At 71.0% G+C, this 223,942-nt stretch carries 211 protein-coding genes, 5 tRNA genes, 3 rRNA genes, 5 pseudogenes and 1 riboswitch (2 of these 225 cut by a window edge); of the genes and pseudogenes, 87 read left to right on the plus strand and 137 right to left on the minus strand.

Annotation, left to right across the window (positions count from 1 at the left end):
- The 10 genes from ACE4Q9_RS13675 to ACE4Q9_RS13720 all read right to left on the minus strand — a co-directional run.
- A protein-coding gene (locus tag ACE4Q9_RS13675; RefSeq protein ID WP_397984507.1) for a DNA-directed RNA polymerase subunit beta' crosses the window boundary here: on the minus strand, window positions 1-1,613 show its beginning. 2,287 nt of this gene lie to the left of the window's left edge; only the first 1,613 of its 3,900 coding nucleotides appear in the window; the start codon lies at window positions 1,611-1,613; the stop codon falls past the left edge of the window.
- Window positions 1,614-1,711: 98 nt separating this feature from the next.
- Entirely contained in the window at window positions 1,712-5,197 is a 3,486-nt protein-coding gene (gene rpoB / locus ACE4Q9_RS13680) for a DNA-directed RNA polymerase subunit beta (RefSeq protein ID WP_397984508.1), read from the minus strand.
- Window positions 5,198-5,764: 567 nt separating this feature from the next.
- Complete coding sequence (rplL, locus tag ACE4Q9_RS13685) at window positions 5,765-6,148, minus strand: 50S ribosomal protein L7/L12 (RefSeq protein ID WP_397984509.1); 384 nt, start codon at window positions 6,146-6,148, stop codon at window positions 5,765-5,767.
- A 111-nt stretch (window positions 6,149-6,259) separates the two neighbouring features.
- On the minus strand, window positions 6,260-6,790 hold the full coding sequence (gene rplJ, locus ACE4Q9_RS13690; RefSeq protein WP_037657529.1) for a 50S ribosomal protein L10: 531 nt from the start codon (window positions 6,788-6,790) through the stop codon (window positions 6,260-6,262).
- A gap of 297 nt (window positions 6,791-7,087) precedes the next feature.
- Window positions 7,088-8,026 carry a hypothetical protein gene (locus tag ACE4Q9_RS13695; RefSeq protein ID WP_397984510.1) on the minus strand — a complete coding sequence of 313 codons (939 nt, stop codon included), beginning with the start codon at window positions 8,024-8,026 and terminating at the stop codon, window positions 7,088-7,090.
- A gap of 136 nt (window positions 8,027-8,162) precedes the next feature.
- Complete coding sequence (gene rplA, locus ACE4Q9_RS13700; protein ID WP_145482786.1) at window positions 8,163-8,888, minus strand: 50S ribosomal protein L1; 726 nt, start codon at window positions 8,886-8,888, stop codon at window positions 8,163-8,165.
- A 98-nt stretch (window positions 8,889-8,986) separates the two neighbouring features.
- Window positions 8,987-9,421 carry a 50S ribosomal protein L11 gene (rplK, locus tag ACE4Q9_RS13705; protein ID WP_046419431.1) on the minus strand — a complete coding sequence of 145 codons (435 nt, stop codon included), beginning with the start codon at window positions 9,419-9,421 and terminating at the stop codon, window positions 8,987-8,989.
- Between the two features lie 167 nt (window positions 9,422-9,588).
- Window positions 9,589-10,491: a transcription termination/antitermination protein NusG gene (gene nusG / locus ACE4Q9_RS13710; protein WP_397984511.1), complete on the minus strand. Its 903-nt coding sequence runs from the start codon at window positions 10,489-10,491 to the stop codon at window positions 9,589-9,591.
- Window positions 10,492-10,571: 80 nt separating this feature from the next.
- Window positions 10,572-10,859 (minus strand): preprotein translocase subunit SecE, encoded by a 288-nt coding sequence (secE, locus tag ACE4Q9_RS13715; protein ID WP_397984512.1) that lies wholly within the window; start codon window positions 10,857-10,859, stop codon window positions 10,572-10,574.
- Between the two features lie 106 nt (window positions 10,860-10,965).
- Window positions 10,966-11,038 (minus strand) — tRNA-Trp (locus ACE4Q9_RS13720).
- 258 nt (window positions 11,039-11,296) lie between these two features.
- On the opposite strand from ACE4Q9_RS13720, the gene ACE4Q9_RS13725 reads away from it, so the two are divergent.
- Window positions 11,297-12,523: a pyridoxal phosphate-dependent aminotransferase gene (locus ACE4Q9_RS13725; protein ID WP_397984513.1), complete on the plus strand. Its 1,227-nt coding sequence runs from the start codon at window positions 11,297-11,299 to the stop codon at window positions 12,521-12,523.
- 124 nt (window positions 12,524-12,647) lie between these two features.
- Entirely contained in the window at window positions 12,648-13,679 is a 1,032-nt protein-coding gene (locus tag ACE4Q9_RS13730) for an adenosine deaminase (RefSeq protein ID WP_397984514.1), read from the plus strand.
- A gap of 18 nt (window positions 13,680-13,697) precedes the next feature.
- Here the strand turns inward: ACE4Q9_RS13730 and ACE4Q9_RS13735 are convergent, their stop codons facing one another.
- The 4 genes from ACE4Q9_RS13735 to ACE4Q9_RS13750 form a co-directional block, all read right to left on the minus strand.
- Window positions 13,698-14,753, minus strand: coding sequence for a UDP-N-acetylmuramate dehydrogenase (locus ACE4Q9_RS13735; protein ID WP_397984515.1), 1,056 nt, complete (start codon window positions 14,751-14,753; stop codon window positions 13,698-13,700).
- Window positions 14,754-14,795: 42 nt separating this feature from the next.
- Window positions 14,796-15,134, minus strand: a complete 339-nt coding sequence (locus tag ACE4Q9_RS13740; RefSeq protein WP_397984516.1) for a hypothetical protein — start codon at window positions 15,132-15,134, stop codon at window positions 14,796-14,798.
- 72 nt (window positions 15,135-15,206) lie between these two features.
- On the minus strand, window positions 15,207-15,416 hold the full coding sequence (locus ACE4Q9_RS13745) for a DUF397 domain-containing protein (RefSeq protein ID WP_397984517.1): 210 nt from the start codon (window positions 15,414-15,416) through the stop codon (window positions 15,207-15,209).
- On the minus strand, window positions 15,413-16,189 hold the full coding sequence (locus ACE4Q9_RS13750; RefSeq protein WP_397984518.1) for a helix-turn-helix domain-containing protein: 777 nt from the start codon (window positions 16,187-16,189) through the stop codon (window positions 15,413-15,415). The genes ACE4Q9_RS13745 and ACE4Q9_RS13750 overlap by 4 nt, the downstream gene beginning before the upstream one ends.
- Window positions 16,190-16,345: 156 nt before the next feature.
- On the opposite strand from ACE4Q9_RS13750, the gene ACE4Q9_RS13755 reads away from it, so the two are divergent.
- Complete coding sequence (locus ACE4Q9_RS13755; RefSeq protein ID WP_397984519.1) at window positions 16,346-16,771, plus strand: ATP-binding protein; 426 nt, start codon at window positions 16,346-16,348, stop codon at window positions 16,769-16,771.
- Here ACE4Q9_RS13755 and ACE4Q9_RS13760 read toward each other — a convergent pair whose 3' ends face one another.
- From ACE4Q9_RS13760 to ACE4Q9_RS13790, 7 genes are all read right to left on the minus strand, one after another.
- Window positions 16,772-18,235, minus strand: a complete 1,464-nt coding sequence (locus tag ACE4Q9_RS13760; protein ID WP_397984520.1) for an MFS transporter — start codon at window positions 18,233-18,235, stop codon at window positions 16,772-16,774.
- Between the two features lie 116 nt (window positions 18,236-18,351).
- A complete protein-coding gene (locus ACE4Q9_RS13765) occupies window positions 18,352-18,927 on the minus strand; it encodes a TetR/AcrR family transcriptional regulator (RefSeq protein ID WP_397984521.1) in 576 nt (191 codons plus the stop codon).
- Between the two features lie 141 nt (window positions 18,928-19,068).
- Window positions 19,069-19,497: a MaoC family dehydratase gene (locus tag ACE4Q9_RS13770; RefSeq protein ID WP_397984522.1), complete on the minus strand. Its 429-nt coding sequence runs from the start codon at window positions 19,495-19,497 to the stop codon at window positions 19,069-19,071.
- Between the two features lie 7 nt (window positions 19,498-19,504).
- Complete coding sequence (locus ACE4Q9_RS13775) at window positions 19,505-19,957, minus strand: MaoC family dehydratase N-terminal domain-containing protein (RefSeq protein ID WP_397984523.1); 453 nt, start codon at window positions 19,955-19,957, stop codon at window positions 19,505-19,507.
- 132 nt (window positions 19,958-20,089) lie between these two features.
- The gene (gene rpmG / locus ACE4Q9_RS13780) at window positions 20,090-20,254 is read right to left on the minus strand and encodes a 50S ribosomal protein L33 (RefSeq protein WP_003948671.1); all 165 of its coding nucleotides are present in this window, start codon (window positions 20,252-20,254) and stop codon (window positions 20,090-20,092) included.
- Window positions 20,255-20,345: 91 nt separating this feature from the next.
- A tRNA-Met gene (locus tag ACE4Q9_RS13785) sits at window positions 20,346-20,418 on the minus strand.
- Between the two features lie 46 nt (window positions 20,419-20,464).
- A tRNA-Thr gene (locus ACE4Q9_RS13790) sits at window positions 20,465-20,537 on the minus strand.
- Window positions 20,538-21,239: 702 nt separating this feature from the next.
- Here ACE4Q9_RS13790 and ACE4Q9_RS13795 point away from each other — a divergent pair.
- Together ACE4Q9_RS13795 and ACE4Q9_RS13800 are read left to right on the plus strand one after the other, a co-directional pair.
- A complete protein-coding gene (locus tag ACE4Q9_RS13795; protein ID WP_397984525.1) occupies window positions 21,240-22,490 on the plus strand; it encodes a hydrolase in 1,251 nt (416 codons plus the stop codon).
- Between the two features lie 74 nt (window positions 22,491-22,564).
- Window positions 22,565-23,221 (plus strand): SDR family oxidoreductase, encoded by a 657-nt coding sequence (locus tag ACE4Q9_RS13800; RefSeq protein WP_397984527.1) that lies wholly within the window; start codon window positions 22,565-22,567, stop codon window positions 23,219-23,221.
- Between the two features lie 28 nt (window positions 23,222-23,249).
- On the opposite strand, the gene ACE4Q9_RS13805 is transcribed toward ACE4Q9_RS13800, so the two are convergent.
- The 5 genes from ACE4Q9_RS13805 to ACE4Q9_RS13825 all read right to left on the minus strand — a co-directional run bounded on the left by ACE4Q9_RS13805 (window position 23,250) and on the right by ACE4Q9_RS13825 (window position 26,485).
- Window positions 23,250-23,465 (minus strand): hypothetical protein, encoded by a 216-nt coding sequence (locus ACE4Q9_RS13805; RefSeq protein ID WP_397984528.1) that lies wholly within the window; start codon window positions 23,463-23,465, stop codon window positions 23,250-23,252.
- Window positions 23,466-23,886: 421 nt separating this feature from the next.
- A complete protein-coding gene (locus ACE4Q9_RS13810) occupies window positions 23,887-24,111 on the minus strand; it encodes a hypothetical protein (protein WP_397984529.1) in 225 nt (74 codons plus the stop codon).
- Window positions 24,112-24,290: 179 nt separating this feature from the next.
- A tRNA-OTHER gene (locus ACE4Q9_RS13815) sits at window positions 24,291-24,389 on the minus strand.
- A gap of 768 nt (window positions 24,390-25,157) precedes the next feature.
- Window positions 25,158-25,721, minus strand: coding sequence for a GNAT family N-acetyltransferase (locus tag ACE4Q9_RS13820; RefSeq protein WP_397984530.1), 564 nt, complete (start codon window positions 25,719-25,721; stop codon window positions 25,158-25,160).
- Window positions 25,718-26,485: a GntR family transcriptional regulator gene (locus tag ACE4Q9_RS13825; protein WP_397984531.1), complete on the minus strand. Its 768-nt coding sequence runs from the start codon at window positions 26,483-26,485 to the stop codon at window positions 25,718-25,720. Before ACE4Q9_RS13825 ends, ACE4Q9_RS13820 begins: the two co-directional genes overlap by 4 nt.
- 742 nt (window positions 26,486-27,227) lie before the next feature.
- On the opposite strand from ACE4Q9_RS13825, the gene ACE4Q9_RS13830 reads away from it, so the two are divergent.
- The 17 genes and pseudogenes from ACE4Q9_RS13830 (at window position 27,228) to ACE4Q9_RS13910 (ending at window position 38,047) form a co-directional block, all read left to right on the plus strand.
- Window positions 27,228-27,386 (plus strand): hypothetical protein, encoded by a 159-nt coding sequence (locus tag ACE4Q9_RS13830; RefSeq protein ID WP_397984532.1) that lies wholly within the window; start codon window positions 27,228-27,230, stop codon window positions 27,384-27,386.
- A gap of 97 nt (window positions 27,387-27,483) precedes the next feature.
- Window positions 27,484-27,756, plus strand: a complete 273-nt coding sequence (locus tag ACE4Q9_RS13835; RefSeq protein ID WP_397984533.1) for a DUF6284 family protein — start codon at window positions 27,484-27,486, stop codon at window positions 27,754-27,756.
- Window positions 27,753-28,202: a Pycsar system effector family protein gene (locus ACE4Q9_RS13840; protein WP_397984534.1), complete on the plus strand. Its 450-nt coding sequence runs from the start codon at window positions 27,753-27,755 to the stop codon at window positions 28,200-28,202. Before ACE4Q9_RS13835 ends, ACE4Q9_RS13840 begins: the two co-directional genes overlap by 4 nt.
- Entirely contained in the window at window positions 28,199-28,483 is a 285-nt protein-coding gene (locus tag ACE4Q9_RS13845) for a hypothetical protein (RefSeq protein WP_397984535.1), read from the plus strand. Before ACE4Q9_RS13840 ends, ACE4Q9_RS13845 begins: the two co-directional genes overlap by 4 nt.
- Window positions 28,480-29,154: pseudogene (locus ACE4Q9_RS13850) on the plus strand (hypothetical protein); the annotation flags it as partial. The gene ACE4Q9_RS13845 and the pseudogene ACE4Q9_RS13850, both read left to right, overlap by 4 nt.
- Window positions 29,155-29,576: 422 nt before the next feature.
- Complete coding sequence (locus tag ACE4Q9_RS13855) at window positions 29,577-29,924, plus strand: RRQRL motif-containing zinc-binding protein (protein ID WP_397984536.1); 348 nt, start codon at window positions 29,577-29,579, stop codon at window positions 29,922-29,924.
- A 1-nt stretch (window position 29,925) separates the two neighbouring features.
- Entirely contained in the window at window positions 29,926-30,243 is a 318-nt protein-coding gene (locus ACE4Q9_RS13860) for a hypothetical protein (protein WP_397984537.1), read from the plus strand.
- Window positions 30,244-30,245: 2 nt separating this feature from the next.
- Window positions 30,246-30,419: a pRL2-8 gene (locus tag ACE4Q9_RS13865; protein WP_397984538.1), complete on the plus strand. Its 174-nt coding sequence runs from the start codon at window positions 30,246-30,248 to the stop codon at window positions 30,417-30,419.
- A gap of 2 nt (window positions 30,420-30,421) precedes the next feature.
- Window positions 30,422-30,724 carry a hypothetical protein gene (locus tag ACE4Q9_RS13870; protein WP_397984539.1) on the plus strand — a complete coding sequence of 101 codons (303 nt, stop codon included), beginning with the start codon at window positions 30,422-30,424 and terminating at the stop codon, window positions 30,722-30,724.
- A 95-nt stretch (window positions 30,725-30,819) separates the two neighbouring features.
- Window positions 30,820-32,952 carry an FtsK/SpoIIIE domain-containing protein gene (locus ACE4Q9_RS13875; RefSeq protein WP_397984540.1) on the plus strand — a complete coding sequence of 711 codons (2,133 nt, stop codon included), beginning with the start codon at window positions 30,820-30,822 and terminating at the stop codon, window positions 32,950-32,952.
- 207 nt (window positions 32,953-33,159) lie between these two features.
- A complete protein-coding gene (locus ACE4Q9_RS13880) occupies window positions 33,160-33,636 on the plus strand; it encodes a hypothetical protein (protein WP_397984541.1) in 477 nt (158 codons plus the stop codon).
- A gap of 89 nt (window positions 33,637-33,725) precedes the next feature.
- Window positions 33,726-33,848, plus strand: coding sequence for a hypothetical protein (locus tag ACE4Q9_RS13885; RefSeq protein ID WP_397984542.1), 123 nt, complete (start codon window positions 33,726-33,728; stop codon window positions 33,846-33,848).
- Window positions 33,845-34,747 (plus strand): bifunctional DNA primase/polymerase, encoded by a 903-nt coding sequence (locus tag ACE4Q9_RS13890; protein WP_397984543.1) that lies wholly within the window; start codon window positions 33,845-33,847, stop codon window positions 34,745-34,747. Before ACE4Q9_RS13885 ends, ACE4Q9_RS13890 begins: the two co-directional genes overlap by 4 nt.
- Complete coding sequence (locus ACE4Q9_RS13895; RefSeq protein WP_397984544.1) at window positions 34,744-35,100, plus strand: hypothetical protein; 357 nt, start codon at window positions 34,744-34,746, stop codon at window positions 35,098-35,100. Before ACE4Q9_RS13890 ends, ACE4Q9_RS13895 begins: the two co-directional genes overlap by 4 nt.
- Window positions 35,097-36,245, plus strand: a complete 1,149-nt coding sequence (locus tag ACE4Q9_RS13900) for a DUF3631 domain-containing protein (protein ID WP_397984545.1) — start codon at window positions 35,097-35,099, stop codon at window positions 36,243-36,245. The genes ACE4Q9_RS13895 and ACE4Q9_RS13900 overlap by 4 nt, the downstream gene beginning before the upstream one ends.
- A 182-nt stretch (window positions 36,246-36,427) precedes the next feature.
- Entirely contained in the window at window positions 36,428-36,616 is a 189-nt protein-coding gene (locus ACE4Q9_RS13905) for a helix-turn-helix transcriptional regulator (protein WP_397984546.1), read from the plus strand.
- A gap of 60 nt (window positions 36,617-36,676) precedes the next feature.
- On the plus strand, window positions 36,677-38,047 hold the full coding sequence (locus ACE4Q9_RS13910) for a tyrosine-type recombinase/integrase (RefSeq protein ID WP_397984547.1): 1,371 nt from the start codon (window positions 36,677-36,679) through the stop codon (window positions 38,045-38,047).
- 177 nt (window positions 38,048-38,224) lie between these two features.
- On the opposite strand, the gene ACE4Q9_RS13915 is transcribed toward ACE4Q9_RS13910, so the two are convergent.
- Window positions 38,225-38,306: transfer RNA gene (locus ACE4Q9_RS13915), tRNA-Tyr, on the minus strand.
- Between the two features lie 225 nt (window positions 38,307-38,531).
- On the opposite strand from ACE4Q9_RS13915, the gene ACE4Q9_RS13920 reads away from it, so the two are divergent.
- From ACE4Q9_RS13920 to ACE4Q9_RS13930, 3 genes are all read left to right on the plus strand, one after another.
- Window positions 38,532-39,020 carry a YajQ family cyclic di-GMP-binding protein gene (locus ACE4Q9_RS13920; protein ID WP_397984548.1) on the plus strand — a complete coding sequence of 163 codons (489 nt, stop codon included), beginning with the start codon at window positions 38,532-38,534 and terminating at the stop codon, window positions 39,018-39,020.
- A gap of 276 nt (window positions 39,021-39,296) precedes the next feature.
- Window positions 39,297-39,710, plus strand: a complete 414-nt coding sequence (locus ACE4Q9_RS13925; RefSeq protein WP_397984549.1) for a hypothetical protein — start codon at window positions 39,297-39,299, stop codon at window positions 39,708-39,710.
- Window positions 39,707-43,450, plus strand: a complete 3,744-nt coding sequence (locus tag ACE4Q9_RS13930) for an AAA domain-containing protein (protein WP_397984550.1) — start codon at window positions 39,707-39,709, stop codon at window positions 43,448-43,450. Before ACE4Q9_RS13925 ends, ACE4Q9_RS13930 begins: the two co-directional genes overlap by 4 nt.
- Window positions 43,451-43,665: 215 nt before the next feature.
- Here the strand turns inward: ACE4Q9_RS13930 and ACE4Q9_RS13935 are convergent, their stop codons facing one another.
- Entirely contained in the window at window positions 43,666-43,935 is a 270-nt protein-coding gene (locus ACE4Q9_RS13935; protein WP_397984551.1) for a GlsB/YeaQ/YmgE family stress response membrane protein, read from the minus strand.
- Between the two features lie 270 nt (window positions 43,936-44,205).
- Here ACE4Q9_RS13935 and ACE4Q9_RS13940 point away from each other — a divergent pair, with 270 nt between their 5' ends.
- Complete coding sequence (locus ACE4Q9_RS13940) at window positions 44,206-44,607, plus strand: YccF domain-containing protein (RefSeq protein ID WP_397984552.1); 402 nt, start codon at window positions 44,206-44,208, stop codon at window positions 44,605-44,607.
- Window positions 44,608-44,724: 117 nt separating this feature from the next.
- Window positions 44,725-45,282 carry a DoxX family protein gene (locus ACE4Q9_RS13945; RefSeq protein ID WP_397984553.1) on the plus strand — a complete coding sequence of 186 codons (558 nt, stop codon included), beginning with the start codon at window positions 44,725-44,727 and terminating at the stop codon, window positions 45,280-45,282.
- A gap of 60 nt (window positions 45,283-45,342) precedes the next feature.
- Here the strand turns inward: ACE4Q9_RS13945 and htpX are convergent, their stop codons facing one another.
- From htpX to ACE4Q9_RS14000, 11 genes are all read right to left on the minus strand, one after another.
- Window positions 45,343-46,206 (minus strand): zinc metalloprotease HtpX, encoded by an 864-nt coding sequence (gene htpX, locus ACE4Q9_RS13950; protein WP_397984554.1) that lies wholly within the window; start codon window positions 46,204-46,206, stop codon window positions 45,343-45,345.
- Window positions 46,207-46,508: 302 nt separating this feature from the next.
- The gene (locus ACE4Q9_RS13955; protein ID WP_397984555.1) at window positions 46,509-48,080 is read right to left on the minus strand and encodes an NADH-quinone oxidoreductase subunit N; all 1,572 of its coding nucleotides are present in this window, start codon (window positions 48,078-48,080) and stop codon (window positions 46,509-46,511) included.
- Window positions 48,077-49,648 carry an NADH-quinone oxidoreductase subunit M gene (locus tag ACE4Q9_RS13960; RefSeq protein WP_397984556.1) on the minus strand — a complete coding sequence of 524 codons (1,572 nt, stop codon included), beginning with the start codon at window positions 49,646-49,648 and terminating at the stop codon, window positions 48,077-48,079. The genes ACE4Q9_RS13955 and ACE4Q9_RS13960 overlap by 4 nt, the downstream gene beginning before the upstream one ends.
- 6 nt (window positions 49,649-49,654) lie before the next feature.
- Complete coding sequence (locus ACE4Q9_RS13965; protein ID WP_397984557.1) at window positions 49,655-51,649, minus strand: NADH-quinone oxidoreductase subunit L; 1,995 nt, start codon at window positions 51,647-51,649, stop codon at window positions 49,655-49,657.
- Window positions 51,646-52,020 carry an NADH-quinone oxidoreductase subunit NuoK gene (gene nuoK, locus ACE4Q9_RS13970; protein ID WP_397984558.1) on the minus strand — a complete coding sequence of 125 codons (375 nt, stop codon included), beginning with the start codon at window positions 52,018-52,020 and terminating at the stop codon, window positions 51,646-51,648. The genes ACE4Q9_RS13965 and nuoK (ACE4Q9_RS13970) overlap by 4 nt, the downstream gene beginning before the upstream one ends.
- A complete protein-coding gene (locus ACE4Q9_RS13975) occupies window positions 52,020-52,649 on the minus strand; it encodes an NADH-quinone oxidoreductase subunit J (protein WP_397984559.1) in 630 nt (209 codons plus the stop codon). Before ACE4Q9_RS13975 ends, nuoK (ACE4Q9_RS13970) begins: the two co-directional genes overlap by 1 nt.
- Window positions 52,646-53,236, minus strand: coding sequence for a NuoI/complex I 23 kDa subunit family protein (locus tag ACE4Q9_RS13980; protein WP_397984560.1), 591 nt, complete (start codon window positions 53,234-53,236; stop codon window positions 52,646-52,648). The genes ACE4Q9_RS13975 and ACE4Q9_RS13980 overlap by 4 nt, the downstream gene beginning before the upstream one ends.
- On the minus strand, window positions 53,236-54,204 hold the full coding sequence (locus tag ACE4Q9_RS13985; RefSeq protein WP_397984561.1) for an NADH-quinone oxidoreductase subunit H: 969 nt from the start codon (window positions 54,202-54,204) through the stop codon (window positions 53,236-53,238). The genes ACE4Q9_RS13980 and ACE4Q9_RS13985 overlap by 1 nt, the downstream gene beginning before the upstream one ends.
- Window positions 54,201-56,057: an NADH-quinone oxidoreductase subunit C gene (locus ACE4Q9_RS13990; RefSeq protein WP_397984562.1), complete on the minus strand. Its 1,857-nt coding sequence runs from the start codon at window positions 56,055-56,057 to the stop codon at window positions 54,201-54,203. Before ACE4Q9_RS13990 ends, ACE4Q9_RS13985 begins: the two co-directional genes overlap by 4 nt.
- Window positions 56,057-56,656 carry an NADH-quinone oxidoreductase subunit B gene (locus tag ACE4Q9_RS13995; protein WP_397984563.1) on the minus strand — a complete coding sequence of 200 codons (600 nt, stop codon included), beginning with the start codon at window positions 56,654-56,656 and terminating at the stop codon, window positions 56,057-56,059. The genes ACE4Q9_RS13990 and ACE4Q9_RS13995 overlap by 1 nt, the downstream gene beginning before the upstream one ends.
- On the minus strand, window positions 56,647-57,069 hold the full coding sequence (locus tag ACE4Q9_RS14000; RefSeq protein ID WP_397984564.1) for an NADH-quinone oxidoreductase subunit A: 423 nt from the start codon (window positions 57,067-57,069) through the stop codon (window positions 56,647-56,649). Before ACE4Q9_RS14000 ends, ACE4Q9_RS13995 begins: the two co-directional genes overlap by 10 nt.
- A 187-nt stretch (window positions 57,070-57,256) precedes the next feature.
- Between ACE4Q9_RS14000 and ACE4Q9_RS14005 the strand changes: the two genes are divergently transcribed.
- From ACE4Q9_RS14005 to rarD, 7 genes are all read left to right on the plus strand, one after another.
- Window positions 57,257-58,492, plus strand: a complete 1,236-nt coding sequence (locus ACE4Q9_RS14005; RefSeq protein WP_397984565.1) for a sensor histidine kinase — start codon at window positions 57,257-57,259, stop codon at window positions 58,490-58,492.
- 158 nt (window positions 58,493-58,650) lie between these two features.
- Window positions 58,651-60,039, plus strand: a complete 1,389-nt coding sequence (locus ACE4Q9_RS14010) for a sensor histidine kinase (RefSeq protein WP_397984566.1) — start codon at window positions 58,651-58,653, stop codon at window positions 60,037-60,039.
- Window positions 60,040-60,169: 130 nt separating this feature from the next.
- Window positions 60,170-60,859, plus strand: a complete 690-nt coding sequence (locus tag ACE4Q9_RS14015; protein ID WP_397984567.1) for a LuxR C-terminal-related transcriptional regulator — start codon at window positions 60,170-60,172, stop codon at window positions 60,857-60,859.
- A 303-nt stretch (window positions 60,860-61,162) separates the two neighbouring features.
- Window positions 61,163-63,091, plus strand: coding sequence for a 2-oxoacid:acceptor oxidoreductase subunit alpha (locus tag ACE4Q9_RS14020; protein ID WP_397984568.1), 1,929 nt, complete (start codon window positions 61,163-61,165; stop codon window positions 63,089-63,091).
- Window positions 63,084-64,145 carry a 2-oxoacid:ferredoxin oxidoreductase subunit beta gene (locus ACE4Q9_RS14025; RefSeq protein WP_397984569.1) on the plus strand — a complete coding sequence of 354 codons (1,062 nt, stop codon included), beginning with the start codon at window positions 63,084-63,086 and terminating at the stop codon, window positions 64,143-64,145. Before ACE4Q9_RS14020 ends, ACE4Q9_RS14025 begins: the two co-directional genes overlap by 8 nt.
- 171 nt (window positions 64,146-64,316) lie before the next feature.
- A complete protein-coding gene (locus ACE4Q9_RS14030) occupies window positions 64,317-65,171 on the plus strand; it encodes an SDR family oxidoreductase (RefSeq protein ID WP_397984570.1) in 855 nt (284 codons plus the stop codon).
- A gap of 152 nt (window positions 65,172-65,323) precedes the next feature.
- Window positions 65,324-66,310: an EamA family transporter RarD gene (rarD, locus tag ACE4Q9_RS14035; protein WP_397984571.1), complete on the plus strand. Its 987-nt coding sequence runs from the start codon at window positions 65,324-65,326 to the stop codon at window positions 66,308-66,310.
- Between the two features lie 27 nt (window positions 66,311-66,337).
- On the opposite strand, the gene ACE4Q9_RS14040 is transcribed toward rarD, so the two are convergent.
- Window positions 66,338-67,777: a tetratricopeptide repeat protein gene (locus ACE4Q9_RS14040; RefSeq protein ID WP_397984572.1), complete on the minus strand. Its 1,440-nt coding sequence runs from the start codon at window positions 67,775-67,777 to the stop codon at window positions 66,338-66,340.
- A 205-nt stretch (window positions 67,778-67,982) separates the two neighbouring features.
- Between ACE4Q9_RS14040 and ACE4Q9_RS14045 the strand changes: the two genes are divergently transcribed.
- Together ACE4Q9_RS14045 and ACE4Q9_RS14050 are read left to right on the plus strand one after the other, a co-directional pair.
- Window positions 67,983-69,137, plus strand: a complete 1,155-nt coding sequence (locus ACE4Q9_RS14045) for an amidase (RefSeq protein ID WP_397984573.1) — start codon at window positions 67,983-67,985, stop codon at window positions 69,135-69,137.
- Between the two features lie 19 nt (window positions 69,138-69,156).
- The gene (locus ACE4Q9_RS14050; protein WP_397984574.1) at window positions 69,157-70,326 is read left to right on the plus strand and encodes a hypothetical protein; all 1,170 of its coding nucleotides are present in this window, start codon (window positions 69,157-69,159) and stop codon (window positions 70,324-70,326) included.
- A 152-nt stretch (window positions 70,327-70,478) separates the two neighbouring features.
- On the opposite strand, the gene ACE4Q9_RS14055 is transcribed toward ACE4Q9_RS14050, so the two are convergent.
- Both ACE4Q9_RS14055 and ACE4Q9_RS14060 read right to left on the minus strand, forming a co-directional pair.
- Window positions 70,479-71,711 (minus strand): outer membrane lipoprotein carrier protein LolA, encoded by a 1,233-nt coding sequence (locus ACE4Q9_RS14055; protein ID WP_397984575.1) that lies wholly within the window; start codon window positions 71,709-71,711, stop codon window positions 70,479-70,481.
- A gap of 339 nt (window positions 71,712-72,050) precedes the next feature.
- Complete coding sequence (locus ACE4Q9_RS14060) at window positions 72,051-73,061, minus strand: polyprenyl synthetase family protein (RefSeq protein ID WP_397984576.1); 1,011 nt, start codon at window positions 73,059-73,061, stop codon at window positions 72,051-72,053.
- Window positions 73,062-73,594: 533 nt separating this feature from the next.
- Window positions 73,595-73,812: riboswitch (cyclic di-AMP (ydaO/yuaA leader) on the plus strand.
- A gap of 3 nt (window positions 73,813-73,815) precedes the next feature.
- On the opposite strand from ACE4Q9_RS14060, the gene ACE4Q9_RS14065 reads away from it, so the two are divergent.
- Complete coding sequence (locus tag ACE4Q9_RS14065; RefSeq protein WP_397984577.1) at window positions 73,816-74,301, plus strand: transglycosylase SLT domain-containing protein; 486 nt, start codon at window positions 73,816-73,818, stop codon at window positions 74,299-74,301.
- A gap of 34 nt (window positions 74,302-74,335) precedes the next feature.
- Here ACE4Q9_RS14065 and ACE4Q9_RS14070 read toward each other — a convergent pair whose 3' ends face one another.
- From ACE4Q9_RS14070 to ACE4Q9_RS14080, 3 genes are all read right to left on the minus strand, one after another.
- Window positions 74,336-75,148 (minus strand): HAD family hydrolase, encoded by an 813-nt coding sequence (locus ACE4Q9_RS14070; protein ID WP_397984578.1) that lies wholly within the window; start codon window positions 75,146-75,148, stop codon window positions 74,336-74,338.
- A 167-nt stretch (window positions 75,149-75,315) separates the two neighbouring features.
- Window positions 75,316-76,521: an NAD(P)-binding domain-containing protein gene (locus ACE4Q9_RS14075; protein WP_397984579.1), complete on the minus strand. Its 1,206-nt coding sequence runs from the start codon at window positions 76,519-76,521 to the stop codon at window positions 75,316-75,318.
- A 51-nt stretch (window positions 76,522-76,572) separates the two neighbouring features.
- Window positions 76,573-77,838, minus strand: a complete 1,266-nt coding sequence (locus ACE4Q9_RS14080) for an ATP-grasp domain-containing protein (protein ID WP_397984580.1) — start codon at window positions 77,836-77,838, stop codon at window positions 76,573-76,575.
- A gap of 237 nt (window positions 77,839-78,075) precedes the next feature.
- Between ACE4Q9_RS14080 and fahA the strand changes: the two genes are divergently transcribed.
- Window positions 78,076-79,296: a fumarylacetoacetase gene (gene fahA, locus ACE4Q9_RS14085; protein ID WP_397984581.1), complete on the plus strand. Its 1,221-nt coding sequence runs from the start codon at window positions 78,076-78,078 to the stop codon at window positions 79,294-79,296.
- A 182-nt stretch (window positions 79,297-79,478) separates the two neighbouring features.
- Window positions 79,479-80,417, plus strand: coding sequence for a M56 family metallopeptidase (locus ACE4Q9_RS14090; protein WP_397984582.1), 939 nt, complete (start codon window positions 79,479-79,481; stop codon window positions 80,415-80,417).
- Window positions 80,418-80,476: 59 nt separating this feature from the next.
- Here the strand turns inward: ACE4Q9_RS14090 and recQ are convergent, their stop codons facing one another.
- A complete protein-coding gene (gene recQ / locus ACE4Q9_RS14095; protein ID WP_397984583.1) occupies window positions 80,477-82,486 on the minus strand; it encodes a DNA helicase RecQ in 2,010 nt (669 codons plus the stop codon).
- A gap of 240 nt (window positions 82,487-82,726) precedes the next feature.
- On the opposite strand from recQ, the gene ACE4Q9_RS14100 reads away from it, so the two are divergent.
- Window positions 82,727-83,272 (plus strand): hypothetical protein, encoded by a 546-nt coding sequence (locus ACE4Q9_RS14100; RefSeq protein WP_397984584.1) that lies wholly within the window; start codon window positions 82,727-82,729, stop codon window positions 83,270-83,272.
- Between the two features lie 69 nt (window positions 83,273-83,341).
- On the opposite strand, the gene nuoN is transcribed toward ACE4Q9_RS14100, so the two are convergent.
- From nuoN to ACE4Q9_RS14170, 14 genes are read right to left on the minus strand one after another with little or no spacing between them, the layout of a single operon-like run.
- Complete coding sequence (gene nuoN / locus ACE4Q9_RS14105; RefSeq protein WP_397984585.1) at window positions 83,342-84,991, minus strand: NADH-quinone oxidoreductase subunit NuoN; 1,650 nt, start codon at window positions 84,989-84,991, stop codon at window positions 83,342-83,344.
- The gene (locus ACE4Q9_RS14110) at window positions 84,988-86,559 is read right to left on the minus strand and encodes an NADH-quinone oxidoreductase subunit M (protein ID WP_397984586.1); all 1,572 of its coding nucleotides are present in this window, start codon (window positions 86,557-86,559) and stop codon (window positions 84,988-84,990) included. Before ACE4Q9_RS14110 ends, nuoN begins: the two co-directional genes overlap by 4 nt.
- A gap of 5 nt (window positions 86,560-86,564) precedes the next feature.
- Window positions 86,565-88,511 carry an NADH-quinone oxidoreductase subunit L gene (nuoL, locus tag ACE4Q9_RS14115; RefSeq protein WP_397984587.1) on the minus strand — a complete coding sequence of 649 codons (1,947 nt, stop codon included), beginning with the start codon at window positions 88,509-88,511 and terminating at the stop codon, window positions 86,565-86,567.
- Between the two features lie 15 nt (window positions 88,512-88,526).
- Entirely contained in the window at window positions 88,527-88,826 is a 300-nt protein-coding gene (gene nuoK / locus ACE4Q9_RS14120) for an NADH-quinone oxidoreductase subunit NuoK (RefSeq protein ID WP_145482596.1), read from the minus strand.
- On the minus strand, window positions 88,823-89,665 hold the full coding sequence (locus ACE4Q9_RS14125; protein WP_397984588.1) for an NADH-quinone oxidoreductase subunit J: 843 nt from the start codon (window positions 89,663-89,665) through the stop codon (window positions 88,823-88,825). Before ACE4Q9_RS14125 ends, nuoK (ACE4Q9_RS14120) begins: the two co-directional genes overlap by 4 nt.
- On the minus strand, window positions 89,662-90,294 hold the full coding sequence (nuoI, locus tag ACE4Q9_RS14130; protein WP_397984589.1) for an NADH-quinone oxidoreductase subunit NuoI: 633 nt from the start codon (window positions 90,292-90,294) through the stop codon (window positions 89,662-89,664). The genes ACE4Q9_RS14125 and nuoI overlap by 4 nt, the downstream gene beginning before the upstream one ends.
- Complete coding sequence (nuoH, locus tag ACE4Q9_RS14135) at window positions 90,287-91,675, minus strand: NADH-quinone oxidoreductase subunit NuoH (protein ID WP_397984590.1); 1,389 nt, start codon at window positions 91,673-91,675, stop codon at window positions 90,287-90,289. Before nuoH ends, nuoI begins: the two co-directional genes overlap by 8 nt.
- Window positions 91,672-94,176 (minus strand): NADH-quinone oxidoreductase subunit G, encoded by a 2,505-nt coding sequence (locus ACE4Q9_RS14140; protein ID WP_397984591.1) that lies wholly within the window; start codon window positions 94,174-94,176, stop codon window positions 91,672-91,674. Before ACE4Q9_RS14140 ends, nuoH begins: the two co-directional genes overlap by 4 nt.
- Window positions 94,173-95,522 carry an NADH-quinone oxidoreductase subunit NuoF gene (gene nuoF / locus ACE4Q9_RS14145; RefSeq protein ID WP_397984592.1) on the minus strand — a complete coding sequence of 450 codons (1,350 nt, stop codon included), beginning with the start codon at window positions 95,520-95,522 and terminating at the stop codon, window positions 94,173-94,175. The genes ACE4Q9_RS14140 and nuoF overlap by 4 nt, the downstream gene beginning before the upstream one ends.
- Window positions 95,519-96,388, minus strand: a complete 870-nt coding sequence (nuoE, locus tag ACE4Q9_RS14150; RefSeq protein WP_397984593.1) for an NADH-quinone oxidoreductase subunit NuoE — start codon at window positions 96,386-96,388, stop codon at window positions 95,519-95,521. The genes nuoF and nuoE overlap by 4 nt, the downstream gene beginning before the upstream one ends.
- Window positions 96,385-97,707 (minus strand): NADH-quinone oxidoreductase subunit D, encoded by a 1,323-nt coding sequence (locus tag ACE4Q9_RS14155; RefSeq protein WP_397984594.1) that lies wholly within the window; start codon window positions 97,705-97,707, stop codon window positions 96,385-96,387. Before ACE4Q9_RS14155 ends, nuoE begins: the two co-directional genes overlap by 4 nt.
- Window positions 97,704-98,462 carry an NADH-quinone oxidoreductase subunit C gene (locus ACE4Q9_RS14160; protein ID WP_397984595.1) on the minus strand — a complete coding sequence of 253 codons (759 nt, stop codon included), beginning with the start codon at window positions 98,460-98,462 and terminating at the stop codon, window positions 97,704-97,706. The genes ACE4Q9_RS14155 and ACE4Q9_RS14160 overlap by 4 nt, the downstream gene beginning before the upstream one ends.
- Complete coding sequence (locus ACE4Q9_RS14165) at window positions 98,459-99,013, minus strand: NuoB/complex I 20 kDa subunit family protein (RefSeq protein WP_397984596.1); 555 nt, start codon at window positions 99,011-99,013, stop codon at window positions 98,459-98,461. The genes ACE4Q9_RS14160 and ACE4Q9_RS14165 overlap by 4 nt, the downstream gene beginning before the upstream one ends.
- Before the next feature lie 15 nt (window positions 99,014-99,028).
- The gene (locus tag ACE4Q9_RS14170) at window positions 99,029-99,388 is read right to left on the minus strand and encodes an NADH-quinone oxidoreductase subunit A (protein ID WP_030494815.1); all 360 of its coding nucleotides are present in this window, start codon (window positions 99,386-99,388) and stop codon (window positions 99,029-99,031) included.
- 704 nt (window positions 99,389-100,092) lie between these two features.
- On the opposite strand from ACE4Q9_RS14170, the gene ACE4Q9_RS14175 reads away from it, so the two are divergent.
- Entirely contained in the window at window positions 100,093-100,923 is an 831-nt protein-coding gene (locus tag ACE4Q9_RS14175; protein ID WP_397984597.1) for a C40 family peptidase, read from the plus strand.
- 152 nt (window positions 100,924-101,075) lie between these two features.
- Complete coding sequence (gene def / locus ACE4Q9_RS14180; protein WP_397984598.1) at window positions 101,076-101,699, plus strand: peptide deformylase; 624 nt, start codon at window positions 101,076-101,078, stop codon at window positions 101,697-101,699.
- Here def and ACE4Q9_RS14185 read toward each other — a convergent pair whose 3' ends face one another.
- Complete coding sequence (locus ACE4Q9_RS14185) at window positions 101,700-102,983, minus strand: geranylgeranyl reductase family protein (RefSeq protein ID WP_397984599.1); 1,284 nt, start codon at window positions 102,981-102,983, stop codon at window positions 101,700-101,702. It lies immediately after the preceding gene.
- Window positions 102,984-103,080: 97 nt separating this feature from the next.
- Between ACE4Q9_RS14185 and ACE4Q9_RS14190 the strand changes: the two genes are divergently transcribed.
- Together ACE4Q9_RS14190 and ACE4Q9_RS14195 are read left to right on the plus strand one after the other, a co-directional pair.
- Window positions 103,081-103,611, plus strand: a complete 531-nt coding sequence (locus tag ACE4Q9_RS14190) for a GNAT family N-acetyltransferase (RefSeq protein WP_397984600.1) — start codon at window positions 103,081-103,083, stop codon at window positions 103,609-103,611.
- A 109-nt stretch (window positions 103,612-103,720) separates the two neighbouring features.
- Complete coding sequence (locus ACE4Q9_RS14195) at window positions 103,721-104,029, plus strand: PASTA domain-containing protein (protein WP_397984601.1); 309 nt, start codon at window positions 103,721-103,723, stop codon at window positions 104,027-104,029.
- A gap of 15 nt (window positions 104,030-104,044) precedes the next feature.
- On the opposite strand, the gene ACE4Q9_RS14200 is transcribed toward ACE4Q9_RS14195, so the two are convergent.
- From ACE4Q9_RS14200 to ACE4Q9_RS14220, 5 genes are all read right to left on the minus strand, one after another.
- Window positions 104,045-104,737 carry a demethylmenaquinone methyltransferase gene (locus tag ACE4Q9_RS14200; protein ID WP_397984602.1) on the minus strand — a complete coding sequence of 231 codons (693 nt, stop codon included), beginning with the start codon at window positions 104,735-104,737 and terminating at the stop codon, window positions 104,045-104,047.
- Window positions 104,738-104,820: 83 nt separating this feature from the next.
- On the minus strand, window positions 104,821-105,423 hold the full coding sequence (locus ACE4Q9_RS14205) for a hypothetical protein (protein ID WP_397984603.1): 603 nt from the start codon (window positions 105,421-105,423) through the stop codon (window positions 104,821-104,823).
- Window positions 105,424-105,430: 7 nt separating this feature from the next.
- Window positions 105,431-106,630, minus strand: coding sequence for a cyclic dehypoxanthinyl futalosine synthase (gene mqnC / locus ACE4Q9_RS14210; protein WP_397984604.1), 1,200 nt, complete (start codon window positions 106,628-106,630; stop codon window positions 105,431-105,433).
- A 94-nt stretch (window positions 106,631-106,724) separates the two neighbouring features.
- On the minus strand, window positions 106,725-107,444 hold the full coding sequence (locus ACE4Q9_RS14215) for a prepilin peptidase (RefSeq protein WP_397984605.1): 720 nt from the start codon (window positions 107,442-107,444) through the stop codon (window positions 106,725-106,727).
- 66 nt (window positions 107,445-107,510) lie between these two features.
- Complete coding sequence (locus ACE4Q9_RS14220) at window positions 107,511-108,359, minus strand: menaquinone biosynthetic enzyme MqnA/MqnD family protein (protein WP_397984606.1); 849 nt, start codon at window positions 108,357-108,359, stop codon at window positions 107,511-107,513.
- 288 nt (window positions 108,360-108,647) lie between these two features.
- Here ACE4Q9_RS14220 and ACE4Q9_RS14225 point away from each other — a divergent pair, with 288 nt between their 5' ends.
- From ACE4Q9_RS14225 to ACE4Q9_RS14235, 3 genes are all read left to right on the plus strand, one after another.
- On the plus strand, window positions 108,648-108,851 hold the full coding sequence (locus ACE4Q9_RS14225; protein ID WP_004984723.1) for a cold-shock protein: 204 nt from the start codon (window positions 108,648-108,650) through the stop codon (window positions 108,849-108,851).
- A 138-nt stretch (window positions 108,852-108,989) separates the two neighbouring features.
- Window positions 108,990-109,670: a class I SAM-dependent methyltransferase gene (locus ACE4Q9_RS14230; protein WP_397984607.1), complete on the plus strand. Its 681-nt coding sequence runs from the start codon at window positions 108,990-108,992 to the stop codon at window positions 109,668-109,670.
- A gap of 172 nt (window positions 109,671-109,842) precedes the next feature.
- A complete protein-coding gene (locus ACE4Q9_RS14235; protein ID WP_397984608.1) occupies window positions 109,843-110,028 on the plus strand; it encodes a hypothetical protein in 186 nt (61 codons plus the stop codon).
- A 147-nt stretch (window positions 110,029-110,175) separates the two neighbouring features.
- On the opposite strand, the gene ACE4Q9_RS14240 is transcribed toward ACE4Q9_RS14235, so the two are convergent.
- The 6 genes from ACE4Q9_RS14240 to ACE4Q9_RS14265 form a co-directional block, all read right to left on the minus strand.
- Complete coding sequence (locus tag ACE4Q9_RS14240) at window positions 110,176-113,196, minus strand: AfsR/SARP family transcriptional regulator (protein ID WP_397984609.1); 3,021 nt, start codon at window positions 113,194-113,196, stop codon at window positions 110,176-110,178.
- A gap of 171 nt (window positions 113,197-113,367) precedes the next feature.
- Window positions 113,368-114,162, minus strand: coding sequence for a BTAD domain-containing putative transcriptional regulator (locus ACE4Q9_RS14245; RefSeq protein ID WP_397984610.1), 795 nt, complete (start codon window positions 114,160-114,162; stop codon window positions 113,368-113,370).
- Between the two features lie 115 nt (window positions 114,163-114,277).
- Complete coding sequence (locus ACE4Q9_RS14250) at window positions 114,278-115,081, minus strand: hypothetical protein (RefSeq protein ID WP_397984611.1); 804 nt, start codon at window positions 115,079-115,081, stop codon at window positions 114,278-114,280.
- A 152-nt stretch (window positions 115,082-115,233) separates the two neighbouring features.
- Window positions 115,234-115,425 (minus strand): DUF397 domain-containing protein, encoded by a 192-nt coding sequence (locus ACE4Q9_RS14255; RefSeq protein WP_397984612.1) that lies wholly within the window; start codon window positions 115,423-115,425, stop codon window positions 115,234-115,236.
- Between the two features lie 2 nt (window positions 115,426-115,427).
- The gene (locus tag ACE4Q9_RS14260) at window positions 115,428-115,673 is read right to left on the minus strand and encodes a DUF397 domain-containing protein (protein WP_397984613.1); all 246 of its coding nucleotides are present in this window, start codon (window positions 115,671-115,673) and stop codon (window positions 115,428-115,430) included.
- Window positions 115,670-116,533: a helix-turn-helix domain-containing protein gene (locus tag ACE4Q9_RS14265; RefSeq protein ID WP_397984614.1), complete on the minus strand. Its 864-nt coding sequence runs from the start codon at window positions 116,531-116,533 to the stop codon at window positions 115,670-115,672. The genes ACE4Q9_RS14260 and ACE4Q9_RS14265 overlap by 4 nt, the downstream gene beginning before the upstream one ends.
- 108 nt (window positions 116,534-116,641) lie before the next feature.
- Between ACE4Q9_RS14265 and ACE4Q9_RS14270 the strand changes: the two genes are divergently transcribed.
- A complete protein-coding gene (locus tag ACE4Q9_RS14270; RefSeq protein WP_397984615.1) occupies window positions 116,642-117,076 on the plus strand; it encodes an ATP-binding protein in 435 nt (144 codons plus the stop codon).
- Window positions 117,077-117,099: 23 nt separating this feature from the next.
- On the opposite strand, the gene ACE4Q9_RS14275 is transcribed toward ACE4Q9_RS14270, so the two are convergent.
- Complete coding sequence (locus ACE4Q9_RS14275) at window positions 117,100-117,753, minus strand: class I SAM-dependent methyltransferase (protein ID WP_397987209.1); 654 nt, start codon at window positions 117,751-117,753, stop codon at window positions 117,100-117,102.
- 35 nt (window positions 117,754-117,788) lie between these two features.
- Here ACE4Q9_RS14275 and ACE4Q9_RS14280 point away from each other — a divergent pair, with 35 nt between their 5' ends.
- Window positions 117,789-118,193, plus strand: a complete 405-nt coding sequence (locus tag ACE4Q9_RS14280) for a DUF6879 family protein (RefSeq protein WP_397984616.1) — start codon at window positions 117,789-117,791, stop codon at window positions 118,191-118,193.
- A gap of 153 nt (window positions 118,194-118,346) precedes the next feature.
- On the opposite strand, the gene ACE4Q9_RS14285 is transcribed toward ACE4Q9_RS14280, so the two are convergent.
- Window positions 118,347-119,108, minus strand: coding sequence for a G1 family glutamic endopeptidase (locus tag ACE4Q9_RS14285; protein WP_397984617.1), 762 nt, complete (start codon window positions 119,106-119,108; stop codon window positions 118,347-118,349).
- Between the two features lie 208 nt (window positions 119,109-119,316).
- On the minus strand, window positions 119,317-121,275 hold the full coding sequence (locus ACE4Q9_RS14290) for an AMP-dependent synthetase/ligase (protein ID WP_397984618.1): 1,959 nt from the start codon (window positions 121,273-121,275) through the stop codon (window positions 119,317-119,319).
- A gap of 219 nt (window positions 121,276-121,494) precedes the next feature.
- Here ACE4Q9_RS14290 and ACE4Q9_RS14295 point away from each other — a divergent pair, with 219 nt between their 5' ends.
- Window positions 121,495-122,346 carry a MaoC family dehydratase gene (locus tag ACE4Q9_RS14295; RefSeq protein ID WP_397984619.1) on the plus strand — a complete coding sequence of 284 codons (852 nt, stop codon included), beginning with the start codon at window positions 121,495-121,497 and terminating at the stop codon, window positions 122,344-122,346.
- Window positions 122,347-122,490: 144 nt separating this feature from the next.
- The gene (gene lgt, locus ACE4Q9_RS14300) at window positions 122,491-123,345 is read left to right on the plus strand and encodes a prolipoprotein diacylglyceryl transferase (protein ID WP_397984620.1); all 855 of its coding nucleotides are present in this window, start codon (window positions 122,491-122,493) and stop codon (window positions 123,343-123,345) included.
- On the opposite strand, the gene ACE4Q9_RS14305 is transcribed toward lgt, so the two are convergent.
- The 9 genes from ACE4Q9_RS14305 to ACE4Q9_RS14345 form a co-directional block, all read right to left on the minus strand.
- On the minus strand, window positions 123,332-123,994 hold the full coding sequence (locus ACE4Q9_RS14305; RefSeq protein WP_397984621.1) for a TetR/AcrR family transcriptional regulator: 663 nt from the start codon (window positions 123,992-123,994) through the stop codon (window positions 123,332-123,334). The genes lgt and ACE4Q9_RS14305 overlap by 14 nt on opposite strands.
- Before the next feature lie 80 nt (window positions 123,995-124,074).
- Entirely contained in the window at window positions 124,075-124,374 is a 300-nt protein-coding gene (locus ACE4Q9_RS14310; protein WP_397984622.1) for a DUF4229 domain-containing protein, read from the minus strand.
- A gap of 91 nt (window positions 124,375-124,465) precedes the next feature.
- Window positions 124,466-124,990: a GNAT family N-acetyltransferase gene (locus tag ACE4Q9_RS14315; protein ID WP_397984623.1), complete on the minus strand. Its 525-nt coding sequence runs from the start codon at window positions 124,988-124,990 to the stop codon at window positions 124,466-124,468.
- Between the two features lie 16 nt (window positions 124,991-125,006).
- Window positions 125,007-125,657 (minus strand): UdgX family uracil-DNA binding protein, encoded by a 651-nt coding sequence (locus tag ACE4Q9_RS14320; RefSeq protein WP_397984624.1) that lies wholly within the window; start codon window positions 125,655-125,657, stop codon window positions 125,007-125,009.
- A 57-nt stretch (window positions 125,658-125,714) separates the two neighbouring features.
- On the minus strand, window positions 125,715-126,878 hold the full coding sequence (gene mqnE, locus ACE4Q9_RS14325) for an aminofutalosine synthase MqnE (RefSeq protein ID WP_397984625.1): 1,164 nt from the start codon (window positions 126,876-126,878) through the stop codon (window positions 125,715-125,717).
- Window positions 126,879-126,916: 38 nt separating this feature from the next.
- Window positions 126,917-127,372 carry an Lrp/AsnC family transcriptional regulator gene (locus tag ACE4Q9_RS14330; RefSeq protein WP_397984626.1) on the minus strand — a complete coding sequence of 152 codons (456 nt, stop codon included), beginning with the start codon at window positions 127,370-127,372 and terminating at the stop codon, window positions 126,917-126,919.
- A 109-nt stretch (window positions 127,373-127,481) separates the two neighbouring features.
- Window positions 127,482-128,129: a UbiX family flavin prenyltransferase gene (locus tag ACE4Q9_RS14335; protein ID WP_397984627.1), complete on the minus strand. Its 648-nt coding sequence runs from the start codon at window positions 128,127-128,129 to the stop codon at window positions 127,482-127,484.
- Between the two features lie 98 nt (window positions 128,130-128,227).
- On the minus strand, window positions 128,228-129,130 hold the full coding sequence (gene mqnP / locus ACE4Q9_RS14340) for a menaquinone biosynthesis prenyltransferase MqnP (RefSeq protein ID WP_397984628.1): 903 nt from the start codon (window positions 129,128-129,130) through the stop codon (window positions 128,228-128,230).
- Complete coding sequence (locus ACE4Q9_RS14345) at window positions 129,127-130,578, minus strand: menaquinone biosynthesis decarboxylase (protein WP_397984629.1); 1,452 nt, start codon at window positions 130,576-130,578, stop codon at window positions 129,127-129,129. The genes mqnP and ACE4Q9_RS14345 overlap by 4 nt, the downstream gene beginning before the upstream one ends.
- Window positions 130,579-130,805: 227 nt before the next feature.
- Between ACE4Q9_RS14345 and ACE4Q9_RS14350 the strand changes: the two genes are divergently transcribed.
- The 3 genes from ACE4Q9_RS14350 (at window position 130,806) to ACE4Q9_RS14360 (ending at window position 135,976) form a co-directional block, all read left to right on the plus strand.
- Window positions 130,806-132,212, plus strand: a complete 1,407-nt coding sequence (locus ACE4Q9_RS14350; RefSeq protein WP_397984630.1) for a condensation domain-containing protein — start codon at window positions 130,806-130,808, stop codon at window positions 132,210-132,212.
- A 105-nt stretch (window positions 132,213-132,317) separates the two neighbouring features.
- Window positions 132,318-134,402, plus strand: a complete 2,085-nt coding sequence (locus ACE4Q9_RS14355; RefSeq protein ID WP_397984631.1) for a hypothetical protein — start codon at window positions 132,318-132,320, stop codon at window positions 134,400-134,402.
- The gene (locus ACE4Q9_RS14360) at window positions 134,402-135,976 is read left to right on the plus strand and encodes an ABC transporter substrate-binding protein (protein ID WP_397984632.1); all 1,575 of its coding nucleotides are present in this window, start codon (window positions 134,402-134,404) and stop codon (window positions 135,974-135,976) included. Before ACE4Q9_RS14355 ends, ACE4Q9_RS14360 begins: the two co-directional genes overlap by 1 nt.
- A 13-nt stretch (window positions 135,977-135,989) precedes the next feature.
- Here ACE4Q9_RS14360 and ACE4Q9_RS14365 read toward each other — a convergent pair whose 3' ends face one another.
- The 8 genes from ACE4Q9_RS14365 to hemL form a co-directional block, all read right to left on the minus strand.
- Complete coding sequence (locus tag ACE4Q9_RS14365) at window positions 135,990-136,406, minus strand: hypothetical protein (RefSeq protein ID WP_397984633.1); 417 nt, start codon at window positions 136,404-136,406, stop codon at window positions 135,990-135,992.
- Between the two features lie 25 nt (window positions 136,407-136,431).
- Window positions 136,432-137,529: a c-type cytochrome biogenesis protein CcsB gene (gene ccsB / locus ACE4Q9_RS14370; protein ID WP_397984634.1), complete on the minus strand. Its 1,098-nt coding sequence runs from the start codon at window positions 137,527-137,529 to the stop codon at window positions 136,432-136,434.
- Window positions 137,526-139,238, minus strand: a complete 1,713-nt coding sequence (locus ACE4Q9_RS14375; protein ID WP_397984635.1) for a cytochrome c biogenesis protein ResB — start codon at window positions 139,236-139,238, stop codon at window positions 137,526-137,528. The genes ccsB and ACE4Q9_RS14375 overlap by 4 nt, the downstream gene beginning before the upstream one ends.
- Window positions 139,239-139,241: 3 nt before the next feature.
- Window positions 139,242-140,003 (minus strand): cytochrome c biogenesis CcdA family protein, encoded by a 762-nt coding sequence (locus ACE4Q9_RS14380; RefSeq protein WP_397984636.1) that lies wholly within the window; start codon window positions 140,001-140,003, stop codon window positions 139,242-139,244.
- A gap of 1 nt (window position 140,004) precedes the next feature.
- Window positions 140,005-140,595 (minus strand): TlpA family protein disulfide reductase, encoded by a 591-nt coding sequence (locus ACE4Q9_RS14385; RefSeq protein WP_397984637.1) that lies wholly within the window; start codon window positions 140,593-140,595, stop codon window positions 140,005-140,007.
- Window positions 140,596-140,712: 117 nt separating this feature from the next.
- Window positions 140,713-141,963, minus strand: a complete 1,251-nt coding sequence (locus ACE4Q9_RS14390) for a hypothetical protein (protein WP_397984638.1) — start codon at window positions 141,961-141,963, stop codon at window positions 140,713-140,715.
- A gap of 418 nt (window positions 141,964-142,381) precedes the next feature.
- Window positions 142,382-143,038 (minus strand): histidine phosphatase family protein, encoded by a 657-nt coding sequence (locus ACE4Q9_RS14395; RefSeq protein ID WP_397987210.1) that lies wholly within the window; start codon window positions 143,036-143,038, stop codon window positions 142,382-142,384.
- 53 nt (window positions 143,039-143,091) lie between these two features.
- The gene (gene hemL / locus ACE4Q9_RS14400) at window positions 143,092-144,408 is read right to left on the minus strand and encodes a glutamate-1-semialdehyde 2,1-aminomutase (RefSeq protein ID WP_397987211.1); all 1,317 of its coding nucleotides are present in this window, start codon (window positions 144,406-144,408) and stop codon (window positions 143,092-143,094) included.
- A 1,187-nt stretch (window positions 144,409-145,595) separates the two neighbouring features.
- Here hemL and ACE4Q9_RS14405 point away from each other — a divergent pair.
- The 9 genes and pseudogenes from ACE4Q9_RS14405 (at window position 145,596) to ACE4Q9_RS14445 (ending at window position 152,884) form a co-directional block, all read left to right on the plus strand.
- The gene (locus ACE4Q9_RS14405; protein WP_046417215.1) at window positions 145,596-146,033 is read left to right on the plus strand and encodes a hypothetical protein; all 438 of its coding nucleotides are present in this window, start codon (window positions 145,596-145,598) and stop codon (window positions 146,031-146,033) included.
- Window positions 146,034-146,126: 93 nt separating this feature from the next.
- Window positions 146,127-146,503 (plus strand): annotated as a pseudogene (locus tag ACE4Q9_RS14410) (polysaccharide deacetylase family protein); the annotation flags it as partial.
- A gap of 12 nt (window positions 146,504-146,515) precedes the next feature.
- On the plus strand, window positions 146,516-146,854 hold the full coding sequence (locus ACE4Q9_RS14415; RefSeq protein ID WP_397987354.1) for a hypothetical protein: 339 nt from the start codon (window positions 146,516-146,518) through the stop codon (window positions 146,852-146,854).
- Between the two features lie 197 nt (window positions 146,855-147,051).
- Window positions 147,052-147,714 (plus strand): response regulator transcription factor, encoded by a 663-nt coding sequence (locus tag ACE4Q9_RS14420; protein ID WP_397984639.1) that lies wholly within the window; start codon window positions 147,052-147,054, stop codon window positions 147,712-147,714.
- Window positions 147,711-148,931 (plus strand): sodium-dependent transporter, encoded by a 1,221-nt coding sequence (locus tag ACE4Q9_RS14425; protein WP_397984640.1) that lies wholly within the window; start codon window positions 147,711-147,713, stop codon window positions 148,929-148,931. The genes ACE4Q9_RS14420 and ACE4Q9_RS14425 overlap by 4 nt, the downstream gene beginning before the upstream one ends.
- 126 nt (window positions 148,932-149,057) lie before the next feature.
- Window positions 149,058-149,996, plus strand: a complete 939-nt coding sequence (locus ACE4Q9_RS14430) for an ATP-binding cassette domain-containing protein (protein WP_397984641.1) — start codon at window positions 149,058-149,060, stop codon at window positions 149,994-149,996.
- Window positions 149,993-150,844: an ABC transporter permease gene (locus ACE4Q9_RS14435; RefSeq protein ID WP_397984642.1), complete on the plus strand. Its 852-nt coding sequence runs from the start codon at window positions 149,993-149,995 to the stop codon at window positions 150,842-150,844. The genes ACE4Q9_RS14430 and ACE4Q9_RS14435 overlap by 4 nt, the downstream gene beginning before the upstream one ends.
- Before the next feature lie 85 nt (window positions 150,845-150,929).
- Window positions 150,930-152,204, plus strand: a complete 1,275-nt coding sequence (locus tag ACE4Q9_RS14440; protein WP_397987212.1) for a histidine kinase — start codon at window positions 150,930-150,932, stop codon at window positions 152,202-152,204.
- Entirely contained in the window at window positions 152,201-152,884 is a 684-nt protein-coding gene (locus ACE4Q9_RS14445) for a response regulator (protein WP_397984643.1), read from the plus strand. Before ACE4Q9_RS14440 ends, ACE4Q9_RS14445 begins: the two co-directional genes overlap by 4 nt.
- A 132-nt stretch (window positions 152,885-153,016) precedes the next feature.
- On the opposite strand, the pseudogene ACE4Q9_RS14450 reads toward ACE4Q9_RS14445, so the two are convergent.
- A pseudogene (locus ACE4Q9_RS14450) lies at window positions 153,017-153,186 on the minus strand (flavoprotein); the annotation flags it as partial.
- Between the two features lie 281 nt (window positions 153,187-153,467).
- Here ACE4Q9_RS14450 and ACE4Q9_RS14455 point away from each other — a divergent pair.
- Entirely contained in the window at window positions 153,468-154,619 is a 1,152-nt protein-coding gene (locus tag ACE4Q9_RS14455) for a protein kinase (RefSeq protein ID WP_397984644.1), read from the plus strand.
- Between the two features lie 161 nt (window positions 154,620-154,780).
- Here ACE4Q9_RS14455 and ACE4Q9_RS14460 read toward each other — a convergent pair whose 3' ends face one another.
- On the minus strand, window positions 154,781-155,392 hold the full coding sequence (locus tag ACE4Q9_RS14460; protein ID WP_397987213.1) for a peroxiredoxin-like family protein: 612 nt from the start codon (window positions 155,390-155,392) through the stop codon (window positions 154,781-154,783).
- Between the two features lie 75 nt (window positions 155,393-155,467).
- On the opposite strand from ACE4Q9_RS14460, the gene ACE4Q9_RS14465 reads away from it, so the two are divergent.
- Window positions 155,468-156,082 carry a TetR/AcrR family transcriptional regulator gene (locus ACE4Q9_RS14465; RefSeq protein ID WP_397984645.1) on the plus strand — a complete coding sequence of 205 codons (615 nt, stop codon included), beginning with the start codon at window positions 155,468-155,470 and terminating at the stop codon, window positions 156,080-156,082.
- 131 nt (window positions 156,083-156,213) lie between these two features.
- On the opposite strand, the gene ACE4Q9_RS14470 is transcribed toward ACE4Q9_RS14465, so the two are convergent.
- Window positions 156,214-157,044 carry a M55 family metallopeptidase gene (locus ACE4Q9_RS14470; RefSeq protein WP_397984646.1) on the minus strand — a complete coding sequence of 277 codons (831 nt, stop codon included), beginning with the start codon at window positions 157,042-157,044 and terminating at the stop codon, window positions 156,214-156,216.
- Between the two features lie 98 nt (window positions 157,045-157,142).
- On the opposite strand from ACE4Q9_RS14470, the gene ACE4Q9_RS14475 reads away from it, so the two are divergent.
- The gene (locus tag ACE4Q9_RS14475) at window positions 157,143-157,418 is read left to right on the plus strand and encodes a hypothetical protein (RefSeq protein WP_397984647.1); all 276 of its coding nucleotides are present in this window, start codon (window positions 157,143-157,145) and stop codon (window positions 157,416-157,418) included.
- Window positions 157,419-157,529: 111 nt separating this feature from the next.
- Entirely contained in the window at window positions 157,530-159,356 is a 1,827-nt protein-coding gene (locus tag ACE4Q9_RS14480; RefSeq protein ID WP_397984648.1) for a phosphatidylglycerol lysyltransferase domain-containing protein, read from the plus strand.
- Window positions 159,357-159,377: 21 nt separating this feature from the next.
- On the opposite strand, the gene ACE4Q9_RS14485 is transcribed toward ACE4Q9_RS14480, so the two are convergent.
- The 4 genes and pseudogenes from ACE4Q9_RS14485 to ACE4Q9_RS14500 form a co-directional block, all read right to left on the minus strand.
- Window positions 159,378-160,790: an ATP-binding protein gene (locus ACE4Q9_RS14485; protein WP_397984649.1), complete on the minus strand. Its 1,413-nt coding sequence runs from the start codon at window positions 160,788-160,790 to the stop codon at window positions 159,378-159,380.
- Window positions 160,791-161,507, minus strand: coding sequence for a response regulator transcription factor (locus ACE4Q9_RS14490; RefSeq protein WP_397987214.1), 717 nt, complete (start codon window positions 161,505-161,507; stop codon window positions 160,791-160,793).
- A gap of 129 nt (window positions 161,508-161,636) precedes the next feature.
- The gene (locus ACE4Q9_RS14495; protein ID WP_397984650.1) at window positions 161,637-162,302 is read right to left on the minus strand and encodes an FMN reductase; all 666 of its coding nucleotides are present in this window, start codon (window positions 162,300-162,302) and stop codon (window positions 161,637-161,639) included.
- A pseudogene (locus tag ACE4Q9_RS14500) lies at window positions 162,299-163,409 on the minus strand (LLM class flavin-dependent oxidoreductase). The gene ACE4Q9_RS14495 and the pseudogene ACE4Q9_RS14500 overlap by 4 nt, the downstream one beginning before the upstream one ends.
- 105 nt (window positions 163,410-163,514) lie before the next feature.
- On the opposite strand from ACE4Q9_RS14500, the gene ACE4Q9_RS14505 reads away from it, so the two are divergent.
- The 3 genes from ACE4Q9_RS14505 to ACE4Q9_RS14515 are packed head-to-tail and all read left to right on the plus strand — an operon-like array spanning window position 163,515 to window position 164,861.
- Window positions 163,515-163,856: a YnfA family protein gene (locus ACE4Q9_RS14505; RefSeq protein WP_397984651.1), complete on the plus strand. Its 342-nt coding sequence runs from the start codon at window positions 163,515-163,517 to the stop codon at window positions 163,854-163,856.
- A gap of 49 nt (window positions 163,857-163,905) precedes the next feature.
- Window positions 163,906-164,682 carry an SDR family NAD(P)-dependent oxidoreductase gene (locus ACE4Q9_RS14510; RefSeq protein WP_397984652.1) on the plus strand — a complete coding sequence of 259 codons (777 nt, stop codon included), beginning with the start codon at window positions 163,906-163,908 and terminating at the stop codon, window positions 164,680-164,682.
- Window positions 164,682-164,861 carry a hypothetical protein gene (locus ACE4Q9_RS14515; protein ID WP_397984653.1) on the plus strand — a complete coding sequence of 60 codons (180 nt, stop codon included), beginning with the start codon at window positions 164,682-164,684 and terminating at the stop codon, window positions 164,859-164,861. Before ACE4Q9_RS14510 ends, ACE4Q9_RS14515 begins: the two co-directional genes overlap by 1 nt.
- A 10-nt stretch (window positions 164,862-164,871) precedes the next feature.
- On the opposite strand, the gene ACE4Q9_RS14520 is transcribed toward ACE4Q9_RS14515, so the two are convergent.
- From ACE4Q9_RS14520 to ACE4Q9_RS14530, 3 genes are all read right to left on the minus strand, one after another.
- Window positions 164,872-165,186 carry a hypothetical protein gene (locus ACE4Q9_RS14520; protein ID WP_397984654.1) on the minus strand — a complete coding sequence of 105 codons (315 nt, stop codon included), beginning with the start codon at window positions 165,184-165,186 and terminating at the stop codon, window positions 164,872-164,874.
- Window positions 165,174-165,464, minus strand: coding sequence for a hypothetical protein (locus tag ACE4Q9_RS14525; protein ID WP_397984655.1), 291 nt, complete (start codon window positions 165,462-165,464; stop codon window positions 165,174-165,176). The genes ACE4Q9_RS14520 and ACE4Q9_RS14525 overlap by 13 nt, the downstream gene beginning before the upstream one ends.
- A gap of 152 nt (window positions 165,465-165,616) precedes the next feature.
- Window positions 165,617-166,810 carry an RtcB family protein gene (locus ACE4Q9_RS14530; RefSeq protein ID WP_397984656.1) on the minus strand — a complete coding sequence of 398 codons (1,194 nt, stop codon included), beginning with the start codon at window positions 166,808-166,810 and terminating at the stop codon, window positions 165,617-165,619.
- A gap of 257 nt (window positions 166,811-167,067) precedes the next feature.
- Between ACE4Q9_RS14530 and ACE4Q9_RS14535 the strand changes: the two genes are divergently transcribed.
- The 3 genes from ACE4Q9_RS14535 (at window position 167,068) to ACE4Q9_RS14545 (ending at window position 170,313) form a co-directional block, all read left to right on the plus strand.
- Window positions 167,068-167,886 (plus strand): DUF3558 domain-containing protein, encoded by an 819-nt coding sequence (locus ACE4Q9_RS14535; RefSeq protein ID WP_397984657.1) that lies wholly within the window; start codon window positions 167,068-167,070, stop codon window positions 167,884-167,886.
- A gap of 128 nt (window positions 167,887-168,014) precedes the next feature.
- A complete protein-coding gene (locus tag ACE4Q9_RS14540) occupies window positions 168,015-168,878 on the plus strand; it encodes a DUF3558 domain-containing protein (RefSeq protein ID WP_397984658.1) in 864 nt (287 codons plus the stop codon).
- 118 nt (window positions 168,879-168,996) lie between these two features.
- Complete coding sequence (locus ACE4Q9_RS14545) at window positions 168,997-170,313, plus strand: DUF2637 domain-containing protein (protein ID WP_397987215.1); 1,317 nt, start codon at window positions 168,997-168,999, stop codon at window positions 170,311-170,313.
- 50 nt (window positions 170,314-170,363) lie between these two features.
- Here ACE4Q9_RS14545 and lysS read toward each other — a convergent pair whose 3' ends face one another.
- On the minus strand, window positions 170,364-172,133 hold the full coding sequence (lysS, locus tag ACE4Q9_RS14550; protein WP_397984659.1) for a lysine--tRNA ligase: 1,770 nt from the start codon (window positions 172,131-172,133) through the stop codon (window positions 170,364-170,366).
- A gap of 210 nt (window positions 172,134-172,343) precedes the next feature.
- Here lysS and argS point away from each other — a divergent pair, with 210 nt between their 5' ends.
- The 3 genes from argS to ACE4Q9_RS14565 all read left to right on the plus strand — a co-directional run bounded on the left by argS (window position 172,344) and on the right by ACE4Q9_RS14565 (window position 175,490).
- The gene (gene argS / locus ACE4Q9_RS14555) at window positions 172,344-174,119 is read left to right on the plus strand and encodes an arginine--tRNA ligase (protein ID WP_397987216.1); all 1,776 of its coding nucleotides are present in this window, start codon (window positions 172,344-172,346) and stop codon (window positions 174,117-174,119) included.
- A 119-nt stretch (window positions 174,120-174,238) separates the two neighbouring features.
- Complete coding sequence (locus ACE4Q9_RS14560) at window positions 174,239-174,619, plus strand: VOC family protein (RefSeq protein WP_397984660.1); 381 nt, start codon at window positions 174,239-174,241, stop codon at window positions 174,617-174,619.
- Between the two features lie 52 nt (window positions 174,620-174,671).
- Window positions 174,672-175,490: a DUF4253 domain-containing protein gene (locus ACE4Q9_RS14565; RefSeq protein WP_397984661.1), complete on the plus strand. Its 819-nt coding sequence runs from the start codon at window positions 174,672-174,674 to the stop codon at window positions 175,488-175,490.
- 59 nt (window positions 175,491-175,549) lie between these two features.
- Here the strand turns inward: ACE4Q9_RS14565 and ACE4Q9_RS14570 are convergent, their stop codons facing one another.
- Window positions 175,550-177,115: a helix-turn-helix domain-containing protein gene (locus ACE4Q9_RS14570; RefSeq protein ID WP_397984662.1), complete on the minus strand. Its 1,566-nt coding sequence runs from the start codon at window positions 177,113-177,115 to the stop codon at window positions 175,550-175,552.
- A gap of 176 nt (window positions 177,116-177,291) precedes the next feature.
- On the opposite strand from ACE4Q9_RS14570, the gene ACE4Q9_RS14575 reads away from it, so the two are divergent.
- A complete protein-coding gene (locus ACE4Q9_RS14575; RefSeq protein ID WP_397984663.1) occupies window positions 177,292-178,053 on the plus strand; it encodes a DUF4232 domain-containing protein in 762 nt (253 codons plus the stop codon).
- A 25-nt stretch (window positions 178,054-178,078) separates the two neighbouring features.
- Here the strand turns inward: ACE4Q9_RS14575 and ACE4Q9_RS14580 are convergent, their stop codons facing one another.
- The 3 genes from ACE4Q9_RS14580 to hemB all read right to left on the minus strand — a co-directional run bounded on the left by ACE4Q9_RS14580 (window position 178,079) and on the right by hemB (window position 180,847).
- Window positions 178,079-178,714 (minus strand): NAD(P)-dependent oxidoreductase, encoded by a 636-nt coding sequence (locus ACE4Q9_RS14580; protein ID WP_397984664.1) that lies wholly within the window; start codon window positions 178,712-178,714, stop codon window positions 178,079-178,081.
- A 21-nt stretch (window positions 178,715-178,735) separates the two neighbouring features.
- On the minus strand, window positions 178,736-179,758 hold the full coding sequence (locus ACE4Q9_RS14585) for an LLM class flavin-dependent oxidoreductase (RefSeq protein WP_397984665.1): 1,023 nt from the start codon (window positions 179,756-179,758) through the stop codon (window positions 178,736-178,738).
- Window positions 179,759-179,854: 96 nt separating this feature from the next.
- The gene (gene hemB, locus ACE4Q9_RS14590) at window positions 179,855-180,847 is read right to left on the minus strand and encodes a porphobilinogen synthase (RefSeq protein WP_397984666.1); all 993 of its coding nucleotides are present in this window, start codon (window positions 180,845-180,847) and stop codon (window positions 179,855-179,857) included.
- Window positions 180,848-181,053: 206 nt separating this feature from the next.
- Here hemB and ACE4Q9_RS14595 point away from each other — a divergent pair, with 206 nt between their 5' ends.
- Window positions 181,054-182,049 carry a phospholipase D-like domain-containing protein gene (locus tag ACE4Q9_RS14595; protein WP_397984667.1) on the plus strand — a complete coding sequence of 332 codons (996 nt, stop codon included), beginning with the start codon at window positions 181,054-181,056 and terminating at the stop codon, window positions 182,047-182,049.
- A gap of 251 nt (window positions 182,050-182,300) precedes the next feature.
- Here the strand turns inward: ACE4Q9_RS14595 and ACE4Q9_RS14600 are convergent, their stop codons facing one another.
- Window positions 182,301-182,627: a nucleoside triphosphate pyrophosphohydrolase gene (locus ACE4Q9_RS14600; protein WP_397984668.1), complete on the minus strand. Its 327-nt coding sequence runs from the start codon at window positions 182,625-182,627 to the stop codon at window positions 182,301-182,303.
- Window positions 182,628-182,706: 79 nt separating this feature from the next.
- Complete coding sequence (locus tag ACE4Q9_RS14605) at window positions 182,707-183,144, minus strand: ATP-binding protein (RefSeq protein WP_397984669.1); 438 nt, start codon at window positions 183,142-183,144, stop codon at window positions 182,707-182,709.
- Window positions 183,145-183,304: 160 nt separating this feature from the next.
- Between ACE4Q9_RS14605 and ACE4Q9_RS14610 the strand changes: the two genes are divergently transcribed.
- Both ACE4Q9_RS14610 and ACE4Q9_RS14615 read left to right on the plus strand, forming a co-directional pair.
- The gene (locus ACE4Q9_RS14610) at window positions 183,305-184,138 is read left to right on the plus strand and encodes a DUF5753 domain-containing protein (RefSeq protein WP_397984670.1); all 834 of its coding nucleotides are present in this window, start codon (window positions 183,305-183,307) and stop codon (window positions 184,136-184,138) included.
- Window positions 184,135-184,329, plus strand: coding sequence for a DUF397 domain-containing protein (locus ACE4Q9_RS14615; RefSeq protein ID WP_397984671.1), 195 nt, complete (start codon window positions 184,135-184,137; stop codon window positions 184,327-184,329). The genes ACE4Q9_RS14610 and ACE4Q9_RS14615 overlap by 4 nt, the downstream gene beginning before the upstream one ends.
- A 61-nt stretch (window positions 184,330-184,390) precedes the next feature.
- Here the strand turns inward: ACE4Q9_RS14615 and ACE4Q9_RS14620 are convergent, their stop codons facing one another.
- The 5 genes from ACE4Q9_RS14620 to ACE4Q9_RS14640 form a co-directional block, all read right to left on the minus strand.
- Window positions 184,391-186,094 (minus strand): uroporphyrinogen-III synthase, encoded by a 1,704-nt coding sequence (locus tag ACE4Q9_RS14620; RefSeq protein ID WP_397984672.1) that lies wholly within the window; start codon window positions 186,092-186,094, stop codon window positions 184,391-184,393.
- A complete protein-coding gene (gene hemC / locus ACE4Q9_RS14625) occupies window positions 186,091-187,050 on the minus strand; it encodes a hydroxymethylbilane synthase (RefSeq protein ID WP_397984673.1) in 960 nt (319 codons plus the stop codon). Before hemC ends, ACE4Q9_RS14620 begins: the two co-directional genes overlap by 4 nt.
- Window positions 187,047-188,726 carry a glutamyl-tRNA reductase gene (locus ACE4Q9_RS14630; RefSeq protein ID WP_397984674.1) on the minus strand — a complete coding sequence of 560 codons (1,680 nt, stop codon included), beginning with the start codon at window positions 188,724-188,726 and terminating at the stop codon, window positions 187,047-187,049. Before ACE4Q9_RS14630 ends, hemC begins: the two co-directional genes overlap by 4 nt.
- Window positions 188,723-189,487: a redox-sensing transcriptional repressor Rex gene (locus ACE4Q9_RS14635; RefSeq protein ID WP_397984675.1), complete on the minus strand. Its 765-nt coding sequence runs from the start codon at window positions 189,485-189,487 to the stop codon at window positions 188,723-188,725. The genes ACE4Q9_RS14630 and ACE4Q9_RS14635 overlap by 4 nt, the downstream gene beginning before the upstream one ends.
- 302 nt (window positions 189,488-189,789) lie before the next feature.
- A complete protein-coding gene (locus ACE4Q9_RS14640) occupies window positions 189,790-190,089 on the minus strand; it encodes a glutaredoxin family protein (RefSeq protein ID WP_397984676.1) in 300 nt (99 codons plus the stop codon).
- A 109-nt stretch (window positions 190,090-190,198) separates the two neighbouring features.
- Here ACE4Q9_RS14640 and ACE4Q9_RS14645 point away from each other — a divergent pair, with 109 nt between their 5' ends.
- The 3 genes from ACE4Q9_RS14645 to ACE4Q9_RS14655 all read left to right on the plus strand — a co-directional run bounded on the left by ACE4Q9_RS14645 (window position 190,199) and on the right by ACE4Q9_RS14655 (window position 193,707).
- Window positions 190,199-191,128: an HAD family hydrolase gene (locus tag ACE4Q9_RS14645; protein WP_397984677.1), complete on the plus strand. Its 930-nt coding sequence runs from the start codon at window positions 190,199-190,201 to the stop codon at window positions 191,126-191,128.
- Window positions 191,129-191,459: 331 nt separating this feature from the next.
- Complete coding sequence (locus ACE4Q9_RS14650; RefSeq protein ID WP_397984678.1) at window positions 191,460-192,248, plus strand: ECF subfamily RNA polymerase sigma factor, BldN family; 789 nt, start codon at window positions 191,460-191,462, stop codon at window positions 192,246-192,248.
- A gap of 247 nt (window positions 192,249-192,495) precedes the next feature.
- Window positions 192,496-193,707, plus strand: coding sequence for a DUF5667 domain-containing protein (locus ACE4Q9_RS14655; RefSeq protein WP_397984679.1), 1,212 nt, complete (start codon window positions 192,496-192,498; stop codon window positions 193,705-193,707).
- A gap of 62 nt (window positions 193,708-193,769) precedes the next feature.
- Here ACE4Q9_RS14655 and ACE4Q9_RS14660 read toward each other — a convergent pair whose 3' ends face one another.
- The 14 genes from ACE4Q9_RS14660 to proC form a co-directional block, all read right to left on the minus strand.
- Window positions 193,770-194,849 carry a lysophospholipid acyltransferase family protein gene (locus ACE4Q9_RS14660; protein WP_397984680.1) on the minus strand — a complete coding sequence of 360 codons (1,080 nt, stop codon included), beginning with the start codon at window positions 194,847-194,849 and terminating at the stop codon, window positions 193,770-193,772.
- Window positions 194,850-194,873: 24 nt separating this feature from the next.
- Window positions 194,874-195,935: an NAD-dependent epimerase/dehydratase family protein gene (locus ACE4Q9_RS14665; protein ID WP_397987217.1), complete on the minus strand. Its 1,062-nt coding sequence runs from the start codon at window positions 195,933-195,935 to the stop codon at window positions 194,874-194,876.
- Window positions 195,936-196,152: 217 nt separating this feature from the next.
- Entirely contained in the window at window positions 196,153-196,251 is a 99-nt protein-coding gene (locus ACE4Q9_RS14670) for a 30S ribosomal protein bS22 (RefSeq protein WP_003948845.1), read from the minus strand.
- Window positions 196,252-196,384: 133 nt separating this feature from the next.
- Window positions 196,385-196,597 (minus strand): helix-turn-helix domain-containing protein, encoded by a 213-nt coding sequence (locus ACE4Q9_RS14675; RefSeq protein WP_046417307.1) that lies wholly within the window; start codon window positions 196,595-196,597, stop codon window positions 196,385-196,387.
- Window positions 196,598-196,726: 129 nt separating this feature from the next.
- A complete protein-coding gene (locus ACE4Q9_RS14680; protein ID WP_397987218.1) occupies window positions 196,727-197,533 on the minus strand; it encodes a phosphatase in 807 nt (268 codons plus the stop codon).
- 89 nt (window positions 197,534-197,622) lie between these two features.
- Window positions 197,623-198,795, minus strand: a complete 1,173-nt coding sequence (locus ACE4Q9_RS14685) for an acetoin utilization protein AcuC (RefSeq protein ID WP_397984681.1) — start codon at window positions 198,793-198,795, stop codon at window positions 197,623-197,625.
- A complete protein-coding gene (locus ACE4Q9_RS14690) occupies window positions 198,746-199,963 on the minus strand; it encodes an MFS transporter (protein WP_397984682.1) in 1,218 nt (405 codons plus the stop codon). The genes ACE4Q9_RS14685 and ACE4Q9_RS14690 overlap by 50 nt, the downstream gene beginning before the upstream one ends.
- A 23-nt stretch (window positions 199,964-199,986) precedes the next feature.
- Window positions 199,987-200,733, minus strand: a complete 747-nt coding sequence (locus tag ACE4Q9_RS14695) for a VC0807 family protein (protein ID WP_397984683.1) — start codon at window positions 200,731-200,733, stop codon at window positions 199,987-199,989.
- A 105-nt stretch (window positions 200,734-200,838) separates the two neighbouring features.
- Complete coding sequence (locus ACE4Q9_RS14700) at window positions 200,839-201,483, minus strand: HAD family hydrolase (RefSeq protein ID WP_397984684.1); 645 nt, start codon at window positions 201,481-201,483, stop codon at window positions 200,839-200,841.
- Window positions 201,484-201,492: 9 nt separating this feature from the next.
- Entirely contained in the window at window positions 201,493-202,305 is an 813-nt protein-coding gene (locus tag ACE4Q9_RS14705) for a DUF3050 domain-containing protein (RefSeq protein ID WP_397984685.1), read from the minus strand.
- A 105-nt stretch (window positions 202,306-202,410) separates the two neighbouring features.
- Window positions 202,411-202,527, minus strand: a 5S ribosomal RNA gene (gene rrf / locus ACE4Q9_RS14710).
- A 75-nt stretch (window positions 202,528-202,602) separates the two neighbouring features.
- Window positions 202,603-205,723 (minus strand): 23S ribosomal RNA (locus ACE4Q9_RS14715).
- Window positions 205,724-206,007: 284 nt separating this feature from the next.
- A 16S ribosomal RNA gene (locus ACE4Q9_RS14720) occupies window positions 206,008-207,532 on the minus strand.
- The 16S, 23S and 5S rRNA genes sit together here, the layout of an rRNA operon.
- A gap of 640 nt (window positions 207,533-208,172) precedes the next feature.
- Window positions 208,173-208,985: a pyrroline-5-carboxylate reductase gene (gene proC / locus ACE4Q9_RS14725; RefSeq protein ID WP_397984686.1), complete on the minus strand. Its 813-nt coding sequence runs from the start codon at window positions 208,983-208,985 to the stop codon at window positions 208,173-208,175.
- Between the two features lie 203 nt (window positions 208,986-209,188).
- On the opposite strand from proC, the gene ACE4Q9_RS14730 reads away from it, so the two are divergent.
- Window positions 209,189-211,171 (plus strand): lamin tail domain-containing protein, encoded by a 1,983-nt coding sequence (locus ACE4Q9_RS14730; protein ID WP_397984687.1) that lies wholly within the window; start codon window positions 209,189-209,191, stop codon window positions 211,169-211,171.
- 106 nt (window positions 211,172-211,277) lie between these two features.
- Here ACE4Q9_RS14730 and ACE4Q9_RS14735 read toward each other — a convergent pair.
- The 4 genes and pseudogenes from ACE4Q9_RS14735 to ACE4Q9_RS14750 all read right to left on the minus strand — a co-directional run.
- Window positions 211,278-211,520: pseudogene (locus tag ACE4Q9_RS14735) on the minus strand (ABC transporter permease); the annotation flags it as partial.
- A 126-nt stretch (window positions 211,521-211,646) separates the two neighbouring features.
- Window positions 211,647-212,417 (minus strand): class I SAM-dependent methyltransferase, encoded by a 771-nt coding sequence (locus ACE4Q9_RS14740; RefSeq protein WP_397984688.1) that lies wholly within the window; start codon window positions 212,415-212,417, stop codon window positions 211,647-211,649.
- Window positions 212,418-212,469: 52 nt separating this feature from the next.
- Complete coding sequence (locus ACE4Q9_RS14745; RefSeq protein ID WP_397984689.1) at window positions 212,470-212,976, minus strand: EamA/RhaT family transporter; 507 nt, start codon at window positions 212,974-212,976, stop codon at window positions 212,470-212,472.
- A gap of 139 nt (window positions 212,977-213,115) precedes the next feature.
- The gene (locus ACE4Q9_RS14750) at window positions 213,116-213,370 is read right to left on the minus strand and encodes a peptidase (protein ID WP_397984690.1); all 255 of its coding nucleotides are present in this window, start codon (window positions 213,368-213,370) and stop codon (window positions 213,116-213,118) included.
- A gap of 145 nt (window positions 213,371-213,515) precedes the next feature.
- Here ACE4Q9_RS14750 and ACE4Q9_RS14755 point away from each other — a divergent pair, with 145 nt between their 5' ends.
- The gene (locus ACE4Q9_RS14755) at window positions 213,516-215,669 is read left to right on the plus strand and encodes a PQQ-binding-like beta-propeller repeat protein (RefSeq protein ID WP_397984691.1); all 2,154 of its coding nucleotides are present in this window, start codon (window positions 213,516-213,518) and stop codon (window positions 215,667-215,669) included.
- A gap of 34 nt (window positions 215,670-215,703) precedes the next feature.
- Here ACE4Q9_RS14755 and ilvD read toward each other — a convergent pair whose 3' ends face one another.
- From ilvD to ACE4Q9_RS14775, 4 genes are all read right to left on the minus strand, one after another.
- A complete protein-coding gene (ilvD, locus tag ACE4Q9_RS14760; RefSeq protein ID WP_397984692.1) occupies window positions 215,704-217,557 on the minus strand; it encodes a dihydroxy-acid dehydratase in 1,854 nt (617 codons plus the stop codon).
- Between the two features lie 155 nt (window positions 217,558-217,712).
- Window positions 217,713-218,363, minus strand: a complete 651-nt coding sequence (locus ACE4Q9_RS14765; RefSeq protein ID WP_397984693.1) for a TetR family transcriptional regulator — start codon at window positions 218,361-218,363, stop codon at window positions 217,713-217,715.
- Complete coding sequence (locus ACE4Q9_RS14770) at window positions 218,360-219,172, minus strand: sugar phosphate isomerase/epimerase family protein (protein ID WP_397984694.1); 813 nt, start codon at window positions 219,170-219,172, stop codon at window positions 218,360-218,362. Before ACE4Q9_RS14770 ends, ACE4Q9_RS14765 begins: the two co-directional genes overlap by 4 nt.
- Before the next feature lie 122 nt (window positions 219,173-219,294).
- Window positions 219,295-220,227, minus strand: coding sequence for a Ppx/GppA family phosphatase (locus ACE4Q9_RS14775; RefSeq protein ID WP_397984695.1), 933 nt, complete (start codon window positions 220,225-220,227; stop codon window positions 219,295-219,297).
- 71 nt (window positions 220,228-220,298) lie between these two features.
- On the opposite strand from ACE4Q9_RS14775, the gene ACE4Q9_RS14780 reads away from it, so the two are divergent.
- Window positions 220,299-221,138, plus strand: a complete 840-nt coding sequence (locus tag ACE4Q9_RS14780) for a hypothetical protein (RefSeq protein WP_397984696.1) — start codon at window positions 220,299-220,301, stop codon at window positions 221,136-221,138.
- A gap of 21 nt (window positions 221,139-221,159) precedes the next feature.
- Here ACE4Q9_RS14780 and ACE4Q9_RS14785 read toward each other — a convergent pair whose 3' ends face one another.
- On the minus strand, window positions 221,160-222,968 hold the full coding sequence (locus ACE4Q9_RS14785) for a hypothetical protein (RefSeq protein ID WP_397984697.1): 1,809 nt from the start codon (window positions 222,966-222,968) through the stop codon (window positions 221,160-221,162).
- Between the two features lie 201 nt (window positions 222,969-223,169).
- On the opposite strand from ACE4Q9_RS14785, the gene radA reads away from it, so the two are divergent.
- On the plus strand, window positions 223,170-223,942 hold the 5' portion of the coding sequence (radA, locus tag ACE4Q9_RS14790; protein WP_397984698.1) for a DNA repair protein RadA. The gene runs 637 nt beyond the window's last position; 773 of the gene's 1,410 nt are visible here — the first part of the coding sequence; its start codon is at window positions 223,170-223,172; its stop codon lies off the right edge, out of view.

The raw sequence follows: 223,942 nt of genomic DNA on the forward strand, positions 1-223,942 counted from the left end.
CCGTCGAAGTCCGCGTTGAACGCGGTGCAGACGAGCGGGTGGATCTGGATGGCCTTGCCCTCGACCAGCTGCGGCTCGAAGGCCTGGATGCCGAGGCGGTGCAGGGTGGGCGCACGGTTCAGCAGCACCGGGTGCTCGGCGATGACCTCTTCGAGGACGTCGTACACCACGGTGCGGCCGCGCTCGACCATGCGCTTGGCCGACTTGATGTTCTGCGCGTGGTTCAGGTCGACCAGGCGCTTCATCACGAACGGCTTGAACAGCTCCAGCGCCATCGCCTTGGGCAGACCGCACTGGTGCAGCTTGAGCTGCGGGCCGACGACGATGACGGAACGCGCCGAGTAGTCGACACGCTTGCCGAGCAGGTTCTGACGGAAACGGCCCTGCTTGCCCTTCAGCATGTCGCTGAGGGACTTCAGCGGACGGTTGCCGGGGCCCGTCACCGGGCGGCCGCGGCGGCCGTTGTCGAAGAGGGCGTCGACCGCCTCCTGGAGCATGCGCTTCTCGTTGTTCACGATGATCTCGGGCGCGCCGAGGTCGAGAAGCCGCTTCAGGCGGTTGTTGCGGTTGATGACACGGCGGTACAGGTCGTTCAGGTCGGAGGTCGCGAAGCGGCCACCGTCCAGCTGCACCATCGGACGCAGGTCCGGCGGGATGACCGGGACGCAGTCCAGGACCATGCCCTTGGGGCTGTTGGAGGTCTGGAGGAACGCGGAGACGACCTTCAGCCGCTTGAGGGCGCGGGTCTTCTTCTGGCCCTTGCCGGTGCGGATGATCTCGCGGAGCTTCTCGGCCTCTTCCTCCAGGTCGAAGGACTCCAGGCGCTTCTGGAGCGCCGCGGCACCCATCGAACCGTCGAAGTACGTGCCGAAGCGGTCGCGCAGCTCGCGGTAGAGCAGCTCGTCGCCCTCCAGGTCCTGGACCTTGAGGTTCTTGAACCGGTTCCACACCTCGTCGAGGCGGTCGATCTCGCGCTGCGCACGGTCGCGCAGCTGCTTCATCTCGCGCTCGGCACCTTCGCGCACCTTGCGGCGCACATCGGCCTTGGCGCCCTCGGCCTCCAGCTCGGCCAGGTCGGACTCGAGCTTCTTGGCGCGGGCCTCCAGGTCGGCGTCGCGGCGGTTCTCGATCTGCTGGCGCTCGACCGAGACGTGTGCCTCCAGGGAGGGCAGGTCGCGGGTACGACGCTCCTCGTCGACGTACGTGATCATGTACGCCGCGAAGTAGATGACCTTCTCGAGGTCCTTCGGGGCGAGGTCCAGCAGGTAGCCCAGGCGGGACGGGACGCCCTTGAAGTACCAGATGTGGGTGACGGGTGCGGCGAGCTCGATGTGGCCCATCCGCTCACGGCGCACCTTGGCGCGCGTGACCTCGACGCCACAGCGCTCGCAGATGATGCCCTTGAAGCGGACGCGCTTGTACTTGCCGCAGTAGCACTCCCAGTCCCGAGTGGGACCGAAGATCTTCTCGCAGAAGAGTCCGTCCTTTTCGGGCTTCAGGGTGCGGTAGTTGATCGTCTCGGGCTTCTTGACCTCGCCGTGGCTCCACTGACGGATGTCGTCAGCGGTGGCCAGGCCGATCCGGAGCTCGTCGAAGAAGTTGACGTCGAGCACTATGCGTCAATCCCTCTCAGGGTCGTTAAGTCTGTGGTCTGAAACGGGGGCCTGGGGGTCGGCGGGGCCCTGTGGGTGAGGGCCCCGCCGGACTCCCGTCAGACCTCTTCGACGCTGCTCGGCTCGCGCCGGGACAGGTCGATACCGAGCTCCTCCGCAGCGCGGAAGACATCCTCGTCGGTGTCACGCATCTCGATGGACATACCGTCGCTGGACAGCACCTCCACGTTCAGGCAGAGCGACTGCATCTCCTTGATGAGCACCTTGAAGGACTCGGGGATGCCGGGCTCGGGGATGTTCTCGCCCTTGACGATGGCCTCGTAGACCTTCACGCGGCCGGTGACGTCGTCGGACTTGATGGTCAGCAGCTCCTGGAGGGCGTACGCGGCGCCGTAGGCCTCGAGGGCCCACACCTCCATCTCGCCGAAGCGCTGGCCACCGAACTGCGCCTTACCACCCAGCGGCTGCTGGGTGATCATCGAGTACGGACCGGTCGAGCGGGCGTGCAGCTTGTCGTCGACCAGGTGGTGCAGCTTCAGGATGTACATGTAGCCGACCGAGATCGGGTCCGGGAACGGCTCACCGCTGCGGCCGTCGAACAGCCGCGCCTTGCCGGACGGGAGCACCATGCGCTCGCCGTCGCGGTTCGGGATGGTGTGCTGGAGCAGACCCGCCAGCTCGTCCTCGCGGGCACCGTCGAACACCGGGGTGGCGACGTTGGTGCGCGGGGCGACCTTGTCGGCGCCGATGGCCTGGAGGCGCTGCGCCCAGTCGTCGGCGAGACCGGAGACGTCCCAGCCGCGGCTGGCGAGCCAGCCGAGGTGGATCTCCAGGACCTGTCCCGGGTTCATTCGGGACGGCACACCCAGCGGGTTGAGGATGATGTCGACCGGGGTGCCGTCCTCCAGGAACGGCATGTCCTCGATCGGCAGGATCTTGGAGATGACGCCCTTGTTGCCGTGACGGCCGGCGAGCTTGTCACCGTCGGTGATCTTGCGCTTCTGCGCGACGTAGACGCGGACCAGCTGGTTCACGCCCGGCGGCAGCTCGTCGCCCTCCTCACGGTCGAAGACGCGCACGCCGATGACCTTGCCGGTCTCGCCGTGCGGCACCTTCAGCGAGGTGTCGCGGACCTCACGGGCCTTCTCGCCGAAGATGGCGCGCAGCAGGCGCTCCTCCGGGGTCAGCTCGGTCTCACCCTTGGGCGTGACCTTGCCGACGAGGATGTCGCCGGCGATGACCTCGGCACCGATGCGGATGATGCCGCGCTCGTCCAGGTCGGCGAGGACCTCCTCGGAGACGTTCGGGATGTCCCGCGTGATCTCCTCGGGGCCGAGCTTGGTGTCACGGGCGTCGACCTCGTGCTCCTCGATGTGGATCGAGGAGAGGACGTCGTCCTGCACGAGGCGCTGCGACAGGATGATCGCGTCCTCGTAGTTGTGACCCTCCCACGGCATGAACGCCACGAGCAGGTTCTTGCCGAGGGCCATCTCGCCGTTCTCGGTGGCCGGGCCGTCGGCCAGGACCTGGCCCTCGATGATCCGGTCGCCCTCGTTGACGATGACCTTCTGGTTGACCGAGGTGCCCTGGTTGGAGCGGGAGAACTTGTGCAGACGGTACGTGATGTACGTGCCGTCGTCGTTCGCCGTGGTGATGTAGTCCGCGGAGACCTCCTGGACCACGCCCGCCTTCTCGGCCTTGACCACGTCGCCGGCGTCGACGGCGGAGCGGTACTCCATGCCGGTGCCGACGAGCGGGGCCTCGGACTTAATCAGCGGGACGGCCTGACGCATCATGTTCGCGCCCATGAGGGCACGGTTGGCGTCGTCGTGCTCCAGGAAGGGGATCATGGCGGTCGCGACCGACACCATCTGGCGCGGCGAGACGTCCATGTAGTCCACGTCCTCGCCACCGACGTAGTCGACCTCGCCGCCACGGCGGCGGACCAGCACGCGGGCCTCGGCGAAGCGGAGGTCGTCCGTCAGCGGGGCGTTGGCCTGCGCGATGACGAAGCGGTCCTCCTCGTCGGCGGTCAGGTAGTCGACCTCGTCGGTGACCTGGCCGTCGATGACCTTGCGGTACGGGGTCTCGACGAAACCGAACGCGTTGACCCGGCCGTAGGAGGCGAGCGAGCCGATCAGACCGATGTTCGGGCCTTCGGGCGTCTCGATCGGGCACATGCGGCCGTAGTGCGAGGGGTGCACGTCGCGGACCTCGAAGCCGGCCCGCTCACGGGAGAGACCACCCGGACCAAGGGCCGACAGACGGCGCTTGTGGGTGAGACCCGACAGCGGGTTGTTCTGGTCCATGAACTGCGACAGCTGGCTGGTGCCGAAGAACTCCTTGATGGAGGCGACGACCGGCCGGATGTTGATCAGGGTCTGCGGCGTGATCGCCTCGACGTCCTGGGTCGTCATGCGCTCGCGCACGACGCGCTCCATACGGGCCAGACCCGTGCGGACCTGGTTCTGGATGAGCTCGCCGACGCTGCGCAGACGACGGTTGCCGAAGTGGTCGATGTCGTCGGTCTCGACGACGATCGTGTCGCCGTTGGCGCCCGTGGTCTCGGTCTCGCCGGCGTGCAGCTGCACCAGGTACTTGATCGTCGAGATGATGTCCTCGACGGTCAGGATGCCCGCGTCCAGCGGGGCGTCGGCGCCCAGCTTCTTGTTGACCTTGTAGCGGCCGACCTTGGCGAGGTCGTAGCGCTTCGGGTTGAAGTAGAGGTTCTCAAGGAGCGTCTGCGCGGCCTCGCGCGTGGGGGGCTCGCCCGGACGCAGCTTGCGGTAGATGTCGAGCAGCGCGTCGTCCTGGCCCTGGGTGTGGTCCTTCTCCAGGGTGGCGCGCATCGACTCGTAGTCGCCGAACTCTTCGAGGATCTGCTCGGTGGTCCAGCCGAGGGCCTTCAGAAGGACGGTGACCGACTGCTTGCGCTTGCGGTCGATACGCACACCGACCATGTCGCGCTTGTCGATCTCCATCTCCAGCCAGGCACCCCGCGACGGGATGATCTTGGCGGAGAAGATGTCCTTGTCGGACGTCTTGTCGATGGAGGAGTCGAAGTAGACACCGGGGGAACGGACCAGCTGAGACACCACGACACGCTCGGTGCCGTTGATGACGAAGGTGCCCTTGTTCGTCATGAGCGGGAAGTCGCCCATGAAGACCGTCTGGGACTTGATCTCACCGGTCTCGTTGTTGGTGAACTCGGCGGTGACGAAGAGGGGAGCGGCGTACGTGAAGTCGCGCTCCTTGCACTCGTCGATGGAGTTCTTCGGCGGCTCGAAGCGGTGGTCCCGGAACGTCAGCGACATCGACCCGGAGAAGTCCTCGATCGGGGAGATCTCCTCGAAGATCTCCTCCAGACCGGACTTGGTGGGGACGTCCTGGCCGTTCTCCAGAGCCTCCTCGACCCGACTCTGCCAAGCGGTGTTGCCGAGCAGCCAGTCAAAGCTCTCGGTCTGCAGCGCGAGCAGGTTCGGAACCTCGAGAGGCTCCTTGATCTTTGCAAAGGAAATGCGCAGCGGGGCGGTGCTTGCGCCGTTGTTCGTATTCGCGGTCGAGGCGTTGCGCGAGGCGGCCAAGAGGGGGTCCTTCCGAGGGCTCGGACTCACTACGCGCGTACCGGCCCCTCCCTCCAGCACGGAGACGGAAACCCCAGGTCAGGGGGATCGGTCATCGATGCTTGAGTGAGGGCAGACCCCTGGTGACGGGCAGGGGACAGCTAACAGGCAGCGCAAAGGGTCAGTGTAGCCACTTGGCACACTGATGTCCAGTGCGGGTTTGTCGAGACCCTCGCTGTGCTCACCGCTCTTGTCAACGCCCTCGGCATGCTGCCCTTCAACGCACGTTGATACTGCCCTCTTCGCCGTCGATCCATGCCTCGGATTCGGATCCTTGTGACGACGCGTCCTGAGAATTGCGCGCTGCGTGCGGTTCGTCAAGAGCCTCCCACCCGGAAGCGGGCCGTCCGGAGACACGACGAAGATCACCATACCTCTCGCCACCGCGAGCGCAAGGCAACCGCGGTCACCCTCCGCATACGCCGAAAAGCGACCACCCGGATGGATGATCGCTTCTCGGTGCGTTCGCGTTACAGCCCTACAGGGCCGATTTCAGCGCGCGTTCGAGTCCTGCGGACCCGTGAGGTCTTACTTGACCTCGACGGAGGCGCCGGCGCCCTTGAGGGCCTCGGCAGCCTTGTCCGCGGCCTCCTTGTTGACCTTCTCGAGGACGGGCTTCGGGGTGCCGTCCACCAGGTCCTTGGCCTCCTTCAGGCCGAGGGAGGTCAGCTCGCGCACGACCTTGATGACCTGGATCTTCTTGTCGCCGGCACCGGTGAGGATGACGTCGAACTCGTCCTTCTCCTCAGCGGCCTCGGCCGGGGCGGCCGGGCCGGCGGGGCCCGCAACGGCGACCGCGGCGGCGGCGGTGACGTCGAACTTCTCCTCGAAGGCCTTCACGAACTCGGAGAGCTCGATGAGGGTCATCTCCTCGAACTGGGCAAGCAGCTCGTCCTGGGTGAGCTTCGCCATGATGGCGGTCCTTCCACTCAATCGGCAGGTGCCGGATGTACTGGGTAAGGCGGGCGTACGTCGGCCCGCTGCGACCCGCGCCGGATGGTGCGGGTCAGAAAGCGAGCCGAATTACTCGGCACCGCCCTGCTCGGCCTGCTTGGCGCGCAGCGCGTCCACGGTGCGGACGAGCTTCGACGGCAGCGCCTGGAAGAGGGAGGCAGTCTGGGACTGCTTCCCCTTGAAGGCACCGGCCAGCTTGCTGAGCAGAACCTCGCGGGACTCGAGGTCCGCAAGCTTCTTGATCTCGTCGGCGGACATCGCCTTGCCGTCAAGGACACCGCCCTTGATGACGAGATTCGGGTTGTCCTTGGCGAAGTCACGGAGACCCTTCGCCGACTCCACCGGGTCACCGGTGACGAAGGCGACGGCCGTCGGACCAGCGAAAAGCTGGTCGTCCAGCGCGATCCCGGCCTCGTTGGCCGCAATCTTGGTCAGCGTGTTCTTCACCACGGCGTACTGGGCGTTCTCACCGAGCGACCGGCGCAGCGTCTTGAGCTGCGCCACGGTGAGACCGCGGTACTCGGTCAGCACGGCGGCGTTGGAGCTGCGGAACTTGTCCGTCAGCTCCGCAACCGCGGCAGCCTTGTCGGGCCTCGCCATAGAGCCTCGGCCTCCTTCCGGGTGATTCGGACCGCGCGGACCCGAAGGAGGACTGGGTAAAACGAAACGCCCCGGCGCAGGCGCTCGGGGCGGACTCGACCGGCCGCACACGCGCTCGGCGCGCGCACTCCGGGAGTTCTTCCACTGACACCTGCGCGGGTCGTCCACTTTTCAGCGGATCCTTCGGCCACCGCGCCCTCTGCGAGCGCGCGGCAACGACCAGCGGTCTTTGGCTTCGGGGATGAGCGTACGGGACCGGGGCGCCCTGGAGCAAATCGGGCCCCGGCCCCCGTGGGCTCAGGAGGTGAGGCCGGTGCCGCCGGTCGTGGTGCCGCCCGAGGGGCTGTTGACGCCGGCCGACTTCATCATGTCGGCGATGTCCATGGTGTCGGAGGCCGGCGGCGCCTCGGCGGAGACCGGCACGCCGTAGTCGCTGTAGTGGGCGGTGGTGGTCAGCGTGCCGTTGGCGGTGGCCGCCTTCACGCTCTGCTTGACCAGCAGGTTCTGGTCGTTGATCCAGATGTCGACGGTCTCGGTGGTGATCCCGGACTTGGTCAGCTGCTGCTTGAGCTCCGAGAGCTGGGCCGCGGTGAGGTTGCTGGTCCGGCCCGCCAGGGCGGCCACGTCCACGGTGCCCGCGTAGTGCCGGGTGTGCGTGCCGTCGACCGTCTCCTGGCCGACCTCCTTGACGTCCCCGGAGGCCAGCAGCACCTTCACCGACTGGTTCGGCGTGGACGACTGGAGCTGCTCCTTCGTGAACGCTCCGGACGCCCCGCCGGCCTTGGCCAGGTAGTTGTAGTCGTACTTGATCCAGTGCTTGCCGCCCCCGGCCTGCCGGGCGAAGGTGTCGCTCATCTTCGCGTAGTAGCCGTCCCGCAGGTAGCGGATCGCCATGCTGGAGCTGCCGGCCTTGCTCATCATCTCGGCCATCTTGCCGCCGGTGTAGTCGACGGTCACGTTGCCCTTGAGGCCGTCGCTCCAGTCGAAGGAGCCGTTCTCCGTCAGCTTCATGACATCGCCCATGGAGATGTCGGCGCGCACCTTGGCCGAGTCGGCCTTGTCCGTGGACTGCTCGACATTGCGCAGTACGGCCGCGACGGGGCTGAGGTGGACCGTGCTGTCACCCGACGCCTTGCCGTCGCCCTTCCCGGAGCCCGAGGAGCCGCACGCGGCCACCCCGGTCAGCGCTGCCACCACGGCCACGGAAAGGGTCACCCGGCGTGCGGTGCTCGTCATCTGGTCCTACCCCCATACAAGAGTCACGTCGTACGACAAGCTCGTACACAGAAAGGACGGGCCCCGCACCTCAAAGGTTGCAGGGCCCGCCCTTCGGTCACGCGTACCGGACGCGGCTACCGGGTGAGCGCGGGGCTCAGACGGCGGCCGGGTCCTCCTCGACGAGGAGGTTGCGGGTGCGGTTCGGATCGAGCTGGATGCCGGGGCCCATCGTGGTGGTGATGGCGGCCTTCTTGATGTAGCGACCCTTGGCGGCGGACGGCTTCAGACGGAGGATCTCCTCCAGCGCGGCGCCGTAGTTCTCCACCAGCTTGGTGTCGTCGAAGGACACCTTGCCGATGATGAAGTGCAGGTTCGAGTGCTTGTCGACGCGGAACTCGATCTTGCCGCCCTTGATGTCCGTGACGGCCTTGGCCACGTCGGGGGTGACGGTGCCGGTCTTCGGGTTCGGCATCAGACCACGGGGGCCGAGGACGCGGCCGAGGCGGCCGACCTTGCCCATGAGGTCCGGGGTGGCGACGACGGCGTCGAAGTCCAGGCGGCCCTTCGAGACCTCGTCGATCAGCTCGTCGGCGCCGACGATGTCGGCGCCCGCGGCACGCGCGGCCTCGGCACGGTCACCGGTCGCGAAGACCAGGACCCGGGCGGTCTTACCGGTGCCATGCGGAAGGTTCACGGTGCCACGGACCATCTGGTCGGCCTTGCGCGGGTCGACACCCAGGCGGAAGGCGACCTCGACGGTGCCGTCGAACTTGGTCGTGGAGGTCTCCTTGGCGAGACGGACGGCCTCGAGCGGGGCGTACAGCTTCTCCCGGTCGATCTTGGCGTCCGCAGCGCGGAGAGCCTTGCTGCGCTTGCTCACAACTTGCTCCTGTGTGTTCTGTAAGGAGTCGTGGTATCCGGGCCGAGCAGGCCCTGCCACGTGCGGCCGGCGGCGGCCGCATTACCTGCTGGTGGTGGTCAGCCCTCGACCGTGACGCCCATGGAGCGCGCGGTACCGGCGATGATCTTCGCCGCGGCGTCCAGGTCGTTCGCGTTCAGGTCGGGCATCTTGGTCGTGGCGATCTCGCGGACCTGCGCCTCGGTGATCTTGGCGACCTTGGTCTTGTGCGGCTCGCCGGAGCCCTTCTCCACACCCGCGGCCTTGAGGATCATCTTGGCGGCCGGCGGCGTCTTGGTGACGAAGGTGAAGGAGCGGTCCTCGTAGACCGTGATCTCCACCGGGATGACCCAGCCACGCTGCGACTCGGTCGCGGCGTTGTAGGCCTTGCAGAACTCCATGATGTTGACGCCGTGCTGACCCAGCGCCGGGCCGACCGGCGGAGCCGGGTTGGCGGCACCGGCCTGGATCTGGAGCTTGATGAGCCCCGTGACCTTCTTCTTCTTGGGAGGCATAGCTCTCCGGGTCCTTTCGGTTCGGGTCCTGCCCGCTTCCGGGGACGACCCGGATGCAGGCATACCGCACAACGATAACGGGTATAGATGCGCGGCTGAAAACCGAGCAGGTCAGACAGGCTGTGATCAGCCCGTCCGACCTGTTCGGAAGCGGTGGTCCAGAAGGACTAGTTCTTCTGGATCTGGTCGAAGGAGAGCTCGACCGGCGTCTCGCGGCCGAAGATCTCCACCAGGCCCTTGACCTTCTTGGAGTCGGCGTTGATCTCGTTGATCGTCGCCTGGAGGGTGGCGAACGGGCCGTCGGTGACGGTGACCGAGTCGCCGACCTCGAAGTCCAGCACCTGGACCTCGACCTTGCGCTGCGGGGCGGGCTTGCCCTCGGCCTCGGCGGCCTCGCGGGCGGCTTTCTCCTCGGCCTCCGGGGCGAGCATCTTGACGATCTCGTCCAGGGTCAGCGGGTACGGGTCGTACGCGTTGCCCACGAAGCCGGTGACGCCCGGCGTGTTGCGGACGACGCCCCAGGACTCGTTGGTCAGGTCCATGCGGACCAGGACGTAACCCGGCAGCTTGTTCTGCCTGATCGTCTTGCGGTCGCCGTTCTTGATCTGGACGACCTCTTCCTGCGGCACCTCGGCCTGGAAGATGTAGTCCTCGACGTTCAGCGAGACGGCGCGCTGCTCCAGGTTGGTCTTCACGCGGTTCTCGTAGCCGGCGTACGTGTGGATGACGTACCACTCGCCGGGCAGGGTGCGCAGTTCCTCGCGCAGGGCCTGGACGGGGTCGACCGGAGCGGCCGGCTCCTCCTCGACGGCCTCGGCGGCGGCTTCTTCGTCGCCCTCCTCGGCGGCCTCGACGGCGGCGTCCTCGTCCTCGGCGGCCTCGTCGTCCGCTTCGTCCGCGTCCTCGGTGTGCAGCGCGGCCTCCTCGGCCGGCTCGCCCGCCTCGGCCTCGGCAGCCTCGAACTCGTCCTGCTCGTCCGCGCCCTCGACGATGTCGAGCTCGTCGTCCACCATCTCGGCAGCGTTCCCGCGAGACTCGGTGGCGTCGTCGTTCAGGTTCGGGTCAGACACGATGGCTGCTTCTTCCTGGATACATAGGGGTGGAACATGCGAAAACGGGCGCCGGTGCCACGGCGCCCTTCGCTCTTGGCTCAGCCGAAGACGTACTTGGCCGCGTGGTTGAGCCCATAGTCAATCACGGTCACCAGCGCGATCATGATGGCGACGAAGAAGATCACCACAGTGGTGTACGACGTCATCTGGTTGCGCGAGGGCCAGACGACCTTGCGGAGTTCCGCGATGATCTGGCGGTAGAAGGTGGCCAGCCGCTTCAGCGGACCCTTCTTGGCGCGCTTGCCGCCCTTGCGGGCCTTCTTCTTGGCCTCAGGCACTTCGTCCTGGGCATCAGGCGTGTCGATGGAGCCCACGGCGTCCGTCATAATCCTCACCTGATCCCGGGTCGTGGCCGTGCCGCGCCCGGTTACTGAGCCGCACGGCGGTGCATTGCTGTACGTACAAGCGCACACATCCTGGCGGTGTGTGTAGCAGGGCCGGAGGGACTTGAACCCCCAACCGCCGGTTTTGGAGACCGGTGCTCTACCAATTGAGCTACGACCCTTTGTGTGTCCCCAACGTACCGCATCCGAGCGGGTGCTCGGTGGCACCGGCCGCATCGGGCCGCTGGAGGCCAACGAGGTGAGAGTGTACGTGGTCGCGGGCCCGGCGTCGAACAGAAAGTGCCCGCCCGTGCGTCCGGCGGCGAAGATCGTCCAGGCCGGGCGGCGTATTCGGATACCCGTTCACGCCTGGACCCGAAGCCGTTCAGACTGTGAAACCCGTGTGCCCGGGACATTTCCGGTCTGGAAGCATGGGCTCCATGAGCGCTGCAACCCCTCCCACCGAGCGCCGGGTCTCCGCCCGAGTCGGCGCGATCTCCGAGTCCGCCACCCTCGCCGTGGACGCCAAGGCCAAGGCCCTGAAGGCCGCCGGGCGGCCGGTGATCGGCTTCGGTGCCGGTGAGCCCGACTTCCCGACCCCGGACTACATCGTCGAGGCCGCGATCGAGGCCTGCAAGAACCCGAAGTTCCACCGCTACACGCCGGCCGGCGGGCTGCCCGAGCTGAAGGCCGCGATCGCCGCGAAGACGCTGCGCGACTCCGGCTGGGAGCCCGACGTCTCGCAGATCCTCGTCACCAACGGCGGCAAGCAGGCGATCTACGAGGCGTTCGCCGCGATCCTCGATCCGGGCGACGAGGTCATCGTCCCGGCGCCGTACTGGACCACCTACCCGGAGTCGATCCGTCTCGCGGGCGGTGTCCCGGTGGAGGTCGTGGCCGACGAGACCACCGGCTACCGGGTCTCCGTCGAGCAGCTGGAGGCGGCGCGCACGGAGAAGACGAAGGTGGTGCTGTTCGTCTCCCCGTCCAACCCGACCGGCGCGGTGTACTCCGAGGCCGAGACCGAGGCGATCGGCCGCTGGGCCCTGGAGCACGGCCTGTGGGTGCTCACGGACGAGATCTACGAGCACCTGGTCTACGGCGACGCCGTCTCCGTCTCCCTGCCCGCGCTGCTGCCCGAGCTGCGCGACAAGTGCATCGTGGTCAACGGCGTGGCGAAGACGTACGCCATGACCGGCTGGCGGGTGGGCTGGGTCATCGGCCCCAAGGACGTCGTCAAGGCCGCGACCAACCTCCAGTCGCACGCCACCTCGAACGTGTCGAACGTCGCGCAGGCCGCCGCTTTGGCCGCCGTCTCCGGTGACCTGGAGGCCGTGGCGAAGATGCGCGAGGCGTTCGACCGGCGCCGCAAGACGATCGTGCGGATGCTGAACGAGATCGACGGCGTGCTCTGCCCCGAGCCCGAGGGCGCCTTCTACGCCTACCCGTCGGTCAAGGCGCTGCTCGGCAAGGAGATCCGCGGCAAGCGCCCGCAGGACTCGGTCGAGCTGGCCGCTTTGATCCTGGAGGAGGCCGAGGTCGCGGTCGTACCGGGCGAGGCGTTCGGCACCCCCGGCTACCTGCGGCTGTCGTACGCGCTGGGCGACGAGGACCTGGTGGAGGGCGTGAGCCGGATCCAGAAGCTGCTGGCGGAGGCCAGGGACTGACCTCCGGACGCTTGGGAGGGGCACATACGGATACCCGTATGTGCCCCTCGTTCGTTTGTCCGGGCAAGACCTCGACCGGGGAAACGGCTACCGGGAGGGCAGGGGTGTGCGGCAGGATCTGGGAATGGAGCGTGTACGTGATCTCTCTGAGCTGCCGAAGGCCCATCTGCACCTGCACTTCACCGGCTCGATGCGGCCGGGCACCGTCCTGGAGCTGGCCGACAAGTACGGCGTACGGCTGCCCGAGACGCTGTCGGAGGCGCTGACCAGCGGCGAACCGCCGAAACTCAGGGCCACGGACGAGCGGGGCTGGTTCCGCTTCCAGCGGCTGTACGACGCGGCGCGCTCCTGTGTGCGCGAACCGGAGGACATCCGGCGCCTGGTGCGTGAGGCCGCGCTGGAGGATCTGCGGGACGGCTCCGGCTGGCTGGAGATCCAGGTGGACCCCACCTCGTACGCGCCCCGGCTCGGTGGGCTGATCCCCACCCTGGAGATCATCCTGGACGCGGTGGAGGCCACCTCGCGGGAGACCGGGCTCGGGATGCGGGTCCTGGTGGCCGCCAACCGGATGAAGCACCCGCTGGACGCCCGCACGCTGGCCCGGCTCGCGGTGCGGTACGCGGACCGGGGCGTGGTGGGCTTCGGCCTCTCGAACGACGAGCGGCGGGGCATGGCGCGGGACTTCGACCGGGCCTTCCACATCGCGCGCGAGGGCGGCCTGCTGTCGGCCCCGCACGGCGGCGAGCTGACCGGCCCGGCCTCGGTGCGGGACTGCCTGGACGATCTGCACGCGGGCCGGATCGGACACGGGGTGCGTGCGGCGGAAGACCCCCGGCTGCTGAAGCGGCTGGCGGACCGCCAGGTGACCTGCGAGGTGTGCCCGGCGTCCAATGTGGCCCTCGGCGTGTACGAGAAGCCGGAGGACGTACCGCTGCGCACCTTCTTCGAGGCGGGCGTCCCGATGGCGCTGGGCGCCGACGACCCGTTGCTGTTCGGCTCCCGGCTGGCCGCCCAGTACGAGATCGCACGCCATGCCCACGGTTTCTCGGATGCCGAACTGGCGGAACTGGCCCGCCAGTCCATCCGCGGCTCGGCCGCCCCGGCGGACGTCAAGGCACGGCTGCTGGCGGGCGTGGACGACTGGCTGACGTCCTAGGAGGCCGGGGCCGGGTCCTCAGAGGCCCACGCCCACCATGACGGGCTCGTTGACGAGGGTGATCCCGAAGGCCTCGCGGACCCCGGCGACGACCTCGCGGGCCAATCCGAGGAGGTCCTCGGTGGTGGCCTCGCCGCGGTTGGTGAGGGCGAGGGTGTGCTTGGTGGAGATGCGGGCGGGGCCGGTGCCGTAGCCCTTGGTGTAGCCCGCCTTGTCGATCAGCCAGGCGGCCGAGGTCTTCCTGCGGCCCTCGCCCGCCGGGTACGCGGGCGGCTCGACGCCCTCCCCCAGCCGCTCGCGCACCCGCTCCCGGAACACGGCGAACTGCTCCTCGGTGAGGATCGGGTTGGTGAAGAAGGAGCCGGCCGACCAGGTGTCGTGGTCGTCGGCGTCCAGCACCATGCCCTTGCCCGCGCGCAGCTTCAGCACCGTCTCGCGGGCCTGGCCCAGCGGCACCCGGTCCCCCGCCTCGACGCCGAGCGCGCGGGCCGTCTCGGCGTACTTGACCGGCGCGGACATCCCGCCCGCGTCCTCCAGCTCGAACCGGACGCGCAGGACGACGTACCGCTCGGGGTCGGCCTTGAAGCGGCTGTGCCGGTACGAGAAGTCGCACTCCTCGTTGGCCAGTGTGACCGTCTCACCGGCGCGCCGGTCATAGGCGATCACCTCGGAGATCGTCGCGGAGACCTCCTGGCCGTACGCGCCCACGTTCTGGATCGGCGTGGCGCCCGCGGACCCCGGAATCCCGGCCAGGCACTCGATTCCGGCGAGCCCGGCCTCGACGGTGCGCGCGACGGCGTCGCTCCACACTTCCCCGGCCGCCAGCTCCAGGGTGGTCCCCCGCAGCTCGACCCCTCGGGTGGCGATCCGCAGCGCGGTCCCCTCGAATCCCTTGTCCCCGATGACGAGGTTTGATCCCCCGCCGATCACCAACAGCGGCGTTCCGCTGTCGTCCGCCTCCCGGACGGCATCGATCACCTCGGCATCGGTCTCGGCGGTCACCAGCCGCAGCGCGGGACCGCCCAGCCGGAACGTGGTCAGCGGGGCAAGGGGGGCGTCGTGGAGTACGTGCACGGGGGCAAGACTACGAGAACCGCCGGGCGGGCCCGGTCACGGCTACGGCTGTAGGGGGCGGACGAAGTTCCGGCTGCCGTTGTGGTGGAACACCGTGAGACCGGCCTGCGAGGCGCCCTCCGGGAGGGCGGCCCAGCGTTCGACGCGCGCGATCTCGGAGCACTCGGCGGCACCGATCGCTCCCGCGAGCCAGACGTCGGCGGCCTCACCGGGCTGCGGGGCGGGCGCCGCGAACGGGGTGTCCGTGACCGGCCGCTCCTCGTGCACGATGCCGGAGGGAGCCTTGGCCTCGCCGGCCTCAGCGCAGGACTGGCCGCGGGTCACGCCGGGCGTGTTCTTCACGGTGCCGATCAGCCAGTCCTGGAAGCGTTCCGGGCGCATGTGGTGCGTTCCTGGCAACGGGCCGCCTGCCCCGAGTGGTGACCGGGGGCAGGCGGGCAGGCGGTGGGGAGGTCAGTTGTACGAGGCGTACGCCACGAACTCCGCCCAGGCCTCCGGCGTGAGCGCCAGCCGGGGGCCATCGGTGTCCTTGGAGTCACGGACATGGACGGTGCCGGAGGTGACAGCAAGCTCGACGCAGGAGTTGCCGTCGTTGCCGCCGCTGTAGCTGCTCTTGAACCACGCCAGCTCGGAGGCGTCCCCGGCAGTGGTCTTGCGGATCATGTTTCTCCCAGCAGTTGCTCGATGAAGGGCAGTGACTCTCGTGGCGAGAGCGCCTGAGCCCGGATAGTGCCATACCGCAGCTCAAGGATGTGCAGGTGTTTGGGTTCGGAGACCGGGCGGCCGTTGAAGACCCCGTCCGACCGGCCCACCGCCGTACCATCCGGGAACTTGAGCAGTTCGATCCTGCCATCCAGCCCTGGGTGAGGTTCGGCGTTCGTCGGCATGACCTGAAGCGTGACATTGTGCAACCGGCCCACCTCCAGCAGATGTTCGACCGACTGCCGAGCCAGCCTCGCAGCCACCATGCGCTCCAGGTCGTCCGGCGAATACGGCGGTTGCCGTGCCTGAATCAGAGCCCGTGCGTGCTCAGGAATTTGCAGCAAGCCGTTGATGCTCTGCGACTCGTACACACCGATCTCGACCGCCTTGGCCTCCAGCTTCCCCAGGTCCCGAACCCCTTTCGGGTACCTGACCTTCTTGACGTCCTCCCACGTCGCCTCGATGACCCCGTTCGCGTTCAGCACCCGGTCGGCGTTGACCAGGTACTGCCGCTTGGGGATCCGCTTCCCGCCCTCGACCTTGTAGACGAGATCCTCTCCGTACCCGATGAGCGCCCCGAACTGCGGGGCACGCATTCCCGCCGCCTCGCGCAGCAGCTTCAACTGCCGTCCCACCATGGTGATCACGGCGACGCCCCACTCGTCGTCCGGATCGACCTCCCAGCCCGGCTCGTCCACCTCTTCTTCGGGCTGTACCGCCTCGTCGACCGACATCTCGTACCCCTCTGTCGTCCCGCGCGCGTTCCGCGTCGCACTACCCGGAGCAACGATCCCGACAGCCTGGACAGCACCGGACAACCAGCCGACAGTCACCGCACGCAACCGCTCGATCACTCCTCACGGTAGGCATTTCCGGCCACGCTGAACGGCATGAACCAGAAATTCGCCCAGGCCACGGCCCAATCCCCCACGCGCTTCCCGGACTTCAGCCTGCTGCTGTCGTCCACCCGCCGGGGCGCCCGGCTCGCCCGGCTGCTCACCGAGGCGCAGCTGCGGCGCTGGGGGCCGCCCACGGAGACCGCGAGCCATCTCGTGGCCGAGCTGGCGGCCAACGCCGTGATGCACGGCCGCATTCCGGGGCGGGACTTCCGGCTGACGCTGAGCCTGGCCGGGAACACGCTGCGGATCGAGGTCACGGACACCCGCGGGGAACTGCTCCCCACGCGGCAACGGCCCGCCGAGGACGCGGAGTCGGGCCGTGGCCTGCTCCTCGTGGACGCTCTGGCGGACCGCTGGGGGGTGCGGCAGGGCCGGTTCCCGTGCAAGACGGTGTGGGCGGAGTGCTCGGTCGGCTGATCAGCCGGCCGCGTTCTCCAGGACCGGCGCGGCGGGGCCCTCGGCCGTGGTCTTCGGCCCGGCGGCGCGGCCCCTGCCCGGAATGGCCAGCGCGGCGAGGGCCGCGAGGGCGACCACGGCGGCGCCGGTGACCAGCGCGGGGCGCAGGCCGTCCACGAAGGACTGGGCGGAGGTGTAGCCGCCGTATGCCGAGAAGATCGAGGACATGACCGCGATGCCGAGCGCCCCGCCGACCTCGCGCAGGGCGTTGTTCGCGCCGGAGGCGATGCCCTGCTCGTGCGGCCGGACGCTGGACATCACGAGGTTGGCGGCCGGGGCGAAGTAGAGGGCCATGCCGACGCCGCTGAGGATCAGGGCGGGCAGCTGGACGCCGTAGGAGGCGTGCGCGGTGACGACGCAGGCCATGTAGGCGAGGCCGCCGGCCTGGAAGATCAGGCCCGCGGCGACGACCGGTCGGCCGCCCACCCGGTCCGAGAGGATTCCGGCGAGGGGCGCGACCAGCATCGGCATGCCGGTCCAGGGCAGCATCCGCAGCCCCGCGTCGGTGGGCGAGTAGCCGAGGACGCCCTGCATGTACTGGCTGAGCAGGAAGATCGAGCCGAACATGCCGACGAACATGAGCAGGCTGGCCGCGTTGATCCCGGAGAAGGCGCGGGAGCGGAACAGGCGCATCGGCAGCATGGGGTTGGCGGCGCGGGAGCCGTAGACCACGAAGGCGACGAGGAGCGCGCCGCCGGCCGACAGGGCGGTCAGGACCACCGGGTCCGTCCAGCCGTCGGAGGGGCCGCGGACCAGGCCGTACACGATCCCGAAGAGGCCGCCGCTGGCGAGCAGGGTGCCGGGGACGTCCAGGCGGGCGCCGGTGCCGTGGGACTCGGCGAGGCGGAGGCGGGCGAGGGGCAGCGCGATCAGGCCGAGTGGAACGTTCAGCCAGAAGATCCAGTGCCAGGACACGTGTTCGGTGAGGCTGCCGCCGATGAGGGGCCCGGAGGCGACGGCGAGGCCGTTGACGGCGCCCCAGATGCCGTACATGGTCCCCCGCTTGGCGGCGGGCACGGCCGCTGTCAGCAGGGTCAACGTGAGGGGCATCATCACGGCCGCGCCGACGCCCTGTACCGCGCGGGCGGCGATCAGGGAGTCGATGCCGGGGGCCATCGCAGCGGCGGCGGAGGCGCCGGTGAAGATCGTGAGCCCGGCGATGAACAGCCGCCTGCGTCCGAACCGGTCGCCGAGCGCGGCACCGAACATCAGCAGGCAGGCGAAGGTGAGCGTGTACGCGCTCACCGTCCACTCCAGGTCGTCCAGCGCCCCGCCGAGGTCCTTGCGGATGGCGGGCAGGGCGGTGGTGACGACGAGGTTGTCCAGGGCGGCCATGAAGCCGGCGACGCTGGTGACGAGGAGGGCCCAGCCGGCGCTCCCGCGGGGCTGTGCGGTTTGTTCGGTCTGCTCGGACTGTTGTGACATCGCTCCCCCGGAGAAATGAGTTCTCGGTGTCTTCGGTGTGTCGGGTTCGATTAGTGATTGATGACTAACTTTTGGACATGGGTGTGCCCCCGTAGGCACCCCCGGTCCGCTCCGCCCTAGGCGTCCGGCGCGCCCGCCCGCCGCTCGAACGGGACGGTGTGCAGGCCCTCCCACACACGGTGCTCGCGCGGGAAGCCCATGGCCACCAGGCAGTTGATGAGCATTCCGTAGGCCATGAACTCGGTCGTGTCGGCCACGCACGCGCCGAGCGGCAGATCGATCGTGTCCCACAGCCGCATCCAGCCGGCCCGTACGGCCTCGCCGAACTCCCGGTCGCCCTCCTCCTCGGCGGCGGCGACGGCCAGGTACATCTGCATCTGCATCATCAGGCGCGCGGGCTGTTCCGCCATGGCCCTGGTGTACGCCTCGGCCATGGCGTGCAGGGCCTCGTCGCCCTCCAGACCCTCGGTGGCCTGCTCGAACATGCGGATGGTGTCCTCCACGCAGCGTTCGGCCGCCGCGAGGAAGATCGCCCGCTTGCCCGGGAAGAGCCGGAAGAGGTACGGCTGCGACACGCCGACCCGCTTGGCGATGGCCTCGGTGGAGGTGCCGTAATAGCCACCCCGGCCGAACTCCTCCGTCGCCGCGCGGATGACGCTCTCGCGCCGTTCTTCTGCACTCATCCTGACCACAAAAGTAAGTTAGTACTCAGTTACTAACTTCGCAACGGAGGTCGGGCGGGAACTTGGGCGCCCTGGGCGCGAGTAAGGGGCGCTTCGCCATGGAGAGCGCCCCTTACTCGCACACCGCTTCCGCGGCCGGTCCGTCCGCCGTCAGGCGAGCCGTACGACCGCCCGCGACATCCCCAGCACCTTCTGGCCGCCACTGGTCGCCGTGAGGTCCACGCGGACCGTGTTGTCGTCCAGCTTGGCCGCGACCTTGGCGCTGACCTCGATCAGGGCGCCCTGGTCGTCATTGGGCACCACGACCGGCTTGGTGAAGCGGACGCCGTACTCCACGACCGCGCCCGGATCACCGAGCCAGTCGGTGACCACGCGGATCGCCTCGGCCATGGTGAACATGCCGTGCGCGATGACGTCCGGCAGGCCCACCTCCTTGGCGAACTTCTCGTTCCAGTGAATGGGGTTGAAATCCCCGGAGGCACCCGCGTAGCGCACGAGGGTGGCACGCGTCACAGGAAAGGTCTGGGCCGGCAGCTCGGTGCCGACCTCGACATCGTCGTAGCCGATCTTCGCCGTCATCAGCTGCTCAAACCTCCTCGGCCGCGCGGGCCACGAGCTTGGTCCAGGCGGTCACGACGAGTTCGCCCGCCTCGTCGTGCACCTCACCGCGGATGTCCAGGATGTCGTTGCCCGCGAGCGACTTGATCGCCTCGATGGTGGAGGTGACCGTGAGCCGGTCGCCGGCGCGGACCGGGCGGCGGTAGACGAACTTCTGGTCGCCGTGCACGACCCGGCTGTAGTCCAGGCCGAGCTGCGGGTCCTCGATCACCTGGCCGGCGGCGCGGAAAGTGATCGAGAACACGAAGGTCGGGGGGGCGATCACGTCGGAGTGCCCGCACGCCTTGGCGGCCTCCGGGTCCGTGAACACCGGGTTGGTCTCCCCCACGGCCTCGGCGAACTCGCGGATCTTCTCCCGGCCCACCTCGTAGGGCGCGGTGGGCGGGTAGGTCCGTCCCACGAAGGACTGGTCGAGCGCCATGGCCCGGCACCTCCTGATGTCTGGATGTGAGGGTCCCAAACTATCCGGGGCCCGGAACCGGCCGGAGGCCCGACCGTGAAAACGCCGCGAGGCCGCCCCCTCGAAAGGGGACGGCCTCGCGAACGAGCCTATTTATCGCGTTTCGCGGTGCGCGGTGTGCGCGTTGCAACGCGGGCAGTGCTTCTTCATCTCCAGTCGGTCCGGGTTGTTACGCCGGTTCTTCTTGGTGATGTAGTTCCGCTCCTTGCACTCCACGCAGGCCAGCGTGATCTTCGGGCGGACGTCGGTGGCAGCCACGTGAGTGCTCCTAAGACGAACAGAATGGGCTAGTTCAACGCAAGAAAGAGTAGCCGATTGAAGGACCGACCCCGCAATCGGCTACTGTCAGTAGCGGTGACCGGACTTGAACCGGTGACACAGCGATTATGAGCCGCTTGCTCTACCGACTGAGCTACACCGCTTTGATGAGATCGGGACCCGCCTTACGACGGGAACCTCTCACATCAGAGCCCCAAAACGGAATCGAACCGTTGACCTTCTCCTTACCATGGAGACGCTCTGCCGACTGAGCTATTGGGGCGAGCGATGAAGACATTACACGGTCCGCCGCCGTTCACCCAAATCCATATCCCCACGGGCTCGGGATGCCTGCCGTCGAGGCTCACGGGCGGGCCTCCGGGGACCGTGGGGGGCGGCTGTCAGGGGCTGTTGGGGGCTGTTGGAAGGCTGTCGCCAGTTGCCGGGAGCCGGCCAGGTGCCTGCCGGGGTCCCCGGCCGGGGGGCGGCTGAAGCGGAGACGAATCGGCGGGGCGTGCACGCCGGGTTGCCGCGCGAGCCGCAGGAGCAGGGCGGGTGGGGCGCGGCCGGGGGCCTGGAAGATCACGCTGGGTAAGGCCAAGCGGAAGGCGGTGGGGCGCGCGGAGCACGCCGCTGCTGCGGAACACGCCGCTGGCGCCGAGCGGGTCGCTGGTGTCCAGCGGGCCGCATCGCCCGGCGGGCAGGCGGGGCGACCGTACGGGCCCCGTGGGGATTCCGGAGACCGGCGGGCGGGAGAGCACTGCCCGCGTGCCACGCGGCCCCCGTACCCCTGCACCACGCCGGTACGACTATTGCGCTCCTGCGGGACCTGTGCCGTTCGTCACCCTAGGCTCGACACGCCCTGTGTGATCTTGGGGCGCCCCGAACCCCCGGTCGCCGGTCACGGCGCGTCACCGGCTCCCCCTTGCCCTCCCGAGATTCCCGACCGCCCCGGCCACCCCGCCCTACCCGACCTTGGAGCGCGATGCCCGACAGCCAGCCGCAGCCGCACCTGCCGTCGAACTCGTCGAATCCGTCGGGCGGTCTGCTGCTGTGCGGGGCGCGGCTGACCGACGGCCGGACCGTGGACGTACGGCTGGGCGGTGGCCGGATCGAGGCCGTGGGCACCGCGGGCAGCCTGGCGCAGGGGCCGGCCCGCGCGGGCGCCCAGCGCGTCGACCTCTCCGGCTACCTGCTGCTGCCCGCCCCGGCGGAGCCGCACGCGCACGGCGACACCGCCCTGTCCGCCGAGCAGGCGGGCCCGGCCTCCTGCGCCCCCGAGGACGTCCAGCGCAGGGCCACCGAGGCGACGCTGCTCCAACTGGGCCACGGGGCGACGGCGGTACGGGCGCACGTGCGCGTGGGCGACGTACAGGGACTCGGCGCGCTGGGCGCCGTACTCCAGGCGCGGCGGGCGCTGCGGGGGCTCGCGGAGCTGACGGCGGTGGCGATGCCCCGGCTGCTGACCGGGGTGGCCGGGGCGGACGGCCTGGCGATGCTGCGGGACGCGGCGAAGATGGGCGCCGCGGCGGTGGGCGGCTGCCCCGACCTGGACCCGGATCCCACGGGGTACGTGGAGGCGGTCCTGGACGTGGCCGCCGAGCACGGCCTGCCGGTGGACCTGCACACGGACGCCGCCGACCCGGCCCGGCTGTCCCGGCTCGCGGCGATGGCGGGTGGCATGCGCCCCGGCGTGACGATCGGCCCGTGCACCGGTCTCACGCGCCTGTCCGCCGACGCCGCCTCCCGCGCCGCGGACCAGCTCGCGGCGGCCGGGGTGACGGTCGTATGCCTGCCCCAGGGCGGTTGCGGCGGCAGCGACCGGCGGGGCGCGGCCCCGGTACGGCTGCTGCGCGCGGCCGGGGTCCGGGTGGCGGCCGGCAGCGGCGCGCTGCGGGACGTGTCGAACCCGGTGGGCCGCGGCGACCCCCTGGAGGCCGCCTACCTGCTCGCCTCCGCCCACGGGCTGCGCCCGGAGGACGCGTACGACGCGGTGAGCACGACGGCACGCGCCGCGCTCGGCCTGCCCGGTGTCCGCGTGGAGGCGGGGTTCCCCGCGGAGCTGCTCGCCGTGCGCGGCGACCATCTGCCGGGCGCGCTCTCCCTGGCGTACAGCCGGATCGTGATCCACCGCGCGCGGGTGGTGGCCCGTACGAGCGCGGTCCGCGAGTACTGCAACTCGGCGGCGGCCCCGGAGCTGGGGCTGCCGCGGCAGGGGCGGGGCGAGGTGTCGTAGCGCGCGCCGGGACCGGGCGCGGCCGGGGTCAACCCGTGCGGCAGGCGGGAGTTTTCGGGCGTACGGTCTAAAGCATGCGCATTGTCATCGCTGGTGGTCACGGTCAGATCGCGCTGCGGCTGGAACGGCTGCTCGCCGCGCGTGGGTACGAGGTCGCGGGGATCATCCGCAAGCCGGAGCAGAGCGGCGATCTGTGGTCGGCCGGGGCGGAGCCGCTGGTGCTCGACCTGGAGTCCGCCTCGGTGGAGGAGGTCGCGGGGCTGCTGCGGGGCGCGGACGCGGCGGTGTTCGCGGCGGGCGCGGGTCCGGGCAGCGGTACGGACCGCAAGGAGACGGTGGACAGGGGCGCGGCGGTGCTGTTCGCGGACGCGGCCGTGCGCGCGGGCGTACGCCGGTTCGTGGTGGTGTCCTCGATGGGAGCGGACCCCGCGCACCAGGGCGACGAGGTGTTTGACGTCTATCTGCGCGCCAAGGGCGAGGCCGACGCGTACGTCACCCGTCAGAAGGACCTGGACTGGACGATCCTGCGGCCCGGCACGCTGACCGACGACGCCGGCACCGGACTGGTCCGCCTGGAGGCGCACACCGGGCGCGGCATGGTCCCGCGGGACGACGTGGCCGCCGTACTCGCGGAGCTGGTGGAGACCTCGTCGACGGCAGGTCTGACGCTGGAACTGACGTCCGGTTCGACGCCGGTGTCGGTCGCGGTGAAGTCGGTGGCGGGCAACTGAGGTTACGGCGACCGCTGTTGACCGCACCTCAGAACAACGGCAACTGACCGGGGAACTCGGGCACGACGTACCCGTCCAACGTGGGTTGCGCCGCCCCGAGTTGCGCCTTCCGCCGCGACCCCTCACAGGAGACGAGCCGCACGTCCTCCCGCCCCCCAGGCGGATCGTGCCGCGCGAAGCGTCCCGCGACGATGGCGATCTCACGGTGGCATACGGGACAGGTTCTGCGTCGGGAGGAGGACATACGGCCAGTGTGCCTGGTCCGGTCACGCCGGCGGCCACTCGCTCCGGAGGGACTGACGGTCGCGCCGACTTCGGGAGGGGCGGTGCTTGTGCGGCTTCGGGAGGGGCGGTGCTTGTGCCGACTTCGGGAGGGGCGGGGCCCTGCCCGCTTCGGGAGGGGCGGAGGCCGTGCCCGCTTCGGGAGAGGCGGGGGCCGTGCCCGCTTCAGGAGAGGCGGGGGCCGTGCCCGCCTCAGGTCCGTCGGCGGGCACGTCCGCTTCAGGAGGGGTGATGATCGTGCCCCTTCAGGTCAGCCCGGCGGGCACGTCCCCTTCAGGAGGGGTGGTGTCTGCGCCCACTGCTCGCGCGTCGGCGGTTCTGCCCGCCCCGCGTCGGCACCGGCGACCGCGTCCGCCTCGGGTGAGCCGACGGTGGCGTCCGCCTCAGGTGCGCGACTCCGCCTCCCAGTGCTCGGGGCCGACGCCGCGCCAGTCGATCAACGGCGAGTCCGCGACCTGCTCCGGCTCGATGTCCAGCCCGGCTCTGCGCAGGAACTCCACCAGGTCCCGCACGTTGTGCGCGAGCCCCAGGATCTCCCCGTCCACCCGGACCCGCCGCCCACCGCTCGGCGAGGGCAACTGGACGACGATGGGGCGCTTCCCGGCCATGTCTCCAGCATCGTCCGGACGGGGAGCACCCGCACCCGCACCGGGCTCTGCTTCTGGTTCCGCCGATCGGTATTCGCTCACTCGTTCGAGTCTAGTGCCGACCGCGAGCCATGTCGGCAGACACAAGAAGAAGCCCCCTCCGTACTGCGTTCGCAGTTCAGAGGGGGCTTCCCCAAGTGTGGCGGCGCCAGGATTCGAACCTGGGAAGGCTGAGCCGGCAGATTTACAGCGGGCTCAGTAAATTACCTACGACCTGCGGCTTTCCCTTTGCCTCCTCCCGCGGGGGGACACCTGGGGGGTCAGAGCCATCACAGCGACAGCTAGCGCCACTACGCCAGTGGCTGCTTCTATCGGAGGGGCCAGCGAGGGCACCAGGCGGACAAGTACGGCAACGGAGCCCCCCAGACTGGCAAGGCTGACAAATACAGGAACGTGTCGCCTCTTCCAGCACCTCCGCCATGCCCTCCTGAACAACGAGGGCGCCCACTTGTCCGCACCGGCCGGTAACTCTCGCGCTTCAGTCGGTAGGGTCATCGATGACCTCTCTCTGCACTCCAATGAGACGGTCAGGGCGGCTCCCGGTGGTGCGGGGGCCGCCTCTCGTTGGCCCACCACCCTGACGTCGGTCCAGAGTGAGGCAAACACCCTCAGCTTCGCACCCCATCCAAAAGACATGCACCGTTTGCTAATTCACGAAAGCATCGTTGCAGACGCGAGACTATTGGTGCAGAAGAGTGGGGTTGATCTGCGCGTTCTACCGTACCGCCCTATGCATTACTCGGTACTGCAAAGGGGCGGTACGGTGAAGGATCGTGCAGGTAACGAGGATGTCAACTCCCGCGCCGCACGCGCCACCTGGAGCGAGCAGCCGACGCACCCTCATCCCCGCACACCGCGCCTCTCGGCCAAGCACAGAACACCTAGCTCTAGCGTCACTGCACAGCATTGCCATCGCGTCTTGCTTCACCCGGCAACAGCCAGCGAGGAGCATTGCTTAGTTTTTACTAACCGCAGGCACCTTTCGACCCTCGGACGTTACGGGTGCACTATTTGGCGTCGCCGGAGGGCACCGCTGTGCAGTCGATGAAACCGTGCGCAGCGACCCGCGCAGGTCGCTGCGCAAGCCACCCGGACACCCTTGGTCCGCCGTTCACGGCGGCACCCGCATGCTCGGTGCGGACATGGGTGAAGCCGTGTGAAAGGTAGTACTGCTGGAGTCCCTCGTTGGTCGTCCAAGCGTCCAGGCGAAGCCATCGCGCCCCGGAACGGTACGCACGGTCGCCAGCCCAGTCGAGCAGCCGACCACCCAGGTTTTGCCCGGCATACTCACGAGCAACGGTGAGCTTGTTAACGAACATCGAGGGTTCGGCCAGTTCGCTGTCGGTCCAGAGTCCCTCTTCGGCCTCAGGCGTCAGCGTGATCGTGCCCGCGGTCACTTTCCCGTCTCGAAGCATGAACACCGTGCCCGCCTCGATGGTCGCCAGCAGCTTGTCTGCCGGATACGGGCGGCTCCACTGGTCCGACCCAAGGCCACGCAGCCAAGCTGATGCCTCCTCGCGGAAGGCAAGCAGCTTGGCCAGGTCCTGCGGCTCTGCGTAAGTGATGATCACGTGTGCTCACTTCGGGCGCCGAGGTCGCCGATCTCGTAGTTCATCCGGTTCAGGTCACCCCGGAATGTCGTGACAGTGCAGCGGATAGGTCGGTCCGACGAGTAGCCCGTACGCGTCCAGAGCAGCACAGGGACGCCAGGCCCCATCTCCAGGAGGCGGGCCTCTTCTGGCGTCGGCATGCGCGTTGCGATCTCGTCGTAGTAGCCGATCTGCTCGATGCCGCGTGACGCCAAATACCGGGTGGTCCCTTCCTCGATGTCTCCCGGTTCTGCCAGACGCGGCGACTCCTCGATCAGCCAACCTGGGTAGTAGGTCGCCTGCGTGGACCACGGCACATCGTCCACGTACCGGTGACAGAAGCGCAGCACCGCCTTGGTGCCCGCTTCCACACGAAGACGAGCGGCCACTTCCTTGGGTGCCGGCAGCATCTCTACGCGAAACGTCTGGTGCGGCCGTCGGCCGACATCCGTGACGTTCGTGTTGTACGCGTCCCCGTTCTGAGGGAAGTTCAGGTTCTCGAAGCGTGAGGCGTTCAGCTCGAAGACCTCATGTGACCGGACCTCGTACCCAAGGCCCTGACTGGAAGCGACCAGCCCCTCGCCGACCAGCAGACTTAGCCCGTTCCGGACTGTGTTCCGGGAGGCGTCGAAGCGGGCTTGCAGCTCACTCTCCGACGGGAGCCGGGAGCCCGGCGCAAAGGTCCCGTTGTCGATCTCACGCCGCAAGGCGTCGGCCACCTGCCGGTACTTCGGCTGCTTGTTCATGACCCCATCATGACGCACTCGCGCAACTCGTTGGTACATGTTGGCCCCAATCGCTTGACGGCTCACTGTCCGTGGGTGCAGCATCACTGCATCAGCTCGTACCAACAAGCTGAGCAGGTGGTCCAACACCTAAGTGTGGAGCATCTATGCCCGCCCGGAGGAAAGCCCCGCGAGGGGTGAGTACGAAGGAAGCGCCGGTTACTTGAGAACTCAACAGAGCGCCAAGTTCGGTGGGGAACGAGTCCCCGCCTCCGCAGCGGCCCGGGTGACGGCCGCCGGCGGCCACTTCGTGGCAGGTGAACGTGTCCTGCCCTGCGTACCGGCTCTGGAGAACAGTCCTGGGGATCAGCCCTTCATTGCGTGGAGGTCAACCCCAGGGGTGCCACCTGGTACGCGCCGCCCTGCTGGCGTCAGAGCAGTGACGATGACGCACCCGACGTTCCCGGCTCGGGGCCGGTGCGCTGTGGCAACGGCGTGCTGGTGAAGCCGTGTCCCTGCGATCTGCGGGAGGTCGGTCATGGGCCGACGACATATCTGGGCGCCCCGGTCCGCGGACCGGCCGGCGGCGCCCTTTCCCCTCTGGTCCGCTTCCTGGTTCGCGGCGCTTCGCGCTGCGGCCGGCTGCCTCTCCCGCCCGACCGGGCCCGCCGTGAGCGGGGCCCGAACGGGCGGGAGCGCGGGGAGCCGGAGCCGCCCTTGTGGCGGTCGGGCCCGTCCAATCACGACACCCCAGGGGGTTCGGATGTTCGGCAAGAAGCAGGAGTCGCAGGCGTCGGATCTGACCAGCGCGGATGCCTTCGTCAAGGGCCAGAAGATCTACGACCGTATGGAGCGCGGCGAGTGCAAGGACGTCACGTCCGAGCTGCACGCCACGTTCGGCACGAAGCCCAAGAAGGGCTGACCACACCCGCCCACTCACAGAACGGCGCGCGCCCCCGGAGTTGCAGCTCCGGGGGCGCTGTTCGGGCCGCTTCGCCTGCAAGGGAGTACACGACCCAATGAGTCACATCGTCACTGTTCAGGACGCTGTTACCGCGTTCGCCGACTGGATCGAGCCGACGGATGCGGAGCTGGACGCGATCGAGGAGGAGATGCCGCTGATCCTGGCGGACGTCGACCTGCTCGACGCGCAGATCATCACCCTGGACCGCATCCCGAGCGAGCTGGACGCCCGCCGCATCCGCCGGGCCCGCCGCCGGGTCCTGGCGGAGCGGGCGGCGCTGGCGAACCGCACCGCCGCCACGGCGAGCCTGCCGGGGGGTGCCGCATGAGCGCCACGACCGGACAGACCCTGACCGCCGCGCACGCCGAGGTGAAGGCAGAGATCTCGCGCACCGACAGCAAGACCTCCCTCCTGCTCGCCTTCGTCGGCGCCGTGCTGGCCGGCGGGTGGAGCGTCGGTAGCGGCCTCCACCTCACCGGGCCCGCCCGCATCGTCGGCGGCGCCGGTATGGCGCTGCTGCTGGTGGCCGCCGGGCTGCTGCTGTGGTCGGTCCGCCCCCACCTCGGCGGCCGGCACGGCTTCCCCCTGTGGGCCACCCTCACCCCCGAGCAGATCACCGACGCCCTCTCCGAGGACCTCGCCGCCGACATCGCGGGTCTGTCCCGCCTCGCGGTGCGCAAGTTCGCCGGCCTGCGCCGAGCGGTCGACCTCACCCTGGCCGGCGGCGCCCTGCTCGTCCTCGCCGCCCTGCTCGCCTTCGGGGGTGCGGCATGAGCGGGCCGGCCGTACGGATCGACTCCCTTCCGGAGCCGGTCGTGGCGCTGCTGCGGGCGGTGCACGAGGCGCTGGACCTTCCCCTGCCGGGCCTGACCGACGCCGACGAACGCGCCTACCACGTGCTCATGCACGACAGGGCCAGCCACGCACGGGTCGTCCTGTCCGGTGTCCTCGACAACGGCCACAACCTGGGCCCCGCCGCCGCCATGCTGAACCAGTGGACGGCCGGCGCACCGGTCACCTACACCCCCTGGATCGATCGTGGGGGTGCGGCATGAAGGCCAAGACCGTGCTGCCCGCGGTCGCGATGACGGCCGTTTCGATGGTTCTCACGCTGGCCGTGGTCGTGATGTGGCTCGGTGCCGCGATGCCGTGGCCGGTGGCCCTGGTCGTCGGTCTCGGGATCGACGGAGGATGGCTGGCCACCCTCGCCTACGAGCGGCGCCTCGCCGCGCAGGGCGACCACAGCCGGACCGTGACTGCGGTCGGCTGGTTCTTCGGGATCATCGCGACCGGTGTCCTGATCACCCACGCCCTGACCGCAGAGCACGCGATCGGTGCGTGGCTGGCCGTGGCGTGGCTTCCGATCGCCGCGAAGGCGCTGTGGCTGGTCCACGGGCTGTGGGAGCGGACCGCGCTCACCGCGACCGCGCTCGATCAGATCCAGTCGATCCAGCAGGAAGCGCGGGACGAAGCGGCCGTGGCCCGTGCCCGGCTGCGGGCCGGGGCGGTGACCGAGGAAACCCGGCTCACCGCCGTGACAACAGCCGGTGCCCGCGTCGCCCGCGTCCAGGCCAAGACCGCCGGCCACCTCGCCGGGGCCTGGTCGGAACTGGAAGGGGCCCGGCAGGGCGACGGCACAGGGCAGGCACTCGCCAGCGTCGCCACCGGGTGGGAACTGCCCGCCTGGAACACCGCGCCGACCATCGATGCGAATGCGGAGGAATCGACCGGGAACGGTCGAGAACGGTCTATCGCTGACCAGCCGGAATCGACCCCGGCCACGGTCACACTGACCCGGCTTGTGGTGCCCGATCCTGTGCCGGTCGATCTGGGCAAGCAGGCCACCCCGGGCAAGCCGATCCCGGCGGTCGCTCCGGTCGTCCGGCCGGTGCCGATCGAGGCGGCCCCCGCCCGCACCAGTGCGGCGGAGTCGCCCCGGCCGCGTCGGGTGACCGGCCGGGTCCCGGCGGCTGCGAAAACGCCCCGGACCCGCCGGACCCCTGAGGAACTGCTGGACCAGGCACGCAAGGCGACGGCCGGACTCAGCACCGCTCAGATCACGGCCGAGGGCATCCGCCGAGAACTGCGCACCTCACCGGCCAACGCCCGCATGCTGCGTGACGCGCTGCTCGCCGAGCGGGCCGCGTGATGGCCGCGCTTCCGGTGTTCCGGTGGCGCCTTGCCCCGGACGGCTACGCCACCCGCCGCCAGCTCCGCGCCTGCGGGCTGCGGCCGGGTGGCCAGCCGGTGGCCGCCCAGCTGGAGCGTCCGCGCCGCCGGCGCGGGCCGCTGGTCGCCTACCTCTACCGCCTCGGCCTCGCCAAACCCGTCCGGCCGATGACCCCGGCGAAGCGGGCGGCCCTGGACCGGGCGAACGCCGCGCGCCGCATCTGCCCGCAGTGCCGCGCGGATGCGGGCTACGTCATCCCCGCCTCGCTCGGCATGTGCACCCCCTGCGCCTTCCCCGAACCCTCCCAAGCTTTGAGGAGTGCCTGACATGGGCAAGCCCGACACCCGCCGCCTGGACAAGGCGATTCAGCAGACCGAGCGGATGCTTGAGGCCGTCCGCAACCAGGAGATGTGGCCGCTGAACGGGCGCGAGCGCCGCGCCGTGCTCGGCGCGGTCACCTCCGGCGCCTACAACCTGCACCGCGGCAACGGCACCGCCCGCGCCGACCGCAAGCTGGACACCGCCTGGCAGAGCGCCGAGACCCGCCTCGTCGCCGAGATCACCGCGTTGCAGGTCGAGCGGCAGCGGATCGTGAACGAGGCCGCCGCCGAGAACGCCTCCAAGAAGTCGTCGGGGTGGTGGTGACCATGGCCATCCCCGAGACGCCTCCCGGCGAGTGCCCGCAGTGCTGGCAGCACGCCTACGACTCCCGCAACGCCCACCGTCACCTGGGGCCGCGTGAGGACTGCCCCGAGTGCGTGGACCACATGCGCAACGGCTGCCCCTACCTGGTGCCGAAGAAGTCCTCCTTCTGGTGGTGACCATGAACCACCACCGTTGTCCGGCCGCGCACCCGGACGACCCCACCGTCTGCGGGGGCCCGGTCGTGGTGAGCGTGCTGGACGCCCAGAACGCTGGCGCGGATGGCTGCGAGCACCACGGCGCCCGCTTGCTGGCGTCCCTGGACGGGGGCCGCGTCTACCCGTTACCCGACGCCCCGCCCGGCGCATCCATCCGCGTCTTCACGGCCGCCGCCGGCATCCGCCCCTTCTGCTGGCTCGACGGCCCCCGCACCGACCCGTCCCGGCTCAGCCGCGCCGAGAACCACACCGAATCCGGCCGCTGACCGCGCATCCGGGCCCCGCCCGCGCCCTCTGCCGGGCGGGGCCCGGATGCCCCATCAACTTCCGCCCTGTGTAGGGCAGTCAGGAGTCTGCCGTCATGAGCGGCACCGTCGTTCACCTGCACAAGGACACCGACCCGCCGACCGATGCGGCCGTGGTGACCACGCTGACCGTGGTCCCGGACCAGGCCGCGGAGCCGCCCGCGTCGGTTCCGCTGTGGGTCCGCTCCGGGCGGGCCGTCCGCCGTATCGCCACCGACGAGCGCACCGTCAACGCCGCCCGCACCGCCGCCCGCCACAGCCTCTACGTGGCCGGCGGGGCGCGGATCGTGGCCCGCCGTGCGTGGGACGGGCGGACCGCCGCCCGCTACGAACGCATGCTGCGTGCGGCGGAAGCCGCGGGCAACCACGAGGCCGCCGCCGAGTGGGAGGAGCGCGGGCAGCGCTTCCGTGAGGCCCGCCACCGCCGCCGCATGGACCTGCTCCACTCCCCCCTGGACGCCGCCAAGGGCGTGGGGATCAGCGCCGGTATGGGCGTCGGCGGCCTGGTCCTGCTCGGGATCGCGATGGCGGTCGCCACGAAGGACCCCACCGAGGTCGTCACGCCGCTGATGGCGGTCATCAAGTTCATCAACCTGATGATCACCATCGTGCGGGTGGTGTGGGGGCCCGCGATCACGATCGGGCCGTTCCTCGCCCTGCTCGCCCTGTGGTCGGTCGGCGCCCACCAGCACGCCGCACCCCAGTGGGCCCTGCCCGCCAACATCCGCAACGGCGAGGGGGAGCCGATCACCCCGTCCATCGTGGTCAAGGCCCTGCGCGACCTCGGCGTGACGACGCTGCGCAAGGCCATCACGGAGATGGGCGACGCCGGCGCCTCGATGCTGTCCCCGATCACCATCGCCGGATGCGGCGTCGAGGTCGACGTGACCCTGCCCTCGGGGGTGTCGACCGACGAGGTGCAGAGCAGGCGGAAGAAGCTCGCGGAGAACCTGTCCCGGCACGAGCACGAGGTGTTCATCACGATCCCGCAGGCGGCCCGCACGGTCCGGCTGTGGATCGCGGACTCCGGGGCGCTGGACGAGCCGATCGGTCCGTCCCCGCTGGTCACCGACGAGACGGTGACCGCCAACTACAAGACCGGCAAGGCCCCGTGGGGTCAGGATCTGCGCGGGGACGCCGCCACGATCAGCCTGTACCAGCGCCACCTCCTGGTCACCGGCCTGTCGAACCAGGGCAAGACCGCCTCCCTGCGGGCGCTCGCCCTGTGGCTGGCGCTCGACCGGTCGGTGCAGTTCTGGATCGCGGACCTCAAGGGCATCGGCGACTGGGCCATGTTCGAGGGCATCGCGAAGGTGCTGATCGAGGGCCCCTCGGACGAGCACGTGATCCAGGCGACCGAGATGGTCGAGGACGCGGTGGAGGAGATGAACCGCCGGATCGAGGAACGCCGCCGCGACCCGGGCGCCGTGTTCGAGCCGCTGATCGTGCTGGTGGACGAAGCCCAGCTCGCGTTCATGTGCCCGGTCGTCGGCGACGACAAGCGGCCCTACGGCGGCTCCAAGGCCACCTCCCGCTACTTCATGGCGGTCCGCAAGATCCACAACCAGGGCCGCGCGGTCGACGTGCTGATGTGGCAGGGCACCCAGGACCCCACCGACCAGAACCTGCCCAAGCTGGTGCGCGAAGGCGCCCACACCCGCGCCTCCCTCGTGCTCGGCACCGAATCCCAGGCCCGCATGGCGCTCGGTGACAAGGCCGTGGACGGCGGCGCCGCCCCGCACCTGCTGCGCCAGGGCCTCGACAAGGGCACGCTCGTCGTCGCCTCGGACGGCATCACGATCCCTGCCGGCCAGTCCTCCATCACGGTGCGCACCCACTTCATCGACGATGAACCGGCCGCCGAGATCGCAGCACGGGCCAAGGCCCTGCGCGACGGTGTCACCACCCTGCGCGCGATCGAGTCCGACGACGAAGAGCGGGACGCGCTCGCCGACATCGCCGCCGTGTTCGGCGACGCGGACCGGGCGCTCACCCGGGACATCCTCAAGCGGCTCGACACGCTCAGCCACGACGCCTACGGCGACTGGACGTTCAACGACCTCAAGCGCGTGCTGGAGGCGGCCGGCGTCGAGGCGTACAAGTCGCACGGCCTGATGAACGTCCGCCGCGACGACGTCCTCCGCGCCCTCGCCGAACGCGACGACGAGGGTTCCGCTTCCGCCTCCTGAACACGGGGAGGCAAACCGCCCCGGTCCGGGGAGGCGGGGAGAACTCCCCAACCTCCTCCCCGGACCGCCTCCCCCACGCTGATCAGCGAAAACACCCGATCAGGGAGGCGGGGAGGCACCCCAGGTCAGCCCCCTGAAACCCCCTCCACACGGCACCCCGAAGGGGGTGCGCTCGCCTCCCCAACCCAGCACCGGAAGGGATTCCGCATGTACCCGGAAACCACCGCCAACGCCACGCCTGCGACCGGACAGGAAGCCACCCCGCTCGCCGACGCCATCGTTCAGGCAGCCATCGACAACGCCATCCGGGAAGCGCGTCTGAACGACGCCAGCCCCACGGCCGTCATCGGCACCACCCCGCCCGTCGCGCAGCCCGGCCGGCCGCCGATGAGCCAGGGCGCCACCGACGCCAGCGTGCTCATGCTCGCCGGCGGCGCCAGCGCCTCCATGGTCGGCCTCGCCTCCGCCGTGGTCATGTACGTCTCCCAGTACGCCGACCCCGCGGTGTGCGCCATCGTCTTCGGCGCCCCCACCGCCCTCGTCCTCGCCCTCGCCCGGCTCGCCAAGCGCGCCAAGCCCGCCCCGACCGTCCACCACCACTACGAGGGCCCCGTCCACCAGGACCAGCGCAACGTCACCACCACGACCCGCGGCGTCTGGGCCAAGACCACCAACCACCAGTAGCAACGCCAAGGGCGGCCCCCACCTCACGCCAATGATGCGGGGCCGCCCTTGTCATCCAGCACTGTCAAAGAGAACTGGAGACATCCAGCATGACCCAACTCACCACCATCCGGCGAGTACGCGGGCAGCATCCGCGCTTACTGGACCTGTACTGCTGCCAGGGCCGCGCCGCCCTCGCCCAGCTCCCCCCGGCGCTGGAGGCGGCGGCATGAGTGAGCACCTGCTGAACGCGGCCCTGGACGCGGCCGGGCGCGGCTGGCACGTCTTCCCCCTGCGCCCGGGTACGAAGCGGCCCGCCCTGCACGGCGAGACCTCCTGCCCCGGCACCGGCCCGTGCGCGCACGGTCACCTGAAGTGGGAGCAGCGAGCCACCACCGACCCCGACCGCATCCGCGCCGCCTGGAGTCAGGCGCCGTACAACATCGGCCTCGCGTGCGGCCCTTCCGGACTGCTCGTGGTCGACCTGGACGTACCGAAAGACAAGGGCAGTTCGGACGCGCCTGACGGCGCGGCGACCTTCCAGGCGCTCTGCGAGCGCAACGGGCAGCCCGTCCCCCGCACCCGCACGATCCGGACCGCGAGCGGCGGCACCCATCTGTACTTCACCGCCCCCGCCGCTGCCCGCCTCCACAACACGGCCGGCACGCTCGCCCCGCTCGTGGACACCCGCGCCCACGGCGGCTACGTCGTCGCCGCCGGAAGCGTAGTCGACGGCACCCCGTACACGCTGGAGGGCCCGGCACTGCTCCGCCCGCTCCCCGCATGGCTTATGGCGCTGCTCGTGCCGCCCCACCCCGTCAACCGGCATCCCACCCCGCTGCCCGCGGCGGGCGCGGGACAGAGCTTCCGGTACGCCGAAGCCGCGCTCACCCGGGAAGCCGCCGCGGTCGCTGGGGCCCGTGAGGGAGGGCGCAACACCGCGCTGCTGCGGGCCGCGCGGGCGCTGGGGCGGTTCGTCGCATCCGGCGACCTCGCCCGGCACGTGGTTGAGGAGGCTCTTCAAGGGGCGGGGGAGGCGGCGGGACTGCCGGCTGCCGAGTGCCGCACCACTCTCCGCAGCGCACTGAACTGGTCCATCGCCCACAACCCGCCCCGCAGGGAGGCGGCATGAGCACCCCCGCCCGCCCCTCTCTGAAGAGCATCACCCCTGCCCCGGACCACCCGGGCGCCGCCGAACAGGCCGCGCCCCCGGCGGCCGTGGGCGAGCCGAAAGACGCCGCCCGTAAGGGCGTCCGAACTGCTCTTCGCTCTGACCCGCACGCCGGCGACGGCCGTTACCCCGTCGCATGGCTCCACATCAGCGCACCGCGCGGCGCCACCCCCACGGCCACCTCACGGTGCCTGTGCGGCTGGAACCGCAGCGCCATCGGCCACAAGCGGGTGCTCGCCCTCATCACCGACCACACCGCCCACCGCGACACCTGCCCCCTGCGCACCAACCAGGAAGGAAGGGCCGCCGCATGACCCCCACCATCGACGGGGCCGCGTTGCTCGATGAGGTAGAAGCCTTCCACCGCCGCTTCAACGTCTTCCCGTACGAGGCCGCCTACGTGGCCGTGGTCCTTTGGGACGCGCACGCCCATCTGCTCGACTGCTTCGAGTCCACCCCGCGCCTTGCCTTCCTGTCCCCCGAACCGGGGTCCGGGAAGTCTCGGGCGCTGGAGATCGTGGAAACGCTCGTGCCCAACCCGATGGCCGCTGTCGACGCCTCCGCCGCCGCGCTCTTCCGCGCGGTGGCTGGGGTCGACGGCAAGCGGCCCACGATCCTCTTCGATGAGATCGACACCATCTTCGGCCCCAAGGCCGGGGAGAACGAGCAACTCCGGGGATTTATCAACGCAGGACACCGCCGCAATCGGCCGATGTTCCGCTGCGTGGGAGACGGCGCGAACCAGACCGTGCAGGCGTTCCACTCCTACGCTGCCGTCGCCGTGGCCGGACTCGGCTACCTGCCCGACACTATCCGGGACCGCTCCGTCAACATCCGCATGCGCCGCAGAGCCCGCAACGAGAAGATCGAGCCCTACCGCACCCGCATCCACGAGAAGGAGGGGTTCGCCCTGCGCGACCGGCTCGCCACCTGGGCGGAGCAGGTCAGCGAGCGAGTCATGAACGTGTGGCCGACCATGCCCGAGGGTGTCACGGACCGGCCGGCGGACGTGTGGGAACCGCTGCTCGCGGTCGCGGACGCCGCCGGCGGGGACTGGCCCGACCGGGCCCGCGCAGCGTGCGTGGCCCTGGTCACCGCGTCCAAGGCCAACGACAAGGGCAGTCTCGGCGTCCGGCTGCTCACCGACTTGCGCGACCAGGTCATGGTTGGCATCGACCGCCTGCCCACGGTGGCCATCCTCGACCGGCTCAACGCCATGGACGATGCCCCGTGGGCCGACCTCCACGGCAAGCCGCTCGACAACCGGCGCTTGTCCCGGATGCTCGCCGAGTACATGACGGCCGACAACGAGCCCATCACCTCCCGCAACATCAAGACCGCCGGGAGCGTCCTCAAGGGCTACTACGCCGCCGATCTCGCAGACGCGTGGGCCCGCTACTGCCCCCCGCCCCCGGAAAGTCCGCTACCTCCGCTACCTGACACCGAAAACGTGGCCTGACCAGCAATAACGGGGTAGCGGCAAGCACCACCGCGAGCCGCTACCCCGCCGCTACCCATCCGCTACCGCTACCCCTTCCCGCTACCCCGAACAGGCCCCTGACCTGCGCGGTAGCGGAGGTAGCGGAAGTAGCGGCCCCCAGAGGGTCCCCCCAGTCGTCACCCCGAGAAGGAGTCACCACCTTGGCCGGCACCAAGATGCTGAAGCTCCCGGAAGTGCTCGAAGAGATCGGCGTGAGCCGCGCTGCTTTCTACCGAATGCGGGCCCGCGGACAAGCTCCCAAGCTCCGCAAGCTCCCCAACGGCCAAGTCCGCATCAGCCGCGCCGACCTGGACGCGTGGTGGGAGCGCTGCACCGAACACGCCGCCTGAACCGCACCACCCCATCGGGCCCGCCCTGAGAGGGCGGGCCCTTTCGCTGCCTGGAGAGCAATGCCCCTCACGTACGACGTTCGCGTGTACAGCATCGAAACCCGCCGAGACCGCCCTAAGCCCTATCGCGTCCGCTGGCTCGTCGGCACTCAGAAGCACTCCAAGAGCTACACCGTCAAAGCCCAGGCAGACGGCCGCCGATCCGAGCTGATGACCGCTCTCCGCAAGGGAGAGCAGTTCGACGTGGAGACGGGCCTGCCCGCCTCGGAACTCCGCGCCCTGAACGGCTCCGTGACCTGGTACGAGCACACCCGGGCGTATGTGGACGGCAGATGGGACCGCCTCCCGGCCAAGTCTCGCCGCAACGATGCTGACGCCCTCGCCACCCTCACGCCTGCGCTAGTGAAGACCACGGCCGGACGCCCGGCGCCCAGAGTGCTCCGCAGGGCTCTGTACGGCTGGGCGTACAACAAGAGCCGTTGGGGCCAAGAGCCTCCCAGCGAGGTGGCTGAGGCTCTTCGGTGGGTGGAGAAGAACTCCGTGGCCATTTCAGCGCTTGAAGACCCCGCGACGCTCCGCACGGCCTTGGACGCCCTGTCGACGCTGCTCGACGGCTCCCCGGCCGCGGGGCGTACCGCCCGCCGCAAGCGAGCCTGTCTGAGCGACGTTCTCGGACTCGCGGTCGAACGGCGGTACTTCACCATCCCCGTGAACCCCCTGACCACGGTGAAGTGGACGGCCCCCAAGTCCACGGAGGAAGTCGACCCGGCGAGTGTCGCCAATCCGCGCCAAGTCCGGGAACTACTCGAAGCGGTACGCGCACAGGGGGAACGTGGCGCGCACCTCGAAGCCTTCTTCGGGTGCCTCTACTACGCCGCCATGCGCCCCGCTGAGGCCGTGGGCCTGAAGGCGTCACAGTGTCATCTCCCCAAACACGGGTGGGGCCGCCTCACGCTGCGCGGCGGCATCGTCCATGCCGGCCACAACTGGACAGACGACGACCGGGCCCACCAAGAGCGCCACCTGAAGGCCCGAGCGGTGCGGGACTCGCGAGTCGTGCCGATCCCGCCGCACTTCGTCGCAATGCTCCGGTGGCACTTCGAGCGATTCGGTGCGGCACCGGATGGGCGCCTGTTCCGCACCAGCCGCGGCGGTGTGATTCAGGACACGGGTTACGGAGAGGTTTGGGCGGAAGCCCGGAGCGCCGCCTTGCCCCCCTCCGAGGTGGCGTCCCCGCTCGCCCGTCGGCCGTACGACCTGCGGTGCGCCGGGGTCTCCTTCTGGCTCTTCTCTGGGGTCGATCCCATGGAGGTAGCGCGTAGGGCCGGGCACTCCGTGGCTGTGCTCCTGCGGGTCTACGCGAAGGTTCTGGCACAGGCCCAGGACCGAGCGAACCGCCAGATTGAGGCTGGCCTGCGGGAATGGCACTGAAAGAGCACGTCCCCCCGGGGGACACCTGGGGGACACGCTCCGATCAGGATCGGGTCACACCTGAGACCAGGTGAGACAAGCCTCGCTTTTCGAGCATCGTTCGAATCAGCATGTTCGAATACGAAGAAACCCCCTCCGTCCCGCTTTTCAGCAGGTCGGAGGGGGTTTCCCTCAGCGTGGCGGCGCCAGGATTCGAACCTGGGAAGGCTGAGCCGGCAGATTTACAGTCTGCTCCCTTTGGCCGCTCGGGCACACCGCCAAGGTTGCTGCCAATTCGAACCCGCTTTCGGCGGTGTTCCCCGGCAACGACGTAAACAATACCCGATCCACGGGGGTGCTTCGCCACCCGATTGATCTCCAGCCCTCGGGTCATGGGGTGGCTAGGCTGGTGCGGATGCGGCCCGGCTGGATGCCGGGCCCGGCGGCCGCCGCCACGCACGCCGGCACGCACCCGATACGCACCCGATACAAGGAGCCACAGGACATGGCCGACTCCAGTTTCGACATCGTCTCGAAGGTCGAGCGGCAGGAGGTCGACAACGCCCTCAACCAGGCCGCCAAGGAGATCTCCCAGCGCTACGACTTCAAGGGCGTCGGCGCCTCGATCGCGTGGTCGGGGGAGAAGATCCTCATGGAGGCGAACTCCGAGGAGCGGGTGAAGGCCGTCCTCGACGTCTTCCAGTCCAAGCTGATCAAGCGGGGCATCTCGCTGAAGGCGCTGGACGCGGGCGAGCCCCAGCTGTCCGGCAAGGAGTACAAGATCTTCGCCTCGATCGAGGAGGGCATCTCCCAGGAGAACGCCAAGAAGGTGGCAAAGATCATCCGCGACGAGGGCCCCAAGGGCGTCAAGGCCCAGGTCCAAGGCGATGAGCTGCGCGTCAGCTCCAAGAGCCGCGACGACCTCCAGACCGTGATCGCCCTCCTGAAGGGCAAGGACTTCGACTTCGCGCTTCAGTTCGTCAACTACCGCTAGAACACTGTGCTGACCTGCGGAAACGCGTCAGCTAGGCGACCACAGGGCACAACCAGGGCATTCCGGCGAGGACCGACTCCACCGCCGCCCTCGTTGTGCCCTCGTCGTTGGCCTCGGGGGGCGTAGGTGTCGGGAACGTTCGACGCCTCGGAGGACTTGGTCCTGGACGTCGATGGCGGATCAGCCAGTGATCGACCGATCACCCAGAATGACCCATCGGCGTAACCTGTCCTCAGCCCGTCAAGTGGCCCGCCGGCATCAAGCAAGGGGGACAGCATGAGTCAGGAGCAACCGCTGTGGCGGTTAGAGGTGCTCGCCGGCGGCGACACGCTCCGCCAGGAACGCCTCACCCGGGATCTGCACGACGCACTCCAACGGGCTGGTGCTGCCGAGCCGACGTTCCTGACCGCCGAGGAAGGCGCACCCACGCATGACGACCGTAAAGGCGGAGTGGTCTCGGAGATCACCGCGCTTGGCGTCGCCGCCGCAGCGGTCAGGCCGGCCTCGCGTGTCCTGATCGAGCTGATCAAGGAATGGTGTGCCAAGGACCGCCACCGCAAGGTGGAGATCACCGAAGGAGACCGGTCAATCACCGTGACCGGTCGCCCCGACGACGCGCAGGAGCGCATCATTCGCGCCTTCCTCGACCACGCCGACGAACCGGCTGCCCCTGAAGGCGAGCAGGAGTGACCCGTCTGGTGCGCCGCCGCGCGCTGCTGATCGCCAACGAGAACTACGACGACGGCCGCTTCGGCTCCCTGCCGTCCACCCAGGCCGACATCTGGCACCTGGCACAGGTGCTTGAGCACCGGAGCATCGGCGCCTTCGTCTCCGTGAAGACGGCCGCCGACCTCACTGCAGACGACATGCAGTACGAGATCAGCGAGTTCCTCGAAAGCTGTGATCAGGACGAACTTGCGCTGCTCTACATCTCCGGTCACGGCACCAGGCTCTCCGCCAGCGCGGGCGGCGAGTTCCATTTCGTGGCCAAGGACACCGACTACGACCGGGTCGCCGCGACCGCTGTCGGTGCGGGCTTCGTCAACGAGCGCTTGGAAGCCTGCTGGGCGAGGCAGAAGGTCGTAATGATCGACTGCTGCCGGAGCGGTGGCTTCGCGGTCGGCCTGCGGACGACGGATCGTTCCGCTCCCGCGGCCGCGAAGTCCGGCGAGGACTCACCACTGCGCAGCCACGGTGTCTATGTGCTCTCGTCCTCACGAGCGGGTGAGGACTCCTACAGCGGCGCCCAGAACAATGGCGTGGTCGAGCCGTCGGCTTTCACCGCGGAGGTCGTCGAAGCCCTGCGCACCGGCAAGGTCAGCAAGAGCGGGACCGGCGAAGTCTCCGTTGGCGAGCTGTTCGATTACGTCAACCGACGCATGCGTGCCAAGGGATCAAGCCAGATTCCGGTCAAGTCAGCCCACTGTGTCGACGATCGGATGGTCCTCGCCAGTTGCCCTGTCGGCAGCGCTCCGAGACTCGCACCCTTCACCCGGCGGGCTCCTTCCCAGACTCCTTCGACCACTCAGAGCCCCAAGGCGGTATCGCCGGGCCGGAGCCAGCCGGGCTGGTCCGAACTCCTCACCTACTACCGTGAGTGCGTGCTGTCGGACGAGGCGGACACTCCGCTCATGTCCGTTCACGATCACGGCACCTCGTACGTCTGCCTCACCGGATCGGAGCGCCTGCTGTCCGGCGAGTTGGATGAGGACGACTGCACCGAAGTACCGTCCGAGGCCACGGACCTGATCGAGGCCGCCGCGGCCCAGGATGCCGACCTCTGGGCCGGGTACCCAGTTGTTCTCATCAACGGTCCCCGGAACGGCAGGAGTTGGCTCTCCCCGAAGTTCGCTCCGCTCCTGGTGCGCCGAGTCGAGGTGGTGCATCACGAGGGCAGCGCCCGCCTCAAGCCCTACGGGCCGGTCGTCCCGCATCCACGCTTTGCCGAGGAATGGCTCGGCAAAGAGGAAGCCGCAGAGCTCTCGGAGACCTACCAGCCCACCTGGCACGCCGGACAGCATGACCGAATGGCCGTGGACGTCCGCAATCTCCTGATGCAGGAGTACGAGCTGCCATGCATCCAAGAGCCTCGCCCCGATCAGCTGGCCGATCGGATCGACGTCCGCACACCGGGCAATGGTGCACGAAACTCCGCCGTGCTCTTCCTGGCGCCTCGGGACTCGAAGGCAACCAAGAAGCTGCTGGCCGACTTCGACAGCATCGCCAAGAAGGTCTCCGAGATCGGGCGGACCTCGCTCGCGGCGCTCTCCCCGATACCCGAAGAGCGCTCCGCGCCCGACGAGCGAAAGCCCGAATCGGTCCGGCTGGTGACACCGCTGCCTTCCAACGAGGCGCAGTCAGCCGTACTGCGGTCGGCGATGACGCGTCGACTCACCGTGGCCACCGGACCCCCCGGTACCGGCAAGAGCCAGTTGGTGGCCAACCTCGTCGCCACCGCCCTGGCCGCCGGCGAGCGGGTACTGATCGCCTCCACCAACAACCAGGCTGTGGACGAGGTCTGGCGACGCTGCGAACAGCTCTCGCCGGGAAGCATTGTGCGCACAGGGTCGACCGGGCGCGAGGTCGACTACCGGGAGATCGAAACCGCGACTCTGCGCAAGCTGCTGGAGGCTCCCGCTCCGGACCGCAATACCAAGACCGCCGAGTTGGAGGTCGACGTCGCGGCCGGCCAACTGTCGCAGCTGCAGGAGGAATTCGCCCGGATCGCAAGTGCCGAGCGTGCGCTGCTCCGGACCGGCGAGGCACGAGAACAGCATGCTGATCGACTCGGCACCCCGGTCCGCGATCTGGTCGAGCTGCTGGGCGTTGACGATCCGGAGCGCTTGGCCCGTCAGGCCACAGGACTGGCACATGCCTGGTTCTTCGGCGAAAGGCGCCGCAAGCGATTGCTGCGCCGGGTCGGGATCGACCCCGCCGGGCGGCCGACCGCCGAAGTCTGCTCCGCTCTGGCGGATTTCGCCACGGCCGAACAGGACTGGCGCAGCGGACGCGAGCACACATTGACCGTCCTGGACGACGCCCTGCTGACCGAGAAGCTCGACAACGTCGAGTCAGGGGTGCGCTCGGCCAGCGGCATACTGCTCGACAGCGTGGTGCGGACGGCGGCCCGTGCCGGGCGGTCGGCGATCATGGGTTTGCTGACCGCTCGCGACGCCGGCGGGAGTGACTGGCCCGCGGTCAAGTCGGTGCTGCCCTCGGTTCGAGGTTGGGCGGTGACCAGCCTCTCTGCCCGACGTTTCCCGCCGGATGCCGCCCTGTTCGACCTGGTGATCGTCGACGAGGCCAGCCAGTGTGCCATCCCCCATGTACTCCCCCTGCTGTTTCGGGCACGTCGAGCATTGATCATCGGCGATGCCATGCAACTCCCGCACATCGCCAAGATCGGTCCGGAGCGCGAATCGGTGGTCCGGCGGGGAAGCGGCCTGCGCTCGGACTGGCTCGAGCGCCACCAACTCGCCTACCGGCGACACAGTGCCTTCCACGCCGCGGAGCGGGCCGCGGGCAGGAGCATGCTCCTGGACGAGCACTTCCGCTGCCATCCGGCGATCGCCGCCGTCTCCAACCATCTCTTCTACGACGGCCGGCTGACCGTTCTCACTGACGTCCGATCGCGACCGTCGCTGGACCGACCAGCGCTCTTCTGGTCAGATGTCAGGGCTCCGGCGGCAAGGCCACGCTCGGGTAGCTCCTGGGTCAATGAGGGCGAGATCACCAAGGTGGAGAGCTTCGTCCGGAGCCTGCTCAAGGATCTCCCTCCCGAAGCATCCATCGGGGTGGTCACCCCCTTCAAGGCCCAGGAGGAAGCGCTGAAGCGGCGCCTCCGTGATCACGATCCGGAGCGGGTCCGCACCGGGACGGTCCACACCTTCCAGGGTGGCGAACGCGACGTGGTGATCTTCTCCCTGGTCGCGGGTGAGGGGATGCACCCCGGTGCGATCAGCTGGATCGACCGACAGCTCAACCTGTGGAACGTCGCCATCACCCGTGCTCGCTCACACCTGATCGTTGTGGGCGATGCCGGCCTCTGGCAGCAACGTGGCGGAGTCGGCGCTGCCCTGTTCCGGGCTTCCGCTTCGACGGACGCGCCCGACCGAGCCGACCACGACGGATACAACGAACTGCTGAAGCGGCTGTACACCCAGCTGTCCAGCCAACCCGGATCGACCGTCGAGCTCGATGCCGCAGTGAACGGCCACCGAGCCGATGCCGTGACCCGAAGCGATCAGAGTGTGCGGGCAGTTCTCCTCGACCTCGGACACGACGTCGCGACCGACGCCGGCCGTCATCTGCGCCTGATGCTCCGGCGGCGGCAACTACTCGCCACCGCAGACGGCGATGGCGCGCTGCGCGTACCCGCCTGGCGCCTGTACGACGACACGACCGGACTACCTCGTTCACCACGCTCCTGAAGGCTCAACGCCGTGATCACCCCGGAATCGCGGTTCCGGGGTGATCACACGTTGCGAACCGCGCCAGAAGAAAGAAGATGGCGGTGAGCTGCGAAAACGCATGAGCGAGGCGGCCATAGGACACGATGAGGGCACTCCGGCGAACCGGGGCGGGGAACGGGAGAGAAGGGTGGGGCCCTGCGGGCGCCCACCCTTCCGTGTTGCCGGGGCGATGCTCAGCCGCGGCGGGAGTTGCCGAAGACCAGGCGGTAGGCGATCAGCAGGACCAGGGAGCCACCGATGGCGGACACCCAGGTGGCGCCGTCGAAGAAGTGCCTGCTGACGGGGTGATGCAGCCAACGGGACGAGATCCAGCCACCGACGAACGCGCCCACGATGCCGATGACGGTCGTGCCCAGGAGCCCGCCGGGGTCGCGACCCGGCAGCAGGACCTTGGCTATGGCTCCGGCCAGCAGCCCCAGAATGATCCAAGCGATGATGCCCATAGCGCCAACCCTGCCCTTTCGCGCCCGGTGCGCACAGGCCCGTTCGTGAGACCTTGGTGAGGACCACCGGTCCGCCGTGCGCGGTTTCGTACCGTCTTGGTGAACAGGACGCCGGCAAACCTCCGCCCGGTTGCCGCCGCCCGGTCGGGCTTTCGTCCCGGATCGTTCCCGATCTCGCTACAAGACGCTCCGGCACCGCTCGAAGGGCGTGACCGCCTGATACTTGTGGCAGCAGGGAAGCCCGGCGCAGTGACCTGAGAGGTACCGATCATGAAGGTGTTCAACCTGCTGCTCAACATCCTGTGGCTGCTCTTCTGCGGCATCTGGATGTCGATCGGTTACCTCATCGCCGCGCTGATCTGCTTCGTCCTGATCATCACGATCCCCTTCGGCATCGCCTCGCTGCGCATCGCCGGGTTCGTCCTGTGGCCGTTCGGCCGGACCGCCGTGGACCGGCCGGACGCCGGCGCGGGATCGGTCATCGGCAACGTCATCTGGGTGATCTTCGCGGGCTGGTGGCTCGCCCTGGGACACCTGATCACCAGCATCCCGCTGTTCCTGTCGATCATCGGCATCCCCTTCGGCTGGGCGAACCTGAAGCTCATCCCGGTCTCGCTGATGCCGCTGGGCCGCGAGATCGTCCCCACGGACCGGGGGTTCGGCAACCGCTGATCGATGTGCGGGGGCGCCGTACCTCCGGAATCATCGTTACAGGGGCGGCGAGCAGGGGGCATGAAGCCTGTCCAGGCTTGGGGGAGCGCGTATCCGGCATCCGTACGGAGTCCTCAGATGCCCAGGAACCACATCGGCCCGTCCACCGCCGCCACACCGTCGGCCACCCGCCAGGGGGCCGGCCGTACGGGGGTGAGCGCCGCGGACTGCGGACTGCTGCTGCTCCGGCTGACCTTCGGCCTGCTTCTCGCGGGGCACGGGTCCCAGAAGCTTTTCGGACTGTTCGGCGGGCAGGGACTGACCGCCACCGGCAAGGGGTTCGCATCCCTCGGCTACCGCCCCGGCAGACTCTTCGCGGCCATCGGCGGCCTCTCCGAACTCCTCGGCGGCCTCGGCCTCGCCGCCGGGCTGTTCGTCCCGCTCGCGGCCGCCGCGATCGTGGGCGTGATGATCAACGCCATGGTCACCGTGAGCGCCGCCCACGGGGTGTGGGTGGAGCAAGGCGGAGTGGAGTACAACATCTGCATCGCCGTCGTCGCCCTCGCCGTCGCGGCCATCGGGCCCGGCCGGCTCGCCCTGGACCGCTTCTTCCGGTGGGGGAACGGCGGCTGGCCCCAGGGGGCCGTCGCCCTGGGGCTCGGGGGCCTGGGAGCGGCGCTCGCGCTGTCCTTGTGACGGGCGCCCGGCGGTTCCGGCGTGAGGGGTTCCGGAGCGCCGGTGGAGGCGGTCCCGGACTCAGGGCCTGCGGCCGGCCATGCCCTCCAGGCGCTCGATCCGCTCTGCCATCGGCGGGTGCGTGGAGAACATCTTCGACAGCCCCTGACCCGGACGGAACGGGTTCGCGATCATCATGTGGCTCGCCGTCTCGATCCGCGGCTCGGGCGGCAGCGGCAGCTGCTGGGTGCCGATCTCCAGCTTGCGCAGGGCGCTGGCGAGGGCGAGCGGGTCGCCGGTGAGCTGTGCGCCGGAGGCGTCCGCCTCGTACTCGCGGGAGCGGCTGATGGCCAGCTGGATCAGCGTCGCGGCGAGCGGGCCCAGGATCATGATCAGCAGCATGCCGAGCAGGCCGGGGCCCTCGTCGTCCTCCGAACGGCCGATCGGGATCAGCCAGGCGAAGTTCACCAGGAACATGATCACCGAGGCGAGCGCGCCGGCCACCGAGGAGATGAGGATGTCCCGGTTGTAGACATGGCTCAGCTCATGCCCGATGACGCCGCGCAGTTCGCGCTCGTCCAGCAGGCGCAGGATGCCCTCGGTACAGCACACCGCCGCGTTGCGAGGATTGCGGCCCGTGGCGAAGGCGTTCGGGGCCTCGGTCGGGGAGATGTAGAGCCGGGGCATGGGCTGGCGGGCCTGTGTGGACAGCTCGCGGACCATCCGGTACAGCGCCGGGGCCTCGAACTCGCTCACCGGGCGGGCCCGCATCGCGCGCAGCGCCAGTTTGTCGCTGTTCCAGTACGCGTACGCGTTCGTGCCGAGGGCGATCAGGAGCGCGACGATCAAGCCGGTGCGGCCGAAGAAGCCGCCGATGATGATGATGAGCGCCGACAGTCCCCCGAGGAGTACTGCGGTCCTGAGCCCGTTGTGCCGGCGGTGCACGGTACGCCCTCCAAGTGGTTCAGGGACCCTTCGGTCCAGTGGACCCTCCCGCACTGCCCAACGCGAGGCGGCGGCCACAAGTTCCCAGGTGGGCGGGGGCGGGCGCGGCGGCCGTACGAGTGAGGGGGGGTCCGTGGCCGCGCGGAGGGGGGCGGTGGGCTGCCGCGGAGGCTGACCGGTGGGCTGTAGGGGAGGGGCCGGCAGGCCGTTCCGAAGGGGGTCGGCAGGCCGTTCCGGAGGGGGCCGGGGGGCTGCCGCGGAGGGGCCTGGTGGAACGCCTCGGAGGGGCTTGGTGGACCGCCTCAGAAAAGCCCGGTGGCCGCGAACCGCAGCACCAGTTGAGGTGCCCCGGACAGCGCGACGCCCGCCACCCCGGCGAGGGCGATCGCGGCTGTGAGCGGGGCCGGGACCCGGTGTCGGACGGCCTCGCCCTCGGGGGCGCGGAACAGCAGGGCGGTCCACTGGAGGTAGTAGTAGAGGGCGATCACCACGTTGACGGCCATGACGACCGCGAGCCAGCCCAGGCCCGCGTCCACGGCCGCCGAGAACACGGTGACCTTGGCGAACAGGCCGATGATCCCCGGCGGCAGCCCGGCCAGGCAGAGCAGGAAGAAGGCCATCAGGAGAGCGGTCACCGGGTTGGTGCCGTACAGGCCCCGGTAGTCGGAGATCCGGTTCTGGCCGCGGTTGCGGCCCACCACGGCGGCCACTGCGAACGCGCCGAGGTTCACGACGGCGTACATGAGGGCGTACGCGACGGTCGAACCGATCGCCTTCTGCGCGTCCTTGGCGTACCCGGCCGCCGCGATCGGTACGAGGAGATAGCCGGCCTGGCCCACGGAGGACCAGGCGAGCAGTCGTACGGCGCTGTGCGCGCGCGTGGCCCGCTGGCGCAGCGCGCCGACGTTGCCGGCGGTCATGGTGAGCGCGGCCAGGACGGCGAGCGCGGGCCCCCAGACGCCGGCGTACGACGGGAACGCGACCACGGTGACGAGGATCAGGCCGGAGAAGCCCACCGCCTTGCCGACGACCGACAAGTAGGCGGCGACGGGCAGCGGCGCGCCCACATAGGTGTCGGGCACCCAGAAGTGGAAGGGCACGGCGGCCAACTTGAAGGCGAAGCCGATCAGGGTGAGGACGACGCCCGTCTGGGCCAGGGTGTGCAACTGGCCGGGGGCGTCCGGAAGTCGCTGCGCCACCTGGGTGAGGTAGAGGGTTCCGGTGGCGGCGTAGACAAAGCTGACGCCCATCAGGCTGACCGCGGTGGCGGTGACCGAGGACAGGAAGAACTTCAGCGCGGCCTCGGAGGAGCGTTTGTCCCCGTGCCGGATGCCGACGAGCGCGAAGGCGGGCAGGGAGGCGGTCTCCAGGGCCACGATCAGGGTGGCCAGGTCGCGGGCGGCGGGCAGCAGGGCGGCACCGGCCGTGGCGGACAGCAGCAGGAACCAGAACTCGCCGGGCGGGACGCGCCGCCGGTCGTCGTCCAGGGTGGTGATCGACAGCAGGGCGGCGAGCAGGGCGCCGCCGAGGACCAGGAACTGGATGACGAGGGTGAAGTGGTCGGCGGTGTAGCTGCACGCGCGCGGGCCGCCGGTGCCCGATCCGGTGCCGGTGCCGGCCAGGCAGAAGGTGGCGCGGTCGCCGTCCAGCAGCGGCAGCAGCATCAGCGCGGCGGCGGCGAGTCCGGCCACCGAGATCCAGCCGAGGACGTTCTTGCGGGCCTCGGGCAGGAAGAGGTCGGCGACGAGCACGCCGAGCGCCACGACCGCGGCGATCAGGGGCGGGGCGACGGCGAGCCAGTCGACGGACTGGACCAGCGACGCGGCGGACTCGGCAGTCGCGGCGAGGGGCTGGGCGAAGGGCTGGGCGCTCATCGGGTGCCTCCTGCGAGCAGCTGGTGCACGGCCGGGTCGGTCAGGCCGAGCAGGGCCCGTGGCCACAGTCCGGCGACGACGGTCAGGGCGACGAGCGGGGTCCAGGCGGCGAACTCGTAGCCCTGGACGTCGGCGAGCTTGGGCACCTCGCGCTCGGCGCCGCCCATGCACACCCGGCGGACCACGATCAGCATGTACGCGGCCGTCAGCAGGGTGCCGAACGCGCCGATCGCCATGAAGGTGAGGAACGCGGGACGGCTGAGGGCCCCCGCGGGTTCGAACGCGCCGAACAGAGAGAGCATCTCGCCCCAGAACCCGGCGAGTCCGGGCAGCCCGAGGGAGGCCACGGCACCGAAGGCGAGCAGCCCGCCGAGGCGGGGCGCCTTGCCGTACAGGCCGAGGCCGGTCTCCTCGGCGGTGTCGAGGTCGGTGCTGCCGGTGCGCTCCTTCAGGGCGCCGACCAGGAAGAACAGCAGGCCGGTGATGAGGCCGTGGGCGATGTTGGCGAACAGGGCGCCGTTGACACCGGTCGGGGTCATGGTGGCGATGCCGAGGAGGACGAAGCCCATGTGACCGACCGAGGAGTAGGCGATCAGCCGCTTGAGGTCGCCCTTCGCGCCCCGCCTGGCCAGCGCCAGACAGGCCAGGGACCCGTAGATGATCCCGACGACGGCGAACGCGGCGAGGTACGGCGCGAAGACGCGGAACCCGTGCGGCGCGACCGGCAGCAGGATCCGGACGAACCCGTACGTGCCCATCTTCAGCAGGACCCCGGCGAGCAGGACCGAGCCCGTGGTCGGGGCGGCGGTGTGGGCATCGGGCAGCCAGCTGTGCAGCGGCCACATCGGGGTCTTGACCGCGAGCCCGAGACCGATCGCCACAACGGCGATGACCTGCACGGACGCGGTCAGCGACCGGCCGTTGTCAGTGGCGAGTGCCACCATGTCGAACGTGCCCGCCTTGATTCCGATCAGGAGCAGGCCGAGCAGCATGACGACGGAGCCGAGCAGCGTGAACAGGATGAACTTCCACGCGGCCCGGTTCCGCCCCTCGCCGCCCCAGCGGGCGATGAGGAAGTACATCGGGATCAGCACGGTCTCGAAGGCGAGGAAGAACAGCAGCAGATCGAGCACGGCGAAGGTCGCGAGCGTGCCGGTCTCCAGCAGGAGCAGCAGGGCGACGAACGCCTTCGGGGACGGGCCCGTGGGCGGCTTGAAGTAGGAGTACAGCGCGCACAGGAAGGTCAGCAGCGCGGTCAGCACGACAAGGGGGAGGGAAATGCCGTCGACGCCGAGGTGGATCCGCACGTCCAGCGCGGGGATCCAGCTGATGTCGGTCGTGGCCTGCATCCTCGCCGGATGGTGGTGGTCGAAGCCGAGCGCGAGCAGGATCGCGGCGGCGAGGATCACCCCGGTCACGGTGACGCCGTGGCGCAGCACGGACTGCTCGGGCGACTTCCCCTTCAGTCCGGGCGGGGCCGGCAGGAGGGCGGCGACGGCGCCGATGAGCGGGCCGACGACGATCAATGCCAGAAGGACTCGCATCAGGGACTCGTTGATATCGATCACGCCTGCTCACGCTCCCGTGGCGACGAGGACGACGGCGACCGCCAGGACGACGGTGCCGGCGAGCAGCGCGCTCACATAGGTCTGCACATTGCCGGTCTGGGCGCGGCGTACGGCGGCCCCGAGCAACCGGGGCAGCGCGCCGGCGGCGCCGACGTAGGTGTCCACGACCTCCCGGTCGAGGAAGCGGACGAGGCTCGCCGCGCCCCGCACCGGGCGGACGAACAGCGCGGCGTAGACGGCGTCGAGGTGGAAGCCGACGGCCGCGTGCCGGTGCAGCGGGCCGAGCAGCACCCGCCCGGGGTCCGCCGGGTCGGGGGCGTAGGCGATGTCGCCGTAGGCCGGCGTGTGGCTGGCGATGGCCTCGGCCTCGACCAGTCCCGCGTCGCCCTCGGGGTGGGCGGCCACCGCGCCGAGCGGGACGCTGACGAGGCTTCGGGTGGTGCGCTGCCAGACGCCGTAGGTGAGGAGGGCGCCGACCACGGCGAGACCCGTGCCGAGGATGGAGGTGAGCAGGGTCGGGGTCAGCGAGGTGCCGTCGAACCAGCCGGGCAGCGCGCGGTAGGCGAGCCCGCCGAAGGCCAGCGAGGGCACCGCGAGGACCCACAGGACCGCGGTCATGGTCAGCGGCTGGCGGCCGTGGTCGGGGGCCTCGGCACCCCGGCCGTGGAAGGCCAGCAGCCACAGCCGGGTGGCGTAGGCGGCGGTGAGTACGGCGGTCACCAGACCGGCGACGAGGACGAGCCAGCCGGCCGCGCCGGGCACGTGCGCGGTGTCCCCGTGAGCCGCGTGTTCGGCGGCGCCGAGGACGGACTCCTTGGAGAAGAAGCCGCTGAACGGCGGGATCGCGGCGAGCGCGAGCAGGGCCACGGTCATCGTCCAGTAGGCGTCCGGGACTCGCTCGCGCAGACCGCGCATGCGGGACATGGCGGCCAGCGAGTTGGTGCCGGAGGCGTGGATGATCACACCGGCGGCGAGGAACAGCAGCGCCTTGAAGGCGCCGTGGGACAGGAGGTGGAAGACGGCGGCACCGCGGTCGCCGACGGCCAGGGCACCGGTCATGTAGCCGAGCTGGCCCATCGTCGAGTAGGCGAGGACGCGCTTGATGTCGTCCTGGGCGAGCGCGGCGAGCCCGGAGCCGGTCATGGTGACGGCGGCCATCACGGCGAGGACCAGCATCGCGGCACCGGACGCCTCGAACACCGGGAGGAGACGGGCGACGAAGTAGACACCGGCGGCGACCATCGTGGCGGCGTGGATCAGCGCCGAGACCGGCGTCGGGCCGGCCATGGCGTCCGGCAGCCAGGTGTGCAGCGGGAATTGCGCCGATTTTCCGGCCACGCCCGCGAGCAGCAGCAGGGCGACCAGGGTCGGATGGTGCAGCCCGCCGTTCGCGACCGTGCCGAGGACGGAGGTGATGCGGAAGGAGCCGGCGTCGATGGCGAGCGCGAACAGGCCGATCAGGAACGGCACATCGCCGAGCTTGGTGACCAGGAACGCCTTGAGGGACGCGGCGCGGGCCTCGGGGGTCTCCCAGTAGTGGCCGACCAGGAAGTAGGAGCAGATGCCCATCACCTCCCAGCCGACCAGCAACACGATCAGGTCGCCGGAGTAGACGACGAGCAGCATCGCGGAGGTGAACAGGGAGACGAGGGCGGCGTACGAGGGGTAGCGCGGGTCCTCGCGCAGGTAGCCCGTGGAGTAGATCTGCACACAGGCCGCCACGAAGGCGACCAGGATCGCGACGAGCGCGGCGAAGCCGTCGAGGTGCAGGGCCAGTTCGACGGGCACCGAACCGGTGGGGGTCAGTTCCGTGTGCGCGTCCACGGCCGGTCCGCCGCCCTGGCGGACGGCGACCAGCGCGGCCAGCACCAGAGAGGCCAGCGGCGGCAGCACGGCGAGCGGGCGCACGAAACCGGGCGCGGTACGGCCGAGCAGCAGCCCGGCCACGGCGCCGAGGAACGGCAGGAGGGGGACGAGTACGGCGAGGGTGGTCGTGGTCACGCGGTGGCCTCGGTCTTCTGTGCCCGGTCGGCACCCGGTTCCGCGGCATCGGGGCCTTCGGCGGTGTCGCGGAGCTTGTCGATGTCGGAGGTGCCGCGGTTGCGGTACACGGCGAGCACGATCGCCAGGCCGATGCCGATCTCGGCGGCGGCGACGGCGATGGTGAACAGGGTCAGCGCCTGGCCGGAGTGCACGGTGTCGCGGGCGGCGCGGCTGAGCCAGACGTCGAAGGCGACCAGGTTGAGGTTGACGGCGTTGAGCATCAGCTCGACCGACATCAGGACCAGGATCGCGTTGCGGCGGGCGAGGACGCCGTACAGGCCGGTGCAGAAGAGGAGGGCGGAGAGTACGGCGGGGTAGACGAGGTGCATCAGCGGGCGCCGTCCTTCTGGGCGGGCACGGGCGTCGGCGTACGGGCGTCCGGCTCGTCCCCGCCGTCGGCCTCGGCCTTGGCTTTGCGGGACAGGACGATCGCGCCGACCAGGGCCGCGAGGAGCAGCACGGACAGGGCCTCGAAGGGCAGCACCCAGTACCGGAACAGGCTCGCCCCGGTGACGTGGGTGGTGCCGGCGGCCGGTCCGGTCAGGTCGATCCAGGTCGTACGGAAGGCGTCGGCGACCACCCACACCAGGGCGACGGCGGCGGCGACCGCGACCGCGAGGGCGGCCCAGCGGTTCCCGGAGTCGGCGTCCGGGGAACGGCCGATGGGGGCCCTGGTGAGCATCAGCCCGAACAGGAGGAGTACGACGACGGAACCGACGTAGATCAGGACCTGCACCCAGGCGATGAACTCGGCCGTGAGCAGCAGGTACTCCACGGCGAGGCCGCCGAGCGCGACCACCAGCCACAGGGCGGCGTGCACCAGTTGCCGGGTGGTGACGGTGATCAGCGCGGCGCCGAGGGTGACCAGGCCGACGAGGAGGAAGGCGATCTCGACGCCGGTCGGGGAGAGGAAGCCGTGCGGGGCGGCCGCAAGGCTCAGAGTGGGGGCGGGGGTCATGCGTCGCCCTCCTTCGAGTCGGCCTGCGCCGCCTCGGCCCGTGCCGCGGCCAGCTTCTCGGCGCTCTTGCGGGCGGCGGCGATCTCCTTCGGCTCCTCCGCGCCCGGATCGAGCGCGGGCGGGGCCGGCACGGTCCACATCCACTCGCGGAGCTTGTCCCGCTCGTGGGTGAGCTCGTGGATGTCGGTCTCGGCGTACTCGAACTCCGGGGACCAGAACAGCGCGTCGAAGGGGCAGACCTCGATGCAGATACCGCAGTACATGCACAGGGCGAAGTCGATGGCGAACCGGTCGAGGACGTTGCGGCTGCGCTCGCGGCCGCCGGGTGCGGCGGGCGGCACCGTCTCCTTGTGGGAGTCGATGTAGATGCACCAGTCGGGGCATTCGCGGGCGCACAGCATGCAGACCGTGCAGTTCTCCTCGAACAGGCCGATCACGCCGCGGGTGCGGGGCGGCAGTTCGGGCAGCGTGTCCGGGTACTGCTCGGTGCCGTGCTTGCGCGTCATCGTGCGCAGGGTGACGGCGAGGCCCTTGGCGAGTCCGGAACCGGGGATGCGGGGCCGGGTGGGCGGGAGCGACTCGGCCATCAGGAGATCACCACCTTGACGATGCCGGTGAGGGCGATCTGGGCGAGGGAGAGGGGGACGAGGAGGGTCCAGGACAGCTTCTGGAGCTGGTCCTCGCGCAGCCGGGGGTAGGTGACGCGGAGCCAGATGACGAGGAAGGCGAGGATCGCGGCCTTCAGCAGCGTCCAGACCCAGCCGAGCCCGTCCGCGCCCCAGGGGCCGTGCCAGCCGCCCAGGAAGAGGACGGTGGTCAGACCGCACAGCACGACGATGCCTGCGTACTCGGCGAGCAGGAACAGGGCGAAGCGCAGGCCGGTGTACTCGGTGTACGCGCCGAAGATGATCTCCGAGTCGGCGACGGGCATGTCGAACGGCGGACGTTGCAGCTCGGCGAGCCCGGCGACGAAGAAGACGACCGCGCCGATCAGCTGCCAGGGCAGCCACCACCAGTGGAAGGCGTGCAGGATGCCCGGCAGGGAGACGGTGCCGGCCGCCATCGCGACGGAGGCCGCGGGGAGCAGCATCGGCAGTTCGTAGGCCAGCAGCTGGGCGGCGGTGCGCAGGCCGCCGAGCAGGGAGAACTTGTTGGCGCTGGCCCAGCCCGCCATGAGCGAGCCGAGGACGCCGACGCCCATCACCGCGAGCGCGAAGAACACGCCCGCGTCCAGGGCCTGGCCGACGGCACCCTCGCTCGGTCCGATCGGGATGACGAGCAGGACGAACAGGTACGGCAGCAGGGCGACGGCGGGCGCGAGCTGGAAGACCCGGCGGTCGGCCTGCGCCGGCACCACGTCCTCCTTCTGCGCGAACTTCACCCCGTCCGCGACCAGCTGGGCCCACCCGTGGAACCCGCCCGCGTACATCGGCCCGAGCCGCCCCTGCATATGGGCCATCACCTTGTGCTCGGTCTGCCCCACGACCAGCGGGAAGACGAGAAACACGACGAACACGGCCACGAGCCGCAGGGCGACGTCGAGTGCGCCGTTCACTGCGGGCCTCCTGGGGGGTCGGTCGGGGGGACTTCGGGGGTCGGGGTGGGGTCGGAGTCCGGGGCGGGTTTCGGGTCGGTGTTCGGGGTGGGGTCCGGGTCCGGGTCGGAGTCCGGCTTCGGTTCCGAGGTCTGGGCCGGGGCCGGGTCCGGGTCCGGGTCGGAGTTCGGGGTCGAGTCCGGGTCGGATGGGGGTTGGCTGGTCCGGGGCTGCGAAGCGGTCGGTTCCGAGGGCCCGGCCGGTTCTGAAGGCTCGGCAAGACGTGCCGGCCCGGTCGGCTCCGAAGGCTCGGCGGGCCGTGACGGCTCGGGCGGCTGGAACGGCTCGGGCGTGGGCTGCGGTTCGGTGGATCCGGCGGACCGCAACTCAACAGCCTCGCGCGGTTCTACGGCACTTCGCTCAGCCCCTTCGCAAGGCTCCGGCTCGGCAACCTGCTCCGGCTCAGCCGTTTCGGCGTGCCGCGACTTGGCTGCCTCGGGTGCCTCTACGGCACCGCGCCCAGCCCCCTCGCGAGACTCCGGCTCGGCGGCCCGCTCCGGCTCCGCGGCCTGCTCGGGCTCGGCGGCCTGCTGAGGCTCCGCGGTCCGTTCCGGCCCCGCGGCCCGCTCCGGCTCGTCGAACGCCGGGCGGGCGTGGTGCCATGGGGCGTCTGCGCTGCGCGGTGCCGTACGGCTGGCCGGGCGGTCGGCGTTGCCGGAGCCCGCAGGCCCCTCCGCCGAGTCGGTCGCCGGGGGCTCCGGGGTGCGCTGGGAGGCCGAGCCCTCCGACGCGCTGCGGGCACGCCGGGGGCGGGCCGGTGCCGGAGCGGGACCGGCGGCGGGCCCCTCAGCCCCGGACCGCGCGGCATCGCCCCCGGTCGTCTGGCTCGCGGACCCCTCGCTCGCGCTCCGCATCCGCCGCGGACGGGCCGGACCACCGGCGGCTGGTCCCGGCTCGGCACCAGCCACGCCACCTGAACCACCCGCACCAGCCGCACCCTCGGCCTCCGGCTCCTTCGGCTCTCCCGCTACCTGACTCGCCGACCCCTCGCCGGCACTCCGCATCCGCCGCGGACGCGCCGGCGCACCGGCAGTGGCAGCGGCACCGCCCCCCGCCTGGGAATCCCCCTCCACCGGCGTTACCTGACTCGCCGAGCCCTCGCTCGCGCTCCGCGTCCTGCGCGGGCGCGCCGGGGCAGCGCCCTCCGTCGCGCCCGGCTGACCGGTCGAGCCCTCCGCCGCGGTGCGGGTGCGCCGTACCGGGCGGTCTCCGGCGGCGCGGGCCGGGCGGGCCGGGGCGGCGGGGAGCTGGCCCTTGAGGGGGCCCCACTCGTTGGGGTCGGGGACACCCGGCGGAAGCATCTGGCGGCGCTTGGGACCACCGTGCTCGGACTCGCCGGGCTCCTTCGCGCCGGGCCACGCCTTGGCGACACGCGCGGCGAGCACGAAGTCCTTGCGCAGCGGGTGACCCTCGAAGCTCTCGGGGAGGAGCAGGTGTTCGAGCCCCGGATGCCCCTCGAAGGTCACCCCGAACATCTCGTGCGTCTCGCGTTCGTGCCAGGCCGCACCGGCGTACACCCCGACGGCGGTCGGCAGCACCGGCGCCGCGTGCGGCACCGTCGTCCGCACGAGGAGGCGGCGGACCGGGTTCAGGGCCACCACGTGGGCGGACACGCGCAGGCCCGCGCCCGGTTCGTCGACCGCGCTGAGCCAGTCGAAATAGGTGCAGGTCAGCGTCGTACGGGCCGCCTGAAGCGCGGTGAGCCAGGCGGACGGCGGGACGTCCACCGTCAGGACCTCGTACGACTCCTCGGCCACCGCTTCCGGGCCGAACAGTTCTTCGACGGGAGCGGGTAGCCAGCCGGCCGTGCTCATCACGCGCCCTCCTCGCCGGCCGGGGCGGGCGGCCGTACCAGACCGCTCTGGAGCGCGGCGGCGGACGGCCGGGCGGCGCCGTGGCCGTACCGCTCCCCCAGCGACTCGGCGGCGATCTTCTCCTGGAGCTTGAGGATGCCCTGGAGCAGCGCCTCGGGACGCGGCGGGCAGCCGGGCACGTACACGTCCACGGGGATGATCTGGTCGACGCCCTTGGTGACCGAGTACGAGTCCCAGTAGGGGCCGCCGCAGTTGGAGCAGGCGCCGAAGGAGATGACGTACTTGGGCTCGGGCATCTGTTCGTACAGGCGCTTGACGGCGGGCGCCATCTTGTCCGTGACCGTGCCCGAGACCACCATCAGATCGGCCTGGCGGGGCCCCGGCGCGAACGGGATGACGCCGAGCCGGATGAAGTCGTGCCGGGCCATCGACGCGGCGATGAACTCGATCGCGCAGCAGGCGAGGCCGAAGTTGAAGACCCAGAGCGAGTAGCGGCGGCCCCAGTTGAGGACCACCTTCATGGGCTCGGGCGCCAGCCTGGCCAGCGCGCCCAGCCGCTTGGGCTCGGGGAGGTACACGGGGTCCGGGGTCACGTCCATGCCAGGACGCCCTTCTTGTATGCGTACAGCAGGCCGACGGCGAGGAAGCCGAGGAAGACGAACATCTCCACGAGGGTCGTCGCGCCGTAGCCGGGGGCGGCGAAGACCGTCGCCCAGGGGAACAGGAAGACCGAGTCGACCGCGAAGATCACGTACAGGAAGGCGTAGACGTAGTAGCGGACCTGGGTGTGGGCCCAGCCCTCGCCTACGGGGTCGACACCGCACTCGTAAGTCAGGAGTTTTTCCGGGGTGGGCACTACGGGCCGCAGCAACCGGCCGGCGCCGAACGCGACCGCGACGAACAGCACGCCGACGACGGCGAGCAGCCCCACGGCCGAGTACGACCGGAAGTAGCCGGCCGCGGTGACGACGTGTGTCGCGGCGATGGTCGAGTCCCCCAGCGTCTCCCGCACCGTCCGTCCCTCGCTCCCTGACCTCGTGACCTGTACGCACGGGAGTCTAGGCCCTGATAAAGAACCGGTAAGCAGGCAGTCACGCCGCGGGACGCCCCGCGACGGCCGGGGGTGGGGTTTTCCCCCGTAGGCGGAGGGCGGTGTACCGCATGGCGCGGAAGGTGCCGCATTCGGCAGGCTGTCCGGTATGACCGCTCCCAGCTCCGCCGCCGACCGGCCCGACGGCCTCGCCCAGCCCGACATACCCGGTCGGCCCGACGGCACCGACGGCGCCGATGGCACCGACCGCCTCCCGCCCCCGAGGCCGGCCTACGACATCCATACGTGGAAGGAGATCACGCACCTCCTGCTCAACCTGCCGACGGCGGTGTTCGGCTTCGTCTACGCGATCACCGCACTGTCCGTCGGCGGCGCCCTCACCGTCACCGTGATCGGCCTGCCGCTGCTGGCGCTGTCCCTGCTGGGCGCCCGGCAGCTGGGGAAGCTGGAGCGGGCGCGGGCCAGGGCACTGCTCGGGGTGCGGGTGGAGGAGCCGTCACCGCTGCCGCTCGCCCGCGGCGGGAGCATGCTCCAGCGGGCGTGGATGGCGCTGAAGGACCCGGTGGGCTGGCGCACGCTGCTGTACGACGCGATCCGGCTGCCCTGGGGCGTTCTCACCTTCTGCACGGTGCTGGTCTCGCTGTTCGTGCTGTGGCCCCTGCTGCCGTACCTCGCCCGCGCTCTGGCGAACGTGGACCGGGCGATGGTGCGCGGCCTGCTCTCCCCCTCCGACGAGCTGGAACGCCGCATAGCGGAGCTGGAGTCGGACCGGGGCGTCGTGGTGGACACCGCCGCCGCCGACCTGCGCCGCATCGAGCGCGATCTGCACGACGGCGCCCAGGCCCGGCTGGTCAATCTGGCCATGGGGCTGGGCCTGGCCAAGGAGAAGCTGCTGGAGGACCCGGACACCGCGGCGGCGATGGTGGCGGAGGCGCACGGCGAGGTGAAGCTGGCCCTCCAGGAGCTGCGCGACCTGGCCCGCGGCATCCATCCCGCCGTCCTCACCGACCGCGGTCTGGACGCCGCCCTGTCCTCGGTCGCCGCTCGGTGCACGGTGCCGGTCAAGGTGACGGTCGACCTCGCCGCCCGCCCCGCCGCGGCCATCGAGGGCATCGCCTACTTCACCGTCTCCGAGCTGCTCCAGAACGTCAGCAAGCACAGCGGCGCCCGCTCCGCCTCGGTGGACGTGTGGCGCGCCGCGGACCGACTGCTGATCCAGGTGCACGACGACGGCCGGGGCGGCGCCAGCCTGGACGGCGGCAGCGGGATGCGGGGCCTGGCGGACCGGCTGGGCGCGGTGGACGGCCTGTTCGTGGTCGACTCCCCGGCCGGCGGCCCGACCGAGGTCACGGCCGAACTGCCGTGGCGCGACCGGGAGAAGTAACCCCGAGGAGCGGCGGCGGACGCCCGCCGGGCCGGCGGGGGGTGGGGAAAACCCCCGGTTCAGGACGCCGACGGACTCCATGGTCCGCAGGGCCTCGGCACACGACTCTTGAGTTACGGCTGAACCGCCGCTGGCACGAGGAGAACGGGACGACATCGATGGCCACTCAGTACGAACACGGTGGGTACGGCCAGGGATACGACGTGGGCGACGACGAACGGCGGTACGGACCCGGCCCGCACCCCGGCCCCCGCCCCCGGCTGCCCGCCGCGCTGCGGGCGCCGTTCGAGGCCCGCACCTGGCGGGAGCTGGGCTACGTCCTGCTGAGCCTGCCGGTCTCGATCGCGCTGTTCACCTGGACGGTGACGATGGTGTCGCTGGGCGCGGGCCTGCTGGTGACCTTCCTCGGCGTTCCCGTCCTCGCCGCGGCGCTGGCCGGCTGCCGGGGCTTCGGCGCGCTGGAGCGGGTGCGGGCGCGGGCGCTGCTGGGCGTGGACGTGCCCGGACCGGAGCCACTGCGGGTGCGCAAGCCGGGCGCGCTGGCCTGGATGGGCGCGGTCCTCAAGAGCGGCGCCTCCTGGCGGAGCCTGCTGTACGCACTCGTCCAGTTCCCCTGGGCGGTGTTCACCTTCACGGTCGCGGTGGTCCTGTGGACGCTGAGCCTGACCTTCCTGACCTACCCGCTGTGGTTCTGGGTCTTCCCGGCGTACGCGGGAGAGGGCGGCGTCCAGCTGTACGGCGACGAACACCACCACATCTATCTGGACACCCCGTTCGAGATCACCGTGACCGCGCTGGTCGGGCTGCTGTTCACGCTCGCCACGCCCTGGCTGGTGCGCGCCCTGACGACGCTGGACGGGCTGCTGGTGCGCGGACTGCTCGGCCCGTCGTTGCTGTCGGAGCGGGTGGTGGAGCTGGAGTCGGACCGGGGGGTCGTGGTGGACACCGCCGCCGCCGACCTGCGCCGCATCGAACGCGATCTGCACGACGGCGCCCAGGCCCGGCTGGTCGGCCTGGCGATGGACCTGGGGCTGGCCAAGGAGAAGATGCGGGAGGACCCGCAGGCGGCGGCACGCATGGTGGAGGACGCGCACGGCGAGGTGAAGACGGCGCTCCAGGAGCTGCGCGCGCTCGCCCGTGGCATCCACCCGGCGGTGCTGACCGACCGTGGTCTGGACGCGGCCCTGTCGGCGGTGGCCTCCCGGTGCACGGTGCCGGTCCGGGTGGAGGTCGATCTGCCGTCCCGTCCGGCACCGGCCATCGAGGGCATCGCGTACTTCACGGTCTGCGAACTGCTCCAGAACGTCGCCAAGCACAGCGGGGCACGCTCCGCCTCCGTCGATGTGTGGCATGCGGAGGACCGCCTGATGCTCCAGGTGGCCGACGACGGGGTGGGCGGCGCGGATGCCTCCGCCGGCTCAGGCCTCGCGGGCCTCAAGGGCCGCCTGGGCGCGGTGGACGGCATCCTGCTGGTGGACTCCCCGGCAGGCGGTCCGACGCGGGTGATAGCGGAACTTCCCTGGCGCGGCCGACCGGCGGCCAGCTAGCTTCTGACCAGCGGATATACCGGCGCTCGCACCAGTTATCCACAGGGCCTGGCACGCTGTGTGCCGATTCCTGGAATGCTTGGTCCTCGTACACGGCGCGTCCCCGATGGGCGTCGCCACGGGACCGCGCATGACGGGGGCGAAGGACGTGGAGGACAGAGTGCGGGTGGTCATCGCCGAGGATTCGGTGCTGCTCCGAGAGGGTCTGACCCGGCTGCTGACCGACCGGGGACACGAGGTGGTGGCCGGGGTCGGGGACGCGGAGGCGCTGGTGAAGACCATCGCCGACCTGGCCGGCGAGGGCGCGCTGCCCGATGTGGTGGTGGCGGACGTGCGGATGCCGCCGACCCACACCGATGAGGGGGTGCGGGCGGCCGTGGCCCTGCGCAAGACGCATCCCGGCCTCGGGGTGCTGGTGCTGTCGCAGTATGTGGAGGAGCGGTACGCCACCGAGCTGCTGGCCGGTTCCACGCGGGGCGTGGGCTATCTGCTCAAGGACCGGGTGGCGGACGTCCGGGAGTTCGTGGACGCGGTGGTGCGGGTCGCCGAGGGTGGTACGGCGCTCGACGCGGAGGTGGTCACGCAGCTGCTGGGCCGCAGCCGGAAACAGGATGTACTGGCCCGGCTGACCCCGCGCGAGCGCGAGGTGCTGGCGCTGATGGCCGAGGGGCGCACGAACTCGGCGATCGCCCGGCAACTGGTCATCAGCGACGGCGCGGTGGAGAAGCACGTCAGCAACATCTTCCTCAAGCTCGGCCTGTCGCCGAGCGACGGGGACCACCGGCGGGTGCTCGCGGTGCTCACCTACCTGAACTCCTGACCGGGCGTCCGGGCCTGCGGCCGGGTTCCTGACCGGAGGTCCGCGGCGGGTGGGGTCGGCCGGGCGTCAGGGGCGTATCAGGGGATCCGGCTTCCGTGGGAATGAGGAGTCCCCGGCAGGAGAGCGGAGGGGTGAACCGGGGAAGGAAGCCCTGACATGTCAGCGCTACACGTCGTCTCGAAACATCATCCGAATCTGCGGATGACCACGGGAAGGCGACCCTAACCGACGTAGGGTTGATCCTGGGATTGGTCCGTGGGACGACCACGCCCCGGACAGCCGCCTCGAAGGAGGTCCAGTTCAGTGACCAGCCAGGTCAGTAGCCCAACGGAGCAGGCCGACGAATCTGTCGTCGGGGAGCAGCGCAAACCGGGCGGCGCGAAGGATGTGCGGCGTCTGGACCGGGTGATCATCCGGTTCGCGGGGGACTCGGGTGATGGTATGCAGCTCACCGGGGACCGGTTCACCTCGGAGACGGCTTCCTTCGGCAACGACCTTTCGACCCTGCCGAACTTTCCCGCGGAGATCCGGGCGCCTGCCGGGACCTTGCCGGGTGTCTCCTCGTTCCAGCTTCATTTCGCCGATCATGACATCCTCACTCCGGGGGATGCGCCGGACGTTCTCGTCGCGATGAACCCGGCCGCTCTGAAGGCCAATATCGGCGATCTCCCGCGTGGCGCGGAGGTCATCGTGGACACGGACGAGTTCACCAGGCGGGCCCTGCAGAAGGTCGGTTACGACGCCTCGCCGCTGGACGACGGTTCCCTGGACGCCTACCACCTGCACCCGGTACCGCTGACCACGCTGACGGTGGAGGCCCTCAAGGAGTTCGACCTGTCCCGTAAGGAGGCCGAGCGCAGCAAGAACATGTTCGCGCTCGGTCTGCTGTCGTGGATGTACCACCGGCCCACCGAGGGCACGGAGAGGTTCCTGGCGTCGAAGTTCGCGAAGAAGCCGCAGATCATGGCGGCGAACATCGCCGCGTTCCGGGCGGGCTGGAACTTCGGGGAGACCACGGAGGACTTCGCCGTCTCCTACGAGGTCGCCCCGGCCGCGGCCGCGTTCCCGCCCGGCACCTACCGCAACATCTCCGGCAACCTCGCCCTGGCCTACGGTCTGATCACCGCTTCCCGGCAGGCCGGCCTGCCCCTGTTCCTGGGCTCCTACCCGATCACGCCGGCCTCGGACATCCTGCACGAGCTGAGCCGGCACAAGAACTTCGGGGTGCGTACCTTCCAGGCCGAGGACGAGATCGCCGGCATCGGTGCCGCCCTGGGGGCCGCGTTCGGCGGGTCGCTGGCGGTGACGACCACCTCCGGTCCCGGTGTCGCGCTCAAGAGCGAGACGGTCGGGCTGGCCGTCTCGCTGGAGCTGCCGCTGCTGGTGGTGGACATCCAGCGCGGCGGTCCCTCCACCGGCCTGCCGACCAAGACCGAGCAGGCGGACCTTCTGCAGGCGATGTACGGGCGCAACGGCGAGGCACCGGTACCGGTCGTCGCGCCGCGCACCCCGGCGGACTGCTTCGACGCGGCCCTGGAAGCCGCCCGGATCGCCCTGGCCTACCGCACCCCGGTGATGCTGCTCTCCGACGGCTACCTCGCCAACGGCTCCGAGCCCTGGCGCATCCCCGACATCGGTGAACTGCACGACCTGCGCGTCCGGTTCACCACCACACCCAACCATCGGCTGGCCGACGGCACCGACGTCTTCTGGCCCTACAAACGTGATGCGCAGACCCTGGCGCGGCCCTGGGCGGTGCCGGGCACGCCCGGTCTGGAGCACCGTATCGGCGGGATCGAGAAGCAGGACGGCACCGGCAACATCTCCTACGATCCCGCCAACCACGACTTCATGGTCCGCACCCGCCAGGCCAGGATCGACAACATCACCGTCCCCGACCTGGAGGTGGACGACCCGCACGGTGCCCGCACCCTGGTCCTGGGCTGGGGCTCGACCTACGGCCCCATCACCGCGGCGGTACGCAGACTGCGCGCGGCCGGCGACGCGATCGCCCAGGCCCACCTGCGCCACCTCAACCCCTTCCCGGCCAACCTCGGCGCGGTCCTCGCCCGCTACGACAAGGTCGTCATCCCCGAGATGAACCTCGGCCAGCTGGCCACCCTGATCCGCGCGAAATACCTCATCGACGCCCACTCCTACAACCAGGTCAACGGCATGCCGTTCAAGGCACAGCAGCTCGCCACCGCACTGAAGGAGGCCATCGATGACTGACACCGCCAACCCACTCCTCCAGCTGGTGCCCCGGGCCGAGGCCGAACAGTCGATGAAGGACTTCAAGTCGGACCAGGAAGTACGCTGGTGCCCCGGCTGCGGCGACTACGCCATCCTCGCCGCCGTCCAGGGCTTCATGCCCGAACTCGGCCTGGCCAAAGAGAACATCGTCTTCGTCTCCGGCATCGGCTGCTCCTCCCGCTTCCCGTACTACATGAACACCTACGGGATGCACTCCATCCACGGCCGCGCCCCCGCCATCGCCACCGGCCTCGCCACCAGCCGCCGCGACCTGTCCGTATGGGTCGTCACCGGCGACGGCGACGCGCTCTCCATCGGCGGCAACCACCTCATCCACGCCCTGCGCCGCAACGTCAACCTGAAGATCCTGCTGTTCAACAACCGGATCTACGGCCTGACCAAGGGCCAGTACTCACCCACCTCCGAGGTCGGCAAGATCACCAAATCGACGCCCATGGGCTCGCTCGACGCACCCTTCAACCCCGTCTCCCTCGCCCTCGGCGCCGAAGCCACCTTCGTCGCCCGCACCATCGACTCCGACCGCAAACACCTCACCGAGGTCCTGCGCGCCGCCGCCAACCACCCCGGCACCGCACTCGTCGAGATCTACCAGAACTGCAACATCTTCAACGACGGCGCCTTCGACACCCTCAAAGACCGCCAGCAGGCCCAGGAAGCACTGATCCACCTGAACCACGGACAACCGATCCGCCTCGGAACAGGCGGCAGCCGCGGCGTCGTACGCGACCGGGCCACCGGCGACCTCCACGTGGTCACCGTCACCCCCGACAACGAGGCCGACATCCTCGTCCACGACGCCCACGCCCCCACCCCCACCACCGCCTTCGCCCTCTCCCGCCTCGCCGACCCCGACACCCTCCACCACACCCCCATCGGCGTCTTCCGCGACACCCGACGCCCCGTCTACGACGAACAGATGAGCCGGCAACTCGACACCGCCATCGAACAGAAAGGCAAAGGCGACCTCGCCACACTCCTCACAGGCAGCGACACCTGGACGGTCACCGGCTGACACCGGCCGACCGCACCACCGCACCACCGCACCACCGCACCACTGCACCACCGAGGCCCGGAACGACCGTTTCCGGGCCTCTTCGCATGTCCGGACGAGGAAGCACTTTCTTTTAGTTAGCGCTAGCCGTATGGTTAGTGCTCTAACCCCCTCGCAAGGAGTGCAGAGACCATGAGCATCGTCGTCACCGGAGCCACCGGACACCTCGGCCGGCACGTCGTGGAGCAGTTGCTGGAGAAGGTTCCGGCGGAGCAGATCACCGCCGTCGTACGCGACGAGAAGAAGGCAGCGGACTTCGCGGCGCGCGGCGTCCGGCTGGCCGTCGCCGACTACAACGCCCCCGAGACCTTCGACGGCCTGTTCGCCGCGGGCGACAAGGTCCTGCTGATCTCGGGCAACGAGTTCGACAATGACCGGGTGCGGCAGCACACCGTGGTGATCGAGGCGGCGAAGGCGGCGGACGTGGCGCTGCTTGCGTACACCAGCGCGCCGAGCAGCCTGAAGGCCACGCTGGCGGACGACCACCGGGCCACCGAGAAGGTGCTGCTCGCCTCCGGTCTGCCGTACACGCTGCTGCGCAACGGCTGGTACCACGAGAACTACACCGAGCGGCTCGCCCCGGTGCTGGAGCACGGCGCGGTCGTGGCCGCGGCCGGCGAGGGCCGGGTCTCCTCGGCCGCCCGCGCCGACTACGCGGCCGCCGCGGTCGCGGTGCTGACCGGCGAGGGCCATGAGAACCGGACGTACGAGCTGGGCGGCGACGTGGCCTGGAGCTTCGGCGAGTACGCGGCCGAGCTGAGCCGCGCGGCCGGCCGGGAGATCGTCTACAAGGCGGTCACCGAAGAGGCGATGCGGAACATCCTCACCGGCGCCGGTCTGCCCGAGCCGCTGGCCGCCGTCTTCGCCGGGGTGGACACCTCGATCTCGCGGGGCGAGCTGGTCGTCGACTCCGGCGACCTCTCCCGGCTGACCGGCCGTCCGACGACCCCGCTGGCACAGGCCGTCGAGGCCGCGTTCAAGGACTGACCTCCACCTGACCGGCGCCTGACCGGCGCCTGCCGCCGCGCACCCCCACCTGTCATGACCGTATGGCGATACGGGCATGACAGGTGGGGGTGCGCGGCGTTACCTTCGTGCCCGCGCGCACGTCGGCGCATGGAGGAGCAGAGGGAGGGCCCGTGTCCGGGACGTCCAGGGGTGAGCACCGCATAGGTCTGCTGAACGGTTTCGCCGCCTACGGCATGTGGGGCCTGGTGCCCCTGTTCTGGCCGCTGATGAAACCTGCCGGGGCGATGGAGATCCTCGCCCACCGGATGGTGTGGTCGCTGGTCTTCGTCGCCGCGGCCCTGCTGTTCGTACGGCGCTGGGCCTGGGCCGGGGAACTCCTGCGCCAGCCGCGCCGGCTGGCGCTGGTGGCCGTGGCCGCCGCGGTGATCACCATCAACTGGGGCGTGTACATCTGGGCGGTCAACGCCGGCCATGTGGTCGAGGCGTCCCTCGGGTACTTCATCAACCCGCTGGTCACCATCGCCATGGGCGTGCTGCTGCTGAAGGAGCGGCTGCGGCCCGTGCAGTGGGTGGCGGTGGCGACGGGTTTCGCCGCGGTCGTCGTGCTGACCATCGGCTACGGCCGCCCGCCGTGGATCTCGCTCTGCCTCGCGTTCAGCTTCGCCACCTACGGGCTGGTGAAGAAGAAGGTGGGGCTCGGCGGCGTCGAGTCGCTGGCCGCGGAGACCGCGATCCAGTTCCTGCCCGCGCTCGGCTATCTGCTCTGGCTCGGCGCGCGGGGGCACTCCACCTTCACGACCGAGGGCGCGGGTCACGGGGTGCTGCTCGCCTCCACCGGCGCCGTCACCGCGCTGCCGCTGGTCTGCTTCGGCGCGGCGGCGATCCGCGTGCCGCTGTCCACCCTGGGCCTGCTCCAGTACCTGGCCCCGGTCTTCCAGTTCCTGCTGGGCATCCTGTACTTCCACGAGGCCATGCCGCCCGAGCGCTGGGCCGGTTTCGCGCTGGTCTGGGTGGCCCTGCTGCTGCTCACGGGCAGCGCCCTGCACTCGGGGCGCCGCTCGCGGAAGGCCGTGGCGACCCTGGAGGCGAGGGTCGCGGAGACTCGGGCCGGCACGCCCCGTACGGGGACTCCGGGCGGGGCCGCGGTCGACGCCTGATCGTTTCCTCAGCCGGGCGCGGAACGGTTACGCCGCTCCGTGCCCGGCCGCGCGGGAGGCCCGGTCGGTGAGGCGGAGCATGCGGGCGCGGGCGGATTCCAGGGGGCGGGGGTCCTCGGCGGCGGGGCCCGGTTCGGCGGCGAGGTCGGCCCAGAGGTCTATCAGGTCGCGGCCCAGCCGCAGGCCCTCCTCCGGGTCCCGTACCGCGCGCCAAGCGGTCGAGGCGCTCTGCACATTGCCGTAGGCCGCGTCGGCGTCCCGCGCAGTGCGGCGCAGCCGGGCGAGGTCCAGGGAGAGCCGGCAGGCGCGGACCGGTTCGCCCGCGAGGTAGGCGATGTAGGCGGCCAGTTCGCGCAGGTGCAGCACCTCAGTGTGGTCGGCGCCGAGGACGGCGGTCGCCTTGTCGACGGTGCGCTCGACGAGTCCCGCCGCGTCCTCGATCCGGCCGGCCCGCACGGCCTCGTTGATCCGCGTCACCGGCTCGGTGAGCAGCTCGGCCCCCTCCACCGTCTCGGTCACCGGCCCCTCCCCGAGCACCTCTTCGGCCACCGCGTCGAAGCCGCGGGGCGGGGTGGGGGTGGCGGTGGTCGCCGCGACGGCCTCGACGGGCCAACCGGCGGTCACGGCAGCTTCCGGCGCGGGCGCGACAGCTTTCGGCGCGGGCGCGGGGGTGAGCGACGCGGGCGCGTCGGAGGGGGGTGCGGCGGGGGAGGGCGCCGGGGGCGCGGGGGTGTTTACGACGGGCGCGGGCGCGTCGTTCGCGAGGGGCGCGGAAGCTTCGTCAGCAGGGGCGGGCGCAGCGGAAGCGGAAGCGGGAGCATTTTCAGCGGGCGTGGGCGCGGGCGCGGGGGCGTCCACGCCCGGCGCGGCGACGAGCGCAGGCGCGTCCCCGACGAGCGCGGAAGCCTTCTCAGCGGGCGCGGGCGCGAGGGCGTGCACCGGAGGCGCGGGAGCCTCCACGACCGACGCGGGCGCGTCCACGACCGGCGCGGAAGCCTCTGCCCCCCGCACGCCCCCGGCCGCTCCCGGCACCGCCGCCTCCACGACAGGCGCCTGCGCCTCCTCAGCGGACGCCGCTGTCTCCACACCCGGCGCCCCCGCCCCCGCCCCCATGACTGGTGCCGGGCCGAACTCGCCCCGTGGGGTGCGGAGGAATTCCGGGGCCTCCGGCTGGGCCACTCGTACCGCCTTGCCCGTGACCCGGCTGGAGCCGTCCGCCGACACCTCCAGCGGGACGACGCAGCCGGCGCGGTCGTCCTGGATGGTGGCCCGGACGGGGGTGCCGAGGCTGATGGCGAGGCGCTGGAGGTGGTTGAGGACGGCCTGCTGGATCTCCTCGCCCGGTGCCGGCACGACCGCCGCTCCGCCCACGGACGCGCCGCCCGCGCCGTACACCCGGACCGGCACCGCGGCCGGGTGCGCCACGGGTCCCGGCACCCGCTTCTTCTCGAAGCTCAGTCGAGCCATCGGTCCTTCCCTCACTCCCCCGCGCCGCGCACCGGCCGCACGCGTCCTGCGAACCAGTGTCTCCGTTCCATACCCGCCTCCGCGTCACCACGAGGTCACAGCCTCGTCCCAACGGCCCGCCCGGTCCGCCCCGCCCGGCCGGGAACCGTCACGGCCACCGCGGATGTGCTGTTCGACGACGCTACCCGGAGGGAGGGACGGCACCATGAACGGCACCGCGACCAGCGCTCAGGAGATCGTCACGGCCGTGTGCGCCGGCGCGTCGACGGCCGTCGGGGCGGTCACTGCCGCGCTGGCGCACATCGAGCGCGCTGACCCGGTGCTGTGTGCCTTCGCGGAGGTGTGGGAGGAGGCGGCGCTGCGCGGGGCGCGGGCGGTGGACGAGCGGATCGCGGCGGGGGAACGGCCGCCGCTGGCCGGGGTGCCGATCGGGGTGAAGGGACGGCACGGGCTGCGCGGGGCGGCGCCGCTGATCGCCGCCGGGTGCGTCCCGGTGGGGGCCACCGCCGTGCCGGGACCGGGAACCCCCTGGCAGACATGGGGGCTTGGGCGGTACGGCCGTACGGTCAACCCCTGGCGGTACGACCGTACGCCCGGCGGTTCCTCGGCGGGTTCCGCCGTCGCCGTGGCCGCCGGGCTGGTGCCGCTGGCGACCGGCACGGACGGGGCGGGGTCGGTGCGGATCCCGGCGGCGTGGTGCGGGGTGGTCGGGCTGAAGGTGACCAACGGCCTGCTCCCCTCCACCGACCGCACGGGGCTCGCGGCGCCCGGCGTCCTGGCCCGGTGCGCGTCGGATGTGGCGGCGTACTGGCGGGTGATGACGGGACGCGCCCCCGAGCCGGGGACGGGCCGCCCGCCCACCGCCGTCTGGTCGCCCGACCTCGGCTTCGCCGACCCGGACCCCGAGCCCGTCGCGCTCGCCCACGCCGCGGCCCTGCGGCTCGCCGAGGTGGGAGCCGTACGACTCCTGCCGGCAGGGCCGCCGGTCCGTCTCACGGATCCGGGCCCCGCGTGGCTCGCCCTCCGCGGCGGCCGCGATGCCGGCGAGGCGGAGGGCGTCCGTGGGGTGAACAACCGGCGGCTCGCCGCACTCTTCGCCCGGGCCGATGTGCTGCTCACCCCCACGACACCCCATCCCGCACACGGTCACGACGGCCCCGGAGCCCGCTATTCGACCGCGCTGACCTGGGCGTTCAATCTCAGCGGGCACCCGGCGCTCAGCCTGCCCGCGGGAATCGGTTCCGACAAGGTCCCCGTGGGACTGCAACTCGTCACCGCACACGGCCGGGAAGAAACGCTGCTGTCAGTCGCCTGCCGGGCCGGCAGCTCACTTGATGGACTCACGTGCCGGCAGAAGTAAGCATGTGACACGGCAGGAAATGATCCAGACACTGTCGGTACAGGCCCAGGAAAGGAATATGACGACCCATCAGTCACAGGCGAGCGTCATCTACGAGCAGTTGTACTCGGCTGCGGCTCGCATGTTGTGGTCGCAGGAAAGCCCGGTCTGGCGCCGGAAGGTGCAGGACCCGGAGTTCGGCTGGCCGCCGGAGCGGTGCGCCGCGTGGCAGGAGCTGGAGAACTGTCTGCTGGCAGGGGAAACGGCGGAGCCACGCGGGGGAGAACTCTCCGATCCTGCACGGCACCTGATCACGCGCCGCGCGCCGAACGATCAGGACCGCCCTCTCGGCTTCCAGAAGGCCCGCCAGGACTGGGCGGCCCGGCTCAACGACGACCCCGGATATCTGGATGACGGCCAACTCCGGCCCGGTGCCTGCCTCATGACCACCGGCAACCGGCATTTGGAGACCATCTTCGCGCTCAAGGAACTGGCCCGCCGGCTGGCACCCGGACGCCCGGCGGTGACCATCGGCCCCGAGGCCTCACGACTGAGCGCACTCATCCGCGAAGCCGCCGCCGCCTTGCGTGTTCCGCTGGGAGCGGCCGCGACCGGCCCTCACACTCCGGGGGCCGAACCGTGGATCGCTTCCGACTCCCGGCCGGTGAGCGATGTGCCGGATCTGCCCGGCCGGCTGGAGGAACTGCGGGCAGCGGCATGGCGGGCGGCCGAAGCGGTTCCGACTCGCGAGGAGCTGAAGGCGAACGCCGACTTCACCGTGATGCCTCAAGCCTCCGTCGCCGCCGCCGACGTTCTCGCCCTCCTCCAAGGCCGTCCGGCACCGGCCTGGCGCGAGCACCTCGACGGGATCGACCCGGCTCACCACATGGCCTGGGGGGAGACCAAAGCCGATGGGCAACGGCTGCCGAAAACCTTCGATCAGGAGGCAGACGTATGGGCTCGAGCCTTCGCCAGGGGGCCCGAGCCGTGGGCGGTCACCGAGCGCAGGGACCCACCCGAGCGTCACCTGGGGACGAAAGAGGTGGTCCTCTCGGCGACCCGTGCAGTCGTCTTCGCCGAGTCGCTCGAGGAACTGGCGGCCCGCCTCCGCCCCGGGATGCACACGGGCCTCATCCACTACAGCGCCTATGACCTGAGCTACTTCATCAGCCAGTTCCAGCGTGAACTCGGCGCTCACGTGGGGCTGTGAGGGACGACGCGTGCCGGAAGTACGACGCCAGAGAATACGCCGGACCGTGGGTGTCCCCGACGGGAAGGCCCCTGAACGCGCCGGTGCCGTCCGCCGGTGGCGGGGCGGACGGCATCGGCCGGGCTCGGGGGCCGGCGGTGGCGAAGGTGCGGTTACTTCGCCGCGTCCGCCGCCTTCACCAGCGCGTCCTTGGTGACCGCGCCGGCGTAGACCTTGCCGTCGTCGGTCATCAGGACGTTGACCAGGCGGGTGGAGAACACCGTGCCCTTGCCGAACTTCCCGGAGACCTTGTCGCCCAGCGAGCCGAGGAAGCCGCCGAGGTCGCCGCCCTTGGCACCGGTGGGCAGGCCGCCCTTGGCACCGGTGTCGAAGGTGGCGATGGACGTCCAGCCCTTGCCGATCACCTTGCCGCCGGACGCGCCCCCCTTCCCTTCGAGGCCCTCGGCGCCGTCCATGCCTTCCAGGCCCTTGCCGGGGCCCGTCTTCCCGGCGCCCTTGCCCGCGCCGTCCGTCCGCTCCGTGACCTTCGCGCCCTTCGGCGGCGTGAAGGCGAACGTGGCGGCGGGCCGGGCGAAGGAGACCTGGGTGAAGCCCGCGTCGAGCACGGCGGCGCCGCCGCTCCTGGGGGTCAGGGTGAACTTCAGCGGCATGCCGGTCTTCGCGTCCACGGCGATGTTGATCGCGCCGACCGTGGTGCCGGACTGGCGGGGCTTGATCTGGAGCTTGTAGGCGTCGCGCCCGGCGACCCGCGCGGTGCCGTCGACGGTCACCGAAGTGGTGTCGTCCACCGCCTTCAGCGCCTGGTCGGCGAAGTCCTTGGGCGTGGCCGGGGGCTCGGTCCGGTCCTTGCCGGCGGCGGGCGCGGTGCCGTGGGAGACCTGGTCGCTCTTGCTGTCGTAGCCCCAGACGTCCTTGCCGTCGTGGATGACGCTGTACTCGGCGCCCTGCTCGACGAGCGAGAGCTTCTGCCGGTCCGGGCCGTCGGCCGCGACGCGCAGGGTGTGGGTGCCGGAGAGCAGTTCGGTCAGCCGGGCGCTCGGGTCGGCGGCGGAGCCGGACCCGGCGCCGGAGCCCTGGGCCAGGCCGGAGGCGAGGCCGCTCTCCAGGCCGCCCAGGTCGGGCAGGCCCAGGTCGGTGCTGATCTTCACGGTGCCGGACAGCTGCTGCACGTCCGACTTGGCGATCTTGTTGATGAGCTGCTGCGCGGTGATCCGGGGCAGGTCCGGGTCGCCGGAGTCGGCGAGCGCCGGGACCAGTCCGATGGTGGCTGCGGCGACGCCGACCACCGCGACCGGGACGGCGTACCGCGCGGCCCTGCGGCGGCCCGAGCGCGTCTCCTCGTCCCGCGCGGCGCTCACTGCGTCGTCGGATTCGTACGGTGCCATGTGTGCCTTACCTCCGTCGTCGGCGGCGGCTGCCCTCACGCTGGTCCACCCGAGCCGCCATTCTCACCCGGATCGGTGAGGAGTGGTGATGTCCGTGGTGTCCATACGACCAAATCCGCGCTGCGGAATCGTCAGCCCTCGGGGCCAACTCGGCGTACGACTGCGGTATGACACGTAGGGGGCACCCCTAGGGGCTCGAACGCGGTCCCCCAGGGCAGGATGCGGCAGGCGTCCGGGGTACGGCCACCCGGCGGACGCCGAACGGGTGGCCGGCCGACGCATACCGGACGGTCGGTTACTCGCCGGCCGACGGACTGCCGGACGGGCCGGAGCGGGCGGTCAGCCCGCCCGGTGCACCACCGCGTCGCACAGCTCCGTCAGCGCCACCTTGGCGTCGCACTCCCGCAGCGGGGCGAGCGCGGCGCGCGCCTCCTCCGCGTACCGCACGGTGTCCCGGCGGGCCTGCTCCAGGGCCGGGTGGGCGCGCAGCGCGGCCAGCGCCTCGGCGTGCCGGGCGTCGTCGCTGAGGTCGGAGTCCAGCAGCTCGCACAGGGCGAGGTCCTCGGGCAGGCCGAGCCGGGCGGCCCGCTCGCGCAGCCGCAGCACGGGCAGGGTCGGGATGCCCTCGCGCAGGTCGGTGCCGGGGGTCTTGCCGGACTCGTGGGAGTCGGAGGCGATGTCCAGGACGTCGTCGGCGAGCTGGAAGGCCACGCCGAGCCGCTCGCCGTACTGGGTGAGCACGTCCACGACCGTCTCGTCGGCGCCGGACATCATCGCGCCGAACCGGCAGGCCACCGCGACCAGCGAGCCGGTCTTGCCGCCGAGGACGTCGAGGTAGTGCTCGACCGGGTCGCGGCCGTCGGCGGGTCCGGCGGTCTCCAGGATCTGGCCGGTGACCAGCCGTTCGAACGCGAGGGCCTGGACCCGGACCGCCTCGGGGCCGAGGTCGGCGAGGATCTGGGAGGCACGGGCGAAGAGGAAGTCGCCGGTGAGGACCGCGACGGAGTTGCCCCAGCGGGTGTTGGCGCTGTCCACGCCCCGGCGCACGGCCGCCTCGTCCATGACGTCGTCGTGGTAGAGCGTGGCCAGGTGGGTCAGCTCCACGACCACGGCGGACGGCACCACGCCGGGCGCGTAGGGGTCGCCGAACTGCGCCGCGAGCATCACGAGCAGCGGCCGGAAGCGCTTCCCGCCGGCCCGTACGAGGTGCTGCGCGGCCCCCGTGATGAAGGGGACCTCGCTCTTGGTGGCCTCTAGCAGGCCTTCCTCGACAGCCGCCAATCCGGCCTGGACATCGGCTTCGAGAGCCTGGTCCCGCACGCTCAGCCCGAACGGCCCGACGACGGTCACGAGGGGTCTCCTGTCTGCTGGTGTCTGCTGGCGATTACGCGGTTTGTCGATAGGTCGCTGCCATCACTCAAGTCAGCGTATCCGGTCCGGTTTCGATCACCGAGAGCGCCCACCCTGCGCCCACCCGTCCAGTCCGGGACGTATCGGGTCATGACTGGCATACCCCCGGTCGAATCATCAGAACGGACATTTATCGATTTAACAGGTAATCGGGAACTTCTTCGCGATCCCCGAGAGGGGTGGAGCGCCGACTCCACCCCACCGGGGGACGAATCCCCCATGCCCGATTTTCCACAGTTTGCCATTTCGTGAATTGGGTCACCCGACCGCGTTCCCGCGGGCGGCCCGCCGACACCTCCGCACGCCTTGCCCCGCACGCGAGTTGAGCGTTGGCATTCGCAAAGGATCAAGTACCCCATAGGCTGCTGATCAAGGTCAAATGCCTCGATATAACAATTCCGCGCTTGTTCCCGGCATGCGCTCTCGCATACCTTCCCGAGCCATCGGGCGGACGCCGAATCCTGCCGCCGCCCGTACACCCATCGACGAACTCATTCGTACGGCAGGAGCGGGGGACCCAGGTAAGTCGCCGGACCGGACGACTCACATGGCGCAGCGCGTGACACAGCGCGCCGCACCGCGTGTTCGCACGGGACGGCTTGGGGTCAAGCCACGCCTCTCACCAGGCACGGCCGGGCACCTCCCCGCCCGAACCCGACAGCTCACCTCGCAGGCGTAGGAGAGGAACGTCCCCATGTCTGCTGCCGTTCAGCCGCGCCGCACCCGCGCCAACCGTCTCGTCCGCCTGATCGCCGTCGCCGGCACCGGCGCGGCCGTGCTCGCCATGCCCCTGGTGGGCGCCGCCACCGCGTCCGCCACCACCGGCACGACGTCGGCCGCCACCACGCCCGCCGGGTACCCGAACAACCTCGACGGCTGGATCCGCGAGTCCCTCGCGATCATGGCCCAGAAGGGCATTCCGGGCTCCTACAACGGCATCTACCGCAATGTCATGCGCGAGTCCTCGGGCAACCCGAGCGCCATCAACCTGTGGGACTCCAACGCGGCCAAGGGCATACCGTCCAAGGGTCTGCTCCAGGTGATCGACCCGACCTTCAACGCGTACCACGTGGCCGGAACGTCGTTCAACATCTACGACCCGGTCGCCAACATCACCGCCGCCTGCAACTACGCGGCCGCGCGCTACGGCTCGATCGACAACGTCAACGGCGCCTACTGAGGCGTCTGCGGCGCCATACCACCGCTGTTCCCGGTCACCCGGCCGGGAACAGCCTTTCGAGGACGACGGCGATGCCGTCGTCCTCGTTCGACGCCGTGACCTCGTCGGCGACCGCCTTCAGCTCGGGGTGGGCGTTCGCCATCGCGACGCCGTGCGCCGCCCAGTGGAACATCGGGATGTCGTTGGGCATGTCGCCGAAGGCCACGGCGCGTTCCGCGGGGACCCCGAGCCGCTCGGCGGCCAGCGCGAGCCCGGTGGCCTTGGTCACCCCGCACGGCTGGAGCTCCACGGTGCCGGGCCCCGACATGGTGACCGTGGCCAGCGAGTCCACGACCGAGCGGGCCACCGCCGCCAACTCGTCGTCGGACAGGGTGGCGTGGCGCAGCAGGACCTTGCTGATCGGCGCCCGCCACAGGTCGTCGCGCCGGGCCACCCGGACCGCGGGCAGGGTCGGGTGGGGCATCCGGTATCCGGGTTCGATCAGGGTGAGCCCGTCGGTGCCGTCCTGGTCAACCGCGGCGAACACCGGGCCCGTCTCGGCCTCGATCTTTCCGAGCGCGGTCTCGGCCAGCTCCCGGTCCAGCCGGACCGACCACAGCATGCGGCCGGACGCGGCGTCGTACAGCTGCGCGCCCTGCCCGCACACCGCGAGCCCGGTGGCGCCGAGGGCGGTCAGCAGGGGGCGCACTCTGGGGGCCGGGCGGCCGGTGACCACCAGGTGCCGGGCCCCGGCCCGCGCCGCCCGCGCGAGCACGGCCAGCGAGCGCTCGGAGACGGTGTCGTCGCCGCGCAGCAGCGTCCCGTCCAGGTCGGTGGCGATCAGTGCGTACGCGGGGGAGGCAACCATGATCAGAGAATACGGACCGATCCCCTCCACCGAGCCCCGCGTCATCCCCCGACTCCCGTGTCATTCCCCGGACTTGCGCCTTCGATGACTTCAAGTGGGGTCGAGGAGAGGTCTCATGGGGGTGGGGGCGGCCGCCGCCCCCACTCTCCGCAACCGCCCTCCGACACTCACCCGTGTTCCCGCGCCACATGCCCCGCCAGTCTCGGGGAGGCGAATTCCGTGCCGCACACGAAGCGCATCACCGGGCCGTAGGAGGAGGCGGCCGGGAGGCCGGTGAAGTAGAGGCCGGGGACCGAGGAGACGTAGCCGGTGCCGAGGCGCGGGGCGCCGCGGCTCGTCGCGAGGCGGGTGCGCAGGGTGGGGCCGAGGAAGTCCATCGCGGAGACGTCCACCCGGTAGCCAGTCGCCGCGATGACATGGTCGGCGGTCAGGTGATCCACACGGCCGCCGTGCGTGCGCACCGTCAGCACCGGCCGCCCGTCCTCCGCCGCCGCGCCCAGCACCCGTTCGACGTCGTCCACCTGCACCGCGCCCTCGAACCGTTCCCGCAGCCACCACGCGCCGAGCGGCCCGAGCACCCGGCGCACCAGGAAGTGCCGGGTGGCCTCGGGCAGGAAGCGGTAGGGGTGCGGGCAGTAGCTGAACGCCCACAGCGACCAGGCCCGCCCGAACGGCGACTCGGGACGCAGCCTCGGCTGCTCCCAGGGCGGCGCCCCGAAGGCGACCCGCCCGCGCCCCCGCGCCACCACCCGCACCCGCGCCCCGGCCTCCGCCGCCAGCACGGCCGTCTCCAGCGCGGACTGCCCGGCGCCGACCACGATCAACTCCTTGCCTCGAAAGCGCCCGAGGTCGTGGTGCTGGGAGCTGTGCGAAACAGGGCCCTCCGGCCCGGCACCGGCCGCCCTCCGCAGCTCCGCCGGGAGATGAGCCAGCCCGGACAGCCCGGTGGCCACGACCACCGCCCGCGCGGCGAACGTCTCCCCCGAGTCCAGCTTGAGTTCGAACCCCCCGCCCGCCTCCCGCCCGGTCGGCTCGACGGAGACCACCCGCACCCGTTCGAGATCCGGCAGGAGCCGCCGCTGGAACCACTCGCCGTACCCGACAAAGGTCTCGACCGGGATGACGTCCTCGTCAGCGGCGAGCCGGCGGATCCCGGCCGCATCGCAGTAGTCGGCGAGGGTGTGGCCGGGCTGCGGGCAGTCCAGGCTGGAGGCGGCGGGGGTCGATTTCAGGAGCATGCCCGCGGGCATATGGGCGCGCCAGCTGACCATGGGGTCGCCGAAGACCCGTACGGGCAGGCCGCGTGCCCGCAGGTGGGCGGCGGTGGACAGGCCGAACGGCCCCGCCCCGATGACTGCAACCGGTCGGATCACGAAGTCCCTCCCCAGGACGCGTTCCTTCGTGGCCACCGCCACTTCGGTGGCCTACTCCGTGGTGTCGCCGCGGCGGTGGGCCCGCCACAGCTGACGCAGATGCCGCGCGCCCGGACGCGCGAACCGGGCGAGCATCGTGAGGAACGGCAGCGGATCGTCCCCCGCGAACCACGCCAGCTCCGTCCCGCTCGCCCGCGCCGGCGCGTGCGGGGTCGTATAGCCGCCGCGGCGGTAGGCGAGCAGGGCCGGCAGGTCGATGTTCTCCACCACATAGCGCCGCCCGGCCCGCTGCTCCCCCTCGGGCACGGGCCGCCCGGTCAGGTCGAGGTGCAGCGCCCGTACGACGTCCACGCCCGACACGCTCTCGAACAGCCGGAACTGCGCGCCCATCCGCGGATTGAAGTCCAGCAGCTTGTACCGCCCGTCGCGCCGGTCGAAGCGCACGTCCAGGTCGGCCACCCCGCTGAACCCGATCCGCCGCACGAACCGCGCCGCCAGGCCCGCGAGTTCCGGGTTGTCGACCACGTACGCGTGCGCGGTCATGCCCGCGTGCGGCGGCCAGGAACGCACCTTCACCCCGGTGAACAGCGCGAGCGGGTTCGCGTGCCGGTCGAAGCAGGCGTGCACGATCCAGTCCTCGGCCTGCTCGCGCGGCAGGTACTCCTGGAGGATCACCCCCGGATCCGGCCCCCACTCGCGGGCCAGGGCGAGCAGGCCCGCGCGGGTGGCGATCCGTGTGGTGCCGCCCACCGCGGGCCGGCTGCGCCGCAGGAACGCCTCCCGGTTCTTCGCCACCACCGGGAAGCTCGCGGTGTCGGCGAAGGCCACGACCTCCTCGTACGACCGCGGGAAGGCCGCCGCCGGGGAGGCGAACCCGTGCCCGTGCTCCGCGCACAGTTCGTGCAGCCCCTGCTTGCTGGCCACCCGGCGGGGCAGCGCGGGGTCCACCCGCGGGCAGAGAAAGGATCCGGCCAGCGCGTCGCGGTGCTCGGCGATCAGGACGGCCGCCTCCTCGTCGGTCGGGATCAGCACGGCGGGCCGGCCGATCCGGCGGCCGATGCGCAGCAGCCCCTCGACCAGGCGACCGGGGTCCTCCGCGCCGGTCGTCGGCCAGACGAACGCCCGGCGCAGATAGCGGGAGGCGGCCGCCGGTGTGTACGGGTCCTCGGTGATCGCGTACATGGGCACGCCGAGCCGGCCCAGGCTGCGGATCGCGCCCACTCCGCCGTGGTGCAGCGGGTAGGCGCCGAACTTGACGATCAGTCCCGGCACCCCGCGGTCGACCTGCACGGGCACACCGGCGGTGTCTTCGGCCACGGGTCCCCCCACGTGTCCCCCGGGGGAACGGATCCACCCCGCCCGTCTCCCCCGGAGGACGCTAAGCCGGAACTACCGCATCCGACAAGGGTCTTTCGGACATTGCGAACTCTTGAGGCACTACGGGGGCAACCCCCCAGCCACTGCCCAAGACCGGTGTCCCGGCCGTAACGTGTGGCTCGATCACGTGCAACGCATCGCCATGCATGGCCTGGATGAGAGCGAGGCAGTACCCCGATGCCCCCCTTCGACGTCCCCGAGGGCGACCCCTTCGGCCCGCACAACCTTCCCTATGGCGTGTTCTCGCCCTCCGGCAGCCGGGAGCGCAGGGTCGGCGTCCGGCTCGGGGACCAGGTCCTCGACGCGGGCGCCGCGGCCGCGGCCCTCGGCTCGCCGCACCACGCGCTGCTCGCCCGCCCCACCCTCAACCCGCTGCTGGCGGCCGGGCGCGCAGCCTGGAGCGAGGTGCGCGCCGCGCTCACCTCCTGGGTCACCGACCCCGCGTACCGCGAGACGCTCGCGCCGCTGTTCCACCCGCTGTCCGAGGTGACCCTGCACCTGCCCTTCGAGGTCGCGGACTACGTCGACTTCTACGCCTCCGAGCACCACGCCCGCAACGTCGGCAAGGTCTTCCGCCCGGACGCCGAGGACTCCCTCACCCCCAACTGGAAGCACCTGCCGATCGGGTACCACGGCCGCTCCGGCACCGTGGTGGTCTCGGGCACGGATGTCGTACGGCCCTCCGGGCAGCGCAAGGGCCCCGCCGACCCGGCGCCCGTGTTCGGGCCCTCGATCCGGCTGGACATCGAGGCCGAGGTCGGCTTCGTCGTCGGCGTGCCCAGCGAGCAGGGGACCCCGGTCGCGCTCGGCGACTACCGCGCGCACGTCTTCGGGCTGTGCCTGCTCAACGACTGGTCCGCGCGTGACATCCAGGCCTGGGAGTACGTACCCCTCGGACCGTTCCTCGGCAAGTCCTTCTCGACCTCCGTGTCGGCCTGGATCACCCCGCTGGACGCCCTGGAGCACGCGCGGGTGGCCCCGCCCGAGCGCACCCACCCGCTGCTGCCCTACCTGGACGACGCCGCTCCCGGCATCGAGCCCGGCGGCTACGACCTGCGCATCTCGGTCGTCCTCAACGGCGAGGTGATCTCCGAGCCGCCCTTCTCCGCCATGTACTGGACCGCCGCCCAGCAGCTCGCCCAGATGACCGTCAACGGCGCCAGCCTGCGCACCGGCGACCTGTACGGCTCCGGCACCGTGAGCGGGCCCGAGCAGTACCAGCGCGGCTCCCTGCTGGAGCTGACCTGGAACGGCCGCGACCCCCTCGAACTCCCCGGCGGCAAGCGCGCCTTCCTGGAGGACGGCGACGTGGTGACCCTGACCGCGTGGGCGCCCGGCCCGGACGGGACCCGCGTGGGCCTCGGCGAAGTGACCGGCCGGATCGTGCCCTCGGCCTGATCCGGCGGGCGCCGCGCGGCGGGCCGGGAACAGACGGTTCGGCCCGGACACCTGACTCGCGGCGCCCCTCTTCGTCATACTGGCGGCAGCACGCACCACCCACGGCGGCCGCCCCAGCGCGCCGCCCCCTTGCGCACCGCCCCTCCGCGAACCCCTCTCCGATCAGGAACCGGAGCCCCGGCATGACCGTCTGCCTGCTCCTGCTCAGCGTCGTCGCCCTGACCGCGGCCGGCCCGGCACCGCGCGCGCTGACCCGCGCCGACTGGCCCGAACGGGAACCCGTGGTCGCCCTCTGGGTGTGGCAGTGCCTGGTCGCCACCGTCCTGCTGTGCTGTCTGGCCGCGCTGACGCTGGGCACCGCGGCGGTCTTCCACACCGTGCGCGACCATGTGTTCGCCCCCGCGCCGCCTGCCGTCACCGCCGCCTACGACCTCTCCGCCGCACCGGTGTGGGCCGCCGCCCTCACCGTCCTGCTGGCCTGCGGCGCCGCCTGGACCACCGCGATGCTGGGCCGGGAACTGGTCGAGGCCCGCCGCAGCCGCGGCCAGGCCCGCGCCCAGCTGCGCGAACGCGCCCCCGATCTGCCCGCCGGACTGCCGATGGCGCGGGGCCCGATGCTGGTGCTGGAGGACGAGTACCCGGACGCCTGGTGGATGCCGGGGCACCCCCCGCAACTGGTGGTCACCACCGGTGCGCTGCACCGGCTGACCGGCCACCAGCTGGACGCCGTCCTCACCCATGAGCGGGGCCACGCGCGCGCCCACCACGACTGGCTGCTGCACCTGTCGGCCGCGCTCGCCACCGGCTTCCCGCGGGTGCCGCTGTTCGCCCACTTCCGCGACCAGACGCACCGCCTGGTGGAGCTGGCCGCCGACGACGCCGCCTCCCGCCGCTGCGGCCATCTGACCACCGCCCTCGCGCTGATCGAGCTGAACCAGCACCGGGGCGTCCTGTCCTGCGCCTCCAGCCGCCGCCTGCTGGGCGAGCGGGTGGACCGCCTGCTGGAACCGCCCCCGCGTCTGCTGCGCCGCCAGCGCGCCCTGACCACGACGGTCGCCGCGCTGGTGCCGCTCCTCCCGCTGCTGATCACCTTCGCACCGGGGCTGCGGGCGCTGTCCTGAACCGGCGGGACGCCGGGCCGACGGCGGCCCGCCGGAGCGACGGCGGCCTGCCGGGGCGGCTATATCCAGTCGTCCGGCTCCGGTTCGTCCTCCGGGCCCGGCCAGTCGTCCTCCGGGGCCTCGCCCGGCGCGGGCGGCTCGGCGGCGGCCCGGACCTGGCCGGATCCGTCCAGGGAGGCCAGCACGGCGAGCACCTCCTCGCCGTACGTCGCCAGCTTCTTCTCGCCGACCCCGCTGATGCCGGCCAGCTCCCGCAGCGAACCCGGCATACGGGAGACGATGGCGCGCAGGGTGGCGTCGTTGAAGATGATGTACGGCGGCACGCCCTGCTCCTTGGCCTGCCCGGTGCGCCAGGCGCGCAGCGCCTCGAAGGCGGGCTGGAGCTCCTCGGGCAGCTCGGCCACGACCGCCTTGGCCTTGCTGCCGCCCCGGCCGGAACCGGAACCGGGGCCCGACCGGGAGACGGCCGCCCGCTTCGGCTCCTTGCGCAACGGCACCTCCCGCTCGCCGCGCAGCACGGTGCCGCTCGCCTCGGTGAGCACCAGCGTGCCGTACTCCCCCTCGACCGCGAGCAGGCCCTGGGCCAGCAGCTGCCGGATGGCGCCGCGCCACTCCCCCTCGGAGAGGTCCTGGCCGATGCCGAACACGGACAGCTGGTCGTGGTCGAACTGGATCACCTTGGCGGTGCGCTTGCCGAGCAGGATGTCCACGATCTGGAGGGCGCCGAACTTCTGTCCGCGCTCGCGCTGCAACCGCACCACGGTGGACAGCACCTTCTGCGCGGCGACCGTGCCGTCCCAGGTCTCCGGCGGGGTCAGGCAGGTGTCGCAGTTGCCGCAGCCCGCGGCGCCGGGCTCCTGGCCGAAGTAGGCGAGCAGCTGGCCCCGCCGGCACCCGGCGGTCTCGCACAGCGCGAGCATCGCGTCCAGATGGGCGGCGGCCCGGCGGCGGAACGCCTCGTCGCCCTCGCCGGACTGGATCAGCTTGCGCTGCTGCACCACGTCGTTCAGGCCGTACGCCATCCAGGCGGTGGAGGGCAGCCCGTCGCGGCCCGCGCGGCCGGTCTCCTGGTAGTAGCCCTCGATGGACTTGGGCAGGTCCAAATGGGCCACGAAGCGCACATCGGGCTTGTCGATGCCCATGCCGAAGGCGATGGTCGCCACCACGACCAGGCCGTCCTCGCGCAGGAACCGGGACTGGTGCGCCGCGCGGGTGCCCGCGTCCAGGCCCGCGTGGTACGGCACCGCCTCGATGCCGTTGGCGCTCAGGAACTCCGCGGTGCGCTCCACCGAGTTGCGCGAGAGGCAGTACACGATGCCCGCGTCGCCCGGATGCTCCTCGCGCAGGAAGGCGAGCAGCTGCTTGCGCGGGTCGGCCTTGGGCACGATCCGGTACTGGATGTTCGGCCGGTCGAAGCTGGCGACGAAGTGCCGGGCCTCCGGCAGGTTCAGCCGCTGGGTGATCTCCTGGTGGGTGGCCCGCGTGGCGGTGGCCGTCAGGGCGATGCGCGGGACGTCCGGCCAGCGCTCGCCGAGCAGGCTCAGCGCGAGGTAGTCGGGGCGGAAGTCATGGCCCCACTGGGCGACGCAGTGCGCCTCGTCGATCGCGAAGACGGAGATCTTGCCGCGCGAGAGCAGGTCCAGGGTGCTGTCCAGGCGCAACCGCTCCGGCGCCAGGTAGAGCAGGTCCAGCTCGCCGGCCAGGAACTCGGCCTCGACCGTCCGCCGCTCGTCGAAGTCCTGCGTGGAGTTGACGAAGCCGGCCCGCACACCGAGCGCGCGCAGGGCGTCCACCTGGTCCTGCATGAGCGCGATCAGCGGCGAGACGACCACACCGGTGCCGGGTCTGACCAGGGCCGGGATCTGGTAGCACAGCGACTTGCCGCCGCCGGTGGGCATGAGGACCAGGGCGTCGCCGCCCGCCACCACATGCTCGATGATCGCTTCCTGCTCGCCCCGGAAGGCGTTGTACCCGAAGACCCGGTGCAGCGTGGTCAGCGCCTCGCTCGCGTCCGCGCCGGGTCCCTCGGTCACCACTGGCATCTCGCTGATCCCGCCCGTCGCATCCATCGTCCTGTCCCCCGTCGGTCCCCCGTGTGCCGTCGTGCGCCCTCCGCCCACCACTGCCTCAACGATAGGGGTCCGCACCGACAGCCCCGGAGTTATCCACAGACTAGGAACATCTGTGCGAATAAAGTGGGCCGTCCGTCACCCGAACAGCCGCCTCCGATGGCCCCCCGGCCGGCCCCCGGCACATCCTGCTCGATGCGACCCCCCGTCTCCTCCCCCAGGAGCAAGGAGCCCCGCACGATGCCCGCTCACCTGACCCGACCCGCCCTCGCCCTCGTGGCCTCCGCCGTAGCCCTCGGCCTCGCCACCGCGCCCGCACGGGCCGACCGGGGGCCCGTCGACCCCTCCGTCTGGAAGCAGCTCGCGCCGACGGTGTCGGCCACCGCGAAGTACCGGTCCGTCCAGCTCGCCGTGGCCGCCGGTTACCGGCCCAACCCCTGCACCATGGACATGAACGACGGCATGGGCGCCATGGGCTACCACTACATCAACCCCAGGCTCTACGGCTCCCTCGACCCGGCCAGGCCCGCCGCCCTGCTCTACGAGGACGACGGCAAGGGCGGGCGCAGGCTCACCGGGGTGGAGTGGATCGTGAAGGCCGGCAAGAACACCGCGCGGCCCACGATGTTCGGCCGGAAGTTCGAGGGCCCGGTCACCGCGCACCACAACTCGACCATCCCGACCCACTACTCGCTGCACGCCTGGCTCTACAAGAAGAACCCCAGCGGCCTGTTCTACGAGTGGAACCCCGACGTGAAGTGCCCCTATCCGGGCGCGCCGGGCTGACCCCGCGGCCGCGCGAAGGCCCCGGTTCCACAGACGGAACCGGGGCCTCGCCATGAGCAACACGCGCACTCAGCGCACGAACACGCTCGCCTGACTCGCCAGGTTCAGGAAGTACTGCGGCGCCACACCCAGCACCAGCGTCACCGCCACGCCGAGCCCGATCGCCAGCGTCGTCAGCGGCGACGGCACCGCCACCGTCGGCCCCTCCGGCTTGGGCTCGCTGAAGAACATCAGCACGATCACGCGGATGTAGAAGAACGCGGCGATCGCCGAGGAGATCACACCGATGACCACCAGCGGGACCGCGCCCCCGGCCGCCGCCGCCTTGAACACGGCGAACTTCCCCGCGAAGCCGGAGGTCAGCGGGATACCGGCGAAGGCCAGCAGGAACACCGCGAAGACCGCGGCCACCAGCGGGGAGCGCCGGCCGAGCCCGGCCCACTTGGACAGGTGGGTCGCCTCGCCGCCCGCGTCCCGCACCAGCGTGACCACCGCGAAGGCGCCGATCGTCACGAACGAGTAGCCGGCCAGATAGAACAGGACGGACGACACGCCGTTCTTCGAGGTCGCGATGACACCCGCGAGGATGAACCCGGCGTGCGCGATGGACGAGTACGCCAGCAGCCGCTTGATGTCGGTCTGGGTGATCGCCACGATCGCGCCGCCCAGCATGGTGATGATCGCCACCGCCCACATCACCGGCCGCCAGTCCCAGCGCATCCCCGGCAGCACCACGTACAGCAGCCGCAGCAGCGCGCCGAACGCGGCCACCTTCGTCGCCGCCGCCATGAAGCCGGTGACCGGGGTGGGCGCGCCCTGGTACACGTCGGGCGTCCACATGTGGAACGGCACCGCGCCCACCTTGAACAGCAGGCCCATCGCCAGCAGGGCGGCCCCGATGAGCAGCAGCGCGTCATTGCCCATGGTGTTGGCCAGCGCCGGGTTCACATCGGTGACCGAGCCGTCCACGACCTGGGCGATGCGGGCGTACGACACCGAGCCCGCGTAGCCGTACAGCAGCGCGATGCCGAACAGGGTGAACGCCGAGGCGAACGCGCCCAGCAGGAAGTACTTGACCGCGGCCTCCTGCGACATCAGCCGCTTGCGGCGGGCCAGCGCGCACAGCAGGTACAGCGGCAGGGAGAAGACCTCCAGGGCGACGAACAGCGTCAGCAGGTCGTTCGCCGAGGTGAAGACCAGCATGCCGGAGACCGCGAACAGCAGCAGCGGGAAGACCTCGGTGGTGGTGAACCCGGCCCTGACCGCGGCCTTCTCGGTGTCGCTGCCCGGCACGGCGGCGGCCTGCGCCGCGAAGGAGTCCACCCGGTTGCCGTGTGCCGCAGGGTCGAGCCGCCGCTCGGCGAAGGTGAACAGGCCCACCAGACCGGCCAGCAGGATGGTGCCCTGGAGGAACAGGGAGGGGCCGTCGACCGCGATGGCGCCCATGGCCGCGATGTGCGCCTTCGTGGTGCCGTACCCGTCGGCGGCGAGCCCAATGACCGCGGCGAACGCGGCGCACAGGGCGACGGCCGACACGAACACCTGCGCGTAATAGCGGGACCTGCGCGGGACGAACGCCTCCACCAGGACCCCGACCAGCGCGGCGCCGAGGATGATCAGCGTGGGCGACAATTGCCCGTATTCGATCTTCGGCGCGCCGATCTGGGGGATGCGGTCGGCCGCGGTTGTCCACAGGCTGTGGACGGCTGGGGTGCTCACTTGACCGCCTCCACCTCGGGCTTGGGGTCCTTCTTCTGGACGTCGGACATGGTGTGCCTGACCGCCGGATTGACGATGTCCGTCACGGGCTTCGGATAGACGCCCAGGAAGATCAGCAGCACGATCAGCGGGGCGACCACCAGGACCTCACGCACCCGCAGGTCGGGCATGGCCGAGACCTCGGGCTTCACCGGGCCCGTCATGGTGCGCTGGTAGAGCACCAGCGTGTAGAGCGCGGCGAGCACGATGCCGAAGGTGGCGATGATCCCGATCACCGGGTAGCGCGTGAACGTGCCCACCAGGACGAGGAATTCGCTCACGAACGGCGCGAGGCCGGGCAGCGACAGGGTGGCCAGGCCGCCGATCAGGAAGGTGCCGGCGAGCACCGGGGCGACCTTCTGCACCCCGCCGTAGTCGGCGATGAGCCGCGAGCCGCGCCGGGAGATCAGGAATCCGGCGACCAGCATCAACGCGGCCGTGGAGATGCCGTGGTTGACCATGTAGAGGGTGGCGCCGGACTGGCCCTGGCTGGTCATCGCGAAGATGCCCATGATGATGAAGCCGAAGTGGGAGATCGAGGCGTACGCCACCAGGCGCTTGATGTCCCGCTGGCCGACCGCGACCAGCGCCCCGTAGACGATGCTGATCAGCGCCAGCACCAGGATCACCGGCGTCGCCCACCTGCTGGCGTCCGGGAACAGCCCGAGGCAGAAGCGGAGCATCGCGAAGGTGCCCACCTTGTCGACCACCGCCGTGATGAGGACGGCGACCGGGGCGGTGGACTCCTGCATGGCGTTGGGCAGCCAGGTGTGCAGCGGCCACAGCGGCGCCTTCACCGCGAAGGCGAAGAAGAAGCCGAGGAACAGCCAGCGTTCGGTGCTCGTCGCCATGTGCAGCGAGCCGTTGGCGCGCGCCTCGGCGATCTGCTGGAGGGAGAAGTTCCCGGCGACCACGTACAGGCCGATCACCGCGGCCAGCATGATCAGGCCGCCGACCAGGTTGTAGAGGAGGAACTTCACCGCCGCGTACGAGCGCTGGGTGGCCGCCGCCTCCTCGCCCTGGGCGTGGGCGCGGTCCCCGAAGCCGCCGATGAGGAAGTACATCGGGATCAGCATGGCTTCGAAGAAGATGTAGAAGAGAAAGACGTCGGTGGCCTCGAAGGAGATGAGGACCATCGCCTCGACCGCCAGGATCAGCGCGAAGAAGCCCTGGGTGGGGCGCCAGTGGCGGCTGCCGGTCTCCAGCGGGTCGGCGTCGTGCCAGCCGGCCAGGATGACGAACGGGATCAGTACGGCGGTCAGCGCGATCAGCGCCACCCCGATGCCGTCGACCCCCAGTTCGTACCGCACCCCGAAGTCGCGGATCCAGGAGTGGGATTCGGTGAGCTGGTAGCGGGCGCCGCCCGGATCGAAGCGGACCAGCACGGTGATCGCCAGCGCGAGCGTGCCGAGCGAGACGAGCAGGGCCAGCCACTTGGCGGCGGCCCGCCGGGCGGCCGGTACGGCGGCCGTGGCGACGGCTCCCACGGCGGGGAGCGCCGCCGTCGCTGTCAGCAGGGGAAAGGACATCGGTATCAGACCGCCCTCATCAGCAGGGTCGCGGCGACCAGGAGGGCCGCGCCGCCGAACATCGAGACCGCGTAGGAGCGGGCGAAGCCGTTCTGGAGGCGGCGCAGCCGCCCGGACAGGCCGCCGAAGCCGGCCGCCGCGCCGTTGACGACCCCGTCGACCAGGCTGTGGTCGACGTAGACCAGGGAGCGCGTGAGGTGTTCGCCGCCGCGCACCAGGACCACGTGGTTGAAGTCGTCCTGCAGGAGGTCGCGGCGGGCCGCGCGGGTGAGCAGGGAGCCGCGCGGGGCGAGTGCCGGGACGGGCTTGCGGCCGTACTGCGCCCAGGCGATGCCCACGCCGATCACCAGGCAGACCATGGTGGCGATGGTGACCTCCCCGGCGCTGACCGGGGAGTGGCCCTCGCTGTGTCCGGTGACCGGCTCCAGCCACTTCAGGAAGCGGTCGCCGACGCTGAAGAAGGCGCCGCCGAAGACCGAGCCGACGGCCAGCACGATCATCGGGATCGTCATGACCTTCGGGGATTCGTGCGGATGCGGCTCGGCGTGTTCGCCGCGGTGCTCGGCGGCGGGCTCGGCGCTCGGCGCCTCGGGCGAACGGGTCGCCCGGTCGCGCCAGCGCTCCTCGCCGAAGAACGTCATCAGCATCACGCGCGTCATGTAGAACGCGGTGATGGCCGCGCCCACCAGGGCCGCGCCGCCGAGGATCCAGCCCTCGGTGCCGCCCTTGGCGAAGGCCGCCTCGATGATCTTGTCCTTGGAGAAGAAGCCGGACAGGCCCGGAAAGCCGATGATGGCGAGGTAGCCGAGGCCGAAGGTGACGAAGGTGACCGGCATGTACTTGCGCAGGCCGCCGTACTTGCGCATGTCGACCTCGTCGTTCATGCCGTGCATCACGGAGCCCGCGCCGAGGAACAGTCCGGCCTTGAAGAAGCCGTGGGTCACCAGGTGCATGATCGCGAAGACGTAGCCGATGGGGCCGAGGCCCGCGGCCAGCACCATGTAGCCGATCTGCGACATGGTCGAACCGGCCAGCGCCTTCTTGATGTCGTCCTTGGCGCAACCGACGATCGCGCCGAACAGCAGCGTGACCGCGCCCACCACGGTGACGGCGAGCTGGGCGTCCGGCGCCGCGTTGAACACGGCCGCCGAGCGGACGATCAGGTAGACGCCCGCGGTCACCATGGTCGCCGCGTGGATCAGGGCCGACACCGGGGTCGGGCCCTCCATCGCGTCCCCGAGCCAGGACTGGAGCGGCACCTGGGCGGACTTGCCGCACGCGGCGAGCAGCAGCATCAGCCCGATCGCGGTGAGCTTGCCCTGGGAGGCGCCGTCGGCGTGGCCGAAGACCGGGCCGAAGGCGAAGGTGCCGAAGGTGGTGAACATCAGCATGATCGCGATCGACAGGCCCATGTCGCCGACGCGGTTGACCAGGAACGCCTTCTTGGCGGCCGTGGCGGCGCTGGGCTTGTGCTGCCAGAAGCCGATCAGCAGGTAGGAGGCGAGGCCCACGCCCTCCCAGCCGACGTACAGCAGCAGGTAGTTGTCGGCGAGGACGAGCAGCAGCATCGCCGCGAGGAACAGGTTCAGATAGCCGAAGAAGCGGCGGCGCCGTTCGTCGTGCGCCATGTACCCGACCGAGTACAGGTGGATCAGCGAGCCGACGCCGGTGATCAGCAGGACGAAGGTCATCGACAGCTGGTCGAGGCGGAAGGTGACGTCCGCCCGGAAGCCCTCGACCGGGACCCAGGTCCACAAGTGCTGGATCAGGGTGCGGTGTTCGGCGTTCTTGCCGAGCAGGTCGGCGAAGAGGACCAGGCCGACGGCGAAGGACGCGGTCGACAGCAGGGTGCCGATCCAGTGGCCGACGCGGTCCAGGCGCCGGCCGCCGACCAGGAGGACGGCCGCTCCGAGCAGGGGCGCCGCGATCAGCAGCGCGATCAGTTTCTCCACGATTCTCCCGACCCCTTACAGCTTCATCAGGCTGGCGTCGTCGACCGAGGCCGAGTGGCGGGCACGGAACAGCGACACGATGATCGCGAGACCGACCACGACCTCCGCGGCGGCGACGACCATCGTGAAGAAGGCGATGACCTGGCCGTCCAGGTTGCCGTGCAGCCGGGAGAAGGTGACGAACGCGAGGTTGCAGGCGTTCAGCATCAGCTCGACGCACATGAAGACCACGATGGCGTTGCGCCGGATCAGCACGCCGGTGGCGCCGATCGTGAACAACAGGGCCGCCAGGTACAGGTAGTTGACCGGGTTCACTTCGACGCCTCCTCGGGCCGCTTGAACGTCTCCGGTTCGATCGGCCTCCGCTCCAGGCGGTCCGCGGAACGCTGTTCCAGCGCCCGCAGATCGTTGATGGCCTCCGTGGACACGTCCCGGATCTGGCCGCGTTCGCGCAGCGTCTTGCTGACGGTCAGCTCGGAGGGGGTGCCGTCGGGGAGCAGGCCCGCGATGTCCACCGCGTTGTGCCGGGCGTAGACACCCGGCGCGGGCAGCGGCGGCACGTACTTGCCCTCGCGGACGCGCTGTTCGGCCAGCTCCCGCTGGGTCTTGGCGCGCTCGGTGCGCTCGCGGTGGGTGAGCACCATGGCGCCGACGGCGGCCGTGATCAGCAGGGCGCCGGTGATCTCGAAGGCGAAGACGTACTTGGTGAAGATGAGGGCGGCCAGGCCCTCCACATTGCCGTTGGCGTTCGCCTGGCCGGTGCCCGCGAAGTCCTTCAGGGAGGCGTTGGCGATCCCGGCGAGCAGCAGCACGCCGAAGCCGGCCCCGCACAGCAGGGCCAGCCAGCGCTGGCCCTTGATGGTCTCCTTCAGGGAGTCCGCGGCGGTGACGCCGACGAGCATCACCACGAACAGGAACAGCATCATGATCGCGCCCGTGTAGACGACGATCTGCACGACGCCCAGGAAGTAGGCGCCGTTGGCGAGGTAGAACACCGCCAGGACGATCATGGTCCCGGCGAGGCTGAGCGCGCTGTGCACAGCCTTCTTCATGAAGACGGTGCACAGGGCGCCGAGCACCGCGACGGTGCCGAGGACCCAGAACTGGAACGCCTCACCGGTGGAGGTCGTGTAGGCGGCGAGCTGCGCGCTCATGCGTCCACCTCCTGATCCGCTTCCGTCCCGGCCCCGGAGCCCTCTTCCCCGGCGGTCTCCCCCTTGGAGACGGCGGTCTGGCGGACCGTGCCGGGCGCGGCCTGGGTGACCAGGCCCCGGTAGTAGTCCTCCTCGGTGGTGCCCGGAAAGATGGAGTGCGGGGTGTCGACCATGCCCTCGTCGAGGCCGGCCAGCAGCTGTTCCTTGGTGTAGATCAGGTTCGCGCGGCTGGAGTCGGCCAGTTCGAACTCGTTGGTCATCGTCAGCGCGCGCGTCGGGCACGCCTCGATGCACAGCCCGCACAGGATGCAGCGGGCGTAGTTGATCTGGTAGACGCGGCCGTAGCGCTCGCCCGGCGAGTAGCGTTCCTCGTCGGTGTTGTCGGCGCCCTCCACATAGATGGCGTCGGCGGGGCAGGCCCAGGCGCACAGCTCGCAGCCGACGCACTTCTCCAGGCCGTCCGGATGGCGGTTGAGCTGGTGCCGTCCGTGGAAACGGGGAGCGGTGGTCTTCTTCTGCTCCGGGTACTGCTCGGTCAGCCGCTTCTTGAACATGGCCTTGAAGGTCACGCCGAAGCCGGCCACGGGGTTCTGGAAACCGGGCTTGATCTCCTTGGGCTCCTCAGCCATCGGACGCCTCCTTTCCATCCGAAGTTCCGTCCGAAGCACGCCCGGACGATCCGTCACTCACAGTGTCGGTCCCACCACTGACAATCAGCTCCCGCTCCCGGCGCGGGCGGCGCCTGGGCACCGGCGGCAGTTCCTGTCCGGGCAGCGGCGGCACCGGGAACCCGCCCGCCATCGGGTCGAACCCGCCCTCGCCGGCGGCGGCCCGCTCGGCCGTCTGGGCCTTCTCGCGGAAGATGTCGGCGACGAAGGAGATCAGCAGCAGGGCGAGCACCCCGCCGCCCACGTAGAGGGCGATGTCCGCGAAGTCGTAGTGCTCGTTGCGCAGCGCCCGCACGGACGCGACCAGCATCAGCCAGGTCACCGAGACCGGGATGAGGACCTTCCAGCCGAGCTTCATCAGCTGGTCGTAGCGGACGCGGGGCAGGGTGCCGCGCAGCCAGATGAAGAAGAACAGCAGCAGCTGCACCTTGATGACGAACCAGAGCAGCGGCCACCAGCCGTGGTTCGCGCCCTCCCAGAAGGTGCTGATCGGCCAGGGTGCCCGCCAGCCGCCGAGGAAGAGGGTGGTGGAGACGGCGGAGACCGTCACCATGTTCACGTACTCGGCGAGCATGAACATCGCGAACTTGATGGACGAGTACTCGGTGTTGAAGCCGCCCACCAGGTCGCCCTCGGACTCCGGCATGTCGAAGGGGGCACGGTTGGTCTCGCCGACCATGGTGACGATGTAGAGGAGGAAGGAGACCGGCAGCAGCAGGATGTACCAGCGGTCGTGCTGCTGGGCCACGATGGTCGACGTCGACATGGAGCCCGAGTAGAGGAACACCGAGGCGAACGCGGCGCCCATGGCGATCTCATAGGAGATCATCTGCGCGCAGGAGCGCAGACCGCCGAGGAGCGGATACGTGGAGCCGGAGCTCCAGCCGGCCAGGACGATGCCGTAGATGCCGACCGAGGCGACCGCGAGGATGTAGAGCATCGCGATCGGCAGGTCGGTGAGCTGCATCGTCGTACGGGTGCCGAAGATGGAGATCTCGTGGTCGGCGGGGCCGAACGGAATCACCGCGATCGCCATGAAGGCCGGGACGGCCGCCACGATCGGCGCGAGGACGTAGACCACCTTGTCCGCGCGGCGGACGATCAGGTCCTCCTTGAGCATCAGTTTCACGCCGTCGGCGAGCGACTGGAGCATGCCCCAGGGGCCGTGCCGGTTGGGCCCGATGCGCAGCTGCATCCAGGCGACGACCTTGCGCTCCCAGACGATGGAAAACAGCACGGTCACCATCAGGAAGGCGAAGCAGAAGACGGCCTTGAGGACGACCAGCCACCAGGGGTCACGGCCGAACATCGAGAGGTCTTCAGCGGCGAGGTACGGACTCATGCCTCCACCTCCTTGGGGGCCGTCGCGGCGGGGGCCGCCGGGCCGATGCGGACGAGGCTGCCGGGCTGTGCCCCGGTGTCGGAGGCGACGCCGCCGCCGGCGGAGTTCAGCGGGAGCCAGACCACCCGGTCCGGCATCTCGCTGATCTGGAGCGGGAGTTCGACGGTTCCGGCGGGACCGGTGACCGCGAGGCGATCGCCGTCACCGACGCCCGCCTCGGCGGCCGTGGCGGCCGACAGGCGGGCGCGGGCGGCGTGCCGGGTGCCGGCCAGCGCCTCGTCGCCCTCCTGGAGGAGGCCCTGGTCGAGCAGCAGCCGGTGGCCCGCGAGCACGGCCTCCCCGGCGGCCGGGCGGGGCACGGCGCCCGCCGGTTCACGCGGCTCGGTGGCGTACGGGCCGTCCCAGGAGCCGAGCCGGTCGATCTCAGCGCGGATGGTGCGCACGTCCGGCAGCCCCAGGTGGACGTCCATGGCGTCGGCCAGCATGTGCAGCACCCGCGCGTCGGTCGGGGCGAGGCGGCGCGTCATCTGGTCCGGCTTGAGCGCGGCCTCGAAGGAGCGGACCCTGCCCTCCCAGTCGAGGAAGGAACCGGCCTTCTCGGCGACCGCGGCGACCGGCAGCACCACGTCGGCGCGCTCGGTGACCTCGCTGGGCCGCAGCTCCAGCGAGACCAGGAAGCCGACCTGGTCCAGCGCCTCGCGGGCGCGGGCCGGGTCGGGCAGGTCGGCGACCTCGACGCCCGCGACCACCAGGGCCGCCAGCGCGCCGGTCGCGGCGGCCTCGACGATCCGCTCGGTGTCGCGGCCGTAGCCCAGCGGCAGTTCGGACAGGCCCCAGGCGGCGGCCACCTCGTCGCGGGCGCGCGGGTCGGTCGCGGGACGGCCGCCCGGCAGCAGCGCGGGCAGCGCGCCGACCTCCAGGGCGCCGCGCTCCCCGGCCCTGCGCGGGATCCACACCAGCCGGGCGCCGGTCGCGGCGGCGGCCCGTACGGCGGCGGTGAACCCGCCGGCGACCGAGGCCAGCCGCTCCCCTACGACGATGACGGCGCCCTCGCCGCGCAGCGCCTCGGCGGCGCGGGTGCCGGGCGCCTCCAGGCCGACGCCGCTCGCGAGCGCGTCCAGCCACTCGGTCTCGGTGCCGGGCGCGGCCGGCAGCAGGGTGCCGCCCGCCTTCTCAAGACCGCGGGTCGCGTGCGTGGCCAGCGAGAACACCAGCTGCTTGTGCTTGCGCCAGGCCTTGCGCAGCCGCAGGAAGACGCCGGGGGCCTCCTCCTCCGACTCGAACCCGACGAGCAGGACGGCGGGCGCCTTCTCCAGCAGGGAGTACGTGACCCCCGTACCGTCGAGGTCCCGGCCGCGGCCCGCCACCCTGGCGGCGAGGAAGGCCGCCTCCTCGGCGCTGTGCACCCGCGCGCGGAAATCGATGTCGTTGGTGTCGAGGGCGACCCGCGCGAACTTGCTGTACGCGTAGGCGTCCTCCACGGTCAGCCGGCCGCCGGTCAGCACGGCGGCACGGGAGCGGGCGGCGGTCAGACCGCGCGCGGCGGCCTCCAGCGCCTCCGGCCAGGACGCGGGCTCCAGGACGCCCCCGGCGCTCCGCACCAGCGGCGTGTCGAGGCGGTCCCTGAGCTGGGCGTAGCGGAAGCCGAAGCGCCCCTTGTCGCAGATCCACTCCTCGTTGACCTCGGGGTCGTTGGCCGCGAGCCGCCGCATGACCTTGCCGCGCCGGTGGTCGGTGCGGGTGGCGCAGCCGCCCGCGCAGTGCTCGCACACCGAGGGCGAGGAGACGAGGTCGAAGGGGCGGGAGCGGAAGCGGTACGCCGCCGAGGTGAGCGCTCCCACGGGGCAGATCTGGATGGTGTTCCCGGAGAAGTACGACTCGAAGGGGTCGCCCTCGCCGGTGCCGACCTGCTGGAGCGCGCCCCGCTCGATCAGCTCGATCATCGGGTCGCCCGCGATCTGGTTGGAGAAGCGGGTGCAGCGCGCGCACAGCACGCAGCGTTCGCGGTCCAGGAGCACCTGGGTGGAGATCGGGACCGGCTTCTCGTAGGTGCGCTTGCGCCCCTCGAAGCGGGACTCGGCGTTGCCGTGCGACATGGCCTGGTTCTGGAGCGGGCACTCGCCGCCCTTGTCGCAGACCGGGCAGTCCAGCGGGTGGTTGATGAGCAGCAGCTCCATCACTCCGTGCTGGGCCTTCTCGGCGACCGGGGAGGTCAGCTGGGTGCGCACCACCATGCCGTCGGTGCAGGTGATGGTGCAGGACGCCATCGGCTTGCGCTGGCCCTCCACCTCCACGATGCACTGCCGGCAGGCGCCGGCCGGGTCCAGCAGCGGGTGGTCGCAGAAGCGGGGGATCTCGATGCCGAGCTGTTCGGCGGCGCGGATCACCAGGGTGCCCTTGGGCACGCTGATCTCGATGCCGTCGATCGTCAGCGTGACGAGGTCTTCCGGCGGGAGGGCCGCCTCTCCGCCACCCGCGGGAGCGTTGGTGGTCACGGTCATGCGTTCACCTCCGGGCGGTCCGCCCAGGCCGTCGACTTGGCCGGGTCGAAGGGGCAGCCCCGGCCCGTGATGTGCTGCTCGTACTCCTCGCGGAAGTACTTCAGCGAGGAGAAGATCGGGGAGGCCGCGCCGTCGCCGAGGGCGCAGAAGGACTTGCCGTTGATGTTGTCGGCGATGTCCGCGAGCTTGTCCAGGTCGGACCTGGCTCCCTTGCCCGCCTCGATGTCCCGCAGCAACTGCACCAGCCAGTACGTCCCTTCGCGGCAGGGAGTGCACTTGCCGCAGGACTCGTGGGCGTAGAACTCGGTCCAGCGGGTGACCGCGCGGACCACGCAGGTGGTCTCGTCGAAGCACTGGAGGGCCTTGGTGCCGAGCATGGAGCCGGCGGCGCCGACGCCCTCGTAGTCAAGCGGCACATCCAGGTGTTCGGCGGTGAACATCGGCGTGGAGGAGCCGCCCGGCGTCCAGAACTTCAGCCGGTGTCCCGGCCGCATCCCGCCGCTCATCTCCAGGAGCTGGCGCAGGGTGATGCCGAGCGGGGCCTCGTACTGGCCGGGGCTCGCGACGTGGCCGCTGAGCGAGTAGAGCGTGAAGCCCGGCGACTTCTCGCTGCCCATCGCCCTGAACCACTCTTTCCCGTTCTTCAGGATCGCGGGAACCGAGGCGATGGACTCGACGTTGTTCACCACGGTGGGGCAGGCGTAGAGCCCCTCGACGGCGGGGAAGGGGGGACGCAGCCGCGGCTGGCCGCGGCGGCCTTCGAGCGAGTCGAGCAGCGCGGTCTCCTCGCCGCAGATGTACGCGCCGGCACCGGCGTGCACGGTGAGTTCGAGGTTCAGACCGCTGCCGAGGATGTCCTCGCCGAGGTAGCCGGCCGCGTAGGCCTCGCGCACGGCTTCGTGCAAGCGGCGCAGGACCGGGACCACTTCACCCCGGAGGTAGATGAAGGCATGCGACGACCGGATGGCGTAGCACGCGATCACGATCCCCTCGATGAGGCTGTGCGGGTTCGCGTACAGGAGCGGGATGTCCTTGCAGGTGCCCGGCTCCGACTCGTCGGCGTTGACGACGAGATAGTGCGGTTTGCCGTCGCCCTGCGGGATGAACTGCCACTTCATGCCGGTCGGGAAGCCGGCGCCGCCGCGGCCGCGCAGTCCGGATTCCTTGACGTAGGCGATCAGGTCGTCGGGCGACATGGCGAGCGCCTTGCGCAGCCCCTCGTACCCTTCGTGCCGCCGGTAGACGTCCAGGGACCAGGAGCGGTCCTCGTCCCAGAAGGCCGACAGCACCGGTGCGAGCAGCTTCTCCGGGCTGGAGTCCTTGAGTTCGGCTGCCACGCTCATCACTCCCCCTCCTCGGCGGCGGGCCCTGCCGGGTGGGCGGGGTCGGAGGCCGACGTCTGGTGCGGCGCGTCATGGGAACTGAGGTGTTCGGCCGGTGACGGATCGTGCACCGCGCTCTGCGCCTCGTCGTGCGGGCCGCCGTCCCGTGGATGGACCACGCGCGCGGGCTCCGACTCGCCCTTGGCCAGGCGCAGTCCGACCAGTGAGGCGGGTCCGGCGCTGCCGCCCTCCTCGACGGCTCCGGGCCGCTCGTCCGGGAAGCCGGCCAGGATGCGGGCGGTCTCCTTGAAGGTGCACAGCCGCGCCCCGCGGGTGGGCTGTACAGCGCGTCCGGCGCGCAGGTCGTCCACCAGGTCCCGGGCGCTGGCGGGCGTCTGGTTGTCGAAGAACTCCCAGTTGACCATCACGACCGGCGCGAAGTCGCAGGCCGCGTTGCACTCGATGTGCTCCAGGGTGACCTTGCCGTCCTCGGTGGTCTCCCCGTTGCCCACGCCCAGGTGTTCCTGGAGGGATTCGAAGATCGCGTCGCCGCCCATCACCGCGCACAGCGTGTTGGTGCACACCCCGACCTGGTAGTCGCCGGAGGGGCGGCGCCGGTACATGGTGTAGAAGGTGGCCACCGCGGTGACCTCGGCCGTGGTCAGGCCCAGCGTCTCCGCGCAGAACCGCATTCCGGTGCGCGTGACATGGCCCTCCTCGGACTGCACGAGGTGGAGCAGCGGCAGCAGGGCGGAGCGGGAGTCCGGGTAGCGGGCGACGATCTCGCGCGCGTCGGCCGCCAGGCGCTCTTGTACGTCGTCCGGGTAGGCGGGCGCGGGCGGTTCGGGCATGCCCAGGCTGACGCCCCGCTCCGAAGAAGAGGTGGTCACCGGTCGACGCCTCCCATCACGGGGTCGATGGACGCGACGGCGACGATCACGTCGGCGACCTGGCCGCCCTCGCACATCGCCGCCATGGCCTGAAGATTGGTGAAGGACGGGTCGCGGAAGTGGACCCGGTAGGGGCGGGTGCCGCCGTCGGACACGGCGTGCACGCCGAGTTCGCCCTTGGGGGACTCGACGGCCGCGTACGCCTGGCCCGGCGGGACCCGGAAGCCCTCGGTGACCAGCTTGAAGTGGTGGATCAGGGCCTCCATGGAGGTGCCCATGATCTTCTTGATGTGGTCGAGGGAGTTGCCGAGTCCATCCGGCCCGAGGGCGAGCTGGGCGGGCCAGGCGATCTTCTTGTCGGCGACCATGACAGGGCCGGGCGCCAGCCGGTCCAGGCACTGCTCGATGATCCCGAGCGACTGGCGCATCTCCTCCAGGCGGATCAGGAAGCGGCCGTAGGCGTCGCAGCTGTCGGCGGTCGGGACCTCGAAGTCGTACGTCTCGTAGCCGCAGTACGGCTGGGCCTTGCGCAGGTCGTGCGGCAGGCCGGTGGCGCGCAGGATGGGGCCGGTGGCGCCGAGGGCCATGCAGCCGGCCAGGTCGAGGTAGCCGATGTCGCCCATGCGGGCCTTGAAGATGGGGTTCCCGGTGGCGAGCTTGTCGTACTCCGGGAGGTTGCGGCGCATCTTCTTGACGAACTCGCGGATCTGGTCGACCGCGCCGGGCGGCAGGTCCTGGGCGAGTCCGCCGGGGCGGATGTACGCGTGGTTCATCCGCAGGCCGGTGATCAGCTCGTAGAGGTCGAGAATCATTTCACGATCACGGAAGCCGTAGATCATGATCGTGGTCGCGCCCAGCTCCATGCCGCCGGTGGCGATGCACACCAGGTGGGAGGAGAGCCGGTTCAGCTCCATCAGGAGCACCCGGATGATCTTGGCGCGGTCGGTGATGTCGTCCTCGATGCCGAGGAGTTTCTCGACGGCGAGGCAGTAGGCGGTCTCGTTGAAGAAGGACGTCAGGTAGTCCATGCGCGTGACGAAGGTGGTGCCCTGCGTCCACGTGCGGAATTCGAGGTTCTTCTCGATGCCGGTGTGCAGGTAGCCGATGCCGCAGCGGGCCTCGGTGACCGTCTCGCCGTCGATCTCCAGGATCAGCCGGAGCACCCCGTGGGTGGAGGGGTGCTGGGGACCCATGTTGACGACGATGCGCTCGTCGTCGGAGCGGGCCGCGGACTGGACGACCTCGTCCCAGTCGCCACCGGTGACCGTGTAGACGGTGCCCTCGGTGGTTTCCCGCGCCGATGCTGACTGCGTGCTCACGAGTACGACCTCCGCTGGTCCGGAGCCGGGATCTGGGCGCCCTTGTACTCGACGGGGATGCCGCCGAGCGGGTAGTCCTTGCGCTGCGGGTGGCCCTGCCAGTCGTCCGGCATCATGATCCGGGTCAGGGCCGGGTGGCCGTCGAAGACGATTCCGAAGAAGTCGTACGCCTCGCGTTCGTGCCAGTCGTTGGTGGGATAGACGGACACCAGGGACGGGACGCGCGGATCGGCGTCGGGGGCGCTGACCTCCAGCCGGATCAGCCGGTTGTGGGTGATCGAGCGCAGGTGGTAGACGGCGTGCAGCTCGCGGCCCTTGTCGCCGGGGTAGTGCACCCCGCTCACGCCGGTGCACAGCTCGAAGCGCAGGGCGGGGTCGTCGCGCAGGGTGCGGGCGACGCGCAGCAGGTGCTCGCGCTCGATGTGGAAGGTGAGTTCGCCGCGGTCGACGACCGTCTTCTCGATCGCGTTGTCCGGCAGCAGCCCCTGTTCCTCCAGGGCGCCCTCCAGCTCGTCCGCGACCTCGTCGAACCAGCCGCCGTAGGGCCGGCTCGCGGGTCCGGGCAGCCGGACCGAGCGGACCAGGCCCCCGTAGCCGGAGGTGTCGCCGCCGTTGCTGGCGCCGAACATGCCGCGCTGAACGCGGATCTCCTCGCCTCCCCGGCCGCGCTGGCCGGGGAGGTTGGAGGCGGAGAGGTCCTTCTCGGGGTTCACCCCGTTCGTCCCGTCGCCGTGGGTGCCGTTCGCGTCGCTCACCGCAGCAGCCCCTTCATCTCGATGGTGGGCAGGGCCTTGAGCGCCGCCTCTTCCGCCTCGCGGGCCGCTTCCTCGGCGTTCACGCCGAGCTTGCCGGACTGGATCTTCTGGTGGAGCTTGAGGATCGCGTCCATCAGCATCTCGGGGCGGGGCGGGCAGCCGGGCAGATAGATGTCGACCGGGACGATGTGGTCGACGCCCTGGACGATCGCGTAGTTGTTGAACATGCCGCCCGAGGAGGCGCAGACGCCCATGGAGATCACCCACTTGGGGTTGGGCATCTGGTCGTAGACCTGCCTCAGGACCGGCGCCATCTTCTGGCTGACCCGGCCGGCCACGATCATCAGGTCCGCTTGCCGCGGTGAGCCGCGGAAGACCTCCATGCCGAAGCGCGCGAGGTCGTAGCGCCCGGCGCCGGTGGTCATCATCTCGATGGCGCAGCAGGCCAGGCCGAAGGTGGCCGGGAAGACGGATGCCTTGCGCACCCAGCCCGCGGCCTGTTCCACGGTGGTCAGCAGGAAGCCGCTCGGCAGCTTTTCTTCGAGTCCCATGTCTGTATTGGCCCCTCAGTCCCATTCCAGGCCGCCGCGCCGCCATACGTACGCGTACGCGACGAAGACGGTGAGCACGAAGAGGAGCATCTCCACGAGCCCGAAAAGCCCCAGGGCGTCGAAGGTGACGGCCCAGGGGTAGAGGAAGACGATCTCGATGTCGAAGACGATGAACAACATCGCCGTCAGGTAGTACTTGATGGGGAAGCGCCCGCCGCCGGCCGGCGTGGGGGTCGGCTCGATGCCGCACTCGTAGGCTTCGAGTTTGGCGCGGTTGTACCGCTTCGGACCGATCAGCGTGGCCATGACCACGGAGAAGATCGCAAAGCCTGCCCCGAGGGCTCCCAGTACGAGGATGGGCGCATACGCGTTCACCGCTCCTCGCTCCTCTCAGTCGGCACTGACTGCTGGCGGTTCGCTGGGCCGATGAAGATCGAGAACATGTGAAGCAGGTCACAAGCCCAACTGCTCCGCATCTTATGCCCGCCGATCTGTGATCTGCGACACGGGGTATTCCACAAGCTTTGTGATCTCCACCACCTGACGAAGGATCATGAAGTCGGATGATGGCTGATCTTCATACACGAAGCGTTCAGTTGATCACTAGAAGTGACAATTTCGCCCGTCATCGCAGGCCAAGAGAGGCGTCTCAATATCAAGAGAGTTCGCTTGCATGCAAATTGGCGCTGGGCGCCCGATCTTGATAGGGGACCGCGTTCACACCTCAGGGGGAGGCGAGGGGCGCGGTGTGGACGGGAGTGGATGCACGTGCACGCGTTCACGAGCCCCGCCCGCGCGGGACGCCGGTCCTCCGGTGACCGTTCCGTGACCTCCGTCACAGTCACAGGCGCCCCTCAGGAACCGGGCTTGGCCATCCACATCAACCGGTGGTAAGCGCGGGGCAATTCGGACGTAATGATCAAAGACCGTGATCAAGCCCTTGATCACGGGCGTCCGCAATGTCCGTTACGGCGTCAATAAAGGGCGACACGCCCGGCGTTTGAGGTCTCGATTGAGCAACTGTGGCGCAGCACACGTTTCTTGAAGATATGGAGGAGCCCCTGATACCGGTTGTTCCCATGTCCCACACCGCTCACATACGCAGCCACCGGAAGCCCCGCCGCAGCGCGTCGTCCCTCGCGATGCGGACCGGAGTTGCCGGTGGCGTCCTCAGCACCCTGGCCGTCGCCGGGGCCGCCGGTTCGGCCAGCGCCGCCGAGCCGGTGACGCAGACCCTCGAACTGCCCACCCTGACGGCCGACCTGGCCACCCAGGCCGCCCAGTCCGCGGACGCCACCCAGCAGGCCGCGGCCAACTACCAGCTCCAGGCCGAGCGTGACGCGGCCGCCGCGAAGGCCTCGAAGCAGGCCAAGGCGGACCTCGCCGAGGCCAAGCAGAAGGCGGCCGAGGCCAAGAAGAAGGCCGAGGAGACCGCCCGCAAGGAGGCCGCCGCCCGCGCCTCGCGCGGCACCACCCGGATGGCCCTCACGGCCGACGACACCTCCGGTTCCACCTCCGCGAGCACCGGCACCAGCACCGGCTCCTCCACGGCCACCGGCTCGGCCGCCGCCGTCGTCAGCTTCGTCAAGTCGCAGCTGGGCAAGGCGTACGTCTCCGGCGCCACCGGCCCCTCCGCGTACGACTGCTCGGGCCTGGTGCAGACCGCCTTCAAGCAGGTCGGTGTGAGCCTGCCGCGCGTCTCCCAGGACCAGTCGACCGCCGGCACCCAGGTCTCGCTCAGCGACCTCCAGCCGGGCGACATCCTGTACTGGGGCAGCGCGGGCAGCGCGTACCACGTCGCGGTGTACGTGGGCGACGGCATGTTCGTCGGCGCGCAGAACCCGTCCTCCGGCGTCTCGGAGCACCCGCTGTCGTACGACGAGCCGACGGGCGCCGTGCGCGTACTCTGAGGCATCCCGTACCGTTTCGCATACTTGGGGCGCGTTCCGCGCCTCACGCAGGGCCGCAGCCGCTCGGGGGCAGCGGCCCTGCGGCGTCTCCTGGCATGCTCGGGGCGGACCGCCGGACGGCGGTTTCGTCCACGAGTGAAGGAGAAGACGCGATGCCACGCGTGTTCGTACAGGGCGCCCCTGTCGCCGAGTTCCCCCGGTACGCCCCCGAGGCCGGGCGCGGCGCGGTGCGCCGGGTGACCGAGGTCGGCGAGGCGGTGCTGCACAAGCCGTGCCGGGACGTCACGGAGTTCGGGCCCGACCTCGCCGCGCTCATCGACGACATGTTCCGCACGATGTACGTCGCCGAGGGCGCCGGGCTCGCGGCGAATCAGGTCGGGGTCGATCTGCGCCTTTTCGTGTACGACTGCCCCGACGACGACGGGAACCGGCATGTCGGACACGTCGTCAACCCGATGCTGGAAACGCCCCTCAGCGGCCGGCGGCTGCTGGACGAGGGCGAGGGCTGCCTGTCGGTGCCGGGCGCGGTGATGGCGCTGCCGCGGCCCGACCGGGCGGTCGTACGCGGCCGGGACCGGGACGGGCACCCGCTCACGGTGGAGGGCACGGGCTACTTCGCGCGCTGCCTCGCACACGAGACGGATCACACCAACGGGTACATCTACCTCGACCGCTTGACCAAGCGGGAGAAAAAGGACGCCCTGCGGCAGATGGCGGACCGCCGCGACGAGGTGTACGCCCGCCGGTCCGCCAAAGAGGCCGCGTTCAGCGCCTGATCACGCCTTCGGGGTCACCTTCGTGAGGCCGTTGATGATGCGGTCCATCGCGTCGCCGCCGGTCGGGTCGGTCAGGTTGGCCAGGAGTTTGAGGGTGAACTTCATCAGGACCGGGTGGGTCAGGCCGCGCTGGGCGGCGATCTGCATGACCTTGGGGTTGCCGATGAGCTTCACGAAAGCGCGGCCGAGGGTGTAGTAGCCGCCGTAGGTGTCCTTGAGGACGCGCGGGTAGCGCTGGAGGGCGATCTCCCGCTGCGCCGGCGTCGCCCGCGCGTGCGCCTGGACGATGACGTCGGCGGCGATCTGGCCGGACTCCATGGCGTAGGCGATGCCCTCGCCGTTGAAGGGGTTCACCAGGCCGCCGGCGTCGCCGACCAGCAGCAGGCCCTTGGTGTAGTGCGGCTGGCGGTTGAAGGCCATCGGCAGCGCGGCGCCGCGGATCGGCCCGGTCATGTTCTCGGGGGTGTAGCCCCAGTCCTCCGGCATGGACGCGCACCAGGCCTTGAGGATCTCCCGCCAGTCCAGCTCCTTGAAGGCGGCGGAGGTGTTGAGGACACCGAGACCGACGTTGGACGTGCCGTCGCCCATGCCGAAGATCCAGCCGTAGCCGGGCAGCAGCCGCTCCTGCGCGCCGCGCCGGTCCCACAACTCCAGCCAGGACTCCAGGTAGTCGTCGTCATGGCGCGGCGAGGTGAAGTACGTGCGCACCGCGACGCCCATCGGACGGTCCTCGCGGCGGTGCAGGCCCATCGCCAGGGACAGGCGCGTGGAGTTGCCGTCGGCCGCGACGACGAGCGGCGCGTGATAGCTGACCTCGCGCTTCTCCTCGCCGACCTTGGCCGTCACGCCGGTGATGCGGCCGGTGCGCTCGTCCACGATCGGACCGGAGACGTTGCAGCGTTCGTACAGCCGCGCACCGGCCTTCTGCGCGTTGCGGGCCAGGGTCTCGTCGAAGTCGTCGCGCTTGCGCACGAGTCCGTAGTTCGGGTAGGCCGCGAGGTCCGGCCAGTCGAGCTGGAGCCGGGAGCCGCCGCCGATGATCCGCAGGCCCTTGTTGCGCAACCAGCCGGCCTCCTCGGAGATGTCGATGCCCATCGCGACGAGCTGCTTGACCGCGCGGGGGGTGAGGCCGTCGCCGCACACCTTCTCGCGCGGGAACTCCGTCTTCTCCAGGAGCAGTACGTCGAGACCGGCCTTGGCCAGGTGGTACGCGGTCGCGGAGCCGGCTGGGCCCGCGCCCACGACGATCACATCGGCGGAGTGGTCGGAGAGGGGCTCGGTCACGGCGGGATCTCCCCAAGTTCGAAATCTGCGTGCCGACCGGCACTGGACATGGGCAGTCTATTCAGCGGAATAGATCACCCGGCTGAAGGGCTGCCCTGTGAACCGACCTCTGCCCGCGATACGGCTGCGCGTTCCCACCCACGAGGACGCGATCAGCTGGCACCGCCTCTTCGCCGATCCCGAGGTGATGGAGTTCTTCCCCGGCGGGCCCGCCGCACTGTCGGTGTACGAGGAACTCACCGCGCGCCAGCGGCGGCACGACGCGGAACTCGGCTTCTGCCTGTGGACCGTCCTGGACGAGTCCGGCGAGGTCCTCGGTTTCACCGGCGCCCAGCCCTGGCCGCGCGACTGGGGCCCGGTGGGCGAGGTGGAGATCGGCTGGCGGCTCGGCCGGGCGCACTGGGGCAAGGGGTACGTCCTCGCCGCCGCGCGCGAGGCCCTGCGGCGGGTCCGGGCGGCGGGGGTGCCGGAGGTGGTGGCGATCGTACGGCCGGGCAACGAGCGTTCCGTCTCGGTGGCCCGGCGGCTCGGCATGCGGTCCGCGGAGACCTACCGGCGCCCGCACCTGGACGAGGAGTCGCTCTGCTTCCGCCTGGAGCTCAACTCCCGCCTTGGTGACGCAGCGTAGCCGTCTGTCACAGTACGACACCGAATCCTTCCGGCCGGAGGGCGCCGGGGTTACCCTTCCAGTACCGCTGGGGGTGACATCTGTGCACACAACACCCAAAACACCCGATGTGCGTGTGCCGCGGCTGGTCGGTCTGATGGCCGTGGACGCCCGCGAGACCGCGCGGATCCGGGGGCTGTTCCTGACCGCGCCGGACCGCCCGGACTTCCACCGGGCGGTCGTGGACTACGTCGTACGCCAGTACCCGCCGCCCGGAGCGGAAGTGCCGGTGGACTCGGTGGTCTACGTGTGGTTCGACTTCACGGACGGCGAGGGCGGCGGGGGCGTGCGCGAACCACGCGCCCCCCGGCCGCCGGCGGGTGGGCTCCGGCGGGAACTGCGGGAGGCGGGGGACGCGTTCGAGATGATCGGCCGGTGAGACCCCCGCCGGGGCTCAGTCCTTGAAGCCGCGGTGCAGGGCGACGACACCGCCGGTGAGGTTGCGCCAGGCGACCCTGGACCAGCCGGCCTCACGGAGGCGTCCGGCGAGACCGGGCTGGTTCGGCCAGGCACGGATGGACTCGGCGAGGTAGACGTACGCGTCCGGGTTCGAGGAGACCGCGCGGGCGACCGGGGGCAGGGCGCGCATCAGGTACTCGGTGTAGACGGTCCGGAAGGGCGCCCAGGTCGGGTGTGAGAACTCGCAGATGACGACGCGGCCACCGGGCTTGGTGACGCGGTGCATCTCGCGCAGCGCGGCGTCGAAGTCCTGCACGTTGCGCAGGCCGAAGGAGATGGTCACGGCGTCGAAGGTGTCGTCCTTGAACGGCAGCTTCGTCGCGTCGCCCGCGGTGAACGGCAGCCAGGTGTGGCGCTTCTTGCCGACCTGGAGCATGCCGAGCGAGAAGTCGCAGGGCACGACGTAGGCGCCGGTGCGGGCGAAGGGGAGGGAGGAGGTGGCGGTGCCGGCGGCGAGGTCCAGGACCTTCTGCGCGGGGCGGGCGTCGACGGCCTGTGCGACTTCCTTGCGCCAGCGGCGGTCCTGTCCCAGGGACAGCACGTCGTTGGTCAGGTCGTACCGTTCCGCCACGTTGTCGAACATCGAGGCGACTTCGTGCGGCTGCTTGTCCAGGGATGCGCGGGTCACGTCATCATTGTCGCAGCCCGGCATCACAGAGCTGCGGCGGGCTTGCGGATGACAGGCGCCGCTCGCCGCGAGGTGCCGCGCGGCTACCGGCGTCTGAAAAGCAGCCGGCCCCGAATCACCGTCGCCACGCACGTCGACGCCCCCCGCGCCAGCAGCTCCTGCTCGTCCGCGACGTCGAACACGGCGAACGACGCGACCGACCCCCGCTCCCGGCGCGGCCGGACCTCCGGAGGAAGTCCGCACGCCGGCGGGTCCAGGGACGGCACCCCTGCGGCCCGCCCGGACCGGGGCAGCACGTCGAGCCCGGTGCGCCGTACCGCGTCCACCGCCGCCGGCCGCCGCAGCGTGCCCGCCACCGCCACCGTCCCGTGCGCCAGCATCCGCTGCACCCCCCGCCGCGCGCTCCCGCCCCACCGGACGTCGTCCAGCGCGAGACGGGCGAGCGCGTCGCCGGTCAGCGGCTCGGTGCCCAGCTCCCCGGCCTCCCGCGGGTCCGGGTGGTACGCCTCCTCCAGCAGCTCGGGGCCGTGGAGGTTGACGAATCCGGGCGTGAGGATGCCGGGCCACCGCCGCACCCGCGCCCGCGGATAGTCGTCGGCCAGCGGCCCCAACTCCCCGGTACCCACGACCCGTTCGCCCTCGACGGCGAGCGCGTGCCCCCTGGAGTCGGCGTGAATCGTCAGCACGGCGCGCTCAGTTGGCGGAGAGCAGCTTCAGCTCGGGGTGCGCGGTGCCGCCCTCGATCGCCGTGGAGGAGATGTGCGAGACCACGCGGTCGTCGACCGGGTCGTTCGCCGGGTCCTCGTGCACGACCAGGTGCTCGTACGTCGTCGCGCGCTGCGCCGGAACCCGCCCCGCCTTGCGGATGAGGTCGATGATCTCCAGCCGGTTGGAGCGGTGCTTCGCCCCGGCCGAGGAGACCACGTTCTCCTCCAGCATGATCGAGCCGAGGTCGTCCGCGCCGTAGTGCAGGGACAGCTGGCCTACCTCCTTGCCCGTGGTGAGCCAGGAGCCCTGGATGTGCCGCACGTTGTCGAGGAACAGCCGGGCGATGGCGATCATCCGCAGGTACTCGAAGATCGTCGCCTGCGTACGGCCCTTGAGGTGGTTGTTCTCGGGCTGGTACGTGTACGGGATGAACGCGCGGAAGCCGCCCGTGCGGTCCTGTACGTCGCGGATCATCCGCAGGTGCTCGATGCGCTCGGCGTTGGTCTCGCCGGTGCCCATCAGCATGGTGGAGGTGGACTCCACGCCCAGGTTGTGCGCGGTCTCCATGATCTCCAGCCAGCGCTCGCCGCTCTCCTTGAGCGGGGCGATGGCCTTGCGCGGCCGCTCGGGCAGCAGCTCCGCGCCGGCGCCGGCGAAGGAGTCGAGACCGGCCGCGTGGATCCGGGTGATGGCCTCCTCGACCGACACCCCGCTGATCCGGGCCATGTGCTCGACCTCGGACGCGCCCAGCGAGTGGATCACGAGCTGCGGGAAGGCGTCCTTGATGGCCTTGAAGTGCTTCTCGTAGTACTCGACGCCGTAGTCCGGGTGGTGGCCGCCCTGGAACATGATCTGGGTGCCGCCCAGCTCGACGGTCTCCGCGCAGCGGCGCAGGATGTCGTCGAGGTCGCGGGTCCAGCCCTTGGCGGTGTCCTTGGGTGCCGCGTAGAAGGCGCAGAACTTGCACGCCGTGACACACACGTTCGTGTAGTTGATGTTGCGCTCGATGATGTACGTCGCGATGTGCTCGATACCGGCGTACTTGCGGCGGCGTACGGCGTCGGCGGCGGCGCCCAGGGCGTGCAGCGGGGCGTCGCGGTAGAGGGCGACGGCCTCTTCGGGGGTGATCCGCCCACCGGCGGCCGCACGGTCGAGGACGGACTGGAGGTCGGCCTTCTCGGTCACCGGGGCGTCCCTTTCATAAGGGGATGATTCATGGCAGTGCGCGAAGCGCTCGTACAGGGTGGTGGTGGGAGACGGGTGGGCGGACCGGACCAGCCTACGACAGCGCCGTATACGCGCCGATCAGCACCCCGGCGAGGGTTCCGGCCAGCAGGAAGGGACCGAAGGCAACACCCGTCTTCCGCGCGGCCTTCCGTACGGCGACGAGCGCGCCGCCGTACAGGGCGCCGGACAGGACCGCGGTGAAGGTGCCGAGCAGCACCGCTGGCCAGCCGTACCACCCGAGCGCGGCCCCCGCCGACAGGGCGAGCTTGGCGTCCCCGAAGCCCATTCCGGCCGGGTTGACCAGGTGCAGCACGGTGTACGCCGCGCCGAGGACGAGGGCCCCGTACAACGCGGTGGGCCAGTGCCCGGCGTGGCCGGGGAGGAGCGCGGCGATGCCCAGCAGCGCGAGGGTGGCGGCGGCGAGCGGCAGGGTCAGCACGTCGGGCAGCCGCCGTACCCGGAGGTCGATCACCCCCAGCAGCACCCCCGCCGGGGCGAGCAGCGACCAGACCGCCAGCTCGGGCCGGGGACCGGTCGCGGCGGCGAGGGCGGCGCAGACCAGGGCGGTGACGAGGGGAAGCCCCGGACCGGTGGTGGCGGCACACTGTCCGCACGGCGTCCGCCCCACCCAGCCCCGCACCACATGCCCGCCCTCGCACCGGACGCGCCGGGGTTCGCCGTCCGGTACGGCGAGACGGTGGGCGGCGCGGGGCAGCAGCGCGCCGCTGAGCGCGCCCCACAGCAGGGCGCCGAGCGCGAGCAGCGCGGTCACTCCTCGTCCCCCGCGAGCGGCTGCACGGTCCCACCTCTCCCCCGTAGACCACCGCAAGCGTAGTGATTACGGCTGGAGCAGTTCCACCTTCACGTCGGCCGGGAAGCCCGTCGTGGGGCCGATCCGGCGCGCGAACTCGGCGACGGCGCGCAGCTGCGGCTCACCGAAGCTGAAGTCCAGGGTGGTGAAGTACTTGGCGAGGGTCTCCGCGTCGAACGCCTCCCAGTGGGCGGCCTGTTCCGCGACCTTGTCGACCTCCTCCAGGGAGATCTTCTTGGAGTCCAGGAACGCCTGGTGCACCTGGCGGGTGATGAGCGGCTCGCGCTCCAGGTAGTCCTTCCGGGCCGCCCACACCGCGAAGACGAACGGCAGACCCGTCCACTCCTTCCACAGCGTGCCCAGGTCGTGCACGTCGAGGCCGTAGCGCGGGCCGTCGTGCAGGTTGGCGCGCAGGGCCGCGTCCCCGATCAGTACGGCGGCGTCGGCCTCCCGCATCATCAGGCCGAGGTCGGGCGGGCACGTGTAGTACTCCGGCTGGACCCCGAACCGCTCGGACAGCAGGAGCTGGGCGAGCCGGACGGAGGTGCGGGAGGTCGAGCCGAGGGCGACCTTCGCGCCGTCCAGCCGCTCCAGCGGGACCTGGGAGACGATCACGCAGGACATCACGGGGCCGTCGCAGCCCACGGCGATGTCCGGGAAGGCGACCAGGTCGTCCGAGTTCTTCAGGTACTCGACCAGGGTGACCGGGGCGACGTCGAGCTCCCCCTTGATCAGCCGCTCGCTGAGCTTCTCCGGCGTGTCCTTGGTCAGCTGGAAGTCGAGGAGGGTGCCGGTTCTCGCGAGCCCCCAGTAGAGGGGCAGGCAGTTCAGGAACTGGATGTGGCCGACGCGCGGCCGGGTGCGAGAAATGTCCACATCGCGGGACTCTAGCCCTCGGCTGGTACGGTGCTCGGACCGGCCCCACCGTCAAACGGGTTACCGGCTTTCAAACATCTGGGTGAAGTGATCTTTCCCTCTATTGCTTTCGGCTGCCTGCATGCTAGGCTCGCCGCAAGTTGCAGTTTGGTTTCCCTTGCAGTACAGAGCCTGCGGAGCATGTGACCGCGGGCTCTCGTCGTTTTCAGACGAATGCAGTGGTGCAGCACGTTTTCGCACTTGCAGGTTCTGGAGCAGGGCAAACCCTTTTGAGCCCAAGGAGGGCTTATGGCTACCGGAACCGTTAAGTGGTTCAACGCCGAAAAGGGCTTTGGCTTCATCGCCCAGGAGGGCGGCGGCCCCGACGTCTTCGTTCACTACTCCGCGATCAACGCCACCGGCTTCCGCTCCCTCGAGGAGAACCAGCAGGTGTCCTTCGACGTGACGCAGGGTCCGAAGGGCCCGCAGGCGGAGAACGTCACCCCCGTCTGATCACTGCCTGATCGCAGAACCTGAGAGCAGTACCCAAGGAGCCCCGCGCCGTCTTCGGCGACGGGGCTCCTGCCTTTCCTGGGGCCCCGCCGCGCTCCGCTGTGCGCGATTCGTTCATGGCCCACTACGTTCCCCGTCATGACCGCAACCCAGGACCGGCCCCAGGACTCCCCGGACTTCCTCACCGCCACCCGCGCCTTCTACGACACCGTCGCCGAGGACTACGCCGCTCACTTCGCGGATCCCCTCGCCGACAAGCCGCTGGAGCGGGCCCTGCCCGCCGCCTTCGCGGAGCGGGTGGGACCCGGAGCCGCCGTCGCGGACCTCGGCTGCGGCCCCGGCGCCGTCACCGGGCATCTCGCCGTCCTGGGCCTGGGCGTCTTCGGGCTGGACCTCTCCGCCGCCATGCTCGCCGTGGCCCGCCGCGACCATCCCGGTCTGCGCTTCGAGCAGGGCTCCATGCTGGACCTCCCGCTGCCCGACGGCGCCCTCGCCGGTGCCGTCTCCTGGTACTCCTCCATCCACACCCCCGACGAGCGGCTCCCGGACCTGTTCGCCGAGCTGTACCGCGTCCTGGCGCCCGGCGGGCGGCTGCTGCTGGCCTTCCAGACCGGCGAGGAGCCGCGCCGGCTGGAGAACCCCTGGGGCCACCCGGTCTCCCTGGACTTCCGGCGCCGGCGGCCCGAGGACATGATCCGGCTGCTGGCCCACGCCGGGTTCACGCTCGCTTTCCGGGCCGTCCGCGAGCCCGACGACACGCTGGGCGAGGGTGTGGCCCATGTCCCCCAGGCCTTCCTGGAAGTCGTCCGGCCCGGCTGACACCCGCCCGACACCCATCCTGAGCTGCGCGGCCGAGCGGTACTACCGACGGCCTCCCCGGGCCGGGTACCAGGCGGGGACAGCTTGGGGACCGCTTGCCCCAAACATCGGTCGTGGCGTCGGGGAGAGCCCGGCGACCGGAACACGGTCCGTCTCTCACAAGGGGTTGCACATGCGTTCCATCGCACTGCGTACGAAGACGGTTCTGGCGGCTCTGACCGGCGCGGGTGTCCTCGCCCTGGGTGCCGCCGCGGCGCTGCCCGCCACCGGGCTGCACCAGGCCGTCGTGCAGGGCACCAGCAGCCACGCCGGCTCGATTCTGGCCGACGACCGCGGTCCGGGTCTCGTCCACTCCTGACCGTCCGGCCCGCCGCGGCTTCCCCCACCGACGCGAGCATCCCCCCACGAGCGACGACGGCACCGGCCGGGTACCACACCCACCGGTGCCGTCGCCGTGTACGCCGGTACGACGAACCCACCGGCCGGGGCGGCGCCGGACGTGGACCTACAGCCGCCGCCCCGGCTCCGTGACCCCCATCGCGTCGTACAGCGCCCGCGCCTGGGCGTGGTGCCGCTCGGCCGTCTTCTCGTCGTCCAGGGCCCGCGCTGCCTGCGCCATCCCGTGCAGGGCGTACGCGATCTCGATCCGGTAGCCGTGCCGGGAGGCCAGTTCATGGGCCTGGCCGTGCAGTTCCATGGCCCGCTCGGGGGCCCCGCTGCCCAGGTGGACCAGGCCGACCACGTTGGACACCGTCGCCTGCCGCAGCGCCGTGCCCTCCGCGGAGACCAGGTCGAGCGCCCGCTCGGCGTGCTCCGCGGCCGAGCGCACATCGCCGAGCCGCTGGCAGACCCGCGCCCAGTGGGCGAGGACCACCGCGACATTGGCGGGCTGGCGGGACTCGTCGCACAGCTCCAGGGCCTGGGCGAGGCAGGCGCGGGCCCGTTCGTCCTCGCCGCTGCCGAGGTGGGCGAGGGCGAGGAAGGTCAGCGAGTGGATCTCGTTGCTGCGCTCGCCCAGGCGGCGGTTCAGCTCGGTGGCGCGGGCCGCGTTGCGCGCGCCCTCGGCGTGGTGCCCGGTCCAGATCTGCACGGTGGCGAGGTTGACCAGCGCCTCCGCCTCCATCCGCGCCACCCCCAGTTTGCGGTGCAGCGCGATGCCCTCGTCCAGATAGGCGCGGGCCTCCTCGAAATTGCCGAGGGAGCCGTGCAGCAGCCCGAGCATGTCCAGGCACATCGCCTCGGAGCGCGGATCGCTGCCGCGGGACAGCTCGAGGCCCTCCTGGGCGGTGGTGATGCCGTCCTGGAAGTCGCCGAGCCACCAGTGCGCCACGGCCAGGTTGCACAGGCTGATGCCGAGCAGCCCGGGGTCCTCCAGCTGGCGGCAGGCGGCCACCCCGATCCGGCCGACGACCCGGAACTCCTCGTACCGGCCGCGCAGGTCGAGGTAGAAGAGGAGGTTGCGGGCGAGCAGGGCGGCCGGGCGGTGCAGGCCCTGGGTGCCGGCCTGGGCGACCACCGCGAGCAGCGCCTCGTACTCCCGGTCGAACCAGCGCAGCGCCTGCTCGCCGTCGTCCAGCCGGGGCAGGACCGGTTCGCCCGTGCCCGGCGCGTCGCTGTAGCGGTTGCGGCCGGGGAACAGGGTCTCGCAGGCCCGGTCGGTGCTCTGGATGTAGTACGCGACCAGGCGCTCGACGGCCGACTCCTCGTCGTCCTCCACCTCGCGCACGCTGAGCGCGTACGTGCGCACCAGGTCGTGGAAGCCGTACAGCCCCGCCTCGTGCTGCTCCAGCAGGTGCGCGTCGAGCAGGCACTCCAGCAGGTCCTCGGCGTCGTGGCCGTCGGTGCCGAGCAGGGCGGCGGCGGAGGGCACGTCGATGGCGCTGCCGGGGTGCAGCCCGAGCAGCCGGAAGGCGCCGCGCTGGTCCTCGTCCATCGCCTGGTACGACAGTCTGAGCGTGGCCTCCACGCTGCGTTCCCCGGCGCTCAGCTCGCGCAGCCGCCGGGTCTCGTCGGCGAGCCGGTCGACCAGGTACTGCACCGTCCAGCGGGGCCGGTTGCGCAGCCGGGCGGTGGTGATCCGCAGGGCGAGCGGCAGCCCCCCGCACAGCCGGGCCAGCCGGTCCACGGCCCGCGGCTCGGCGGCGGTGCGGTCGGCGCCCAGCATCCGGGTGAGCAGGGTGGCGCTGTCACCGGCCGACAGCAGGCCGAGCGACAGCCACTCGGAGCCGTCGAGGTCGAGCATCCGCACCCGGCTGGTGACGATGGCGAGGCAGTCCTCGGAGGCCGGCAGCAGCGGCCGCACCTGTGCGGCGTCAGCGGCGTTGTCCAGCAGGAGGAGCAGCTTCCGCTGGGCGGAAACGGTTCGCCAGAAGGTGGTACGGCGCTCCAGATCGTCCGGTATCCGCTCGTCCGGGATGCCCAGCGTGTGGAGTAAGGAGTGCAGGACCGCCCCCGGCTCCTGGGCCTTCTCGCCGGGGCTGAAGCCGCGCAGGTCCACGAAAAGCTGGCCGTCGGGATACTCCGGGGCCAGCAGGTGGGCGGCGTGCACCGCGAGCGCGGTCTTGCCGCTGCCGCCCATGCCGTCCACGCCGACGATCCGGGTGCCGCCGGTGGCCGGGGCGCAGCCCACGGTGACCAGCCGGGCCAGTTCCTCGTCCCGGCCGGTGAAGTCCGGCAGGTCGTAGGGCAGGGTGCAGGGCGCGGGCTCGGTGCCGGAGCTCTGGGTGGTGTAGGGCGCGGGGACCAGCAGGGCGGCGCGGTCGGACACCGACTGCGGTACGCGGGCGGCGACTTCGGGGCTGTCGCGCAGGATCGCCTCGTAGAGCCGGGTGAGTTCGGCGCCGGGATCGATGCCCAGCTCCTCCACCAGCAGGTCGCGCACCCGCCCGAACTCCTCCAGCGCCTCGGCCTGCCGCCCGGCCCGGTACAGGGCCAGCATCAGCCGCCCGCGCAGGGTCTCCCGCAGCGGGTGGGCGGTGACCAGCTCGCGCAGCGGGCCGATCAGTTCGCCGGACTGGCCCAGCTCAAGCTGGAGTTCGAAGTACTGCTCGGCGACCGCCATGTGGCGTTCTTCGAGCGCCGCGGAGGCGGCGCTGATCACGGAGCCGCCGGAGCCCGCCATCACCGGGCCCCGCCACAGCTCCAGGCAGGAGCGCAGATGCCCGACGGCGTCCTCGGGCCGGCCGGCCGCCACCGCCTGCCGGGCCTGTCTGGACCGCTCGGTGAACTCGTAGAGGTCGAGCTGGTTTTCACCGAGCATGGCGCGGTACCCGGCGCCATCGGTGACGATCAGGGCCGCGCCGTCCGGGATGTGGGTGCGCAGGGCTGCAACGCACTTGCGGATCTGGTGACTTGCCGTCTGCGGCGGCTCGTCGTCCCAGGCCGCGGCGATCAGCCGGGACATCGGCACCATGCGGCCGGGTTCGAGCAGCAGGGTGACCAGCACCCGTTCCTGGGTCGGACTGCCGAGCCTCAACCGGCGCTGCCCGCACCAGCCTTCGAGCGAGCCGAGGATGTTGAAGCGCACGACAGGACGACCGGATGCCGCCGATTCCACGAACCCGTCCCCTCCGCCCCGCCGCGCCGCCCGGCCCGAGATGTTCGGGACCACCCTAGGTTGTACCCGAACGGGCAACACGGAGGAGGCGATTCCGGCTACCTGGGGTCTTTCTCGGCCCTGGCGAACAGGCTAACCACCTCAGGCGATCTGGAGGAGGGTCGAACGCGCATCCCTCATGAGGGCGGGGTCATGCCGCAAGATAGCGCTCTCAACGCGGCGCAGCGCGGGCGAGGGCTGGATGCCGAGTTCCTCGTCCAGCTGGCGGCGCATCCGGCGGAACACGTCGAGCGCGTCCGCCTGCCGGCCCGAGCAGTACAGGGCGATCATCAGCTGCTCGCAGAACCGCTCGCGCAGCGGGTGGTGGGTGTGCGCCTCGGCCAGCTCCGCGAGGACCGCCGCATGCCCTCCGAGCCGCAGTTCCGCGTCGAAACGCAGCTCCATGGCCCGCATCCGGTACTCCTCGTACCGGGCCCCGGCGAGCTGGCACAGGGGTCCGCCGGGGAACCCGCCGAACACCGGCCCCCGCCACAGCGCGAGCGCCCGGCCGAGCATCCTGGCGGTGCCCTCCGCGTCGTACGCGGACGCCGTTTCCGCCTCCCGTACGGTCCGTACGAACTCGGCGGCGTCCACCTCTCCCTCCTCCACGGTCAGCCGGTATCCGGAGGGATGAATCGTCACTCGGGATACCGGACGACCTGGTTCCAGGGCTTTCAGCTTGCGCCTGAGCCTGCTCACGTGCGCTTGGAGGGCGTTGGCCTGGTTGTCGGGTACGGCCTCGCCCCACATCTCTTCGACCAGGCTCTCCCCGGAGACCGGCTGCCCCTCGCTGACCAGCAGCGTCTGTACGAGGGTGCGCTGGAGGTCGCCGCTGATCTCCGCCGGGCCGGACACGGTACGGACCTGTAGTGCCCCGAGGATCGAGAACTTCAGCATCCTTTGCTCCGCCTCCTGTTGACGTCGCTGGCGTCGTCGTCCTTCTTCCGGCGACGTATCAACAGTGGGGCGCGCTTCTACCGGTTCGATACCGATCCGGTCCCCGCGGCTGGAATCAGCCCGCCCCGCCCGCGACCAGCTCGCCCAGCGAGGTCACCCGCTGGGCGGCGCGCGCCGGGGAGTCGGCCTGCACCACGAGGTATCCGGGCAGGCAGCCGCCGTGCACCGGCACGAACCGGACATCCGGCAGCGGCTGCCGTCCGCCGGGCGGGCGGCTGGATTCCGCCGCCGCGGCGAATCGTTCCGGCCGTACCGCCTCCACGAGCTTTCCGGCCAGTACCCGGACGGCTCCGGCGGCGAGGTCGAATCCCCCGGCGACCCTGAGGAGTTCGGGGATCGGATCGTCCCCGAGCCCCGCCCGGCACCCGGTGATCACCGGCCCCTGCCGGGTCAGCGTGACCCCGGTGTGCGCGGGCCCGTACTGGTACCCGGTCAGGTCGAGCAGGGCGGTCACCACGGCCCGTACCTCCGCCGCGGTGTCCTCCGTGAGCGGCGCCGGGGAGAGCAGGCCGTACGGCATCCGGGCCGTGATCCCCACGGTCTGGTGCATGCCGTGCACGCTCAGCGTCTCCACGGTCAGCCGGGGCGCGCCGGAGAGCGCACCGGCGTCCGGCGACAGCCGGTTGTCCCGGACCAGGCGCTGTACGGCGTCCTGGTCCGCCAGCAGCCGCAGGGCGCGCGCGGGGTTGACGAACAGCCCGGCCGCCGCGGCCTCCTTCAGGAGGGGCCGCAGCGCGGACTCGTCGTGCGTGTCGGCCCAGGCCGACCGCACTTGAACACCGGCCTGCTGCGCCTCCCGCAGGAGGCGCGCTTCCGGGTTCAGCAGGAAGATCCGGCTGACGTCGTTGTCTTCTTTCATACCTCTGCTCGGATGACGAAGTCGGCGAGGGTGGAACGGCAGGCTACGAGCGGGCGTTACCGATCCGGTCCCGGACGGTTCCCCGGCATTTGGTTGCGGGCACGACGCCCCGTACGCTACCGGTCCCTTCCTCTCGCCGACCCGTCATTGCCTCACCTCGCCGGTACGCGGGCAACTGTCAGAAAGGATGCCCAGGTTGCGGGGGTGACAGTGAGGTGGGCTGCGGGAGATTTGGAGTCGCGGATGTGGACGGCGGCGGGAAGCGCGGCGACCTCGACGCAGTCGCCGCCCAAATGGCTGCTGTAGCTCGACTTGCGCCAGACAGGTCCGCCGGTGGTGCTCATGGCTACTCCGCTTTCTCCGCGCCCAGGAAGGCGGCCCAGGCGGAGGGGGTGACGGTGAGGTGGGGGGCGGTGGGGCGCTTGGAGTCCCGGATGTGGATGGCGGTGGGGTGCTCGGCGACCTCGACGCACTCGCCGCCCGTGCCGCTGCTGTAGCTGGACTTGCGCCAGGCGTAGGAGAGTTCGACGCACTCGCCGCCCTCGCCGCCGCTGTAGCTGGACTTGAACCAGGTCCGGCTCTCGGTGTTCATAGCTTCTCCACTTTCTCCGCGATCAGGGCGCGGGATTCCTTGGGAGTCAGTGCCATCGCGCGCATGATCCCATAGCGGTCGGCGATCTTCCGGACGTCGTCACGGTTGATGATCAGCTGGGGATGGCCCTGTGCTTCCAGGTACGCCACCTGCTCGTGTCCCTTCGGTACTAGAAGGTTGAACGCGCCGTCCATGTTGGGGTGTTCCTCGCAGCCTGTGGGCATCACCTGGATCTCGACGTTCTGCCTGTCCCCGATGGCCAGCAGGCGCCGCAGCTGATCGGCGTGCACCCGTGGGCCGCCGATCGGCCGGTCGAGGATCGCCTCTTCGAGGACATAGCTGACGATGGGCGCGGGCCAGCGCTCGAAGACCTGCTGTCGTGAGAGTCGGTCAGCCACCCGCTTCTCGATGGTCTCCTCGCTGAGGAACGGTCGATGCTTGGCGAACAAGGCCCGCGCGTGAGCCTCGGTCTGCAAGAGACCCGGTACGGCGTGGGTGGCGTAGAAGTGCAGCTCCACCGCCTCCCTCTCCATCTCGGCCTGGCCCCGATACCAGTCCGGGTGCCGGGTCCGCGCCCGGCGCATGGCGTCCTCCACGTCGGGGATGACCGTGGTCAGCATCCCCTGGGCGTCGAGGATGGTGTCGGCCTTGACCAGGAACTCCGGCCTGGGGGTGCGTACGCCCCGCTCCATGGCCGAGATGTGGTCGGGGCCGTAGCCGACCCGGTTCCCGAACTCCGTCTGACTGAGCCCTGCCCGCTCCCTCAGTAACTTCAGCTGCCTGCCCAGCGCGGTGAAGACGCCGGCCGATCCGTTCTCCTGCGCAGGAGTGTCCGGCCGCCGCTCTTTCTCGTCTACCACTCCGTCCTCCGTTCATCCCGTACACGCGCCGACAAGTGCCCGTACGACTACGCAGAGTCGCCGGGTCCCTCCTGGTCAGAGTAGGGAGAACCGGCCACGCTCGGTGATGTGAATCTGGAAATCTCCACCCCCCTGAAAGAGTTGATCCAGCGCCTGAGCGCCACCCCGCGCGGGGCGCGACTGGCCCGACGGCTCACCGGCACCTCGCTCGACACCTGGGGTTATCCCTATGACGGCGTGCTGAACACCACCGCCCAGCTCCTCGCCTCGGAGCTGGCGACCAACGCCGTCGTCCACGGCCGGGTGCCCGGCCGGGACTTCGAGCTGCGGCTGACCTTGCTGCCGCATGAGGACACGCTGCGCATCGAGGTGAGCGATACGCGGGGCGACCGGCCGCTGCGGGTCCTGCGGGCGGCGCCGGGGGACGAGCACGGCCGGGGCCTGGTGGTCGTGGACGCGCTGGCCCGGACGTGGGGCGTGCGCGAACGCGTCGTGGGCAAGACGGTGTGGGCCGAGATCCCGCTCGCCGGGCCGCCCCGCTGAGACGGGGCCGCCGCGGTTACCGGTCACCGCCCTAGGAGTGGTGACCGCGGCGGGGCCTCGGCGCCGTGGCCGTCGGCGCCGTTGCCGTCGGGGCCGGGCGGGGCGGCGGCGGGTGCGCGGGCCAGCAGGCAGGCGCGCGGCCTGTCCGCCCGCCCGCCGGGCTCCTGCTCCAGCCGCGCGGTGACGACGAGTCCGGCCTCCTCCAGCAGCCCGGCCACGCGGTCCAGGGGCAGGAGGTGGGACTCATAGACCGGGTGGCCGTAGCCCTGGGTGGGCCGCAGCCGCTCGTCGCCGACGTAGTCGCCCCAGAGGAGGTGGCCGCCGGGGGCGAGCGCGCGGTGGAACTCGGCGAACAGCGCGGGCAGCCATTGCGGGGGCGTGTGGTGGGTGGCGTACCAGGTGAGGATGCCGCCCAGCTCGCCGTCCCCCGTCTCCAGCGCGGTCATCGAGCCAACGGTGAACCGCAGCTCCGGGTGCGCCTGCCGGGGCAGCGCGATCATCTTCGGCGACAGATCGACGCCGAAGGCGGGCAGCCCGAGCCCGGCGAGGTACGCCGTCACGCGTCCGGGCCCGCACCCCGGATCCCCGACGGCCTTGTCCCCCCGCACCAACTCCGCGAAGCCGCCAGCATGGTGCGTGGCCGGGCGTCCGGTTCGTCTGACGCTTCCGGCAGTGATACTGAAGTACGTTCCGCGACCGGAAGGCGGCAGCGGTGAAGTACCCCGTCCGTGAAGGACTGGCGCAGGCGCGGCGCTCCGCCGTGCACCTGGAGATGCGGGACCGGTACACCCCGGACGACCCCGAGTTCGCCCGCTGGCGGGCGGGGCACCGCTATGCCGGCGATCCTGACAACCTGCCCGACTGGTGGGGCTCCTGGCGGGACCTCGTGGTTGGGACGACGGCCCGCGGGGTCGTGATGCGACGCGCCCGTGTCGTCTCCGAACCCGGCACCGATCACATCCGGTACGAACACGACATGACGTTCGCCAACGTGGCGGCCGGCGAATCCGTCCGCCGGCTGCCCCGCACGGAGCCGGCCGTACTGGACCTCGTGAACACGGCCTTCGAGACGGTGCGGGCACGCGCCATCGCGCACGAGGACTACGAGCCGATCTGACCATGCCCGCCTCAGGATCATCGGATCAGCGGCGATGCGACCGCCCTGGGGACATGGCTGGACGACCGGGCCTACGCGGGGTCCGGGGGACGCCGGTGGGGCGGTGCCGGGCGTCGTCGCGTCCGGCGCCGCCCCGGTGGTGCGGGGTCCGGGTCAGCTGTGGTTGTAGGTGACCGAGAAGTTCTCGCCGCCGCTCAGCGCGGAGGTGGTCGCCTTGGTGGTGCTGCCCGACGCCATGTCGATCTTGTCCGGCGAGTAGTTGCCGATCGCCTGGCCGTTGGCGGTGGCGTTGGTGAAGTTCGCGGTGCCGAAGTTCGACAGCGGCAGCACACCGGTGGAGCTGGACGGCGCCTCGGCTATGACCTCGGCGGAGGCGTTGGACAGACCGCTCTGCGTCTTGGTGGTGGTCTTCGTCCAGCCCTTGGTGGTGTCCTTCAGGGTGAGCGTGTACGTCGAGCCGCTGCGGGTGATCGTGGAGGTGAAGTGGTCACCCGCGCTCACCGCGTTGCTGTAGTTGACGGGGTACGCCGGGTACATCTCGTACCAGGACGAGTACACAGCCTGCCCGCTGGAGCAGTCCGCCTCGGTGCCCGTCTGCTCCACGGAGTTGCTGCCGTCGCCGTCGATGCCGATCCAGAACGACGAGTACGTGGTCTTGCTGGTGCAGCTGACCGCCGGCTGCACCCAGCTCGCGGAGACGCTGGTGAACGTCGTACCGGTCGCCGCGTAGCCGGCCCAGTTGGAGCTGGTGCTGTTCCTGATGCCACCGACCAGGTGGTGGCTGGTGATGTGACCGCTGACCGGGGTCATGCGCAGCGCCGGCGCGGCGACGGCGGCCGCGGGGGAGGTCGCCAGGGCCGACAGGACGGCGGCGGCGACGGCTGTGGCTGCGGTGAGGCGGATCGTGGCAGACATGCTGCTCCTTATCGCGGGTCTCGCGGTGCAGACGTGACTGGCGGCCACCAGTGGGGGGAACGTGCGCCCGTGGTTGTCAGTGTGCAGTCAACACGTGTCCCGTTGTCACCCGGCATCCGGGTTTTCACAGCAAAGGTCCTGCCAAGAGCCTTCTACAAAAGGAGTGTTGAAGGAGAAACCGGCCAGGCGCGCCGGGCCACCGCGGCGTTCACACCCCGTCGTACAGCCCCTCCACCTCCCGGCCGAAGTCCGCGAGGATCCGCGCGCGCCGGAGCTTCATGGAGGGCGTGAGATGACCGGCCTCCTCCGTGAAGTCGACGGGCAGGACGGTGAAGCGGCGGATCGACTCGGGGCGGGAGACGAGCCGGTTGGCGTCGTCCACGGCGCGCTGGAGCACGGCCCGCAACTCGGGGTCGCCCGCGACCAGTTCGGGCGGCACCGGGTGCTTCCCGTTCATCCGCCGCCAGTGCACGACACCCTCGGCGTCGAGGGTGAGCAGGGCCGCGACGTACGGGCGGTCGTCGCCGACCAGGATCACCTGGGAGATCAGCGGGTGCTGACGCAGCCAGTTCTCCAGCGGGGCGGGGGCGACCGACTTGCCGCCGGAGGTGATGAGGAGTTCCTTCTTGCGGCCGGTGATGGTGAGGTAGCCGTCGTCGTCCAGCTCGCCCAAGTCCCCGGTGGGCAGCCAGCCTTCGCGGGTGGCGGGGACGACACCGCCGGCCTGTGGGTCCCAGTAGCCGCGCAGCACGTGGTCACCGGAGACGAGGATCTCCCCGTCCGCGGCGATGCGCACCCGCGTGCCGGGAAGCGGCCAGCCCACCGTGCCCAGCCGGGGTTTGAGCGGGGGCGTGACGGTCGTCGCGCCGGTGGTCTCCGTGAGGCCGTACCCCTCGTAGACCTCGATGCCCGCACCGGCGTAGAACGCGGCCAGGCGGCGTCCGAGCGGGGAGCCGCCGCAGATGACGTGCCTGACCCGGCCGCCCAGCGCCGCGCGGATACGGCGGTAGACGAGGGGGTCGTAGAAGCCGCGCTGGGTCTTCAGCGCGCGGCCGGGGCCGCCGCCGGTGCCGCTCTGGCGGCCCTGGACCGCCTCGCCGTAGCGCCGGGCGACGACGGCCGCACGGTCGAAGACCGCCCCCCGGCCGCCCGACTGGGCCTGCGCACGCGCCGAGTTGAAGACCTTCTCCAGCATGTACGGGATGGTCAGCAGGGCGGTGGGCCGGAAGGCGGCGAGGTCGGGCAGCAGGTCCGCGGCCTTGAGGCTGGGCGCGTGCCCGAGGCGGACGCGGGCACGGAGGCAGGCGATGGCGACCATGCGCCCGAAGACGTGCGAGAGGGGGAGGAAGAGGAGGACGGACGGGTCGTCGTCGTGCTGCCGGAAGACGGGGTGGAGGAGTTCGATCGCGTTGTCCACCTCGGCGAAGAAGTTGCCGTGCGTCAGGGCGCAGCCCTTGGGGCGGCCGGTGGTGCCGGAGGTGTAGACGAGGGTGGCCAGGGTGTCGGGCCCGAGCATGCCGCGCCGCACCCCTGTCTCGCCCTCCGGCACCGGCGCCCCCGCGTCGGCCAGCCGCTCCACGTGCCCCTTCTCCATGACCCACAAGTGCCGCAGGTCCGGCAGGTGTTGCAGCTCGGGACCGAGGGCGGCGGCCTGGGCGGCGGTCTCGGTCACCAGGGCGACGGCGCCGGAGTCGTGCAGGATCCACCGGGTCTGGAAGACGGAGGAGGTGGGGTAGACGGGGACGGTGACGAGGCCCGCGGCCCAGGCGGCGAAGTCGAGCAGCGTCCACTCGTACCTCGTACGCGCCATGATCGCGATCCGGTCGCCGGGCGCCAGCCCCTCCGCGATCAGCCCCTTGGCGACGGCCAGCACCTCCCCGGCGAACCGCGCGGCGGTGACGTCCGCCCAGCGGCCGTCTCCGAGCCTGCGGCCGAGCACCACCGCGTCCGGGTGCCCGGCGGCGTTGTCGAACGGCAGGTCGGCCAGCGACCCGTGGGTCACCGGCGCCGCGACGGGCGGTACGACGGCCTCCCGTACGGCCCCGTCGAGGCGCCGGGTGTGGGGCGCGACGAGCAGCGGGCGGCCGTCGTAATCGACGGCGGGTACCGGGGGGTTGCGGGGGTGGAGGGGGGACACGTGCGGCTCCTCGGACGGGCGGCGAGGCATGCACCGGCGCCCGGAGCGCGCGGCGAACGAGCTGAGGTGTTACCGCCGGTCAGGCGAGTGATCGTACGGGCCCGTCGTGGGGGTTTCGTGCGGTTCCGGGGTTGGTCCGGGGACGGGGCTGTGCGGGGCTGTTGCAGCTTCCGGCACTGGCCCACCTCGACTTACCTGCGGTAACTTTACCGCTGGGCAAGCGATCTGTTCCCGTCTTCGGGGGGTTTGATGCCGACCGTCCTCGACCGGGCACCGGCGCTGGGGCCGCTGCTGCTGGCCGGCGCGGTGCGCTCGCTGGGCAAGCGGCCGTCGGCGGGGGCGCCGTACCCGGACACGCGGCTGGTGCTGCGCGGGGTGCGCGCGGAGCCGGACCGGCTGGCGCGGTACGCCCGCCTGTGCGGTTTCCCCGCCGCCGGCACCCTCCCCCTCCCCTACCTTCATGTCCTCGCGTTCCCCCTGGCCATCCGGCTGCTCGGCGCGCGGGACTTCCCGCTCCCGCTGCCGGGGCTGGTGCACACCTCGATCACCCTCGCCCGGCACGCGCCGCTGCCCGCACGGGAGCCGTACGAACTCACCGTGCACGTCTCGGGGCTGGCCCCGCACCGGCGCGGGACGGAGGCGACGGTGGTGACGCGGGCGCGGCGGGCGGGGGCGTTGGTGTGGGAGTCGACCAGTACGTATCTGTGCCGGCACGGGACGGGGGTGGACGGTATGCCCGCGGCCCTTCCAGGCCCCCTTCCGGAGGAGACGGCTCCGCTCCCGGCCCTCGCCGAGTGGTCGCTGCCCGCGAACCTGGGCCGCGCCTACGCCGCCGTCTCGGGCGACCGCAACCCCATCCACCTCACCCGCCTCACCGCCCGCCCCTTCGGCTTCCGCCGCGCCATCGCGCACGGCATGTGGACGGCGGCGCGGTGCGTGGCGGAGCACGGGGACGCCGGCTCGGCACGGGTGGAGTTCCGGGCGCCGGTGCCGCTGCCGGGGGTGGTGCGGTACGGGGCGTCGCCGGCGGGCGACCGGTTCGAACTGCGGGGCGGGGACGGCCGGGTGCAGGTGTCGGGGACGGTCGGCGGGGTGCCGTAGGAGGGTGGAGGGCGGCTCGGGGCGCTCGGGGCCGGTCGGGGCTGGTCGGGGCGGCCGGGGCTGGTCGGGGCGGCCGGGGCTGGTCGGGGCGGCCGGGGCTGGTCGGGGCGGCCGGTAAGAGACGCCCCACGTACCCTCGTCCCCATGCTGCTAGCCGCCATCCCCTCCCCCTCGGTGAACGGTTTCCACCTCGGGCCCCTGTACATCCACTTCTACGGCCTGATGTACGTCGTGGGCATCGGTCTCGCCGTCCACCTGGGCCGGCGCCGCTGGCAGGCCGCGGGCGGCGACCCGGCGCTGGTGGAGGACGTCGCGATCTGGGGCGTGCCGTTCGGCATCCTCGGCGGCCGGATCTACTTCGACCTGACGACCCCGGCGGCCATCCCCCCGCACTGGTGGGGCCCGGTAGCGGTGTGGGACGGCGGTCTGGGCATCTGGGGCGGCGTCGCCCTGGCCACGGCCGTCTGCGTGTGGCGGCTGCGGCGGGCCGGTGCCTCGGTCCCCGGCATGATGGACGCGCTGGCCCCCTGCCTGCTGATCGCGCAGGCCATCGGCCGGATCGGCAACTACTTCAACCAGGAGCTGTTCGGCGGCCCGACCAGCCTCCCCTGGGGCCTGGAGATCGACCCCGCGCACCGCCCCGCCGGCTACCTCCAGAACGCCACCTTCCACCCCACCTTCCTCTACGAACTGATCTGGGACCTGCTCCTCGCGGCCGTCCTGATCCGCCTGGGCCGCAGCGGCAGGGCCCGCCCCGGCGGCCTGTTCCCCCTGTACGTCACCGGCTACTCCGCCTTCCGCATCTTCGAGGAGTCGCTGCGCGTCGACTACTCGCAGTACTTCCTGGGCCTGCGCCTCAACTTCTACATCGCGTCCCTGACGGCCCTCGCCGGCCTGGTGTGGTTCGTCCTGCTGCAACGCCGCAGGGCGCCGCGGGAGGCGGACGCGGAGATCGCGGAGCCCGCGGAGGCCGGGGAGACGGGGGTCAGGGCCGGCTGAGCGGTGCCACGCCCGGCGGGGCCCAGCGGTTGCCGGACATCAGGTTGCCCAGGCCGGACCAGGCGAAGTTCATCAACGTCTCGGAGGCTTGGGCGGCGGTGGCGGACGGGGTGGTGTTGGTCCAGTCGGCCAGGGATTCCGCCGAGCCGACCAGGGCGACGGCGAGGCCGGCGAGTTCGTGGGCCGGGAGGTCGCGGGAGTGCGGGGACTCCTGGGCGGCGGCCGCGATCAGGCGGGTGACGAACGCGGTCATCTCCGTGCGCAGGGCGTCGGCCTCGGCGGCGAACCTCGGGCCGTGGGTGCGGGCCTGGAGGTGCAGGACGGTCCAGCCGTCGGGGTGCTCGGCGGTGTAGGCGAAGAACGCCCGGACGCCGTCCCAGAGTTGGCGGTCGGCGGGCGAGGAGGGGCGGACCGCCGCGCGCACGGCCCGTGTCAGGGCGGCGGCCTCGCGGCGGATGCACGCGGTGAAGAGGTCGTCCTTGGAGTGGAGGTAGAGGTACACCAGCGGCTTGGAGACGCCCGCGAGTTCGGCTATCTCGTCCATCGACGCGGCGGTGTACCCGTGCCGGGCGATGATCCGCACGGCGGCGTCGAGCATCTGCCGCTCGCGCTCCGCCCTCGGCATCCGTCTGGTCCTGCCGCCACTCATGGGGGCAAGCCTAGAGGGACGCCGGAACTGCGACCCGGCCTTTGACGATCTTGATATTCCCCGCAGCCGTCAACAGGTGGCTACGACGGCTGGCTCTGGGCCCGCGCGGCGTCGTCGGCGATGTCCTCCTGGCTGCGGTTCGCCTCCAGGTTCGCCTTCATGCGGTCGACCCGGCCGACGACCTTCATCGAGGCCCGGTCCCGCTCCTTGCGCAGCGCCACCCAGCTGATCGGCGCCGAGATGACCAGGGCGAGCAGAGCGATCCACAGGCCGTTGGAGTTGCCGAAGCCGCGCGGGAAGATGCCGGAGTAGACGGCTCCCCAGACGACCAAGAGGCAGCCCGCGAAGATACCGAGGCGCATCAGCGTGTAGCGGAGCATCTCAATCCACTCGTCCGATTCCAAAAGGGGTCATCGTCCAGTGAAGCACGCCGCGCGGGCGATCATGCAGCGGGGTCGGCGGGCCGGACGGTCACCCGAGCGGCAGCAGCATGAAGATCTCGTCGCGGTCGTCGCCGGGGGCGACGCGGACGGCGCCGGGGACGCGGCCGACCTCCTTGTAGCCGCAGGAGCCGTAGAACCGTTCCAGCCCGTGGCCGCCCCGGCAGGACAGGCGGATCGCCTCGATGCCATCGGTCGCGCGGGCCGCGTCCTCGGCGGCGGCCAGCAGGTCGCGGCCGTACCCCTTGCCCTGGTGGCGGGGGTGGACCATGACGGAGTACAGCGAGAGCCAGTGGGCGGCCAGGTGCTGCGGGTTCCCGGTGAGGAACGCGGCGGCGAGGGGCGTGCCGCGCTCGTCCCGGCCGACGAGGAGCCGGGTGCGGCCCTCGGCCATGTGGACGAGGTGACGCACCAGCTCGGGCCGTATCTCCTCCCGGTCGACGGGAGCGACGAATCCGACCGCGCCGCCCGCGTTCGTCACGTCCGTCCAGAGGTCGAGGAGGCCGTCGCGGAGGGCGGGGGTGAAGGGCGGTTCCAGGGTGAAGGTAAGGGACACTGAGGCAGTGTAATCATTACCCCAGGGTGCGGGCAGCGGTTTTCAGATCGGCGAGAAAGCCCTGATAGGCGGCATCGCGGTCGTCGGCGCGCAGCACGGACGACGGGTGGACGGTGGGGAGCAGGCGCTCGGGACGGCCGTGGATGTCCCGCTCGATGACGGTGCCGCGGACCTGGCCGACCCGGAAGGCGGATCCGAGGAGCGCCTTGCCCGCGGTGGCGCCGAGGATGATGATCAACTCGGGTTGGACAAGGGCCAGTTCCCGCGCCAGCCAGGGGGCGCAGGCGGTCATCTCGCGCAGGCTGGGGGCGCGGTGGATCCGCCGCTTGCCGGGCTCGGTCTGGGCGAACTTGAAGTGCTTGACCGCGTTGGTGACGTACGCCTGCGCCGGGTCCAGGCCGGCCTCCTCCAGCGCCTTGTGCAGCAGATGCCCGGCCGGCCCCACGAAGGGCCTCCCCTGCCGGTCCTCCTGATCACCGGGCTGCTCCCCGACGAGCATCACCCGCGCGCCCTCGTCCCCCTCCCCGAACACCGTCTGCGTGGCAGGCCCGTGCAACGGACACCCCCGGCACCCGGCCGCCGCCTCCCGCAACACCCCGAGCCCCCCACGGGCCGGCACGAAGGGGGCGGCGGTGTAGGCGTCCTCGGGGGCGGGATCGGGGGCCATGACCGCCGGGTACCCAGGGGGCGGGGGCGGCGAACGGAGAGGCTCCGGTCGGGATGGTCAGAGGCGCATCGGCTGGGGGGAGTCCCGGCGGGCCGGGTCCGCGGGGGCGTACTCGCGGATGATCTCGTAGCGCGTGTTGCGTTCCACGGGGCGGAAGCCGGCGTCGCGGATGAGGTCCAGGAGGTCCTCGCGGGTCAGCTTGTTCGGGGTGCCGTAGTTGTCCGCGTCGTGGGTGATCTTGTACTCCACCACCGAGCCGTCCATGTCGTCCGCGCCGTGCTGGAGGGCGAGCTGCGCGGTCTGGACGCCGTGCATGACCCAGAAGACCTTCACGTGCGGGACGTTGTCGAACAGCAGCCGGGAGACCGCGAAGGTCTTCAGCGCCTCCGCGCCCGTCGCCATCGTCGTCCGCGCCTGGAGCCGGTTGCGGACCTTGCCGTCCTTCATGTCCACGAAGTCGTGCTGGTAGCGCAGCGGGATGAAGACCTGGAAGCCGCCCGTCTCGTCCTGGAGCTCGCGCAGGCGCAGGACGTGGTCCACCCGGTGGCGGGGCTCCTCGATGTGGCCGTACAGCATCGTGGCCGGGGTCTTCAGACCCTTCTCGTGCGCCAGCCGGTGGATCCGGGACCAGTCCTCCCAGTGGGTCCGGTGGTCCACGATGTGCTGGCGGACCTCCCAGTCGAAGATCTCCGCGCCGCCGCCGGTCAGCGACTCCAGCCCCGCGTCGATCAGCTCGTCCAGGATCTCGGAGGCCGAGAGACCGGAGATCGTCTCGAAGTGGTGGATCTCCGTCGCCGTGAACGCCTTGAGCGAGACGTTCGGCAGGGCCGCCTTCAGCTCGCGCAGCGACCGGGGATAGTAGCGCCACGGCAGGTTCGGGTGCAGCCCGTTGACGATGTGCAGCTCGGTGAGGTTCTCCGACTCCATCGCCTTCGCGAGCTTCACGGCCTCCTCGATCCGCATCGTGTACGCGTCCTTCTCCCCCGGCTTGCGCTGGAAGGAGCAGTACGCGCAGGAGGCCGTGCACACGTTCGTCATGTTCAGGTGCCGGTTGACGTTGAAGTGCACGACGTCGCCGTTCTTGCGCGTCCGCACCTCGTGCGCCAGACCGCCGAGCCAGGCGAGGTCGTCCGACTCGTACAGCGCGATGCCGTCCTCGCGGGTCAGCCGCTCACCGGAGCGGACCTTCTCCTCCAGCGCGCGCTTGAGCCCGACGTCCATGCCAACACCTTTCTACGACAGCTCGGCCTACGGTATCCCTAGACCTCTTCGGGCAGCTCCCCGACCCGGTTCTCCCACTTCGTGGACAGCACGATGGTGGTACGGGTGCGCGAGACGCCCTTGGTCCCGCTGAGCCGGCGGATGATCCGCTCCAGGCCGTCCACGTCGGTCGCGCGCGCCTTGAGCATGAAGGAGTCGTCGCCGGCGATGAACCAGCAGTCCTCGATCTCCTTGAGGTCCCGCAGCCGCTGCGCCACGTCCTCGTGGTCGGCCGCGTCGGAGAGCGAGATGCCGATCAGGGCGGTGACGCCGAGGCCCAGGGAGGCCGCGTCGACCGTGGCGCGGTAGCCGGTGATCACACCGGCCGCCTCCAGCCGGTTGATGCGGTCGGTGACGCTGGGTCCCGACAGTCCGACGAGGCGCCCCAGCTCCGCGTAGGAGGCCCGGCCGTTCTCCCTCAGGGCCTGGATGAGCTGCCTGTCCACCGCGTCCATGCGATCGAAGCCTTCCGCTGAAGAGTTCTCGAGTGATGAGGGGTAGAGCGCTACTGCTGGGTGGTGCCGATGCCGGGTGCCGCCGCTGCCGAGTGGTGCCGGGTGCCGCTCACTGCCCGCTGCCGCCGCCCAGTTCACCCCGCCAGCGCCGGTACAGCCCGTGCTCGACGCCCGCCGCGTCCAGCACCCGCCCGGCGACGAAGTCCACCAGGTCCTGGATGTGCGTGGCACCCGCGTAGAAGGCGGGCGAGGCGGGGACGACCGAGGCGCCGGCGTCGTCCAGGGCGACGAGGTGCCGCAGGGTCTGGCCGTTCAGCGGGGTCTCCCGTACGGCGACGACGAGCGTCCGGCGTTCCTTCAGGGTGACGCTCGCCGTGCGCTGGAGCAGATCCTTGGACAGCCCCAGCGCGACCCCCGCCACACAGGCCGTGGAGGCGGGCACGATGAGCATGCCCTTCGCCGGGTACGACCCCGAGGACGGGCCCGCCGCGAGGTCGCCCGCGCTCCAGTACCGCACCCCGCTGACGTCCGCGTCGAAGGTCCCCGGCTTGCCGTCGGCGCCACGGGCCAGCCATTCCCGCAGGTCGTCCTGCCAGTGGGCGTCCCGGAACGAGATCCCCGTCTCGTCCAGCAGCGTCAGCCGGGAGGCCCGGCTGACCACCAGGTCCACGGCCTCCCCCGCCGCCAGCAAGGCCCGCAGCACGGCAGCCGCATACGGCGTCCCGGAAGCACCGGACACCCCCACGATCCAAGGCACGCGCCGCGTTTCTCCTGCGTTCACACCTTGAGCGTACCGGCGCGCCCAGCCGGGACCGGGCCGGGTGGGGGGGCAAGCCGGGGGCGTGGGCGCCCGGTTCAGACGCTCAGGCCCCGCACCAGCAGGTCCAGCAGGGCACACACGAAAAGGGCGATCCCGATGAAACCGTTGACGCTGAAGAAGGCCCGGTTGAGCCGGGACAGGTCGTGCGGGCGCACGATCCAGTGCTCGTACAGGAACGCGCCGGCCACGATCACCAGGCCGAACCAGAAGAAGACGCCCGCGTGGGTGGCGAGGGCGTACCAGACGAACAGCGCGGTGGTGACCGTATGGCAGGCGCGGGCGCCCCAGATGGCGGCCGGGATGCCGAAGCGGGCCGGGACCGACTTCACGCCGATGGCGCGGTCGGTCTCCACGTCCTGGCAGGCGTAGATCAGGTCGAAGCCGCCGATCCAGACGCCGACGGCGAGGCCCAGGATCACCGCGTCCCAGGACCAGCTGCCGGAGATCGCCAGCCAGCCGCCGATGGGGCCCATGGCCTGGGCGATCCCCAGGATGGCCTGCGGGAAGTTCGTGAACCGCTTCCCGTAGGGGTAGACCACCATCGGGATCACCGCGATGGGCGCGAGGGCCAGGCAGAGCGGGTTCAGGAGCGCCGCGGCGCCCAGGAAGACCACCAGCGCGACCAGCGCGCCGGTCCAGGCGTGCCGTACCGACATCGCGCCGGTCACCAGCTCGCGGTGGGCGGTGCGCGGATTGCGGGCGTCGATCTCCCGGTCGATGATCCGGTTCACCGCCATCGCGAAGGTGCGCAGGCCGACCATGCAGACGGTGACCAGGAGCAGCCGGACCCAGTGGATGTTCCCGTCCAGCTCGTACATCGCCGTCAGGGCGGCGATGTAGGCGAAGGGGAGCGCGAAGACCGAGTGCTCGATCATCACCAGGCGCAGGAAGGCGCGGGTGCGGCCCGGCCGCGGGATCGTCGGGGCAGCGGTACTCACAGTCCGTATTCCTTCCAGCGGCGGTCGACCAGGGCCGCCGTATCCGGGTCCGACAGGACCATCTCCGGCCACCCGCCGTCGCGCGTGTAGCCCTCCTCCGGCCATTTCCGGGTGGCGTCGATCCCGGCCTTGCCGCCCCAGAACTGCTGGTAGGAGGCGTGGTCGAGGTGGTCGACGGGGCCTTCCACGACCGTGAGGTCACGGGCGTAGTCGGTGTTGCCGAGGGCGCGCCAGGCGACCTCGTGCAGATCGTGGACGTCGCAGTCGGCGTCCACGACCACGATCAGCTTGGTGAGGGACATCATGTGCGCCCCCCAGACGGCGTGCATGACCTTCTGCGCGTGCTTCGGGTACTTCTTGTCGATCGAGACGATCGCGCAGTTGTGAAAGCCGCCGGCCTCGGGCAGGTGGTAGTCCACGATGTCCGGGATGATGATCTTCAGCAGGGGGAGGAAGAAGCGTTCCGTGGCGCGGCCGAGCGGGCCGTCCTCCGTGGGGGGCCGGCCCACCACGATCGACTGGAGCAGCGGGCGCTTGCGCATCGTCACGCAGTCGATCTTCAGCGCGGGGAACGGCTCCTGGGGCGTGTAGAAGCCGGTGTGGTCGCCGAAGGGGCCCTCGGGCAGCATCTCGCCCGGCTCCAGCCAGCCCTCCAGGACCACCTCGGCGCTGGCCGGGACCTGGAGCGGGACGGTCTTGCAGTCGACCATCTCGATCCGCTTGCCCGCGATGAACCCGGCGAACAGGTACTCGTCGATGTCGCCGGGCAGCGGCGCGGTGGAGGCGTAGGTGACGGCCGGGGGGCAGCCGAAGGCGATGGCCACGGGCAGCCGCTCGCCCCGGCGCGCGGCCACCTGGTAGTGGTTGCGGCTGTCCTTGTGGATCTGCCAGTGCATGCCGATGGTGCGCTTGTCGTGGCGCTGGAGGCGGTACAGGCCGAGGTTGCGGACACCGCTTGCGGGGTCCTTGGTGTGGGTCAGGCCCAGGTTGAAGAAGGAGCCGCCGTCCTCGGGCCAGGTGAACAGCGCGGGGAGCCGGTCGAGGTCGACGTCGTCGCCGTGCAGCACGACCTCCTGCACGGGCGCTTCCTTGATCTTGCGCGGCGGCACGTGCGCCATCGCCCCCAGCTTGCCGAACGCCTCGCGCACGCCGACGAAGCCGTGCGGCAGCTCGGGGCGCAGCAGCCCGCCGATCTTCTCGGAGATCTCGTCGTACGACTTCAGGCCCAGCGCCTTGAGGAGGCGGCGGTCGGTGCCGAAGACGTTCATGGCCAGCGGCATCGCCGAACCCTTGACGTTCTCGAACAGCAGCGCCGGGCCGCCGGACTTCTGCACCCGGTCGACGATCTCCCCGATTTCCAGGTAGGGGTCGACCTCGGCCTTGATGCGCTTGAGGTCTCCCTCGCGCTCCAGGGCCCGGAGCAGGGAGCGAAGATCGTCATAAGCCATGCCCCCCAGTATCGGCCACCCACCCCCCGGCCCCCGTCACCGGGCCCGGCCCTGGGGGGAGCGGGTCCGCCCGTACCCCCGTGGTCACTGTCCGTTAATCACTTCCCCGTTCGGCCTGCCACCCGTTCCGTTGAAATGGAACCGACGGGCATGTCTCCGCCGCCTCCCACGGCATTGCCTTGGAGGGGGGCCCTATTCAGCAGGGCCCCTTCTTCGATGGGAGACGCGTGCGAATCACTGACATCCAGCGCTGCGGGGTACGGCCGGGACGGCTCGTCGAGTGGACGCTGAGCCCGGCCACCGTGGCGGCGGCGACCCGGCTGCCGGAGGACTCCCGGCCGCCGGCCTACATCCAGGAGTCGCACATCCGGACCGCCAAGTGCGTACGGGACGACGGGCTGTTCGTGCCGACCTGGCTCGGCACCGCCTTCGACCTGCCGGGCCGGGCCGACCTCGACGCGCTCCAGGAGGCCCTGCGCTCCTGGACGCTGCGGCACGAGACGCTGCGCAGCGGCTTCCGCTGGGCCGGGGACGAACTGCGCCGGTTCACCCTCGATCCCGCCGACGTGTCCCTGCACCGGGAGGACGCCGGGGAGTTCACCGACGCGGACCGGCTCGTCGCCCGTCTCCAGGACCGGTTCGACGCCGTCGCCGATGCCCTGCGCTGGCCGAACCTCATCTACACCGCCGTCGTCCGCGAGGACTCCACCAGCGTCTACATGGCCTTCGACCACAGCAATGTGGACGCCTACTCGCTGACCCGGATCGCCGCCGAGGTGCACGAGCTGTACACCGCGATCTTGGAAGGGCGGCCGGCCGACTGCCCCGCGCCCGCGGCCAGTTACGTGGACTTCTGCGAGATCGAGCGGGCCGACGCGGACCGGCTGGACGGCGGGCACGACATCGTGGCGCGCTGGCGGGAGTTCATCCGGCGCGGCGGCGGCACCCTGCCCGCCTTCCCGGTGGACCTCGGACTCGCCCCCGGCGATCCGCTCCCCCGGCAGGCGATGCTGTGCGAACCGCTCGCGGACGCGGAGACGGCGGCCGCGTTCGAGGCGTACTGCCGGCCCTACGGCGGAAGCCTGGTCGGCGTGCTCGCGGCGACCGCGCTCAGCGTGCAGGAGCTGGGCGGGCAGTCGGTGTACCGGACGGTCGTACCGTTCCACACCCGTGTGCGCTCGCGCTGGACCGACTCGGTGGGCTGGTACGTGGGCGGCGCACCCATCGAGGTGCCGCTCACCGGCACCCGCGGCTTCCCGGACGTCCTGCGGGCCGTACGGGCGGAGCTGGGCGCGGCCCGCAAGCTGGCCCGGATGCCGCTGGCACGGGTCCTCGCGTTGCTCGGCACGGACTTCCGGCCCACCTCGCCCGACCTGTACTCGATCGTCTCCTACGTCGACACCCGCACGGTGCCGGGCGCCGACCGCTGGACGGACATGCGGGCGCACGCGCTGCTGCGGGTGTCGTACGGCGACCAGGTGTGCGTCTGGGTGAACCGGCAGCACGAGGGGCTGTGGCTGGCCAGCCGCTACCCGGACACCGACGTCGCCGCGAAGAACATGCGGCTCTACGTGGAGCGGCTGCGGGACCACATCGCCTCGGCGGGCCACGGCCGGCTGTCCGCGGTGTCGTGAGCGCAGCGCGGTGCCGTGCGCACACATCGTTACCCAAACGGGCACCACTGGCCCTGGCACCGAGCAACTACCCCTTTCTACACTGCTGTTGAGGGGGGAGATGTGGTGCACACACGGTTGCACGGGCGGGGGGCACTCTTCGACGCGGATCCGGCCGGCCTGGCGCCGCGCCTGGTGGGGCTGGTTCCCGGGCACCACCGCGCCCATCCGCCGGAACACCCGGACGGGCCCCCTTTCGTGGTGCTCACCGGCGCCCGGGGGCTGGGAAAGAGCGCGGTCCTCGGCGCGCTGCGGGACGCCTACCAGGGGCATACGCCGGTCGCGCTGATCGACTGCGCGGCGCGCCAGTTCGCCGAGCCGCCCGGTGGCCGGCCGGCCGAGTCCTGGTCGCCGACGGCCCAGGCGCTGCTGGTGCTGGCCGAGCAGCTGGCCGAGCCGGTGACCGGCGCCGGGCGGATCACCTTTCCGCGCCTGATGTCGGGCCTGGTCGCGGTGGCCGCGGGCGGCTGGGGCGACGCCGACTCGGAGCGCATCCGCCGGGAGGTCGAGCGGATCCTGCTGCTGAACGAACGGGGCGCCAAATTCGGTGCGTTCGCGGGCAAGTGGGCGGGCAAGGTCGCGGCGAAGGTGGTCGCCGCCGCCACCGGCGCGGGCCCGCTGGTCTCGGGCGCCATCGAGGCCACCCTGGAGTCCGTCGCCGAGGGGTTCACCGGACACCGGCACCAGAAGGCGTCCGAGTGGTACCGCTCGTACCCGAACGCGGGCGGCAACGCGCAGCGCGGGCTGATCCTGCTGTCCCAGCACTTCCGGGACGGCGACGGCTCGCGCGAGCACGCGGAGCGGTACCTGGTGCGGGCGCTGCTGGCCGACCTCGGCGAGGCGTACACCGGGTTCATGGCGAAGATGCAGCGCCTGGGCCGCCCCCTGGTGCTGCTCGACAACGCCCAGACGACGCCGGGCCCGGAGCTGACCGCGGCCGTGCTGCGCGACCGCGCCGAGGGCACCGGCGACCGGGTGGTGTTCGTGGCCGCCCGGCGCGGCGAGGGCCGCGCGGAGCTGCCGGGCGCCCGGCGCAGGCAGCTCGCGGAGGTCGCCCGGCGCACCGACTGGACGCCGGACGCGTCCCCCTCCTCGCGGGCGCTGCTGGTCGCGCTGCCGCCGCTGAGCGCGGACGACACCCTGCACATCGTCGGCGCGCTCTGCTCGGACAGCGCCGTGCCCGCCCATCTCCCGGCCGCTGCCCACCGGTTGACCGGCGGCAACCCGCTGGGCGTGGTGCTGCTCGCCGAGGCCGCCGCGCAGCACCTGCCCGAGGTGACCTCGCTGGGCGGACTGCTCACCGCGGAGTTCCGGCCCGCCGAGGACCGGCCGGGCTCTCCCGTCCACCAGGCACTGCTGGACCGGCTGGTGCCGGCCCCCTACCTGGAGGAGCTGACCGTGCTGGCCGCCGCCCACGACCACGGCTCGGCGTGCGCGCTGGCCGCGGCGCTGCTGCCGGACACCTTCGGGGCCGCCGATGTACGGGCCCTTCAGACACTGCTCGCCGAGGAGGGACTGCCCGTCGCACCGGGCCAGTTCGTCGGGGACCCGTTCGTGCGGACGCTGCTGCTGCTGAGGCTGCATCTGCGCGACGCGGACCACGCCTCGTGGCGGCGGGCCCACGAGACGCTGATCGAGCACTACGCGGAGCCGGAGCAGGCGCCGTACCGGCTCTACCACGAACTCGCCCTCGGGGACGCCGAATCGGCGGTGGCGCGGCTGCGGGACGACTTCGCGGGCGCCGACATCCGGGGGTGGCTGCGCACCCTGCGCTTCCTCGCGGCCGCGCCCTACTTCCACGCGCACGACGCCGAGGGCCACGACTCCGGCGGTCGCGGCGACCGGCGGGCCGCGGTCGCGCTCGGGGTGACGGACGCCGGGTATCCGCTGCCCGAGGGCGTGGACGCCGTACTGCACCTGCGGGTGCGGCGGTTGCTGCACGCGCTGTGGGAGCTGACCGATCCGCTGGTGCTGCCGGACCCGAAGGTGTGCGACCGGCTCCGCTTCGAGCTGGAACAGCTGTCCAATCTGCGCCCCGCCGCGGGCGCGCTGCTGTGGCGGGCCTCTCGGGACTGGCCGGCCGCCGCGCTGGCCGGGCGCCCGATCCAGGGCCCGGACGATCCTGAGGACGACGGTCGCGGGGAGGCCTGATGGCGGGGGGCATGGGGACCTGGGTCAGAGAGCATGTGTGGGAGATCCCGCTGCGCCGGTATCTCTCCCTGCTGCTGGCGGCGGTCCTGGTGGCGGGCGGGATCTTCGGGGTGCGCACCCTGATGCACGACGACCGGCGGTGCGCGCCGGGGGTGTCCCGCCCGGCGGGCAGCGACGAGTGCGTGGGCGTGGCGACCGGGGTGTACGACTTCGGGCAGCCCCGGTTCCACCAGGTGGTGGAGGCGATCGGCCGGGAGAACGAGAGCCTGAGAAGCGGCGGGTACGTGACGGTGGCGCTGATGCTGCCGTTCACCTCCACCTCGGTGACCAATCTGAACGACATCGAGCACCAGCTCCAGGGCGCCTATCTCGCGCAGTACTCGGCCAACCACGACTCCAACGGGCAGTCCCCGCAGATCCGGCTGCTGCTCGCCAACTCGGGCACCGGCGCGGACAGCTGGCGGCCGACGGTGGACCAGCTGGAGGGGATGACCCGGAGCGCGGACTGGCTGCGGGCGGTGGCCGGCATAGGGCAGAGCACCGACCCCAACCAGGCGGCCGTGGCGGCGCTGACCAAGCTCGGCATCCCGGTGATCGGCTCCTCCATCACCGCCGACGAGCTGGCCAACGGGCAGCGCGGCAGGAAGCAGGACCCCTACCCCGGCCTCGCGCGGGTCGCGCCGACCAACACCGACGAGGCCCGCGCGCTCGCCTCGTACACCAAGGCCAGGGCGAGCCGGGCGAACGAGGACAAGGCCATGCTGGTCTACGACAAGCCGGGCGACCCGTACACGAACTCGCTCAAGCAGTCGTTCGCCACGCTGATGAACGGCTCGCCGTACCAGCCCGTCCTGGAGCAGCCGTTCACTCCGCCCGCCGACCGCAGCCAGGAGGGCACCACCGCGAACACCTTCCGGCAGATCACCAACATCGTGTGCGACACCCCGCGGGACACCCACACGATCCTGTTCGCGGGCCGGCACACCCAGCTGCGGCAGTTCGTCAACGCGCTGGGCGACCGCGGCTGCATGGACCGCTCCTTCCAGGTCCTCACCGGCGACGAGGCCTCCTACCTCACCTACGAGAAGGAGCTGAACCGGGACGCCCTGCGGCACAACCTCACCGTGCTGTTCACCTCCCTCGCCCACCCGGACGCCTGGCTGAAGAACCCGCCGAAGACGGGCGGCTCCACGGCCGACTACCAGAAGCTCCAGGGGCTGCTGAAGACCGCCGCGCACAAGCCGGCCGGCCCGATCGGCCCGGTCGCGCTGGACGACGGCCAGCTGATCATCGGCTACGACGCGGTGCAGCTCGCGGTGCACGGCATCCGCGAGGCCGTGCCGGAGGGCCGCAGCATCCCGGCACTGTCGGACGTCGGCCTCCAGTGGCCGCAGGTCAGGGGCTCGCTGAAGGTGGCCGGGGCGAGCGGCTGGATCTGCCTGGACGAGCACGGCAACCCGTACGACAAAGCCGTGCCGATCGTGCGCCTGACCCCGGAGGGCGACTCGCAGTTCGTGCAGCTGGCCTGGCCGGAGGGTAAGCCGCCGGGCAAGGACTGCCTGCCGCCCGCGTGAGGGCCGGCTCCGGCTACGTCCGGGACGCCGTACCCAATGCGACGATCAGTTGTTCGAATCTATGGCGCCAGTCCGTGTCCGAGGGGCCCTCGCCCTGGAACTCGTGGGTGAAGCGCAGCACGCACTCCGCCGTGCCGTCCCGCTCCAGGTGGAACCGCAGCCGCCCGCCGCCGCCCTCGTCCAGGGTGTACTCGGCGACCCGGTCCACGTCCCAGGCGGTGACCCGGCCCGAGCCCAGGCCCCGCAGGGAGACCGTGCCGTCGAGACGGGGTTCGAGTACGCCGACGGCGGTGCACCACGCCCCGAGCCCCTCGGGGGTGGCCACCGCCGCCCAGACGTCTTCCATGGCCCTCGGGAGCCGCACCAGGAAGTGGAGTATGTGCGTGTTCCCGTGGGTCTGACTGGTGCCCTGTGCGATGGAACCGCTCATGACTCCAGTGTGGGCGAGCCTTCGCTCACACGCCCGCGTAGGAGTGCTTGCCGGTGACGAAGATGTTCACGCCGTAGAAGTTGAACAGCCAGCAGGCGAACGCGATCATCGCCAGGTAGGCGGCCTTGCGGCCCTTCCAGCCGGCCGTGGCGCGGGCGTGCAGGTAGCAGGCGTAGGCGACCCAGGTGATGAAGGACCAGGTCTCCTTCGGGTCCCAGTTCCAGTAGCGGCCCCAGGCGTCGCCCGCCCAGATCGCGCCCGCGATGATCGTGAACGTCCACAGCGGGAAGACGGCCGCGTTGATCCGGTAGGCGAACTTGTCCAGGGAGGCCGAGGCGGGCAGCCGCTCCAGCACCGAGGTGGCGAAGGAGCCCGGCTTGATCCCGGCCTCCAGCTTGTTCTCGTACGAGTCCTTGAACAGGTACAGGATGGTGGCGACCGCGCCGACGTAGAACACCGCGCCGCAGAAGATCGCGGTGGAGACGTGGATGTACAGCCAGTACGAGTGCAGGGCCGGGACCAGCTGGTCGCTGGCCGTGTAGAGCACGGTCACGGCGAGGCCGAGGAGCAGCAGCACCGTGGTGGTCAGGAACAGGCCCAGCCAGCGCACGTTCTTCTTCAGCGCCAGCAGCACCAGGTACAGGCCCACGGCCACCGTGGTGAACGTGATGCTGAACTCGTACATGTTGCCCCAGGGCGCCCGCCGCACCGAGGCCGCGCGGGCGACCACACCGGCGAGCTGCACCAGGAAGGCCAGCACGGTCAGCGAGACCGCGATCCGGCCGTACATGTCGCCCTGGACGTCCCCGCCGTGCGCACCGGGTCCGTCCGGCACGTCCCGGGTACCGGCCGCCGCGCGCACGACGACCTGCGGGCGCTCCAGTACGGCGGTGCCGCCGGCCTGCTTGACGGTGACGGCCGGGCCGGACCGCTGCTTGCCCTCGGCGGTGAGCGCGTTGGCCGTACGGGCCACCTTGCTGCGGCTGCCGAAGATCCACTCGGCGATGTAGGCGAAGAAGGCCAGCACGTACACGGTCATCGCGGAGTAGATGAGCGTGTTGCTCATGCTCGCGAGATGCTCGTTGGTCGCTGTGGCCAGCTCTGTTGCGGCGGCGAGAGTCACTTCTCAGCCCCTTCGGCAGGTACGACGTGAGGGTCGGGGGAGGTTGCGGGGGCGTCGTCCGGGTCGGGAGCCCCCGGCGCCTGGTCGTAGAGGATCCCGGCGAGGTCGCCCAGCTCCTCCGGCAGCTTGGCGGACTCGCTGCGGCCGAGCCCGGCCATCTCGACCACGGTCACCCCGTCGGCACCGCGCACCGCCCGCACCCACACGCGGCGGCGCTGGATGAACAGGGACGCGGCCAAACCGAAGATCGCGGCGAGCGCGCCGGTCAGGGCCCAGACGCTGCCCGGTTCCTGGACGATCTCGAAACCGGCCCACTGCTTCACGTCCTTGTCGAACGTGATGGAGCCGGCGCCGTTCGGCAGCTGCATGGTGTCGCCGGGCTTGAGCAGCTTCTTCAGCAGCTGGCCCTTGCCGTCCTTGAACGCCTTCATGTGGCTCGTGTCGAGCTGGTAGACGCTCTGCGGGATGCCCGCGTCCACGCCCAGGTCGCCGTGGTAGGCGTTGACCGCGAGCAGCGGGTTCAGCAGCGCCGGGAACTGCGACATCATCGTGCCGGACTTCGGGTCGAAGGTCGGCACGAAGAACGCCTGGAAGCCGAGCTGCTCGCTCTTGCCCTGCGGGTTCTTGTAGCCGTCCATCACCTTGACGACGCCGTTGGAGGTGACGTTGCCGTCCAGCGGCAGCAGCGGCACCGCGTCGTGGTAGACCACGTCGCCCTTGCCGTCGCGCACCGTGACGACCGGGGCGTAGCCGTGGCTGACGAGGTAGACCTTGGAGTCGCCGATGTGCAGCGGCTCGTTGACCTTGATCGTGGTCGCCTTGCGCTTGCCGTACGCGCCGACGCTGTAGTCGATCTCCGCCTGGAAGGTGCGGGGCGTGCCGCGGTTGGGGCCGCTGGTCTCGTAGGTGCCGGTGAACTTCTTCAGGTCGAAGCTGAACGGCACCAGGTCGTCGCTCTGGAAGAGGCTGCCCGACTTCATGTCGTCGTACATCGGCAGCGCGTTGGAGAAGCCGTCGCCCTCCACCATCAGCTTGGTGCCGTCCGACTTGTACATCTGACCCCAGGCGAAGGAGACCAGGAGCACGATCAGGGCGATGTGGAAGACCAGGTTGCCCAGTTCACGCAGATAGCCCTTCTCGGCGGCGACCGCGTCACCCTCGGCGTGGGCGCGGAAGCGGCGCCGCTTCAGCAGCCTGAGCGCGGCCTCGCGGACCTCCTCGGGCTCCGCCGTGGTACGCCACGTCGTGTACGCGGGCAGCCGGGTCAGCCGCTTGGGCGCGCCCGGCGGCCGGCCGCGCAGCTGCCCGATGAACTGCCAGGCGCGCGGCACGATGCAGCCGATGAGGGAGATGAACAGCAGGATGTAGATCGCGGAGAACCACACCGAGCTGTAGACGTGGAAGAGGCCGAGCTTGTCGTAGACCGGCGAGAGCGTCTTGTGCGCCTTCTGGAAGTCGGCGACCTTGTTGATGTCGGCGCCGGACTGCGGGATCAGCGAGCCGGGGATGGCGGCCAGCGACAGCATCAGCAGCAGCAGCAGCGCGACCCGCATGGAGGTCAGCTGCCGCCAGAACCAGCGGATCCAGCCGACCACGCCCATGGCGGGCACGGCGGACAGCGACTCCTCGCGGGGGGCCGTGGACAGCTGGGACCCGGCGGCGCCGAGCTCCTCCTGGTCCTGGCCCTGGTCGGGTTCGGTCTTGCTCATCGATCAGATCCCCACAGTGAAGCCGGTGGACCAGGTCTGCATCTGCTGGACCAGGCTGTCCCAGGCGCCGGTCAGCAGCAGCACACCGGTCACGATCATCATCGTGCCGCCGATGCGCATCACCCACACATAGTGGCGTTTGACCCAGCCGAAGGCGCCGAGCGCCTTGCGGAAGGCCACGGCCGCCAGGACGAAGGGCACGCCGAGGCCCAGGCAGTAGGCGGCCATCAGGACGGCGCCGCGCACCGCGCTCGACTCCGACATCGCCAGCATGTTCACCGAGGCGAGGGTCGGGCCGATGCAGGGCGTCCAGCCGATCCCGAACAGCGCGCCCACTATCGGCGCGCCGAGCAGCCCGGTCGAGGGCCGCCGGTGGAAGCGGAACTCCCGCTGGGTGAACCAGGGCATCAGGCCCATGAAGAACACACCCATGAGGATCATGAAGACGCCGAGCACCTTGGAGAGCGTGTCCTTGTGCTCCTGGAGGGTCCAGCCGAACTGGCCGAACAGCGCCCCGCCGGAGACGAACACGGCGCTGAAGCCGAGCACGAACAGGGAGGCACCGGCCACCATCCGCCCGCGCCGGGCGTCGGCCAGGTCGGTGCCGACGACCCCGGTGACGTAGGAGAGGTAGCCCGGCACCAGCGGCAGGACGCACGGCGAGAAGAAGGAGACGAGCCCGCCGAGCAGGGCGACGGGGAGGGCGACCAGCAGCGCTCCGTGGAGCACCGTCTGGTTCGCGGCCAGCGTCACGGTCGTACCCACGTCACTTCTCCGCGAGGACCGGCTTGAGCATCTTCAGCAGGGAGGTGTCGTCCAGCGCCTCCAGGGCCCGCGCGGCGACCCTTCCGTGCCGGTCGATGACGAGCGTGGAGGGGATCAGCTGGGGGTTCAGCGTGCCCTTCTTGAAGCGCAGCATGAGCTTGCCCGTGGGGTCGTACAGGTTCGGGTACGTGATCCCGTGCGCCTTCTCGAAGTTGACCGCGGACGTCGTGCTGCTGTCGCGGGTGTTGACCCCGACGAACTGCACGCCCTTGCCCTGGTACGCCTTGGACACCTTGGCGAAGTACTCGGCCTCTTCGCGGCAGGGGCCGCACCAGGAGCCCCAGAAGTTGACGACGACGACCTTGCCCTTGAAATCGGCCACGTCCGCCGTCTTGCCGTCGATGGTCGGCCCGGACAGGTCCGGGGCCGCGGTGCGCTTGCTCACCGGCACGGTGGAGATGCCGTTGTTGCCGGTGACGAAGTTGGTGTTGCCGCCGCCGCCCGAGACGCCTCCCTTACCGCACGCGGTAAGGGACAGGGCCGCGGTGACGGCCACAGCGCTGAGCAGGACGACGCGGCTACGGGTACTCATGTGAAAAGTTTCGCATGTCGCCCCCCGCGTTCTCGCGCACCCCCCTGCGGGGCGGAAAACCGCATTTCAGGAGCTATTTACACGGGACATTCCGGACAGCTGACGGCGGGTGGCGGCTCAGGCCATGAACGTCTTCCAGCCACCCGTGGGCTGGTGCCCGACGTCCAGCGTGCGCAGCTTGGCGAGCACCTCGGGCTTCTGGACGTCGATCCAGTCCGTGAACTCCTTGAAGGAGACCAGCCGCACGTCGGCACCCTTGTCCCGCTGGGCCGCGATGTGCTTGAAGGCCTCCTCGACGGAGTCCATGTAGATGCCGCCGTTCCACTGCTCGAAGTGGTTGCCGATGAAGAACGGCGCCCGGTTGGTCTCGTACGCCCGCTGGAAGCCGGCGATGTACGCCGCCGCGGACTGCTTGCGCCAGCCCGGGTAGTTGTAGGCGGGCGCCTTGGTGGAGTTCACGGACTGGTTGGCGAGCATGTTGTAGTCCATGGACAGCACCTCGAAGCTGTGGCCGGGGAACGGCACGGCCTGGAGCGGGTAGTCCCAGATCCCCTGCCGCTTCACCGGCCACACCTGGCGGCCGCCCGGCGAGGAGGCGTCGTAGCGCCAGCCCAGCTCGCGGGCGGTGGGCAGCAGGTTGTCCTGGCCCAGCAGGCAGGGGGTGCGGCCGCCGGCCAGCTCCTTGTCGTAGTCGAAGGGGAGCGCGGGCAGGTCGTGCCAGCCGGTGTTGGTCTTCCACTCCTTGACGAAGGACTTCGCCTGCTCGATCTCGCTCTTCCACTGCTGTGGCGTCCACCACTTCACCGAGCCGTGCGTCTCGCCGCAGAAGTGCCCGTTGAAGTGGGTGCCTATCTCGTGACCCTCCAGCCACGCCCGGTGGACGTTGGTGAGGGTGGCCTTGATGTGCTCGTCGGTGAGGTAGCCGATGGCGGAGGCGCCGCGCGGGTTGTTCGGGGGCTCGTACATCCGCTTCTTCGACTCGGGCAGCAGGTAGAGGCCCGAGAGGAAGAAGGTCATGTGCGCGCCGTGCTCCTTGGCGAGGTCCAGGAAGCGCGGGAAGAGGCCGTTGCCGACCTCGCCGGCGCCGTCCCAGGAGAACACCACGAACTGCGGCGGGGTCTGGCCCGGCTCCAGCGGCTCGGGCTTCGCGGAGTGGCCCGGCTGCTTGCCGGTGAAGGAGGTGGAGCCGTCGCCGATCAGCTTGGCCGGCCGGTCCTGACCGCCCTGCGCCTGACGGGAACCGCCCGCGCGCCCGTCGCCGTCCGAGGATTTGAGGCTTCCGCAGCCGGCCAGGGTGGCGGCGGCGGCCGCGCCCGCGCCGAGGCCGAGCATCCCCCGGCGGGAGAGGTTCCGGGTGACGGTACGCATGAAAGATCCCCGATTCGTCGCGCGTGCTGGTGGTCACTCAGACAGAGGGCGTGACGATCGGGGAGGTTCCGTTAATTAGTATGTTTTTCGTAATAGCCCCGGCAAAAGTGGGCTAAGCGACTTTTGACGGGCCGTCAGGTGACGGGGGGTCGGAGCGGGGGGCGGGGGTGTACCGGGGGGCCGGGGGCGCACCGTGGGCCGGGACCGGTCAGGCGGGCCGGCGCACCGGTGGACCGGTAGGCCGGGGGCCCGGCAAGCCCGCCAGAAGGCCGACAGACCGGAAGCCCGGCAGACCCGCCAGAAGGCCGACAGACCGGAAGCCCGGCAAGCCGTACCGGAGGGCCGGTGCGCCGGGGGCGCACCCAGGGGACCAACAGGCCCGGCAGGCCCGCCGGGGGGCCGGAGGCCGGTGGGGTGGTCAGGCGCCGAAGGCCTTTCCCTGGGTGCCGCCGCCCTTCTGCGGCTGGGCGCCGGCCCGCAGATGCGCGGGGACGAGATCGATGGCCGGCTCGCTGTAGCCGACGGACACGATCTTGTCGCCCAGGTAGGTGAAGCTCGTCAGCGACGCGAGGGTGCACTGCCGCTTGCGCGGGTCGTGCCACAGCCGCCGCCGCTCCACGTACGACCGGACGATCCACACCGGCAGCTGATGGCTGACCAGCACCGCCTCGTGCCCGCGCGCCCGGTCCTTGGCCGCGTTGAGCGCACCCATCATCCGCACGACCTGGTCCACGTACGGCTCGCCCCAGGACGGCCGGAACGGGTTGACCAGGTGCTTCCAGTTCCCCGGCCGCTGGAGCGCGCCGTCGCCGACGCCGAAGGTCTTGCCCTGGAAGACGTTCTCGGCCTCGATGAGCCGCTCGTCCGTGTCAAGGTCGAGACCGTGCGCCTTGGCGATCGGGGCGGCGGTCTCCTGCGCCCGCTCCAGCGGGGAGGCGCAGACATAGGTGATGTCGCGGGGGGCGAGGTGCTCCGCGACCCGGTCGGCCATCTTCCGGCCCAGCTCGGAGAGGTGGTAGCCGGGCAGCCGCCCGTACAGCACACCCTCGGGGTTCTCCACCTCCCCGTGCCGCATGAGATGGACGACCGTGACGTCCTTGGCGCTGCCGCTCACACTGTTCCCGATGGTCACGCGGTGGCCTCCGCAGCCGCACGGGCCGCCGCCGGAAGGGCGTCGGCGATCTTCTCGAGGGCCCGCTCGTCGTGGGCCGTGGACACGAACCAGGACTCGAAGGACGACGGCGGCAGGTAGACACCGTCCGACAGCATCGAGTGGAAGAACGCGGTGAAGCGGAACGACTCCTGCCGCTTGGCGTCCTCGTAGTCGCGCACCTGCCGGTCGGTGAAGAACACCGAGAACATGTTGGACGCGTTCTGCAGCCGGTGCGCCACGCCCTCCTTGCTCAGCGCCTCGGTGACCAGCGACCGGAGCTGCGCGGAGACCGCGTTCACGGTGTCGTACGCCGCCTCGTCGAGCAGCCGCAGCTGGGCGACGCCCGCGGCGGTGGCGACGGGGTTCCCGGAGAGGGTGCCGGCCTGGTACACGGGCCCGGCGGGCGCGAGGTACGCCATCACGTCCGCGCGTCCCCCGAACGCGGCGGCGGGGAAGCCGCCGCCCATCACCTTACCGAAGGTCATCAGATCGGGCTTGACCCCGTCGACGCCGTACCAGCCGGCGCGGCTGGTACGGAAGCCGGTCATGACCTCGTCGGAGATGTAGAGGGCGCCGTTCTTGTGGCAGGCGTCCCTGAGCCCCTGGTTGAAACCGGGGTCCGGCGGCACGACGCCCATGTTGCCGGGCGAGGCCTCGGTGATCACACAGGCGATTTCGCCGGGGTGGCGGTGGAACGCCTCCTGCACGGCTTCGAGGTCGTTGTACGGCAGCACGATCGTGTCACTCGCCTGGGCACCGGTGACGCCAGGCGTGTCGGGCAGCGCGAAGGTGGCGACGCCGGAGCCGGCGGCGGCCAGCAGGGCGTCCACATGGCCGTGGTAGCAGCCGGCGAACTTGATCACCTTGGTCCGCCCGGTGAACCCGCGGGCCAGCCGGATGGCGCTCATGGTCGCCTCGGTCCCGCTGCTGACCAGCCGGACCTGCTCCACGGGCTCGATCCGGGCGACGATCTCCTCGGCGAGCGCGACCTCGCCCTCGCCGGGCGTGCCGAAGCTCGTACCGCGGGCGACGGCGTCCTGGACGGCGGCGATGACCTCGGGGTGCGAGTGCCCGAGGATCATCGGACCCCAGGAGCACACCAGGTCGACGTACTCCCGTCCGTCGGCGTCGGTGAGGTAGGGACCGTTGCCGGACACCATGAAACGGGGTGTGCCGCCGACGGCGCCGAAGGCGCGCACCGGGGAGTTCACGCCCCCCGGCGTGACCAGGGAGGCACGGTCGAAAAGCGCCTGGGAGACAGGCGCTTCGTAGGGATAGGGCGTTTCGCTCAGTGCACTCATGACGTGCGGCTTCTCCGGCTTCTCGGACTCCGGTTGCGGGGTGACCTCCTCAGGGTAGGCCGCCCGCCCGGAACGACGGCGGCCCGCCCGCGGTTCCGCGCCGCCGCGGTCCGCCATCTGCGAGACTGAGACCTGACACACACAGCTCCTGGGCACGGAAGGATCAGGGACCGGGCGGATCCCCGTGGACTGTTGTTCCACCGCACGTTTCGGCGGGCGGCCGTGGGGGAGGTCACTGACACGATGATCGGGTTGCGCGGCGGGGGCCACGCGTCCTAGAAAAGCAGTCGGGTGGAGATATGCATCGCGGTGGCGGACTGGGCGAGGGGACCGATGACCTCGGTCCTCGACGTGCCCGGCGGGGAAGGCACCGGCGCGAAGCGGAGGACACGACCGAAGCACGTAGAACACAGGGTGCACCGGGTGAGCCCGAACGGTACGACCGGCAAAGCGACCGCCTGCACGACCAGCAGGCCGAGCGAACCGCCGACAGAGCGAAGGACTTCCCGCGGGAGGCCCGCGGAGAACGCCCGACGGAGTTCCCCCGGGGCGCGGCGGAGCCCGCGAAGGACGCTCGGGTGGAGCGGCCGGTGGACTTCCCGAAGGACGCTCGGGGTGAACGGCCGGCGGACTTTCCGCGGGAGGCTCCGAGAGACCTGCGGGGAGATGTGCGCGGGGACGCTCATGGCGATGTCCGGGGCGACCTGCGTGGGGACGTCCGCGGAGAGGCTCGTGGAGACTTTCGCGGGGAGGCCCGTGGGGACGTTCACGGAGAGGCCCGTGGGGACTTCCGGGGGAACCTCTGGGGGCGGCTTCGGGGGGAGCGGCCGTCCGGCCCCGCACGCACCCCGGACGCTCCTGCGGACCTGCCCCGAGACCTGCCCCAGGCCCGTCCCGCGGACCTACCCCGAGACGCGCCCCCGACCCCTGCCGCGGGCCTTCCGCGAGACGTGCCCCCGGCTCCTCCCGCGAGCAGGTCGGAGTTCGTCCGGGATGCCCCGTCGACGCCTCCTGCGACGCCTCCCCCGGTCCACGCGGACTTCCCCCGCGAGCTCTCCTCGGACCTCCCCCCGGACCCTCCGGCGGAGCGGCAGTCCGGCCGCTCCGGCGGCCGTCGGCGTGCCCCCCGCGCCGATCGCGTCGGCGCCCTCGGGACGGGGAGCGGGAGTGGTGGCCGGGTGGGGGTGACGTACAAGTACTTCGGCGCACCGGACGGCGCGACCGCGGCCCGCGTCCCCATCTCGATGCGCCCCGAGGAACTCGGCGGCGACGAGCTGGGCATGAACGGCATGTTCACCAAGATCAAGCCGGAGACGATGGCCGCGATGGTCCTGACCGGCATCGAGGGCATCCCCCTGCACAAGGTCCCACCCCTCGAACTGGTCGTCCTGCACCCCGACTACGCGGTCGTCAAACTCCCGATGACCGTGGTCGACCCTTTGCGCGGCATCGGCGAGGAAGCCGTCGGCGCCGCGGCCTTCATCTGGTCCACCGTGCCGGACAGGGGCGGCCCGCGGGACGCGTTCAACGTGTACCGACTCCTGCACGAATGGCAGGACTTCAGCCACCGGCTGCATGAGGCGGGTCATCAGGCGTATTGCCTGGTGTGGCCCTGAGCCGGAATTCGGCGAGGAGGGCGGGGCTTCCGGGCCCCGCCCTCGCACCCCTCGTCCCGGTGCGCGGGGACGCTCCGGGGCCGGGGGCGGCGGGTGGGTGAGGCCGGGCGGCGGCTGAGGGCTTCGGATCCGCTGCGCAACCGCGCCCTGTACCGGCTCGCGGGCCGGGGCCGGCCGGACCGCATCGCCCTGACCTTCGACGACGGGCCCGACCCCGCCGCCACCCCGCGCTTCCTGCGGCTGCTCGCCGAGCGCCGGACACGGGCCACGTTCTTCTTCTCGGCGAGCAGGCGCGCCGGTCGCCCGGTCTGGTCCGCGAGATCGCCGCCGCCGGCCACGAGATCGGCGTCCACGGCTGGCCGCACCGCCCCCTGCTCCTGCGCGGCCCGCTCGCGGCCTACGACGATCTCGCCCGCGCCCGTGACACCGTCGCCGCGATCACCGGACTCCGGCCCACCCTGTTCCGGCCGCCCTACGGCGTCATGTCGACCGCCGCCCCCCTCGCCGCCCGGCGCCTCGGTCTCACACCGGTGCTGCGGACGTGCTGGGGGGAGGACTGGACGGCACGGGCCACGGCGGAGTCCGTGCGTCGCACCGTCGTCCGCGACCTCGACGGCGGCGGGACCATCCCGCTGCACGACTCCGGCCGCACCTCCGCACCGGGCGCCTGGCACTCGGCCCTCGGCGCCCTCCCCCGCATCCTCGACCCCTGTGCGGAGCGGGGCTTCGAGGTGGGCCGGCTGTGCGGCCACGGATGGCCGCTGCCCGGCGCCCGATGCTCGGGAGCGCTTCCCGGCCGCCGTTCGTCTACAGTGCCGTAGACCGTCTACATTTCTGTAGTCACTCACCGCCAGGCATCCCCTCCCAGCCGTCCCCGGTGAAAGCCTCCGTGACCGGCCAGTCGTCCGGCGGCCGGGCGCCGGGGCCGCGGGGCGCAGCCGCACCGGCTGGTGAGAGGCACTGCCGCCCGCAACCGTTCACCGCAGGTACGACCCGGCCGGAAGGCCGACGGAGGATCATGCGCCCCAAGATCCTGGTCGTCGAGGACGACCACGCCCTACGGGACGCGCAGCGCCGGGGACTGTCCGACGAGGAGTTCGAGCCGGTCCTGGCCGCCGACGGCGCCACCGCCCTGCGGCTGGCCACCGGCGGCATCGCGGCGGCCGTCCTGGACGTCGGCCTGCCCGACGCGGACGGACGCGACGTGTGCCAGGCGATGCGTGCCAACGGCTTCACCGCCCCCGTGATCTTCCTGACCGCCCGGCACCAGCTCACCGACCGCCTGGCGGGCTTCTCCGCGGGAGGCGACGACTACCTGCCCAAGCCCTTCCACCTGGCCGAGCTGGTCGCCAGGATGAGAGCCGCCATCAGACGGACCGCCACGACGGCGGGCGCCTCGACCGGTGACCTCCTCCTGGACGCGGTGGACCACAGCATGACCGCGCACGGCACCCGCGCCACCCTCTCGCCCACCGAGCTCCGGCTCCTGGCCACGCTCGTCGCCGCCGACGGCACCCTCGTGCGCCGCCGCGATCTCGTGCGGGCCGGCTGGCCCGAGGGCGCGCACGTCAGCGACAACACCCTGGACCAGTACCTGAGCCGGCTGCGGCGCAAGCTGCGGGAGACGGGCAGCAGCCTCACGATCGGTACGGCACGGGGGATCGGACACCGCCTGTCATGAACCGCGCCCCGCGTGTCCTTGGCCGCCTTGCCCCGCGCACCCTGCGCGGCCGGCTCTCCCTCGTGGCGCTGACCACCGCCGCCCTGCTGATCACGGTCCTGACCGTGGTGTTCAACGCCAAGGACGCCTTGGCCACCGACGCCCCTGCCCCCGCGCCCGCCGACCGGCCACCCGCTGACCGGGCCACCGCCTGGCTGCGACGCCGGCTCGGCCGCGCGGCCGTCCTGTCCTACGCCGCCGCGCTGTTCGTGCCGGGTCCGGGACTGTGGCTGCGCCGGCCCCACCCGCTCCCCCTCGGCCACGCCCTGCACCCGCCCGTGTCCACCGCGCCCCTTCTGCTCTCCCTGGTGCTGTTCGCGGCCGGGCTCCAGGTCCCGGTGCACGCGCTGGGCGGCCTGCTGCGCCGCCCGGCCGCCCTGATGGCGGGTCTCGCCCTGCACCTGACGATGCCGCTGCTGGCCGTCCCGGCCGTCGCGTTCCTGCTGCGCCTGACCCCCGACACCGACGGCGGCAGCGGCCTGGTGACCGCGATGATCCTGATCGTGGCGATGCCCGTGGCCGCCGGGGCCACCGTGTGGACCGGCAAGGGCGACGGCGACCAGCCGACCATGGTGGGACTCGTCCTCGCCTCCACCTTGCTCAGTCCCCTCACCATCCCCCTGGTCGTCCGGGCCCTGGTGCCGCTCCTCAGCGACGGCTACGCGACCAGGCTCACCCGGACCGCGCACACCGCCCACGGCGGATTCGCGCTCCTCGGTGTGGTCGTGCCCTGCGCGGCGGGCATCCTGTGCCGCCTGGCACTGCCCGCGCCGGGGCTGCGCCGGGTGTCCGGCGTCGTCCTGCCCGTCGCCCTGTACGGCTCGCTCCTGCTGACCTACGTCAACGCCAGCGGCGCCCTCGGCTCCTTCCTCACACGACCGCGCCCACTCCTGTTCGCTGCCGCGCTCGCCGTGGCGATCGTGGTCTGCCTGCTGTCCTTCGCGGCCGGCCGGTGCGCCGGCCGGCTGCTGCGACTGGACGCCCCCGCGGCGTCCTCCCTCACGCTCGCCTGCGGCATGAACAACAGCAGCGCGAGCGCGGTCCTGATCACCACCGCGCTTCCCGACAAACCGCACCTGCTCCTGCCGGTCCTCGCCTACGGGCTGCTGCAGAAGACGGCCGCCGGCCGCGTGGTGCGCGGGACACGGCCGCCCCGCGGGGCATCCGCCCGGTCGTAGTACCCCGGTACCACCTCCCTGCCACTGTTCGGTCCCCGGTACCACCGGTTCCGGCGGATCACGGACCTAGCGTGGCGGAGAGGCGTCAGGCGTTCCGGACGCCGGAGTCCGAAAGAGAGAACACGCATGATCGAGGCTCAGCAGCTCACCAAGAGGTACGGGGAGAAGACAGCGGTCGACGGCCTTGGCTTCACGGTGAAGCCCGGCGCGGTCACCGGCTTCCTCGGCCCGAACGGCGCGGGCAAGTCCACGACGATGCGCATGATCGTCGGGCTGGACGCGCCGACCAGCGGCACGGTCACGGTGAACGGACAGCGGTACGCCCGCCACCAGGCGCCGCTCCAGGAGGTCGGGGCGCTCCTGGAGGCGAAGTCGATCCATCCGGGCCGCTCGGCCTACAACCACCTGCACGCCCTCGCGTTGACCCACGGCATTCCGCGCCGCCGGGTCGACGAGGTCGTCGAACTGGCCGGCCTCGGCAGCGTCGCGAAGAAGCGCGCCGGTGCCTTCTCGCTCGGCATGGGACAGCGGCTCGGCATCGCCGCGGCCCTGCTCGGTGATCCCCAGACCGTGATGCTGGACGAGCCCGTCAACGGGCTGGACCCCGAGGGCGTCCTCTGGATCCGCAACCTGCTCACCGGCCTCGCGGCCGAAGGACGTACGGTGTTCGTCTCCTCGCACCTGATGAGCGAGGTGTCGCTGGTGGCGGATCACCTGATCATCGTCGGGCGGGGACGGCTGCTGGCCGACACGACCGTCACCGACCTGGTGCGCGAGGCGGGCGGCGACACCGTGAAGGTCGCGACGGACGACCCCGCGCGGCTGCGGGACGTACTGGCCGGGCCGGGAGTGGAGATCACCGGCCGCATCGGTTCCGAGGAACTCCAGGTCACCGGGGTGTCCGCCCGCGAGATCGGGCTGACGGCCGCCAAGCACGGGATCCCGCTGTTCGAGCTGACCACGAAGGCCGTCTCGCTGGAGGAGGCATTCATGGAACTGACCAGGGACGCCGTGGAGTACCACGGCTCCACGACCGGCACCGAGACCTCCCGGAGCGCGGCATGAGCACCCTCACGGCGACACCCGAGACCCCCGAGACCGCCCCGGCCGCTCCCGCCCGGCCCGCCTACCGGGTGACCGGACGACGCGTACTGGCCTCGGAGTGGGCCAAGCTCTGGAGCCTGCGCTCCACCTGGATCACCCTCGGCCTGGGCCTGGTGTTCCTCGTCGTCTTCGGCGTCATCGCCGCGAGCCACTACAAGTCGAACCTCGGCTCCGGCCGGCACATGGACCGCGACTTCGCCACCGCCACGGCCGCGAGCCTGTCCCTCTTCGGCACGAACTTCGCGCAACTCGCCCTCGGCGTACTCGGCGTGCTGGTCACGGCCGGCGAGTACTCCACCGGCATGATCCGCTCCACCCTGGCCGCGGTGCCGCGCCGCCTGCCGGTGCTGTGGTCGAAGGCGGCGGCGTACGGACTGGTCGCCCTGGTGGTCGCCACCGCCGGCGCGTTCATCGCGTTCCTCGTCGGCAGCCGGATCGTGTCGGGCACGCCCGCCGCCATGGGCCTCGGTCACGCCGGCGTCGTACGCAGCCTGCTGGGCGCCGGGCTGTACCTGGGCCTGGTCGGCGTGATCGGTGCCGCTCTGGGCATGCTGCTGCGATCGGTGGCCGGCGGCATCTCGGTGCTCGTGGCCGCCCTGATGCTCGTACCCGGACTGGTCTCCCTGCTGCCCACCTCGTGGCAGGGCGACATCGATCCCTACCTGCCGAGCAACGCCGGCGAGTCGATCTTCGCCCTGACCCATGACTCGACCACCCTGTCGCCGGGTGCCGGACTGCTGGTCTTCCTCGGCTGGACGGCTCTGGCGCTGGCCGGGGCGGCGTACCGGCTGCTGCGCAGCGACGTCTGAGCGCGGCCACCCGCATCATGGGCTGGTGACGTCCGTGACCTCCCCGACCACCTCGACCACCTCGACCATCGAGGATCTCAGCGGGATGGGGCCGCTGGTCGCCCGGCTCGGCCGGGTCGGCCAGCGGCTGCGGTACGCCGACCGCGCCCGGCCGTGGGTGCTGGACACCGCCGTGGTGGTGCTGGTCTTCCTGATGTTCTGCCTGCCGGACGTGCTGCACGCGGTCGGCACGATCAAGGGGGACGGGGACGGTGACGGCCCGCGCCGCTTCCGCATGGCCTTCACCCGGTTGCCGGTGGCGGGGATGCTGGCCCTGCAAGGCGGGCTGGTGCTGCCCCTGCTGTGGCGACGCCGGGCGCCCGCGGTGGCCTTCGGCGCGGTCACGGCCGTGTTCGTGCTCCAGTGGTCGCTCGGCGCGGCGCTCCGTGCGGACGTGGCTCTCTTCGTCGCCCTGTACAGCCTGGCCCTGCACGGACGGCTGCGGCACTTGCCCTGGGCCTGCGCGGCGACAGCGGGCGCGCTCGGGTTGGTCGCGGCGACGGTGTCGGCGGCGATGTCGGTCTGGGACGCGCTGTTCTTCCTGCTGAGCACGGCGACCGCGGCCCTGGCGCTCGGTCTGATGATCCGCATCCGGCGGGCCCAGCTGGCCGGGCTGCGGGACCGTGCGGCACGGCTGGAGATCGAACGCGACCAGCGCGGCAGACTCGCCGTCGCGGCCGAGCGGACGCGGGTGGCCCGCGAGATGCACGACATCGTCGGCCACAACCTGTCCGTCATCATCACCCTCGCCGACGCGGGCGCCTACGCCACCGCCGCCGCCCCGGAGCGCGGAATGGAGGCCCTGCACCTCATCGGGGACACCGGTCGCCAGGCGCTGAGCGAACTGCGCCGGGTGCTCGGCGTGCTGCGCGAGGCGGACGGCCCGCGGGCCGAGCCGGAACTGACCCCGCAGCCCGGTCTCGCGGACATCGACGCGCTGTGCGAGGGGGTGCGCGCCGCCGGTCTGGGGGTCGTCTACCGTACGGCCGGTGACGTCGACGCGCTCGACAGCGGGGTGCAGCTCGCGGTCTACCGCATCGTGCAGGAAGCCCTGACCAACAGCCTCAAACACGCCGGTGCCGGCGCCCGTGCGAGCCTGGCGATCGTCATCGAGGACACGCGGGTGACCATCACCGTCCAGGACTCCGGCCCGGCCGCACCGGCCGGGCGACCCGGCGCGACGAACGAGGAAGGACACGGTCTGGTGGGCATGCGGGAACGAGCGGCCCTCTACGGAGGACACGTCAGCGCGGGCCCCGCCGGCGCCGGCTGGACGGTGCGCGCCGCCCTTGACCTCGCCTCCGGGGGCGGTGCCCGGTGACGACCGTGCTCATCGTGGACGACCAGCCGCTCCAGCGGTACGGCTTCCGGATGCTCCTCGACTCCGTACCCGAGACGGATGTGGTCGGCGAGGCCGCACACGGGACCGAGGCCGTGCGCAAGGCCGCCGAACTCCGCCCCGACGTGGTCCTCATGGACGTACGCATGCCGGGCATGGACGGTATCGAGGCCACGCGCCGCATCGTCGCCGCCGGCGACCGCTCCCGCGTCCTCGTCCTGACAACCTTCGACCTCGACGAGTACGTCTACGCGGCCCTGCGCGCCGGAGCCAGCGGTTTCCTGCTCAAGGACGCCCGCCCCGAGGAACTCCTCGCCGGGATCCGTGCCGTGGCCGGCGGCGACGCGGTCATCGCCCCCGCCCTCACCCGCCGTCTGCTGCACGAATTCGCCCGGCTCGTGCCGCCCGGCGGCCAGGGCGGTGCCGAGGATCCGCGCCTGAACGCCCTCACCGACCGCGAACGCGAGATCCTCGTCGCCATCGGCAAGGGCTGGTCCAACGGCGAGATCGCCACGCATTTCGTGCTGTCGGAATCCACGGTGAAGACCCACGTCGGCCGCGTCCTCTTTAAAATCGGCGCCCGCGACCGCGTCCAGGCCGTCATCTTCGCCTACGACCACGGCCTGACGCGCCCCCAGGCCGGCCGACCTCGACGACCGTAGGACAAAGAGATCGAAGCCCTTGGGCTCGAAGGCGCGGGCACCTCTTCCGTCGAAGCACCAGAGGCGCACGCGGCAAAGCACCCGGACAGGGGGCGACTCGATCGTCCTGCCGAATCCCGTCTCCGGTCTCCGGTTGAATGAGGCCGGGGCGACCGCGATGGCGTCCGCGGGAGGCAGTGGGCGAGGAAGCGCAGGCCCTGCGGTGTCGCGACGACGCCGACACCCCAACTCGCCTCCTGCGCGGCGGTGATCAGCGTGCCGACGCCATGGGCGACACCCGCCGCGCACACGACGACGTACATGAACGGTTACTTGTCCCGATTGGTCGGTTCGGTCGTCTGGGGGCTTTCGGCCGGCGGGCTGACGTGGTGCGGTTCAGGAAGCGTACGGCGGCGGTCGCGGATGTCCGGATGTCTCGGGATCGGGGGCGATGTCCGTGCCGTCCGGTGCCCGAGCGCGCCGCGAGCGCCCGCTCGGCCGGATACGCTTGGGCCGCTGCGGCACCCTCCCAACTGATCCGCTCCCGCGGTGAGTCACGGCCTGCGGCGATCCAGACGTCTTTGGGCATGAGGATGAAGAACACGTGCTTATAGCGGGCCGATACAGGCTGCGGGACACCATCGGGCGGGGCGCGATGGGGGAGGTCTGGCGGGCCTTCGACGAGACGCTCGGCAGACCGGTCGCCGTGAAGCTGCTGCTCCCCCACGACTCCGACCCCACCGCGTCCTCGCGGTTCCGGCTGGAGGCGCAGACCGCGGGGCGCCTGAGCCATCCGAACGTCGTCGGGGTCCTGGACTTCGGCGAGTTCGAGGGCCGGCTGTTCCTGGTGATGGAGCTGGTCGACGGGGGCAGCCTCGACGGGCTGCTCAGCGCCTGCGGGCCGCTGCCTCCCGAACGGGTGGCCCGCATCGCCGCGCAGGCCGCCACCGGGCTGGCCCTCGCGCACCGGCAGGGCATCGTGCACCGGGACATCAAGCCGGCCAACCTCCTGCTGGCCGCCGACGACACCCTGAAGATAGGCGACTTCGGCATCGCCCGCTTCTTCGACGACCCCAACTCCGCGCTCACCGCCACCGGTCAGATCGTCGGCACCAGCCTCTACCTCGCGCCCGAGCGGGCCCTGGGCCGCACGGCCGGGCCGGCGTCCGACGTGTACTCCCTGGGCTGTGTGCTCTACCAACTCCTCATCGGCAGGCCGCCGTTCCAGGCGGACAGCCCGCTCGCGGTGCTGCACCAGCACCTCGACGCCACCCCGGTCCCGCCCCGGCGGCTGCGCACCGACCTCTCGCCCGCCTTCGAGAGCTATCTGCTCGGGCTGCTGGCCAAGGAGCCGGAGAGCAGGCCCACGGCGGAGGAGGTGGCGGACTGGTTCGGACGCGGGTCCTGGCGCGGCGCGCCGGAACCGCTGCCGGTCGCGCACCAGGGTCACGGCCGGTCCAAGCCGTCCCTCATCACCGGTCCGCGCATCGCCGTCCCCGCACGCCACGCCTCCACCCCCGTACGCCACGCGCCCACCCCCGCACGCCGCACCGCCGCGCCCCCCGCCCGGCCCTCCTCCGACGGCGCCTTCGCCCCCGCGGGGGACACCGAGTGGCAGACGAGCGTGCACCGCGCCGCCAGCCGCCGCCCGCGCCTGCCGCTGCTGCGCCGTTCCCGGCTGCTGGCCGTACTGGGCGGCACCGGCCTCTTCGTCCTGGCGCTGCTCGCGGGCATGGCGTGGTTCTCGCCCAGCTGAGTCCGGCTGAGCGGGCAAGGAGACCCGGAGCGGGCGGCCTGCGACCGGGGGCGCGGGCCGGTTGGGGCGGGCAGGGCAGCCGAGGCAGCGGGCCGGGAAAGGTTCGAGGGGGTACGCCGGCCGTCCCGAGCCCCCTCGGAAGGACCTCTGAGGGCCGCCCCCTAAGACCCCCCGGCGCCGCTCCTCGACGCCCTCGCCTCCCCCGCCCGTGCCAGTACCTCGTCCACCGACCACTGGTCGTAGGCGTGCTCGCCATAGCGCGCGGCGGCGATCCTGCCCCCGGCGTCGATCAGGAAGTCCGCGGGCAGTCCCAGCCGACCCCCGTGCGGCTGGGCTGCCGGTGCGTGTTCCCGGCCTCGTGGGATCGTCCACGCGCTGCGCAGCACCGCCCGCAGCACCGGGCCCCAGACCCGCGGGTTCAGCAGGGCGCGCGGCGCCGACTCCACGCCGAACTCGACGTACAGGCGCTTGTCCGGGTCGGCGACGACCGGGAAGGGCAACTCGCCCACATGCGCCCGCAGTTCGTCGGCGGGTGAGTGGAAGAGGACCACCTCGCGGACGCCGGCCGCGCTCAGCTCCGCGTGCCGCCGTACGACCGACCGCAGATGCAGATTGCACACCGGGCAGCCGGCGAAGCGCCGGAACTGGAGGTGGGTCAGCCGGTCCGGGTCGGGGTCGGGGAGGTCGAGGGGCGGCCCCGTCACCGGGACCAGGGTGCGCGGGGTGATCGAGGCGCCGGGGACAAGGCGCCCGCCGGGCACGGCAATCGGCATCGACATCGGCCTCCTTGATAGGCGTATGCCGTACACCTACGAGTGTTAGGCGTATGCCGTACGCTGTCAACCGCCATGCCCCGACCCCGCTCCCTGAGCCACGACCGACTGGCCGCCGCCGCGCTCGCCGTCCTCGACCGCGAGGGCATCGCCGCGCTGTCCATGCGCGCGGTCGCCGCGGAACTCGGCATGAGCACGATGGCGCTGTACCGGTACGTCCGCGATCGCGGCGAACTGGAGCTGCTGGTCGTGGAGTTCGTGCTCGCGGCGGTGGACACCAGCGCCCCGGACGCCGGGCTGCCCTGGCGGGAGCGGATCGGGATCCTGGTGCGGCGGATGCGGGACACGCTGAGCGCGCACCCCGCCGTCGTACCGCTGACCATGACCCACCGGCACCACTCGCTCGCGCTGCTCCGCTGGTCGGAGACGGTCCTCACCGTGCTCACCGGCGCGGGCTTCGACGGCGAGGACCGGGTCATCGCCCTGCGCAGCCTGGTCGCCTACGTCAACGGCGCCCTGCAACTGGAGCACCTGGGCGCCCTCTCCGGCGCGGGCACGACCGCCATCTCGGAGCTGTCCCGCGACGACTTCCCGCTGATGGCCGCCACCGGGCGCAGCGCCCGGCAGGTGGACCCGGAGCGGGAGTTCTTCGGCGGGCTGGCCGTCCTGCTGCGCGGACTGGACCACTGAGCCTTACGGCTCAGGCCGGCCGGAACCGGTCCGCCGGACCCGCCGCCTCGCACGCCGTGGTGACGTCCCGCCTCGCACGCCGCGGTCACGTCCCGCCGCGCGCCCGCAAGCCGGGCGCCTGACGGCCCCGCTCAGCAGTACGGCGCCTGCCCCGTCAGCGACGCCGCCACCCTCGTCCACACCCCGAACTGCCGGTACAGCGAGGGGAGTCGGCCGGACACCCGTATCGTGCGGCCGTCGTCCGCCGTGACTCCGGTCAGGCCGAGCAGGGTCGTGGCGACCGCGGTGGACTGCCAGCGGACGGTGAGGGTCACCTCGGCCGCGGCGGGGGCCGGGCGGGGCGGGAGCGGGGTGAGGGCGGCCGCCACCGTGCCCTCGATCGCCTTGTGGGCCTCGGCCGCGGGGCGCAGCTCGGCCGCGAAGCGGTCATGGGCGTACTTCACCGGCACCGCGGCCACCGACGGATCCCACTCCGTCATCTCCGCGCACGCCGCGTCGTCACCCGTGAGGGCCACCACCGGCACGCCCAGGGCCGCCGCCGTGGCGTGGGCGAGGCCGATCTCGCCGACCGGGCGGCCGTCCAGCCACATGTCCTCGATCTCATGGCCCATGAAGCTGTGGCTGAGCACGCCCGGAACGCCGGCGCGGGCGTGATAGCCGACGCAGACCATCGCGTCGTAGTCCTCCGCCAGCCCCTCCAGCATGCCCATCGGCTTGGGCTTGCCGCGCACCAGCCGGGCGGCGGGGTGCAGGTCGTCGGGGCGCAGGTTGCGCATCGGGCCGTGGGCGTCGTTCACGAGGACGTCGCGCGCGCCGGCCGCCAGCGCGCCGCGCACCGCCGCGTTCACGTCCTCCGCCATCATGGAGCGGCCCCGCTCGTAGTCCCGCCCGCCCGGCTGGACGTCGTCGGCGTCGACGAGGCCGGTGATGCCTTCCATGTCCGCACTCACGTACACACGCATGGCACCGACCCTAACGGACCCTACGTATTGTAGGTTCCCAATCGGCCGCAGCCACAAGGCCGTTCATACACCTGTTCCACCACGTCACCGGGGGATTCATGCAGGACACGGAGACGGCGCCCGGCGGCGAGGTCTGCGCACGCAGCCTCGCGCCGACCCTCGCCGTACTCGTCGTCAGCCTCTTCGTCGCCGCCGTGGGGGTGTACGAGCTGTGCGGCTTCGGACTGCACAGCCTCGACCGGCGCCCGCATCTGTTCAGCGACGGGCTCGCCACCGGCGGGGTGATCGTCGCGGCGGTGGCCGCGGGGGCCGCGGTGGGGAATCTGGCGTGGATACTGGCCTCCGCCCGGCGCGGCTCGGAAAGGGCCGGGTAAGAAGCGGGCCCGGTACGCTCCTGTCCCAGACCGATACCGGCGCATATTTCCCTACACGCTGTAGGGTCTCGCCGTAGTCCCGTCCCCCCTTCCCCAAGGTGACCAGTCACCATGCCCGCTCCGCAGTCGGCCCAGTCGACCGTCCCCGCCCCGCACGCCCCCACCGAGCGCCCCCCGCGCCGCCCGTTCCCGCCGATCGCGCCCAGCCCCCGGCTGCGCGCCGCGGCGGCCTCGGCCACGGTGTGGTACCTGCGGTTGATCGCCGTGCTCAACGTCCTGGCGGTCCTCTCCCTGCCGTTCCGCCAGGAGGTCCACGAGCACAACACCAGCAAGCTCTTCAACCACGAGCACCCGCACCGCCACGTCGGCGCGTTCTTCACGCCGTACCTGGCCACCGGCGGTCTCGTCTCGGCCGCACTCGCGATCTTCCTGATGCTGGTGATGCGGCGCCGCAAGCGCGCCGCCTGGCTGACCAACATCGCGCTGGCCGGGCCGCTGTTGGCGGTGTACGTGGTCGGGCTCATCACCCAGGACCGGTACGCCGACCACGTCTTCAACTGGGTCTCCGCCGGTCTGACCGGCCTGTTCGTGGCCGCCCTGCTGATCGGCAGGCGCGAGTTCAACGCGGTCGGCGACCCCTCCAACCCGAAGCTGGCACTGGCCGTCGGCGCGGGCGGGCTGCTGGCCACCGGCGGCCTCGGCACCCTGCTGGTGCACGCCACCAACAAACTGCCCGGCGCGGGCCTCACCGACGAGATCGTCTACACCTATCTGCGCGGCATCAGCGTCGGTGTGTTCGCCGACCGCATCGACCATGTGCACGCGCCCCGCTGGACCGACATCACGGTCAACGCCCTGCTGGCCGGGGCCTTCTGCCTCGTCCTGTACGCCTGCTTCCGCTCCCCGCGCGGCAAGCAGCTGCTCACCGCCGCCGACGAGGAGCGACTGCGCGCCCTGCTCGACAAGCACGGCGCCCGCGACTCCCTCGGCTACTTCGCGCTGCGCCGCGACAAGGCCGCCGTCTTCTCCCCCAGCGGCAAGGCGGCGATCACCTACCGCGTCGTCGGCGCCGTCTCCCTCGCCTCCGGCGACCCGATCGGTGACCCCGAGGCATGGCCCGGCGCCATCGACGCCTGGCTCGCCGAGGCCCGCAGGCACGCCTGGATCCCGGCGGTCATGGGCGCGAGCGAGGAGGCCGGCACCGTCTACGCACGGCACGGCCTCGACGCCCTCGAACTCGGTGACGAAGCCATCGTGGACATCGCCGACTTCACCCTCGAAGGGCGGCCGATGCGGGTGGTCCGGCAGGCCCACAACCGGGTCAAGCGGGCCGGCTACACCGTGCGCATCCGGCGCCACGAGGACATCCCGGCCGATGAGATGGCCGTCCTCGTCGACCGCGCCGACCACTGGCGCGACGGCGCCACCGAGCGCGGCTTCTCCATGGCCCTGGGCCGCCTCGGCGATCCGGCGGACGGCCGCTGCGTGATGCTGGAGTGCCGCGACGCCGACGGCCAGCCGCGCGCCCTGCTCAGCTTCGTGCCCTGGGGCGAGCACGGCCTCTCCCTGGACCTGATGCGCCGCGACCGCGACTGCGAGAACGGTTTGATGGAGTACATGGTCGTCGAACTCCTGCTGCGTGCCGGCGAGTTGGGTGTACGACGGGTCTCGCTGAACTTCGCCATGTTCCGTTCGGTCTTCGAACGCGGCGCCCGTCTCGGCGCCGGCCCGGTGCTGCGGCTGTGGCGCTCGATCCTCACCTTCTTCTCCCGCTGGTGGCAGATCGAGTCCCTGTACCGGGCGAACGCGAAGTACCGGCCGGTGTGGGAGCCGCGGTTCCTCCTCTTCGCCAAGTCCAGCGACATCCCGCGCATCGGGCTGGCGAGCGCGCGGGCGGAGGGGTTCCTCACGCTGCCGGGGATGGGCGAGCGGTCGTAGCCGCCTTGGGCGGGGGAGCGGTCAGCCCCCGCCGACCGTGAACCCGATCACCGCGCCCCCGCCCTCCCGGCGGTACGCGAACGGCGCGCCCCCGTGCGCCATCGCCACCTCGCGCACGATGGACAGCCCGAGCCCCGAGCCCGGCAGGGAACGCGCGTCGGCGGCCCGGTAGAAGCGGTCGAAGATGCGGATCAGGTCGCCCTCCGCGATGCCCGGCCCCCGGTCCAGGACCTCCACCCGGACGGTTCCGGGCCGGGCCGGCCCCATGACGTGCACCTCGATCGGCGCGTGGCCTCCCCGGTCGAACTTGGCCGCGTTCTCCACCAGGTTGGAGATGGCTCGCTGGAGCATTCCGGGCCGCCCGTCGGTCGTCGTGTCGCCGCTCGCGCGCAGCACGATCTCCCGTCCGGTGCGCCGCGAGGCGAGCCCCACCACGTCCTCCGCGATATCGGCGAGATCCACCCGCTGCGGTGGCTCGGTGTCCGACTGCCCGGCGGCGAGATCGACCAGCTCGTTGACCAGGTCGGTGAGTTCGCGCGCCTCCTGGGTGAGGTCGGCGACCAGGTCGTCGCGGGTGCCCGGCGGCAGCTCGTCGATGCGGCGCAGCAGCGAGATGTTCGTGCGCAGCGAGGTGAGCGGCGTGCGCAGCTCGTGCCCGGCGTCCTGGACCAGCCTGCGCTGGTCCTCCTCCGACTGCGCGAGCCGCCCCAGCATCCGGTCGAAGGCCCGCCCGAGCCGCCCCACCTCGTCGAGGCCGGCCACCGGCACCTCGATGCCGAGGCGCCGGGTGCGGGCGACGTCCTCGGCGGCGGAGGTGAGCACCACCAGGCGCCGGGTGATCCGGCGGGCCAGCCACCAGCCGAACAGCCCGGCCGCCACCACCACGGCCGCCATCAGGATCAGCGTCCGCTGCTGGAGCGTGCGCAGCAGGTCCTCGGTGTCGCTGAACTCCTGCGCGACCTGCACCGCGCCCCGTCCGTCGCCGAGCGAGACGGTGGCGATGCGGTAGAGGTCGTCGCCGACCTGGACGTCCTTGTGCTCGACCGCCTTGCCGGCCGTCCGCGTGAGCGCCATCGCCCGGTCGTGGGAGGTGACGGGCAGCGACGGGTCGCCGTGGTCGACGATCTGGCCCTGCGCGCCGAGCACCTGCACATCGGTGCGGGCGGGCCGGACCAGGTCGTGGCCGGGCCGGGAGGAGGAGAAGTCCTCCGGCACCATCCGGTGCTGCCGCACCTCGTCCCGTACGTCCTGCACGACCTGGGCGAACACCGTCTGCTGGTCGACCCGGACCAGCCGGGCCGCGGAACCGTACGACACGATGCCCACGAGGATCGCGACGGCCGCGGTGACGGCGGCGAAGGAGATGGCGAAGGTGGTGCGCAGGGAGACCAGCTTGGGCCGGCGCCGGGCGAGCGTCCGGCGCAGGCGGCCCACTCAGTCCTCCCGCAGCACGTAACCCACGCCACGCACCGTGTGGATCAGCTGCGGGGCGCCGGGCTCGTCCAGTTTGCGGCGCAGATAGCCGACGTAGACGGCGAGGTTCTTGGAGCCGGGCCCGAAGTCGTAACCCCAGATCCGGTCGTAGATCGTGGAGTGGTCGAGGACGATGCCGGCGTTGCGCACCAGCAGTTCGAGCAGCTCGAACTCGGTGCGGGTCAGCTCCAGTTCCCGCCTGCCGCGCCAGGCGCGGCGGGCCTGGAGGTCCATGCGGACGCCGGCGGCCTCGACCTGCCGGTCGGAGAGCTGGGGCTCGCCCCGGCCGCCGCCGTCGCCGCCGGCCGGGCCCGCGGGGACCGGGCTGGTGCGGCGCAGCAGGGCGCGCAGCCGGGCGAAGACCTCCTCGACGTCGAAGGGCTTGACCACGTAGTCGTCGGCGCCGGCGTCCAGGCCCGCGATCCGGTCGGCGGTCTCCACGAGGGCGGTGAGCATGAGGATCGGGGTGCGGTCGCCCTCGGCGCGCAGCACGCGGCAGACCTGGAGGCCGTCGATGCCCGGCATCATCACGTCGAGCAGGAGGACGTCCGGCGGGGTCTTGTGGGCCTGTGCGAGTGCCTCGACGCCGTCGGCCACCGCCGTCACCTCGTACCCTTCCAGGGTCAGGGCACGTTCGAGGGCGTGGCGGATGGCGCGGTCGTCTTCGGCGAGGAGCACAGTCTGGGGCACGGAACCAGTTTGCCAAGGCCTCCGGCGGTTCGGCGGGGGAGGCTGGGCCTACGATCACCCTTTTTACCGCGCTCTCACCATGGGGCGGGCAACGGGTGCGGCTCGCCTACCGTCTTCTCACCGAACGGGGTGGGGAAGCGGTCCGGTGATCCCTTCACCGTCGGGCGCGGCACCGTTGTGGCTGATCACGCGGTTCCCCGCGCCGTTTCCGGGAGCTGGCAGTGCCGCCGGCTGTTCGGCGAAGGGGATGACGCCCGCCTCCTTCGGCCGCTCCGTCTTCGGCATCAGCGCGGCCAGTTCCTGTGCCGCGCGCTCGATCCGCTCCGGCAGGCCCTCCGCGCCCCAGTCCTGCGAGGCGGCGTAGACACCGGTCGGTACGACGACGGCCCGCAGGTGGGAGAAGAGGGGACGCAGGGCGTGGTCGAGGACCAGGGAGTGCCGGGCCGTGCCCCCGGTCGCGGCGATCAGCACCGGCTTGCCGGCCAGCGCGTCCCTGCCGAGCACGTCGAAGAAGGACTTGAACAGCCCGCTGTACGACGCGCTGAACACCGGCGTGACGACGATCAGCCCGTCGGCCCCCGTCACCGCGTCCTGCGCGGCGGCGAGCGCCTTGCCCGGAAAGCCGCTGGTGAGGTGGTGCGCGATCGCGACGGCGAGGTCGCGCAGCTCGATCACCCGCAGGTCCACGGGCGTCCGGTCCGCCACCGCCGCGGCGAGCCGGTCGGCCAGCAGCCGGGTGGACGAGGGGACGCTCAGTCCCGCCGATACGACGACGAGCTTCATGCGGCACTCTCCTGCTTCTCGTGCGTGTCGTTCTCTTCCTTCGCGGCCAGCAGCGCCCGGTGGGTCGGCGCCTTCGGCACCCCGGCCGGGCGGCCCTTCGCGAACTCCGCGCGCAGCACCGGCACGACCTCCTCGCCGAGCAGGTCCAGCTGTTCCAGGACGGTCTTCAGCGGCAGCCCGGCGTGGTCCATCAGGAACAGCTGGCGCTGGTAGTCGCCGACGGTCTCGCGGAACGCCAGGGTCCGCTCGATCACCTGCTGCGGGGAGCCCACCGTGAGCGGGGTCTGCTCGGTGAAGTCCTCCAGCGAGGGGCCGTGGCCGTACACCGGGGCGTTGTCGAAGTACGGCCGGAACTCGCGCACCGCGTCCTGCGAGTTGCGGCGCATGAACGCCTGGCCGCCGAGGCCGACGATCGCCTGTTCGGGGGTGCCGTGGCCGTAGTGGGCGTAGCGCGCCCGGTACAGCTCGACCATCCGCCGGGTGTGCTCGGCCGGCCAGAAGATGTTGTTGTGGAAGAAGCCGTCGCCGTAGTACGCGGCCTGCTCGGCGATCTCCGGGGAGCGGATGGAGCCGTGCCAGACGAACGGCGGCACGCCGTCCAAGGGCCGCGGGGTGGAGGTGAAGCCCTGGAGCGGGGTGCGGAACGTGCCCTCCCAGTCGACGACGTCCTCGCGCCACAGCCGGCGCAGCAGGGGCGTAGTTCTCGATGGCGAGGTCGATGCCCCGGCGGATGTCCTTGCCGAACCAGGGGTAGACCGGCCCGGTGTTGCCGCGGCCCATCATCAGGTCGACGCGGCCGTCGGCCAGATGCTGGAGCATCGCGTAGTCCTCCGCGATCTTCACCGGGTCGTTGGTGGTGATCAGCGTGGTGGACGTGGAGAGGATCAGGTTCTCGGTGCGCGCGGCGATGTAGCCGAGCATCGTGGTCGGGGACGAGGGCACGAACGGCGGGTTGTGGTGCTCGCCGGTCGCGAAGACGTCCAGGCCGACCTCCTCGGCCTTCAGCGCGATGGCGACCATGGCCTTGATCCGCTCGCGCTCGGTCGGCGCCCGCCCCGTGGTGGGGTCCGGCGTGACGTCACCGACCGTGAAGATCCCGAACTGCATGGCCGCTCACCCTCCAAGTGGTTGATTGTTCAACTACATGCAGGCCAACGGTACCCCGCGCCCGGATATTCCGGCACCGGCCCCCCGTCGTGCCAAGCTGCCGCCATGACGACGATCCTCCGTTCCGCCGCCCTCTTCGTCCTCGCCGCGATCTTCGAGATCGGCGGGGCCTGGCTGGTCTGGCAGGGGGTACGGGAGCAGCGCGGGTGGCTGTGGGCGGCCGGCGGGGTGCTCGCGCTCGGGGCGTACGGCTTCGTCGCCACCTTCCAGCCGGACGCGCACTTCGGGCGCATCCTCGCGGCGTACGGCGGGATCTTCGTGGCGGGCTCGCTGCTGTGGGGCGTGATCGCGGACGGTTACCGGCCCGACCGCTGGGACATCGCCGGGGCGCTCGTCTGCCTCGGCGGAATGGCGCTGATCATGTGGGCCCCGAGGAACGGCGGCTGAGCCTCGCCTACATTGGACGGAGCCGACCGTCACACCCGAGGAGCAGCCCATGGCCACGACCGCCCCGTCCGCCGCCTCCCGCATCGCCGTCGTCACCGGTGCGAGCAGCGGCATCGGCGCCTCGACGGCCCGGCAGCTCGCCGCCGCCGGCTACCGCGTGGTGCTCACCGCCCGCCGCAAGGACCGTATCGAGGCCCTGGCGGAGGAGATCAACGCGGCGGGTCACGCGGCGACGGCGTACCCGCTGGACGTGACGGACCGCGCGGCCGTGGACGAGTTCGCGACGGCCTTCACGACCATCGGCGTCCTGGTGAACAACGCGGGCGGCGCGCTCGGCGCCGACCCGGTGGCCACCGGCGACCCGGCCGACTGGCGCACGATGTACGAGACGAACGTCATCGGCACCCTGAACCTCACCCAGGCCCTGCTGCCCAAGCTGGAGGCGAGCGGCGACGGCGTCGTGGTCGTGGTCTCCTCCACCGCCGGACACGCGACGTACGAGGGCGGCGCGGGCTACGTCGCCGCCAAGCACGGCGCCCATGTGCTCGCCGAGACCCTCCGCCTGGAGATCGTCGGCCGCCCGGTGCGCGTCGTGGAGATCGCGCCCGGCATGGTCAGGACCGAGGAGTTCGCACTGACCCGCTTCGGCGGCGACGCGGAGAAGGCGGAGAAGGTCTACGCGGGCGTGGCCGAGCCGCTGACCGCGGACGACGTGGCCGAGACGATCACCTGGGCGGTGACCCGGCCCAGCCACGTCAACATCGACCTCCTGGTGGTCCGCCCGCGCGCCCAGGCGTCCAATACGAAGGTCCACCGGGAGCTGTGATGGCCGAGGAGACCGCCGGCGCGCCCGCACCCCTCACCCCCGGCGAGGAGTTCGACCAGCGCCGCCTCGCCCGGGAGCAGCGGGACGAGCGCAAGGTCTGGTACTTCCTCGCCTACTTCCTCTTCGGCATCCACCTCGTGGCGTTCGTCATGATCTACGCCGTGCGGCACGGCAAGTAGACGCACCGGGTCAGCGGGCCGCCCGGCACCCCGGGTCGTCGACGATCACCGCGTTCGCCGGGATGATCTCGACGTCGTCGTCGTCCTTCTGCCGCACGTACTTGGTGGTGGCGTACGCCCGCTTGCCCGCGCCGACGCACTTGGTGGCGAGGTTGCCGAACCCGTCGGGGAAGTTGTAGACCTCGGCGGGCGAGTCCTCCCCGGCGCGGCCCGCCACCGGGGCGTCCGCCTTGCCGCGCTCCTCGTAGTGCTGCCGGGAGCAGCCGCTGAGCAGCAGCGCCGCGCAGACCCCCGCCACGGCGAGGCGCGCGCTCAGCCGGCGCATGCCTTGTCCTCCACGATCTGCACGTTCGACGGTCCGCTGGCGTTCGTCGTCACATACGCCCGGAATCCGTGCCCCACGCACTTGGTGGCCAGGTTCCCGAAGCCGTCGGGCATGTTGTAGACCTCGGCGGGCGTGTTGTCCCCCGCCCGCCCCTGCACCGGCGCGTCACCCTTGCCGCGTTCGTCGTCGTACTTCTGCGAGCAGCCCACCAGCAGGCCCGCCACGATCACCACCAGACCCGCGGCCCGGATCGCCCCGCCTCTGCGCACTCGGTTCATCGGCCGTCCCTCCCCAGAGAGTTCCCGTGAAACTGCCGCGCGGTTGATGCCCGCGTCGGTGCCCGCACCTGAGGACAGCGGAGGGGACCGGTATGGTTCCGGCCCCCTCCGACGCCCGCCGCCCCGAGCCCCCGCCCCGGCGGCCGCCGTCCTCAGCCCTTGACGCAGACGACCTGCTTCAGCTTCGCCACGACCTCCACCAGGTCCCGCTGCTGGTCGATGACCTGGTCGATGGACTTGTAGGCGCCCGGGATCTCGTCCACCACACCGGAGTCCTTGCGGCACTCCACGCCCCGCGTCTGCTCCTCCAGGTCCTTGGCGGTGTAGCGCCGCTTGGCCGCGTTGCGGCTCATGCGCCGGCCCGCGCCGTGCGAGGCGGAGTTGAAGGAGCTGTCGTTGCCCAGGCCCCTGACGATGTACGAGCCGGTGCCCATGGAGCCCGGAATGATGCCGAGGTCGCCGGAGCCGGCCCGGATCGCGCCCTTGCGGGTGACCAGCAGGTCCATGCCGTCGTACCGCTCCTCGGCCACGTAGTTGTGGTGGCAGGAGATCTCCGGCTCGAACAGCGGCTTGGCCTTCTTGAACTCCTTGCGGATCACGTCCTTCAGGAGCGCCATCATCAGGGTGCGGTTGTATTTCGCGTACTCCTGCGCCCAGAACAGGTCGTTGCGGTACGCCGCCATCTGCGGGGTGTCCGCGACGAACACGGCGAGGTCGCGGTCGACCAGGCCCTGGTTGTGCGGGAGCTTCTGGGCCACGCCGATGTGGTACTCGGCCAGCTCCTTGCCGATGTTGCGGGACCCGGAGTGCAGCATCAGCCAGACCGCGCCGGTGGTGTCGGTACAGACCTCCACGAAGTGGTTGCCGCTGCCGAGCGTGCCCATCTGCCTGGTGGCGCGCTCCTGGCGGAAGTGGACCGCCTCGGCGACCCCGCGGAACCGCCCCCAGAACTCGTCCCAGCCGCTGGTCGGCAGGCCGTGGAAGCCGCCGGGGTCGACCGGGTCGTCATGCATGCCGCGGCCCACCGGGATGGCCTGCTCGATCTTCGAGCGCAGCCGGGACAGGTCGCCCGGCAGGTCGCCGGCGGTCAGCGAGGTCTTCACCGCGGACATCCCGCAGCCGATGTCCACCCCGACCGCAGCCGGGCACACCGCGTCCCGCATCGCGATCACCGAGCCGACCGTGGCGCCCTTGCCGTAGTGCACGTCCGGCATCACGGCCAGGCCCTTGATCCACGGCAGCGTCGCCACGTTCTGGAGCTGGCGCAGGGCGCCGTCCTCGACCGTGGCCGGGTCGGCCCACATCCGGATCGGCACCCGCGCGCCCGGCATCTCCACGTACGACATGACTTCCTCGTCCCCCCGGACTCGACAACAAGAACAACTGGAACAACAAGAACAGCGATAAAGGGATCAAAAGCAGCAAAAAGGAAAAACAGCGCCCAGAGCGGCGAAAGGGGACCGCGGACCGGCATCCACGGTGGCGCGTGCGATACACATTGTCTCCAGGCCAGCCCCCGCCGCGGCAAGCGAATAACCAGCGGGGACACTGAGGCGACCATCGCGCGCATCCTCGGAGCGCAGCCGTCGGAAGGAGCCCGCCCGTGCAGCGGAAGGCGTACGTAACCGGCACCGCCGCCCTGCTCGCGGCGCTGCTCGCGGGCTGCTCCGGCGGCTCGGGCGGCGGCGGGGCGGCGGACGACGCCAACCCCGGCGACGCCGGAACCGCCGCCGCCGCGGCCCAGCCCGGCCGCTACCGCACCCTCCCCGAGCCCTGCGGCGCGGTGAGCCACAGCACCCTGGACGCGCTGCTGCCCGGCATCAAACAGATCGCGGACCCCGACCAGCGGGACAAGGCGTACCAGGGCGAGGCGGAGCTGACGTACGACACCGACCGCAAGGTCGGCTGCCGCTGGAAGGTCCCCTCCGCCGACGCCACCGACCGCCTCTCGGTCGACCTGGAGCGCGTCGTGTCGTACGACAACACGGTCAGCGACGACGACCAGGCGCGGGAGCTGTTCGAGCAGAAGGAGTCGGCCGCCGGTCTGTCCGCCGCGAGCGACACCTCGCCCTCGCCCAGCCAGAGCGACGGCCCCTCGCCCTCGGACACCCCCTCGCCCGGCGACTCCCCGAACGGCACCTCCTCCGCCTCGGACTCCCCCTCGGGCGCGCCGGGCCCCGATCTCCAGCCGCGCACCCTCTCCGACCTCGGTGACGAGGCGTACCTCGACGACAAGCTCGGCACGTCCGGTGCGACCGCCGCGCAGCGGACGGTGACTGTGGTGTTCCGCACGTCCAACGTCGTCGTCACCATCCAGTACGAGGAGCAGCCGATGGCCGCGGGCGCGGCCCCCGACAGCAAGGAAATGCAGGACAAGGCCCGGAATCTGGCCGCCAAGCTGGACGACGCGCTGGGCAGCTGATCCGCTCGCGCACTCCGCGCGCACCCGGCCGCAAAGGTCCCGGACGGCAACCGCACAGCTCCTTCACCGCGTACGGTGGGGCCCCGCAGGAACCCGCACGAACACCGAGCGTCATGAGTGAAGGAACCATGCAGCGAGTCAAGCGAGACGACCGTGCCCGGCTGGAACAGCGAAACAGGCGGCTGCGCCGTGCCCTTGTCTGCGCGGCGGCACTCCCCGCGGTACTGATCACCGCGGCCTGCTCCTCGGACTCCGGCGATTCCAAGCCCAAGAGCGGCTCCACCAGCGCCTCCAGCCCGGCGGGCGACAGCGCCGCGCCGTCCGCCAGTTCCTCCCCGGCGGTGGCGCCGGCGGCGTACAGGACGCTGCCCGACGCCTGCAAGGCGCTGTCGAAGAAGACCCTGGGCGACATGGTGCCGAAGGCCGACAGCTCGGGCAAGAAGGGCAGTTCGGACGAACCGTCCTCGCGCGGCTCCTGCTCCTGGAGCAGCCTGAGCAACAACGGCGTCAAGGGCTCCCAGTTCCGCTGGCTGAACATCTCCCTGCTGCGCTTCGACTCGGACGCCACCCGCGGTGCGGCGAACACCCAGGCGCACGAGTACTTCGCCAACCAGGTCAAGGACGCCCAGTCGGTGAGCGGCGCGAAGAACGCCAAGGTCGCCGCGGTGTCCGGCACCGGCGACGAGGCGACGTCTGTGCGCTACGACCTGCAGAAGAAGGAGGGTCTCTTCAAGCAGGAGACCCTGGTGGCGCGGGTGGAGAACGTCGTCGTCACCCTCGACTTCAACGGCGCGGGTCTCGCGGGCGACAAGACCCCGGACGCCGACGACCTGGCCACCTCCGCGCAGAAGGCCCTCAAGGAGGCCGTGAACTCGGTTTCCGCGGCCAACAGCGGTTCCGGATCCGGCAGTTCGTCCGGTAGTCCGTCCGGGAGCCCGTCCACGAAACCGTCCGGCAAGCCCTCCCCGTCCGCGTCCGCCAAAAAGAGCTGACCGAACGGGCTTACGCCGACCGGCGCCACATGCGTCGCACGCGTGTGCCACCCTGTTGCGCGCAACGACAGGCAATGGGAGGGGAGTACGAGTGGCCGCGCCACCGCAGCTGACTCGGATGCACCGGATACTCATCGGCGTGGTCGTGGGCGGTGCCCTGATCATCGCGGGCATCGGCTTCGCCGGTTCGTACGCGGCCGTCCGTGAGCTGGCCCTGAAAAAGGGCTTCGGGAACTTCGCCTACGTGTTCCCGGTCGGCATCGACGCGGGTATCTGCGTCCTGCTGGCCCTGGACCTGCTGCTGACCTGGATCCGCATCCCCTTCCCGCTGCTGCGCCAGGCTGCCTGGCTGCTGACGGCGGCGACGATCGCGTTCAACGGCGCCACCGCCTGGCCCGACCCGCTCGGCGTCGGCATGCACGCGGTGATCCCGATCCTGTTCGTCGTCGCCGTCGAGGCGGCCCGGCACGCCGTCGGCCGGATCGCGGACATCACGGCCGACAAGCACATGGAGGGCGTCCGGCTCACCCGCTGGCTGCTCTCCCCGCTGCCCACGTTCCTGCTGTGGCGCCGCATGAAGCTCTGGGAGCTGCGCTCCTACGAGCAGGTGATCAAGCTGGAGCAGGAACGTCTCGTCTACCAGGCCCGGCTGCGCTCCCGCTTCGGCCGCGCCTGGCGCCGCAAGGCCCCGGTGGAGTCCCTGATGCCGCTGCGCCTGGCGCGCTACGGCGTCCCGCTCGCCGAGACCGCCCCGTCCGGCCTGCTGGCCGCGGGGATCGAGCCGGTGCTCCTGTCCCCGGCCGCCCCGGCCCCGGCACTGACCGCGGGGACCGCGGCGGCACCGGCGGCGGACGCGGTGCCGGTGGCGGCGGGGACCGCCCCGGCGCCGGCCGCCACCGCGGAACCGGCCGCCCGGCCGGTCACCACCGGCCCGGCACCCGCCCCCGCGCCCACCGCCCCGGCCCCGGCCGCCGCCCCGGCCCCCCAGCCCCCCGCGCCGGAGGAGGCGAGCCCCTGGTTCCAGGCGCCCCGGGAGGTCGAGTACCACGGCGGTTACGACCCCTCCTTCGAGCCGCCCCCGGACCCCCAGTACGACCCCGAGGAGCAGTACGAGGACTGGTACGAGGGCCAGCCCCCGGAGCGCTTCCAGCAGTCCTCCCCCGAGGAGACCGGCAGCTTCCCCATCCCGGTGGGCCCGCACCGCACCCGCGAACTGGGCGAGGGCGGCGGCACCCCCGCCGCCGAACCGGACGAGGACGCCTTCTACCAGGTCTTCCGGCAGTCGATAGACGGCAGTTACCCCACGCCCCACATCCTGGGCGAGAACATCCAGGCGACCTACGGCACCCAGCTCAGCCCCGCCGAGCTGAAGTCCCTCGCCGCCCGCTTCCAGCAGCGCCACGAGGTGGAGCTGGAGGAGGACCACATCGCCTGACACATGAGTGAGGGGCCCTCCCGCAGGAGAGCCCCTCACTCATACGCGGATCACTGGCCGAGCAGCGTCCGCACCCGCTCCTGTCCCACCGCGAGCAGCAGCGTGGGCAGCCGGGGACCGGTGTCCCGGCCCACCAGCAGCTGGTACAGCAGCGCGAAGAACGTCCGCTGGGCGGTCTTGATCTCCGGCGGCAGCTCCTTGGGCGTCGCGTCCGCCGAGAACCCGGCCTGCACCTTCGGCACGCCGTAGACGAGGTGTGTCAGGCCGTCCAGCGACCAGTGCTCGGCGAGGCCGTCGAGCAGCAGCCGCAGCGACCGCTGGGACGCCTCGTCCAGCGACTTCAGCAGCTCGGCGTCCGGCTCCTCGCGCACGATGGTCCGCTGGTCGGCGGGCACGTGCGTGTTGATCCAGGCCTCGGCCTTGTCGTACCGCGGCCGGGCCTCGGCCAGCGAGGACAGCGGGCGCTGCGGGTCCAGCTCGGAGAGGATCCGCAGGGCCTGGTCCTCGTGCCCGGCCGTGATGTCGGCGACGGACGCCAGCGTGCGGTACGGCAGCGGGCGCGGCGTCTTCGGCAGCTCGCCGGCCGCCGTGCCGACCGCGCGGGTGTACGCGGCCACGTCACCCGGCAGCGCGGAGCCTCCCCCAGAGCCAATAGCCTGGGAGTTGCCCCCAGCGACCTTGGCGGCGAGCTTGTCCCACTCGTCGTAGAGCCGCTGGATCTCCTGGTCGAAGGCGATCTTGAAGGACTGGTTGGGCCGGCGCCGGGCGTACAGCCAGCGCAGCAGCTGCGGCTCCATGATCTTCAGCGCGTCCGCCGGGGTGGGCACGCCGCCGCGCGAGGACGACATCTTGGCCATGCCGGAGATGCCGACGAACGCGTACATCGGGCCGATGGGCTGCTCGCCGCCGAAGATGCCGACGATCTGCCCGCCCACCTGGAAGGACGACCCCGGAGAGGAGTGGTCGACCCCGCTCGGCTCGAAGATCACGCCCTCGTAGGCCCAGCGCATCGGCCAGTCGACCTTCCAGACCAGCTTGCCGCGGTTGAACTCGCTCAGCCGGACGGTCTCCGTGAACCCGCACTCGTTGCAGGTGTACGACAGCTCGGTGGTGTCGTCGTCGTACGAGGTGACCGTCGTCAGGTCCTTCTCGCAGTTGCCGCAGTACGGCTTGTACGGGAAGTACCCGGCGCCGCCCGCGGAGCCGTCGTCCTCGGCCGCGGCGCCGGAGCCCTCCTCGGCCTCCAGCTCGGCCTCGTCCACGGCCTTCTGCTGCTGCTTCTTGGCCTTGGGCTTGGTGCGGTACTGGGCGAGGATCGCGTCGATGTCGCCTCGGTGCCGCATCGCGTGCAGGATCTGCTCGCGGTAGACGCCCGAGGTGTACTGCGCGGTCTGGCTGATGCCGTCGAACTCGACGCCCATCTCGGCCAGCGACTCGACCATCGCGGCCTTGAAGTGCTCCGCCCAGTTCGGGTACGACGAGCCCTTCGGGGCCGGCACCGAGGTCAGCGGCTTGCCGATGTGCTCGGCCCAGGACTCGTCCACACCCGCGACGCCCGCGGGGACCTTACGGTAACGGTCGTAGTCGTCCCAGGAGATCAGGTGCCGGACCTGGTGCCCGCGGCGGCGGATCTCGTCGGCGACCAGGTGCGGGGTCATGACCTCGCGCAGGTTGCCCAGGTGGATGGGGCCCGACGGGGAGAGCCCGGACGCGACGACGACCGGTTTGCCCGGGGCCCGGCGCTCCGACTCCTCGATGACCTCATCCGCGAAACGGGAGACCCAGTCGGTGGTCTCGGTGCTCTGAGCCACGATCGGCACGTCCTTCTTTCTCCATCGGGCAGCCGTGACGGTCGCACGGCTGACCGCTCCATTGTCCCAGCCGGGACCACTTCCGCGAAAACGCCTTTTCAACGCGTGGGACGCGCTCACCGGGCCCCCCGTTCACCGGCGGACCGGAAAATTCGTTTGGGCCCCCGTGGGATACTGGGCGTGACGATCCATCCCCACGAGGAGAACGGCACCTCACCTATGGCCTCGGTCACGTCCCTCAGCGACTCCGTCCGGCAGCAGCTCGCGTCCGCCCTCACGGCCACCCTGCCGGAGGCCGCCGGCGCGGACCCGCTGCTGCGACGAAGTGACCGGGCCGATTTCCAGGCCAACGGCATCCTGGCCCTCGCCAAGAAGGCCAAGGCGAACCCGCGGGAGCTGGCCACGCAGGTCGTCTCCCAGGTGACCACGGGTGCGGTGATCGAGGACGTCGAGGTCTCGGGCCCCGGCTTCCTCAACATCACCGTCGCCGACCGGGCGATCACCGAGAACCTCGCCGCGCGGTACGCGGACGAGACCGGCCGCCTCGGCGTGCCGTACGCCCCCGAGCCGGGCACCACGGTGATCGACTACGCCCAGCCGAACGTGGCCAAGGAGATGCACGTCGGCCACCTGCGCTCCGCGGTGATCGGCGACTCCGTCGTCCAGCTGCTGGAGTTCACCGGCGAGACCGTGATCCGCCGCCACCACATCGGCGACTGGGGCACCCAGTTCGGCATGCTCATCCAGTACCTGGACGAGCACCCGCACGAGCTGGACCACAAGGCGTCCACCGAGGACACCGCGGCCTCCGGCGAGGAGGCGATGTCCAACCTGGACCGCCTCTACAAGACCGCGCGCAAACTCTTCGACTCCGACGAGGAGTTCAAGACCCGCGCCCGCCGCCGGGTGGTCGACCTCCAGGCCGGCGACCCGCACACGCTCGCCATCTGGCAGAAGTTCGTGGACGAATCGAAGATCTACTTCTTCTCCGTCTTCGAGAAGCTGGACATGGAGATCCGGGACGCGGACATCGTCGGCGAGTCGGGGTACAACGACATGCTGGCCGAGACCTGCCGCCTCCTGGAGGAGTCCGGCGTCGCGGTCCGCTCCGAGGGCGCGCTGTGCGTCTTCTTCGACGACATCCAGGGCCCCGAGGGCAACCCGGTCCCGCTGATCGTCCAGAAGTCCGACGGGGGTTACGGCTACGCGGCCACCGACCTCTCGGCGATCCGCGACCGCGTCTTCAACCTCAAGGCCGACACCCTGCTGTACGTGGTGGACGCCCGCCAGGCCCTGCACTTCCGCATGGTCTTCGAGACCGCGCGCCGGGCCGGCTGGCTGAACGACGACGTGACCGCCGTCCAGCTCGCCTTCGGCACGGTGCTGGGCAAGGACGGCAAGCCGTTCAAGACGCGCGCGGGCGAGACGGTCCGCCTGGTCGACCTCCTCGACGAGGCCATCGACCGCGCCTCGGCCGTGGTCCGGGAGAAGGCCCAGGACCTCTCGGAGGAGGAGATCGCCGAGCGCGGCGCCCAGGTGGGCATCGGCGCGGTGAAGTACGCGGACCTGTCGACGTCGGCGAACCGCGACTACAAGTTCGACCTGGACCAGATGGTCTCGCTCAACGGCGACACGTCCGTCTACCTCCAGTACGCCTACGCCCGTATCCGGTCCATCCTCCGCAAGGCCGGCGACACCCGCCCCGCCGCGCACCCGGAGCTGGCGCTGCACGACGCCGAGCGCGCGCTGGGTCTGCACGCGGACGCCTTCGCGGAGCTGGTGGCGGAGGCGGCCGCCGAGTACGCCCCGCACAAGCTGGCCGCGTACCTGTACCAGCTGGCCTCGCTCTACACGACCTTCTACGACAAGTGCCCGGTCCTGAAGGCCGAGACGCCGGCCCAGGTGGAGAACCGCCTCTTCCTGTGCGACGTGACGGCCCGCACCCTCCACCGGGGCATGGCCCTGCTGGGCATCAGGACCCCGGAGAAGCTCTGACCGACGGGCCGGCGTTCCGCTGAGGTGCGCCCCTGGTCGCGCGGCACATCCCGCCGCGCGACCGGGTACCCGTACAACTAGGACCGCAGCTGTCCTGATCGCGTCGTAGCGTCCCTTCCATGACTACGGAGACGACTCCCGCGATCCGCTGTGCCGCCGTCACCTTCGACTGCGCCGACCCCGCCGAACTCGCCCGCTTCTACGGGGAGTTGCTGGGCTACCCCATTCTCTTCTCCACCGACGACTTCATCCTGCTCGGCACCGAGGGCGCCCCCGGTCTCGGCTTCACCCGTGTCCCGGACTACCGCCCGCCCACCTGGCCGGACCCGGCACAGGGCAAGCAGGCCCATATCGAGCTGGGCGTGGACGACCTGGCCGCCGCCGAGCGGCGTGCCGTCGAACTCGGCGCCGTCAAGCCCGGGTTCCAGCCGGGCGAGCGGCGCTGGACCGTGCTCCTGGACCCGGCAGGCCACCCGTTCTGCGTCACGACCCTGGCCTAGCGGAAGGGTCTCGCGCCGGCCGTTGTCAGACCCTCCCCCTACAGTCCTCCTCATGGCGACTCTTCTCAACCCGCTGCCCCGGCTGGCCACCGATCCCAGCGGCCGGGGCCTGGGGCTCCGACTGCCGCCCGGCAGGCTGCTCGACATGACCGACGACGGCCCCCACCACGAGCCGCTGCTCTGGCTCGCGGACAAGGCGGCCGCCCCCGGCACCTGGGCCGCCCTCGGCGCCCCGGCCGCGCGCGCCGGGCTGCTGCCGGTGCTGGTGGAGACGGGCGGCCCCCAAGGCGGGCCGGGGGAATGGGAGTTGATACCGGACGAGATGTCCTATCCGGGGGACCACGACCCGGAGGAGGTCCTCGCCGAGTACTGGGAGGGCGACGGGGAGGGCTGGGAGAGCGGCGACATGCTGGAGCCGTTCGGCCCTCAGTGGCCCGGTACCGCTCCCGCCAGGAGGTTCGGCATCGACCCGGCCACGTGCGCGGCGCGGGCCGCCGACGAACTCGCCGGTGACGAGCGCCAGTCCGTGTTCCCGGCCCCCCGCCTCGCCCTCGTGCCCGCGCGCCGCTCCGCCGACATCCCGGCCGCGATCGGCTGGACCGGCCCGCTGAACCACGAGAACGACGTGGCCCGGCTGTGCGCGGTCCTGCGCTCCTGGGAGGACCGCTTCGGCATACGGGTCGTCGCGCTCGGCTTCGACGCCCTGCTGCTGTCCGTGGCCGCCCCGCCCGCCGATCGGGCCGAGGCCGAGGCGGTGGCGGCGGAGCACTTCGCGTTCTGCCCGGACAACATCACGCAGGGCACGGGTTCCCTGCACGCCTACGCGAAGGAGCTGATCGGCGAGACCACGTGGTTCTTCTGGTGGGACTGAGCCGCCGGTGACGGTGGCTGCCGGTGACGGCGGCCACCGGTGACCAGGGCCGCCGGTGGCTACTGCGCGGGCGCCCACTTCTCGCCGCCCAGCGGGAAGGCGTAGGCGGGGCGCCCGTTGCTGCCACTGGTGCGGAAGGGCCTGCCCTTGTCACCGATCTCCAGGGTGCCGTGCCGCCCACCACTGGACCAGGACAGCTCCAGATACCAACTGACGTCGTATGCCGACGCGTTCGCCGTGACGTAGAAGACCTCGGGGTCGGACTCGCTCACGCTGAGCGGGAAGCCGCGCTGCCCGGCCACCGGCTGCACGGCCGGCCGTACGGCGTCCAGGGCGACGGTGAAGGAATGCGTGGGCACCCCGCCCCCGCAGCCGACGCCGGGGTAGCCCATGGCGTAGTCGTTCCAGGCGAGCGGCGCGCGCTTGCCCGCCATCCGCACCGACATCCCCTCCAGGACCACGGTCTGCTTGCCGCTGCCCTGCACGGTGAGCGTGACGAACTGCTCGCCCGCCGAGACCGCCTGGTGCACGGCCACCCACGCGGGCGCGTCGTTCTCGACGGGCGGCGGGGAGACGTCCGCGGGCGGGCGGTCGATCAAGTAGTGCTGGGAGCAGGGGCTTTCCCAGGAGTACGGGTGGGTCGTGATCGCGAGCGGGGCCGCCGTGGACTCCGCCCCGTCGGCGGTCGCGCCGCCCGGCGGTCCGCTCGGGGCGGCGTCCAAGCCCCCGGCGTTCCCGCGCGTGGCGGAGGGCGACGGGTGCCCGGCGGAGCCCGAGGGGGAAGGCGAGGGGCGGCGCCGGGGGCCGGTGCCGGTACCGGTCGCCGGTGCGGGGTCGGAGACGGTGGCCCCGGGGGCCGCGCCCTGGTCATGGCTCCCACCGCCGGGCAGCGCGAACGCGACGGCCACGGCGCCCAGTACGGCGGCTCCGGCGAGAACGGCGACGAGGGCGGGGCGGCGGGGGCGGAGGCGGGAGCGGGGAACGGCGGCTTCCGGGGCGGGGGTCGGGGCCGCCTGCGATACCGGCTCCGTCGTCGGCGCCTGCCCGCTGCCCTCGGACACGGTGTCCCCGGCAACCGCCGCCGCCCCACCGACGACCGCCGCCTCCCCACCGACGACTGCTGCCTTCCCAGAGGCCGCTGCCTCCCTGGTGGCCGCCTCCCCGGAGGCCGCCTCCCTGGCGGCCGCCTCCTCCCCGAGCGCCCCCGCGCCCCCTGTCCCTCCGCTCACCGCCCCCGCGGGGGTCTCCCCCGCGGCCCCCTCGGCGCCCGTCTCGGAAACCCCCTCGCCCGGCCCTCCGCCGGCCTCCTCGACCGCTCCCGCGGCCGCCACCTCACCACCCCGGCTCCCCGCGTCCCCGCCGGCCGCCTTCCTCCCCCGCCCCGCGTCCGCCAGCACCCAACTCCGGTGCAGCGCCACGAGTTCCGCCGGGGACGCCCCGCAGAGCCGCGCCATCCGTTCCACCGGGGCGTAGTCCGTCGGCACGGCCTCCCCGTTGCAGTAGCGGTGCAGCGTGGACGTGCTCATGTGGAGCCGCTTGGCGAGCATGCCGTAGCTGTGCCCGGAGCGGTCCTTCAACTCCCGCAGCCGCTCGGCGAATCCGGTCTCCCCGGTGCTGTCCGACACGGTCCTTCCCCTCCCCTGTCCCGTTCCCCCGTTCCAGGGGAGGGACGTATCCGCAAGTCATCGCCTGTCTGGTCGTTCCAGCGTCCCGGATCGGCGGCCGGGGCTGGCGGGCGGGACAAAACGGCCCGCAGGCTGTGGACATCCAAGCACCCCACGACCCGGAAGCGAGAAGCGCCATGCGTGACCGCCGTACCCTCCGCACCCGTACTCCCCTGCTCGCCGCGGCCACCGCCGCCCTCGCCGCCCTCGCCCTGACGGCGTGCGACAACGGCACCGGCACCAAGGACGAGGGCGCCGCCCGGCACACCCCGTCGGCGAGCGCGAGCACCGGGGCGTCCTCCGGCACGCGGACCTCCGCCGACGCGAAGGCGCCGCAGGGATCGACCGGCTCCGCCGCCAAGGGCACGCAGACCTCGGCCGACACCCACCGGAGCGGCGGCACCCAGGGAACCCACGCCTCCGGCGGCTCCGGCGGTTCCAAGGCCTCGGGCAACCCGTGGGACCCCGCGAACCGCGTCCTGTGCAACGGCTCCAACACCAAGGTCACCGCGCAGGTGCCGGCCCGCCCGCTCAACCACATGCTGCTCACGGTCAAGAACACCGGCTCGAAGTACTGCGACCTGACGTACTACCCGGTGCTCCGCTTCGACGGGATGCAGTGGGCGCCCGGCGCCGACGAGTCGACCCAGCCGCAGGCGGTCACCACCCTCGCGCCCGGCGAGTCCGGCTACGCGGGCGTGCTGCTGTCCGCCGCCGACGGCAGCGGCGACGGCGGGCAGACCGGCCACAAGCTGACCGTGTACTTCCAGGGCATGACGCCGCACAGCGACGGCGGCGCCACGGCGAACGTCGCCCTGCCCGCGAAGGGCGTGTACTACGACAGCACGCTGAAGGTCACCTACTGGGTGTCCGACCCGTCCGACATCGCGAGCTGGTGACCCGGACGTCCCCGCGGGCGACGGCCTAGTAGGCGACGGAGATGTGCTGCCGGGGATGCGCGTCCCGCTCGATCTCGTCCACGACGGCCAGCGCGAAGTCGGCGCCGGAGATCTCCGACCTGCCCCGCTCGTCGAGCAGGGCGACCTCCCCGCCGACCCGGTACGTCCCGGTCCGCTCACCCGCGGCCCAGGCGCCGTAGCCGCCCGCGGGGGAGACCAGGGTCCAGTCGAGCGAGCCGGGCGCGGCGGTGGTGAGCCACTCGCGGACCGCGTCCATCTCGCGCGCCTCGGAGCGGAACTGCTCGGGCAGCTCTCCCTCGGCGAACCGGGGGGCGCCCGGCGCGGGGCGCAGCGAGGAGAAGCCGCCGATCACGATCAGCCGGGCGCCGGCGGCGTCCGCCGCGGCGGCGATGTCCCGGTACAGGCCGGGGAGCCGGCCCACCAGGTCGCCGCGCGGCGACAGGGCCGCGACCACCGCGTCCCGGCCGGGGACCAGCCGCGCCGCGTCCTCGGCCGCGCCCTGGGTGTACGTCACCCCGTCGACCGGCGTCCCGGGCGCGGAGCGCGCGTACGACACCACCTGGTGGCCCCGTGCGACGGCCTCGGCGGCGATGTTGGTGCCGGTGTAGCCGGTCCCGCCGATGATCAGGATCTTGCGCACGGCGACTCCCGCCGGTCGGGGTCAGCGCCAGCCGAGCGCCGGCGCGACATGGGTGAGGATGTTCTCCAGGACGTGACTGTTGTAGTCCACGCCGAGCTGGTTCGGCACGGTCAGCAGCAGCGTGTCGGCCTCGGCGATCGCCTCGTCCCCGGCCAGCTGCTCGACCAGGGCGGCGGGCTCGGCGGCGTACGTGCGGCCGAAGATCGCACGGGTGTCGGCGTCGAGGTAGCCGATGCTGTCGCGGCTGTCGCCGTCGCGGCCGAAGTAGGCGCGGTCGCGGTCGTCGGTGAGCGCGAAGATGCTGCGCGAGACGGAGACCCTGGGCTCGCGCTCCCAGCCCGCCTCGGCCCAGGCCTTGCGGAAGGCCCGGATCTGCGCCGCCTGCTGTACGTGGAAGGGCGCGCCGCCCTCGTCGTCCTTGACGGTGGAGCTCATGAGGTTCATGCCGAGCCCGGCGGCCCAGGCGGCGGTGGCGTTGGAGCCCGCACCCCACCAGATGCGCTCGCGCAGCCCCTCGGAGTACGGCTCGATGCGCAGCGGGCCCGGCGGGTTGGCGAACATCGGGCGCGGGTTCGGCTCGGCGAAGCCCTTGCCCTGGAGCACCGTCAGCAGCACCTCGGTGTGCGTGCGGGCCATGTCGGCGTCGGTCTCGCCCTCGCCGGGCGCGTATCCGAAGTACCGCCAGCCGTCGACGACCTGCTCCGGTGACCCGCGGCTGACGCCGAGCTGGAGCCGGCCGCCGGAGATGAGGTCGGCGGCGCCCGCGTCCTCGGCCATGTACATGGGGTTCTCGTAGCGCATGTCGATCACGCCGGTGCCGATCTCGATGCGCGAGGTCTTCGCGCCGATCGCGGAGAGCAGCGGGAAGGGCGAGGCGAGCTGGCGGGCGAAGTGGTGCACCCGGAAGTACGCCCCGTCGGCGCCCAGCTCCTCGGCGGCCACGGCGAGGTCGATGGACTGGAGCAGCGTGTCCGAGGCGCTGCGGGTCCGCGAGTGCGGGCCGTCGCCCCAGTGGCCGAAGGAGAGGAAGCCGATGCGTTTCATACCGCCGTGAACAGCGGACCGAACTGATTGATTCCTCAACTACCGCCCCGGCCCGCACTCTCCTGGTTCCACGCGGCTCCAGCCCGCTCCCTTGGTTCAGCGCAGCTTCTGCGCCACCTCGGTCGCCCAGTACGTGAGGATGTTCCGCGCCCCGGCCCGCTTGATCCCCGTCAGGGTCTCGAAGATCGCCCGGTCCCGCTCGATCCAGCCCTTCTCGGCCGCGGCCTCGATCATCGCGTACTCGCCGGAGATCTGGTACGCGGCCACCGGCACGTCCACCGCGTCCGCGACCCGCGCGAGGATGTCGAGGTACGGCCCGGCCGGCTTGACCATCACCATGTCCGCGCCCTCGGCGAGGTCCAGCTCCAACTCCCGCAGCGACTCACGCCAGTTGGCCGGGTCCTGCTGGTACGTCTTGCGGTCGCCCCGGAGCGAGGAGGCGACGGCCTCGCGGAAGGGGCCGTAGAAGGCGGAGGAGTACTTCGCGGTGTAGGCGAGGATCGCCACGTCCTCGCGGCCGATCTGGTCGAGCGCGTCGCGGATGACGCCGATCTGGCCGTCCATCATCCCGCTGGGGCCGACCACATGGGCGCCGGCGTCGGCCTGCACCTGGGCCATCTCGGCGTACCGCTCCAGGGTGGCGTCGTTGTCGACCCGGCCCTCGGCGTCCAGCACCCCGCAGTGCCCGTGGTCGGTGAACTCGTCCAGGCACAGGTCGGACATGACGAGGAGGTCGTCGCCGACCTCGGCGCGTACGTCGCGCAGCGCGACCTGGAGGATGCCCTCCGGGTCGGTACCGGCCGTTCCCTGGGCGTCCTTCTTGCCGTCCTCCGGCACGCCGAACAGCATGATCCCGGAGATCCCGGCCTCGACGGCCTCCGCCGCGGCCTTCTTCAGGCTGTCGCGGGAATGCTGGACGACACCGGGCATCGCGGCGATCGGCACGGGCCCGCCGGCGCCCTCGCGGACGAACGCGGGGAGGATCAGGTCGGCGGGGTGCAGACGCGTCTCGGCGACCATCCGCCGCATGACGGGCGAGGTCCGCAGCCGGCGGGGACGCGTACCGGGGAAAGATCCGTACTTCGTCATGCCTTCTACGCTACGCCCGCCCGCTCCCCTTCCTTACCGACGCCCTGTCGGCCCCGCCACCCGGCATTGAGGGGCAAACCGGAACCCCGATACGGAGTTTTTGCGCCCCGCTGGCCATCTCTGGATCCGGCCGCCTCCCCAGCGTTCTACGCGCGTGGTGTCATGCACCCGACACCACTCCCCTGCCTCCCAAAAGGAGTCACGCAATGCTGCGGAAGGCCCTCACCCGCGCTGCCGTCGCCCTCGCCGCCGGCACCGCCGTCGCCGTCGCCGCCGTCCCCGCTAACGCGGCGACGTACTCGGCGTTCGCCTTCTCCCAGGCCGGCACCAGTCAGCCGGCGATCTACGACTTCATCAACTCGGCCACCAGCAAGCTCGACATGACGATGTACGAGCTGGAGGACACCACGGCCGTCAACGACCTGGTCGCGCTGGAGAAGAAGGGCGTCGCCGTCCGGGTCGTCCTGGACCGGCAGCACAAGAGCGCGGACAACGCGGCGTACACGACGCTGACGAACGCGGGCGTGGGCGTCGTCTGGTCCTCGTCGGCCTTCACCTACACCCACCAGAAGACGATCACGGTGGACGGCACCAAGTCCCTGATCCTGACCGGCAATCTGACCTCGCAGTACTACACGACCAGCCGGGACTACGGCGTCTTCACCGACGACACCCGCGATGTCGCCGCCATCGAGAAGGTCTTCGACGCCGACTACGCCGGCACCTCGGTCACCCCCGGCGACGGCGACCACCTCCTGTGGTCCCCGACCGACTCCCGCAGCCGCCTGGTGTCCTTCATCGACGCCGCGACCAAGACGCTCGACGTGCAGGAGCTGGAGTTCAGCGACAGCACGGTCGTCAACGCGATCGTGGCCCGCGCCAAGGCGGGCGTGAAGGTCCGCGTCGTCCTCGAAGACCCCGCGAGCTACGCCAGCGAGGTCTCCGCGATCAAGGCGGCGGGCGGCACGGTGGTCGGCTACTCCGACCCGAACGGCTTCTACATCCACGCCAAGGCCATGGTCGCCGACTACGGCCTGTCCACCCAGGCGGTGGAGGCCGGTTCGATGAACATCAGCAGCAACTCCCTGAGCAACAACCGGGAGCTGGGCATCATCCTGACCGGCACGGGCGTGGCCCAGCCGGTGGCGCAGACCATCGAGACGACGTTCAGCAGCGACTACGCGGGCGGCACGTCGGCATAACACCGAGCCCCCGCTCACGCTCCCCAGCCCGGCCGGGCCGGCTCTGACCGCCCGCGCCGGGCCCCGCGTCGCCCAGCCGGGCCCACCTTCCAGCGCGGCATCTCCCCGGACGAGATCGTCGCCCTCGCCCACCGGGCCGGCCTCGCTCCCGCTGCCGAGGCCCCCGCGCTGCCCCTGCCCGGCGTCTGCCATGCCGTACTGACCAGGCCCGGAACGTGAGGTCCTGTGGAGATCGTCCGGACGGCCTCCGGTCAGCGGTTGCCCGTCCAGACGATCCGGTCGGAGAAGTCGCCGCGCTCGGCCGTCTTCGCCGCGCGGATCTTCTCCAACTGGTCCTCGCCGACTCCCAGGTCCGCGGCCAGAGCACGGACCACTTCCAGCACGTCCGCCAGCTCCTCCGGCGCCACGTCGTCGTCCGCCGCGAGGAACTCGGCGACCTCCTCACCGAGCTTGTCCCGCAGCCGGCTGCGATATTCGCCCCGGCCCGCGGTGTAGAAGACCGGCTCGGTCCCGCCGTCGCGAATGATCTGCGGAATCCGGTTCCGCACCAACTTCCCGTGCCTGCTGTAGGAGTTCACCCGTGCCCTCCCGCGCATGTCCGTGAGGCGAGCGCCGAATGGCGCCCCTTCATGCCGCCGCAGCCTAGGGAAGTCGCGCTCACGACGCGGGTCCGAGCGGCGCGAACACGCACTCGGCCCACACCGTCTTGCACGGCACCGGCCCCTGACGGACGCCCCAGCGTGTGGACAGGGTGTCGACCAGGAGCAGGCCGTAGCCGGATTCGGAGGGGGTGGGGACGCGCACCGGGAGGGAGTCCGCGCGGGTGTCCGTGACCTCGATGCGCAGGAGGCCCGGAGCCGGCAGCAGCAGGGTCAGGCGGAAGCTGCGGCCCGGTACCCGGCCGTGCAGCACGGCGTTCGTCGCCAGTTCGGCCACGATCAGCCGTGCCGGGTCCAACGGGACGCTCCAAGACTCCAGTTGCTCGACCGCGAGGAGCCTCGCCAGGCGGGCGCCCCTGCGGGTGGCCGACAGCGGTACGGAGAACTGGCGCGGTGGCCTTTGCGCCAGCGTGGTCTGCTGGGTTTCCTGATTCACATCACGCAGCGTGGCCGTTCCTGCGTAGCCTGTGAATGTCGTTGGCCCGTGCGACCAGCGCCTGTCCGAGAGTTGTCCGGTTCCGTCCGGGCTGTACGGCGTGACCGGAGGCGCGCGTCCGTGGTTGGGCCCGGCAGGAAGCGACGGGAGGGCGGCGGACGTGAGCGACTGGGACGCGGAACTGGGGGACGAGGAGGCCGGGGCCGTCATTCGCACGGTGGCCCGGCAGTTGAAGCTCTGGCGCGAGGCGGCGGGCCTCACGCAGGCGGAGTTCGGCACGCTGATCGGGTACGGGGAGGAACTGGTCTCCTCGGTGGAGCGGAGGCGGCGGATCCCCCGCCCCGAGTATCTCGACGCGGCGGACGAGGCGTTGCGGGCCGAGGGCAGGATCTCCGCGATGAAGGCCGACCTGGAGGAGGCCCGCTATCCGAAGAAGGTACGGGACGTGAAGCGCCTGGAAGCCGAGGCGGTGGAGATCTGTTCCTACAACAACTCGATTGTGGATGGCCTCCTACAGACCGCAGACTACGCGCGAGCCGTCATCGGATCTCAGCGACCGCCTCTAACGGTGGAGGATTTGGAACGGCAGGTGGCCGCCCGGCTCGCCCGTCAGGAGATCATCGACACCGCAAAAGCCCAGCCCCTCTTCAGCTTCGTGCTGTGCGAGTCGACGCTACGGCGGCTGATCGGAGGCAAGATGGTCATGCGCGGACAGCTCGAACGAATGTTGGAGGTAGCCCAGTTGCCGAACGTCGACCTCCAAGTCCTCCCGCTGGGCAGCGAGGAGAACTCAGGCCTCGACGGCCCCTTCCGACTGCTCAAACTTAAGGACGGGGCGACCGTGACACTGAGCGAAGCAGCGTTCATCAGCCGCATGTTCTGCAACCCGAAGGAGACCAACCTCGGCGACATGCGCTATGGGATTATCCGAGCGCAGGCACTCACGCCACGACAGTCGTTGGCCTTGATCGACAAAGTACTTGGAGAGACATGAGCCTCACACCTAGCCCCGAGCTGGAATGGGTCAAGAGCAGTTACAGCTCGTCCGAAGGGCCCTCCTGCGTCGAGGTGGCCACCGTGCCCGAGCAGATCCTCGTCCGCGACTCCAAGAACCCCACCGGCCCCCGCCTCGCCCTCACCCCCACCACCTGGGCGAGCTTCCTGCCGTACGCGTCGAGGCACTGACCGGCGAAAAGCCACCCGCCCACCCAGCAGCCAAGAGCTTCGGGTGGGCGGGTGGGCCGGTTCACGTCGTCGAACGACGCCGCCGTGCTCCCGGCCGGCGTTCGCTCGGGCGGGTCACCGGGTCCCCCGACTCCAGTGCCGCGTCACGGCGCTTCGTGCCGAAGGCGGCCAGCGCCTCGGCCAGTTTCGCGACCGAGGGCTCCGGGGCCATGACGTCGACGCGCAGGCCGTGTTCCTCGGCCGTCTTCGCCGTCGCCGGGCCGATGCAGGCGATCACCGTCACGTTGTGCGGCTTGCCCGCGATGCCGACGAGGTTGCGGACCGTGGAGGACGAGGTGAACAGGACCGCGTCGAAGCCGCCGCCCTTGATCGCCTCGCGGGTCTCGGCCGGCGGGGGCGAGGCGCGCACCGTGCGGTAGGCGGTGACGTCGTCCACCTCCCAGCCCAGCTCGATCAGCCCGGCCACCAGGGTCTCCGTGGCGATGTCGGCGCGGGGCAGGAAGACACGGTCGATCGGGTCGAAGACCGGGTCGTACGGCGGCCAGTCCTCCAGCAGACCCGCGGCCGACTGCTCGCCGCTCGGCACCAGGTCCGGCTTCACGCCGAAGGCGATCAGCGCGCGAGCCGTCTGCTCGCCCACCGCAGCCACCTTGATACCCGCAAAAGCCCGAGCGTCAAGGCCGTACTCCTCGAACTTCTCCCGCACCGCCTTCACCGCGTTGACCGACGTGAAGGCGATCCACTCGTAGCGTCCGGTGACCAGGCCCTTGACCGCGCGCTCCATCTGCTGGGGCGTGCGCGGCGGCTCCACCGCGATGGTGGGGACCTCGTGCGGCACCGCGCCGTAGGAACGCAGCTGCTCGGAGAGCGACGCCGACTGCTCCTTCGTGCGCGGCACGAGCACCTTCCAGCCGAACAGCGGCTTGGACTCGAACCACGACAGCTGGTCGCGCCGCGCGGCGGCGGAGCGCTCGCCGACCACGGCTATCACCGGGCGGCCGCCGTCCGGCGAGGGCAGCACCTTCGCCTGCTTCAGCGTCTGCGCGATGGTGCCGAGCGTGGCCGACCAGGTGCGCTGGCGGGTCGTCGTACCGGCGACGGTGACCGTCAGCGGGGTGTCCGGCTTGCGGCCGGCCGAGACCAGCTCGCCCGCCGCGGCGGCCACCGCGTCCAGGGTCGTGGAGACGACCACCGTGCCGTCGGAGGCGCCGACCTCGGTCCAGCAGCGGTCGGAGGCGGTACGGGCGTCCACGAACCGGACGTCCGCGCCGTCCGCGTCCCGCAGCGGCACACCGGCGTACGCCGGGACGCCGACCGCGGCCGCGACACCGGGTACGACCTCGAAGGGCACCCCGGCCGCGGCGCACGCGAGCATCTCCTCGGCGGCGTCCGTGTCGAGTCCGGGGTCGCCCGGAACCGCACGCACCACCCGCCTGCCGCCCCGCGCGGCCTCCATGACAAGATGAACGGCATCCCGGGCAGGAGACGGGGCAGCGGCGGTGGTTGACGTGCCGTCAACGACCGTGAGCTGCGGCGTGCCCGGTGGCGACGTGGACAGGTCCCCGTCGGTGTGCACGACGGAGACGCCCTGCCGCGCGTGCGTCCGGATCACATCGAGCACTTCGGGCTCGGCGATCAGGACGTCCGCGTTCGACAGTGCCTCCACGGCGCGCAGAGTCAGCAGTCCCGGATCCCCGGGTCCGGCACCGAGGAAGGTGACGTGCCCGTGTTCCGGACCGGCGGCAGGAAGGGCGGTGGGGCTCAATGTGCTCGCTCCCCCATCAGACCGGCCGCGCCCTGGTCGAGCATCTCGGCGGCGAGTTCGCTACCGAGTGCCAGCGCACCCTCGTGCGTCTGGGGCACGGGACCGGTGGTGGACAACTGCACCATGCGGGTGCCGTCGGTGGTCCCGACGACGGCGCGCAGGCGCATTTCCTTGACAATCTGCCCGTCGCCCAACAGGTCGGCCAGCGCACCCACAGGTGCGCTGCAACCGGCCTCCAGGGCGGCGAGCAGTGACCGTTCGGCGGTCACGGCGGCCCGCGTGAACGGGTCGTCGAGCTCGCCGAGCGCCGCGATCAGGTCCGCGCGCTGGGCCGCGCACTCGATCGCCAGTGCCCCCTGGCCGGGGGCGGGCAGAACCGTGTCGACCGACAGGAAGTCGGTCACCTCTTCGATGCGGCCGATCCGGTTGAGTCCGGCGGCGGCCAGGACGACCGCGTCGAGCTCGCCGTCGCGGACGTACCGGATGCGGGTGTCCACGTTGCCGCGGATCGGGACCGTCTCTATGTCCAGTCCGTGGGCGCGGGCGTACGCGTTCAGCTGTGCCATGCGGCGCGGGGAGCCGGTGCCTATGCGGGCGCCGCGCGGCAGGTCGGTGAACTTCAGGGCGTCGCGCGCCACGAGCACGTCCCGCGGGTCCTCGCGCACCGGCAGGGCGGCCAGGACCAGTTCCCCGGGCTGGGCCGTGGGGAGGTCCTTGAGCGAGTGGACGGCGAAGTCGACCTCACCGCGCAGCAGCGCGTCGCGCAGCGCCGTGACGAACACGCCGGTGCCGCCGATCTGCGCGAGGTGCTCGCGGGAGGTGTCGCCGTACGTCGTGATCTCGACCAGCTCGACCGGTCGCCCGGTCACCCGGCGGACGGCCTCCGCCACCTGGCCGGACTGGGCCATGGCGAGCTTGCTCCGCCTGGTCCCCAGTCGCAGTGCCTTGTCACTCATGCCGGTCGGTCCTTCGTTTCTGTGCTGTCCCCGGCCCGCGAGACGGAGGCGACCGTCTCGGGATCGAGGTCGAACAGGGTGCGCAGCGCGTCCGCGTACCCGGTGCCACCGGGCTCGGCCGCGAGCTGCTTGACCCGAACGGTCGGCGCGTGCAGCAGCTTGTCGACGACCCGGTGCACGGCCTGGCGGATCTCCCCGCGCTGGCGTTCGTCCAGGTCGGGCAGGCGCCCGTGGAGCCGCGCGATCTCGGCGGCGACGACGTCCGCGGCCATGGTGCGCAGTGCGACCACGGTCGGCGTGATGTGCGCCGCGCGCAGGGCCGCCCCGAAGGCCGCGACCTCGTCGGAGACGATACGCCGGACCTGGTCCACGTCGGCCGCCATCGGCGCGTCCGCGGAGGCCTCGGCCAGCGACTCGATGTCCACCAGGCGCACCCCGGCCAGGCGGTGCACGGCGGCGTCGATGTCGCGGGGCATGGCCAGGTCGAGGAGGAAGACGACGGGCGCGGGACGCTCGGCGACCGGCTCGGGGCGGCGCCGCTCGGGGATCCGGCCCGCGCTGGCGGCGGTCGCGGCGAGCGCGGTGATCAGCTCGGCGTCGGCCCCGGCGGACTCGTTGGTACGACCACCCGCCGGGCGCGTGCCGCCACCGGCGGCCCAGGCCGCGTGCTGTTCCAGGGTGGCCGCGTCCATGCCGGCCACGGCCGCCTCGCCCATGACGGAGAAGCCGGGCTGGGCGGCGGCCAGGTCGAGGGGGCAGTTCTCGTCGGCGGCGGGCTGCGGAGCCTCGGGCTTCACGGCCGGAAGACCGGGCTCGGCGACGGCCGGCTGCCCGGTGCGGCCCTCGACCGCCTGCGCGACCGCCTCCGCCGTGAGCACCAGGCCGGTCGCCCCGGTGCAGGAGACGACGACGTCGGCACGTGTCAGCTCGTCCGGCACGGCGTCCATCCGTACCGCACGGGCGGTCACCGCGTGGTCGTCGGCCTCCCGGAGGATCCCGGCGAGGCGCTCGGCCCGGTCGAAGGTGCGGTTGGCGACGACGATCTCGGCGACCCCGGTCCGCGCGAGCGTGGCGGCGGCCAGCGAGGACATCGAACCGGCGCCGATCACCAGCGCCCGGCGGCCGGCCGCCCAGCGCCGCACGTCGCCGCCCGCGGCCAGCTGCTCCAGGCCGAAGGTGACCAGGGACTGGCCCGCGCGGTCGATGCCGGTCTCGGAGTGGGCGCGCTTGCCGACCCGCAGGGCCTGCTGGAACAGGTCGTTCAGCAGCTTGCCCGCGGTGTGCAGCTCCTGGGCGCGGGCCAGGGAGTCCTTGATCTGGCCGAGGATCTGGCCCTCGCCGACCACCATGGAGTCCAGGCCGCAGGCCACCGAGAAGAGGTGGTGGGCGGCCCGGTCCTCGTAGTGGACGTACAGGTAGGGGGTCAGTTCCTCCAGGCCGACGCCGCTGTGCTGGGCGAGCAGCGTGGACAGCTCGGCGACACCGGCGTGGAACTTGTCCACGTCGGCGTACAGCTCGATGCGGTTGCAGGTGGCGAGCACCGCGGCCTCGGTGGCGGGCTCGGCGGCGACCGTGTCGTGCAGCAGCTTGGTCTGGGCGTCCGCGTTCAGCGCCGCCCGCTCCAGCACGCTGACCGGGGCGCTGCGGTGGCTCAGTCCGACGACGAGGAGGCTCATGCGGGCATCACGGCGGGTACGTCCCCGTCGGGTCCCTGGTCGGCGTCGTCGCGGGGCGTGACGGCGGCGGGCAGGGCGCCGTCACCGGCCGCGGTCTCCTCGCCGGACTTTCGCTGCTCGTGGAAGGCGAGGATCTGGAGCTCGATCGACAGGTCGACCTTGCGCACGTCGACGCCGTCCGGCACGGACAGCACGGTCGGCGCGAAGTTCAGGATGGAGGTGACCCCGGCGGCCACGAGCCGGTCGCAGACCTGCTGGGCGGCGCCGGCCGGGGTGGCGATGACGCCGATGGAGACCCGGTCGTCCTTGATGATCTTCTCGAGGTCGTCGGTGTGCTGCACCGGGATGCCCGCGACCGGCTTGCCGGTCAGGGCCGGGTCCGCGTCTATCAGCGCGGCCACGCGGAAACCGCGGGAGGCGAACCCGCCGTAGTTGGCGAGGGCGGCGCCGAGGTTGCCGATACCGACGATGACAACCGGCCAGTCCTGGGTGAGGCCGAGTTCACGGGAGATCTGGTAGACGAGATACTCCACGTCGTAGCCGACACCGCGCGTTCCGTAGGAGCCCAGGTACGAGAAGTCCTTGCGCAGCTTGGCGGAGTTGACCCCCGCGGCCGCGGCCAGCTCCTCGGAGGAGACCGTGGGCACCGAGCGCTCGGACAGCGCGGTCAGGGCTCGGAGGTACAGCGGAAGCCTGGCGACGGTGGCCTCGGGAATCCCTCGGCTGCGGGTCGCCGGTCGGTGTGTTCGGCCAGTTGCCACGGTGCTCCTGATGGTAGAGCGGGGCTGCGGGCGGTCATACGTCCCCGGACCGCCCCGTCGACAGCAGGCTATGTCTTTGTGAACGCGTGCACAAAGATGGTGTCCGATTTGCCCGGCAGAAGTGACCGGGGTCACGCATCTTTCCCGCCGTTGGCGGGAACCAGCGGGCGCACACCCGTGCACCTTCGTTACTGGGGGCAAAACCGCACACGCTCCTCACGAATCCCGCCCCCGAGACCAAACCGCCCATAGATCCTAAGCGACTTTCGGGACGCTTTGGACTACTCGGTCAGTGCCTTGGGCTACTCGGTCAGTGCTTTGCGGAGCCGGTCGGCGTTCACGCGCCAGAAGGTGTGCTGCTCACCGTCGACCAGCACGACGGGGATCTGCTCCCAGTACCGGTCGTACAGCCCCTTGTCCTCGCTGATGTCCTTCTGGTCCCACGGCACCCCGAGTTCCCCGCAGACCTTCTCGATCACGGCCTCGGCGTCGTCGCACAGATGGCAGCCGGGCTTGCGGATCAGGGTGACCAGCCGCTCGCCGGGCTCTGGTTTCGCGTTCTTGCCGCCGTTGCGTCGGAAGAGTGGACTCATACCGGCCATTCTCGCGCGCGGCTCGGCACACCCGGTTCAACCCTCGCCTCACCCAGAGTTCACGGCGTTCGAACCTTCCGGCTCCGGAAGCACCGAACGGACTGGCTATGCTCACGACATGGCCGCTCTCGGATGGCTCACTCCCCGTAGGCGCTCCGCCACGGCGCGGAGCGTGTTGGCAGGCGAGGCCTCGGCGGAGGCCGCCCGCAAGTCCTCCAAGGAGGCACAGCAGACCGCGCCGGCCGAAGCGGAGGAACCGGTTTTCCCGGTGATCGGCGACACCAGCGCGGCCGCCTTCTTCGACCTCGACAACACCGTGATGCAGGGCGCCGCGATCTTCCACTTCGGCCGCGGCCTGTACAAGCGCAAGTTCTTCGAGACCCGCGACCTGGCGCGCTTCGCCTGGCAGCAGGCGTGGTTCCGGCTGGCCGGGGTCGAGGACCCCGAGCACATGCAGGACGCCCGCGACTCGGCGCTGTCCATCGTCAAGGGCCACCGCGTCGTCGAACTCCAGACGATCGGCGAGGAGATCTACGACGAGTACATGGCCGACCGCATCTGGCCCGGCACCCGCGCGCTCGCCCAGGCCCACCTGGACGCCGGGCAGAAGGTGTGGCTGGTCACGGCGGCGCCGGTGGAGATCGCCACGGTGATCGCGCGCCGGCTGGGTCTGACCGGTGCGCTCGGGACGGTCGCGGAGTCGGTGGACGGCATCTACACCGGCCGGCTGGTCGGCGAGCCGCTGCACGGGCCCGCCAAGGCGGAGGCGGTGCGGGCACTGGCCGCGGCGGAGGGGCTTGACCTCGCCCGCTGCGCGGCGTACAGCGACAGCCACAACGACATCCCGATGCTGTCCCTCGTCGGCCACCCCTACGCCATCAACCCGGACGCCAAGCTGCGCAAGCACGCGCGCGAGAAGGACTGGCGGCTCCGCGACTACCGCACGGGGCGCAAGGCGGCGAAGGTGGGGATCCCGGCGGCGGCGGGCGTCGGAGCGGTGGCCGGTGGCACTGCGGCGGCGATCGCTTTGAGTCGCCGGCGCCGATAAGGATCGGTCGGCCGGGCACGGATCCCCCGCGCCTCCAAGCAGCGCCTCTCGGCGCCCTCTCCCGCGGCCGGAATTATGCCGCGGCCATTTCAAGATGTCCTGGAGTTCACCGAAACACGCCCTTTTTCGGTCAAGAAGTGATCAGGTTGCGGAACGGGATAGGGCAACAATCGGTTACAGATGCGACGCAATCGGTGATTTGAGCAACTCGGTGTAGCAGGGCCTGCACGAAGCGTTATTCTCCTCAGACGCAAACCGGTACCCCTCCGTCGCTACGACGGGTGAACGGTTCCGCACTGCACGTGATGAAAGCTCTGCCTCTGGGAGTCCCGTGTACCCACACGTCGGGGTTGACGCCTCGGGCCTGGCTACGCTGCGCGCAACTGTCGCAACGGTCAAAGAGACGCTGCGCGGCCTCGTCCCCACCGCGCTCACCGTCCCTGCCTTCGCCATCGCCACGCCCACGGGCCCGTGCTACGCACTGGCCGACGGCGGCGCCGCCGTCGCCAGACGCGGGCGCCCCGCCGGTGCCAGCGGCGCGACCACCGCCCGCCGCCCGGCCGCCGACAGCGACAGCGCCCGGATGATGGACCTGGTCGAGCGCGCCCAGGCGGGCGAGGCCGAGGCCTTCGGACGGCTGTACGACCAGTACAGCGACACCGTCTACCGGTACATCTACTACCGGGTGGGCGGCCGCGCCACCGCCGAGGACCTGACCAGCGAGACCTTTCTGCGCGCCCTGCGCCGGATCGGCACCTTCACCTGGCAGGGCCGCGACTTCGGCGCCTGGCTGGTGACGATCGCCCGCAACCTGGTCGCCGACCACTTCAAGTCCAGCCGCTTCCGCCTGGAGGTCACCACCGGCGAGATGCTGGACGCCAACGAGGTCGAGCGCTCCCCGGAGGACTCCGTCCTGGAGTCCCTGTCGAACGCCGCGCTCCTGGACGCCGTACGACGCCTCAACCCGCAGCAGCAGGAGTGCGTGACGCTCCGCTTCCTCCAGGGCCTCTCGGTCGCGGAGACCGCACGGGTCATGGGCAAGAACGAGGGCGCGATCAAGACCCTCCAGTACCGCGCCGTCCGCACCCTCGCCCGGCTGCTGCCGGACGACGCCCGCTGAAAGCGGCCGCCCCCGGACCGCCACTTCTTGCGAGCGCCAACTCACCTTCCGTAAAGGCGCGTTGACTTTCCGCACGGATCAAAGAGGGTCCGTAACCCAAGTGCCGCACCAGTCGTTGAGCGGGATACAGGCTCCCTGTGGTCACCTCCCGGCCGGACCATCGCCCGATCGGGTGGTACGACCGGGGGCGTGCAACCCTCAGGACCCCCTGGGGAGTCGACCGTCATGACGAGAGGAGGTGCCGCCAGTGATCGCGAACGTATCGGCGCACCGGCGGGCGAACGCCTTCGCCCAGGCCCTGGAGGAGCAGTCCGACCGGGACACGGCGGCCGAGCAGTCCGACGAACCGGCGGGTTCCCCGCCGACCACCGAGGAACTGACCGAGCGGGGCCGCCTGCTGGCCCTCGCGGACGGACTCGGCGCGCTGCCCAGGCCGCAGCTCGACCCCGACGTCAAGGTCGTCCAGCGCGCACAGCTGGTGGCCGCGATGGAGGCCATGCTCCAGGAGGGGACCGGGGCGGCGGCGGAGCCGACCGTACCGGGTCAGCGCAAGGCCAAGGGCGCGCACCGGGCGAGCCCGCTGGGCAAACTCCGGCCGCGCACCAGGCTGACCAAGGGCCTCGCGGCCGGCGGACTCAGCGTGGGCGTGGCCGCGGGGGCCTTCGGCGGGGTCGCCGCCGCCAGCTCCCACGCCCTGCCCGGCGACTCGCTGTACGGACTGAAACGCGGCATCGAGGACTTCAAGCTCGACTACCTGAGCAACGGCGAGGATCAGCGCGGCCAGGTCTACCTCGACCAGGCGTCCACCCGGCTCGGCGAGGCCCGCCGACTGATGGAGCGGGGCCGCGGCGGCCATCTCGACCACGAGTCCATCGGCGAGATCCGCCGCACCCTGTCCGGGATGCAGCACGACGTCACCGAGGGCCACCGGCTGCTGCACGCGGCCTATGAGGCCGATCCGGACCAGCTGGGCCCGATCCAGGCGCTGTCCGCGTTCTCCCGGAACCACCGCGAGGCGTGGAGCGCGCTCAGCGACAAGCTGCCGGTGCAGCTCGGGGACGTCAAACAGCAGGTGTCGTCGGTGTTCGACGCCATAGACCAGGAAGTCGCCCCGCTCCAGTCCCTGCTGCCGCAGCAGCCCTCGCCGGGCGGCGACGGCACGCACCGGGGCTCCGGCCCGGCGTCCCCCGGCACCCACCGGTCGGTCCCGCCGCACCACAGCGCCCCGTCCACCGGCCGCACCAGCACCGAGCACCCGACCGGCAAGGCCAGCGAGGGCACCGACGACGGTCTGCTCGGCGGCAGCACCGGCGGCCTGCTCGACCCGCCGAAGTCCGGCGGCGACAGCGGCACCCCGTCCACCACCAAACCCCCGACCACCGCCCCCGACGTCACCCTCCCGCCACTCCTCCCGGGCCTCCTGCCGGGCCTGGGAATCGACAACGACCAGGCGAACTAGGGAAGTGCGACGGCGAGGGCGTCCCCACCCGAGCGGGGACGCCCTCGTCGTCGCACCGCGGGCTAGAAGAACACCGAGCGGCGCTGGACCAGCAGTTTGTACAGGGTGTGCTGGATCTGTTCCCGTACCTGGTCGGTGAGGTTGAACATCAGCATCGGGTCCTCGGCCGCCTCCGGCGGATACCCGTCCGTCGGGATCGGCTCGCCGAACTGGATCGTCCACTTCGTCGGCAGCGGCACCGCGCCCAGCGGCCCGAGCCAGGGAAACGTCGGGGTCAGGGGGAAGTACGGAATGCCCAGCACTCGCGCAAGCGTCTTCGCGTTGCCGATCATCGGATAGATCTCCTCCGCCCCGACGATCGAGCACGGCACGATCGGCACCCCCTGCCGCATCGCCGTCGACACGAACCCGCCCCGCCCGAACCGCTGGAGCTTGTACCGCTCGCTGAAGGGCTTCCCGATGCCCTTGAACCCCTCGGGCATCACCCCCACCAGCTCGCCCTGCTCCAGCAGCCGTTCCGCGTCCTCCGCGCACGCCAGGGTGTGCCCGAGCTTGCGCGCCAGCTCGTTCACCACCGGCAGCACGAACACCAGGTCCGCCGCCAGCAGCCGCAGATGCCGGTCGGCGGGATGGTGGTCGTGCACCGCGACCTGCATCATCAGCCCGTCCAGCGGCAGCGTCCCGGAGTGGTTGGCGACGATCAGCGCCCCGCCCTTGTCCGGGATGTTCTCGACGCCCTTCACCTCGACCCGGAAGTACTTCTCGTACACCGGTCGCAGCAGCGACATCAGGACCTGGTCGGTCAGCTCCGCGTCGTACCCGAAGTCGTCGACCTCGTACTCCCCGGTCAGCCGGCGCCGCAGGAACGACAGCCCGGCCGCCACCCGCCGCTCCAGACCGCCCTCGCCGTCGGGTACGGGCCGCTCCACCGGCCGCTCGTCCGCGCCCACCGGCCCGTCCTCCCGCGCCGGTTCCCGACCCGGCAGCCGCTGCACCTCGCCCAGCTCCCCGGCCCCGGCGTCGCCGCGACCGCCGCGCCGGCCGGCCGCGCCCCGCCGTCTCCCGGACCGCTGGGGGCCACTGCCGCTCCCGCTCCCCCGCGACCGGTCGTCGTCGAAGGGAATCACCTTGGCGTCCGCCATCGTTACCGCGCTCCTCGGTTGGCGCTAGTCGGCGCTGTACGTCGTGGGCCGGCCGCCGCCCGGCAGGGCGAGCGCGGCGACCCGGTCGACGGCTCCGGCGACGGTCTCCGGCGGCAGCAGCCCGGCGCCCTGGCCACGGGCGAAGTCCGCGAACGCCTCCGCCGTCGTATAGCGGGGCGTGAACCCCAGCGTCTCGCGCATCTGGCCGGTGTCCACGACCCGCCCGTGGGTCAGCAGCCGGATCTGCTCCGGTGAGAAGTCCGTCATACCCAGCGTACGGACCAGGGAGCCGGCCCAGGTGACCGCGGGCAGCAGCAGTGGCACGGTCGGCCGCCCGAGCCGCCGGGAGCACTGCGAGAGCAGCAGCACCCCGTCTCCGGCGATGTTGAAGGTGCCGCTGTTGAGGGTGCCCCGGCGCGGCTCGTGCGAGGCCAGCCGCAGCACCTCCACCACGTCGTCCTCGTGCACGAACTGGAGCCGCGGGTCGTACCCGAACACGGTCGGCAGCACCGGCAGCGCGAAGTACGAGGCGAGCGGGGTGTCCGCGGCCGGGCCGAGGATGTTCGCGAACCGCAGCACGCACACGGCCACATCGGGCCGCCGCCGCGCGAACCCCCGCACATATCCCTCGACCTCGACGGTGTCCTTCGCGAACCCGCCGCTGGGCAGCGCCTTGGCCGGGGTGGTCTCCGTGAACACGGCCGGATCGCGCGGCGCGGAGCCGTACACATTGGTGCTGGACTTGATCACCAGCCGCTGGACCGCGGGCGACTTCTGGCAGGCGCCGAGCAGTTGCATGGTGCCGATGACATTGGTCTCCTTCACCGTGGCCCGGTTGCCGCCGCCGAGCGCGGTGCCCGTGACATCGAGGTGTACGACGGTGTCGGCGCCGGTCTCGGCGAGCACGCGGGCTATGGTCGGCTGCCGGATGTCGGCCTGGATGAAGTCGGCCCCGCCGAGCTGGTGCGCGGGCGGCACCGCGTCCACCGCGATCACCCGCTCGACCTCCGGGTCCCGCTGGATCCGCCGCACGAACCGGCCGCCCAGCTGCCGGGCGACCCCGGTGACGAGCACGACCTTGCCCAAGATCAGCGCCTTCCTTCCCAGGGATCTCACGTTCCGCGTTCCCCGCCGGGGCCAACTTAGCGGGTGGATGTCGCGCTGTGATGACCGCCCGATGCGCGAGGTGACGGAAATTCCCCGACTGGAGTCGGCCGGATCGCCACCGGGCCACCGGGGATACACCTGTGGCCCCCCATCATTGTCGATGGGGGGCCACAGGACACGCTCTCGCGCCGGCCGCTTACTTCTTGTTGCGGCGCTGGACGCGCGTGCGCTTGAGCAGCTTGCGGTGCTTCTTCTTGGCCATCCGCTTGCGCCGCTTCTTGATAACAGAGCCCACGACTACCCTCGCTCACTTCTCATCACTCGGTTGTTTGGGCGCCATGGGCCCACACGACCTACGAGGGGCTAGCCTACCCAACCGAGCGCTGAGGTCGTAATCGAGGGTCTCCGGGATCCCCCGGAGGGGGTCGTCAGGCCGTCTCCACCCCCACATAGCTGTCGCGGAGGTACTCGTGGACCGCTTGCTCGGGGACGCGGAAGGACCGCCCCACCCGGATCGCGGGCAGATGACCGCTGTGCACCAGGCGGTACACGGTCATCTTCGACACTCGCATCACCGTGGCGACCTCCGCCACGGTCAGGAACTGAACCTCGTTCAGAGGCCTCTCGCCAGCTGCGGCCATGACACACCTGCACCTTCCGCACTCGACGGCCACCGGCTTCCCCTTCCGGTGACTCTTCGTCGCTGCGTGCTCACTCCCCAGACTAGGGGCGGGTGATGCGAGTGGGGAAGAGGTGCACCCATCGGCGGCCTACTGTGACAGACACGCGCGTTTGAGTACGTAGCGGGTGAGTGGCAGGTAGTGACTAGACCGGACTCCGTCGTCCAGGGGTACGACGACGCGGACGGCGCCCTCCGCCTGGCCGACGAACGGCGCGGGGTCGTCGGAGTCGGCCGGTCCGATCGCCTCGAACCCCAGCTGACCTGCGCCGCAGAGCCAGCCGTGGTCGCCGATGACCAGCTCGGGCAGCGGTCCGCCGACGGCCGCGGCGGACTCCAGGACGACCCGGACCGGCAGCGGCGAATGGCAGTGCGCGCCAGGCTCACAACCGGGGCGCCCGCCCTCGGTTTCCCGCACCAACGCGACGCGTCGTACGTAGTCGATGCGGTGTGTGCGTAGACCGAACCGGGTCAATATGTCGACACAGCGACCCTGCGCTGGGGTGAGGACCTCACATCCCGCCGCCGAGAGGGCGTCCGCGAGGACGGCGTAGAAACCGAGCAGCGAGCGGGGGTGCCCGGTGCCGAGCAGGACCGGCGCGTGCCGCCGCGCGGCCGCCGCGAGCCTCTCCGCGAAGGCGTCCAGCGCGGCGAGCGTCAGCGCCGGATCGATCACATCCGGCCCCGAGCGGTACCGGGGATCGGCCGAAACACCACACCTGCGCGCCATCAGCGCGAGCAGCTCCGGCTCGCCCCAGCCCCCTCGCGGGTCGATCCCGAGCAGCACCCGCGGGTCCCGGACCGCGAACTGACGGTACCTGAGCAGACTCCGCTCCCGAGACGTCCCGACGACTCCGGCCAGCCGGACGGCGGACAGGTAGGCCAACACGCCAGCGATAATGGCCGATCGACGCACCCCGTAAGGGAAATACCGGGAGATTTCCGCACGGTTGGCGTAACGGCTCCCAGCGCGCTCCCAGGGCTTGTCTAGGGGAGCAGGCCCCGGAGGGGGAAGGCGGCGCGGCGGGTGGCCAGGATGGACTGGTCGAGGCGGTCCGCGGGGTCGTAGCCCCCTTCCCAGGAGGACCAGGAGACCGGCCAGCGGCCGTCCGTCATCCGCTGCGGCGCCAGCTCCCGCGTCCGCGCGTACACCTCCTGCCGCCAGCCCTCGGGGATCACCGTCTCCGGCGTCACCGGCCGCCCCGCCGCGATGGCCACGAGATGCGTCCAGGAGCGGGGTACGACGTCCACCACCGCGTAACCGCCCCCGCCCAGCGCGACCCACTTGCCGTCCGCGTACTCGTGCGCCAGCTCGTGGCACGCCAGCTGCACCGCCCGCTGCGCGTCCAGCGAGACCGCGAGATGCGCGAGCGGGTCCTCGAAGTGCGTGTCGGCTCCGTGCTGGGAGACCAGCACCTGCGGCCGGAACTCCGCGAGCAGTTCCGGCACCACCGCGTGGAACGCCCGTACCCACCCCGCGTCCCCCGTCCCGGCCGGCAGCGGCAGGTTCACCGCCGCCCCCTCCCCCGCCCCGGCGCCGGTCTCCTGCGGCCACCCGGACTGCGGGAACAACGTACGGGGATGCTCGTGCACCGAGATCGTCAGCACCCGCGGGTCCTCCCAGAACGCGGCCTGCACCCCGTCCCCGTGGTGCACGTCCACATCCACGTACGCGACCCGCTCCACGCCCAGCTCCAGCAGCCGCGCGATGGCGAGCGCCGCGTCGTTGTACACGCAGAACCCGCTCGCGGCCCCCGGCATCGCGTGGTGCAGCCCGCCGGTGAAGTTCACGGCGTGCAGCGCTTCCTCCCGCCACACCGCCTCCGCCGCCGCCACCGACTGCCCCGCGATCAGCGCGGACACCTCGTGCATCCCGGCGAACGCGGGATCGTCCAGCGTCCCGAGCCCGTACGAGCCGTCCGCGGCCGCGGGGTCCGCCGACGCGGCCCGCACCGCCTCGATGTAGTCGTCCCGGTGGACCAGGCGCAGCGTGGACCGCCCGGCCGGCTTCGCCGCGACGACCTCCAGCTCCCGGTCGACCCCCAGGGCACCGATCAGCTTCCGGGTCAGCGCCAGCCGCACCGGGTCCATCGGATGACCGGGGCCGAAGTCATAGCCCGTTACTGCCTCGTCCCACATCAGCTGTGCGCGGCCGCTCATACCCGCCACCGTATCGGCCCCCGCTCGTCGCGAACGACCTGGCGTACACGAGCGTCACCAGCACCAGCACCATCGGCAGCAGCATCGCCCCGCGATAGCTCCAGGCGTCCCCCACCGCCCCCACCAACGGCGATCCGACCAGGAATCCGACGTAGTTGAAGATGTTCAGGCGGGCCACGGCCGCGTCCGACGCGCCGGGGAACAGCCGCCCCGCCGCCGCGAAGGTCTGCGGCACCAGCACGCACAGCCCGAGCCCGAGCAGCGTGAACCCGAGCATCCCCACCCACGCGCCGGGCGCCGCGGCCACCACCGCGAACCCGCCGGCCGCCACCAGCGCCCCGAGCCGTACGACCGCCGCCGCGCCGAACCGCCGTACCCCGAAGTCACCCAGGGCCCGCCCGGCCAGCGTGGTCACCATGTACACGTTGTACGGCACCGTCGCGAGCTGCTCCGAGCTGCCCAGCACGTCCTTCAGGTACTTCGCGCTCCAGTTGGAGACCGTCGAGTCCCCGATGTAGGCGAAGGTCATCACCAGGCACAGCGGCAGCAGCAGCCGGAACACCACACCCCCGCCGCCGCTCCCCTGCGCCACCGGCGCCGCCGCCGCCCCGTCGACGTACCACCGGCTGCCCACCAGCGTCGCCGGCAGCAGCACCGCAACCACCGGCAGGTACGACACCCACAGCGCGAGCTGCCAGTGCGCCCCGGCCCACGCCAGCGAGGCCCCGACGATGCCGCCCAGGCTGTACGCGGCGTGGAAGCTGAGCATGATGCTGCGCCCGTACGACCGCTGGAGGCTTACCCCCAGCATGTTCATCGAGGCGTCCAGCATCCCCACCGACAGCCCGAACACGGCCAGCGCGACCGCCACCGCGGCCAGTTGCCCCCGCCCGCCCGCGCCCGCGGCCAGCAGCGCGAGCAGCACCACCGGCTGGGACCAGCGCAGCAGCCGGCTGGGCCGTACCCGCTTGACCAGCTGCTCGGTGGTGACGCTGCCGACGCCCGCGAGGACCGGCACGGCAGCCAGAAAGACCGGCAGCAGGGCATCGGAGATGCCGTACCGGTCCTGGATGGCGGGGATGCGCGTCACCAGCAGGGCGAACGCGGCGCCCTGCGCGAAGAAGGCGAACGCCAGCGAGGCCCTACCGCGCCGCAGCAGTTCAGTCATGGCGGCGAGCGTAGGGCCCCGGCTTACTTGTGGGTAGACATCGCCAAAGGTGAATTTCCTTCAGCTTCAGCGGGGTTGGTACCGGCGGCGACCTCGGTCTCCAGCAGGCGCTCCATCGGGCCCGCGCCCCGCACCCCGCTGATCCGGAAGGCGACCACCATGGTGCCGATCAGGACGACGGTGCCGAGCCAGACCATGGTGTCCACGGGGACGGTGTACGCGCCGACGACGCGGGCGACGCACTCGGCGAGCAGCGCCACGCCCCAGACGACGGAGAACGTCCGCTCGTACCGCCGGAAGTCCGCGGACCGCACCGAGCTGCCGCCGGTCAGCCGCTGCCAGGCGGCCTCCTTCGCCGCGTCGCCCTTGACCAGGAAGGGCATCACCGCGGTGGTCATCATCGGCCGGCCGAGCCGGACCGAGAGCAGGATGCCGATGCCGACGGTGCTGCTGACCGCGCCGTCCTTGGCGAGCATCAGCCGCGGGTCCCCGGCGACCGAACTCACCAGCAGGGAGATGACGTTGACGGCGAGGATCAGCAGGGCGAGCCCGTTGGCCCGGCGCTCGCGCACCAGGCTCCACACGGTCCGCACCGCCGGCACCACGCTGCTCCAGGCGAGCGCCGCGAAGGTGCTCGCGCCGAGGCCGTCCTTGAGGAGGTAGTACGCCCCGAGGGGCAGGACCACGTCGATGACGAGCGGCCTGAGGTTTTCCAGCATGCTCGGGTTCTGCTGCGTGTTCCGGCTGTGGTTCCCCGTGTTCTTCGTCATGCCCTCAGCTTCCCGGCCGGCGGGGGTCCCCCGGTAGAAACGTTCGTCCGGACGACGGCATGACAGATGTCAGGCACCGGCGGATGGCACCGGTCATGCTGCGGGTCATATCAGCAGGTCGGGCAACTCCCCCAGACGCGCGTACAGTTGGGTCGCGCCGGTCAGCCGCCCGGCCGGGGTCATCGCGGTGAACCCGTACACGTCCATTCCGGCCGCCACGGCCGCCTGGACGCCCAGCGGGGAGTCCTCCACGACCGCGCACCGCTCGGGGGCGACGCCCATCCGCTCGGCCGCGTACAGGAAGAGGTCGGGCGCGGGCTTGCCCTTGCCGACGTCCTGCGAGCTGAAGATCCGCTCCTCGGGGAACCACCGGTCGAGCCCGGTGGCGCGGTGCCCCACCCTGATCCGCTCATGGCTCCCGGAGGACGCCACACAGTACGGCACCCCGTCCGCGGCCAGCTTCCCCAGCACCTCGGCCGCGCCCGGCACGGGCGCCAACTCCCGCTCGAACGCGGCGAAGACGCGCGCGTGGAAGACGTCGTCGAAATCGGCCGGCAGCCGCCGCCCGGTGCGCTCCAGGACGAGGTCGTGGACCCGGTGCATCGCCGCGCCCATGTAGTCGCGCAGGGAGTCCTCGTACGACGTCGGGACGCCCAGCTCGGTCAGGTACGCCGCCAGGTGCCGATTGGAGATCGGCTCGCTGTCGACCAGGACGCCGTCGTTGTCGAAGATGATGAGGTCATAGCGCATTCCCCCACCCTAAGAGCCGCAGTCCAGGCCCCCCTCGCGGAGCTGCCGCAGGATGGCGTCCCAGAACCGGGCCCGCTCGTGCAGCGCCTCGTGCACCGCGTACGTGCACTCCTCCCATTTGCGGGGATCGTCACCGCACAGGTCCACCAGCATGCGCATGGCCATGGGGGTGTGCTCGTCGGCGTCGACCTCGATGTGCCGGTGGAGGTAGTCCCTGAACCGGGTGAGGCTTCCGTCGCGGTCCTCGATGCGGACGACCTGCACGAACATCTCCGGGATCAGGTCCTCGCGCCCGAAGGCGAACACCGCGCCCTGCACATGCACCGGGGCGGTCTCGACGACGTGCCAGGTCGCGCCGACGAACTCCCGCACCGGGAGCGGCGCCCCGGCGGCCACGAGGGCCTTGGGGACGGGGGTGCCGGCCCGGATCAGGTCCAGGAAGGCGTCCAGCGGTCCGGGGTCGGCGCCGGCGTCGCCCATCGCCGCCCGGTACAGCTCGAAGTGGGAGGTGAATCCCTCGCCCAGTTCGTCGCTCTCCTCCACCAGCGTGATCTCGTTGATCAGCCGCCGGGAGGCGACCGGGCCCCGGGGGACCCACGGCACGCTGGTGCAGGTCAGCTGCCGCTGAAGACTCTTCAGCAGGGACATGAAGTCCCATACGGCGAAGACGTGGTGCTCCATGAACACCGCGACGTCCCGGCGGCTGCGGAAGCTCGTGTAGAGGGGGTGGGCGGTCACCTCGGTGCGGATTCCCGCGATGTGGTCTTTGAGGGCGCGGACGCCGGGATGCTCGACGGAGGACTTGTAACGGGACATCGTCATGCGCTGATAACGCGATGACTCCGCCGAGGACACTGCCTGCGATTGCCCTGCCCCGGAATGCAGAAAACCCCCGCACCAATGATGCGGGGGTTTCCCGGAATGATTGTTCGGCGGCGTCCTACTCTCCCACAGGGTCCCCCCTGCAGTACCATCGGCGCTGAAAGGCTTAGCTTCCGGGTTCGGAATGTAACCGGGCGTTTCCCTAACGCTATAACCACCGAAACACTATGAAACTATCAACAACCGGCACTTTGGTTGTTCGTGGTTTCAGAACCAACACAGTGGACGCGAGCAACTGAGGACAAGCCCTCGGCCTATTAGTACCGGTCACCTCCACCAGTCACCTGGCTTCCAGATCCGGCCTATCAACCCAGTCGTCTACTGGGAGCCTTACCCCATCAAGTGGGTGGGAGTCCTCATCTCGAAGCAGGCTTCCCGCTTAGATGCTTTCAGCGGTTATCCCTCCCGAACGTAGCCAACCAGCCATGCCCTTGGCAGAACAACTGGCACACCAGAGGTTCGTCCGTCCCGGTCCTCTCGTACTAGGGACAGCCCTTCTCAAGACTCCTACGCGCACAGCGGATAGGGACCGAACTGTCTCACGACGTTCTAAACCCAGCTCGCGTACCGCTTTAATGGGCGAACAGCCCAACCCTTGGGACCGACTCCAGCCCCAGGATGCGACGAGCCGACATCGAGGTGCCAAACCATCCCGTCGATATGGACTCTTGGGGAAGATCAGCCTGTTATCCCCGGGGTACCTTTTATCCGTTGAGCGACGGCGCTTCCACAAGCCACCGCCGGATCACTAGTCCCGACTTTCGTCCCTGCTCGACCCGTCGGTCTCACAGTCAAGCTCCCTTGTGCACTTACACTCAACACCTGATTACCAACCAGGCTGAGGGAACCTTTGGGCGCCTCCGTTACCCTTTAGGAGGCAACCGCCCCAGTTAAACTACCCATCAGACACTGTCCCTGATCCGGATCACGGACCCAGGTTAGACATCCAGCACGACCAGACTGGTATTTCAACGACGACTCCACCCACACTGGCGTATGAGCTTCACAGTCTCCCAGCTATCCTACACAAGCCGAACCGAACACCAATATCAAACTGTAGTAAAGGTCCCGGGGTCTTTCCGTCCTGCTGCGCGAAACGAGCATCTTTACTCGTAGTGCAATTTCACCGGGCCTATGGTTGAGACAGTCGAGAAGTCGTTACGCCATTCGTGCAGGTCGGAACTTACCCGACAAGGAATTTCGCTACCTTAGGATGGTTATAGTTACCACCGCCGTTTACTGGCGCTTAAGTTCTCAGCTTCGCCCCACCGAAATGGAGCTAACCGGTCCCCTTAACGTTCCAGCACCGGGCAGGCGTCAGTCCGTATACATCGCCTTACGGCTTCGCACGGACCTGTGTTTTTAGTAAACAGTCGCTTCTCGCTGGTCTCTGCGGCCACCCCCAGCTCAGACCGTAAAGATCGTCACCAGGCGTGGCCCCCCTTCTCCCGAAGTTACGGGGGCATTTTGCCGAGTTCCTTAACCATAGTTCACCCGAACGCCTCGGTATTCTCTACCTGACCACCTGAGTCGGTTTAGGGTACGGGCCGCCATGAAACTCGCTAGAGGCTTTTCTCGACAGCATAGGATCATCCACTTCACCACAATCGGCTCGGCATCAGGTCTCAGCCGTTATGCAAGGCGGATTTACCTACCTTGCGGCCTACACCCTTACCCCGGGACAACCACCGCCCGGGATGGACTACCTTCCTGCGTCACCCCATCACTCACCTACTAACCGCTTGGTCCGGCGGCTCCACCACTCCCCTCAACTCCGAAGAGATCAGGGCGGCTTCACGGCCTTAGCATCACGATGCTCGATGTTTGACGCTTCACAGCGGGTACCGGAATATCAACCGGTTATCCATCGACTACGCCTGTCGGCCTCGCCTTAGGTCCCGACTTACCCTGGGCAGATCAGCTTGACCCAGGAACCCTTAGTCAATCGGCGCACACGTTTCTCACGTGTGAATCGCTACTCATGCCTGCATTCTCACTCGTCAACCGTCCACAACTACCTTCCGGTGCTGCTTCACCCGGCAGACGACGCTCCCCTACCCATCCACACACCCGTTGGGGCTTCTTGTGTGAATGACACGACTTCGGCGGTACGCTTGAGCCCCGCTACATTGTCGGCGCGGAATCACTAGACCAGTGAGCTATTACGCACTCTTTCAAGGGTGGCTGCTTCTAAGCCAACCTCCTGGTTGTCTGTGCGACTCCACATCCTTTCCCACTTAGCGTACGCTTAGGGGCCTTAGTCGATGCTCTGGGCTGTTTCCCTCTCGACCATGGAGCTTATCCCCCACAGTCTCACTGCCGCGCTCTCACTTACCGGCATTCGGAGTTTGGCTAAGGTCAGTAACCCGGTAGGGCCCATCGCCTATCCAGTGCTCTACCTCCGGCAAGAAACACACGACGCTGCACCTAAATGCATTTCGGGGAGAACCAGCTATCACGGAGTTTGATTGGCCTTTCACCCCTAACCACAGGTCATCCCCCAGGTTTTCAACCCTGGTGGGTTCGGTCCTCCACGAAGTCTTACCTCCGCTTCAACCTGCCCATGGCTAGATCACTCCGCTTCGGGTCTTGAGCGTGCTACTCAACCGCCCTATTCGGACTCGCTTTCGCTACGGCTTCCCCACACGGGTTAACCTCGCAACACACCGCAAACTCGCAGGCTCATTCTTCAAAAGGCACGCAGTCACGAGATGCAGCAAGCTGCATCCGACGCTCCCACGGCTTGTAGGCACACGGTTTCAGGTACTATTTCACTCCCCTCCCGGGGTACTTTTCACCATTCCCTCACGGTACTATCCGCTATCGGTCACCAGGGAATATTTAGGCTTAGCGGGTGGTCCCGCCAGATTCACACGGGATTTCTCGGGCCCCGTGCTACTTGGGTGTCTCTCAAGCAAGCCGCTGACATTTCAACTACGGGGGTCTTACCCTCTACGCCGGACCTTTCGCATGTCCTTCGTCTACATCAACGGTTTATAACTCGCCCCACGGCCGGCAGACCGTAGAAGAGAGATCCCACAACCCCGCACACGCAACCCCTGCCGGGTCTCACACGCATACGGTTTGGCCTCATCCGGTTTCGCTCGCCACTACTCCCGGAATCACGGTTGTTTTCTCTTCCTGAGGGTACTGAGATGTTTCACTTCCCCTCGTTCCCTCCACACTGCCTATGTGTTCAGCAGCGGGTGACAGCCCATGACGACTGCCGGGTTTCCCCATTCGGAAACCCCCGGATCAAAGCCTGGTTGACGACTCCCCGGGGACTATCGCGGCCTCCCACGTCCTTCATCGGTTCCTGGTGCCAAGGCATCCACCGTGCGCCCTTAAAAACTTGGCCACAGATGCTCGCGTCCACTGTGCAGTTCTCAAACAACGACCAGCCACCCATCACCCCGAACCCACCAACGAGTCCGAGTGCACTGGGGCCGGCGACTGAGGAGAAGATCAGATCATTCCCTCAGACACCCAACAGCGTGCCCGACACCCTTCACCGACAAGATCCGCGTTCCACGCCGAAGCAGTACTAGCGTTCTCATCCATCCGAAGTGTGCCGAGTAGTCAACGTTCCACCCATGAGCAACCGTGCAAGACACTTGCTTGCAGTCGGCTATTGCTCCTTAGAAAGGAGGTGATCCAGCCGCACCTTCCGGTACGGCTACCTTGTTACGACTTCGTCCCAATCGCTGGTCCCACCTTCGACAGCTCCCTCCCACAAGGGGTTGGGCCACCGGCTTCGGGTGTTACCGACTTTCGTGACGTGACGGGCGGTGTGTACAAGGCCCGGGAACGTATTCACCGCAGCAATGCTGATCTGCGATTACTAGCGACTCCGACTTCATGGGGTCGAGTTGCAGACCCCAATCCGAACTGAGACCGGCTTTTTGAGATTCGCTCCACCTCACGGTATCGCAGCTCATTGTACCGGCCATTGTAGCACGTGTGCAGCCCAAGACATAAGGGGCATGATGACTTGACGTCGTCCCCACCTTCCTCCGAGTTGACCCCGGCGGTCTCCCGTGAGTCCCCAGCACCACAAGGGCCTGCTGGCAACACGGGACAAGGGTTGCGCTCGTTGCGGGACTTAACCCAACATCTCACGACACGAGCTGACGACAGCCATGCACCACCTGTACACCGACCACAAGGGGGGCACTATCTCTAATGCTTTCCGGTGTATGTCAAGCCTTGGTAAGGTTCTTCGCGTTGCGTCGAATTAAGCCACATGCTCCGCCGCTTGTGCGGGCCCCCGTCAATTCCTTTGAGTTTTAGCCTTGCGGCCGTACTCCCCAGGCGGGGCACTTAATGCGTTAGCTGCGGCACGGACAACGTGGAATGTTGCCCACACCTAGTGCCCACCGTTTACGGCGTGGACTACCAGGGTATCTAATCCTGTTCGCTCCCCACGCTTTCGCTCCTCAGCGTCAGTATCGGCCCAGAGATCCGCCTTCGCCACCGGTGTTCCTCCTGATATCTGCGCATTTCACCGCTACACCAGGAATTCCGATCTCCCCTACCGAACTCTAGCCTGCCCGTATCGACTGCAGACCCGGGGTTAAGCCCCGGGCTTTCACAACCGACGTGACAAGCCGCCTACGAGCTCTTTACGCCCAATAATTCCGGACAACGCTTGCGCCCTACGTATTACCGCGGCTGCTGGCACGTAGTTAGCCGGCGCTTCTTCTGCAGGTACCGTCACTCTCGCTTCTTCCCTGCTGAAAGAGGTTTACAACCCGAAGGCCGTCATCCCTCACGCGGCGTCGCTGCATCAGGCTTTCGCCCATTGTGCAATATTCCCCACTGCTGCCTCCCGTAGGAGTCTGGGCCGTGTCTCAGTCCCAGTGTGGCCGGTCGCCCTCTCAGGCCGGCTACCCGTCGTCGCCTTGGTGAGCCGTTACCTCACCAACAAGCTGATAGGCCGCGGGCTCATCCTGCACCGCCGGAGCTTTACACCGTCAAGGATGCCCAAGACGGTCATATCCGGTATTAGACCCCGTTTCCAGGGCTTGTCCCAGAGTGCAGGGCAGATTGCCCACGTGTTACTCACCCGTTCGCCACTAATCCACCCCGAAGGGCTTCATCGTTCGACTTGCATGTGTTAAGCACGCCGCCAGCGTTCGTCCTGAGCCAGGATCAAACTCTCCGTGAATGTTTACCGGTAATCCGGTGAGCACCACGAGAGCGGAACGATCGGAGGAATAGTCCGACCGTTCACAGCGTCCTCGCTGTGTTTATTTCAAAGGAACCACGTCCCGATCATGATGACCGGAGACGGGGTATCAACATATCTGGCGTTGACTTTTGGCACGCTGTTGAGTTCTCAAGGAACGGTCGCTTCCTTTGTACTCACCCTCTCGGGCTTTCCTCCGGGCTTCCCTTCGTGTTTCCGACTCTATCAGATCTTTTCTCGATCCGATTTCCTCGGTGCTTTCCAGGTTCCCGCTCTCGCGTTTCCCTTTCCGGCGGTTCCGACTCTATCAGACCCTTTCGGTGTCTGACCCCCAGTCAGCGGGGCTTGTCTTCCCGGCCGTTGGGCCGTTCCGACGAGTGAGACTTTAGCGGATTCCGGGCCCCCGAGCTAATCGGGGGCTGCGTTCTTTCGAACGCGGATTCCTCATTTCGCGAATACGCACACCACAGAGTTCGACGCCGGGGCGTCGGAATGGGTGGTGCTCGCGGAATGGCTGCCCGGGGACCGACCGGAGTCGGCGCTCACGTCGGACAACTCGGAGTACCTTACGGATGGCCCCGAGGCGTGTCAACTGCCGGCCGGTCCCACTCGGCCAGGGTCAGTCCTTCGTGCCGGAGGCCAGCTCGCGGCTGCGGTCCCTGGCGGCTTCCAGCGCGGCGATGAGGGCAGCGCGGACCCCGTGGTTCTCCAGCTCGCGGATGGCGTTGATCGTCGTACCGGCGGGGGAGGTGACGTTCTCCCGGAGCTTCACCGGGTGCTCGCCGCTGTCGCGGAGCATCACGGCGGCGCCGATGGCCGACTGGACGATGAGCTCGTGGGCCTTGTCGCGGGGCAGGCCGAGGAGGATGCCGGCGTCGGTCATGGCCTCGACCAGGTAGAAGAAGTACGCCGGGCCGGAGCCGGACAGGGCGGTGCAGGCGTCCTGCTGGCCCTCGGGCACGCGGAGCGTCTTGCCGACGGCGCCGAAGATGTCCTCCGCGGTGGCCAGGTGGTCGGGGGTGGCGTGGGTGCCGGCGGAGATGACGGACATGGCCTCGTCGACGAGGGCCGGGGTGTTCGTCATGACGCGGACCACCGGAGTGCCCTTGCCGAGGCGTTCCTCGAGGAAGGCGGTCGGGATGCCCGCGGCGCCGCTGATGACCAGGCGGTCGGCGGGGATGTGCGGGGCCAGTTCGTCCAGCAGGGCGCCCATGTCCTGCGGCTTGACCGTGAGGATCAGGGTGTCGGCGGTCTTGGCGGCCTCGGTGTTACTGACCGGGGTGACTCCGTGGCGAGCGCGGAGTTCTTCGGCGCGTTCGGGGCGGCGGGCGGTGACGAGGAGGTCGGCGGGGGCCCAACCGGCCCGGATCATCCCGCTGAGCAGGGCTTCGCCGATCTTGCCGGTGCCGAGTACTGCGACTTTCTGGGTCATGCGGATCAGTCTGGCACCGGCGGTTCGGCGCCGGGGTGTCGTCCGGGTGGCGGACGGCGGGTCCGGGACGGGGTTCTGGCCCGGTTTCGGTGGTGCCGTCGCGTTGCCCGGCGGGGATGCGCGTCTGGCGTTCCGGTGGCCAGCAGGTGGCATTCAGCCGGCGTACACGCTGGCTCAAGATGGTGTCGCCAGAGTCCTGCCTCGTGACTACTTCGCACCCGCGTCCCGGCGTCGCCTCCGTGTGCGCCGCTGCTCTGACGCTTTCAGGACTGCTCGTCACCGGGATGGTCGCCGCCCAGCCCGCGGCGGCCGCGGACCCGGCCGGCTACCAGAACGTCCGGATCAACGAGGTCACCTCGTCGGGCGACGACACGGTGGAGCTGTACAACACCGGCTCTGCCCCGGTGAGCATCAGCGGCTGGAAAGTGGCCGACGACAGCTTCTCGCCGCAGTCGTTCAGCCCGTCCGCGAGCACCGTACCGGCCCACGGCTTCGTCACCTTCGACTCGCCCAAGGGGCTCGGCGACTCGGACAAGCTGGTGCTCTACACCTCCGGCGGCACGGTCGTCGACCGCGTCGAGTGGGCCACCGGCAAGGCGAAGCCGGCGATGGCGCGGTGCGGCGGGGACGGCACCGGCGCATGGGTCACCACGACCACGGCGACCACGTTCGGCGCCGCGAACGCCTCGGGCTGCCCCGCCTCGCTCCCGGCGGCGAGTCAGGTGCGGATCAACGAGGTCACCTCGGACGGCGCGGACACCGTGGAGCTCTACAACGGCGGTCCGAGCGCGGTCGGTATCGGATCGTGGAAGTACGTCGACAGCGACACCAGCCACTCCCCGGCCTCGATCTCCGCTTCCTCCCCGAGCACGACCAGCATCCCCGCCGGCGGCTTCGCCACGTTCGGCTCCACCCTCGGTCTGGGCGACAACGACTCGGTCTTCCTCACCGACGGCAACGGGAACACCATCGACTCGGTGACCTGGGCGAGCGGTGGCGCCGAACCGTCGGACGAGCGCTGCGCCGACGGCACCGGCGCGTTCCAGACGTCCACGACCGCCTCCCTGGGGAGCGCGAACACCTGCCCCGGCGGTAGCGGCGGAGGTAGCACCGGCAGTGGCGGCACGGGCCGGTTGCTGGGCGGTGGCGGCTCGCTCACCAGCGGCTGCGCCCCCGAGGCGCCCACCGGTACGGCCGCCGCTCCGGCCGGCACCCTGGCGTGGCCGGGTGGGCAGGACGTCACGATCGCCGACAACGTGTGCGCCTTCACCACGTCCACCGGGCCCGAGGGGCGTGACCTGAGCGGCCTGGCGTTCGACCCGGCGAACCCGTCGGTGCTGTGGGCGGTCAAGAACAAGAACTGGCTGTTCAAGCTGGTCAAGAGCGACGGCAAGTGGATCCCGGACCCGTCCTGGAGCGCGTCCGGCAAGCAGATCCGCTTCGCGGGCGGTTCCGGCGAACCGGACTCCGAGGGCCTGACGGTCGGCGGCAACGGCCACCTGTACGTGACCTCCGAACGCGACAACGCGAAGAACACGGTCCCCAAGGACACGATCATGGAGTTCGACCCGTCCGCCACCGGCTCGACGCTCACCCCGGTCCACCAGTGGGACATGACCGCGCAGTTCCCGCAGCTGAACACCGGCAGCAAGGACGACGCCAACCTCGGCTTCGAGGGCGTCGCCTACGTGCCGGACGGCTGGCTGACCGCGAACGGCTGGACCGACCCGCTCACCGGCGCCGCCTACAACCCGGCGGACTACCCGCTGCACGGCTCGGGCCTGTTCTTCGCCGGCCTGGAGTGGGACGGCACGCTGCACGCCTACGGCCTGAACTCCGACGGCACCTTCACCACGTTCGGCGCGATCTCCACGGGCAAGACCTCCGTGGTGGACGTGACGTTCGACGCCGGGACCCAGCGCATCGTCGCCACCTGCGACAACGCCTGCGGCGAGACCCACACCTTCCTGAAGGTCGACGCGGCGGGCGCGATCGTCCCCGACGTGACCTACACCAACCCGGCCGTCATGCCCGTCGACAACCTGGAGGGCTTCGCCCTCGCACCGGCCTCCACCTGCGTCGCCGGCTCCCGCGAGGCCGTCTGGACCGACGACGGCATCTACGGCTTCGGCTCCGGAAGCTCGTCGTACGGCCACGCCCTCTACAGCGGCACCTTCCCCTGCTGAACTCCCGGCGGGGACGCGGCTCCCGGTGGACGGGGTGGCGGTGGCGGCCAAGGCCGTCCGCTCCGGCCGCCAGGGGCCGCGCCGTTCCCGTCCCGCGGCCGTCCGGTCATGGAGTGCGGCGTCGTAGCGTCGCGGCGCCCAGGGTCAGGACCAGGAGGGCGCAGGCGGCCACGATCAGGGTGTCGCGGGCGAAGGCCGGAGTCGGGTCGCGGTGGTGGAGGAGTTGGGTCATGGCGTCCACGGCATAGGACATGGGGAGGACGTCGGAGACGGCGCTGATGACGGGGTGCATGGCGGAGCGGGGGGTGAAGAGGCCGCAGAGGAGGAGCTGGGGGAAGATCACGGCCGGGCCCCGGTGCCGACGGCCGCCAGTGCCGGCCCGCGCGCCCTTCTTGCCGGAGATGCGGCCGCGGTCCGGCAGTGGGCGGCAGGTGGCGGCGGGGCGCGGCCGTGGTGGCCCGGCGCCTGGTGGCCCTCAGTGTGTCCGGGCCACCAGGAGGAGCACGTCGTACGTCTCCTCGACCATGCCGTCGGGGAAGACCTTCAGGAGGTGGCCGCGCTCCTCGGTCAGGAAGGCGTCGCGGGCGGTGGCGTCCATGACGAGGAAGTGGGAGTGGCTGCCGATGTTGGCGAGGTGGGTGTCGAGGGGGACCCGGCGGCTCCAGCGCAGCTTGTGCTTGACGAAGTCGAGGCGGCCGCTGGGGTCGGCGAGATCCACGCGGTCGTCGCGGTTGGCCTGCTGGGAGTCCATACCGGCGGCGCGGTGCACGCGCTCGGACGCCGCCGCGGCCCACTCGACGTCCAGGGCGCTCCTGTTCCACCACAGAGCGAGCGTCCCGCCCGGCCGCAGCACGCGCAGCGCCTCCGGCACCGAGTGGGCCGGGTCGGTCCAGTGCCAGGACTGGGCGTAGGTGAGGAAGTCGAGGCCGGCGTCGGCGAGCGGGAGGGCGTTGCCGTTGCCGCGGACCAGGGGGATGTCCGGGTTGCCGCGGCGGAACTCGGCGGCCATGCCCTCGCCGGGCTCGACCGCGAGGACGTCCGCGCCGCGGGCGTGCAGCAGGCTCGTGGAAATGCCCGTGCCCGCGCCGACGTCCGCCACCCGCGCGCCGGCCAGCGAGCGGCCTGCCGCCTCCTCGATGGTGTCGAAGAGGGCGGGCGGGTAGGAGGGGCGGTTGGCGGCGTACTGGGCGGCGGCCGCGTTGAAGGAGTGGGCGCGGTCGGACTCGGCGGGGCGCGTGGTCGTCATACGGCCATGGTCGCCGGTGGGCGCCGGGTACGACAGCGAATTCGCCCGGACTTCAGCGGTGGCGCTTCTTCTTCGCGGGGTTGCCGGAGCGGCGGGTGGTGCGTGCGGCGAATTCCGCGCGGGCCTTCTCGTACTCCTCGCGGTGCAGCTTCTCGCCCGGAGCCTCGGTGAGGGAGCGGACGAAGTAGGCGAGGAGGGTGCCGACGAACCCGATGGCGAGCAGCCCCCGCAGGGACGCCTGGCGCTGCGGGTCCTGGCGCTTGCCGAAGCCGGCCAGGGTGTTGCCGAAGGCGAGCGCGGTGCAGATCGCGAACATGGCGACGACCAGGACGGTCACGAAGGCACCGGTGTCGGCGATCTGGAGGCCCTGGTAGGCGAAGCGCAGCACGAGGCAGGAGGCGACCGCCGCGACGAGGGAGCCGACGGCGACACCGGCACGGCGGGCCGCGTAGCCGTCGTCGTGGTTCACCCAGGACGTGCCGAAGAAGCGCAGGGGCTCGGGCCGGGGTCCGCCGACGGATTGCTCCGGGGCGCGCGGGGGGCCGGTTTCGTCGCTCACGGGACGATTATGGCGCCGGGCGCCGGCGGACTCGCGGCCGGGGCGAGGGCGGGACAAGGGCGGGGGCGGGGGCGGGCAGTCGCCGGAGCATGGCCCGGGTCAGCGCGCCCCGGACCCGGGGGACCTCGCCAGGCGCATGTCAGCCGCAGCGGTCCGCCACGTAGCCGTCGCTGCCCGTGTGGACATACGCGTCCGCCACGAACTCGCCGTCGCTGATGTTGTCCCAGATGCTGGAGGTGCCGTACGTCCCGGTGACCGTGGTGCCGGAGGTCTGGCAGTAGATCGGGATCCGGGCACCCTCGGCGAGGGTGCGGACGATGCCGTAGCCGGTGCCGGGGCCGCTGCGGACGTTGACGCGGACGCCCGGAGCGACGGAGTAGTAGCGGACGGACATGCGGATTCTCCCCCGTGAAGCCCCGCCGGAGGCGGGGAGCGACGAATGCGAACGGAGGTTAGCAAGCCGCCTCGGTCTCGTACGAGCCATCGACTAGGCTCCGTGCGTCGCGCGCGGACGAGGAGCACGGGGGGCGGTCCAGACGATGACGCCACAGCGCAGCACCGGAGCGAGCGCGGAGAACGACATGCCCGAGTACGCCGGGCATTACCACCTGGAGTCCCGGCTGGGCTCCGGCGGCATGGGCGTGGTCCACCTCGCCCGCAGCACGTCCGGGCTGCGGCTCGCGGTGAAGGTCGTCCACGCGGAGTTCGCGCGGGACCGGGAGTTCCGGGGCCGGTTCCGGCAGGAGGTGGCCGCGGCGCGCCGGGTCAGCGGTGCGTTCACCGCGCCCGTGGTGGACGCCGACCCGGAGGCGGCACGGCCCTGGATGGCCACGCTCTACATCCCCGGCCCGACCCTCTCCGAGCAGGTGAAGGAGCACGGGCCGCTGGACGCCGGGCAGTTGCGGCGGCTGATGGCGGGGCTCGCGGAGGCATTGCGCGACATACACCGCGTGGGCGTGGTGCACCGGGACCTCAAGCCGAGCAACGTCCTGCTCGCCGAGGACGGCCCGAAGGTCATCGACTTCGGCATCTCCCGGCCCACGGACAGCGAACTGCGCACGGAGACCGGCAAGTTGATCGGCACGCCGCCGTTCATGGCGCCCGAGCAGTTCCGGCGGCCGCGGGAGGTGGGTCCCGCCGCGGACGTCTTCGCGCTGGGCTCGGTGCTGGTGCACGCGGCGACCGGGCGGGGGCCGTTCGACTCCGACAGCCCCTACATCGTCGCCTACCAGGTCGTCCACGACGAGCCCGATCTGTCGGGGGTGCCGGCGACCCTCGCGCCGCTGATCGAGCGCTGTCTGGCCAAGGACCCGGACGAGCGGCCGACGCCGGACGAGCTGATGCGGCAACTGCGGTCGGTGGCGGCGTCGTACGACACCCAGGCGTTCATACCGGCACAGCGCGGGGCGGGTCCGGCGGGTTCCGGGAGCAGCGGTGTTCCCGGGAGCAGTGACGTATCGGCGAAGGACCCGTGGGATACGGGCCCAGGGGCTGCGGAGAGCGCGCCGTCAAAGACGAAGAGGCGCGCCCTGCGGCCCGGCCGGATCGCCGCCGTCGCGGCCGGGGTGCTCGCGCTGGTCGTCGGCGGGGCCTTCGCCTGGGTGCGGTGGCCCGGCGCCGACACCCCCGCGGCGAAGGACCCGCGCACGGCGGCGGTCGGGTTCGCGGGGTGGCGTACGGTGCCGGTCGCCGGGCAGAGCGACGCGCCCCGGTGTGCCGTCGGCGCGGGCACACTGTTGTGCGCCGGCGCGGGGCAGGCGTACGCACTCGATCCGCGCGGCGGCCGGACGCTGTGGCGGCACCCCTTCACCGGCGCGCACTGGAGCGCGGCGCCCGCGGTGTCGGGCGGCCTCGCGCAGGTGCGCGACGCGGCCGGGAACGTGGTGGCCCTCGATCCGGACACGGGCCGTACCCACTGGCGGCGCGCCCTGCCCGCGGGCGCCGGGACGCAGTACACGGACAGGACACTGCTGATCACCGCCGCCGACGGCACGGTCACGGGCGTGGACAGCGCGTCCGGTCGGACGAAGTGGAGCCGGCGGCTGCCGGGCACCGGCCGGCCGAGCGTCGACTGGTATCCGGGCGGCGCCGCCGCCTACGCCTCGACCACCTCCGCGGACGGCCGCAGCACACGGGTCGTCGCGTTCGACCCGGAGACCGGCGCGGTGCGCTGGGACACGGTGCTGACCGGGCTGCTGCGACCGGTCGGCGCCGAGGACTCCGCCGTGTTCTTCCTGTCCGCCGACCCGGTGTACGGCGACACGGACGCGGTGGTGCGGTACGACGGCTCGTCCCGGACCGTACGACGGGTGCCGCTGCCCGCGCCCCGGCCGGACGCCCACGCCGTCGTGCGCCGGGGCGTGGTCTATCTGCTGGACGTCAACGGCGGTCTGGACGCCGTGGACGCCCGGGCCGGCAAGCGGCTGTGGCACCTGGAGACATCGGTGAGCCGGGGCTCGGCGCTGGTCGCCGGGAACCGGTACCTGTACTTCTCGGCCGGTGACGGACGGCTGCTCGCCGTGGACACGCGCGGCGGGCGGCTCGCGGGTCAGACGCCGGCCCGGCCGGGGAACGGCACCGGGCGGGTCGCGGCGCTGCGGGCCGCGCCGGTGCTCGCCGCCCCGCAGGTGTACGCGACCGCCCCGGACGGTTCGGTGTTCGCCCTCGACGGACGGGACCCGTCGGCCTGGTGACACGAAAGGGCGTCACGAGGGCGTCGCGGGGCGGTCAGCCCAGCTTGCTCACGTCCCGCACCGCGCCCTTGTCCGCGCTGGTCGCCATCGCGGCGTAGGCGCGCAGCGCGGCGGTGACCTTGCGGTCGCGGTCCCTCGGCGCGTACACGCCGTTCAGGGCCTGCTCGCGGCGGGCCAGTTCGGCGTCGTCCACCAGCAGTTCGATGGTGCGGTTCGGGATGTCGATGCGGATGCGGTCGCCGTCCTCGACCAGGGCGATGGTGCCGCCCGAGGCCGCCTCCGGGGAGGCGTGGCCGATGGAGAGGCCCGAAGTGCCGCCGGAGAAGCGGCCGTCGGTGATCAGCGCGCAGCTCTTGCCGAGGCCGCGGCCCTTCAGGTACGAGGTCGGGTAGAGCATCTCCTGCATGCCGGGGCCGCCCTTGGGGCCCTCGTAGCGGATGACGACGACGTCGCCCTCCTTGACCTCCTGGGTGAGGATGCGCTGGACGGCCTCCTCCTGGGACTCGCAGACCACGGCCGGGCCCTCGAAGGTCCAGATCGTCTCGTCCACGCCGGCCGTCTTGACCACGCAGCCGTCGACCGCCAGGTTGCCGCGCAGCACCGCGAGGCCGCCGTCCTTGGAGTAGGCGTGCTCGGCGGAGCGGATGCAGCCGCCCTCGGCGTCGTCGTCCAGGGAGTCCCAGCGCTCGGACTGGGAGAACGCCTCGGCGGAGCGGACGCAGCCGGGCGCCGCGTGCCACAGCTCGACGGCCTCGGGGGACGGGGAGCCGCCGCGCACGTCCCAGGTCTTGAGCCAGTCGGCGAGGGAGGGGCTGTGCACGGCGTGCACGTCCTCGTTCAGCAGGCCCGCCCGGTGCAGTTCGCCGAGGAGGGCGGGGATGCCGCCGGCGCGGTGCACGTCCTCCATGTAGTACGTACGGTTCTTGCCCACGTTCGGCGCGACCTTGGCGAGGCAGGGGACGCGGCGCGAGACGGCGTCGATCTGCTCCAGGCCGAAGGGGACCTCCGCCTCCTGGGCGGCGGCCAGCAGGTGCAGGATCGTGTTGGTGGAGCCGCCCATCGCGATGTCCAGGGCCATGGCGTTCTCGAAGGCCTGGAAGGTGGCGACGGAGCGGGGCAGGACGGTCTCGTCGTCCTGCTCGTAGTAGCGCCGGGTGAGGTCCATGACCGTGCGGGCGGCGTTCACGTACAGCTGCTTGCGCGCGGTGTGGGTGGCGAGGACCGAGCCGTTGCCGGGCAGGGAGAGGCCGATGGCCTCGGTCAGGCAGTTCATCGAGTTGGCGGTGAACATGCCGGAACAGCTGCCGCAGGTCGGGCAGGCGTTCTCCTCGATGCGCAGGATGTCGGCGTCGGAGACCTTGTCGTTGGCGGCTTCCGAGATGGCGTCGATCAGGTCGAGGGAGCGCACGGTGCCGTCGACCAGGGTGGCGCGGCCGGCCTCCATGGGGCCGCCGGAGACGAAGACCGTCGGGATGTTCAGGCGCAGGGCCGCCATCAGCATGCCCGGAGTGATCTTGTCGCAGTTGGAGATGCAGACCAGGGCGTCGGCGCGGTGGGCCTCGACCATGTACTCCACGGAGTCCGCGATCAGGTCGCGGGAGGGCAGCGAGTAGAGCATGCCGCCGTGGCCCATGGCGATACCGTCGTCCACGGCGATGGTGTTGAACTCGCGCGGGATGCCGCCCGCCTCGGTGATCGCCTCGCTGACGATCCGGCCGACCGGCTGGAGGTGGGTGTGGCCCGGCACGAACTCGGTGAAGGAGTTGGCGACGGCGATGATCGGCTTACGGCCGATGTCCGCACCGGGTACACCGGAGGCGCGCATAAGGGCGCGGGCGCCCGCCATGTTGCGGCCGTGGGTGACTGTGCGGGACCTCAGCTCGGGCATCGTCGCTCGCTCCTCGATGAACAGTTCTGGCTTTCTCCGAGACTACGCCGGGGCTCCAAGGAATGGACACGCTTGTCCGGAATGCGGGACGGGCATTTCACCGGCGCCCGGCCGGCGGCCGTGCTCGGGGGTGCCGGTCAGGCCGCGGGTGCCGGTCAGGGCCGGGTGAGGTGCTTCTGTACGACGGGTGCCACCCGCACGATGATCTCCTCCACGTCCGCCGAGGCCAGCGGCTCCAGCTTGAGGACGTAGCGCATCATGGCCGTACCCACGAGCTGGGCCGCGGCCAGTTCGGCGCGCAGTTCGGCGTCCGGCAGGTCGAGGCGGGCGGCGACGCGGCGCACCAGCTGGGCGGCGACCAGGCGGCGGAAGACGGCGGCGGCGGTGTCGTTGGTGACGGCCGAGCGCAGGATCGCGAGCAGCGGGGCGCGGGTCGTGGGGTCCTCCCAGACGCCGAGCACGAAGCGGGCCAGCCGCTCCCCCACCCCGTCCGGCGGGCCCTCGGCGAGGACGTCCGGGGCGGCGAGAGCGGGAGCGAAGGCGACCTCGACGGCCGCCGCGAAGACCTGTTCCTTGGTGCCGAAGTAGTGGTGGACCAGCGCGGAGTCCACGCCGGCCGCCTTGGCGATCTGGCGTACGGAGGTCTTGTCGTACCCGCGCGCGGAGAACTCCTCACGGGCGGCGGTGAGGATGCGGTCCCGCGTCCCGGCGGAGGCGGCACGGGAGGGCCGGCCGCGGCGGCGGGGGGCCGGCTCGGTGGGGTCGGTGGGACTGCCGAGGTCCGTGGGGCCGGTGGGGTCGGTCATCGGCGGGGGAGACGGACGGCGGCGGCCAGGTGCTTGCGGGTGAAGGCGAGGGCCTCGGCGAGGTCGGCCTCGCGCTCGGCGCCGGACATCGCCCGTCGGGTGTTGACCTCGATGACGACATGGCCGGTGAAACCGGAGACGGTCAGGTGCTCCAGCAGTTCGGCGCAGGGCTGGTCGCCGCGCCCCGGCACCAGGTGCTCGTCCTTGGCCGAGCCGCGCCCGTCGGCGAGGTGGACATGGCCGAGCCGGTCGCCCATGCGGCCGATCATCTCCAGGGCGTCGGTACGGGCCGTCGACGTATGGCTGAGGTCGATGGTGAAGTGCCGGTAGTCGTCCTGGCTGACATCCCAGGCGGGGGCGTAGGCGAGCATCTCGCGGTCGCGGTAGCGCCACGGGTACATGTTCTCGACCGCGAACCGCACGTCCGTCTCGTCCGCCATCCGCCAGACGCCCGCGACGAAGTCCCGCGCGTACTGCCGCTGCCACCGGAACGGCGGGTGGACGACGACGGTGGAGGCGCCCAGCTTCTCGGCGGCGGCACGGGCGCGGCGCAGCTTGGTCCACGGGTCGGTGGACCAGACGCGCTGGGTGATCAGCAGGCACGGGGCGTGCACGGCGAGGACCGGGATGCCGTGGTAGTCCGAGAGACGGCGCAGCGCGTCGATGTCCTGGCTGACGGGGTCGGTCCAGACCATGACCTCGACGCCGTCGTAGCCGAGGCGCGCGGCGATCTCGAAGGCCGTCGCCGTGGACTCCGGGTAGACGGAGGCTGTCGACAGCGCTACCGGGACGGTCGTTGGTTCAGCCACGTCCGACACCTTAAGGGGTGGTGCGGTGAGGGTGCCGGGTGCCTGTTCGCCGGTGTGAGGTTTGCCATTTGGGCGCGTGCGGGTGCGTCCCGGTGACCCCGGCCGCGCGCCCCTGCGGACGCTCAGGCCGAGCCCATGTGGTCGAGGCGCCGCAGGATCACGCCCTCCCGCAGGGCCCACGGGCATATCTCCAGGCTCTCCACGCCGAACAGGTCCATCGCGCCCTCCGCCACCAGGGCGCCCGCGAGGAGCTGGGCCGCCCGGCCGTCGGAGACGCCCGGCAGTTCGGCGCGCTGGTCGATGGTCATACCGGACAGGCGCGGCACCCAGGCTTCCAGGGATTCGCGTTTGAGCTCGCGCTGGACGTAAAGGCCCTCGGCGCTGCGGGCGGCGCCGGCGATGCGGGCCAGCTGCTTGAAGGTCTTGGAGGTGGCGACGACGTGGTCGGGGGCACCGAAGCGGGCGAACTCGCCGACCGTGCGGGCGATCTCCGCGCGGACATGGCGGCGCAGGGCGCGTACGTCGTCCGGGGCGGGCGGGTCGCCGGGCAGCCAGCCGGCGGTGAGGCGGCCCGCGCCCAGCGGGAGGGAGGCGGCGGCGTCCGGCTCCTCGTCGATGCCGAAGGCGATCTCCAGGGAGCCCCCGCCGATGTCCAGGACCAGCAGCTTCCCGGCCGACCAGCCGAACCAGCGGCGTACGGCGAGGAAGGTGAGGCGGGCCTCCTCGGCGCCGGAGAGGACCTGGAGTCGCACGCCGGTCTCCTCGGCGACGCGGGCGAGGACCTCGTCGGCGTTGCTCGCCTCGCGGACGGCGGAGGTGGCGAAGGGCAGCAGGTCCTCGACGCCCTTGTCCTCGGCGGCCTGGAGGGCGTCCCGTACGACGTCGACGAGCTTCTCGATGCCGGGGTCGCCGATGGCACCGCTGTCGTCGAGGAGTTGGGCGAGCCGAAGGTCGGCCTTGTGCGAATGCGCGGGCAGCGGGCGCGCGCCGGGGTGGGCGTCCACCACCAGCAGATGCACCGTGTTCGAACCCACGTCCAGGACACCGAGTCTCATATACGGAACGCTACTGCCAGAACGCGGCTTGACGGTCCCCGGACCGGGGGCGGGACACTTACCCTGGACGGGTGCCAAAGACGAAAAAGGCGAAGTCCGCGAAAGCTGGTAAGACGGACAAGGCTCACAAGACCGCCAAAGCTGCCAAGGGGGCGAAGGTGAGCGACGAGCAGGGGCTCGACTTCGCGCGCGCGTGGGTGGAGTTTCCGGACCCGGCGGACGACGAGCAGGTCTTCCGCTGCGATCTGACCTGGCTGACCTCGCGCTGGAACTGCATCTTCGGCAGCGGCTGCCAGGGCATCAAGGCGGGGCGGGCGGACGACGGGTGCTGCACGCTGGGGGCGCACTTCTCCGACGAGGACGACGAGAAGCGGGTCGCCGGACACGTGGCTCGGCTCACGCCGGACATCTGGCAGCACCACGCGGAGGGCACGCGGGACGGCTGGGTCTCCGAGGACGAGGAGGGGTCCCGGCAGACGCGGCCCTTCCAGGGGTCGTGCATCTTCCAGAACCGGCCCGGTTTCGCAGGCGGCGCGGGCTGCTCGCTGCACATCCTCGCGCTCAAGGAGGGCCGGGAGCCGCTGGAGACCAAGCCGGACGTGTGCTGGCAACTGCCCGTCCGCCGGACGTACGAGTGGATCGACCGGCCCGACGACACACGGGTGCTCCAGGTCTCCATCGGGGAGTACGACCGCAGGGGCTGGGGTCCCGGCGGCCACGACCTGCACTGGTGGTGCACCTCGGCCACGTCGGCGCATGGCGCGGGCGATCCGGTGTACGTCTCGTACCGGGCGGAACTGACGGAGCTGATGGGCAAGGAGGGCTACGACCGGCTGGCCGAGCTGTGCGAACAGCGCCTGTCGGCCCAGCTCCCCCTGCTGGCCCCCCACCCGGCCGACCCCACTGCCTGATCCACTCCCCCGCCCGCCCTCCTAGCTCCCCGACGGAGTCGGTGTCCCGCTGTCCGTCGGGGTCGGCGGGGGCGGGGGCGTCGTGGACGGCGGGGGGTCGGTCGGGGTCGGCGGGGGTGTGGGCTGGGTGGTCGGCGGCGGGGTCGCCGGGGAGGTCGGGGCGGTGGTCGTCGGCGGTGGCGGAGCCTGGGTCGGGCGCGAGGGGGGCGGGCCGTAGCCGGTGATGGTGACCACGGCGCCGCCGGGCGCGAGGGAGACGCGGGCCTGCCAGGCCCCCCTGGGCTCGTGCAGGTGGTCGACGTACGCCTTCAGGGTCAGGCTCTCGCCGGGGGCGAGGGTGCCCGAGGACCGGCTCAGATAGAGCCACGCGGAACCGGTGACGGCGGACCAATGGACCGGGTCGGGCCCGGTGGCGGTCAGTGTGATCAGCGTGGTGTCGCCGTCGTTCGCCGCCGTCACCGACAGGCTCCCGGCCGAGCCGTCCGCGGTGCCGGGCGCCGTGCTCTGCACCGACACCGAGACGTCCGGCTTGCCGTCCTTGCCCGCGCCCGGCTTCCGGCTCGCGCTGCCCGCGTTCTCGTACGCCCCGCCCGTGCCGTCCCCGCCGGTCGCGTCCGGGCCCCGCTCCTCGCGCGCGGTGCCGGGACGGCCGTCCGGCTCCCCCGTCGGCGCGCCCCGGTACGCCGCCCACAGGGCCAGCACCGGGGCCGCCACCACCGTCGCCACCACGGTCGTCGTCACCGCGCGGGCGCGCAGCCGGTCGCGGCGGGCCGCGCGGTCGCCGGGGTCCATCGGGAAGCCCCGCCGGTCGAAGCGGGGCGCGTCCGAGACCTTCGCGCGGGGGCGCGGGACGAGGGCCGCGCGGGGCGCCGCCAGGACGGGCAGTTCGGCGGGGGTGACCGAGGTGCCGGGCCAGCGGCCGGGGGCCGCGCGTTCGGCACTGCGGCGGCAGCGCGGGCAGTCGTCGACGTGCCGGACCAGCTCGCGGCGGAGCGCGGTGCTGAGGATCAGCCTGCTGTCGCCGGTGAGATGGGCGACGCTCGGGCAGCCGCCGCGCTCCACCACGGCGAGCGCGGCCCGGGTGCGCTCGACCTCGCAGGCGGCCGTGGCGAGCAGATCGCGGGCGGCGGCCGGTGCCATGCCGAGGACGGCGGCGACCTCGGCGGCGGTCAGATGGTGCCGGACGGCGAGTTCCAGGGCCTCACGCTGCTCGGGCGTGGTGCCGGCCGCCTCCGGCCAGGCGAGCAGGGAGAGTTCACGGCGCCGGCGCTCCCGCACCTCCGGGGGGAGCGCGGGGTCGGGCGCCTGGGGCCCGGCCCCCTGCCCCTGGTCCGCGCGGCCCGTACCGCCCGTGCGGCCGGCCGCGTGCGTGGCCTGACGTCTCCGCTTCGCCTCGGCCAGTTCGCGCAGACACGCCCAGCGGGCCAGCGCGTACAGCCAGGCCCTGCGCTCGCCGTCGGCCGCGGGCGCGCGGTGGGCCCGCCGCTCGGCCAGGGCGAGGGCCTCGCGGAGCGCGGCGGTGGCCGCGTCATGGTCGCAGAGCACGGACAGGCAGTAGGTGAACAGGCCGTCCACGTACGGCTCGTACGGCTCGTGCGGCTCGTGGCGGGTCGAGGCCCGCCGGGCGATGGTGCGGGCGGCGGCACGGTCCCGTGCCTCACGGACCTCGCGTGCCCCCTGCGCCTCGTCCGCCTCACGTGACTCGAACACACCAGGCACTCGCGCCCCCTCGCGCGGTTCACGCCCCTCGCCCGCCTCTCGTGCTTCGCGCGCCGTGCCGTACGCCCGGTGCGCGCCGGTGCGGGTGGTGGTCTCCGGGCTGCTGCTCATCACCCGTGCGACCGTAGGCGGCGGGGCAGCGCCCGCTCCGGAGCCTTGAGCACTTTTAATCCGTACGGGTGAAACGATCCCTCATAAGGGGACACGAGCGCTGTGTCCCGTGGCCGGATTGCGCGGGCCGGCGAGCGCTGCCCGGCCACCCGATCGGCGGCCCCCGGTCCCGTTGTCAGTGCCGCGGGCTACGGTTTCCGCATGGCTGCCCGTACCAAGACCACCAAGGACCGTCCGTCCTACCGCTGCACCGAGTGCGGCTGGCAGACGGCCAAGTGGCTCGGCCGCTGCCCCGAGTGCCAGGCGTGGGGCACCGTCGAGGAGTACGGCGCGCCCGCGGTCCGTACCACGGCCCCCGGTCGCGTCGTCACCTCCGCGCTGCCCATCGGCCAGGTCGACGGCCGGCAGGCGACCGCCCGCTCCACCGGGGTGCCCGAGCTGGACCGGGTGCTCGGCGGCGGGCTGGTGCCGGGCGCGGTCGTGCTGCTGGCGGGCGAGCCGGGCGTCGGCAAGTCCACCCTGCTGCTGGACGTGGCGGCCAAGGCGGCGAGCGAGGAGCACCGCACCCTCTATGTCACCGGCGAGGAGTCGGCGAGCCAGGTGCGGCTGCGCGCCGACCGCATCAACGCGCTGCACGACCAGCTGTATCTGGCCGCCGAGACCGATCTCTCCGCCGTCCTCGGGCACCTGGACGAGGTCAAGCCGTCCCTGCTGGTCCTCGACTCGGTGCAGACGGTCGCCTCCCCGGAGATCGACGGCGCGCCCGGCGGCATGGCCCAGGTCCGGGAGGTGGCCGGGGCGCTGATCCGCGCCTCCAAGGAGCGCGGCATGTCCACGCTGCTGGTGGGCCATGTCACCAAGGACGGCGCGATCGCGGGCCCCCGCCTGCTGGAGCACCTGGTGGACGTCGTCCTGCACTTCGAGGGCGACCGGCACGCCCGGCTCCGCCTGGTGCGCGGCGTGAAGAACCGGTA

The sequence above is a fragment of the Streptomyces sp. AM6-12 genome (assembly GCF_044327085.1).
Classification (GTDB): domain Bacteria; phylum Actinomycetota; class Actinomycetes; order Streptomycetales; family Streptomycetaceae; genus Streptomyces.

What these genes read in the sequence shown, in the direction of transcription:
- ACE4Q9_RS14045 (WP_397984573.1), top strand. Translation starts at nt 67,983, where the DNA reads ATGAACGGCACCGCGACCAGCGCTCAGGAGATCGTCACGGCCGTGTGC.
- ACE4Q9_RS13935 (WP_397984551.1), bottom strand. Translation starts at nt 43,935, where the DNA reads ATGGGCATCATCGCTTGGATCATTCTGGGGCTGCTGGCCGGAGCCATA.
- ACE4Q9_RS14565 (WP_397984661.1), top strand. Translation starts at nt 174,672, where the DNA reads ATGGCGACTCTTCTCAACCCGCTGCCCCGGCTGGCCACCGATCCCAGC.
- ACE4Q9_RS14785 (WP_397984697.1), bottom strand. Translation starts at nt 222,968, where the DNA reads ATGAGCAGCAGCCCGGAGACCACCACCCGCACCGGCGCGCACCGGGCG.
- ACE4Q9_RS14560 (WP_397984660.1), top strand. Translation starts at nt 174,239, where the DNA reads ATGACTACGGAGACGACTCCCGCGATCCGCTGTGCCGCCGTCACCTTC.
- ACE4Q9_RS14415 (WP_397987354.1), top strand. Translation starts at nt 146,516, where the DNA reads ATGTCGACCGCCGCCCCCCTCGCCGCCCGGCGCCTCGGTCTCACACCG.
- ACE4Q9_RS14430 (WP_397984641.1), top strand. Translation starts at nt 149,058, where the DNA reads ATGATCGAGGCTCAGCAGCTCACCAAGAGGTACGGGGAGAAGACAGCG.
- ACE4Q9_RS14375 (WP_397984635.1), bottom strand. Translation starts at nt 139,238, where the DNA reads ATGAGCAAGACCGAACCCGACCAGGGCCAGGACCAGGAGGAGCTCGGC.
- ACE4Q9_RS14290 (WP_397984618.1), bottom strand. Translation starts at nt 121,275, where the DNA reads ATGCCTCGCCGCCCGTCCGAGGAGCCGCACGTGTCCCCCCTCCACCCC.
- ACE4Q9_RS14050 (WP_397984574.1), top strand. Translation starts at nt 69,157, where the DNA reads ATGATCCAGACACTGTCGGTACAGGCCCAGGAAAGGAATATGACGACC.
- ACE4Q9_RS14165 (WP_397984596.1), bottom strand. Translation starts at nt 99,013, where the DNA reads ATGGGACTCGAAGAAAAGCTGCCGAGCGGCTTCCTGCTGACCACCGTG.
- ACE4Q9_RS13865 (WP_397984538.1), top strand. Translation starts at nt 30,246, where the DNA reads ATGGCCATCCCCGAGACGCCTCCCGGCGAGTGCCCGCAGTGCTGGCAG.
- ACE4Q9_RS14385 (WP_397984637.1), bottom strand. Translation starts at nt 140,595, where the DNA reads ATGAGTACCCGTAGCCGCGTCGTCCTGCTCAGCGCTGTGGCCGTCACC.
- ACE4Q9_RS14100 (WP_397984584.1), top strand. Translation starts at nt 82,727, where the DNA reads ATGCCCGCTCACCTGACCCGACCCGCCCTCGCCCTCGTGGCCTCCGCC.
- nuoH (WP_397984590.1), bottom strand. Translation starts at nt 91,675, where the DNA reads ATGAGTCCGTACCTCGCCGCTGAAGACCTCTCGATGTTCGGCCGTGAC.
- ACE4Q9_RS14525 (WP_397984655.1), bottom strand. Translation starts at nt 165,464, where the DNA reads ATGAACCGAGTGCGCAGAGGCGGGGCGATCCGGGCCGCGGGTCTGGTG.
- ACE4Q9_RS14260 (WP_397984613.1), bottom strand. Translation starts at nt 115,673, where the DNA reads ATGAACACCGAGAGCCGGACCTGGTTCAAGTCCAGCTACAGCGGCGGC.
- ACE4Q9_RS14225 (WP_004984723.1), top strand. Translation starts at nt 108,648, where the DNA reads ATGGCTACCGGAACCGTTAAGTGGTTCAACGCCGAAAAGGGCTTTGGC.
- rplL (WP_397984509.1), bottom strand. Translation starts at nt 6,148, where the DNA reads ATGGCGAAGCTCACCCAGGACGAGCTGCTTGCCCAGTTCGAGGAGATG.
- argS (WP_397987216.1), top strand. Translation starts at nt 172,344, where the DNA reads ATGGCCTCGGTCACGTCCCTCAGCGACTCCGTCCGGCAGCAGCTCGCG.
- ACE4Q9_RS13940 (WP_397984552.1), top strand. Translation starts at nt 44,206, where the DNA reads ATGAAGGTGTTCAACCTGCTGCTCAACATCCTGTGGCTGCTCTTCTGC.
- ACE4Q9_RS14510 (WP_397984652.1), top strand. Translation starts at nt 163,906, where the DNA reads ATGGCCACGACCGCCCCGTCCGCCGCCTCCCGCATCGCCGTCGTCACC.
- ACE4Q9_RS13695 (WP_397984510.1), bottom strand. Translation starts at nt 8,026, where the DNA reads ATGACGAGCACCGCACGCCGGGTGACCCTTTCCGTGGCCGTGGTGGCA.
- ACE4Q9_RS14330 (WP_397984626.1), bottom strand. Translation starts at nt 127,372, where the DNA reads ATGGACGCGGTGGACAGGCAGCTCATCCAGGCCCTGAGGGAGAACGGC.
- ACE4Q9_RS13825 (WP_397984531.1), bottom strand. Translation starts at nt 26,485, where the DNA reads ATGAACAAGCAGCCGAAGTACCGGCAGGTGGCCGACGCCTTGCGGCGT.
- fahA (WP_397984581.1), top strand. Translation starts at nt 78,076, where the DNA reads ATGCCCCCCTTCGACGTCCCCGAGGGCGACCCCTTCGGCCCGCACAAC.
- ACE4Q9_RS13830 (WP_397984532.1), top strand. Translation starts at nt 27,228, where the DNA reads ATGTTCGGCAAGAAGCAGGAGTCGCAGGCGTCGGATCTGACCAGCGCG.
- ACE4Q9_RS14230 (WP_397984607.1), top strand. Translation starts at nt 108,990, where the DNA reads ATGACCGCAACCCAGGACCGGCCCCAGGACTCCCCGGACTTCCTCACC.
- ACE4Q9_RS14310 (WP_397984622.1), bottom strand. Translation starts at nt 124,374, where the DNA reads ATGCTCCGCTACACGCTGATGCGCCTCGGTATCTTCGCGGGCTGCCTC.
- ACE4Q9_RS14070 (WP_397984578.1), bottom strand. Translation starts at nt 75,148, where the DNA reads ATGGTTGCCTCCCCCGCGTACGCACTGATCGCCACCGACCTGGACGGG.
- hemC (WP_397984673.1), bottom strand. Translation starts at nt 187,050, where the DNA reads ATGAGTGACAAGGCACTGCGACTGGGGACCAGGCGGAGCAAGCTCGCC.
- ACE4Q9_RS14140 (WP_397984591.1), bottom strand. Translation starts at nt 94,176, where the DNA reads ATGACCGTGACCACCAACGCTCCCGCGGGTGGCGGAGAGGCGGCCCTC.
- ACE4Q9_RS13845 (WP_397984535.1), top strand. Translation starts at nt 28,199, where the DNA reads ATGAGCGGGCCGGCCGTACGGATCGACTCCCTTCCGGAGCCGGTCGTG.
- ACE4Q9_RS13945 (WP_397984553.1), top strand. Translation starts at nt 44,725, where the DNA reads ATGCCCAGGAACCACATCGGCCCGTCCACCGCCGCCACACCGTCGGCC.
- rplK (WP_046419431.1), bottom strand. Translation starts at nt 9,421, where the DNA reads ATGCCTCCCAAGAAGAAGAAGGTCACGGGGCTCATCAAGCTCCAGATC.
- secE (WP_397984512.1), bottom strand. Translation starts at nt 10,859, where the DNA reads ATGACGGACGCCGTGGGCTCCATCGACACGCCTGATGCCCAGGACGAA.
- ACE4Q9_RS14480 (WP_397984648.1), top strand. Translation starts at nt 157,530, where the DNA reads ATGCCCGCTCCGCAGTCGGCCCAGTCGACCGTCCCCGCCCCGCACGCC.
- ACE4Q9_RS14295 (WP_397984619.1), top strand. Translation starts at nt 121,495, where the DNA reads ATGCCGACCGTCCTCGACCGGGCACCGGCGCTGGGGCCGCTGCTGCTG.
- ACE4Q9_RS13920 (WP_397984548.1), top strand. Translation starts at nt 38,532, where the DNA reads ATGGCCGACTCCAGTTTCGACATCGTCTCGAAGGTCGAGCGGCAGGAG.
- ACE4Q9_RS14175 (WP_397984597.1), top strand. Translation starts at nt 100,093, where the DNA reads ATGTCCCACACCGCTCACATACGCAGCCACCGGAAGCCCCGCCGCAGC.
- proC (WP_397984686.1), bottom strand. Translation starts at nt 208,985, where the DNA reads ATGACCCAGAAAGTCGCAGTACTCGGCACCGGCAAGATCGGCGAAGCC.
- ACE4Q9_RS14010 (WP_397984566.1), top strand. Translation starts at nt 58,651, where the DNA reads ATGGCCACTCAGTACGAACACGGTGGGTACGGCCAGGGATACGACGTG.
- ACE4Q9_RS14465 (WP_397984645.1), top strand. Translation starts at nt 155,468, where the DNA reads ATGCCCCGACCCCGCTCCCTGAGCCACGACCGACTGGCCGCCGCCGCG.
- ACE4Q9_RS14090 (WP_397984582.1), top strand. Translation starts at nt 79,479, where the DNA reads ATGACCGTCTGCCTGCTCCTGCTCAGCGTCGTCGCCCTGACCGCGGCC.
- ACE4Q9_RS13885 (WP_397984542.1), top strand. Translation starts at nt 33,726, where the DNA reads ATGACCCAACTCACCACCATCCGGCGAGTACGCGGGCAGCATCCGCGC.
- nuoI (WP_397984589.1), bottom strand. Translation starts at nt 90,294, where the DNA reads ATGGCTGAGGAGCCCAAGGAGATCAAGCCCGGTTTCCAGAACCCCGTG.
- ACE4Q9_RS14740 (WP_397984688.1), bottom strand. Translation starts at nt 212,417, where the DNA reads ATGACGACCACGCGCCCCGCCGAGTCCGACCGCGCCCACTCCTTCAAC.
- ACE4Q9_RS13955 (WP_397984555.1), bottom strand. Translation starts at nt 48,080, where the DNA reads ATGAGCGCCCAGCCCTTCGCCCAGCCCCTCGCCGCGACTGCCGAGTCC.
- recQ (WP_397984583.1), bottom strand. Translation starts at nt 82,486, where the DNA reads ATGGATGCGACGGGCGGGATCAGCGAGATGCCAGTGGTGACCGAGGGA.
- ACE4Q9_RS14425 (WP_397984640.1), top strand. Translation starts at nt 147,711, where the DNA reads ATGAACCGCGCCCCGCGTGTCCTTGGCCGCCTTGCCCCGCGCACCCTG.
- ACE4Q9_RS13795 (WP_397984525.1), top strand. Translation starts at nt 21,240, where the DNA reads ATGCCCGACAGCCAGCCGCAGCCGCACCTGCCGTCGAACTCGTCGAAT.
- ACE4Q9_RS14235 (WP_397984608.1), top strand. Translation starts at nt 109,843, where the DNA reads ATGCGTTCCATCGCACTGCGTACGAAGACGGTTCTGGCGGCTCTGACC.
- ACE4Q9_RS14040 (WP_397984572.1), bottom strand. Translation starts at nt 67,777, where the DNA reads ATGGCTCGACTGAGCTTCGAGAAGAAGCGGGTGCCGGGACCCGTGGCG.
- ACE4Q9_RS13760 (WP_397984520.1), bottom strand. Translation starts at nt 18,235, where the DNA reads ATGTCACAACAGTCCGAGCAGACCGAACAAACCGCACAGCCCCGCGGG.
- ACE4Q9_RS14285 (WP_397984617.1), bottom strand. Translation starts at nt 119,108, where the DNA reads ATGTCTGCCACGATCCGCCTCACCGCAGCCACAGCCGTCGCCGCCGCC.
- ACE4Q9_RS13910 (WP_397984547.1), top strand. Translation starts at nt 36,677, where the DNA reads ATGCCCCTCACGTACGACGTTCGCGTGTACAGCATCGAAACCCGCCGA.
- ACE4Q9_RS13880 (WP_397984541.1), top strand. Translation starts at nt 33,160, where the DNA reads ATGTACCCGGAAACCACCGCCAACGCCACGCCTGCGACCGGACAGGAA.
- ACE4Q9_RS13840 (WP_397984534.1), top strand. Translation starts at nt 27,753, where the DNA reads ATGAGCGCCACGACCGGACAGACCCTGACCGCCGCGCACGCCGAGGTG.
- ACE4Q9_RS13995 (WP_397984563.1), bottom strand. Translation starts at nt 56,656, where the DNA reads ATGGACGTGACCCCGGACCCCGTGTACCTCCCCGAGCCCAAGCGGCTG.
- ACE4Q9_RS13890 (WP_397984543.1), top strand. Translation starts at nt 33,845, where the DNA reads ATGAGTGAGCACCTGCTGAACGCGGCCCTGGACGCGGCCGGGCGCGGC.
- ACE4Q9_RS14055 (WP_397984575.1), bottom strand. Translation starts at nt 71,711, where the DNA reads ATGGCACCGTACGAATCCGACGACGCAGTGAGCGCCGCGCGGGACGAG.
- ACE4Q9_RS14660 (WP_397984680.1), bottom strand. Translation starts at nt 194,849, where the DNA reads ATGGCGGACGCCAAGGTGATTCCCTTCGACGACGACCGGTCGCGGGGG.
- ACE4Q9_RS14690 (WP_397984682.1), bottom strand. Translation starts at nt 199,963, where the DNA reads ATGACTGAACTGCTGCGGCGCGGTAGGGCCTCGCTGGCGTTCGCCTTC.
- ACE4Q9_RS14775 (WP_397984695.1), bottom strand. Translation starts at nt 220,227, where the DNA reads ATGAGACTCGGTGTCCTGGACGTGGGTTCGAACACGGTGCATCTGCTG.
- ACE4Q9_RS14360 (WP_397984632.1), top strand. Translation starts at nt 134,402, where the DNA reads ATGGCGGGGGGCATGGGGACCTGGGTCAGAGAGCATGTGTGGGAGATC.
- ACE4Q9_RS14390 (WP_397984638.1), bottom strand. Translation starts at nt 141,963, where the DNA reads ATGCGTACCGTCACCCGGAACCTCTCCCGCCGGGGGATGCTCGGCCTC.
- ACE4Q9_RS13800 (WP_397984527.1), top strand. Translation starts at nt 22,565, where the DNA reads ATGCGCATTGTCATCGCTGGTGGTCACGGTCAGATCGCGCTGCGGCTG.
- ACE4Q9_RS14585 (WP_397984665.1), bottom strand. Translation starts at nt 179,758, where the DNA reads ATGAAACGCATCGGCTTCCTCTCCTTCGGCCACTGGGGCGACGGCCCG.
- ACE4Q9_RS14025 (WP_397984569.1), top strand. Translation starts at nt 63,084, where the DNA reads ATGACTGACACCGCCAACCCACTCCTCCAGCTGGTGCCCCGGGCCGAG.
- ACE4Q9_RS14630 (WP_397984674.1), bottom strand. Translation starts at nt 188,726, where the DNA reads ATGAGCCTCCTCGTCGTCGGACTGAGCCACCGCAGCGCCCCGGTCAGC.
- ACE4Q9_RS13750 (WP_397984518.1), bottom strand. Translation starts at nt 16,189, where the DNA reads ATGTCGGTCGACGAGGCGGTACAGCCCGAAGAAGAGGTGGACGAGCCG.
- hemB (WP_397984666.1), bottom strand. Translation starts at nt 180,847, where the DNA reads ATGACGAAGTACGGATCTTTCCCCGGTACGCGTCCCCGCCGGCTGCGG.
- ACE4Q9_RS14595 (WP_397984667.1), top strand. Translation starts at nt 181,054, where the DNA reads ATGCTGCGGAAGGCCCTCACCCGCGCTGCCGTCGCCCTCGCCGCCGGC.
- ACE4Q9_RS14765 (WP_397984693.1), bottom strand. Translation starts at nt 218,363, where the DNA reads ATGACCGACCCCACCGGCCCCACGGACCTCGGCAGTCCCACCGACCCC.
- rplJ (WP_037657529.1), bottom strand. Translation starts at nt 6,790, where the DNA reads ATGGCGAGGCCCGACAAGGCTGCCGCGGTTGCGGAGCTGACGGACAAG.
- ACE4Q9_RS14540 (WP_397984658.1), top strand. Translation starts at nt 168,015, where the DNA reads ATGCAGCGAGTCAAGCGAGACGACCGTGCCCGGCTGGAACAGCGAAAC.
- ACE4Q9_RS14695 (WP_397984683.1), bottom strand. Translation starts at nt 200,733, where the DNA reads ATGACGAAGAACACGGGGAACCACAGCCGGAACACGCAGCAGAACCCG.
- lgt (WP_397984620.1), top strand. Translation starts at nt 122,491, where the DNA reads ATGCTGCTAGCCGCCATCCCCTCCCCCTCGGTGAACGGTTTCCACCTC.
- ACE4Q9_RS13855 (WP_397984536.1), top strand. Translation starts at nt 29,577, where the DNA reads ATGGCCGCGCTTCCGGTGTTCCGGTGGCGCCTTGCCCCGGACGGCTAC.
- ACE4Q9_RS14545 (WP_397987215.1), top strand. Translation starts at nt 168,997, where the DNA reads ATGCACCGGATACTCATCGGCGTGGTCGTGGGCGGTGCCCTGATCATC.
- ACE4Q9_RS14575 (WP_397984663.1), top strand. Translation starts at nt 177,292, where the DNA reads ATGCGTGACCGCCGTACCCTCCGCACCCGTACTCCCCTGCTCGCCGCG.
- ACE4Q9_RS14245 (WP_397984610.1), bottom strand. Translation starts at nt 114,162, where the DNA reads ATGCTGAAGTTCTCGATCCTCGGGGCACTACAGGTCCGTACCGTGTCC.
- ACE4Q9_RS14645 (WP_397984677.1), top strand. Translation starts at nt 190,199, where the DNA reads ATGGCCGCTCTCGGATGGCTCACTCCCCGTAGGCGCTCCGCCACGGCG.
- ACE4Q9_RS14640 (WP_397984676.1), bottom strand. Translation starts at nt 190,089, where the DNA reads ATGGCCGGTATGAGTCCACTCTTCCGACGCAACGGCGGCAAGAACGCG.
- ACE4Q9_RS13875 (WP_397984540.1), top strand. Translation starts at nt 30,820, where the DNA reads ATGAGCGGCACCGTCGTTCACCTGCACAAGGACACCGACCCGCCGACC.
- def (WP_397984598.1), top strand. Translation starts at nt 101,076, where the DNA reads ATGCCACGCGTGTTCGTACAGGGCGCCCCTGTCGCCGAGTTCCCCCGG.
- ACE4Q9_RS14345 (WP_397984629.1), bottom strand. Translation starts at nt 130,578, where the DNA reads ATGGCTTATGACGATCTTCGCTCCCTGCTCCGGGCCCTGGAGCGCGAG.
- ACE4Q9_RS13775 (WP_397984523.1), bottom strand. Translation starts at nt 19,957, where the DNA reads ATGGCGCTCGACCAGTCCTTCGTGGGACGGACCTACCCGCCCACCGCG.
- ACE4Q9_RS14700 (WP_397984684.1), bottom strand. Translation starts at nt 201,483, where the DNA reads ATGCGCTATGACCTCATCATCTTCGACAACGACGGCGTCCTGGTCGAC.
- ACE4Q9_RS14530 (WP_397984656.1), bottom strand. Translation starts at nt 166,810, where the DNA reads ATGTCGTACGTGGAGATGCCGGGCGCGCGGGTGCCGATCCGGATGTGG.
- ACE4Q9_RS14685 (WP_397984681.1), bottom strand. Translation starts at nt 198,795, where the DNA reads ATGAGCGGCCGCGCACAGCTGATGTGGGACGAGGCAGTAACGGGCTAT.
- ACE4Q9_RS14755 (WP_397984691.1), top strand. Translation starts at nt 213,516, where the DNA reads ATGACGCCACAGCGCAGCACCGGAGCGAGCGCGGAGAACGACATGCCC.
- ACE4Q9_RS13925 (WP_397984549.1), top strand. Translation starts at nt 39,297, where the DNA reads ATGAGTCAGGAGCAACCGCTGTGGCGGTTAGAGGTGCTCGCCGGCGGC.
- ACE4Q9_RS14015 (WP_397984567.1), top strand. Translation starts at nt 60,170, where the DNA reads ATGACGGGGGCGAAGGACGTGGAGGACAGAGTGCGGGTGGTCATCGCC.
- ACE4Q9_RS13870 (WP_397984539.1), top strand. Translation starts at nt 30,422, where the DNA reads ATGAACCACCACCGTTGTCCGGCCGCGCACCCGGACGACCCCACCGTC.
- ACE4Q9_RS13805 (WP_397984528.1), bottom strand. Translation starts at nt 23,465, where the DNA reads ATGTCCTCCTCCCGACGCAGAACCTGTCCCGTATGCCACCGTGAGATC.
- ACE4Q9_RS13740 (WP_397984516.1), bottom strand. Translation starts at nt 15,134, where the DNA reads ATGCGCCCGGAACGCTTCCAGGACTGGCTGATCGGCACCGTGAAGAAC.
- ACE4Q9_RS14255 (WP_397984612.1), bottom strand. Translation starts at nt 115,425, where the DNA reads ATGAGCACCACCGGCGGACCTGTCTGGCGCAAGTCGAGCTACAGCAGC.
- ilvD (WP_397984692.1), bottom strand. Translation starts at nt 217,557, where the DNA reads ATGCCCGAGCTGAGGTCCCGCACAGTCACCCACGGCCGCAACATGGCG.
- ACE4Q9_RS13980 (WP_397984560.1), bottom strand. Translation starts at nt 53,236, where the DNA reads ATGGCCGAGTCGCTCCCGCCCACCCGGCCCCGCATCCCCGGTTCCGGA.
- ACE4Q9_RS14065 (WP_397984577.1), top strand. Translation starts at nt 73,816, where the DNA reads ATGTCTGCTGCCGTTCAGCCGCGCCGCACCCGCGCCAACCGTCTCGTC.
- ACE4Q9_RS14520 (WP_397984654.1), bottom strand. Translation starts at nt 165,186, where the DNA reads ATGCGCCGGCTGAGCGCGCGCCTCGCCGTGGCGGGGGTCTGCGCGGCG.
- ACE4Q9_RS14435 (WP_397984642.1), top strand. Translation starts at nt 149,993, where the DNA reads ATGAGCACCCTCACGGCGACACCCGAGACCCCCGAGACCGCCCCGGCC.
- mqnE (WP_397984625.1), bottom strand. Translation starts at nt 126,878, where the DNA reads ATGGACGTCGGGCTCAAGCGCGCGCTGGAGGAGAAGGTCCGCTCCGGT.
- ACE4Q9_RS14705 (WP_397984685.1), bottom strand. Translation starts at nt 202,305, where the DNA reads ATGACGATGTCCCGTTACAAGTCCTCCGTCGAGCATCCCGGCGTCCGC.
- ACE4Q9_RS14320 (WP_397984624.1), bottom strand. Translation starts at nt 125,657, where the DNA reads ATGGCCCCCGATCCCGCCCCCGAGGACGCCTACACCGCCGCCCCCTTC.
- ACE4Q9_RS13725 (WP_397984513.1), top strand. Translation starts at nt 11,297, where the DNA reads ATGAGCGCTGCAACCCCTCCCACCGAGCGCCGGGTCTCCGCCCGAGTC.
- ACE4Q9_RS14470 (WP_397984646.1), bottom strand. Translation starts at nt 157,044, where the DNA reads ATGCGTGTGTACGTGAGTGCGGACATGGAAGGCATCACCGGCCTCGTC.
- ACE4Q9_RS13895 (WP_397984544.1), top strand. Translation starts at nt 34,744, where the DNA reads ATGAGCACCCCCGCCCGCCCCTCTCTGAAGAGCATCACCCCTGCCCCG.
- ACE4Q9_RS13835 (WP_397984533.1), top strand. Translation starts at nt 27,484, where the DNA reads ATGAGTCACATCGTCACTGTTCAGGACGCTGTTACCGCGTTCGCCGAC.
- ACE4Q9_RS14675 (WP_046417307.1), bottom strand. Translation starts at nt 196,597, where the DNA reads ATGGCCGCAGCTGGCGAGAGGCCTCTGAACGAGGTTCAGTTCCTGACC.
- ACE4Q9_RS14030 (WP_397984570.1), top strand. Translation starts at nt 64,317, where the DNA reads ATGAGCATCGTCGTCACCGGAGCCACCGGACACCTCGGCCGGCACGTC.
- ACE4Q9_RS14395 (WP_397987210.1), bottom strand. Translation starts at nt 143,038, where the DNA reads ATGCGGCACGGGGAGGTGGAGAACCCCGAGGGTGTGCTGTACGGGCGG.
- ACE4Q9_RS14005 (WP_397984565.1), top strand. Translation starts at nt 57,257, where the DNA reads ATGACCGCTCCCAGCTCCGCCGCCGACCGGCCCGACGGCCTCGCCCAG.
- ACE4Q9_RS14495 (WP_397984650.1), bottom strand. Translation starts at nt 162,302, where the DNA reads ATGAAGCTCGTCGTCGTATCGGCGGGACTGAGCGTCCCCTCGTCCACC.
- ACE4Q9_RS13755 (WP_397984519.1), top strand. Translation starts at nt 16,346, where the DNA reads ATGAACCAGAAATTCGCCCAGGCCACGGCCCAATCCCCCACGCGCTTC.
- nuoK (WP_397984558.1), bottom strand. Translation starts at nt 52,020, where the DNA reads ATGCACCTCGTCTACCCCGCCGTACTCTCCGCCCTCCTCTTCTGCACC.
- ACE4Q9_RS13745 (WP_397984517.1), bottom strand. Translation starts at nt 15,416, where the DNA reads ATGATCCGCAAGACCACTGCCGGGGACGCCTCCGAGCTGGCGTGGTTC.
- ACE4Q9_RS14505 (WP_397984651.1), top strand. Translation starts at nt 163,515, where the DNA reads ATGACGACGATCCTCCGTTCCGCCGCCCTCTTCGTCCTCGCCGCGATC.
- ACE4Q9_RS13810 (WP_397984529.1), bottom strand. Translation starts at nt 24,111, where the DNA reads ATGGCCGGGAAGCGCCCCATCGTCGTCCAGTTGCCCTCGCCGAGCGGT.
- ACE4Q9_RS13730 (WP_397984514.1), top strand. Translation starts at nt 12,648, where the DNA reads ATGGAGCGTGTACGTGATCTCTCTGAGCTGCCGAAGGCCCATCTGCAC.
- ACE4Q9_RS14110 (WP_397984586.1), bottom strand. Translation starts at nt 86,559, where the DNA reads ATGTCCTTTCCCCTGCTGACAGCGACGGCGGCGCTCCCCGCCGTGGGA.
- ACE4Q9_RS14440 (WP_397987212.1), top strand. Translation starts at nt 150,930, where the DNA reads ATGGGGCCGCTGGTCGCCCGGCTCGGCCGGGTCGGCCAGCGGCTGCGG.
- ACE4Q9_RS14125 (WP_397984588.1), bottom strand. Translation starts at nt 89,665, where the DNA reads ATGAGCGCGCAGCTCGCCGCCTACACGACCTCCACCGGTGAGGCGTTC.
- ACE4Q9_RS14365 (WP_397984633.1), bottom strand. Translation starts at nt 136,406, where the DNA reads ATGAGCGGTTCCATCGCACAGGGCACCAGTCAGACCCACGGGAACACG.
- ACE4Q9_RS14250 (WP_397984611.1), bottom strand. Translation starts at nt 115,081, where the DNA reads ATGAAAGAAGACAACGACGTCAGCCGGATCTTCCTGCTGAACCCGGAA.
- ACE4Q9_RS14305 (WP_397984621.1), bottom strand. Translation starts at nt 123,994, where the DNA reads ATGAGTGGCGGCAGGACCAGACGGATGCCGAGGGCGGAGCGCGAGCGG.
- ACE4Q9_RS14615 (WP_397984671.1), top strand. Translation starts at nt 184,135, where the DNA reads ATGAGCCTCACACCTAGCCCCGAGCTGGAATGGGTCAAGAGCAGTTAC.
- ACE4Q9_RS14750 (WP_397984690.1), bottom strand. Translation starts at nt 213,370, where the DNA reads ATGTCCGTCCGCTACTACTCCGTCGCTCCGGGCGTCCGCGTCAACGTC.
- ACE4Q9_RS13990 (WP_397984562.1), bottom strand. Translation starts at nt 56,057, where the DNA reads ATGAGCACGGCCGGCTGGCTACCCGCTCCCGTCGAAGAACTGTTCGGC.
- ACE4Q9_RS14475 (WP_397984647.1), top strand. Translation starts at nt 157,143, where the DNA reads ATGCAGGACACGGAGACGGCGCCCGGCGGCGAGGTCTGCGCACGCAGC.
- ACE4Q9_RS14460 (WP_397987213.1), bottom strand. Translation starts at nt 155,392, where the DNA reads ATGCCGATTGCCGTGCCCGGCGGGCGCCTTGTCCCCGGCGCCTCGATC.
- ACE4Q9_RS13770 (WP_397984522.1), bottom strand. Translation starts at nt 19,497, where the DNA reads ATGACGGCGAAGATCGGCTACGACGATGTCGAGGTCGGCACCGAGCTG.
- ACE4Q9_RS14420 (WP_397984639.1), top strand. Translation starts at nt 147,052, where the DNA reads ATGCGCCCCAAGATCCTGGTCGTCGAGGACGACCACGCCCTACGGGAC.
- ACE4Q9_RS13860 (WP_397984537.1), top strand. Translation starts at nt 29,926, where the DNA reads ATGGGCAAGCCCGACACCCGCCGCCTGGACAAGGCGATTCAGCAGACC.
- ACE4Q9_RS13900 (WP_397984545.1), top strand. Translation starts at nt 35,097, where the DNA reads ATGACCCCCACCATCGACGGGGCCGCGTTGCTCGATGAGGTAGAAGCC.
- ACE4Q9_RS14515 (WP_397984653.1), top strand. Translation starts at nt 164,682, where the DNA reads ATGGCCGAGGAGACCGCCGGCGCGCCCGCACCCCTCACCCCCGGCGAG.
- ACE4Q9_RS13975 (WP_397984559.1), bottom strand. Translation starts at nt 52,649, where the DNA reads ATGACCCCCGCCCCCACTCTGAGCCTTGCGGCCGCCCCGCACGGCTTC.